General features: G+C 63.6%; 208 protein-coding genes and 1 tRNA gene (2 of these 209 cut by a window edge). 118 read left to right on the forward strand and 91 right to left on the reverse strand.

Annotation, left to right across the window (positions count from 1 at the left end):
- The 4 genes in view from A3AI_RS0115670 to A3AI_RS0115685 are tightly spaced (at most 54 nt apart) and all read left to right on the forward strand, a layout consistent with a single transcriptional unit that may run on beyond the window.
- On the forward strand, window positions 1-807 hold the 3' portion of the coding sequence (locus tag A3AI_RS0115670) for an ABC transporter permease (RefSeq protein ID WP_024516497.1). The gene continues 45 nt to the left of window position 1, outside the view; only the last 807 of its 852 coding nucleotides appear in the window; its start codon lies beyond the left edge, outside the window; the stop codon is at window positions 805-807.
- Complete coding sequence (locus A3AI_RS0115675; protein WP_024516498.1) at window positions 807-1,592, forward strand: ABC transporter ATP-binding protein; 786 nt, start codon at window positions 807-809, stop codon at window positions 1,590-1,592. The genes A3AI_RS0115670 and A3AI_RS0115675 overlap by 1 nt, the downstream gene beginning before the upstream one ends.
- Before the next feature lie 54 nt (window positions 1,593-1,646).
- A complete protein-coding gene (locus A3AI_RS0115680; RefSeq protein ID WP_024516499.1) occupies window positions 1,647-2,156 on the forward strand; it encodes an OsmC family protein in 510 nt (169 codons plus the stop codon).
- Between the two features lie 41 nt (window positions 2,157-2,197).
- The gene (locus A3AI_RS0115685) at window positions 2,198-2,998 is read left to right on the forward strand and encodes a hypothetical protein (RefSeq protein WP_024516500.1); all 801 of its coding nucleotides are present in this window, start codon (window positions 2,198-2,200) and stop codon (window positions 2,996-2,998) included.
- 109 nt (window positions 2,999-3,107) lie between these two features.
- Here the strand turns inward: A3AI_RS0115685 and mutS are convergent, their stop codons facing one another.
- Entirely contained in the window at window positions 3,108-5,849 is a 2,742-nt protein-coding gene (gene mutS / locus A3AI_RS0115690; RefSeq protein WP_024516501.1) for a DNA mismatch repair protein MutS, read from the reverse strand.
- Window positions 5,850-6,069: 220 nt separating this feature from the next.
- On the opposite strand from mutS, the gene pcaF reads away from it, so the two are divergent.
- From pcaF to pcaG, 3 genes are all read left to right on the forward strand, one after another.
- Window positions 6,070-7,278 carry a 3-oxoadipyl-CoA thiolase gene (gene pcaF, locus A3AI_RS0115695; protein WP_024516502.1) on the forward strand — a complete coding sequence of 403 codons (1,209 nt, stop codon included), beginning with the start codon at window positions 6,070-6,072 and terminating at the stop codon, window positions 7,276-7,278.
- A gap of 121 nt (window positions 7,279-7,399) precedes the next feature.
- Complete coding sequence (pcaH, locus tag A3AI_RS0115700; RefSeq protein ID WP_024516503.1) at window positions 7,400-8,101, forward strand: protocatechuate 3,4-dioxygenase subunit beta; 702 nt, start codon at window positions 7,400-7,402, stop codon at window positions 8,099-8,101.
- 1 nt (window position 8,102) lies between these two features.
- Window positions 8,103-8,696: a protocatechuate 3,4-dioxygenase subunit alpha gene (gene pcaG, locus A3AI_RS0115705; RefSeq protein WP_024516504.1), complete on the forward strand. Its 594-nt coding sequence runs from the start codon at window positions 8,103-8,105 to the stop codon at window positions 8,694-8,696.
- A 77-nt stretch (window positions 8,697-8,773) separates the two neighbouring features.
- Here pcaG and A3AI_RS0115710 read toward each other — a convergent pair whose 3' ends face one another.
- The 3 genes from A3AI_RS0115710 to A3AI_RS0115720 are packed head-to-tail and all read right to left on the reverse strand — an operon-like array spanning window position 8,774 to window position 11,975.
- The gene (locus A3AI_RS0115710; RefSeq protein ID WP_084800937.1) at window positions 8,774-10,315 is read right to left on the reverse strand and encodes an MDR family MFS transporter; all 1,542 of its coding nucleotides are present in this window, start codon (window positions 10,313-10,315) and stop codon (window positions 8,774-8,776) included.
- Window positions 10,316-10,342: 27 nt separating this feature from the next.
- The gene (locus tag A3AI_RS0115715) at window positions 10,343-11,500 is read right to left on the reverse strand and encodes an HlyD family secretion protein (RefSeq protein WP_024516506.1); all 1,158 of its coding nucleotides are present in this window, start codon (window positions 11,498-11,500) and stop codon (window positions 10,343-10,345) included.
- Entirely contained in the window at window positions 11,493-11,975 is a 483-nt protein-coding gene (locus A3AI_RS0115720) for a MarR family winged helix-turn-helix transcriptional regulator (protein WP_024516507.1), read from the reverse strand. The genes A3AI_RS0115715 and A3AI_RS0115720 overlap by 8 nt, the downstream gene beginning before the upstream one ends.
- A gap of 156 nt (window positions 11,976-12,131) precedes the next feature.
- Here A3AI_RS0115720 and A3AI_RS0115725 point away from each other — a divergent pair, with 156 nt between their 5' ends.
- The 4 genes from A3AI_RS0115725 to A3AI_RS0115740 all read left to right on the forward strand — a co-directional run bounded on the left by A3AI_RS0115725 (window position 12,132) and on the right by A3AI_RS0115740 (window position 16,081).
- Window positions 12,132-12,623, forward strand: a complete 492-nt coding sequence (locus A3AI_RS0115725) for a Fur family transcriptional regulator (RefSeq protein WP_024516508.1) — start codon at window positions 12,132-12,134, stop codon at window positions 12,621-12,623.
- A gap of 136 nt (window positions 12,624-12,759) precedes the next feature.
- Window positions 12,760-13,650, forward strand: a complete 891-nt coding sequence (locus A3AI_RS0115730; RefSeq protein ID WP_502685748.1) for a DMT family transporter — start codon at window positions 12,760-12,762, stop codon at window positions 13,648-13,650.
- A gap of 13 nt (window positions 13,651-13,663) precedes the next feature.
- On the forward strand, window positions 13,664-14,950 hold the full coding sequence (gene ispG, locus A3AI_RS0115735; RefSeq protein ID WP_024516510.1) for a flavodoxin-dependent (E)-4-hydroxy-3-methylbut-2-enyl-diphosphate synthase: 1,287 nt from the start codon (window positions 13,664-13,666) through the stop codon (window positions 14,948-14,950).
- A gap of 234 nt (window positions 14,951-15,184) precedes the next feature.
- Window positions 15,185-16,081: a TauD/TfdA dioxygenase family protein gene (locus tag A3AI_RS0115740; RefSeq protein WP_024516511.1), complete on the forward strand. Its 897-nt coding sequence runs from the start codon at window positions 15,185-15,187 to the stop codon at window positions 16,079-16,081.
- Window positions 16,082-16,093: 12 nt separating this feature from the next.
- Here A3AI_RS0115740 and A3AI_RS0115745 read toward each other — a convergent pair whose 3' ends face one another.
- Complete coding sequence (locus tag A3AI_RS0115745) at window positions 16,094-17,017, reverse strand: hypothetical protein (RefSeq protein ID WP_036048496.1); 924 nt, start codon at window positions 17,015-17,017, stop codon at window positions 16,094-16,096.
- A gap of 302 nt (window positions 17,018-17,319) precedes the next feature.
- Between A3AI_RS0115745 and A3AI_RS0115750 the strand changes: the two genes are divergently transcribed.
- Both A3AI_RS0115750 and A3AI_RS0115755 read left to right on the forward strand, forming a co-directional pair.
- The gene (locus tag A3AI_RS0115750) at window positions 17,320-18,657 is read left to right on the forward strand and encodes a Rieske 2Fe-2S domain-containing protein (protein ID WP_024516513.1); all 1,338 of its coding nucleotides are present in this window, start codon (window positions 17,320-17,322) and stop codon (window positions 18,655-18,657) included.
- A 288-nt stretch (window positions 18,658-18,945) separates the two neighbouring features.
- A complete protein-coding gene (locus A3AI_RS0115755) occupies window positions 18,946-19,617 on the forward strand; it encodes an N-acetylmuramoyl-L-alanine amidase (protein WP_349509690.1) in 672 nt (223 codons plus the stop codon).
- Window positions 19,618-19,623: 6 nt separating this feature from the next.
- Here A3AI_RS0115755 and A3AI_RS0115760 read toward each other — a convergent pair whose 3' ends face one another.
- Together A3AI_RS0115760 and A3AI_RS0115765 are read right to left on the reverse strand one after the other, a co-directional pair.
- The gene (locus A3AI_RS0115760) at window positions 19,624-21,228 is read right to left on the reverse strand and encodes a Na+/H+ antiporter (protein ID WP_024516515.1); all 1,605 of its coding nucleotides are present in this window, start codon (window positions 21,226-21,228) and stop codon (window positions 19,624-19,626) included.
- A gap of 55 nt (window positions 21,229-21,283) precedes the next feature.
- Window positions 21,284-21,658, reverse strand: a complete 375-nt coding sequence (locus A3AI_RS0115765; RefSeq protein WP_024516516.1) for a nuclear transport factor 2 family protein — start codon at window positions 21,656-21,658, stop codon at window positions 21,284-21,286.
- A gap of 213 nt (window positions 21,659-21,871) precedes the next feature.
- Between A3AI_RS0115765 and A3AI_RS0115770 the strand changes: the two genes are divergently transcribed.
- On the forward strand, window positions 21,872-23,473 hold the full coding sequence (locus tag A3AI_RS0115770) for a caspase family protein (RefSeq protein WP_024516517.1): 1,602 nt from the start codon (window positions 21,872-21,874) through the stop codon (window positions 23,471-23,473).
- 22 nt (window positions 23,474-23,495) lie between these two features.
- Here A3AI_RS0115770 and A3AI_RS0115775 read toward each other — a convergent pair whose 3' ends face one another.
- Window positions 23,496-24,179, reverse strand: a complete 684-nt coding sequence (locus A3AI_RS0115775) for a DUF1345 domain-containing protein (protein WP_024516518.1) — start codon at window positions 24,177-24,179, stop codon at window positions 23,496-23,498.
- 18 nt (window positions 24,180-24,197) lie between these two features.
- A complete protein-coding gene (locus A3AI_RS0115780) occupies window positions 24,198-25,121 on the reverse strand; it encodes a polyprenyl synthetase family protein (protein ID WP_024516519.1) in 924 nt (307 codons plus the stop codon).
- Between the two features lie 204 nt (window positions 25,122-25,325).
- On the opposite strand from A3AI_RS0115780, the gene A3AI_RS0115785 reads away from it, so the two are divergent.
- The 3 genes from A3AI_RS0115785 to A3AI_RS0115795 all read left to right on the forward strand — a co-directional run bounded on the left by A3AI_RS0115785 (window position 25,326) and on the right by A3AI_RS0115795 (window position 27,156).
- Window positions 25,326-25,991 carry a biosynthetic peptidoglycan transglycosylase gene (locus tag A3AI_RS0115785; protein ID WP_024516520.1) on the forward strand — a complete coding sequence of 222 codons (666 nt, stop codon included), beginning with the start codon at window positions 25,326-25,328 and terminating at the stop codon, window positions 25,989-25,991.
- 170 nt (window positions 25,992-26,161) lie between these two features.
- Window positions 26,162-26,344 carry a 50S ribosomal protein L32 gene (gene rpmF / locus A3AI_RS0115790; RefSeq protein WP_007598106.1) on the forward strand — a complete coding sequence of 61 codons (183 nt, stop codon included), beginning with the start codon at window positions 26,162-26,164 and terminating at the stop codon, window positions 26,342-26,344.
- A gap of 158 nt (window positions 26,345-26,502) precedes the next feature.
- Window positions 26,503-27,156, forward strand: a complete 654-nt coding sequence (locus tag A3AI_RS0115795; protein WP_024516521.1) for a hypothetical protein — start codon at window positions 26,503-26,505, stop codon at window positions 27,154-27,156.
- A 159-nt stretch (window positions 27,157-27,315) separates the two neighbouring features.
- On the opposite strand, the gene A3AI_RS0115800 is transcribed toward A3AI_RS0115795, so the two are convergent.
- Entirely contained in the window at window positions 27,316-27,600 is a 285-nt protein-coding gene (locus A3AI_RS0115800; protein WP_245286902.1) for a hypothetical protein, read from the reverse strand.
- 209 nt (window positions 27,601-27,809) lie between these two features.
- Between A3AI_RS0115800 and A3AI_RS0115805 the strand changes: the two genes are divergently transcribed.
- Complete coding sequence (locus A3AI_RS0115805) at window positions 27,810-29,501, forward strand: putative bifunctional diguanylate cyclase/phosphodiesterase (protein WP_024516523.1); 1,692 nt, start codon at window positions 27,810-27,812, stop codon at window positions 29,499-29,501.
- A gap of 74 nt (window positions 29,502-29,575) precedes the next feature.
- On the opposite strand, the gene A3AI_RS0115810 is transcribed toward A3AI_RS0115805, so the two are convergent.
- Window positions 29,576-31,207: an OprO/OprP family phosphate-selective porin gene (locus tag A3AI_RS0115810; protein ID WP_024516524.1), complete on the reverse strand. Its 1,632-nt coding sequence runs from the start codon at window positions 31,205-31,207 to the stop codon at window positions 29,576-29,578.
- Window positions 31,208-31,681: 474 nt separating this feature from the next.
- Here A3AI_RS0115810 and fumC point away from each other — a divergent pair, with 474 nt between their 5' ends.
- From fumC to A3AI_RS0115835, 5 genes are all read left to right on the forward strand, one after another.
- Window positions 31,682-33,106 (forward strand): class II fumarate hydratase, encoded by a 1,425-nt coding sequence (gene fumC / locus A3AI_RS0115815; RefSeq protein ID WP_024516525.1) that lies wholly within the window; start codon window positions 31,682-31,684, stop codon window positions 33,104-33,106.
- A 180-nt stretch (window positions 33,107-33,286) separates the two neighbouring features.
- Complete coding sequence (locus A3AI_RS0115820; protein WP_024516526.1) at window positions 33,287-34,540, forward strand: threonine/serine exporter family protein; 1,254 nt, start codon at window positions 33,287-33,289, stop codon at window positions 34,538-34,540.
- 2 nt (window positions 34,541-34,542) lie between these two features.
- Window positions 34,543-35,274, forward strand: coding sequence for a DUF1275 family protein (locus A3AI_RS0115825; protein ID WP_024516527.1), 732 nt, complete (start codon window positions 34,543-34,545; stop codon window positions 35,272-35,274).
- Window positions 35,275-35,591: 317 nt separating this feature from the next.
- The gene (locus tag A3AI_RS49935; protein ID WP_283807235.1) at window positions 35,592-35,726 is read left to right on the forward strand and encodes a hypothetical protein; all 135 of its coding nucleotides are present in this window, start codon (window positions 35,592-35,594) and stop codon (window positions 35,724-35,726) included.
- Window positions 35,707-37,014: a serine hydrolase domain-containing protein gene (locus A3AI_RS0115835; RefSeq protein WP_024516529.1), complete on the forward strand. Its 1,308-nt coding sequence runs from the start codon at window positions 35,707-35,709 to the stop codon at window positions 37,012-37,014. Before A3AI_RS49935 ends, A3AI_RS0115835 begins: the two co-directional genes overlap by 20 nt.
- A 99-nt stretch (window positions 37,015-37,113) precedes the next feature.
- Here the strand turns inward: A3AI_RS0115835 and phaR are convergent, their stop codons facing one another.
- Window positions 37,114-37,707: a polyhydroxyalkanoate synthesis repressor PhaR gene (gene phaR / locus A3AI_RS0115840; protein ID WP_024516530.1), complete on the reverse strand. Its 594-nt coding sequence runs from the start codon at window positions 37,705-37,707 to the stop codon at window positions 37,114-37,116.
- A 408-nt stretch (window positions 37,708-38,115) separates the two neighbouring features.
- On the opposite strand from phaR, the gene A3AI_RS0115845 reads away from it, so the two are divergent.
- The 3 genes from A3AI_RS0115845 (at window position 38,116) to yddG (ending at window position 41,413) form a co-directional block, all read left to right on the forward strand.
- Window positions 38,116-39,294, forward strand: coding sequence for an acetyl-CoA C-acetyltransferase (locus tag A3AI_RS0115845; RefSeq protein ID WP_024516531.1), 1,179 nt, complete (start codon window positions 38,116-38,118; stop codon window positions 39,292-39,294).
- A gap of 271 nt (window positions 39,295-39,565) precedes the next feature.
- Complete coding sequence (gene phbB, locus A3AI_RS0115850) at window positions 39,566-40,291, forward strand: acetoacetyl-CoA reductase (RefSeq protein ID WP_024516532.1); 726 nt, start codon at window positions 39,566-39,568, stop codon at window positions 40,289-40,291.
- Between the two features lie 252 nt (window positions 40,292-40,543).
- Complete coding sequence (gene yddG / locus A3AI_RS0115855) at window positions 40,544-41,413, forward strand: aromatic amino acid exporter YddG (protein WP_024516533.1); 870 nt, start codon at window positions 40,544-40,546, stop codon at window positions 41,411-41,413.
- A 49-nt stretch (window positions 41,414-41,462) separates the two neighbouring features.
- On the opposite strand, the gene A3AI_RS0115860 is transcribed toward yddG, so the two are convergent.
- Together A3AI_RS0115860 and gloB are read right to left on the reverse strand one after the other, a co-directional pair.
- A complete protein-coding gene (locus A3AI_RS0115860; RefSeq protein WP_024516534.1) occupies window positions 41,463-41,909 on the reverse strand; it encodes a cupin domain-containing protein in 447 nt (148 codons plus the stop codon).
- A complete protein-coding gene (gene gloB / locus A3AI_RS0115865; protein WP_024516535.1) occupies window positions 41,909-42,676 on the reverse strand; it encodes a hydroxyacylglutathione hydrolase in 768 nt (255 codons plus the stop codon). The genes A3AI_RS0115860 and gloB overlap by 1 nt, the downstream gene beginning before the upstream one ends.
- A 120-nt stretch (window positions 42,677-42,796) precedes the next feature.
- Between gloB and A3AI_RS42795 the strand changes: the two genes are divergently transcribed.
- Window positions 42,797-43,537 carry a methyltransferase domain-containing protein gene (locus A3AI_RS42795; protein WP_036048499.1) on the forward strand — a complete coding sequence of 247 codons (741 nt, stop codon included), beginning with the start codon at window positions 42,797-42,799 and terminating at the stop codon, window positions 43,535-43,537.
- 186 nt (window positions 43,538-43,723) lie between these two features.
- Here the strand turns inward: A3AI_RS42795 and A3AI_RS0115875 are convergent, their stop codons facing one another.
- The 5 genes from A3AI_RS0115875 to A3AI_RS0115895 all read right to left on the reverse strand — a co-directional run bounded on the left by A3AI_RS0115875 (window position 43,724) and on the right by A3AI_RS0115895 (window position 50,899).
- On the reverse strand, window positions 43,724-44,506 hold the full coding sequence (locus A3AI_RS0115875; protein WP_024516536.1) for a DUF4167 domain-containing protein: 783 nt from the start codon (window positions 44,504-44,506) through the stop codon (window positions 43,724-43,726).
- Between the two features lie 480 nt (window positions 44,507-44,986).
- Complete coding sequence (gene prmC / locus A3AI_RS0115880) at window positions 44,987-45,874, reverse strand: peptide chain release factor N(5)-glutamine methyltransferase (RefSeq protein WP_024516537.1); 888 nt, start codon at window positions 45,872-45,874, stop codon at window positions 44,987-44,989.
- Window positions 45,871-46,956: a peptide chain release factor 1 gene (gene prfA / locus A3AI_RS0115885; RefSeq protein ID WP_024516538.1), complete on the reverse strand. Its 1,086-nt coding sequence runs from the start codon at window positions 46,954-46,956 to the stop codon at window positions 45,871-45,873. Before prfA ends, prmC begins: the two co-directional genes overlap by 4 nt.
- 56 nt (window positions 46,957-47,012) lie before the next feature.
- Window positions 47,013-49,280 (reverse strand): phosphoenolpyruvate--protein phosphotransferase, encoded by a 2,268-nt coding sequence (gene ptsP, locus A3AI_RS0115890; protein WP_024516539.1) that lies wholly within the window; start codon window positions 49,278-49,280, stop codon window positions 47,013-47,015.
- Between the two features lie 365 nt (window positions 49,281-49,645).
- Window positions 49,646-50,899 (reverse strand): aspartate kinase, encoded by a 1,254-nt coding sequence (locus A3AI_RS0115895; protein WP_024516540.1) that lies wholly within the window; start codon window positions 50,897-50,899, stop codon window positions 49,646-49,648.
- Window positions 50,900-51,111: 212 nt separating this feature from the next.
- On the opposite strand from A3AI_RS0115895, the gene A3AI_RS0115900 reads away from it, so the two are divergent.
- Together A3AI_RS0115900 and ubiG are read left to right on the forward strand one after the other, a co-directional pair.
- Entirely contained in the window at window positions 51,112-51,588 is a 477-nt protein-coding gene (locus A3AI_RS0115900; protein ID WP_024516541.1) for a PH domain-containing protein, read from the forward strand.
- A 20-nt stretch (window positions 51,589-51,608) separates the two neighbouring features.
- Window positions 51,609-52,382: a bifunctional 2-polyprenyl-6-hydroxyphenol methylase/3-demethylubiquinol 3-O-methyltransferase UbiG gene (gene ubiG / locus A3AI_RS0115905; RefSeq protein WP_024516542.1), complete on the forward strand. Its 774-nt coding sequence runs from the start codon at window positions 51,609-51,611 to the stop codon at window positions 52,380-52,382.
- A gap of 118 nt (window positions 52,383-52,500) precedes the next feature.
- Here the strand turns inward: ubiG and A3AI_RS0115910 are convergent, their stop codons facing one another.
- From A3AI_RS0115910 to A3AI_RS0115930, 5 genes are all read right to left on the reverse strand, one after another.
- Entirely contained in the window at window positions 52,501-52,941 is a 441-nt protein-coding gene (locus A3AI_RS0115910; protein ID WP_024516543.1) for an EamA family transporter, read from the reverse strand.
- A gap of 127 nt (window positions 52,942-53,068) precedes the next feature.
- A complete protein-coding gene (locus tag A3AI_RS0115915) occupies window positions 53,069-53,548 on the reverse strand; it encodes a DUF1178 family protein (protein ID WP_024516544.1) in 480 nt (159 codons plus the stop codon).
- On the reverse strand, window positions 53,545-54,423 hold the full coding sequence (locus tag A3AI_RS0115920) for a carbon-nitrogen hydrolase family protein (protein WP_024516545.1): 879 nt from the start codon (window positions 54,421-54,423) through the stop codon (window positions 53,545-53,547). Before A3AI_RS0115920 ends, A3AI_RS0115915 begins: the two co-directional genes overlap by 4 nt.
- Window positions 54,420-54,695, reverse strand: coding sequence for a glutaredoxin 3 (gene grxC / locus A3AI_RS0115925; RefSeq protein WP_024516546.1), 276 nt, complete (start codon window positions 54,693-54,695; stop codon window positions 54,420-54,422). The genes A3AI_RS0115920 and grxC overlap by 4 nt, the downstream gene beginning before the upstream one ends.
- A gap of 31 nt (window positions 54,696-54,726) precedes the next feature.
- Window positions 54,727-55,536 carry a ComF family protein gene (locus A3AI_RS0115930; RefSeq protein ID WP_024516547.1) on the reverse strand — a complete coding sequence of 270 codons (810 nt, stop codon included), beginning with the start codon at window positions 55,534-55,536 and terminating at the stop codon, window positions 54,727-54,729.
- An 80-nt stretch (window positions 55,537-55,616) separates the two neighbouring features.
- Between A3AI_RS0115930 and A3AI_RS0115935 the strand changes: the two genes are divergently transcribed.
- On the forward strand, window positions 55,617-56,465 hold the full coding sequence (locus A3AI_RS0115935; protein ID WP_024516548.1) for a methyltransferase domain-containing protein: 849 nt from the start codon (window positions 55,617-55,619) through the stop codon (window positions 56,463-56,465).
- Window positions 56,466-56,565: 100 nt separating this feature from the next.
- On the opposite strand, the gene A3AI_RS0115940 is transcribed toward A3AI_RS0115935, so the two are convergent.
- From A3AI_RS0115940 to A3AI_RS0115965, 6 genes are all read right to left on the reverse strand, one after another.
- The gene (locus A3AI_RS0115940; protein WP_024516549.1) at window positions 56,566-56,979 is read right to left on the reverse strand and encodes a (deoxy)nucleoside triphosphate pyrophosphohydrolase; all 414 of its coding nucleotides are present in this window, start codon (window positions 56,977-56,979) and stop codon (window positions 56,566-56,568) included.
- A 173-nt stretch (window positions 56,980-57,152) separates the two neighbouring features.
- Window positions 57,153-57,806 carry a TadE/TadG family type IV pilus assembly protein gene (locus A3AI_RS0115945; RefSeq protein ID WP_024516550.1) on the reverse strand — a complete coding sequence of 218 codons (654 nt, stop codon included), beginning with the start codon at window positions 57,804-57,806 and terminating at the stop codon, window positions 57,153-57,155.
- 12 nt (window positions 57,807-57,818) lie between these two features.
- Entirely contained in the window at window positions 57,819-58,376 is a 558-nt protein-coding gene (locus A3AI_RS0115950; RefSeq protein WP_024516551.1) for a TadE/TadG family type IV pilus assembly protein, read from the reverse strand.
- Window positions 58,377-58,386: 10 nt separating this feature from the next.
- Window positions 58,387-59,799 carry a pilus assembly protein TadG-related protein gene (locus A3AI_RS0115955; protein ID WP_024516552.1) on the reverse strand — a complete coding sequence of 471 codons (1,413 nt, stop codon included), beginning with the start codon at window positions 59,797-59,799 and terminating at the stop codon, window positions 58,387-58,389.
- 352 nt (window positions 59,800-60,151) lie between these two features.
- Entirely contained in the window at window positions 60,152-61,393 is a 1,242-nt protein-coding gene (argJ, locus tag A3AI_RS0115960) for a bifunctional glutamate N-acetyltransferase/amino-acid acetyltransferase ArgJ (protein WP_024516553.1), read from the reverse strand.
- A gap of 181 nt (window positions 61,394-61,574) precedes the next feature.
- The gene (locus A3AI_RS0115965) at window positions 61,575-62,498 is read right to left on the reverse strand and encodes a peptidylprolyl isomerase (RefSeq protein ID WP_024516554.1); all 924 of its coding nucleotides are present in this window, start codon (window positions 62,496-62,498) and stop codon (window positions 61,575-61,577) included.
- 358 nt (window positions 62,499-62,856) lie between these two features.
- Here A3AI_RS0115965 and secA point away from each other — a divergent pair, with 358 nt between their 5' ends.
- Window positions 62,857-65,691 (forward strand): preprotein translocase subunit SecA, encoded by a 2,835-nt coding sequence (gene secA, locus A3AI_RS0115970; RefSeq protein ID WP_024516555.1) that lies wholly within the window; start codon window positions 62,857-62,859, stop codon window positions 65,689-65,691.
- Window positions 65,692-65,941: 250 nt separating this feature from the next.
- Window positions 65,942-66,856, forward strand: coding sequence for a hypothetical protein (locus tag A3AI_RS0115975; protein ID WP_024516556.1), 915 nt, complete (start codon window positions 65,942-65,944; stop codon window positions 66,854-66,856).
- Between the two features lie 47 nt (window positions 66,857-66,903).
- On the opposite strand, the gene A3AI_RS0115980 is transcribed toward A3AI_RS0115975, so the two are convergent.
- Window positions 66,904-68,811: an acyl-CoA synthetase gene (locus tag A3AI_RS0115980; protein ID WP_024516557.1), complete on the reverse strand. Its 1,908-nt coding sequence runs from the start codon at window positions 68,809-68,811 to the stop codon at window positions 66,904-66,906.
- 258 nt (window positions 68,812-69,069) lie between these two features.
- On the opposite strand from A3AI_RS0115980, the gene A3AI_RS42800 reads away from it, so the two are divergent.
- Window positions 69,070-69,447: an NUDIX hydrolase gene (locus A3AI_RS42800; protein WP_036048503.1), complete on the forward strand. Its 378-nt coding sequence runs from the start codon at window positions 69,070-69,072 to the stop codon at window positions 69,445-69,447.
- A gap of 12 nt (window positions 69,448-69,459) precedes the next feature.
- Here A3AI_RS42800 and A3AI_RS0115990 read toward each other — a convergent pair whose 3' ends face one another.
- The 3 genes from A3AI_RS0115990 to A3AI_RS0116000 form a co-directional block, all read right to left on the reverse strand.
- A complete protein-coding gene (locus A3AI_RS0115990; protein ID WP_024516558.1) occupies window positions 69,460-71,148 on the reverse strand; it encodes a Na/Pi cotransporter family protein in 1,689 nt (562 codons plus the stop codon).
- A gap of 121 nt (window positions 71,149-71,269) precedes the next feature.
- Window positions 71,270-72,046: a cyclase family protein gene (locus A3AI_RS0115995; protein WP_024516559.1), complete on the reverse strand. Its 777-nt coding sequence runs from the start codon at window positions 72,044-72,046 to the stop codon at window positions 71,270-71,272.
- 48 nt (window positions 72,047-72,094) lie between these two features.
- Complete coding sequence (locus tag A3AI_RS0116000) at window positions 72,095-73,084, reverse strand: fumarylacetoacetate hydrolase family protein (protein ID WP_024516560.1); 990 nt, start codon at window positions 73,082-73,084, stop codon at window positions 72,095-72,097.
- A 107-nt stretch (window positions 73,085-73,191) separates the two neighbouring features.
- On the opposite strand from A3AI_RS0116000, the gene A3AI_RS0116005 reads away from it, so the two are divergent.
- Window positions 73,192-73,887 (forward strand): GntR family transcriptional regulator, encoded by a 696-nt coding sequence (locus tag A3AI_RS0116005; protein ID WP_156927799.1) that lies wholly within the window; start codon window positions 73,192-73,194, stop codon window positions 73,885-73,887.
- 123 nt (window positions 73,888-74,010) lie between these two features.
- On the opposite strand, the gene A3AI_RS0116010 is transcribed toward A3AI_RS0116005, so the two are convergent.
- From A3AI_RS0116010 to A3AI_RS0116055, 10 genes are all read right to left on the reverse strand, one after another.
- Window positions 74,011-75,048 (reverse strand): amino acid ABC transporter substrate-binding protein, encoded by a 1,038-nt coding sequence (locus tag A3AI_RS0116010; RefSeq protein ID WP_024516562.1) that lies wholly within the window; start codon window positions 75,046-75,048, stop codon window positions 74,011-74,013.
- A 62-nt stretch (window positions 75,049-75,110) separates the two neighbouring features.
- Window positions 75,111-75,707 (reverse strand): L,D-transpeptidase, encoded by a 597-nt coding sequence (locus A3AI_RS0116015; RefSeq protein ID WP_024516563.1) that lies wholly within the window; start codon window positions 75,705-75,707, stop codon window positions 75,111-75,113.
- A gap of 140 nt (window positions 75,708-75,847) precedes the next feature.
- Window positions 75,848-75,970: a DUF2474 domain-containing protein gene (locus A3AI_RS47555; RefSeq protein ID WP_198030123.1), complete on the reverse strand. Its 123-nt coding sequence runs from the start codon at window positions 75,968-75,970 to the stop codon at window positions 75,848-75,850.
- Window positions 75,970-76,983, reverse strand: a complete 1,014-nt coding sequence (gene cydB / locus A3AI_RS0116025) for a cytochrome d ubiquinol oxidase subunit II (RefSeq protein WP_024516564.1) — start codon at window positions 76,981-76,983, stop codon at window positions 75,970-75,972. Before cydB ends, A3AI_RS47555 begins: the two co-directional genes overlap by 1 nt.
- Window positions 76,980-78,395: a cytochrome ubiquinol oxidase subunit I gene (locus A3AI_RS0116030; protein WP_024516565.1), complete on the reverse strand. Its 1,416-nt coding sequence runs from the start codon at window positions 78,393-78,395 to the stop codon at window positions 76,980-76,982. Before A3AI_RS0116030 ends, cydB begins: the two co-directional genes overlap by 4 nt.
- Before the next feature lie 277 nt (window positions 78,396-78,672).
- The gene (locus A3AI_RS0116035) at window positions 78,673-79,284 is read right to left on the reverse strand and encodes a sigma-70 family RNA polymerase sigma factor (RefSeq protein ID WP_024516566.1); all 612 of its coding nucleotides are present in this window, start codon (window positions 79,282-79,284) and stop codon (window positions 78,673-78,675) included.
- A 458-nt stretch (window positions 79,285-79,742) separates the two neighbouring features.
- Complete coding sequence (locus A3AI_RS0116040; RefSeq protein WP_024516567.1) at window positions 79,743-80,477, reverse strand: response regulator; 735 nt, start codon at window positions 80,475-80,477, stop codon at window positions 79,743-79,745.
- Window positions 80,474-82,222: an ATP-binding response regulator gene (locus A3AI_RS0116045; protein WP_024516568.1), complete on the reverse strand. Its 1,749-nt coding sequence runs from the start codon at window positions 82,220-82,222 to the stop codon at window positions 80,474-80,476. Before A3AI_RS0116045 ends, A3AI_RS0116040 begins: the two co-directional genes overlap by 4 nt.
- Window positions 82,192-84,276, reverse strand: a complete 2,085-nt coding sequence (locus tag A3AI_RS0116050; protein ID WP_024516569.1) for an ATP-binding protein — start codon at window positions 84,274-84,276, stop codon at window positions 82,192-82,194. Before A3AI_RS0116050 ends, A3AI_RS0116045 begins: the two co-directional genes overlap by 31 nt.
- Before the next feature lie 7 nt (window positions 84,277-84,283).
- The gene (locus A3AI_RS0116055) at window positions 84,284-85,276 is read right to left on the reverse strand and encodes a TRAP transporter substrate-binding protein (protein WP_051382420.1); all 993 of its coding nucleotides are present in this window, start codon (window positions 85,274-85,276) and stop codon (window positions 84,284-84,286) included.
- A gap of 223 nt (window positions 85,277-85,499) precedes the next feature.
- Between A3AI_RS0116055 and ugpB the strand changes: the two genes are divergently transcribed.
- From ugpB to A3AI_RS0116100, 9 genes are all read left to right on the forward strand, one after another.
- Window positions 85,500-86,819, forward strand: coding sequence for a sn-glycerol-3-phosphate ABC transporter substrate-binding protein UgpB (gene ugpB, locus A3AI_RS0116060; RefSeq protein ID WP_024516571.1), 1,320 nt, complete (start codon window positions 85,500-85,502; stop codon window positions 86,817-86,819).
- 237 nt (window positions 86,820-87,056) lie between these two features.
- Window positions 87,057-88,676 carry an ABC transporter substrate-binding protein gene (locus tag A3AI_RS0116065; protein ID WP_024516572.1) on the forward strand — a complete coding sequence of 540 codons (1,620 nt, stop codon included), beginning with the start codon at window positions 87,057-87,059 and terminating at the stop codon, window positions 88,674-88,676.
- 160 nt (window positions 88,677-88,836) lie between these two features.
- Window positions 88,837-89,850: an ABC transporter permease gene (locus A3AI_RS0116070; protein ID WP_024516573.1), complete on the forward strand. Its 1,014-nt coding sequence runs from the start codon at window positions 88,837-88,839 to the stop codon at window positions 89,848-89,850.
- 4 nt (window positions 89,851-89,854) lie between these two features.
- The gene (locus A3AI_RS0116075; protein WP_024516574.1) at window positions 89,855-90,754 is read left to right on the forward strand and encodes an ABC transporter permease; all 900 of its coding nucleotides are present in this window, start codon (window positions 89,855-89,857) and stop codon (window positions 90,752-90,754) included.
- 5 nt (window positions 90,755-90,759) lie between these two features.
- Entirely contained in the window at window positions 90,760-92,490 is a 1,731-nt protein-coding gene (locus A3AI_RS0116080) for a dipeptide ABC transporter ATP-binding protein (RefSeq protein WP_024516575.1), read from the forward strand.
- A 33-nt stretch (window positions 92,491-92,523) separates the two neighbouring features.
- Window positions 92,524-92,706, forward strand: coding sequence for a DUF4089 domain-containing protein (locus A3AI_RS0116085; RefSeq protein ID WP_024516576.1), 183 nt, complete (start codon window positions 92,524-92,526; stop codon window positions 92,704-92,706).
- A 7-nt stretch (window positions 92,707-92,713) separates the two neighbouring features.
- A complete protein-coding gene (locus tag A3AI_RS0116090) occupies window positions 92,714-94,111 on the forward strand; it encodes an AtzE family amidohydrolase (RefSeq protein WP_024516577.1) in 1,398 nt (465 codons plus the stop codon).
- Between the two features lie 14 nt (window positions 94,112-94,125).
- Window positions 94,126-94,524 (forward strand): oxalurate catabolism protein HpxZ, encoded by a 399-nt coding sequence (gene hpxZ, locus A3AI_RS0116095; protein ID WP_024516578.1) that lies wholly within the window; start codon window positions 94,126-94,128, stop codon window positions 94,522-94,524.
- Window positions 94,521-95,273 carry a GntR family transcriptional regulator gene (locus A3AI_RS0116100; RefSeq protein WP_024516579.1) on the forward strand — a complete coding sequence of 251 codons (753 nt, stop codon included), beginning with the start codon at window positions 94,521-94,523 and terminating at the stop codon, window positions 95,271-95,273. Before hpxZ ends, A3AI_RS0116100 begins: the two co-directional genes overlap by 4 nt.
- Before the next feature lie 104 nt (window positions 95,274-95,377).
- Here A3AI_RS0116100 and atzF read toward each other — a convergent pair whose 3' ends face one another.
- The 3 genes from atzF to A3AI_RS0116115 form a co-directional block, all read right to left on the reverse strand.
- Window positions 95,378-97,177, reverse strand: coding sequence for an allophanate hydrolase (gene atzF, locus A3AI_RS0116105; protein ID WP_024516580.1), 1,800 nt, complete (start codon window positions 97,175-97,177; stop codon window positions 95,378-95,380).
- A 224-nt stretch (window positions 97,178-97,401) separates the two neighbouring features.
- Entirely contained in the window at window positions 97,402-98,676 is a 1,275-nt protein-coding gene (locus tag A3AI_RS0116110) for an NAD(P)/FAD-dependent oxidoreductase (RefSeq protein ID WP_024516581.1), read from the reverse strand.
- A 105-nt stretch (window positions 98,677-98,781) separates the two neighbouring features.
- On the reverse strand, window positions 98,782-100,188 hold the full coding sequence (locus A3AI_RS0116115) for a DHA2 family efflux MFS transporter permease subunit (protein ID WP_024516582.1): 1,407 nt from the start codon (window positions 100,186-100,188) through the stop codon (window positions 98,782-98,784).
- A 245-nt stretch (window positions 100,189-100,433) separates the two neighbouring features.
- Here A3AI_RS0116115 and A3AI_RS0116120 point away from each other — a divergent pair, with 245 nt between their 5' ends.
- From A3AI_RS0116120 to A3AI_RS0116180, 13 genes are all read left to right on the forward strand, one after another.
- Window positions 100,434-100,742, forward strand: a complete 309-nt coding sequence (locus A3AI_RS0116120) for a hypothetical protein (RefSeq protein WP_024516583.1) — start codon at window positions 100,434-100,436, stop codon at window positions 100,740-100,742.
- Window positions 100,739-101,623 carry a sigma-70 family RNA polymerase sigma factor gene (locus A3AI_RS0116125; RefSeq protein WP_024516584.1) on the forward strand — a complete coding sequence of 295 codons (885 nt, stop codon included), beginning with the start codon at window positions 100,739-100,741 and terminating at the stop codon, window positions 101,621-101,623. The genes A3AI_RS0116120 and A3AI_RS0116125 overlap by 4 nt, the downstream gene beginning before the upstream one ends.
- Before the next feature lie 261 nt (window positions 101,624-101,884).
- Window positions 101,885-103,057, forward strand: coding sequence for an ABC transporter substrate-binding protein (locus tag A3AI_RS0116130; protein WP_024516585.1), 1,173 nt, complete (start codon window positions 101,885-101,887; stop codon window positions 103,055-103,057).
- 163 nt (window positions 103,058-103,220) lie between these two features.
- Complete coding sequence (locus A3AI_RS0116135; protein WP_024516586.1) at window positions 103,221-104,138, forward strand: branched-chain amino acid ABC transporter permease; 918 nt, start codon at window positions 103,221-103,223, stop codon at window positions 104,136-104,138.
- On the forward strand, window positions 104,135-105,082 hold the full coding sequence (locus A3AI_RS0116140; RefSeq protein WP_024516587.1) for a branched-chain amino acid ABC transporter permease: 948 nt from the start codon (window positions 104,135-104,137) through the stop codon (window positions 105,080-105,082). Before A3AI_RS0116135 ends, A3AI_RS0116140 begins: the two co-directional genes overlap by 4 nt.
- Entirely contained in the window at window positions 105,075-105,842 is a 768-nt protein-coding gene (locus A3AI_RS0116145; protein ID WP_024516588.1) for an ABC transporter ATP-binding protein, read from the forward strand. Before A3AI_RS0116140 ends, A3AI_RS0116145 begins: the two co-directional genes overlap by 8 nt.
- Window positions 105,835-106,554 carry an ABC transporter ATP-binding protein gene (locus tag A3AI_RS0116150; RefSeq protein ID WP_024516589.1) on the forward strand — a complete coding sequence of 240 codons (720 nt, stop codon included), beginning with the start codon at window positions 105,835-105,837 and terminating at the stop codon, window positions 106,552-106,554. Before A3AI_RS0116145 ends, A3AI_RS0116150 begins: the two co-directional genes overlap by 8 nt.
- A gap of 89 nt (window positions 106,555-106,643) precedes the next feature.
- The gene (locus tag A3AI_RS42805) at window positions 106,644-107,039 is read left to right on the forward strand and encodes a DUF2946 family protein (protein ID WP_156927800.1); all 396 of its coding nucleotides are present in this window, start codon (window positions 106,644-106,646) and stop codon (window positions 107,037-107,039) included.
- A gap of 136 nt (window positions 107,040-107,175) precedes the next feature.
- Window positions 107,176-109,572 carry a TonB-dependent receptor gene (locus A3AI_RS0116160; RefSeq protein WP_063615475.1) on the forward strand — a complete coding sequence of 799 codons (2,397 nt, stop codon included), beginning with the start codon at window positions 107,176-107,178 and terminating at the stop codon, window positions 109,570-109,572.
- A 98-nt stretch (window positions 109,573-109,670) separates the two neighbouring features.
- Window positions 109,671-110,420 (forward strand): tonB-system energizer ExbB, encoded by a 750-nt coding sequence (exbB, locus tag A3AI_RS0116165; RefSeq protein ID WP_024516592.1) that lies wholly within the window; start codon window positions 109,671-109,673, stop codon window positions 110,418-110,420.
- Window positions 110,421-110,425: 5 nt separating this feature from the next.
- On the forward strand, window positions 110,426-110,860 hold the full coding sequence (gene exbD / locus A3AI_RS0116170; protein WP_024516593.1) for a TonB system transport protein ExbD: 435 nt from the start codon (window positions 110,426-110,428) through the stop codon (window positions 110,858-110,860).
- Complete coding sequence (locus A3AI_RS0116175; RefSeq protein ID WP_024516594.1) at window positions 110,857-111,579, forward strand: energy transducer TonB; 723 nt, start codon at window positions 110,857-110,859, stop codon at window positions 111,577-111,579. Before exbD ends, A3AI_RS0116175 begins: the two co-directional genes overlap by 4 nt.
- A gap of 30 nt (window positions 111,580-111,609) precedes the next feature.
- Window positions 111,610-111,930, forward strand: coding sequence for a hypothetical protein (locus A3AI_RS0116180; protein ID WP_024516595.1), 321 nt, complete (start codon window positions 111,610-111,612; stop codon window positions 111,928-111,930).
- Between the two features lie 67 nt (window positions 111,931-111,997).
- Here A3AI_RS0116180 and A3AI_RS0116185 read toward each other — a convergent pair whose 3' ends face one another.
- On the reverse strand, window positions 111,998-113,434 hold the full coding sequence (locus A3AI_RS0116185) for a glutamine synthetase family protein (RefSeq protein WP_024516596.1): 1,437 nt from the start codon (window positions 113,432-113,434) through the stop codon (window positions 111,998-112,000).
- A 151-nt stretch (window positions 113,435-113,585) separates the two neighbouring features.
- Window positions 113,586-114,944, reverse strand: coding sequence for an aromatic ring-hydroxylating dioxygenase subunit alpha (locus A3AI_RS0116190; RefSeq protein WP_024516597.1), 1,359 nt, complete (start codon window positions 114,942-114,944; stop codon window positions 113,586-113,588).
- A gap of 198 nt (window positions 114,945-115,142) precedes the next feature.
- On the opposite strand from A3AI_RS0116190, the gene A3AI_RS0116195 reads away from it, so the two are divergent.
- The gene (locus A3AI_RS0116195; RefSeq protein WP_024516598.1) at window positions 115,143-115,928 is read left to right on the forward strand and encodes an IclR family transcriptional regulator domain-containing protein; all 786 of its coding nucleotides are present in this window, start codon (window positions 115,143-115,145) and stop codon (window positions 115,926-115,928) included.
- 82 nt (window positions 115,929-116,010) lie between these two features.
- On the opposite strand, the gene A3AI_RS0116200 is transcribed toward A3AI_RS0116195, so the two are convergent.
- Window positions 116,011-116,916 carry a helix-turn-helix transcriptional regulator gene (locus A3AI_RS0116200; protein WP_024516599.1) on the reverse strand — a complete coding sequence of 302 codons (906 nt, stop codon included), beginning with the start codon at window positions 116,914-116,916 and terminating at the stop codon, window positions 116,011-116,013.
- 199 nt (window positions 116,917-117,115) lie between these two features.
- On the opposite strand from A3AI_RS0116200, the gene A3AI_RS0116205 reads away from it, so the two are divergent.
- From A3AI_RS0116205 to boxB, 4 genes are all read left to right on the forward strand, one after another.
- Window positions 117,116-118,633 (forward strand): benzoate-CoA ligase family protein, encoded by a 1,518-nt coding sequence (locus A3AI_RS0116205; protein ID WP_024516600.1) that lies wholly within the window; start codon window positions 117,116-117,118, stop codon window positions 118,631-118,633.
- Between the two features lie 130 nt (window positions 118,634-118,763).
- Entirely contained in the window at window positions 118,764-119,594 is an 831-nt protein-coding gene (locus tag A3AI_RS0116210; RefSeq protein ID WP_024516601.1) for an alpha/beta fold hydrolase, read from the forward strand.
- 259 nt (window positions 119,595-119,853) lie between these two features.
- The gene (gene boxC, locus A3AI_RS0116215; RefSeq protein ID WP_024516602.1) at window positions 119,854-121,542 is read left to right on the forward strand and encodes a 2,3-epoxybenzoyl-CoA dihydrolase; all 1,689 of its coding nucleotides are present in this window, start codon (window positions 119,854-119,856) and stop codon (window positions 121,540-121,542) included.
- A 10-nt stretch (window positions 121,543-121,552) separates the two neighbouring features.
- Complete coding sequence (boxB, locus tag A3AI_RS0116220; protein WP_024516603.1) at window positions 121,553-123,004, forward strand: benzoyl-CoA 2,3-epoxidase subunit BoxB; 1,452 nt, start codon at window positions 121,553-121,555, stop codon at window positions 123,002-123,004.
- Window positions 123,005-123,057: 53 nt separating this feature from the next.
- Here the strand turns inward: boxB and A3AI_RS0116225 are convergent, their stop codons facing one another.
- Together A3AI_RS0116225 and A3AI_RS0116230 are read right to left on the reverse strand one after the other, a co-directional pair.
- On the reverse strand, window positions 123,058-123,867 hold the full coding sequence (locus A3AI_RS0116225; protein WP_024516604.1) for an SDR family oxidoreductase: 810 nt from the start codon (window positions 123,865-123,867) through the stop codon (window positions 123,058-123,060).
- Between the two features lie 116 nt (window positions 123,868-123,983).
- The gene (locus tag A3AI_RS0116230; RefSeq protein ID WP_024516605.1) at window positions 123,984-125,039 is read right to left on the reverse strand and encodes a polysaccharide deacetylase family protein; all 1,056 of its coding nucleotides are present in this window, start codon (window positions 125,037-125,039) and stop codon (window positions 123,984-123,986) included.
- A gap of 174 nt (window positions 125,040-125,213) precedes the next feature.
- On the opposite strand from A3AI_RS0116230, the gene A3AI_RS0116235 reads away from it, so the two are divergent.
- The 10 genes from A3AI_RS0116235 to phoB all read left to right on the forward strand — a co-directional run bounded on the left by A3AI_RS0116235 (window position 125,214) and on the right by phoB (window position 135,251).
- Window positions 125,214-126,608, forward strand: coding sequence for an OmpA family protein (locus tag A3AI_RS0116235; protein WP_024516606.1), 1,395 nt, complete (start codon window positions 125,214-125,216; stop codon window positions 126,606-126,608).
- 4 nt (window positions 126,609-126,612) lie between these two features.
- Window positions 126,613-126,909, forward strand: a complete 297-nt coding sequence (locus A3AI_RS0116240; RefSeq protein ID WP_024516607.1) for a hypothetical protein — start codon at window positions 126,613-126,615, stop codon at window positions 126,907-126,909.
- Window positions 126,910-127,310: 401 nt separating this feature from the next.
- A complete protein-coding gene (locus tag A3AI_RS0116245) occupies window positions 127,311-128,381 on the forward strand; it encodes a lysylphosphatidylglycerol synthase domain-containing protein (RefSeq protein WP_024516608.1) in 1,071 nt (356 codons plus the stop codon).
- 91 nt (window positions 128,382-128,472) lie between these two features.
- Window positions 128,473-129,777, forward strand: coding sequence for an ATP-binding protein (locus tag A3AI_RS0116250; RefSeq protein WP_024516609.1), 1,305 nt, complete (start codon window positions 128,473-128,475; stop codon window positions 129,775-129,777).
- Between the two features lie 140 nt (window positions 129,778-129,917).
- Complete coding sequence (pstS, locus tag A3AI_RS0116255; RefSeq protein ID WP_024516610.1) at window positions 129,918-130,928, forward strand: phosphate ABC transporter substrate-binding protein PstS; 1,011 nt, start codon at window positions 129,918-129,920, stop codon at window positions 130,926-130,928.
- A 144-nt stretch (window positions 130,929-131,072) separates the two neighbouring features.
- Window positions 131,073-132,071 carry a phosphate ABC transporter permease subunit PstC gene (pstC, locus tag A3AI_RS0116260; RefSeq protein ID WP_024516611.1) on the forward strand — a complete coding sequence of 333 codons (999 nt, stop codon included), beginning with the start codon at window positions 131,073-131,075 and terminating at the stop codon, window positions 132,069-132,071.
- A gap of 4 nt (window positions 132,072-132,075) precedes the next feature.
- Entirely contained in the window at window positions 132,076-132,954 is an 879-nt protein-coding gene (gene pstA / locus A3AI_RS0116265; RefSeq protein WP_024516612.1) for a phosphate ABC transporter permease PstA, read from the forward strand.
- The gene (gene pstB / locus A3AI_RS0116270) at window positions 132,951-133,763 is read left to right on the forward strand and encodes a phosphate ABC transporter ATP-binding protein PstB (RefSeq protein WP_024516613.1); all 813 of its coding nucleotides are present in this window, start codon (window positions 132,951-132,953) and stop codon (window positions 133,761-133,763) included. The genes pstA and pstB overlap by 4 nt, the downstream gene beginning before the upstream one ends.
- 11 nt (window positions 133,764-133,774) lie before the next feature.
- Window positions 133,775-134,491: a phosphate signaling complex protein PhoU gene (phoU, locus tag A3AI_RS0116275; RefSeq protein ID WP_024516614.1), complete on the forward strand. Its 717-nt coding sequence runs from the start codon at window positions 133,775-133,777 to the stop codon at window positions 134,489-134,491.
- Window positions 134,492-134,546: 55 nt separating this feature from the next.
- Complete coding sequence (phoB, locus tag A3AI_RS0116280; protein ID WP_024516615.1) at window positions 134,547-135,251, forward strand: phosphate regulon transcriptional regulator PhoB; 705 nt, start codon at window positions 134,547-134,549, stop codon at window positions 135,249-135,251.
- 87 nt (window positions 135,252-135,338) lie between these two features.
- On the opposite strand, the gene A3AI_RS0116285 is transcribed toward phoB, so the two are convergent.
- The gene (locus tag A3AI_RS0116285) at window positions 135,339-135,848 is read right to left on the reverse strand and encodes a GcrA family cell cycle regulator (protein WP_024516616.1); all 510 of its coding nucleotides are present in this window, start codon (window positions 135,846-135,848) and stop codon (window positions 135,339-135,341) included.
- Between the two features lie 527 nt (window positions 135,849-136,375).
- Here A3AI_RS0116285 and A3AI_RS0116290 point away from each other — a divergent pair.
- The 3 genes from A3AI_RS0116290 (at window position 136,376) to A3AI_RS0116300 (ending at window position 139,823) form a co-directional block, all read left to right on the forward strand.
- A complete protein-coding gene (locus A3AI_RS0116290; RefSeq protein WP_024516617.1) occupies window positions 136,376-137,587 on the forward strand; it encodes an aspartate aminotransferase family protein in 1,212 nt (403 codons plus the stop codon).
- On the forward strand, window positions 137,584-138,516 hold the full coding sequence (gene argF / locus A3AI_RS0116295; protein ID WP_024516618.1) for an ornithine carbamoyltransferase: 933 nt from the start codon (window positions 137,584-137,586) through the stop codon (window positions 138,514-138,516). Before A3AI_RS0116290 ends, argF begins: the two co-directional genes overlap by 4 nt.
- Before the next feature lie 296 nt (window positions 138,517-138,812).
- Window positions 138,813-139,823 (forward strand): Hsp33 family molecular chaperone, encoded by a 1,011-nt coding sequence (locus A3AI_RS0116300; RefSeq protein ID WP_024516619.1) that lies wholly within the window; start codon window positions 138,813-138,815, stop codon window positions 139,821-139,823.
- Between the two features lie 676 nt (window positions 139,824-140,499).
- Here A3AI_RS0116300 and A3AI_RS0116310 read toward each other — a convergent pair.
- The 4 genes from A3AI_RS0116310 to A3AI_RS42810 all read right to left on the reverse strand — a co-directional run bounded on the left by A3AI_RS0116310 (window position 140,500) and on the right by A3AI_RS42810 (window position 144,617).
- Window positions 140,500-141,975, reverse strand: a complete 1,476-nt coding sequence (locus tag A3AI_RS0116310) for a L,D-transpeptidase family protein (RefSeq protein ID WP_024516620.1) — start codon at window positions 141,973-141,975, stop codon at window positions 140,500-140,502.
- A gap of 362 nt (window positions 141,976-142,337) precedes the next feature.
- Window positions 142,338-143,300: an acetyl-CoA carboxylase carboxyltransferase subunit alpha gene (locus tag A3AI_RS0116315; RefSeq protein WP_024516621.1), complete on the reverse strand. Its 963-nt coding sequence runs from the start codon at window positions 143,298-143,300 to the stop codon at window positions 142,338-142,340.
- Between the two features lie 195 nt (window positions 143,301-143,495).
- Entirely contained in the window at window positions 143,496-144,452 is a 957-nt protein-coding gene (xerD, locus tag A3AI_RS0116320) for a site-specific tyrosine recombinase XerD (RefSeq protein ID WP_024516622.1), read from the reverse strand.
- Between the two features lie 18 nt (window positions 144,453-144,470).
- Window positions 144,471-144,617, reverse strand: coding sequence for a hypothetical protein (locus A3AI_RS42810; protein WP_036048509.1), 147 nt, complete (start codon window positions 144,615-144,617; stop codon window positions 144,471-144,473).
- Window positions 144,618-144,774: 157 nt separating this feature from the next.
- On the opposite strand from A3AI_RS42810, the gene A3AI_RS0116330 reads away from it, so the two are divergent.
- The 3 genes from A3AI_RS0116330 to A3AI_RS0116340 are packed head-to-tail and all read left to right on the forward strand — an operon-like array spanning window position 144,775 to window position 147,871.
- Window positions 144,775-145,389: a shikimate kinase gene (locus tag A3AI_RS0116330; RefSeq protein ID WP_024516623.1), complete on the forward strand. Its 615-nt coding sequence runs from the start codon at window positions 144,775-144,777 to the stop codon at window positions 145,387-145,389.
- Complete coding sequence (gene aroB, locus A3AI_RS0116335; RefSeq protein WP_024516624.1) at window positions 145,386-146,534, forward strand: 3-dehydroquinate synthase; 1,149 nt, start codon at window positions 145,386-145,388, stop codon at window positions 146,532-146,534. Before A3AI_RS0116330 ends, aroB begins: the two co-directional genes overlap by 4 nt.
- Window positions 146,535-146,557: 23 nt before the next feature.
- Window positions 146,558-147,871, forward strand: a complete 1,314-nt coding sequence (locus A3AI_RS0116340) for an HlyC/CorC family transporter (RefSeq protein WP_156927804.1) — start codon at window positions 146,558-146,560, stop codon at window positions 147,869-147,871.
- Between the two features lie 75 nt (window positions 147,872-147,946).
- On the opposite strand, the gene A3AI_RS0116345 is transcribed toward A3AI_RS0116340, so the two are convergent.
- Window positions 147,947-148,216, reverse strand: a complete 270-nt coding sequence (locus A3AI_RS0116345; protein ID WP_024516626.1) for a BolA family protein — start codon at window positions 148,214-148,216, stop codon at window positions 147,947-147,949.
- Window positions 148,217-148,323: 107 nt separating this feature from the next.
- On the opposite strand from A3AI_RS0116345, the gene A3AI_RS0116350 reads away from it, so the two are divergent.
- On the forward strand, window positions 148,324-148,959 hold the full coding sequence (locus A3AI_RS0116350) for a J domain-containing protein (RefSeq protein WP_024516627.1): 636 nt from the start codon (window positions 148,324-148,326) through the stop codon (window positions 148,957-148,959).
- A 182-nt stretch (window positions 148,960-149,141) separates the two neighbouring features.
- Here the strand turns inward: A3AI_RS0116350 and A3AI_RS0116355 are convergent, their stop codons facing one another.
- On the reverse strand, window positions 149,142-150,233 hold the full coding sequence (locus A3AI_RS0116355; protein WP_024516628.1) for a citrate synthase/methylcitrate synthase: 1,092 nt from the start codon (window positions 150,231-150,233) through the stop codon (window positions 149,142-149,144).
- A 74-nt stretch (window positions 150,234-150,307) separates the two neighbouring features.
- On the opposite strand from A3AI_RS0116355, the gene A3AI_RS0116360 reads away from it, so the two are divergent.
- A complete protein-coding gene (locus A3AI_RS0116360; RefSeq protein ID WP_024516629.1) occupies window positions 150,308-151,540 on the forward strand; it encodes a citrate/2-methylcitrate synthase in 1,233 nt (410 codons plus the stop codon).
- Here A3AI_RS0116360 and A3AI_RS0116365 read toward each other — a convergent pair.
- Complete coding sequence (locus A3AI_RS0116365) at window positions 151,537-152,187, reverse strand: DedA family protein (protein WP_024516630.1); 651 nt, start codon at window positions 152,185-152,187, stop codon at window positions 151,537-151,539. The genes A3AI_RS0116360 and A3AI_RS0116365 overlap by 4 nt on opposite strands.
- A 316-nt stretch (window positions 152,188-152,503) precedes the next feature.
- Between A3AI_RS0116365 and cobS the strand changes: the two genes are divergently transcribed.
- The 5 genes from cobS (at window position 152,504) to A3AI_RS0116390 (ending at window position 158,520) form a co-directional block, all read left to right on the forward strand.
- Window positions 152,504-153,502: a cobaltochelatase subunit CobS gene (cobS, locus tag A3AI_RS0116370; RefSeq protein WP_024516631.1), complete on the forward strand. Its 999-nt coding sequence runs from the start codon at window positions 152,504-152,506 to the stop codon at window positions 153,500-153,502.
- Window positions 153,503-153,681: 179 nt separating this feature from the next.
- Complete coding sequence (cobT, locus tag A3AI_RS0116375; RefSeq protein WP_024516632.1) at window positions 153,682-155,586, forward strand: cobaltochelatase subunit CobT; 1,905 nt, start codon at window positions 153,682-153,684, stop codon at window positions 155,584-155,586.
- A gap of 11 nt (window positions 155,587-155,597) precedes the next feature.
- Entirely contained in the window at window positions 155,598-156,668 is a 1,071-nt protein-coding gene (locus tag A3AI_RS0116380) for an esterase-like activity of phytase family protein (RefSeq protein ID WP_024516633.1), read from the forward strand.
- 110 nt (window positions 156,669-156,778) lie between these two features.
- Window positions 156,779-157,891: an NADH:flavin oxidoreductase/NADH oxidase gene (locus tag A3AI_RS0116385; protein ID WP_024516634.1), complete on the forward strand. Its 1,113-nt coding sequence runs from the start codon at window positions 156,779-156,781 to the stop codon at window positions 157,889-157,891.
- 212 nt (window positions 157,892-158,103) lie between these two features.
- On the forward strand, window positions 158,104-158,520 hold the full coding sequence (locus tag A3AI_RS0116390) for a hypothetical protein (RefSeq protein WP_024516635.1): 417 nt from the start codon (window positions 158,104-158,106) through the stop codon (window positions 158,518-158,520).
- A 12-nt stretch (window positions 158,521-158,532) separates the two neighbouring features.
- On the opposite strand, the gene A3AI_RS0116395 is transcribed toward A3AI_RS0116390, so the two are convergent.
- The 3 genes from A3AI_RS0116395 to A3AI_RS0116405 form a co-directional block, all read right to left on the reverse strand.
- Window positions 158,533-159,306 (reverse strand): ABC transporter ATP-binding protein, encoded by a 774-nt coding sequence (locus A3AI_RS0116395; protein WP_024516636.1) that lies wholly within the window; start codon window positions 159,304-159,306, stop codon window positions 158,533-158,535.
- Entirely contained in the window at window positions 159,299-160,105 is an 807-nt protein-coding gene (locus A3AI_RS0116400) for an ABC transporter permease (protein ID WP_051382426.1), read from the reverse strand. The genes A3AI_RS0116395 and A3AI_RS0116400 overlap by 8 nt, the downstream gene beginning before the upstream one ends.
- Window positions 160,106-160,172: 67 nt before the next feature.
- Entirely contained in the window at window positions 160,173-161,141 is a 969-nt protein-coding gene (locus A3AI_RS0116405; protein WP_024516638.1) for an ABC transporter substrate-binding protein, read from the reverse strand.
- A 225-nt stretch (window positions 161,142-161,366) separates the two neighbouring features.
- Here A3AI_RS0116405 and A3AI_RS0116410 point away from each other — a divergent pair, with 225 nt between their 5' ends.
- Together A3AI_RS0116410 and A3AI_RS0116415 are read left to right on the forward strand one after the other, a co-directional pair.
- Complete coding sequence (locus A3AI_RS0116410; RefSeq protein WP_024516639.1) at window positions 161,367-162,467, forward strand: LLM class flavin-dependent oxidoreductase; 1,101 nt, start codon at window positions 161,367-161,369, stop codon at window positions 162,465-162,467.
- Window positions 162,468-162,885: 418 nt separating this feature from the next.
- The gene (locus A3AI_RS0116415; protein ID WP_024516640.1) at window positions 162,886-164,487 is read left to right on the forward strand and encodes a porin; all 1,602 of its coding nucleotides are present in this window, start codon (window positions 162,886-162,888) and stop codon (window positions 164,485-164,487) included.
- 152 nt (window positions 164,488-164,639) lie between these two features.
- On the opposite strand, the gene A3AI_RS0116420 is transcribed toward A3AI_RS0116415, so the two are convergent.
- From A3AI_RS0116420 to A3AI_RS47560, 5 genes are all read right to left on the reverse strand, one after another.
- Entirely contained in the window at window positions 164,640-165,068 is a 429-nt protein-coding gene (locus tag A3AI_RS0116420; RefSeq protein ID WP_024516641.1) for a hypothetical protein, read from the reverse strand.
- Between the two features lie 170 nt (window positions 165,069-165,238).
- On the reverse strand, window positions 165,239-166,525 hold the full coding sequence (locus A3AI_RS0116425; RefSeq protein ID WP_024516642.1) for an MFS transporter: 1,287 nt from the start codon (window positions 166,523-166,525) through the stop codon (window positions 165,239-165,241).
- Window positions 166,526-166,709: 184 nt separating this feature from the next.
- Window positions 166,710-167,042 (reverse strand): PRC-barrel domain-containing protein, encoded by a 333-nt coding sequence (locus A3AI_RS0116430; protein WP_024516643.1) that lies wholly within the window; start codon window positions 167,040-167,042, stop codon window positions 166,710-166,712.
- A 374-nt stretch (window positions 167,043-167,416) separates the two neighbouring features.
- Entirely contained in the window at window positions 167,417-168,688 is a 1,272-nt protein-coding gene (locus A3AI_RS0116440) for a T6SS phospholipase effector Tle1-like catalytic domain-containing protein (protein ID WP_024516645.1), read from the reverse strand.
- Window positions 168,689-169,532: 844 nt separating this feature from the next.
- Window positions 169,533-169,670, reverse strand: a complete 138-nt coding sequence (locus tag A3AI_RS47560; RefSeq protein ID WP_156927805.1) for a hypothetical protein — start codon at window positions 169,668-169,670, stop codon at window positions 169,533-169,535.
- A 278-nt stretch (window positions 169,671-169,948) separates the two neighbouring features.
- Here A3AI_RS47560 and A3AI_RS0116450 point away from each other — a divergent pair, with 278 nt between their 5' ends.
- The 3 genes from A3AI_RS0116450 (at window position 169,949) to A3AI_RS0116460 (ending at window position 172,392) form a co-directional block, all read left to right on the forward strand.
- On the forward strand, window positions 169,949-170,728 hold the full coding sequence (locus A3AI_RS0116450) for a DUF5131 family protein (RefSeq protein ID WP_024516647.1): 780 nt from the start codon (window positions 169,949-169,951) through the stop codon (window positions 170,726-170,728).
- A 6-nt stretch (window positions 170,729-170,734) separates the two neighbouring features.
- Entirely contained in the window at window positions 170,735-171,988 is a 1,254-nt protein-coding gene (locus A3AI_RS0116455; protein ID WP_024516648.1) for a three-Cys-motif partner protein TcmP, read from the forward strand.
- Window positions 171,989-172,086: 98 nt separating this feature from the next.
- The gene (locus A3AI_RS0116460; RefSeq protein ID WP_024516649.1) at window positions 172,087-172,392 is read left to right on the forward strand and encodes a HigA family addiction module antitoxin; all 306 of its coding nucleotides are present in this window, start codon (window positions 172,087-172,089) and stop codon (window positions 172,390-172,392) included.
- A gap of 107 nt (window positions 172,393-172,499) precedes the next feature.
- Here the strand turns inward: A3AI_RS0116460 and rpmB are convergent, their stop codons facing one another.
- Complete coding sequence (gene rpmB, locus A3AI_RS0116465; RefSeq protein ID WP_024516650.1) at window positions 172,500-172,808, reverse strand: 50S ribosomal protein L28; 309 nt, start codon at window positions 172,806-172,808, stop codon at window positions 172,500-172,502.
- Window positions 172,809-173,110: 302 nt separating this feature from the next.
- Here rpmB and A3AI_RS0116470 point away from each other — a divergent pair, with 302 nt between their 5' ends.
- From A3AI_RS0116470 to A3AI_RS0116490, 5 genes are all read left to right on the forward strand, one after another.
- Window positions 173,111-174,019 carry a DUF3108 domain-containing protein gene (locus A3AI_RS0116470; RefSeq protein WP_084800940.1) on the forward strand — a complete coding sequence of 303 codons (909 nt, stop codon included), beginning with the start codon at window positions 173,111-173,113 and terminating at the stop codon, window positions 174,017-174,019.
- A 598-nt stretch (window positions 174,020-174,617) separates the two neighbouring features.
- The gene (locus A3AI_RS0116475; RefSeq protein ID WP_024516652.1) at window positions 174,618-178,031 is read left to right on the forward strand and encodes a helicase-related protein; all 3,414 of its coding nucleotides are present in this window, start codon (window positions 174,618-174,620) and stop codon (window positions 178,029-178,031) included.
- Between the two features lie 55 nt (window positions 178,032-178,086).
- Window positions 178,087-178,365, forward strand: coding sequence for an RNA-binding S4 domain-containing protein (locus tag A3AI_RS0116480; protein ID WP_084800941.1), 279 nt, complete (start codon window positions 178,087-178,089; stop codon window positions 178,363-178,365).
- Between the two features lie 151 nt (window positions 178,366-178,516).
- Complete coding sequence (fdxA, locus tag A3AI_RS0116485) at window positions 178,517-178,855, forward strand: ferredoxin FdxA (protein WP_024516654.1); 339 nt, start codon at window positions 178,517-178,519, stop codon at window positions 178,853-178,855.
- 367 nt (window positions 178,856-179,222) lie between these two features.
- Window positions 179,223-180,005, forward strand: a complete 783-nt coding sequence (locus tag A3AI_RS0116490; protein ID WP_084800942.1) for a CarD family transcriptional regulator — start codon at window positions 179,223-179,225, stop codon at window positions 180,003-180,005.
- Between the two features lie 140 nt (window positions 180,006-180,145).
- Here the strand turns inward: A3AI_RS0116490 and A3AI_RS0116495 are convergent, their stop codons facing one another.
- On the reverse strand, window positions 180,146-181,606 hold the full coding sequence (locus A3AI_RS0116495) for a M48 family metalloprotease (RefSeq protein ID WP_036048513.1): 1,461 nt from the start codon (window positions 181,604-181,606) through the stop codon (window positions 180,146-180,148).
- 63 nt (window positions 181,607-181,669) lie between these two features.
- The gene (locus tag A3AI_RS0116500) at window positions 181,670-182,503 is read right to left on the reverse strand and encodes a thermonuclease family protein (RefSeq protein WP_051382427.1); all 834 of its coding nucleotides are present in this window, start codon (window positions 182,501-182,503) and stop codon (window positions 181,670-181,672) included.
- 150 nt (window positions 182,504-182,653) lie between these two features.
- On the opposite strand from A3AI_RS0116500, the gene A3AI_RS0116505 reads away from it, so the two are divergent.
- The 4 genes from A3AI_RS0116505 (at window position 182,654) to A3AI_RS0116520 (ending at window position 187,961) form a co-directional block, all read left to right on the forward strand.
- A complete protein-coding gene (locus A3AI_RS0116505) occupies window positions 182,654-183,859 on the forward strand; it encodes an ABC transporter substrate-binding protein (RefSeq protein WP_024516658.1) in 1,206 nt (401 codons plus the stop codon).
- Window positions 183,860-184,008: 149 nt separating this feature from the next.
- Window positions 184,009-184,803 carry an enoyl-CoA hydratase gene (locus A3AI_RS0116510; RefSeq protein WP_024516659.1) on the forward strand — a complete coding sequence of 265 codons (795 nt, stop codon included), beginning with the start codon at window positions 184,009-184,011 and terminating at the stop codon, window positions 184,801-184,803.
- Window positions 184,804-185,565 carry a VOC family protein gene (locus tag A3AI_RS0116515; RefSeq protein WP_024516660.1) on the forward strand — a complete coding sequence of 254 codons (762 nt, stop codon included), beginning with the start codon at window positions 184,804-184,806 and terminating at the stop codon, window positions 185,563-185,565.
- A 281-nt stretch (window positions 185,566-185,846) separates the two neighbouring features.
- Window positions 185,847-187,961 (forward strand): acetate--CoA ligase family protein, encoded by a 2,115-nt coding sequence (locus A3AI_RS0116520; protein WP_024516661.1) that lies wholly within the window; start codon window positions 185,847-185,849, stop codon window positions 187,959-187,961.
- Between the two features lie 108 nt (window positions 187,962-188,069).
- On the opposite strand, the gene A3AI_RS0116525 is transcribed toward A3AI_RS0116520, so the two are convergent.
- From A3AI_RS0116525 to A3AI_RS0116535, 3 genes are read right to left on the reverse strand one after another with little or no spacing between them, the layout of a single operon-like run.
- Window positions 188,070-188,870, reverse strand: a complete 801-nt coding sequence (locus A3AI_RS0116525; protein ID WP_024516662.1) for an enoyl-CoA hydratase/isomerase family protein — start codon at window positions 188,868-188,870, stop codon at window positions 188,070-188,072.
- A gap of 17 nt (window positions 188,871-188,887) precedes the next feature.
- Window positions 188,888-190,048: an acyl-CoA dehydrogenase family protein gene (locus A3AI_RS0116530; protein WP_024516663.1), complete on the reverse strand. Its 1,161-nt coding sequence runs from the start codon at window positions 190,046-190,048 to the stop codon at window positions 188,888-188,890.
- 16 nt (window positions 190,049-190,064) lie between these two features.
- A complete protein-coding gene (locus tag A3AI_RS0116535; protein WP_024516664.1) occupies window positions 190,065-191,132 on the reverse strand; it encodes an acyl-CoA dehydrogenase family protein in 1,068 nt (355 codons plus the stop codon).
- Between the two features lie 276 nt (window positions 191,133-191,408).
- Here A3AI_RS0116535 and A3AI_RS0116540 point away from each other — a divergent pair, with 276 nt between their 5' ends.
- Window positions 191,409-192,194: an SDR family NAD(P)-dependent oxidoreductase gene (locus tag A3AI_RS0116540; protein ID WP_024516665.1), complete on the forward strand. Its 786-nt coding sequence runs from the start codon at window positions 191,409-191,411 to the stop codon at window positions 192,192-192,194.
- 210 nt (window positions 192,195-192,404) lie between these two features.
- Here A3AI_RS0116540 and A3AI_RS0116545 read toward each other — a convergent pair whose 3' ends face one another.
- Entirely contained in the window at window positions 192,405-192,680 is a 276-nt protein-coding gene (locus A3AI_RS0116545) for a GlsB/YeaQ/YmgE family stress response membrane protein (protein ID WP_024516666.1), read from the reverse strand.
- Between the two features lie 46 nt (window positions 192,681-192,726).
- Window positions 192,727-193,341, reverse strand: a complete 615-nt coding sequence (locus tag A3AI_RS0116550) for a YidB family protein (RefSeq protein ID WP_024516667.1) — start codon at window positions 193,339-193,341, stop codon at window positions 192,727-192,729.
- Window positions 193,342-193,476: 135 nt separating this feature from the next.
- Here A3AI_RS0116550 and A3AI_RS0116555 point away from each other — a divergent pair, with 135 nt between their 5' ends.
- Window positions 193,477-193,701 carry a hypothetical protein gene (locus A3AI_RS0116555; protein WP_024516668.1) on the forward strand — a complete coding sequence of 75 codons (225 nt, stop codon included), beginning with the start codon at window positions 193,477-193,479 and terminating at the stop codon, window positions 193,699-193,701.
- Between the two features lie 59 nt (window positions 193,702-193,760).
- Here the strand turns inward: A3AI_RS0116555 and A3AI_RS0116560 are convergent, their stop codons facing one another.
- From A3AI_RS0116560 to A3AI_RS45275, 3 genes are all read right to left on the reverse strand, one after another.
- Window positions 193,761-194,393 (reverse strand): hypothetical protein, encoded by a 633-nt coding sequence (locus tag A3AI_RS0116560; protein WP_024516669.1) that lies wholly within the window; start codon window positions 194,391-194,393, stop codon window positions 193,761-193,763.
- A 303-nt stretch (window positions 194,394-194,696) separates the two neighbouring features.
- On the reverse strand, window positions 194,697-196,100 hold the full coding sequence (locus tag A3AI_RS42815) for a TAXI family TRAP transporter solute-binding subunit (protein ID WP_084800943.1): 1,404 nt from the start codon (window positions 196,098-196,100) through the stop codon (window positions 194,697-194,699).
- Window positions 196,101-196,248: 148 nt separating this feature from the next.
- A complete protein-coding gene (locus A3AI_RS45275) occupies window positions 196,249-197,799 on the reverse strand; it encodes a tetratricopeptide repeat protein (protein WP_024516670.1) in 1,551 nt (516 codons plus the stop codon).
- Between the two features lie 184 nt (window positions 197,800-197,983).
- Here A3AI_RS45275 and A3AI_RS0116575 point away from each other — a divergent pair, with 184 nt between their 5' ends.
- Window positions 197,984-199,639, forward strand: coding sequence for a tetratricopeptide repeat protein (locus tag A3AI_RS0116575; protein ID WP_198030124.1), 1,656 nt, complete (start codon window positions 197,984-197,986; stop codon window positions 199,637-199,639).
- A 140-nt stretch (window positions 199,640-199,779) separates the two neighbouring features.
- On the opposite strand, the gene A3AI_RS0116580 is transcribed toward A3AI_RS0116575, so the two are convergent.
- Genes A3AI_RS0116580 through A3AI_RS0116590 form a run of 3 tightly spaced genes read right to left on the reverse strand, consistent with a single transcriptional unit; the run spans window position 199,780 to window position 202,274 of the window.
- On the reverse strand, window positions 199,780-200,718 hold the full coding sequence (locus tag A3AI_RS0116580; RefSeq protein ID WP_024516672.1) for a M28 family peptidase: 939 nt from the start codon (window positions 200,716-200,718) through the stop codon (window positions 199,780-199,782).
- Between the two features lie 18 nt (window positions 200,719-200,736).
- Window positions 200,737-201,351, reverse strand: a complete 615-nt coding sequence (locus A3AI_RS0116585) for a fused MFS/spermidine synthase (protein WP_024516673.1) — start codon at window positions 201,349-201,351, stop codon at window positions 200,737-200,739.
- Window positions 201,348-202,274 (reverse strand): spermidine synthase, encoded by a 927-nt coding sequence (locus A3AI_RS0116590; RefSeq protein ID WP_024516674.1) that lies wholly within the window; start codon window positions 202,272-202,274, stop codon window positions 201,348-201,350. The genes A3AI_RS0116585 and A3AI_RS0116590 overlap by 4 nt, the downstream gene beginning before the upstream one ends.
- Window positions 202,275-202,486: 212 nt before the next feature.
- On the opposite strand from A3AI_RS0116590, the gene A3AI_RS0116595 reads away from it, so the two are divergent.
- The 5 genes from A3AI_RS0116595 to A3AI_RS0116620 all read left to right on the forward strand — a co-directional run bounded on the left by A3AI_RS0116595 (window position 202,487) and on the right by A3AI_RS0116620 (window position 205,704).
- The gene (locus A3AI_RS0116595) at window positions 202,487-202,693 is read left to right on the forward strand and encodes a hypothetical protein (RefSeq protein ID WP_156927807.1); all 207 of its coding nucleotides are present in this window, start codon (window positions 202,487-202,489) and stop codon (window positions 202,691-202,693) included.
- 33 nt (window positions 202,694-202,726) lie between these two features.
- Entirely contained in the window at window positions 202,727-203,755 is a 1,029-nt protein-coding gene (locus tag A3AI_RS0116600; RefSeq protein WP_024516676.1) for an alpha/beta hydrolase, read from the forward strand.
- 461 nt (window positions 203,756-204,216) lie between these two features.
- The gene (locus A3AI_RS0116610) at window positions 204,217-204,822 is read left to right on the forward strand and encodes an alpha/beta hydrolase family protein (protein WP_024516677.1); all 606 of its coding nucleotides are present in this window, start codon (window positions 204,217-204,219) and stop codon (window positions 204,820-204,822) included.
- A gap of 84 nt (window positions 204,823-204,906) precedes the next feature.
- Window positions 204,907-205,293 carry a hypothetical protein gene (locus A3AI_RS0116615; RefSeq protein WP_024516678.1) on the forward strand — a complete coding sequence of 129 codons (387 nt, stop codon included), beginning with the start codon at window positions 204,907-204,909 and terminating at the stop codon, window positions 205,291-205,293.
- 222 nt (window positions 205,294-205,515) lie between these two features.
- Complete coding sequence (locus A3AI_RS0116620) at window positions 205,516-205,704, forward strand: hypothetical protein (RefSeq protein WP_024516679.1); 189 nt, start codon at window positions 205,516-205,518, stop codon at window positions 205,702-205,704.
- A gap of 304 nt (window positions 205,705-206,008) precedes the next feature.
- Here the strand turns inward: A3AI_RS0116620 and A3AI_RS0116625 are convergent, their stop codons facing one another.
- Genes A3AI_RS0116625 through A3AI_RS0116640 form a run of 4 tightly spaced genes read right to left on the reverse strand, consistent with a single transcriptional unit; the run spans window position 206,009 to window position 209,671 of the window.
- The gene (locus A3AI_RS0116625; RefSeq protein ID WP_024516680.1) at window positions 206,009-206,938 is read right to left on the reverse strand and encodes an efflux RND transporter periplasmic adaptor subunit; all 930 of its coding nucleotides are present in this window, start codon (window positions 206,936-206,938) and stop codon (window positions 206,009-206,011) included.
- Window positions 206,935-207,144 carry a DUF1656 domain-containing protein gene (locus A3AI_RS0116630; protein WP_024516681.1) on the reverse strand — a complete coding sequence of 70 codons (210 nt, stop codon included), beginning with the start codon at window positions 207,142-207,144 and terminating at the stop codon, window positions 206,935-206,937. The genes A3AI_RS0116625 and A3AI_RS0116630 overlap by 4 nt, the downstream gene beginning before the upstream one ends.
- Window positions 207,141-209,195, reverse strand: a complete 2,055-nt coding sequence (locus A3AI_RS0116635) for an FUSC family protein (RefSeq protein WP_024516682.1) — start codon at window positions 209,193-209,195, stop codon at window positions 207,141-207,143. The genes A3AI_RS0116630 and A3AI_RS0116635 overlap by 4 nt, the downstream gene beginning before the upstream one ends.
- Before the next feature lie 2 nt (window positions 209,196-209,197).
- On the reverse strand, window positions 209,198-209,671 hold the full coding sequence (locus A3AI_RS0116640; RefSeq protein ID WP_024516683.1) for a MarR family winged helix-turn-helix transcriptional regulator: 474 nt from the start codon (window positions 209,669-209,671) through the stop codon (window positions 209,198-209,200).
- 91 nt (window positions 209,672-209,762) lie between these two features.
- Between A3AI_RS0116640 and A3AI_RS0116645 the strand changes: the two genes are divergently transcribed.
- Together A3AI_RS0116645 and A3AI_RS0116650 are read left to right on the forward strand one after the other, a co-directional pair.
- On the forward strand, window positions 209,763-210,998 hold the full coding sequence (locus tag A3AI_RS0116645; protein ID WP_024516684.1) for an MFS transporter: 1,236 nt from the start codon (window positions 209,763-209,765) through the stop codon (window positions 210,996-210,998).
- 257 nt (window positions 210,999-211,255) lie between these two features.
- Window positions 211,256-211,332 (forward strand) — tRNA-Arg (locus A3AI_RS0116650).
- A gap of 389 nt (window positions 211,333-211,721) precedes the next feature.
- Here A3AI_RS0116650 and A3AI_RS0116655 read toward each other — a convergent pair.
- The gene (locus tag A3AI_RS0116655) at window positions 211,722-212,243 is read right to left on the reverse strand and encodes a hypothetical protein (protein ID WP_024516685.1); all 522 of its coding nucleotides are present in this window, start codon (window positions 212,241-212,243) and stop codon (window positions 211,722-211,724) included.
- Between the two features lie 591 nt (window positions 212,244-212,834).
- Between A3AI_RS0116655 and A3AI_RS0116660 the strand changes: the two genes are divergently transcribed.
- Window positions 212,835-213,413 (forward strand): GNAT family N-acetyltransferase, encoded by a 579-nt coding sequence (locus A3AI_RS0116660; RefSeq protein ID WP_024516686.1) that lies wholly within the window; start codon window positions 212,835-212,837, stop codon window positions 213,411-213,413.
- Window positions 213,414-213,699: 286 nt separating this feature from the next.
- Here A3AI_RS0116660 and A3AI_RS0116665 read toward each other — a convergent pair whose 3' ends face one another.
- Window positions 213,700-214,542 (reverse strand): universal stress protein, encoded by an 843-nt coding sequence (locus A3AI_RS0116665; RefSeq protein WP_024516687.1) that lies wholly within the window; start codon window positions 214,540-214,542, stop codon window positions 213,700-213,702.
- A 228-nt stretch (window positions 214,543-214,770) separates the two neighbouring features.
- Between A3AI_RS0116665 and A3AI_RS0116670 the strand changes: the two genes are divergently transcribed.
- A complete protein-coding gene (locus tag A3AI_RS0116670; RefSeq protein WP_024516688.1) occupies window positions 214,771-214,968 on the forward strand; it encodes a hypothetical protein in 198 nt (65 codons plus the stop codon).
- A gap of 101 nt (window positions 214,969-215,069) precedes the next feature.
- Here the strand turns inward: A3AI_RS0116670 and glk are convergent, their stop codons facing one another.
- The gene (gene glk, locus A3AI_RS0116675) at window positions 215,070-216,029 is read right to left on the reverse strand and encodes a glucokinase (protein WP_024516689.1); all 960 of its coding nucleotides are present in this window, start codon (window positions 216,027-216,029) and stop codon (window positions 215,070-215,072) included.
- A 215-nt stretch (window positions 216,030-216,244) separates the two neighbouring features.
- Between glk and A3AI_RS49940 the strand changes: the two genes are divergently transcribed.
- From A3AI_RS49940 to A3AI_RS0116695, 4 genes are all read left to right on the forward strand, one after another.
- Entirely contained in the window at window positions 216,245-216,373 is a 129-nt protein-coding gene (locus tag A3AI_RS49940; protein ID WP_283807238.1) for a hypothetical protein, read from the forward strand.
- 89 nt (window positions 216,374-216,462) lie between these two features.
- Window positions 216,463-217,152, forward strand: coding sequence for an alpha/beta hydrolase family protein (locus tag A3AI_RS0116685; RefSeq protein ID WP_024516690.1), 690 nt, complete (start codon window positions 216,463-216,465; stop codon window positions 217,150-217,152).
- Window positions 217,153-217,249: 97 nt separating this feature from the next.
- A complete protein-coding gene (bioB, locus tag A3AI_RS0116690; RefSeq protein ID WP_024516691.1) occupies window positions 217,250-218,230 on the forward strand; it encodes a biotin synthase BioB in 981 nt (326 codons plus the stop codon).
- 18 nt (window positions 218,231-218,248) lie between these two features.
- The gene (locus tag A3AI_RS0116695) at window positions 218,249-218,950 is read left to right on the forward strand and encodes a haloacid dehalogenase type II (protein ID WP_198030125.1); all 702 of its coding nucleotides are present in this window, start codon (window positions 218,249-218,251) and stop codon (window positions 218,948-218,950) included.
- 12 nt (window positions 218,951-218,962) lie between these two features.
- Here the strand turns inward: A3AI_RS0116695 and A3AI_RS0116700 are convergent, their stop codons facing one another.
- Both A3AI_RS0116700 and A3AI_RS49945 read right to left on the reverse strand, forming a co-directional pair.
- On the reverse strand, window positions 218,963-219,937 hold the full coding sequence (locus A3AI_RS0116700; protein WP_024516693.1) for a ketopantoate reductase family protein: 975 nt from the start codon (window positions 219,935-219,937) through the stop codon (window positions 218,963-218,965).
- Window positions 219,938-219,970: 33 nt separating this feature from the next.
- Window positions 219,971-220,096 carry a hypothetical protein gene (locus A3AI_RS49945; protein ID WP_283807240.1) on the reverse strand — a complete coding sequence of 42 codons (126 nt, stop codon included), beginning with the start codon at window positions 220,094-220,096 and terminating at the stop codon, window positions 219,971-219,973.
- Here A3AI_RS49945 and A3AI_RS0116705 point away from each other — a divergent pair.
- The 4 genes in view from A3AI_RS0116705 to A3AI_RS0116720 are tightly spaced (at most 23 nt apart) and all read left to right on the forward strand, a layout consistent with a single transcriptional unit that may run on beyond the window.
- Window positions 220,080-221,444, forward strand: coding sequence for an FAD-dependent oxidoreductase (locus A3AI_RS0116705; RefSeq protein WP_024516694.1), 1,365 nt, complete (start codon window positions 220,080-220,082; stop codon window positions 221,442-221,444). The genes A3AI_RS49945 and A3AI_RS0116705 overlap by 17 nt on opposite strands.
- 23 nt (window positions 221,445-221,467) lie before the next feature.
- Entirely contained in the window at window positions 221,468-222,472 is a 1,005-nt protein-coding gene (locus tag A3AI_RS0116710; RefSeq protein ID WP_024516695.1) for an ABC transporter substrate-binding protein, read from the forward strand.
- On the forward strand, window positions 222,472-223,245 hold the full coding sequence (locus tag A3AI_RS0116715) for an ABC transporter ATP-binding protein (protein ID WP_024516696.1): 774 nt from the start codon (window positions 222,472-222,474) through the stop codon (window positions 223,243-223,245). The genes A3AI_RS0116710 and A3AI_RS0116715 overlap by 1 nt, the downstream gene beginning before the upstream one ends.
- Window positions 223,238-223,814, forward strand: the 5' portion of a protein-coding gene (locus A3AI_RS0116720) for an ABC transporter permease (protein WP_024516697.1). Its footprint extends 251 nt past the window's final position; 577 of the gene's 828 nt are visible here — the first part of the coding sequence; the start codon lies at window positions 223,238-223,240; the stop codon falls past the right edge of the window. The genes A3AI_RS0116715 and A3AI_RS0116720 overlap by 8 nt, the downstream gene beginning before the upstream one ends.

A 223,814-nucleotide genomic window follows, 5' to 3' on the forward strand; every position in this document is an offset into this window, starting at 1 on the left:
GGCACCCAAGTCGCACCGCTTGCACGTCTGCGTCGCTATTTGCGGCCCTTGCTCGGCCTGCTGTTGCCGCTCGCGCTCGCCGCCGGCTGGGAGCTGACCGTCTGGCTCGGTTTCTCCAGCGGCCGTCTCGTGCCACCGCCCTCGAAGGTCTTCGCAACCATTGGCGAGCTCGCCCGCAGCGGGGAGCTGTCCCGGCACATCTGGGTGACGCTGTGGCGTGTCGCCTCCGGCTTTGCGCTCGGGGTGATCGCGGGCACGATCATGGGCGCGATTTCAGGCTATTGGGGACTGGCGCGGCGGCTGCTCGATCCCACCGTGCAGGCGCTGCGTGCGATCCCCTCCATCGCCTGGGTGCCGCTGTTCATCCTCTGGCTCGGCATTTTCGAGACGTCGAAAGTCGCGCTGATTGCGGTCGGGGTGTTCTTCCCGGTGTATCTCGGCGTGATGGGCGCGATCCTGTCCGTCGACCGCAAGATCGTCGAGGTGGGTCGCATCTTCCGCCTGTCTGGACCGGCGATGATCCGCCGCATTCTTCTTCCTGCGGTGCTGCCGGCCTATGTGCTGGCACTGCGCGTCGGGCTTGGCCTTGGCTGGATGTTCGTGGTTGCCGCCGAGTTCATGGGCGCTTCCGAAGGTCTCGGCTATCTCCTGATCGACGGCCAGCAGCTCGGCAAGCCGGCGCAGATCGTGGCTGCCATCGTCATCTTCGCCATTCTCGGCAAGGCGACCGATTGGCTGCTCGAAATCGCGACTGCGCCGCTCTTGCGCTGGCAGGACGCCTTCAGCCGTCAGGCAGGAGGCGCGTGATGCTGGCGCTCGAGCGGGTCGGCAAGACCTATCCCAACGGCGTGCATGCGCTGGAACGTTTCTCCGCCGAGATCGGCCAGGGCGAGATCGTCGCCATCATCGGCGGCTCCGGCTGCGGCAAGTCGACGCTGCTGCGTGCCATCGCGGGGCTCGATCCCGCCAGCACGGGCAAGGTGAGCCTCGATGCCATCGCGATCTCCGCGCCGCATGAAAAGATCGGCATCATCTTCCAGGAGCCGCGGCTACTACCGTGGCTGAGCGTGGCCGACAATATCGGCTTCGGCCTGTCCGATTTGCCCGCTGACATCAGGCGCGAGAAGGTTGCGAAAGCACTGGCGCGCGTCGGCCTTGCCGAGAAGGCAAAGGCTTGGCCGCGCGAGCTCTCCGGCGGCCAGGCCCAGCGGGTCGCAATTGCCCGCGCGCTGGTGCCGCAGCCCGAAGTGCTGCTTCTCGACGAGCCGTTCTCGGCGCTCGATGCCTTCACCCGGCGCGATCTGCAGGACCATCTGCTCGACCTCTGGGCGGACACGCGCCCGACGCTGATCCTGGTGACGCATGATGTCGAGGAGGCCGTGGCGCTCGCCGACCGCGTGCTGGTGATGCGGCCTCGGCCGGGCCGGTTGTTCGAGGCGATCAACATCAACCTGGCGCGACCGCGCGACCGCAACTCGACCCTGTTCGACGATTTCAAGCGCCATGTGCTGACCTCGCTCGACCGCTCGCTGGACCGCACTGTGCCCGACGCGCATGGCCGCTCCGACCAGGGCGCGGCGATGTGGTGGTGACACGCAAGCGCCAATTGGCTACACCCGCCAAGCAATAACTCCCGGGAGAGAACCATGGACGCCGCTGCTCTTCGCGCGATGCAGGCTCCGATCAAGGAGCGCTACAAGTCCGAGCCTCAGGCCGCGCTGATCACGCTGAAAGCCAAGGGCTCGACCGACAGTGACGGCATCGCCTGCAAGCTCGAGACCGGCCGCGCGCTCGCGGTCGCAGGGCTTCATCCGGCCACCGGCGGGTCCGGGCTCGAGCTCTGCTCCGGCGACATGCTGCTGGAGGCGCTGGTCGCCTGCGCCGGCGTGACGCTGAAATCGGTCGCGACCGCGATCGATGTGCCGCTAAAGCAGGGTCTCGTCTTCGCCGAGGGCGATCTGGATTTTCGCGGCACGCTTGGCGTCGACAAGGAGGCCCCGGTCGGCTTTCGCGAAATCCGCCTGCGCTTCGATGTCGACACCGACGCGCCGCAGGACAAGCTCGATCTGCTCCTCAAGCTCACCGAGCGCTATTGCGTGGTGTATCAGACCATCAAGAACGGGCCGAAGGTTTCGGTTTCGATGCAGCGGATCTAGTCTTTCACCCGTCCCTGGAGGGGCGGGTGACAAGTCAGGCAATGTCCTCCCACCTCATCTTCACCTTTTCGCTTGTGCTGCGCATGGTCGTCGCCGCGGCCTTCGTGGTGTCGGCGTCCTTCATTGCCGAGCGCACGGGTCCTGTGATCGGCGCGCTGGTGGCGACGCTGCCGATCTCGGCGGGGCCGTCCTATGTGTTCCTCGCGCTCGATCATGACGCGGCCTTCATCGCGCAGGGCGCGCTGGCGAGCCTGCCGGTGAATGCGGCGACGATATTTCTCGGGCTGACCTATGTGCTGCTAGCGCAGCGCCATGGGCTGCTGGTCAGTGTCGGGTCCGCGCTCGTGGTGTGGTTTTCGCTCGCAGCACTGTTGCGCTCGTTCGATCTGTCGCTCGCGGGTGGCCTGATTGCGAATGCAATCGCGTTTGCTATCTGCATTCCGCTGATGCGGCGCTATGCCCATGTGAAAATGCCGCTGATCACGCGCCGCTGGTACGACATTCCCTTCCGCGCCTCGCTGGTGGCGGTGCTGGTCGCGACCGTGGTGACGCTGTCGGGCCGCGTCGGGCCTTCGATCACCGGGATCATGGCGTTGTTTCCGGTGGTGTTCACCAGCCTGATGCTGATCCTGCACCCGCGCATCGGCGGGCCGCCGACAGCCGCGGTGCTCGCCAACAGCGGCTGGGGCCTGCTGGGGTTTGGGCTCGCGATCGCGGTGCTGCATGTCGCCGTGCTGCGTTTCGGCTCGGCGATGGGGCTGAGCCTCGCGCTCGCGACCTGCATCTTCTGGAATCTGGCGCTGTGGTGGAGTGGGCGGCGAAAGGTGGCGGGGGTGAAGTGATGCCGTCATTCCAGGGCGATGCGTAGCATCGCGCTATGGTGCGCAATTGAGCACCGGAGAATCTCGAGATTCCAGATTCGCCTCTGCGAGGCGCCCGGAATGACAGGGCTCACCCCTTCGGCAATTTCGCCTTCAGCGCATAGAGCGCATCCAGCGCCTCGCGCGGGGTCATCTCGTCCGGGTGCAGCGCCTTCACTGCCGCGATCAGTTGCTCCGCTTCGCTCGGCAGGGCGGCTTCGGCGGCGGCGCGGGAGGGGACGGCAAACAGGGGCAGATCGTCGGCGAGGGCGCGGGCGGTCTGGCCACGGTCTTGCGCCTCGAGCTTTGCCAGCACCGATTTGGCGCGCGCGATGACAGGCGGGGGCAGGCCGGCGAGCCGCGCGACCTGGATGCCGTAGGAGCGGTCGGCCGAGCCGGGCAGTACCTCGTGCAGGAACACCACGTCGCCCTGCCATTCCTTCACCCGCACCGTCGCATTGAACAGGCGCGGCAGTTTTACCGAGAGTGCGGTCAGCTCGTGATAGTGGGTGGCAAACAGCGTGCGGCAGCGGTTGGTCTCCTGCAGATGCTCGATCGCGGCCCAGGCGATGGAGAGGCCGTCGAAGGTCGCCGTGCCGCGGCCGATCTCGTCCAGAATCACCAACGCACGCTCACCCGCCTGGTTCAGGATCGCCGCGGTCTCGACCATCTCGACCATGAAGGTGGAGCGGCCGCGCGCGAGATCGTCCGCGGCTCCCACGCGCGAGAACAGCCGGTCGACAATGCCGATGCGGGCGCGGCTTGCCGGCACGAAGGCGCCGATCTGCGCGAGCAGCGCAATCAGGGCGTTCTGGCGCAGGAAGGTCGATTTACCCGCCATGTTAGGGCCGGTCACCAGCCAGATCTGGCCGGATTTTTGCGCGGGCGCCGGCGACAGGTCGCAATTATTGGCGATGAATGGCGCACCGTCGCGCTTCAAGGCCTGCTCGACCACGGGATGGCGGCCTCCTTCGATGGCAAAACCGAGCGAGCCATCGACCTCCGGGCGGACGTAATTGTCGTCGATGGCAAGTTTCGCCAAGGCGGTCGCGACGTCGAGCAGCGCGAAGGCGTGAGCTGCCGCGCGCAAATCCTCGGCCGCGGTGAGCGCCTTTGCGGTCAGCCGCTCGAAAATCTCGAGCTCGAGGTTGAGCGCGCGCTCGCCGGCGTTCGCTATCTTGGCCTCGGTCTCGCCAAGCTCGGCGGTGGTGAAACGCACCTGGCCTGCCAGGGTCTGGCGGTGGATGAAGGTCGCGTTCAGCGGCGCCGACATCAGCTTGTCGCCGTGCTGCGCGGTGACCTCGACAAAATAACCCAGCACATTGTTGTGCCGGATTTTCAGACCCTTGACGCCGGTCTCGTCGGCATAGCGTGCCTGCATCGCCGCGACGACGAGGCGGGAGGCGTCACGCAGCGATCGGGCCTCGTCAAGCGCGGCCTCATAGCCTTCGCGCACAAAACCGCCGTCGCGCTTGACCAGCGGCAGCTGTTCGGCGAGCGCCCGCTCGAACTCGGCTGCCAGCTTGCGTGAGGGGCTGCGCAGCGCCTCGATCACGGCGACGACCTCCTGCGGCGGCTGCTCGAGCTCGCCGAGTTTCGCCAGCGCCTGGTCGGCTGCCAGAATGCCGTCGCGAAGGCCAGCGAGATCGCGCGGTCCGCCGCGGCCGACCGACAATCGCGCCAGTGCGCGCGACATGTCGGGCGCGCCGCGCAGGATAGAGCGGATGTCTTCGCGAGTCGCGTGGTCGGCGACAAAGCAGGCGACCGCGTCCAACCGGCGCGCGATCTGCGCGGCATCGGTGAGCGGCGCGGCCAGCCGCTGCGCCAGCAGCCGCGAGCCTGCCGGCGTCACGGTGCAGTCGATGGCGTCGAGCAGCGAGCCGCGACGCTCGCCTGCGAGCGTGCGGGTCAGCTCGAGATTGGCGCGGGTGGCCGGATCGATCGCCATGGTGGTTCCGGTCGCCTCGCGCGCGGGCGGCGACAGCGGCGGCCGCTTTCCAACTTGCGTGCGGTCGATATAGGTGACAGCGGCGGCTGCGGCGGTGGCTTCCAGCCGCGACATTGCGGCGAGGCCATCCATGGTGGCGACGGCGAAATAATCGCAGAGGCGCCGCTCGGCGGTCGCGCTGTCGAAGACGTCGCGGGTCAGCGGCGTCACCGCCGGCAATTCGCGCAACACCGGCCCGAGCTCGGTGTCCCCATACAGCGCGTCGGTGACGATCGCCTCATTGGGGTTGATGCGCGCCAGCGTCGCCTGCAATTCGGTCACCGAGCACTCGGTGACCATGAATTCGGAGGTCGAAATATCGATCCAGGCGAGCCCGAAGCGGTCGCCGCCGTGCGAGGCCCGCGCGCGCGCAATCGCCAGCAAATAATTATTGGCGCGGGCGTCGAGCAGCGTGTCCTCGGTCAGGGTGCCCGGCGTGACCAGCCGCACCACGTCGCGTTTGACCACGCTCTTGTTGCCGCGGGCGCGCGCCGTGGCCGGGTCCTCCATCTGCTCGCACACCGCGACCCGAAAGCCTTTGGCGATCAGCCGGTGCAGATAGTCGTCCGACCGCTCCACCGGCACGCCGCACATCGGGATGTCCATGCCCTGATGCTTGCCGCGCTTGGTCAGCATGATGCCGAGCGCCTTGGAGGCGATCTCGGCGTCGTCGAAGAACAATTCGTAGAAATCACCCATCCGGTAGAACAGAAGCAGCCCCGGATGAGCCGTCTTGATTTCAAGGTACTGTTCCATCATCGGCGTGACGCGCGCTGCAGGTTCTGCGGCGGCGGCCGGCTCAGGCTGTTCGGCTTCGGGCGGGGTGACGGAGGGCTGGGCGGTCATGGGAGGCGCAAACTAGCCAATTTCGCAAGGTGGTCCTACCGCTTTGCAGGAGGGATCAGGGTTTTCCACGTCCCAAGACCCATCAGGGCCACATGATGGGTCTTGACGGCCCCGCTTCAATTCCGAAGCGAGCTGCAAAACCGTCAATTGACCTCCCCGGGGGTCGCTCCTAAAACTCGCCATCAATTGAGGCCGGATCCGGCATTGAGGGAGAGAACAGATGGGTGATGTCTTCGTTTGCGATGCCGTTAGAACCCCGATTGGCCGTTTTGGCGGCTCGCTCGCCAAGGTGCGCGCCGACGATCTGGCCGCGGCCCCGATCAAGGCGCTGATGGCCAAACACCCCAAGCTCGACTGGGCTTCGCTCGATGAGGTGTTCTTCGGCTGCGCCAACCAGGCCGGCGAGGACAACCGCAACGTGGCGCGCATGGCGCTGTTGCTGGCGGGGCTCCCTGACTCGGTTCCCGGTCAGACGCTCAACCGTCTCTGCGCATCCGGCCTCGATGCGGTGGGTGCCGCGGGGCGCGCCATCCGCGCCGGCGAGATCGATTTTGCGATTGCCGGCGGCGTGGAATCCATGACACGGGCGCCCTTCGTGATGGGCAAGGCGGCGGAAGCATTTTCGCGCTCGGCCGACATTTTCGACACCACCATCGGCTGGCGCTTCATCAATCCGCTGATGAAGCAGCAATACGGCGTCGATGCCATGCCGGAGACCGGTGAGAACGTCGCCGAGGAATTCCAGATCTCGCGCGCCGATCAGGATGCGTTCGCGATCCGCTCCCAGCAGCGCGCGGGTGCCGCCATCGCCTCGGGCTTCTTCGCCGAGGAAATTACTCCGGTCACGGTGCCCGGCGGCAAGGCCGGCCCGATCACGGTCGACAAGGACGAGCATCCGCGCCCCGAGACCACGCTGGAAGGCCTCGCCAAGCTCAAGCCGATCGTGCGCAATCCCGGCACGGTGACCGCCGGCAATGCGTCGGGTGTCAATGACGGTGCAGCGGCGTTGATCCTCGCCTCGGAAGCGGCGGTGAAAAAGCATGGCCTCACCCCGCGCGCCCGCATCCTCGGGCTCGCATCCGCCGCAGTGCCGCCGCGCATCATGGGCATCGGGCCAGTGCCGGCGACGCGCAAGCTGATGGAGCGGCTGGGCAAGAAGATCTCGGATTTCGACCTGATCGAGCTCAATGAAGCCTTCGCCTCCCAGGGCATTGCCTGCCTGCGCCAGCTCGGGGTCAAGGAAGACGCCGACTTCGTCAATCCGCATGGCGGCGCGATCGCGCTCGGCCACCCGCTCGGCATGAGCGGAGCGCGGTTGGCGCTGACCGCCGTGCACGGCATGGAAAAGCGCGGCGGCAAGCTCGCGCTGGCGACGATGTGCGTCGGCGTCGGCCAGGGCGTCGCGGTCGCGATCGAGAAGTTGAACTGAAATGACAATTCGGGAGCGCCCTGGGGCGCTTTTCCGGATTAGTTATATCACACAATAATCGGGACAATGGTAACGGGCCCCGGCTCTTTGGGGTTCCCTTGGGGCCCGGAAGGAGTTCGCCATGACGTTCGTCTATCCCGTCAAAAGCAACGACGCGCATCCGGCGCCGCTGTCGCCCGAGTACAAAAGCTCGATCAAGCGTGCGCCCTCGAGGCCCTTGATCCCGATGCGCCACACGCTGTCGGAGCTGACCGGCCCGGTCTACGGCCATGAAACGGTGCGGCCCGGAGACGCTGATCTCACCACCATGCACAAGGGCGAACCCTTGGGCGAACGCATCATCGTGCACGGCCATGTGCTTGACGAGGACGGCCGCGGCGTGCCCGACACACTGGTCGAACTCTGGCAGGCCAATGCCTGCGGCCGCTACATCCATGTGCGCGATCAGCATCCGGCGCCGCTCGATCCCAACTTCACCGGTGCCGGCCGCACGCAGTCGGATGCATCGGGCTATTACCGCTTCGTTACCATCAAGCCCGGCGCCTACCCCTGGGGCAATCACCACAATGCCTGGCGCCCGGCGCATATCCACTTCTCGGTTTTCGGCCACTCCTTCGTCTCGCGCCTGGTGACGCAAATGTATTTCCCGGGCGATCCGCTGTTTGCGTTCGACCCGATCTTCAACTCGGTCCCGGACGAGAAGGCGCGCTTCCGCATGGTCTCGTCCTTCGATCTCGAAAACACCCAGCCGGAATGGGCGCTGTGCTACCGCTTCAACATCGTGCTGCGCGGCCACAACGCCACGCCAATGGAGACCAAGTAACGTGGCAAGCAAAGCAGAAGGCATCACGCCGTCGCAGACGGTCGGGCCGTTCTTCAAATATGGCCTGACGCCGAACGGTCAGTACGACTGGAACGACGCCTTCACCAACAATCTGATCACGCCGGACGTTTCGGGCGACCGCATCCGCATCGAGGGCCGCGTGTTCGACGGTGACGGTGTTGCCGTTCCCGACTGCATGCTGGAAGTGTGGCAGGCCGATGCGCAGGGGCGTTTCGCCGATCCGCAGGACAAGCGCGCGCTACCGAACGCGGCGTTCAAGGGTTTCGGCCGCTGCGGCACCGACCAGAACGGCGTCTATTCCTTCGACACCATCAAGCCGGGCGTGGTGCCCGATCCCGATGGCAAGCCGCAGGCCCCGCATGTTCTTCTGGCGGTGTTCGGCCGCGGCATGTTGCGGCATCTCTACACGCGGATCTATTTCGCCGACGAGGCGGCCAATGGCGCCGACCCGGTGCTGGCGCTGGTCCCCGCCGACCGCCGCGCCACGCTGATCGCAAGCCGCAAGAGCGATGGCGTCTACACGCTCGACATCCGCCTGCAGGGCGACGGCGAGACGGCGTTTTTCGACGTGTGAGGTTGGAGTCGAACTCGCCACGTTTTCGATCGTCATGGTCGGGACAAGCCCAGCCGTGACGGAGAACGCGGGGGTGGTTACTCCATCACCGCGTGCTGCTCGGCGGCGCCGCTGGCCTGGCTGCGTAGCGCGGCCTTGGTCGAGCCGATCATGATTGCGAGCGGGATCGAGCAGAGGATGAAGATCATCACCAGCTGATAGTCGTGGGCGAAGGCGATGATCTGCGCCTGTAGCGCGACCATCACATCGGCGAGCGCGCGGCCGGCGCTCGAATTCAGATTGATCAGGCGGCTGACATCGGGCATCTGCAGCGCCTGATTGAACGGGCTGATGTGCTCGGACAGGATAGCGTAGGTGCGGCGCGAGCCCTGGGTGAGCTGCGCGATCACGAGGGAGATGCCGATCGAACTCGCGACATTGCGCACCAGGGTCAGGATCGAGGTACCGTCGGTACGCAGATCGTTCGGCAGCGTCATGAACGACACTGTCGAGAGCGGCACGAAGACGAGGCCGAAGCCAAAACCCTGGATGACGCTGACTGTCACGATCTCGGACGCCTGGGTCTGGTCGGTCCATCCCGTCATCTGGAACAGCGACCCCGCGGTAATGATGAGCCCGGTGATGATCAGCGAGCGCGCCTCGAAATAACGCATCAGCCGCCCCACCAGCATCATGGCAAAGAAGGTGCCGAAGCCGCGGCTTGCAAGCAGAAAGCCGGCGCTGATGATGGGGTAGCCGATCACGTTCTGTAAGTAGGGCGAGGCCAGCGCCATGGTCGAGTAGAGCACGAGCCCCATCACCGTCATGAAGATGCAGCCGGTGAGGAAGTTGCGGTCCTTGAACAGCGCGAGCCTCACGAACGGGTTCGAGGTCGTGAAGGAATGCGCGAGGAAATAATAGAAGGCGGCGCCGGCGACGACGAACTCGATGATGATCTCGTTGGATTCCAGCCAGTCGAGCTGCTCGCCGCGATCGAGCGCGAGCTGGAGCGAGCCGATCGCAACCGCCAGTGCGCCGAAGCCGAACCAGTCGAAGCGCCGTTCGTGGTCCTGCTTGGTCTCGTCCATGAAGATGATCAGGCCGAGCACGGTAACGACGCCGAACGGCAGGTTGACGAAGAACACCCAGTGCCAGGAATAGGTCTCGGTGAGCCAGGCGCCGAGCGACGGCCCCATGATCGGGCCCATCATCACGCCCATACCCCAGATCGACATCGCCTTGGCGCGTTCCTGCAGGGTGTAGTAGTCGAGCATAACCGCCTGCGACAGCGGCACCAGCGCAGCACCGAACACGCCCTGTAACAGGCGGAACAGCACCATCTGGTTGATGTCCTGCGCGAGCCCGCACAGCACCGAGGCAACGGTGAAGCCCGCCGAGCAGATGATGAAGGTGCGCTTGCGCCCGAAGCGGTTGGCGATCCAGCCCACCGGCGCGGTCATGATCGCGGCCGCGACGATGTAGGAGGTCAGGACCCAATTGATCTGGTCCTGCGAGGCGGACAGCGAGCCCTGCATATAGGGCAGCGCGACATTGGCGATGGTGGTGTCGAGCGCCTGCATGATGGTGGCGGTCATGGCGCAGATCGTCACCATGTTCCGGCGCATGCCGGGAACCGCCATCGGTGGGTGTGCGGCGCCGGACACGGGCTATTCCGGCTTTGCCGCAGCCGACAAGCCGAGGAGGCCCGCCAGCGTACGCTTGTGGCCGGTGTCGATGGTGGCATAGACGCTCATGCCGGCCTTCAGCTTCTTCACGACGGGATCGCTTTCATCGAAATAGATGCGCACCGGCACGCGCTGCACGACCTTGACGAAATTGCCGGTCGCGTTCTGCGGCGGCAGGATCGCGAACTGTGCGCCGGTGCCCGGCGACAGCGAGCCGACAGAGCCCTTGAACACGTGGTCCGGGAACGCATCGACCTCGAGCGTCACGGGCTGGCCGGTTTCGACATAGGTGAAGTCGCTTTCCTTGGGATTGGCGTCGACCCAGGGATGATCGACGTCGATCACCGAGAACACCGGCGTGCCCGCCGGCACATAGCGTCCCATCTGGATCTGGTCGACCTGGGTGGCGATGCCCGACAGCGGCGCGCGCAGCACCGTGTGGTCGAGATTGCGCTGGGCCACGCCGAGCGCCGCCTTGGCCTGGTAATAGGGCGGGAATTGCTCGATCGGCAGCTCGACATTGCCAAGCAGCTGCGTCTTCGCATTGGAAATCTGCTGCTGCACGAAGGCATATTCCGCCCGCGCGGTGACCAGCGCAGTCGAGGCATTGTCGAGGTCGAGCTGCGAGCCGAAGCTGCTTCTCGCGAGTGTCGACTTGCGCTCGACATCGCGCTGCTTCAGGTCGATGGTCTGCTGCATCAAATCGCCCATCTGCTGGTAGATTTTGATGTTGGCCTGCAGATTGTTGTAGCTGGTGCGCGACTGCTCGAGCGCGGACTTGGCCTGGTCGAGCGCAAGCTGATACGGCTCGGGGTCGATCTCGAACAGCTCATCGCCCTGACTGACGTGCTGGCCTTCCTTCACCACGATCTTGATGATCTTGCCGGCGATGTCGGGCGTGATCAGAACCTTCTGCGCGCCGACATAGGCGTCGTCGGTACCGACATAGCGGCCGCCATTGAGATAGAACGCAAGGCCGCCGACCACGGCGACGATCGGCAGCACGACCAGCAGCAGGAAGCGGCGGTAGCGGCGCAGGCCGGCGAGCAGCCGGCGGCGCGGCTCGGCCGCGAGCTTGGTGCGGGATTGGTCGGGCTTGCCCTTCTGCTCGGGAGGGAATTTGAGGACCGGATCAGCCATAGCGCTGCTCCCTCCTGAGTTGGCCGCCATTGGTGATCTGTACAGCGTTACGCACGTTTTCCTTGATCTGCTCGAGTTGGCCGAGAAGGCGATGCGCGTCCGCGGGATTGATGCCTTCCAGCGCGGTCGCGGTGAGTTCCGATTTCAGGCCACTCATCTTGCCGAGCAGCGCCCGGCCGGCCTTGCGCAAGTAGAGACGATTGACGCGGCGGTCGGTCGCGTCGCTGCGCCGCTCGATCCAGCCGGCGTCGCAGAGCTTGTCGATCAGCCGGGTCAGCGTGATCGGCTGCATTTCCAGGAGCTCTGCGAGTTCCGTCTGCTTCATGCCCTCGCTGCGCTCGACCTTGGCGAGCACCGCCCATTGCGCGCGGGTGATGCCGAAGCGCGCGGCCTCCTTGTCGGCATAGGCGCGCAACAGCCGGTGCAGCTCGCCCAGCGTGAACAGAAAGTTAGCATCCACGGAACCGCGGACCATAAGCTTGGTCTCCAATAAGCCTCGATAATAATAAGCTAGCTTATGATCTTTTCATGGCCCCTTAACAACCCGTTCGACCCGCTCTCAGCACATGGCAGGCATCACCCTGTGCGCGGGCTTTGGGATCGGCGCCCGAAATGCTACAAACTGGCGGCAATGACTCCTGAAAAGCCGGCCTTTCCAGCGCCCGACCACGATCACGACCGCTGCGCCGCGGAAGCGATCACGCATGCCGAGCGGATTTGCGCGCTGCGGGCGCAGAAACTGACCCCAATTCGCCGCCAGGTGCTGCAGGCGCTGCTCGCAAGCCACCGTCCGCTCGGCGCCTATGAGCTGATCGATGCGCTCGCGAAATCAATGCCGCGCCCGGCGCCAATCACGGTCTATCGCGCGCTTGAGTTCCTGATGGCCAATGGCCTTGTCCACCGCATCGAAAGCCGCAACGCCTATCTGGCCTGCGCGCAGTCGCATGACGACGCGGCGATGGTGGCGTTCCTGATCTGCGATCGCTGCGGCGCGGTCGGCGAAATTGCCGCAGCTCCCGTGGCCAAAAGCCTCAATGCGGCGGCGCGGGCCTCGGGCTTTGCGCCCAAACTGTCCGTGCTCGAGATCACAGGCCTCTGCGCCCATTGCCAGCAGGCCGCATGAACAGGATCATCCTGTCATCCCAACGTCCAACGAGAACAAGAAGGGCGCCGCTCAAAGCGCCATCGGGAGAGAAATGGCTTCGAAGCACGTAATTTCATCCGCCGGGCGGCCGTTGAGCCCGGGGGCCATCGCATTGATGCTGATGCTGTGTTTCACATGGGGTTTTAACCAGATCGCGATCAAGCTCGTGCTGCCGGACATCCCGCCGATGCTGCAGGCGGCGATCCGTTCGGCCGGCGCGCTGCCGGTGCTGCTGTTGATCGGCCAATTGCGCGGTGCGAAGATCTTTCAGCGCGACGGCACGCTGGTGCCGGGCCTGGTCGCGGGGGTGATGTTCGGCGTCGAATTCGTGCTGATCTACCAGGGTCTGCGCTTCACCTCGGCGTCGCGCGCGGTGGTGTTTCTCTACACCGCGCCATTTTTCGTGGCGCTCGGCTCCTATCAGGTGCTGGGCGAGCGGCTGGGACCGACCCAATGGGGCGGACTCGCCTTGAGCTTCCTTGGCGTGGCGCTCGCCATCGGGGTTCCGCAGGCCGATGTCGATTCCAGGGTACTGTTGGGCGACCTCATGGTGGTCGGCGGCGGGGCCCTGTGGGCGGCGACAACGCTGGTCGCCAAGGGAACCCGGCTCCGCTTTGCCCCGCCGGAGAAAGCCTTGGGTTATCAGGTCGCGACCTCGATTCCGATCCTGGGGCTTGCGGCCCTGGTGTCCGGGGAGACCATCACCCATCCGCCGGCGATGCAGTCCATTCTGTTAATCGCGTTCCAGGCGATCTGGGTGGTCGGAACCACCTTTACGCTCTGGTTCGCGCTGGTGAAGACCTATTCGGCCAGCAAATTGTCGGCTTTTACCTTCATCACCCCTTTGTTTGGCGTCGTGGCTAGCTATTTCATCATGCATGACCGGCTGAGCCTGGCTTTCGGCGCCGCCGCGCTCCTTGTAATTGCTGGACTTTTCCTGGTTAACCGACCGAGCCCGGTGGTCCGGGAGGCCGCTGATCCGTTGCTGAATGTCACCAAAACCTGATATCGAAGCCCCCATGAACAAGCCCGAGATACTGCCAGATACCGACATCGCCGGCCCCAGGCCGCGGCACACCACGACCCAGGTGATGGTCGGCAACGTCGCCGTCGGCGGCGGCGCCCCGATCGTCGTCCAATCGATGACCAACACCGACACTGCGGATGTGAAAGGCACCGTGGAGCAAGTCGCCGCACTCGCGCGCGCCGGCTCCGAAATGGTGCGCATCACCGTGGACCGGGAAGAGGCGGCGGCTGCCGTTCCCCATATCCGTGATGCCTTGCGCAAGCGCGGCATCACAACGCCGCTGATCGGTGACTTCCATTATATCGGCCACAAGCTGCTCGCCGAATATCCCGATTGCGCGGAAGCGCTCGACAAGTACCGCATCAATCCCGGCAATGTCGGCTTCAAGAACAAGCGCGACACCCAGTTCGCCGACATCATCGAGATCGCGAACAAGAACGACAAGCCGGTCCGTATCGGCGCCAATTGGGGCTCGCTCGACCAGGAGCTGCTCACCAAGCTGATGGACGAGAATACGGCCTCGGCGAACCCACGCGATGCCCGCGCGGTGACCCGCGAGGCCATGGTGCAGTCGGCGTTGTTGTCGGCCGCGCGCGCCCAGGAACTCGGCATGCCCAAGAACAAGATGATCCTGTCGGCGAAGGTGTCCGCCGTGCAGGATCTGATCGCGGTCTACCAGGAGCTGGCGCGCCGTTCCGACTACGCGATCCATCTCGGCCTGACCGAAGCCGGCATGGGCTCGAAGGGTATCGTCGCCTCGTCCGCGGCGCTCGGCATCCTGCTGCAGGACGGCATCGGCGACACCATCCGCATTTCGCTCACGCCTGAGCCGGGCGGTGATCGCACCTTGGAAGTGCAGGTCGCGCAGGAGCTGCTGCAGACCATGGGCTTCCGCACCTTCGTGCCGCTGGTCGCGGCCTGCCCCGGCTGTGGCCGCACCACCTCGACCACCTTCCAGGAGCTGGCGCGCTCGATCCAGGATTTCATCCGCGACGAGATGCCGACCTGGAAAACGAAATACCCCGGCGTCGAGACGCTCAACGTCGCGGTGATGGGCTGCATCGTCAACGGCCCCGGCGAATCCAAGCATGCCAATATCGGCATCTCGCTGCCCGGCACCGGCGAAGCCCCGGCCGCGCCGGTGTTCGTCGACGGCAAGAAGTTCCGTACCCTGCGCGGGCCGAGCATCGCCGCCGACTTCAAGGCGCTGGTGATCGATTACATCGACCAGCGCTACGGCAGCGGCGCCAAGCTGCCCGAAGGCGCGGCGGCGGAGTAATCCTCCCCCTTTCCACGTGTCGTCCCGGCGAAGGCCGGGGCCCATAACCACAGGATCGAGTTGGCGGGCCTTCTTCTGACCCGTCATTGCGAGCGGAGCGAAGCAATCCAGAGCCACGCAGACGACTCTGGATTGCTTCGTCGCTTACGCTCCTCGCAATGACGGCACGGAGCATTGCGCTTCCCCGAACTCCGGCTACCATGCTTGCCTAAACAACAAGCCGGAGCAAACGCCATGAGCTCGCTGTCAGGGAAGCAGGGACCTCGCTACAAGCATATCGACGGCGAGACCGAGCCATACGAGACCATCGCGGTCGAGAAGCTCACGCCGATCATCGGGGCGGAGATTTCCGGCGTCGACATCGGCAGGCTCGTCTCGGACGATGCCCGCTCCAATTCGCAGCTGGACGAAATCCACCGGGCGCTTGCCGAAAACCTCGTCATCTTCTTCCGCGACCAGCACATCACGCCCGAGCAACATCTCGCTTTCGGCCGCAAGTTCGGGGAATTGCACGTCCATCCCGCCGCGCCCCATGAGGGCGACGATCCCGCGCTGATGAAGATCTATGCCGACAAGAACTCGCCGCGCGCCAATGGCGAGGGCTGGCATTCCGACGTGTCTTGCGATCTCGAGCCGCCGATGGGCTCGATCCTGTATATCAAGCAATGCCCGCCGCGCGGCGGCGACACGCTGTTCGCCAACATGTATGCCGCCTATGAGGCGCTGTCCGATCGGATGAAGGCCTATCTCGACGGGCTCACCGCAATCCATGACGGCGAGCCGATCTATCGCGGGCTCTATGCCAATTATGGCGTCGCCGACAAGCCGGCCTATCCGAGCGCCGAGCACCCGGTGGTGCGCACGCATCCGGTGACAGGCAAGAAGGCGCTCTACGTCAACCGCGGCTTCACCCGCAACATCACAGGCATCCCCCGCGACGAGAGCGACGCCATCCTCGGCTATCTCTACCAGCACATGGAAAACCCGCTGTTCCAGTGCCGCTTCCGCTGGACCGAGAATGCGATTGCCTTCTGGGACAATCGCTGCGCCCAGCACCGCGCGATGTGGGATTACTGGCCGCACACGCGTTCGGGCACGCGGGTGACGGTAAAGGGCGAGCGGCCGGTATAAGGGACAGGCCGGCTACCGGCCTGGCGCCGACGCGTTCAGCTGCTCGGGGACCGCCGTTTCCGACGGGTACGAACTCCCGGAATCCGACACATTGACGATGGCTCCGAGCTTCGTCTTCCAGTCCTGGACCTGCTTGTAGAGCGCATCGTCCTTGTTGGCGGGATCGAAGCCCGGGCACTCCTTCTTGCCCTGCGGCTCGCGAATGCTGCCGATCTGGATCGCGATATCCGAATGCAGCTGGCGAAGCGCGGCAAGCGACCGCTCGGCCTTCAGGTAGGCCTCGCGCGGCCCGTAAAATGTGTTGAGTGCCGAGGTGGCGGTGCCGATCGACGAGCACAGGATGGCGGCAATCCCGATGCGCAGCGACCACGTCCTCGCTGCTTCGTTGGCCGTCATGATCGATTTGAGGCTGATCAGGATGGTGGTCAGCGCGCCGATGAACACGATGATCCACTGGAATCCCACCATGACCCAGTGGTTGACATGGGCGTTGTTGGCCGATTCGATCCGCGCGCGCATGATCTCGTCGCTCAGATAGATCGCGGTTCTCGCGTAATTGGACAGGGCAATGCCGTTCTCTCCCCTTGGCTCTGCCGCGAAGCTTCGTGTGTCCAGCGCGACCGTTTCCCTGAACACGCCGGTCTTCCGTTCCTCCTCGCCGCGCTTGGCGCCGTCTGGCAAAATATCCAACCGCAATTGTTGGCGGATAGAGGCGGGCAGGGTGGCGATGTTGTTGGTTCCGGAGCAGGCAGCAATCGCCTCGGCAATGTTCTTGTGCTCGGCGCTGGCCAGCCGCCATTCGTGCGAGACCGCATCATGCCGCCTGTTGGTCCGGCCATCGACGCGTTCTTGGCTGCCGAAAATCATCCAGCCTGCGGTGGCGGTCAAAACCATGGCGGCCACGAATGCCGCAATGATCGATGCAACTCGGGACAAGGCCCACCTCCCGGCAATGCGCGCCTCGCCATCATGGCGCCCGGCGCAAGGAAAAACGGATGAGAGAGAAAAAATCTAAAGTTTGGATTGCCGGATGATACAACCCGCCCCTGGCCGCCCCTGTGATCTGTCTCACATGGCGTCGCGGACTACGGCGCGCTGGTGTTCGAAATCTGCCCGACCGCTGCCGCAAAGCCTCGGCGTGGCTATGATTTCCGGGTGACGCCTCCTGCGGCGCATTGACGCTACGGCGCTCCTGCGCCAAGCTTGCTGAAAATCAAAACAAGAATCGGGAGCCCCTCATGCTGCGTGCCGAGGACAACAAGTTCCTGACCGAGTCGGGTGCGGGGACGCCGATGGGCGAGCTCCTGCGCCGGTTCTGGCTGCCGGTGCTGTTGTCCGAAGAGCTGCCCGAACCCGACGGCGAGCCGAAGAAGATCGTGGTGATGGGTGAGGAGCTGCTGGCCTTCCGCGACTCGCGCGGCGTGGTCGGCGTCATCGACCAATATTGCCCGCATCGCGGCGCCAATCTCTGGCTCGGGCGCAACGAGGAATGCGGCATCCGCTGTGTCTATCACGGCTGGAAGTTCGACACCGACGGCCGCTGCGTCGACATGCCGACCTCCTATCCCGACCTCAACGCCAAGGACAAGATCCGCATCAAGTCCTATCCGGTGCGGGAATGGGGCGACATGATCTGGGCCTATATGGGCCCGGCGGGCGTCGTGCCCGAGCTGCCGGCGTTGGAAATGGCGCTGCTGCCGCCCTCACACCGCTACGTCTCTAAAAAGTGGCAGGACTGCAATTGGGTGCAGGCGCTCGAAGGCTCGATCGACACCGCGCACTTCACCTTCGCCCATCTCGCCTTCGACAAGGAGGAGAACGAGATCCTCGATATCAAGAAGCACTTCGTGAATCCGCTTGTGCGCATGTCGACCGGTCACATGCGCTGGATTGCGGAAGACCCGCGGCCCGTCATCAGGATCAATCCGCATGCGGCCGGGCTGACCATCGCCGGCGGGCGCCTCACGGACAGCGACAATATCTATTGGCGCATCGCGCAGTTCCTGATGCCGGTGCATGCCTATGCGCCGAGCGCCATGCCGGGCGAGAACATTTTCGGGCAGTCGTTTGTCCCGGTCACCGACACCAAATGCTGGATCTACACCTATGCCTGGAATCCCGAGCGGCCGCTGACCGCCGCTGAGCGCGCGGCCTATGACCGCGGCAATGGCGTGATCGCGGAAGTCGACGAAAACTATGTTCCCCTGCGCAACAAATCGAACGACTACCTGATCGATCGCAAGCTGCAGAAGACCAAAAGTTACACCGGCATCAAGGGCGTCTCCGAGCAGGACGCGGCGGTGCAGGACAGCCAGGGGCCGATCGCCGACCGCACCCGCGAGCATCTTGGCCCGACCGATCTTGGCATCATGCATTTCCGGAAACTGGTGATGGATCTGGCGCGTGCCTTGCAGCAGGGCGAGGTTCCGCCACATGTTGGCCATCAGGACCGCTACACTGTGCGCTCCGGCGCCTGCGTGACGCACAAAGCCGAGGATTTGCCGGCGGTGATGGTCGAACGCTTTGGGGATGTGTCGGGCTTTGTTGGGCGTCCGCGGAGTGCCGCAGCGGAATAGGAGATGGTTTCAGGGGGGACGTAACGGATGTTTTTCGGGGGGACGCCTTTCGCGGCGCCGGCCACTTGGGCTCGCGCCGTCATTCCATCGATCGCCGCCGTGTTGCTTTTGTCGATTGCGACGGGAGATGCCGCCTCGTCGAGGGTCATTGCGCGACATTCACCGAAGCACCATGCCCCAAGGCTCGCCGCCCTCACGCCAGAGCCCTTCATAAGAGAGCTTGCCGCCTCGAAGCGATTGCCATCGAATCCGTCCGCAGCAAGCTGCAACCCGTCGAAACTCCGCATCGTGCTGGATGTGGGACATACCGCGGAGTCCGAGGGGGCGATCTCAGCCCGCAACGTTGCCGAATTCGTTTTCAACCTGCACCTCGCGCAGCGCATCGTGGAAAAACTGAAGGCCGACGGCTTTGTTCGGACGAGACTGCTTGTGACCGAGGGCAAATCGAGGCCGAGCCTGTTCAAGCGGGTCGCTGCGGCGAACGCCTCGGATGCGGACCTTTTCCTGTCGATCCATCACGACTCCGTCCCCAATTCCATGCTCGAGGAGTGGGAGTTCAACGGCAAGAAGAGCCATTTCAGCGACCGCTTCAGCGGTTATTCCGTGTTCGTCTCCCACGACAACCCTAAGTTCCAGACCAGCCTCCGGTTCGCCGACCTGCTCGGCAAGGAGATGAAGGCGGAGGGGCTGCACTATGCCAGGCAATATACGATGGCCGTCATGGGCAAGAACCGGCACGAGCTCCTGAACGAGGAAACAGGCGTCTACCGCTACGACGAGCTCGTAGTGTTGAGACAGACCAGGATGCCAGCCGTGCTGCTGGAGGCCGGCTCCATCAGCAATCGCGACGAGGAAGTCGAGATGATGTCGCCGGAGCGCCAGGACATCATCGCCAGCGGCGTGACGGAGGCCGTGAAGGAGTTCTGCGATCCGCGCTGGGCCATCCTCGGCCCACTCTGATCGCGGTCATAACGGCCCGCGATATTCGCGGTTGGCGAGGCTCGCTTCCTCCAGATCGAGATCGCGCTCGATCCGCCGCCTGGTTTCGTCGGTGATCCTGCCGTCACGCAGCAGGCAATGGATGAACTCGCGTTCCGCCGTGATCAATTCGCGGGTCAGCCCGGTGCCGGTGGCCGAGACGTCGTGGCTATCGGGATCGAGCGAGGCGGGAAGCTGACTGAGCCGGACGTCGTGCCGCGCCCGCAACAGCCTGATGACTTCGTCGGGTAGTTCGCACTTCGCGGCAAGCCCATCCAGCGATTTGAGCGCGGCGTCGAGCGCCTCGCGTCGCGCAGTGATTTCCGCCTGATGGGCGGCCACAAGCTCGCTGCGGCCCGCGTCGGCCACCCCCAGCCAGCGCACCACCGGCGACAGCGACAGGCCCATGCCGACCAGCGTGATCAGGATCACGCCGAAGGTGATGAACAGGATCATGTCGCGGTCGGGAAAGGGCTCGCCATTGGCAAGCGCGAGCGGCAGCGCCAGCGCGGCCGCGAGCGATACGGCGCCGCGTATGCCGGCAAAGGACAAGATGAAGGGCCATTGCCAGGGCGGCGACGGGTCGCGCTTGCGCAAGGACTTGCTTAGCCACCGCGGGAGATAGATCGCGGGATAGACCCAGACGAAGCGCGCGATGACGACGATGGCGGTCACGAGCGCGGTCGCCATCAATATACTGCCCAGCGGGAAGGCCTTCGATTTCTCGAACAGCGAGCGCATCTCGAAGCCGGTGAGCAGGAACAGCAACCCCTCGATCAGATAGATCACAAGGTCCCAGAAGAAGATGCCCTGCAGGCGGGTGGCGAACGAGATCAGGAGCGGCCCGTTCCAGCTGGTGTAGAGCCCGCAGGCCACCGTCGCAATCACACCCGAGCCGCCGAAATGTTCGGGGATCCAATAGGAAATGTATGGCGTCAGCAGCGACAGCGTGATCTCGATCTGCGGATCGCGCGCGAAGCGGCGAGCGCGCAGGGTGAGCCAACCGATCGCCACACCAAAGACGACCTCGCCCGCCACGATGCCCGCGAATTCACCGGTTGCCTTGGACAGCGAAAATCCGCCGCTGACAATTGCGATCACCGCAAAGCGATAGAGAATCAGGGCAGTGGCGTCATTGGCCAGGCCCTCGCCCTCGAGCACGACCAGGATGCGGCGGGGGATATTGAGCTTGCGGGCGACTGCAAGCGGCGCCACCGCGTCGGTCGGCGCGACGATGGCGCCGAGCAGGAAGCCGACCTGCCAGGACAGGCCAATAAGATAGTGTGCAGCGATCGCAACCGCGGCTGCGGTGAAGATCACGCAGCCCACCGCGAGCAGCATGATCGGGCGGAGGTTGTATTTGAACTCGCGCCAGCTCATGGCGACGCTCGCCGAATAGATCAGCGGCGGCAGCACCACGAGCAGCACGAGCTCGGGCGACAGTTCCAGTTGCGGCATGCCCGGCACGAAAGCCACCGCAATGCCGGCGAGCAGCAACAGGATCGCGGGTGCAATGTCGGTTCGCCGCGCCAGGAGCGAGGCGATCGCCAGCACGGCGATCAGGATCAGGACAATCTGAAATGAGGCTTCCATGGTCCGACCATTCGCCCGGAAGCGGTCGAAAGGTCAATGCGGCGATGTTGCCGTCTCATTCCTTCAAATCGTACCGATACGACTTCGAGACGATCTGCCAGCCGTCGGCGAGCTTCATCGCCACCAGGTAGTCGGTGAAATAGCGCGGTGGCAATTGGCAGCGTACCTTGACGAAGGCGGTAGAGGCGTCGGATCGGTCGATGGTGACGATGAAATCCTCGCGCGGCTTGCCCTCACCCTTGGCCGAGGGGCGCTTGCGCACCCAGGCCAGCCAATCCGGCACGGTCAGGACCTTCAACTCGCCCTTCTCGACCCAGCGCAGGTCGGCCGAGGGGTGGAAGATGGCGCCGAGCTTGTCGGCATCGCCCTCATAGAGTGCGTCGAAATAGCCCTGCACCACGGCCTCGACGCTGGAACGGTCATAGCTCATCGGTCTCTCCCTTGTTGCAGGTCTTTGTTGGTGGGTCTTTGGTTCCAGATCTTGAACCGAAATTGGTAATCGGCAAAGTACGAACCGCGGCGCGGCTGACGCGACAAAATTTCATGGATGTTGGCACCGGTGAGAGGCAGCATGGTGACCTGCCTCACAGGGCTTCCTGGTCCAGTTCTGGTAGCCAAGTGATGGTGGTGAAGGCATCGCATCATGACGAATTGGCTTGGATCTCCCGGTTTCCGCAAAATCCTGCTGGCGGCTGCCCTGCTGCTGGTATGCCAGCCCGCCTTTGCCGACAAGCGCGTCGCGCTGATCCTCGGCAACTCCGCCTATCAGAACGCCCCGCCGCTGGCCAATCCGGTCAACGACAGCGCGCTGATCGCGGCGCGGCTGAAGGCGGCGGGGTTCGACGTGGTCGATTCGCGCCGCGACCTCTCCGCGCTGCAGACGCGCCGTGCGCTGCGCGATTTCGAGGACAACGCCCGCGATGCCGATATCGCTGTGGTCTATTACGCCGGGCACGGCATCGAGGTCGACGGCACCAATTACCTGATCCCGGTGGACGCCAAGCTGGAGCGTGATTCCGACGTCTATGACGAGGCGCTGTCGCTGGATCGTGTGCTGGTCGCGGTCGAGCCGGCCAAAAAGCTCCGGCTCGTCATCCTTGACGCCTGCCGTGACAATCCCTTCGCCAAGACCATGAAGCGGGCGATTGCCTCACGCGGCATCAGCTCTGGCCTTGCCAAGATCGAGCCGACCAGCCCCAACACCCTGATCGCCTATTCCGCCAAGGCCGGTTCCACCGCCCAGGACGGCGACGGCAAGAACAGCCCGTTCACCACGGCGCTGGCGAGCCATCTCACCACGCCCGGGCTCGACGTGCGGAAGGCGTTCGGCTTCGTGCGCGACGATGTGCTGAAAGCGACCTCCAATCGCCAGGAGCCGTTTGTCTACGGCTCGCTCGGCGGCAACGATGTCGCGCTGGTTGCGGCGCCCGCTGCGCCCATCGCGGCCGCGCCGCAGCCGGCCGCGAGCTCGCAGGCCGATGCGCGGCGTGATTACGAATTGGCGATGCAGGTCGGCAGCAAGGCGGCGCTGGAGGCGTTCCTCGCGCAATACCCCAATGGCTTCTATGCAAGCCTGGCCCGCTCGCAGCTCGACAAGATCGCAACCGCGGCGCCGGCGGCTCCCGCCAAGCCGCAGCCGCCCGCGCCAGTGCAAGTCGCAAAGGGCCTGGACAAGCCCGCGGATGCATCATCCGCCGCGCCGGCCGTACCCGACAAGAGCACGAACGTCGCGGCGCTGACGGCCGGCGCCCCGCCGGCGGACCTCGCCAGATCCGTACAGGCCGAGCTGCGCCGCGTGGGCTGCCTGACCAGCGCTGCGGATGGTAATTGGAACGCGACCTCGCAGCGTTCGCTGTCGCAGTTCAACCGCTATGCCGGCACCAAATTCGATACCAAGGCCGCAAGCTCCGACGCGCTCGATGCGCTCAAGCAGAAGTCCTCGCGGGTCTGCCCGCTGGTCTGCGAGCATGGCTACAAGGCCGACGGCAACCAGTGCATCAGGATCGTCTGTGCGGAGGGCGCGTTCCTCAATGACGACAATGAATGCGAGAAGCGGCGCGACAAGAGGCCGGTTGTGACGCGTGACAGGCCGGACTCGAGACAGGCGGTCGGCAGACGGTCTCAATCATCCATGTCAGCGACGATCCCAGCTCCTCCGGCCGCAACCAGCCGGCCGTTGACCGGTTCTGAACGTCAGTGGGGTTGCAACTCGAACGAAGCCATCATGTCGGGAAAGTGCCCCTGACCGCGGCCAGGCTCTTCTCGTATCACGACGCGATCGCGCTCGCGGCGATGTTGACCATCAAGGCGAGCAAGGCGGTGTTGTAGATGAAGGAGATGATGCCGTGCGCGGTCGCGGTGCGGCGGATGGTCTTGTCGGTGATGCCGACGTCGGAGACCTGGGCCGTCATGCCGATCACGAAGGAAAAATAGACGAAGTCCCAGTAGTCGGCGTGGTCATGGCTGTCGCCGCTCGGAAACTGCAGCCCGCCGGGCTTGGCGCCGCGATAGTAGTCGTGGGCGTAGTGCAGGGCGAACGTCGTGTGCACCGCCGCCCATGACAGCGCGATGGTGGCGGTTGCAAGTGCGAGCCCAAATGCGCCACGGTGCGGCACGCCAAGCTCGAAGACGATCGCCGCAATGCTCGCGAATGCGCCGAGCGCGGCCACCATCAGGATCACGAAGCGTCCGTCGTCCTGCAACACGGCGTCGCGGCGGATGCGGTGGTGCTCGCTCCGCAGGATCATGACGTAGACCAGAACCAGATAGATGGCGGCGAAGATGTCCCATGAGACCAGGAGCCGCGTCGTCAGCCGCATCGCGCCGGGCAGCAGCAAGAAGGCGACGATGCCGGCCGCGACCGCGATGAAGGTGCGCGGTCGCGCATAGACCACGCGCACCGGCCGCGACATCTTGCGGAAGCGGACTAGGATGGGATCGTCAGCTTCCATGATTTTTCTGACGGCGCTCTAGTTCTTGCGCTCGGCGACAAAGTGTGCGGCGGCGCGCAGCACGTCGGCCCGCGCGCCAAAGATCGACAACGCCGCATCGCCGCGCGCGAGCAGGTCGCGCACGCGCTGCTTGGCGCCTTCGATGCCGAGCTGGGTGACGAAGGTGGTCTTGCCGAGCTCCGCATCCGCGCCGGCGGGCTTGCCGAGCGTCGCGGCATCGCCCTCGACGTCAAGCAGGTCGTCCGCGATCTGGAATGCCTCGCCCAGGGCGCGGCCGAAATCGTCGAGGGCATTGTACTCGGCGCTCGAGGCCTGGCCGAGGATTGCGCCCGCGATGCAGCCGAAGCGGAGCAGCGCCCCGGTCTTCATCTGCTGCACGCGCGCGACATCGACCGGCTCGCGGTCGCCGAAACGGCCCTCGCCTGCGAGGTCAAGCATCTGGCCGCCGGCCATGCCGCCGATGCCGGAGGCGCGGGCGAGCGCCCGGGTCAGCGCCAGCCGAACGCTCGGTTCACGATGAATCTCGTCCCGGGTGATGATATCGAAGGCGATGGTGAGCAGCGCATCGCCCGCGAGGATCGCGGTCGCGTCGTCATAAACCTTGTGCAGCGTGGGGCGGCCGCGGCGCAGGTCGCTGTTGTCCATCGCCGGCAGGTCGTCATGGATCAGCGAATAGCAATGGATGCACTCGAGTGCTGCGCCAGCGAGCAGCGCGGCCTCGCGGCTCACGCCGAACACGGCAGCACTCTCCACCACCAGAAAGGGGCGCAGGCGCTTTCCCCCGCCAAGGCTCGAATAGCGCATGGCGTCGATCAGCCGCTTCGGCCGGGCGATCTCGTCCACAAGCACCCTGTCCGAGAGCAGGCTGGAGAGCAGGTTTTCGGTATCGTCCGCGGTCTTATCCAGGCGTTTGGTAAAGTCCGATACGGCCGTGGCGGTCATGTAGGGAAAGCTCCGGGTGATGGTCCAGAAGGAGGGACAATTTCGGCCGGACAATCCTTTATGCGACCGGCTTCGTCAATCGCACCTGCGGCAGCGCGCCGCCATAAAAGCGTTGAAAAAAGGCAGGACTTGTCAGGGAGATAGCATATCCCTGCGGTATTAACCGGTTCGTTTACCCTTTCGCTCCAACCCGAAACGGCTGATTTGCGCGCCTTCCGGATTCTCCTGCTGATCGCCCTTGTCGTGCTCGCAGTGCCCTATGGTCTGGCGCCGCTGTACCGCACCGGCCACCCGGTCTCGTCGTTGATGGCCTGGCATTCCCTGAAGGGCGCCCCCGTGATCAGGCACTGGGTGGATTTGCCTGCCATGTCGCCGGCGCTGCCGGCCTCGGTGGTCGCCGCTGAAGACGCGCATTTCTGCAAGCATCACGGCATCGACTGGGGAGCCCTGCGCGAGGCGATCGATGACGCCCAGGAGGGTGAGAAGGTCCGCGGCGCCTCGACGATCACCCAGCAGGTCGCGAAGAACCTGTTCCTGGCCTGGCTGCCGGACGTGATTCGCAAGGTGTTCGAGTTTCCGCTGGCGCTCTGGATCGATTTCGTGCTGCCCAAGCAGCGGATTCTGGAACTTTATTTGAACACCGCCGAACTGGGCCCCTCGGGCCAGTTCGGGGCCGAGGCGGGCGCCGATCATGCTTTCGGACGTTCGGCGACCATGCTGACGACAAGGGAGGCGGCGCTGCTGGCAGCTATCCTGCCCAATCCCGTCAAGCGCAGCGCCCGGAACCCGTCCCCGGGTGTCCGCCGTCTTGCGGGAACCTATATGATCCGCGCTCAGGGCGTCAGGCGCTGTTGGGCTGAAGATCGTTAAATCCTGGGCCGGTTTCCGTGCATTTTTACGGTTCAACGCCCTAGCCTTGTGGCATTCCATCCTCTATAAGCGCGCACCTGAACCCCGTATTGGCTCGAGCGCGGTTTTTGGCGCGCCAGACCGTCCGCCCGCGGACGGCGGGTTTACGATTTACCCTAGAGGACACCGACATGGCCGTTCCCAGACGAAAAACTTCGCCCTCGCGGCGTGGCATGCGCCGCTCGGCGGATGCGATCAAGAAGCCCACTTATGTCGAGGACAAGGATTCGGGCGAGCTGCGCCGTCCGCACCACCTCGACCTCAAGACCGGCATGTACAAGGGCCGGCAGGTGCTGAAGAAGAAAGAGTCCTGATCTTTAGTGGTGGACGCTGTCGGGCAAGCTTGCGTTTGCCCGAATTCGGACCCATCGGCGCGTTAATTGTGGCGCGCCAGAACGGCCCCAGGCGACACCCAGGACGGTTGCCGCCGCGGGAATGATCCGGTTCTTACAGCAGGCTTCAGCCCAAGACCATGGTCGGTTTTCCGCTTCTTCTGATCCCGCTCGCGGTCTTCAACATCGTCGTGTTCCTGATGCCGGGCGTCTCCATCACGGAGCCGCTGTTCAGGCTGACGCTGATGTCACACGCGGAGTGGCAGATCACGCTGAGCGACATCCTGATCGCGCTCGGCATGCTCCTGCTGCTGCTTGAGGTGATCAAGGGCGCGCGTCCCGGCGCAAAATTCGTGATGGACCACCTGCTCTCGCTGGTGGTGTTCGGTGCAGCCGCTGCCGAATTCGTGCTCTGGCCGAAATTCGGCAACTCGACCTTTTTCCTGCTGACGCTGCTGGCGCTCGTGGATTTCATCGGCGGCATTGCGCTGCGCACCCGTCGCTCCGTGCAATATGCGCTGGTGCCGGTCGAGACGCGGCGCGAGAAGAAAGCCCGGCAGGCGGCGGAACAGCGGCGCACTGAGCCCGCGCCCGACGTCCCGCCGCAAGCTCCAACCCAGACCGCAGATGAGTCGCGGCCGCCGGCTGCGTCAGTCGCCGAATCGGTGCTCTCGGATTATCCGGGGCCCAAAGCCGCGCAGCCTGCGCCTGCTGAAAGCTCGCCGCAGGTCACCTCACCCGATCTGCAGCCATCAAGCAACACGCCGCCCACGCCCGACGCGCCCCAGCGGTAGAGCGTTTTCGAGCGAAGTGGACACCGGTTCGCGTGGAAGAAAACGCGTCAAAACAACAATCTGGAGCTTCGGTTCTGGTTCAATCAGAGCCGAAGCTGTTCTAGGTCTCGCGCCCTCATTCCTGATGAGAGGGTTGGGTGCTTGTCTCGATCAACCAGGCTAGATCATCTGCCTCGTCTTGAGTCCCGCGCCGGTGTTTCGGCGCGGGGGCGTGTAGGCGGAACGCGCATCCGCCGCACTGTCGCGCGGCCAACGTCTGCGCTCAGCGAGCTGCTCGGCATTTGCGATCAGCTGGGTGACAAAGGTCGGATCGGGCGAGGGGAAGCGCGGCGCCGGCGGTACCCATTGCGCTGCATCCACAACCGGCACGATGGCCGTCGAGGCGGGCTTCGCGCTCTCGGCGGGCCGGAGATAGGTTAATTGCAGCGGTCGGGTAGCTGACATCGCAACTGACATCCCTGTCACGTTTTGGGACGTTGCCGCCCCTGCGATTTACTTTCCCGCAAGCATTATGCCATGGCGCCCGCACCCGTGCCGGCCCGACTTCCGAACATGGTTTGCAGATTATTTATCAAGTTTACTTACGGTGGCAGCCAAACGAGCGCTATCTTTGGGCGTTAACGACGGACGTCCTGTCCTGAAACGAGGCGAACGTGACACCTGCGCCGTTGCCAACCGCGTCCATCCTGGCCTCGCTGGGGCAGGCGGCCTTTGTCTGGGACATCGCCAGCGATGCGATCAGCTGGAGCGAGCCGATCAGCGCGGTCTTCCCGGATGTCCCGCCCACATCGCTTGCGACCGGCGCGGAGTACGCAAAGCTGATCGAGCCGCAGCGCTCGATCCGCAGCGACGCCCTCAACCTTTCGCCGCCGGCCCATGGCAATGACGGCGTGCCCTACCGCATCGAATATGCCGTGCGCACCGCATCCTCGCAGCCGGAAGTGTGGATCGAGGAGGCCGGCTGCTGGTTCGCCGGTCCTGACGGGCGCCCGGCGCTGGCGCATGGCATCGTGCGCATCAACAACGAGCGTCACGCGCGCGAGGAGCAGCTGCTAAAGCTCTCGCGCAACGATGCGCTGACCGGCGAGCTCAACCGTGCCCATCTGGTCGCGGCGCTGGCGGAGGCGATCGAGGAGAGCATCCGCTTCCGCACCTCATGCGCCTTCATGCTGATCGGCATCGATCACCTGGCGCGTGTCAACGATGCGTTCGGCTTCGACGTGGCGGACGCGGTGATCGCGGAAGTGGCAAGGCGTATCCGGGCACGGCTGCGCGGTGGCGATGTGCTGGGGCGCTTTTCCGGCAACAAGTTCGGCCTGATCCTGAGAAATTGCACCGTCGACGACATGAACGTGGCTGCCGAGCGCTTCCTTGCCGGCGTGCGCGACGAGGTGGTGCCGACGCGGCTTGGGCCAGTCTCGGTCACCGTCTCGATCGGGGCGGTGAGTGTGCCGCGCTTTGCGCGCACCGCCGACGAAGCGCTCAACCGCGCCCATGAGACGCTCGATGGCGCCAAGCGGCGCCGCTCCGGCTCGTTCGCCGCCTGGCGTCCGAATGCCGAGCGCGATGCGCAGCGCCGCGTCAATATCCGCGTCACCGACGAGATCGTCACTGCGCTCAACCAGCGGCGGATCGCCATGGCGTTCGAGCCCGTGGTGGAGGCGGGCGGCCGCAAGCCCGCCTTCTATGAATGCCTGGTTCGCATGCAGCAGGGGGGCGGCCACGTGCTGCTCGCGCCGGACATCGTGCCGGTTGCGGAGCGGCTTGGCCTGATCCGGCTGGTCGATCACCGCGTGCTCGAACTTGTCGTTGCGGAGCTTGCCTCGGCGCCCAACGTCTCGCTCAGCCTCAACATCTCGCCGGATACCACGATGGATCCTGACTGGTGGGCCTCGATTGAGTCGTTAATGCGCGCGCATCCCGGCGTCGCCGAGCGGCTGATCGTCGAGATCACGGAGACGGTGGCGATCCAGGACATCGAAGACGTCAGAAGCTTCGTGCACCGCCTGAAGAACATGGGCAGCCGCATCGCCATCGACGATTTCGGCGCGGGCTACACCTCGTTCCGAAATCTGCGCAAGCTCGACGTCGATATCGTCAAAATCGACGGCGCCTTTGTGCAGAACATCGTGACGTCGGTCGACGATTGCGCTTTCGTGCAGACGCTGCTCGATCTTGCGCGCAGGCTCAAGATCAAGACGGTTGCCGAGTGGGTGCAGGATGAAGACGCGGCCACGCTGCTGCGCGACTGGGGCTGCGATTACATCCAGGGCCGACTGATCGGCCTCGCCTCCGGCGAGCGGCCCTGGAAGGGTGCCGAGCCGGCGCTGCCGGCGGCGGGTTAGCCACTCTCTTTCCGTCGTCCCGGGCGGGCTTGGCTCGGCATCACAGTTGTGTACGTCAAGTTCAGCGAATTCGATCAGAAGGCGACTTGCGTCCGCATCGCGATCGCATCGAACTTAGAGCCGGCATCCGCCGCATTGGTCGGACTCACCTGTCTCGCAACATTGCCATGCAGGTAGTTAAGCATGAACCGGATGTTTCGATTGACGTACCAATTCAGGGCCGCCGTATAGATCGTCTGCTGGCCGCCGGCGATGCCGGTCGCCGTGCCAAGCTGATCATTGAGGTTCATGGTGCTGAAGCGGCCGGCAATCTCGAAGGCCCCCCAGCCGCCGCCCGCCAACGAGAATGGATGCTCCGGCACGACCCCGTAATAGGCTGCCGCGGCGGGATTGTACTTGTGCGTTTCGCCGGTGAGCACATAGCTCGCCTGTGCGTAGCCACCGTCGAATTTCAGGTTTGGCGCGCCGAATGGCGGAAGTCCGGTCGCCGCGTTGCGGTCGACGTTGAACCAGTAATATTCTCCCTGGAAAAAGAGTGGTCCATAGGTTCCGGCGGCCTCGACGCCGTAGACCTGCGCGCTGGAGACGTTCGCCATGGCGCCGGTCGTTATCAGTTGCGTGGGATCGATGCGCAGCTCCGGACGATCAGACAGTGTCAGCGTTTGCGCTCCCGTGATCAGGTTGTGCGGCGGATGAATCAAAAACTCGGCGTCTGCACCGAGATGCGCCGAATAATTCGCGCCACTCACAACCTGGCCAGCGACGCGGGCAACGGCGCCGAGCTGCTCGGTCGAGGCAGGCGGATTGATGCTGGATGCCGAATGGATCGCACCCGTGGTCGGCCCAGTCACATAGCCACCCGCCCAAAATGCGTCGTTGAACCAGCGCGCGCCGACGGCCGAGCGGAAATCGTCGGCTGCCATGGTGCTCGCGATGATCTGGGGAGATGCGCGCTCCATGAACACGATATCGTTTGAGCTCGTAGCCTCGCCTAGCGTGAAGGGCAGATCCATGACGCCGCCTTCAATGGCGAGCTGCCCGCCGAGAGGCTTGAGACCGGTGTAGCTCAAATAGGCATTTTCGATGCCGGAGACCCCGCCGCCAGGAAGAAAGCCAACCGGCACGCCGCCAGCCGAACCGGTGCCGCCAAAGCCGTCCGAAGATCCACCGAAGTCATAGATCAGTGCGTAATTCCAATCGCCGAGGAATTTCCCGATGACACCGATACGTGCGCGGCGCAGGTTCTCGCCGTCATCCAGGCGCTGTGGCGAGGTCGCAGTGGTATTCGGCCGATAATCATAACCGCCGATGTCATAGTGGATCCGACTGGTCAGAGAGATGCAGTTCTGCTCGTCGGCCGTACAGATGGTCGGCCGATTGTTCGGCATCGTCACCACGACATCGGACGGCGCTGCCGCGACTTTGACCGGCATCGCCGCATTGGCCGTATTGGCCGCATTGGCCGGGATGGCCGCGTTGGCCGTCGCGACAGCAGTCTTGGCCTCTGCTTTCGCGGTCGCCGCCGCCTTGGCGTTCGCAGCTCCTTGCTTTTCCAGCCTGTCCAGCTTCTGCTCAAGCAGACGCAGCTGCTGTTTCAGCAGTGCGATCTCCGCATCAGTCCCTGCTGATTCGGCCAAGGCCGGTGAGGCGGCCAAGGCCGCTACTCCTGCGGCGCAAATGGTTAGCGTAGTTATTCTCGTCCCCATGACAGCGTCCCCCTTGAGTCAGCTTTCCTGACCTAATCGACTCTCTCGACATTTTATTCCGAAAGGCACAACCTGCCCTACCCGAAGGATGCGGTCCACATCGGGCTCCAAAGCGGGGGTGACGTGACGTGCCTGCTCGCCATCGAAGGACTGCATCGCCAAGGCTGTACTGTTGTGCCACCAATCATGCCGAAGATCGCCAGAACCCCAACGGGCTACCGCGTTCGCGGGCGGGCAAGACCTAACGGTCTCTAACAACACATAACGAGCGCTCTCCCGGTTTCGGTGCGAGTGTCATGGCGCGTCAAGTGAACCTGACGCGCTCGGGGCGCTGTGCAGCGAGTTTGAACATGCCGAACCATGTCAACTCTGATCGCCGTCGATTGTCGCACGCCGCTGGCGCGTGGCCGCGAGCTGACAGCCTCATCAATCTGCTTCACACACTGACAGCCACCACAAGGAAGGAGAGAGCACATGACCGACTTCCGGAAGGAAAGTGACAGCCTCGGCGTGGTCGAGGTGCCGGCAGACAAGCTGTGGGGAGCGCAAACCCAGCGATCGCTGGAGCATTTCAGCATCGGCAAGGACTTGATTCCGCGCGAAATGATCACCGGCTATGCGGTCCTGAAGAAAGGTGCCGCGACGGCCAACTACACGAGCGGAAGGCTCGACGAGACGAGATATAAGTTGATCGTGCAGACCTGCGACGAAATCCTCGCCGGCCAGCACCACGACATGTTTCCACTGCATGTCTGGATGACGGGCAGCGGCACGCAGTTCAACATGAACGTCAACGAGGTGATTTCAAATCGTTGCTGCCAGCTTGCCGGAACGCCGCTTGGCAGCAAGCGACCGGTGCATCCGAACGATCACGTCAACATGGCACAGTCGTCGAACGATTCGTTTCCCTCGACCATGAACATCGCAGCTGCCGTGAACACCAAGCAGCGCCTGATCCCGGCGGTGACGGCACTGCGTGACGCCATCGCCGCCAAATCGAAGGAATGGGACAGCATCGTCAAGATCGGTCGCACGCACATGCAGGACGCGACCCCATTGACACTCGGTCAGGAGTGGTCGGGCTACGCCGGCATGCTGTCGGATGACCTGGAGCGGCTTGAAGTGGCGCTGCAGAGCGTCTACCGGCTGGCGCTTGGCGGCACCGCGGTCGGCACCGGCATCAACTCGGCACCCGGCTTTGCCGAAGCGGCCGCGGCTGAAATCGCCAAGCTCACCAGTCTCTCGTTCGTGACCGCGCCGAACAAATTCACCGTGCAAGGCGCGCATGACGCGCTGGTGCAACTGTCCGGCACGATACGCACGCTCGCAGTATCGCTCTACAAGATCGCCAACGATATCCGCTTGATGTCATGCGGACCTCGGGCCGGCTTCGCCGAGTTGTCGATACCGGAGAACGAACCGGGCTCCTCCATCATGCCGGGCAAGGTCAATCCCACCCAGTGCGAGGCGCTCACCATGATCGCCGTGCAGGTCATGGGCAACGACGTCGCGGTCGGCTTTGGCGGCGCCGGCGGCTATCTCGAAATGAACGTCTACAAGCCGCTGATGATTTCCAACATCACGCACTCGATAACGATCTTGAGCGACGGCTGCACCAACTTCCGCAAATTCCTGGTGGAAGGCACCAAGCCCAACCTGAAGAGGATCAATGAGTATGTCGAGCGCTCGTTGATGCTGGTGACGGCGCTTTCGCCTGTGATCGGCTACGACAAGGCCTCGAAGATCGCGCATTACGCGATGGACAACGATCTCACGCTCAAGGAAGCGTCGCTCAAGCTCGGCTTCGTCAGCGAGCAGGAGTTCAATCGTGTCGTCGATCCAGCCAAGATGGTGAAACCCTATGTCGCCTCTGCGGGGACGGCTTCTGCCGCCGGTTGAGCAGCTGTTCCATCAGCGAGGGCCGGCCCCATCCTCGAGCGTGATCCGGAAAATTGTGTGGCGGTTTTCCGAAAAGTCATGCTCAATCAAAGACCCAAAGCGCGATGACGATTGAACCTGATTTCATCGCGCTTTGGGCCGGCCCGCAGGCCGCTGTACTCCTGCTCTGGAGAACAGGCCATGACCAGTGAAGAGCGTTCCGCACTGATCCTTGCATTCGCGAGGGCTCTCTTTGTCAACGGTCAGGCGACGGATCAGGTCGTCGCCGCAATCCGGCGGCTCGGTAACAAGCTCGATGTCAATGCGGAACTGTTGCCACGCTGGGGCGAACTGCAATTGCGCGAGGAGAATGGCGGGATAACATCGACCTCATACGTCGCAGCCAATCCGGTCGGGGTTGATATGGACCGCGTTGCTTCCACGATGGCGGCAATCGCCGACATCGAGGCGGGCCGGCTTTCCCTCGAAGACGCGCGGAACCGGATCGACGTCATCGCCAAGGCGCCGCCGGCGCCGGCTTGGCTGTTTGCCCTGGCTGCGGCGGTCGGCGCGCTCGCGTTGGCGATCATCTTCGGCATTCATCACCCGTCCGCCGCGCTGGTGATTTTCATAAGCGCGGGCGCGGGTGGCCTGCTCCGCCGCGCCATCGCCGGCGTCAGCGCGAACATCTTCATTCAGCCGTTCTGCGCCGCGCTGCTCGCGGGTCTCATCGGTGGACTGGCGGCGCGTTATCAGTTGAGCACGGCTCTGCGGCTCGTTGTCGTGTGCCCGTGCATGGTGCTGGTTCCAGGGCCGCACATTCTCAACGGCGCGCTCGATCTGATCAGCGGACGGATTCATCTGGGCAGCGCCCGCCTGATCTACGCCGGACTCGTCGTCGTCGCGATATCGATCGGATTGCTGCTGGGACTCACGCTGTTGCACGAGTCGCTACCGATCGATCCCCCAGGCCAGGCGGTAACGCTGTGGCTCGACATGATTGCGGCGGGCGTCGCAGTGGCCTGCTACAGCGTGTTTTTCTCAACCCCGCCGAACATGCTGCCATGGCCGGTCGCGGTCGGCATGCTGGCTCACGCCCTGCGTTGGATTGCGATCTCCGGGCTTGGCTGCGGCGCGGCAACGGGCGCTCTCGTGGCCTGTCTTGTCGTCGGTGTGCTGCTCACGCCGGTTTCGCGCCGCCGGCACTTGCCGTTCGCAGCCATCGGCTTTGCGTCTGTGGTGTCGATGATACCCGGCGTCTACGTCTTCAGGATGATGAGCGGGCTGACGCAGATTGCCGATACGGCGCAGGCCGCCTCGGAGCTTGTCGGCGCCACAATTGCCGACGGCGTAACTGCCGTCGCTATCATTTTGGCCATGAGTTTCGGCCTGATCGTGCCCAAGATGGTCATCGACCACTTCGGCGATCAGCACCGACGAACTCAAGGGAGCTGAAGATGCTTGTATTCGCTCAAAAGTCCGATGTCGGCCGGACACCAGTCATTCCGTCGGACGAAGAAGCCACGTTGGTCCGCATCGAGGAACGGCTTCCGCCCCTGCTAAGCGTCATTGCGGGCATGGTCGATCTCACCGGTTTCTTCATGCTGGGCAATATTTTCACGGCGCACATCACGGGTAACCTCGTGTCTGCAAGCGCGGTCGTGGTGCGCGGAGGCGCGATGAACCCTGCACAACTGCTGGCCATCCCGGTCTTCATGGGCGCGCTGGCTGTGGTCTGGCTGATTGCAAGGCGCTCCAATCGAAACGGCCCCGCACTCGTGCGGCTGCTGCTCCTGGTGCAATTTCTGTTGCTTGCGGCGGTGCTGGTGCTTTGCGTTGCGACAAAACCTTCGAGCAATCCGCACGGAGTGCTCGCGGGCGTCGCCGCGCTGATCGCAGTCTCCGCCATGGCCTGCCAGTATGCGTTGCTTCGCCTGGCAATGCCGAGAGCGATCTCCACCGCCGTCATGACCGGCAATCTTACCAACACCGTTCTTTCCATCATGGACGCACTGTCAAACGGCCACCCGCTGATGAGCGCCGACGACGGCCGATTGAGAAGATCGCTGCATCTTCTGTTCGGTTTTTTGCTGGGATGCATGATTGCCGCGATGGCTATTTCCACGATGGGCGATTGGGCCTGGTCGTTGCCCGCGGTGCTTGCGGGCGCCGCGGTGGTCCGCCCGTGATGTACTTTGTGCTGCCCTTCCAATGCCTGCCGAGCCGAGTCTCCCCCGATTGAGGTCGCCCGCGGGAACCAAGGTGGCAGGCTCAAGCTAATGGTTGTCGCCGTCGCGACGCCGAGGAACGCAATCCGTCGATGCCAATTTCTGCTGTTGGGCCCAAGTTGTGGGTAACGAGCAGGAAGCTCGTGCCCGAATCGCAGTTGACCTTGGCGCACCAGTTGGAAAACCTCGTCGGCGGATTTTGAATCGAGTTGCCGGTCGGAATAGACGAGGGTAAGGTCTGTCTCAGCGCGAAGACGTTCGAGCCAGGACGACAGACCATGCAGGCAAGGGCTCCGGCGTTGAGCGGGATCAGGCAGGAGACGTTCTTCGTGCTGTTGGAGCAGACGCCTTCGGAACGCCGGCAAATCAAGCGGCCTCTCAAGCTGCTCGCCCATGAAGCGACCGCAGACTGAAAACACTGCACTGCGCTGCCTTGTCGCGGCAGTGTTCGCGATTATCCTGGTCGTCGGCTCGGCGTTTGAGCTGCGCGCCGAATCCGGCACTCCGGCTGCAGATACTCTTTCGCCCGCGGCCCTGAAGCAACTCGGCGACACCATCCGCAATGAGATCGCGACCGGCAAGATTCCCGGTGGCATCCTGTTGATCCAGCAGCACGGCAAGCCGGTCCATTTCGAGTGTTTCGGCGTGCGGGACCCCGACACGGGGTTGCCGATGACGCCGGATACGATTTTCCAGATCTATTCGATGTCGAAGGCCATTACGTCTGTTGCGGCGATGACGCTGGTCGAGGAAGGCAAGCTGTCTCTCGACGATTCCGTGTCGAAATACATTCGTTCCTTTGCGAACGCCAAAGTCGGTGTCGATACTTCCGATGAAGCAGGAAAATATCCGCTCAAGCTCGAGCCGTTGAAGCGCCCGATTACGATCAGGGATCTATTGCGGCACACCTCGGGTATCACCTACGGCTTCTTCGGTGAGACCCAGGTGCAGAAGCTCTATGCGAATCCCCTATTGTATGCAGGGGATTTCGATAACGCCGACTTCGCCGACCGGATTGCAGTGCTGCCGCTTGCCGATCAGCCCGCGACGCGCTGGAATTACAGCCATTCGACCGACGTGCTCGGCCGCGTCATCGAAGTGGTCTCGGGGCAGAAGCTGTACCAATTCGAAAAGCAGAGATTGTTCGATCCGCTCGGCATGTCCGACACTGCTTATTATGTCGCGGATAAAGCTAAGTGGCCGCTGATCGCCAAGGGATTTCTTGTCGATCGCTTTCGGGTCGCCGGAATCAGCGATGATCCTACATTGCCGCGACGCTGGGAGTCCGGTGGAGCGGGCTTGGTCTCGACGACCGGGGACTACGCCCGCTTCCTGCAAATGCTGCTGAATGGCGGCGAACTGGACGGCAGGCGGTACCTCAAGCGCGAGACCGTCGCACTGATGACGTCGGATCAGATTGGGCCGGAGACCGGGATCATTCATGATCCCTTCTATTTTCCCGGCCCCACCAGTGGCTTCGGTCTTGGCTTTGCCGTGCGCACCTCGCCACCTCCGAATACGAACTGGCCGCTCGGCGAATACCGTTGGGACGGCGCCGGCGGCAGTTTCTATTTCGTTGACCCCCTGGACGACATGTTGGGAGTCTTCATGGTGATGTCGCCCACACAGGGTGGGCGGATCCAACTGAACTTGAAAACGATGATTTACGAGGCGATGGGGCGGGGCCTTCGCAAGGATTGATGGGGGAATGCCTTGCACTGAGAGCAAGCGCCACTGAGAGTCTGCCTGTCAGTCCCGGCCCCGGTGCGCAGTTTGCGCAGGGCCGGGACGACGCAAAGATCACTCGCCTTCTTTCTTCGGCTCTTTCGACATGCGGTCGAGCCGGTCCTGCATCTCCTTCATCTGGCGACGCAGTTCGTCCATGTTGCTGTCCTCTTCGGCCGGCGGCGGCTCCGTCGCCTTGTCGGCATCGGTGCGCGCGGGCGCGAACGGCTTGAACATCGAGAAGGTCTGCTGGAACAGCTCCATGTTGCGACGGACCTGCTCTTCCAGCGGCGCGAACGGTGTGCCGCTCAGGGTGCTCGCGAGCTGCTTGCGGAATTTCTCCTGCTCGCGCGTCAGCGTATCGATCGACTGCTCCAGATATTTCGGCACCACCATCTGCATGCTGTCGCCATAGAAGCGGATCAATTGGCGCAGGAAAGTGGTGGGCAGCAAATTCTGCCCGGCCTTGTTCTCCTGCTCGAAGATGATCTGTGCGAGCACCGAGCGGGTGATGTCGTCGCCGGTCTTGGCGTCATAGACGAGGAAATCCTCGCCGTTCTTCACCATCGCTGCGAGATCCTCCAGCGTGACATAGGTGCTCGTGCCGGTATTATAGAGCCGGCGGTTTGCATATTTCTTGATCGTTGTGGGTTGGTCTGTCTTGGCCATTGCCATGGGCTCACACTTCACACCGGAGAGGGAGGGAACCCGACGGCGTCGCCGCAGGGCCTACGAGCTACGCAACGCAACAAACTAAACATTTTCAACAGCTTTGCGCTACCGTTTTGTGCAGCACGGTTAATCCAGGGGCATTTTTTATTGCGCAGCATGGCTGCGGCACCTGCCTTCGGCGGCGCAACAAAGCCAGTAGCCGCCGCCCTTTTCGCAGCTTGGTGGCTAGCTCGACGCCGGCTGCCTGACCGTGCCAAGCCAATTTGAATGCAGTGCAGCCTGAATTGGAGCAGTCGCACATTGACATGCCTCAACGACGTTAACAGGATGGGGGTGAGAGATGGCGCGCCACCCTCAAGCGTTCGCCGCATTTCAAAAAAGACCCTCAAGCGTCAGGAGATGTCCATGTCAGACGATGTCGTCATCGTCAGCGCCGCCCGCACCCCGGTCGGAAGCTTCAACGGTGCCTTTGCCACCCTTCCCGCCCACGATCTCGGCGCCATCGCCATCAAGGCCGCGCTGGAGCGCGCAGGCGTCGAGCCGGGCCGTATTTCGGAAGTGATCATGGGCCAGATCCTGACTGCGGCGCAGGGCCAGAATCCGGCCCGCCAGGCGTCGATCTCCGCTGGTATCCCTGTCGAGAGCCCGGCCTGGGGCGTCAACCAGCTCTGCGGCTCCGGCCTGCGCTCGGTCGCGCTCGGCTACCAGGCGCTGATGAACGGCGATTCCGACATCGTCGTCGCCGGCGGCCAGGAATCCATGAGCATGGCCCCGCACGCGCAGTACCTGCGCGGTGGCGTCAAGATGGGCGGGCTCGAGTTCGTCGACACCATGATCAAGGACGGGCTGTGGGACGCCTTCAACGGCTACCACATGGGCAACACCGCCGAGAACGTGGCGCGGCAGTACCAGATCACCCGCGCCCAGCAGGATGAGTTCGCCGTCGCCTCGCAGCAGAAGGCGGAAGCCGCGCAGAAGGCCGGCAAGTTCAAGGAAGAAATCGTGCCGGTGACGATCAAGACCCGCAAGGGCGACGTCGTGGTCGACACCGACGAATATCCGCGCCATGGAGCAACGCTGGACGCGATGGCGAAGCTTAAGCCGGCCTTCGAAAAGGACGGCACGGTGACCGCGGGTTCCGCCTCCGGCATCAATGACGGCGCCGCTGCCGTGGTACTGATGACCGCCAAGCAGGCGGCGAAGGAGGGCAAGAAGCCGATCGCCCGCATCGTCTCCTGGGCCCAGGCCGGCGTCGACCCCAAGATCATGGGCACCGGTCCCATTCCCGCCTCCCGCGCCGCCCTGAAGAAGGCCGGCTGGACCATCGCCGACCTGGATCTGATCGAGGCCAATGAGGCCTTCGCGGCGCAGGCCTGCGCGGTCAACAAGGATCTCGGCTGGGATACGTCGAAGGTGAACGTGAACGGCGGCGCGATTGCGATCGGCCATCCGATCGGCGCGTCCGGCGCGCGCGTGCTGGTGACGCTCTTGCATGAAATGCAGAAGCGCGACGCCAAGAAGGCCCTGGCCACGCTGTGCATTGGCGGCGGCATGGGTATCGCCATGTGCGTGGCACGGGACTGAGAACCCGCCCGGCGCGCGACTGAGGCTCCGCGCGGCACACGACCAAATCACCAAACCGTGTGCGTGTGCATCGCACGCGGTTAAAAAAAGTTCAGTTGCTGCCGATAAAATTTCCTTCGCACCCGCACAGAGCTGAACTAAAGACAAACGCCCGGCCATCGCCGGGCGTTTTGGTCTTGATGTTGGTCAAAGGGCCCGCATAATTTGATCCTAATCAAGAAGAAGCGCTGTCGGCAACGCGCATGAATGGAAACGAAGAGAGGGATTCGACATGGCACGTGTTGCGTTGGTCACTGGAGGCACCCGAGGCATCGGGGCTGCGATCTCGAAAGCGTTGAAGGCTGCGGGCTGCACGGTCGCCGCCAGCTACGCCGGCAATGATGCGGCTGCGGAGAAGTTCAAGACGGAGACCGGCATTGCCGTCTACAAATGGGACGTCGCCTCGTTCGACGCTTGTGCCGCTGGTGTGAAGAAGGTCGAAGCGGAGATCGGTCCCGTCGACGTGCTCGTCAACAACGCCGGCATCACCAAGGACGGCGCCTTCCACAAGATGACGGTCGAGCAGTGGAATGCGGTGATCAACACCAATCTCGGCTCGCTCTTCAATATGACGCGTCAGGTGATCGAAGGCATGCGCGCCCGAAAGTTCGGCCGCGTCATCAACATCTCCTCGATCAACGGCCAGAAAGGCCAGTTCGGCCAGTGCAACTATTCCGCGGCGAAGGCCGGCGAGGTCGGCTTCACCAAGGCGCTCGCGCTGGAGAACGCCAAGGCCGGCATCACCGTGAACGCGATCTGCCCGGGCTATATCAACACCGAGATGGTGCAGGCGGTGCCGAAGGACGTGCTGGACAAATCCATCCTGCCGCTGATCCCGGTCGGCCGGCTCGGCGAGCCCGAAGAAATCGCTCGCGCGGTCGTCTTCCTCGCAGCCGACGACGCCGGCGCCATCACCGGCTCGACACTGACCATCAACGGCGGTCAATACATGGTGTGACACGAAGACGCGACGCTGACGGCGTTGCGTTGTCTCACTGAATGCTGCAAGTGATACGTCATGCCCGGGCCTGTCCCGGGCATGAACGTCTGAGTCCTGTCATTCCGGGCCGAGGCGCAGCATCGAACTCTGATGTGCTGTCGCACATCTGAGAATCTCGAGATTCCGGCTCTGGTCCTTCGGACCATCCCGGAATGACGGGACTAATCGTGAGTGTCCGGGCAAGCCCGGCCATGACGGAGAATGTTTCCCATGTCCCCCCGCACCGCGACACTCATCGGCCTGACCGCGATCATGATGTGGTCGCTGCTGTCGGTGATGACGGTTGCGACCGGCAAGATCCCGGCCTTCCAGCTCGCGGCGATGACGTTTGCGATCGGCGGTGTCGTCGGCTTGTTGACCTGGATCGGCCGGCCGCAAGCGATTGGCGCATTGAAACAGCCGCCAATCGCCTGGATCGTGGGCGTCGGCGGACTGTTCGGCTATCACGCGCTGTATTTTCTGGCGCTGCGGTTCGCGCCGCCTGCCGAAGCCGGGCTGTTGAATTATCTCTGGCCGCTGCTCATCGTGCTGTTCTCGTCGCTGTTGCCGGGCGAGCACCTCGCGCGCCATCACATCATCGGCGCGCTGCTCGGCCTTGCCGGCACGGTGCTCTTGTTCGCCGGCAACACCGGCAGCTTTGCGCCAGGCCAGGTGCCTGGGCTGATTGCAGCCTTTGTCGCGGCTTTTGTCTGGGCATCCTATTCGGTGATGTCGCGTCGGCTGAAGGCGGTGCCGACCGACGCGGTCGCCGGCTTTTGCCTGGCTACCGCATTGCTCGCAGCGCTCGTTCACGGGCTCGTCGAGGTCACGGTCTGGCCGGAGACGCCGCTGCAATGGTGCGCCGTGGTCGGCCTCGGCATCGCGCCGGTGGGGGCCGCGTTCTACGCCTGGGACATTGGCATGAAGCGCGGCGATATCCGTGTGCTGGGGGCGGCGTCCTATGCGACGCCGCTGCTGTCGACGATGTTTCTGATTCTCGCCGGATACGCCAAGGCTAGCGCCAACATCGCCGTGGCCGCAATCCTGATCGCCGGTGGCGGGTTGATTGCGGCGAAGGATATGGTGTTGAAGCGCAAATAACCGTCATTCCGGGTTCGCGCAGACGCGCGCCGCGGAATGACGCGCGCCCTCAAACGCACGTTGACTGTGGGGGCTCCCAGCCTGTCGCGGCGAGCTCCAAGCTCGCAAACTCGAAGCCCGGCGCCACGGTGCAGCCGACCAGGGTCCAGTCACCGGTGCTCTCCGCGGTCTGCCAGGCCGAGGCCGGCACGATGGCCTGCGGGCGCTCGCCGCTTGCGACATCGGGGCCGAGCCTGACCATATGCGGCGCGCAGCCCTCATGGGCGATGCGCAGCGTCAGCGGGCTGCCGGCGTAATAATGCCAGACCTCGATCGCATCGATCCTGTGCCATTGCGATTTCTCGCCGCGTGCCAGCAGAAAGTAGATTGCGGTCGAAGAGGCGCGCCCCAGCGCATCGCTGTGCGCGTCGCGAAACGTCTCGCGGTAGTGGCCGCCTTCCGGGTGCGGTCGCAATTCGAGGCGTGCAATGATGTCGGCTGCGGTCAGCTGTTGCATCAGGACTTGTTCTTGCGTTCGCGCAATTCGCCGAACACCTTGGCGGCATCAGCGCCCTTCATATGCAGCCGCGCCGCAACGTCGGGATCGTCGGCGCGCAGGAACACGTTGGCCGCCTTCTCCTGTCCCAGCAGCACGGGAATGGTCGGCCTGTTGTCGGCGCGCAGCCGCGTTACTTCTTCTGCGCGCGCCTTCAGCGCGGCATTATCGGGATCGATGGTGAGCGCGAACCTGACATTGGAGGCGGTGTATTCATGGCCACAATAGAGGCGAAAATCATCGGGCAGCGCGCGCAGCTTCAGAAGCGAGTCCCACATCATGGGGTGGGTGCCTTCGAACACCCGCCCGCATCCGATCGAGAACAGCGTGTCGGCGGCGAACAGCGCCTTGTCGTTATCGAACACGTAGGAGATGTGGTCGAGCGTGTGGCCCGGCGTCTCCAGCACCCGCGCGAGCAGATCGCCGACCTTCACAACATCGGCATTGGCGACGCGCAGGTCGACATTGGCGATCTTGCTGGTCTTGTCGTGCGGCGCGATGACACGGCAGCCATAGCGCTGCTTCAACTCGGAGACGCCGCCCACATGATCGCCATGGTGATGGGTGATCAGGATGTCGGTGAGCTTCCACCCCTCTCGCTCCAATTCCCTGATGATGGGAGCGGCTTCGGGCGCGTCGATCGAGGCGGTCGCGCCGCTTGCGCTATCGTGGACCAGATAACCGAAATTGTCTGTCAAGCAGGTGAAGACGCGGATGTCGGCGGCCATGGATTTTCCTCTGCGAACGGCTCCTTGCCAGACATATGGCGTTAACGGTGATGCGGCAATGCCATTTTTCTCGAGGCGCGGTAGTCGGCAATGTCTGAAATTACATGTTAAATTGATGTCATGAGCATCGACGTCATCGACCTCCGCGACTTCTATTCGCAGCGACTGGGCATCGTGGCGCGGCGATTGATCAACCGCGGCATCCAGGCGCGCTGGCCGACCGCGGAAGGCCAGCGCGTGCTGGGGATCGGCTATCCGACGCCCTATCTGGGACTTTTTCGTGAAGATTGCGAACGCTGCATCGCCTTCATGCCGGCGGCGCAGGGCGTGCTGAAATGGCCGACCGCGCGTCCGACGCTGGCGGCGCTGGTCGATGAATTCTCACTGCCGCTGCCGGATGCCGCAGTCGATCGTATCCTCCTTGTCCATGCGCTGGAAATGGCCGACGATCCAGCAAGCCTGCTCCGCGAGGTTTGGCGGGTGCTGGCGCCGTCGGGGCGGGTGATTGCTGTCGTTCCAAACCGGCGCGGGGTATGGACGCGGACCGATAACACGCCATTCGGTCACGGCCGGCCCTATTCGCGCTCACAGATCACACAGTTGTTGCGGCAGACCTGGTTTACGCCGACGGCGTGGGGCGAGGCGCTGTTCATGCCGCCGCTTGCAGGCGGCTGGTTCCTGCGCTCGGCTTTGGTGTGGGAGCGTGCAGGCGCGTCGCTCTCGCTGCCTTTCGCGGGCGTTCACATCGTGGAAGCGACCAAGCAGGTCTATCGCGTCATCCCTGCGCCGCGCGAACGCACGCGACTGATTCCGGCGCTGAAGCCGGTACTGGTGCCGTCATCGACGGCGACAAGGCGATGAATTGCAGCAACTAAAGCATGATCCGGAAAAGTGTGTAGCGGTTTTCCGAAAAGATCATGCTCAATCAAAGACCTAAAGCGCGATGACGATTCGACCAAATCTCATTGCGCTTTAGGGCTGCTGTTGTCCCGGCTTCCATGCGCAATTGGGCACGAGGCTGGGACAACAAGCGCAGAGGCCTGAAGCTTACTCGCCCGGATTCGCGTCCTCGCTGGGCGCAGCCTGCTGCGGCTGGGCGACGCCCTCGGAGCGCGGGCCGTGAGGGCGGCGACGCCGCCGCGGATAACGTTCGCCGGCGCCTTCGAAGCTACCGCCATTGCCGTTGATCTGCGGCTGCGGGCCGGTGATGAACGAGGGTAGCCGGTCGACACCGCCGTCATCGGCGATCACGGGCTGCGGTTGCGGTTGCTGATATTGCGGCTGCTGACGATGTTCGCGCTCGCCGCGTTGTTCACGCTCGCCGCGTTGTTCACGCTCGCCGCGATGCTCGCGCGGCTGCTGCTGGTCGCGCTGATAGGGCTGCTGGCTGTCGCGTTGTTCGCGCGGGCCGTTGTCGCGCTGATAGGGCTGCGACTGCTGCACCGGAACGAAGCCCGGCTCCTGCCCGAAGCTCGAGAAGCTCTCGCCCTCGTCCTCGTCCTCGCTCATGAGGTCGTCCTGGCGAGGCTGCTGCTGTTGCTGCGGCTGGTTCTGGCGGAATTGCTCCTGGGCAGCTGCGATCAGGCGGAAATAATGCTCGGCGTGCTGGTAGTAGTTCTCGGCAGCGACGGGATCGCCCGAAGAGCGCGCGTCGCGTGCAAGCTGCAAATATTTCTCGGCAATGTGAGAGGCGGTGCCGCGGATCTTGATATCGGGTCCGTTGGATTCATAAACCCGGGTCATCGGGTTCTGGCCGCGCCTGTTATTGTTATTATTGTTGTTGTTATTGTTGCGGTTGCGCATCCGCTTGTTGTTCTGACCGTTTCTCATGTCCTGCCTTTTATTCCAGCCCAGAGTTAGAAGCGTTTCAATTGCCGTCTTCACGGTACGTTCGGGTGCAACAACTCGTCTCGATGCGGCACGCACGATTCGGATGCACCGAATCGGGACTGCCGTTCCCATCCGTGCCGATGTCGTCCACCATCGCGTGCAACAAAGACGCGTTCCCCACCCGCCGGCCTCAAGCGGCCAGCGAACCACCTAATGTAAAGCCTGCCAAAACAAGCCGAGTTCTCTTGCGTAAGTTGTCAAGCGCAAATCTGGCTTTCGTTCGCTTTGCGGCCGTAAGCTGCGCAGCTCTCAACGGCTATCGCGCTCAATTCGACCCGCGTTCTGGAACCTATTGTCAGCGCGGCTCTCGCCCGAACCCTAGCTTTTGCCCGTGTATCTAAGGGGCCTGCGCCGATCTCTATCCGGAACGTAGTCGCTCCGGACCAATATTCCAAGAGGTTTTTGCGCCTCATTTCGGCTTTATCTTGGCATTTTTCGGCCGCCAACCGCCCGCGGAATACCTGCCAGATCGGCTTTCGGGGGACAGGGGACCGCGAGCCTTGCCGCCGTCATCAATTCTTCAATCTGGCGGCTCTGGTCATAGCCCGCCTCCACAACCAGCGCCCCGCCGTCTCGCAATAATTGCACGGCTTGCGGGATCAGAGTGCGGTAGGCATCAAGGCCGTCCGCGCCGCCATCGAGCGCGGCGAGCGGATCGTGCGCCCGCACCTCCTCGGCGAGATCGGCAATATCGGCAGAGCGGATATAGGGCGGGTTGGACACCACGAGATCGAACGGGCCCTTCAGCGCGGCTGCGTAGCTGCAGGCGACGAAGCCCGCGCGCGATGCGAAGCCCAGCGCGGCGGCATTCTGTCCTGCGGTCGCAAGCGCGCCTTCGCTGATATCGGTGCCGACACCAAAGGCCTCGGGTCGTTCCGACAAAAGCGCCAGGAGAATTGCGCCGGTGCCGGTGCCGATATCGAGAATGCGTGTCGTGCCTCCGGAGGCCGGTCCGTCGCGCAGCATCTGAAGCGCAAGCTCGACCACCGTCTCGGTATCCGGCCTCGGCACCAGCGTCTCGGCCGAGAGCGTGAATCGTAAGCCCCAAAACTCCTTCTCGCCGAGGATGCGCGACACCGGCTCGCCGCGTAGACGCCGCGTCGCGAACGTTTCGACCGTCCCCGCTTCGCTTGCCGTAAGTTGCCGCGTGCCCGATGCGATCAGCCCCGTGAGATCGACCTTGAGCGCCGCGCTCAACAGCAGCCGTGCGTCAAGCTCGGGCGAGCCGAGGTTCGCAGCATCGAAGCGGGCAGCAAGCGCACGGCGGGCGGCATCGACGGTCTGGCCCGGTTCGCGCGCAGGGCTCACGCTGCTGCGCCCTGCGCAGCGAGCTGGGCGGCCTGATGCTCTGTGGTCAGTGCGTCGATCAATTCGCCCAAGGCTTCGCCCGATATCACCTGCGGCAGCTTATAGAGCGTCAAATTGATGCGGTGGTCGGTGACGCGCCCCTGCGGGAAGTTATAGGTGCGGATGCGCTCGCTGCGGTCGCCGGAGCCGACCTTCTCCTTGCGGTCCGCCGAGCGCGCGGCTTCCACGCGCTGGCGCTCGGCGTCGTAGATGCGTGAGCGCAGGATGTTCATGGCGGACGCCCGGTTCTTGTGCTGGGAGCGGCTGTCCTGCATCGAGACCACGATGCCGGTCGGAATGTGGGTGATGCGGATCGCCGATTCGGTCTTGTTGACGTGCTGGCCGCCGGCGCCCTGCGCGCGCATAGTCTCGATCCGCAAATCATCGTTCTTGATCTCGACGTCGACGTCTTCGACCTCCGGCAGCACCGCAACCGTTGCCGCGGAGGTGTGAATGCGCCCCTGCGTCTCGGTGTCGGGCACGCGCTGCACCCGGTGCACGCCGGATTCGAATTTCAGTTTCGCAAAGGCGCCGCGGCCCTTCACCTCGGCGATGATTTCCTTGTAGCCGCCCATGGTGCCGTCGCTCGCCGAGATCACCTCTACCTTCCAGCCCTGCAGGGCGGCGAAACGCTCATACATGCGGAACAGGTCGCCCGCGAACAGCGCCGCCTCGTCGCCGCCGGTGCCGGCTCGGATTTCCAGCATCACGTTGCGGTCGTCCATGGCGTCCTTCGGCAACAGCGCGACGCGGATGTTCTGCTCGAGCTCGCCGCGGCGCTCGTTGAGCGTGGCAAGCTCGGCTTCTGCCATGCCGCGCATGTCGGCATCCGTCGACGGATCGGCGACCAGCGCCTCGGTGTCGGTGAGCTCCTTCACCGTGGCGCGATAGGCTTTCACGGCATCGATCAGCGGGTTGAGCTCGGCAAGCTCGCGGGTGATCTGCACGTATTTTTCAGAATTGACCTGGCCAAGCAGTTCGTTCTCCAGCGCCGCGTGGTGCGCCAGCAGAACGTCAAGTTTGGCCTCGGGCAGGGTCGACATCGGTTTCGTCTCGGATAGCGGAATGGGAAGCGGCGGGCGGTTCGGCAACGGCCCCGCTATAAGGCCAGCCCCTCGGCCTCGGCAAATTCGATCAGCTTCTGCCGGATCGAGACGGTGCCGGCGGGCGCATCCAGCAGCGGCGCCATCATCGCCTCGGCCTTCCTGACGTCGAGCTCGAGGATCATGGCCTTCACCGGGCCGTGGCCCGTCGCCGACAGCGACAGCGAACGGTAGCCGAGCGCGATCAAGGCCAATGCGCCGATCGGCTTGGAGGCCATCTCGCCGCAGAGGGAGGCGGATTTCTTCGCCGCGTGCGCCTTCCGGGCGATGTCGCGCAACGCGCGCAGGATCGGCGCCGACAGCGTGTCGAAGCGCTCGGACACCTTGGCATTGCCGCGGTCGACCGCGAACAGGAACTGGAACAGGTCGTTGGATCCGACCGAGACGAAGTCGACCTTCGTCAGGAGCTCATCGAGCTGGTAGAGCAGGGCCGGCACCTCGATCATGGTGCCGACATCGATCCGCTCGGGCAGCGCGTGGCCGTGCTGGCGCAGATAGGTCAGCTCGCGCTCAACGATGGCCTTGGCGGAGTCGAACTCGGCGACCTCCGAGATCATCGGGAACATGATGCGCAGCGCGCGCCCGCCGCCGGCGCGGAGCAGCGCGCGGATCTGGCCGCGCAGCAGCCCAGGCCGGTCGAGGCCGAGCCGGATCGCGCGCCAGCCGAGCGCGGGATTTTCCTCGACCACCGTCTCCATATAGGGCAGCGCCTTGTCGCCGCCGATGTCGAGCGTGCGGAAGGTGACGGGTTTTGGTCCCGCAGTATCCAGCACGGTTCGATAGAGCGCGAGCTGGTCGCTCGAGCGCGGCAGGCTAGGCGAGACCATGAACTGCAGCTCGGTGCGGAACAGCCCGATGCCGGCGCTGCCGGTGTCCTCGATATGCGGCAGGTCGATCACGAGGCCCGCATTGATCATCAGCTCGACCGGCTGGCCGTCCTTGGTGACGCAAGGCCTTTCGCGAAGCGCGAGATATTGCGCCTGGCGGCGGGCGCGGAAGCGCACGCGCTCGGCATAGGCTGCCTCGATCTCCTGGGATGGGCGAACATAGATCGAGCCCGACGTGCCGTCGACGATGATCGCGTCGCCGGGGTCGGCGATACCGGGCGCGTTCGGCACCTCGCCGACGGCGGGAATGCCAAGCGCGCGCGCCACGATCGAGACGTGGGAATTGGCGGTGCCTTCTTCCAGCACCAGGCCGCGCAGCCGCTTGCGGTCGTAGTCGAGCAGCGCGGCCGGGCCCATCGCGCGTGCGATCAGGATGGCGTTGTCGGGCAATTGTTCGCGTGAAGGCGCGTGATCCTGGCCGACCAGTTGGCGCAGCAGGCGGTAACCCAAATCCTCGAGATCGTGCAGGCGGTCGCGCAGATAGGGGTCGGTTGAGCGCAGCATGCGGGCGCGGGTGTCGGACTGCACGCGCTCGACCGCGCCCTCGGCGGTGAGACCGGTGGCGACCGCCTCGTGCAGCTTGTGCGACCAGCCCTGGTCGTTGGCGAACATGCGGTAGGCTTCCAGCACGTCGCGGTGCTCTCCGCTATCGGCAACGTCGCCGCGCTCGAGCAGGCGGTCGAGGTCGGCGCGCAGCTTCGCCAGCGCCGCATCGAGCCGCTTCATCTCCTTCGGCAGATCCTCGGCGATGTAATTGTTGATGACGACGCGCGGCTCGTGCAGCACCACATGTCCGAGCGCGATGCCGTCGGACAGGATGCTGCCGGTCTTGTGCTGCGAATGCCGCGCGGCGGGCTCGGCGCCAGGCTGGGCCAGTGCGGACAACTCGCCCGAGGCAATCATCTCGGCGAGCACCATGGCGGTGGTCTGCAGCGCCTCGACCTCTTCCTCGACATAGGTGCGCTTGGCGCGGTTCTGCACCACCAGCACGCCGAGCGTGTTGCCGGCGCGCAGGATCGGTACGCCGAGGAAGGAGTGGTAGATCTCCTCGCCGGTCTCCGGGCGGAACGAGAAGGCCGGATGGCTCTGCGCGTCGCTCAGATTGAGCGGCGTGGCTTCGCTGGCGACGAGGCCGACCAGGCCCTCATGCGCGCTCAGCACGGTGTGGTGCACGGCGGCGCGGTTCAGGCCTTCGGTGGCGTAGAGCTCGAGTGTGTTGTCGACACGCAGCACATAGACTGAGCAGACCTCGGCCACCATGTTGGCGGCGATCAGCACCACGATCTTGTCCAATCGTTCCTGAGCGCTGACCTGCTCCGCCATGGTTTCGCGAAGCCGTCTCAGCAGGACGCGGGGGCCTCCCGACGCGCTTCGCATATGCTCTTATCCCCATCCTCTCGGCCAGCCCGGCCTGTGGCCGGACGCTGGCGTTCATCCGGTGCCGTCCAGCCACTATCCACGGCCGAATCAGGAGAGCCGAAACTGTGGTGCAGTTTGCCGTAGCCCATCCTGAGGCCGTATACCGAATCGGCGCTTGTTTTGCCAAGCAAAAGGCCTGCCAGCTTAGTCATGCCGAATGCTGCAGGCGCGAAGCGTTCGATCCACCGATGCGTGCGGGTTGGCGCGCGGATTAAATAAAATTTATGGTTCAACTTATGATCGGCAAGTCTGCTGATCGGCAAGTCTGCTGATCGGCAAGTCTGCCAGCCGATCACGCAAATTCTTGTTCAGGGAAAATAATTCTAGCCCTGATCGAGTCCGTAGAGAGTGTGCAGCGTGCGCACGGCAAGCTCGGTATATGCGGCGTCGATCAGCACCGAAAATTTGATCTCGGAGGTGGTGATGGCGCGGATGTTGATGTTGCGAGCCGCGAGCGCCGCGAACGCCTTGGCGGCGACGCCGGCGTGGCTGCGCATGCCGCTACCGATCACCGAGACCTTGGTAACGTCGGTGGCGCTGTCGAGCCGGGCATAGCCGATCTTGTCCTTGGCGGAGGTGATGGTATCGCGGGCGCGGACATAGTCTGACGCCGGCACCGTGAAGGTCAGATCGGTGGTCTTGCCGTCCTCGGAGACGTTCTGCACGATCATGTCGACATTGATGTTACCATCGGCGAGTGGCCCGAAGATCGCGGCCGCGACCCCCGGCTTGTCCTCGATCTGGCGCACGGAAATCTGGGCCTCGTCCTTGGAGAAGGCGATCCCGGTGACGACGTGCATTTCCATGATTTCCTCCTCGCTGCAGATCAGCGTGCCCGGCGGCGTGCCGTGCGGGTCGATATCCTCCGGCTTGTCGAAGCTGGAGCGGACGAAGATTGGCATGTTGTGCACCATGCCGAGTTCCACCGAGCGGACCTGCAGCACCTTGGCGCCCAGCGAAGCCAGTTCCAGCATGTCCTCAAAGGCGATCTTGTCGAGCCGGCGCGCCTTCGGAACCACCCGGGGATCTGTGGTGTAGACGCCGTCGACGTCGGTATAGATGTCACAGCGGTCGGCATGGATGGCCGCTGCAATCGCCACCGCCGAGGTATCGGAACCGCCGCGGCCGAGCGTGGTGATACGTCTGGTGTCCGGATTGATGCCCTGGAAGCCGGCGATGACGGCGACCTCCTTGCGCTCCTTGAAACGCTTGGTCAGCTCGCTTCCGTTGATGTCGAGGATGCGGGCCGAGGCATGGGCGTCGCTGGTCACGATCGGGATCTGCCAGCCCTGCCAGGAGCGCGCCTGGATACCCATGCTCTGCAGTGCGATGGCGAGGAGCCCCGAGGTCACCTGCTCGCCGGAGGCGACCACCGCGTCATATTCCCGCGCGTCATGCAGGGCCGAGGCCTCGGTGCACCAGGCCACGAGCTCGTTGGTTTTGCCGGACATCGCCGAGACCACGACGGCGACCTCATGGCCGGCGTCGACCTCGCGCTTCACATGCCGCGCGACGTTGCGGATACGGTCGATATTGGCGACGGACGTGCCGCCGAACTTCATCACGAGGCGGCCCATGACGACGCGCACATTCTCCAAAAGAGGATAAGTTACCGGCCCGGCACGAAAGGCGAGGGCGCCCGGGCCGAAACGCGCTATACATAGGCCCGCGCCCGGGGGCAAGCGGCTTCCTCGCCCGCCGTTGGCTCAGCCGGAACATAGGCTGGAAGAGCGTCTGGAACGGGGTTGGGAGGCGGGAGTTGGCGTTTGGGTAAGTGTGAGGCGAGTGGATGGGGCGTTATATCGACGAGATCCTGCAGCCCGGCGAAAAGGTACTGTATTCGACCAATGCGCACTGGATCTTCTACCTGCCGGCCTTGGCGGCCTGGATTGTTGCACTGGTGCTTCTGATTCTGTCCGTGACCGTCGCTGCCGGCGTTCCCTCGCTGGTTCTCGGCTGTTGGGCGGCGGCGACTGTCGCTGCTATCGCGGCGTTGTTCTGGACGGTGAGGGGCTGGTTCCACCGACTCACCACCGAGACTGATGTCACCGACCGCCGGGTGGTGCACAAGACCGGTTTTATCAACCGACACACCTTTGAAATCGCGCTCGACAAAATCGCAAGCGTGGACGTCGATCAGAGCATTCCGGGGCGCATTCTCAATTATGGAAATGTGACGGTCGTAGGCGTTGGCGAGGGCAGTACCAAGATAATCGATACGATCGCATCGCCGCTGGCGTTTCGCAGCGCCATCACCGCCCGATAGAGGTTTTTCAAGAGCTCATCATGGCCATCCAGCAGGACACTCACACTCACACGCAAGGCGCACCGGGTTCGACGGTCGACCCCGCCGAGATCGCCAAGTTTTCAAAACTGTCGCAGGAATGGTGGGACCCCAAGGGAAAGATGGCGCCCCTGCACAAGATCAATCCGCTGCGGCTCGGCTACATCCGCGATGCCGCCTGCCGCAAGTTCAACCGCAATGTCAGAAGCCTGAGCTGCCTCTCCGGTCTGCGCGTCCTCGATATCGGCTGCGGCGCGGGCCTGCTATGCGAGCCATTGTCGCGGCTTGGTGCACAGGTGATCGGTGTCGATCCTTCGTCCTCCAACATTGCGGCCGCGAAGCTGCATGCCGACCGCGGGCATCTGTCGATCGACTATCGCTGCACCACCGTGGAGCAGATGGACATGCGCGAGCGCTTCGACATCGTGCTGGCGATGGAGGTGGTCGAGCATGTTACCGATGTCGGGGTGTTCCTCGAGCGCTGCGCGGCCATGCTCAAGCCCGGCGGCATGATGGTGGTCTCGACCTTGAACCGCAACTGGAAGAGCTTTGCGCTCGCCATCGTCGGCGCCGAATACGTTTTACGCTGGCTGCCGCGCGGCACCCATCAATGGGACAAGTTCGTCACCCCCGACGAGCTCGCCAAACATCTGCTCGACAACCGTCTCGTGGTTACCGAGGAGACCGGCGTCGTCTACAGTCCCTTCGCCGACAAATGGAGCCTCTCCTCCGATCTCGACGTGAACTACATGGTGGTCGCGGAGGAAATGGTCTAAGAGCAGCCTGGGTTCTGATTGAATCAGAATCGAGGCTGTCGATTGCTGTTTTGACGCGTTTTCTTCACGCGAACCGGTGTCAATTTCGCTCGAAAACGCTCCAGCCGTCGCCCAATATTCAGCGCTTCACCACGATCAGGATCGCGCCGGCGGAGATCAGCGCGATGCCGAGCCAGCCATTGAGCGAGGGCCGCTCGCCGAGAAAAACCACGCCGAACAGCGCGACCAGCACCACGCTCAGCTTGTCGATCGGTGCCACCAAGGTCGCCGGGCCAAGCTTGAGCGCGCGGAAATAGCACAGCCAGGACGCGCCGGTGCCGAGCCCCGAGAGCAGCAGGAACAGCCAGGTCCTGGCCGAGATCGGTCCGGGATGGGTGAGTCTGCCGGTCGCATAGAGAATTAGCGACAGCGCGGCCAGCACAATGACGGTGCGGATCAAGGTCGCGAGGTCGGAATTGATGTCCTCGACGCCGATCTTGGCGAAGATCGCGGTCAGCGCGGCAAACACCGCCGACAACAACGCCCAGACTTGCCAGGAGGAGAAGGAGAGCGGGCTCATGGCGAGGGTCCTTCGATGATTCCGAGCCGTCATTGCGAGCGATGTGAAGCAATCCAGGGCCGCGCGTGAGACTCTGGACTGCTTCGTCGCTGCGCTCCTCGCGATGACGGAGGAATAGGAAAAAGCGTCAGTTCCGGTCTTCCGGCAGCACCGGGAGCGGGGAGACTTCGACGCCCTCGTCGATCAGCGCGCGCGCTTCTTCCGGCGAGGCTTCGCCGTAGATCGGGCGGTGCTCGATCTCGCCATAATGCATCTTGCGCGCCTCGTTGGGGAAGCGCTCGCCGACATCGTCGGCGTTCTTGACGATGTGATCGCGCAGTTCCTTTAGCTTGGCGCGCAATTCGCGCTCCTGCGCCATGACAAGCGATTGCGAGCCCGGCGCGGCTTCCGCGGCGGGCGCAGGTACGGCGGCCGGGACAGCCGCCGCGCTCTCGCGGCCCTTCTTGCTCACCACCCGTGGCGCCATGATCGCCTTCTCGACCTTGGTGGAGTCGCAGACGGGACAGGCAACAAGCTTGCGCTTCACCTGGGAATCGAACGCCGACGAGCTCTGGAACCAGCTTTCGAAGGCGTGGTCCCGCTCGCAACGCAGGGCGTAACGGATCATGCCGATCCCCGCACCAGATGCAGATGGTCGGGCCCCGATTTGGGGTCGGCCACGCTGAAACGGCGGCCATGCTGCAGCGAAGGCACTGAATTGCGTGCAGCCTCGACCTTGGCCGGGTCGATCCTGGCAAGGATCACGCCAGGCTCGACGCCGCCTTCGGCAAGCACCTCGCCCCAGGGATCGATGATCAGCGAGTGACCATAGGTCTCGCGCTTGTTCTCGTGCAGTCCGGCTTGCGCGGCCGCAAATACGAAGCAGCCGGTCTCGATGGCGCGGGCGCGAAGCAGCACATGCCAGTGCGCTTCGCCGGTCTTGCGGGTGAAGGCGGACGGTACGGTCACGAAAGAAGCCCCGCTTTCGGCCAGCGCCCGGTAGAGCGCCGGGAAACGCACGTCGTAACAAATGGTGAGCCCAACGCGGCCCCAGGGCAGGTCGGAAATGATGGCGGTCTCGCCCGGCTGGTAGTTGGCGGATTCGCGATAGCTCTCGCCGCCCGGCAGATCGATGTCGAACATGTGAATCTTGTCGTAGCTCGCCAGCACATTGCCGTCGGGCCCGATCAGGAAGGAGCGGTTGACCGCCTTCTCCGGCGAGAAGCGCAGCGCCAGCGATCCGATATGCAGATGGATATTCAACTCGGCCGCGAGCGCCCGATAGGCCTGCAGCGAGGGATCGTCCTGCTCGCTCGACAGATGCTCGAACAGCGCCTTGCGGTTCAGCTGCATCATGTTGCTCACCTCGGGCGTGAGCACATAGTCGGCGCCTTGCGCCGCCGCTTCGCGGATCAGCTTGGTGCCCTGTTCCAGGCTCGGTCCCGGGAGCAGGCCCGTGCGCATCTGCACCATCGCGGCGGTGAACATGTTGTCAGCGCTCATGAGGAGGCCTTTTCTCCGGCGAGCAGGGCATCGAGCTTGCCGGCACGGTCCAGCGCATAGAGCTCGTCGCAGCCACCGACGTGAAGCTCGCCGATGAAAATCTGCGGGAACGTCGAGCCTGCACCGGCGCGATCATACATCGCCTGCCGAACATTGGGGTGCCTGCCGGCATCATGTTCGGTAAAGACAGCCTTTTTGCGTGCCAGCAGCGACTTGGCGGCCGAACAATAGCCGCAGCCCGGGCGGGTGTAGATTTCAATAGCAGCGGTCATGTCGCGATCTGAAATTTGAAGGATTCGTCAATTATATGGGAGCTTTGGGGCTGTCGACAACCCGGGCGAACACCAGCACATCGACTTGTGCCGCTTTGGCGCGCAATAGCGCCCTTGCGCAGGCGTCCAGCGTCGCGCCCGAGGTCAGCACGTCGTCGATCACGACCACGCGACGGCCCGCCACCTCGCCCCGGCGTTCCCGAGATACCTCAAATGCGCCCTGCACATTGCTCGCCCGTTGGGCGCGCGAGAGCCCGACCTGCTGCTCGGTGGCGCGGACCCGTGCCAGCAGGTCGCCGCGCAGTTTCACGCCGCTGGCCTCTCCGATCGCATGCGCCAGTGCGCCAGACTGGTTATAGCGGCGGCGCCAGGCGCGCCGCCAATGCAACGGCACGGGAATCAACATATCGGCGCCGCCGAGAAGCTCATGCCCCGCCCGCGCCATCCAGCGGCCCATGGTGGGCGCAAGATCGGTGCGGTCCTGGTACTTCAGCGCATGCACCAGGGTTCGCGCCACCTCGTCGTAGCGGACGGCGGCTCGAGCGCGGGTATAGGCCGGCGGATCGGCGATCGCCTCCATCGACAGCATGTCGGGGCCGGGATCGTAGACAAAGGGAATGCCGAGCCGCGGACAGTAGGGCGGGGCAATGAATGAGAGCTTCGCCCAGCAAGCCGCGCAGACGCCTGCGCCGTCCACCGGCTCGCGGCAGGCCACGCACAGCGTCGGCAGCGCGATGTCGAGCACGAGCTTTGCCATCTGCCGGACGCCGTTCCGGCAAAAGCCGAGAGCGCCGCGCAAATGGCCGAGAGGCGAGCGGGAAGGAGCGATTTCACCATCCATGTGTGCAAGGCTAGCGCCGCTGCCGTGATCGCTCAAGGAGCGGATTGCCAGAGGCGGCCGGACAGGCTTAAGCAGCGCGCATGGCCCAGAACCCTCCTTCCGCGCCCCTCCTGTTCGACCGCGCGCTGCTTTTGCGTCGGCAGCGTCGCGCGGCGACGCTGGGGCCTGTGAATTTTCTGCTCGACCGGGTCGTCGAGGACATGAACGACCGGCTGGCCGCGGTGATGCGCGATTTCCAGGCCGCGGCGGATATCTGGACGCCGGGCGAAGGCCTGCAGGCTGGCTTGCGGCAACGCCTGCCGTTGCTCAACCCGATCGCGCCGCCGGACTCCGGGGCGGAGGTGCTGCCGCTTGCGAACGCCTCGCTCGATCTGGCGCTGTCGGCGCTTGCCTTCCAGTTCGTCAATGACCTGCCTGGCGTGCTCGCGCAGATTGGCCATGCGCTGAAGCCGGACGGGCTGTTGCTCGCGGCCATGATCGGTGGCGATACGCTGACTGAGCTGAGGCAAAGCTTCGCTGCGGCCGAGGCCGAATGCGAAGGCGGCGTCTCGCCGCGCGTGGCGCCGTTTGCAGATTTGCGCGATGTCGGCTCGCTGTTGCAGCGGGCGGGGCTGGCGTTGCCGGTGACCGACGTCGACCGCGTGGTGGTACGCTATGACAACGCTTTCGCGCTGATGCAGGATTTGCGGCGCATGGGCGCGACCAACATGTTGTTCGAGCGGCGGCGCATCCCGACCCGCCGGGCCACGCTGTTGAAGATGGCGCAGGTCTACGCCGAGCGCTTTGCCGACGCGGACGGTCGCATCCGCGCCACCTTCGACGTCATCTGGCTCTCCGCCTGGGCTCCACATGAGAGCCAGCCCAAGCCGCTGCGGCCCGGCTCGGCGAAGGCGAGCCTGGAGGAGGCGGTGAAGAAGGGGAAGACGTAAGTTCCTTGCACCGTCATTCCGGGGCGATGCGCAGCATCGAACCCGGAATCTCGAGATTGCGGGTTCGGTCCTTCGGACCACCCCGGAATGACGGTGCCTCTCACATCAACAGATCCACCAGATGCGGGATCAGCGGCAGGTCCGCGGGCGGCATCGGATAGTCGCGCAACTTGTTGGCGCGCACCCAGGCGAGGTTTTGCCCCTCGCGCGCGACCACGGGCCCCTGCCAGCGTCGGCAGATATAGAGCGGCATCAGCAGATGAAAGGTCTCGTAGGCATGGCTCGCGAAGGTCAGGGGGGCGAGACACGGCTCGCTCACGGTGATGCCGATCTCCTCATGCAGCTCGCGGATCAGGGTCTGTTCGGGACGCTCGCCCGGCTCGATCTTGCCGCCGGGGAATTCCCAAAGGCCCGCAAGCGCCTTGCCTTCCGGGCGCTGCGCCAGCAGCACGCGCTTGTCGGCGTCGACAAGCGCACAGGCGACCACGAGTGTGAGTTTGACTTCGGCGGCCATGGCTGCGTCCCTGCCTGAAACAGTCTCAATCGATGTCCGCGGGACGGCGCATGACACGCTCCGTCCCGGCGTCCACGATTGCGATAAGCCATAGTTGAGGCCCGCTGCCTAGCCGGATCAGATCTGGAATGTCGAAGCTGGCGGTTCATGGCCCCGCGGGCTCGCGCGCGGAGCTAGCAGGTCTTCTGCTGCAAGTGCTGGATACAGTCGCAGGTCGTCGAGGCCGTCAGCTTGACGTCATAATACGGAAAGCTCGCGTTGGCGGGGCTATTCGTCGAACAGCGCGGAAACATGTAGTAGTTGTCCGTGAGCGTTACCGTGCCGCTGATCGTGTAACCCAGGTTGGGCTTGTAGGCGTAGGAAACTTCACCCAGAATAAAGGAGGAATTGTAGTTTTGTGCTCCGGTGAGCGAAGACGGTAACGTAAAGTTGCCGGTCGCCCTTCCCGCGCCATAGGTCGATCCATTGTACGACTGACTCCATTGCACCGTCGCATTGCCATTGCCGTCCGTGGAGACCTCGGACACCGTGACCGTGTACAGCGAGTTGCCGCTGCTGTCGGTCGTCGGGTAAGGCGCGAGGATCGCCGTCGCTGCGCCGAGAATGTTTTGCATCTGGGCCGTGCTGACCTGCGTGTTCTGCGAAACCATATCGGCGACAGAGTGTGCGACCGCGGTGACCTTGACGTTGATGGCCATGCCGTTGCCGAGCTCGATGCCGCCGATGTAGAGCAGCAGCATGAACGGCACCACGATGGCAAACTCAGTCGCTGCCACGGCCTTGTCGTTGATCCATAATTCCCGCACGCGAAATGGCAGATTGGTCATAGGCTGATTCCTCTAGGACGAGGGTTCGTTCTGGAACGCGGCGGTAGCCATGATCATTCGACTGCCGTTGGTTTGATTTGACAGATTGAAGCCGAGAGGCCCCAAGAAGACCGGCCACAGATACATCACGCGGACGACGACAATATCGCTCGCGTTACCGGGGTTGAATTGCCAGACATTGGTGACATTCCCGCTGGCATCGTAGGTCAAGTTGGGCGCAGTTGTATTTGTTGCCGACCATGACGTGGCGACCTGGACGTCGACCATCAAGCCACTGCAGTTGAAAAGGATGACGACTTGGTTGCAGACGTCCTGATGAAACTGGCTCTGGGTTTTCTGCGCTGACTGCGTCTGGCCGGTCAGAATGAGGCGGCTGGATTGCTGCACCACCGATTCCAGGTGCTCTTGCGCAAAGAAGACCAGAAACGTCTGGATGATTGCGATGGTAAGGGCGAGAAATGGCGCGGCCACGATGGCAAACTCAACCGCCGTGGCGCCCTCATCGTCCCTGACGAAGGCGGCGAAGCGACTGCGGTGCTGCTTTTTTGATGCGATGGCGACTTCGATCATGGCGCTTTTCTTACTGCGTGAGGCTGGCGGTGCTTGAGGCGACTTTGATGAACAGGTTGGTCAGCGCCGTCGAGATGTCGCCGCCGGTTGTCACGTCCGCGAACAGGCCGGGCGAGGCGCACGCTTGCAGATTTTTTGCGATCGTGCCGGTGGAGGACTTCGGCTCGTCGTACTTGTCTATCCAGCTCATATACCAGCTGTCCGTAATGTTGCTGTTGGGGCCGAGATTGATGAGTTGCAGATACTCCGTGTAGAGGATCGCGATGCGAATGCCCCGGTTCTTGATGGTCGTGCAGATCGACGTGTCGAGCGGCTGCTGGCATCGCTTGCTAGAGGCGAGGCTCGCGTTGGGGCAAGCTGATGCGCCCGAGACGATCTTGTCCTCGACGCCGTCGGTGACAAGGAAGACGACTTCCTGGGGCGTATCTCCGGCCGAGTTGCTGCCAAGGCCGGGGACGGGCATGATGTTGTTGACGCTGGTGAGCGCGCCGGCGATATCTGTGCCGTAGTCGGTGTTGCAGGACGTCGAAACGACGCAGTTCTGGTAGAGAACCGGCATCAGCGCAATATTGGAAACCTTGGTTCCAGCGGTCGTCGGGCTGGTCAGCGTCGCCAGTGTGTTCAGGCCTGTGTCGAACGTATAGAGGGCCGCTTTGTAGGTGGTGTTGTTCAAAGCCGACATGCACTGCATGACGCCACCCGACACGCCGGACTGCGGGCAGTTTGACCATGTATTGAGTAGCTGGTTGACGGCACTTGTCACGAGATCAATACGCAAGGTGATGTTGTTGTTGCGTGCGATCGTGAGGTTGTCCTTGGTCCCGCCGTCGTGACTGATATTGGTTTCATGGCAGGCGAAGCCGCAATTCTGCGAGGATGCTGCCGGCTGTTTCGCGGGGGCGGTGGCTATGATGAGATTGTTGATGTCGTTCGTGGTCGCGCCAATCGCCATCGACGGCGAGTCATCCATCAGCAGATAGAAGTTCATGTTGGGCGCACTCGCCGCCTTTGCCGTCGCCGCGCCGCCGATCGGCCAGGCCGGGCTGCCCAGCACAAGAGGAAAGTTGTTGACGGATTTTGCGGTGTAAGAAACCGTGATGGTGCGCTGCAGCCCGGCGTCGGTGATGGTGATCGTCGGCGACGGGATCCCGGTCAGGCCGGGAAGGCTGTTCGCGGTAGTCGCAAACACTTCCGCCGCGGCGGCCTGGGCTATCGCATCGCTTTGCTGCAGCATCGCGGGCCGCACGGCCGCGATTGCGGCCGCGTCCGCTGCGGCGTCCAATTGGTTTTGCTTGCGTAGGGCCTGGGTGTAGTCCATCGCCATGCCCAAAAGATAGACCGTCGGCACCATCATGATGGCGAAGATCACGGCGACGTTAGCCTTGCGATCTCTGGCAAAACGATAAAACCAAACGCGGAGCATGAGCTTCATCCTGGTCGCCGTTGGTCCCGGCAGAGGTAATTCTCTGGCATTTCAAGGATCGAGGACCGGGGAGTGCGACCGGGCAACCTCCACCGACCTCGCGGCAAAGCGGAACTCTGAAGATCGCCTGTTAAGCAATGCTTACGCGCATCGCGTGAACATGGGCCGCCGAAATTGCGCCGCTGCCGGATTGAGCGGCATCACTAATGAAGGCTAAACGCGGCCGGTAAAATTTGAGATAGCGTGGTCATCCCGGGCCGTGCGACGGCACCGAGCCCGCAATCTCGAGATTCTCAAGGGGGCAATCGCGCCCCATGGTTCACGCTTCGCGTGCCCCGGAATGAGGCGAGCCTTACGACCGGTAGTCGCCGTTGATCGCGACATATTCCTTGGTGAGATCGCAGGTCAGCACGCGGTCGCGGCCCTTGCCGAGGCCGAGCTGCACCTTGATCTGGATCTTCGGCTCCTGCATCGCCTTCGACACCTCGGCCTCGTCGTAGGACGGATCGCGCGCGCCGGACTTGGCGACGCGGATGCCGTTGAAGGAGATCGAGAGCTTGTCGCGGTTGGCGGGCTCGCCGGCCTTGCCGACCGCCATCACCACGCGGCCCCAATTGGCATCCTCGCCGGCGATCGCCGTCTTCACCAGCGGCGAGTTGGCGATCGACATCGCGATCCGCCGCGCCGACTGTTTCGACACCGCGCCCTCGACGATGATCTCGACCAGCTTGCGTGCGCCCTCGCCGTCGCGCGCCACCTGCTCGGACAGCGTGGCAAGGACATTCCGGAATGCCTTGGTAAAATCCTTCAGCCGGGGATCGGCGGCACGGGAAATTTTCGGCGCGCCGTTGGCGGCCGCTGCACCCGTCGCAAACGCCAGCAGCGTGTCGGAGGTCGAGGTGTCGCCGTCGATGGTGACGGCGTTGAAAGTATCCTCGACGCCGCTCTTGAGGAGCGACTGCAGCACGGCCGAGGAGAGCGGCGCATCGGTGAAGATGAACGACAGCATGGTCGCCATGTCGGGCGCGATCATGCCGGCGCCCTTGGCCATGCCGTTGATGGTGACTTTTGTTTTTCCGAGCTTCACGGTCGCAGTGGCAACCTTTGGGAAGGTGTCGGTAGTCATGATGGCCTTGGCTGCAGCCATCCAGTCGCCGGGCGCGGCTGTCTCGGCAAGGCCCGCAAGCACGCCGTCGAACTTGGTCGCATCCAGGGGTTCGCCGATCACGCCGGTCGAAGCCAGAAACACCTCGCCCGTCCCGCAGCCGACGGCCTTGGATGCGATCTGCGCGGTCAGCGCGGTCGAGTGCTTGCCGGTCTTGCCGGTGAAGGCGTTGGCGTTTCCGGAATTGACCACCAGGGCACGCGCTTTGCCGCCGGAAAGCTTCGCGCGGCACCATTCCACCGGCGCGGAGGGGCATTTTGACTTGGTGAAGACGCCGGCCACCGCCGTGCCCTTGTCCATCGTCGCCAGCAGCACATCGGTGCGCCCCTTGTAGCGGATTCCGGCCGCCGCGGTCGCAAGCTTCACGCCGGCAATCGCGGGCATCTCCGGATATTCGGTCGGCGCGAGCGGAGAGATGGCAGTGGACATGAGAGCGCACCAGGCAAGGAGGGAGATATGGGAAGCGCTCTGTATCACCTTCGCCGCAGCGTTGGGAGGGGGCTCTCAGGTCGCTCGGCCTTTGCTGGGCGACCTGAGAGGACTACTCATCGCCGCAAAAAAAAGCCCCGGCCTGAGGCCGGGGCTTTCAATCTGGCTCGTCTGCCACGTCTTACTTCTTCGCGTCCGCAGGCTTCGCCGCCGCATCGGGCTTCGCGGCCGCATCGGGCTTAGCGGGCGGCGTGTTGGCGGCCTGGTCCATGCGTTCGATCTTGGCGGCATCGCGCAGCTTGGCGACGTAGTCGGCCTGCGCCTTGCGTGTCACATAAGTTTCAATCTGGCTCTTCACCTGCTCGAAATCCGGCGCCTTGCGGTTGCGCTTTTCCTCGACCTTGATGATGTGCCAGCCGAACTGGGTCTTGACGGGGTCCGAGATCTTGCCCGGCTCGAGCGAGAAGGCGACGTTGGAAAATTCCGGGACCATCTGGTCCTTGGTGAAGAAGCCGAGATCGCCGCCGTCGGAGGCGCCAGGATCCTTGGACTTCTTCTTGGCGAGTTCGGCGAAATCCGCGCCCTTGTCGAGCTCGGCCTTGACGGCCTTGGCCTCGTCCTCGGTCTCGACCAGGATGTGGCGGGCATGGACCTCCTGCTCGCCGGAAATCTGCTTGGAGGCGTCCTCATAGACCTTCTTCATGGCTTCATCGGTGGTCGCCGACTTGGCTTCACCGGCAAGCAGGCTGTCCATCAGCAGCCGGTTGCGGGTGAATGCCATCCGCTTCTTGAAGTCGTCGGTATCGGCGATTTTCTTGTCCTCGGCGGCCTTGGCGACGATTTTCATGTCGATCAGGAACGCCAGCACGTTCTCGTCCTTGGTAGCCGGGTCCATCTGGGCCAGCGAGGACCCGAGCTCCTCCTCGGCCAACGCCACATCGCTCTGGCGGATTTCGACACCATTGACCTTGGCCAGCACCTTGTCCTCGGCCCGGGCCGGGCCAGCAAGCAGCGCCAGGACAAGGCAGCTGGCAAGGCAACCGGCAAGGGTCGAGACAAGAAGGTGGCGCGGGCCGTTTTTCGCTACCGCGAACGAGGTGGTCATGGAAAATCCTTGTACATTTAGGATGGCTTTGAGGCGGGGCGGACACTCGCCCAAACAGGGGGCCTTGGCAACGCGAAAAGTCTGTCAAAATCATGAATTCGTTGACGCCTTAGCCGTAGGCAGCGCCGTTGACAAGGCCCCGACCGCCCCATATCTGTCCGCCGTCGTGTCAGCGGTGATAGCGCTTATTATTGCTGCGTTTTTTGCCGTTGAACCCAAAAATGCTCAATTCCCACTCATTCGCGGACGGCCCTCGGGATCAGGGAACGTGCCGAGGCGTGTCACGGTGAGTTGATAGCAACGCCGGGTGGAGCACGAGAAGCTGCAACGCGTTAACCGCGAGAACAGGACTTGAAGCATGATCGGCGCGCTCGCCCGCAAGTTTTTCGGCTCCGCCAACGACCGGCGGGTTAAGGGGTATCAGTCCCGCGTCCATGACATCAACGCGCTCGAACCCGAGGTCGCCGCGCTCTCCGACGAGGCGCTGAAGGCCCGCACCGAGCAGTTCCGCAAGGAACTCGCCGAAGGCAAGACGCTCGACGAGATCCTGGTTCCGGCCTTCGCCACCGTGCGTGAGGCCGCCAAGCGCACTCTCGGCCAGCGGCATTTCGACGTGCAGCTGATCGGCGGCATGGTGCTCCATGAAGGCGACATCGCCGAGATGAAGACCGGCGAAGGCAAGACGCTGGTCGCAACGCTCGCCGTCTATCTCAATGCGCTCGCCGGCAAGGGCGTCCATGTCGTCACGGTCAACGACTACCTCGCCCGCCGCGACTCCGGCTGGATGGGCCAGATCTACGGCTTCCTGGGCATGACCACCGGCGTGATCGTGCACGGGCTCGACGATGCCGAGCGCAAAGCGGCCTACGCCTGCGACATCACTTACGGCACCAACAACGAATACGGCTTCGATTATCTGCGCGACAACATGAAGTACCGCCTGGAGGACATGGTCCAGCGCGGGCATTTCTTCGCCATCGTCGACGAAGTCGACTCCATCCTGATCGACGAGGCGCGTACGCCGCTCATCATTTCGGGACCGCTCGACGACCGCTCCGACTTCTACAACACCATCGACACCTTCTTCCCCAGGCTCGACAAGTCCGACTACGAGGTCGACGAGAAGCAGCGCACGGTGACCCTTACCGAAGCCGGCATGGAAAAGCTGGAGAGGCTGCTGCAGGATGCCGGCCTGCTCAAGGGCGAGTCGCTCTACGACGTCGAGAACGTTTCGGTCGTGCATCACGTCAACCAGGCGCTGCGTGCGCATACGCTGTTCACCCGCGACAAGGACTACATCGTCCGCGACGGCGAGGTCGTGATCATCGACGAGTTCACCGGGCGCATGATGCCGGGCCGCCGCTATTCGGAAGGCCTGCACCAGGCGCTCGAGGCCAAGGAGCACCAGCCGGTCCAGCCGGAGAACCAGACGCTCGCTTCCATCACCTTCCAGAACTATTTCCGCATGTACGAGAAGCTCGCCGGCATGACCGGCACGGCGGCGACCGAAGCCGACGAGCTGTTCGACATCTATAAGCTCGAGGTCGTGGAAATCCCGACCAACCTGCCGGTGGCGCGCCTCGACGAGGATGACGAGGTCTACCGCACGCAGAAGGAAAAATACGCAGCAATCCTCGCAGAGATCGAGCGGGCCAATGCGAGGCTGCAGCCGGTATTGGTCGGCACGGCCTCGATTGAAAAATCCGAGGTGCTCGCCGAATATCTGAAGCAGCACGGCTACAAGCAGATCGATTTCGGCAATCACGGCGCGTTGGACAAGCTCTATGCCGCTGCGCGCGCGGGCAAGCCGGCAAAATTGTTCGCCGTTCTGAACGCGCGCTTCCACGAGCAGGAAGCCTATATCGTTGCGGAAGCCGGCGTGCCCGGCGCGATCACGATCGCCACCAACATGGCCGGCCGCGGCACCGACATCAAGCTCGGCGGCTCGCTGGACATGCGCCTCCAACAGGAGACGGCCGGGATCGCCGACGAGGCCGAGAAGGCGAAGAAGATCGAGCAGATCAAAGCCGATATCGAGCGCTTTCGCGAGATCGTGCTGAAGGCGGAAGAAATCGTCGAGATCGAGCCGGCGAAGGGCTCCAAGTCCGCCAAGACGGTGTCCAAGCCCGGCGGCCTCTACATCATCGGCTCCGAGCGTCACGAATCCCGCCGTATCGACAACCAGCTGCGCGGCCGTTCCGGCCGCCAGGGCGATCCAGGCCGCTCGAAGTTCTTCCTGTCGCTGGAAGACGATCTGATGCGGATCTTCGGCTCCGACCGTCTCGATTCCATGCTGACGCGCCTTGGCCTCAAGGAGGGCGAGGCCATCATCCATCCCTGGATCAACAAGGCGCTGGAGAAGGCGCAGCAGAAGGTCGAGGCGCGCAACTTCGACATCCGCAAGAACCTCTTGAAGTTCGACAACGTCCAGAACGACCAGCGCAAGGTGATCTTCGACCAGCGCGTCGATCTGATGAAGGACGAGGATGTCGCCGAGACCGTCGCCGACATGCGCCACGCCTTCGTCGACGACCTCGTGACAAAACACGTGCCCGAGCATGCCTATGCCGAGCAGTGGGATGTCGCGGGGCTGAAGGAAGAGCTCAAGCGCGTGCTCGACCTCGATCTGCCCGTCGAGGACTGGGCCAAGGAAGAGGGCATTGCCGACGAGGAGCTGCTCTCGCGCATCGAGAAGCGCGCCGACGAGCACATGGCCGCAAAGGTCGCGCAATGGGGCCCCGACGTGATGCGTTACGTCGAGAAGACCATCCTGCTGCAGACGCTCGACCATCTCTGGCGCGAACATCTGATCATGCTCGACCATCTGCGCCAGGTGATCGGCCTGCGCGGCTACGGCCAGCGCGATCCCCTGCAGGAGTACAAGTCGGAAGCCTTCACGCTGTTCGAGACCATGATCGCGCATCTGCGCGAGGCGGTGACTGCGCAGCTGATGCGGGTCGAGATCGTGCCGCCCGAGCAGCCGCCTGAGCCGCCGCCGGCGATGGAGGCGCACAAGTTCGATCCCAACACCGGCGAGGACGAGATGGCGTTTGCCAATGTCTCGCTGGTGCCGTCAGCCTCCGAAGCCCGCGATCCGAAGAACCCCGCCACCTGGGGCAAGGTCGGTCGCAATGAGGATTGTCCTTGCGGAAGCGGCAAGAAGTACAAGCACTGCCACGGCCGGTACGCGTAACGCCTGACTGAAGCCAGGAATCGTCGGGTGGGTAGAGCGCAAGCGAAACCCACCTTTGTCGTTCGGCGCATTGGAATGGTGGGTTTCGCTTCGCTCCACCCACCCGGCGGAATCCGCAAGACCTCTTTCACTCCACCCGCTCGCCGTTAACCCGCTGGCCGGGCACACATATTTTTGTCGTGACTACCCCGCGATTTGTGACAGTATTGCTACGCTAATTTGTCAGTTCGATTACTCGCGGAAATGGCCCATGCGTTTGATGTGGCGGGTGCGCTCGAATCCCCTGGCCTGGTGGTGGGGATTTCTGACTCTGGTGAGCGGCGCGAATATCGCCGCCTGGTTGGTGCTGTATCGCGTCCTGCACAGCGAGGCGCCGGTCACAGCGGTCGACCGCTCCGACGTCGCGCCGATGCTCCTGCTTTGTGCGGCCTATGTCTTTGGCTGCGCCTTCCGCTCGGTGCTGCCGCGCGCCGACGTGCAGCGCATCTGCCTGTTCGACACCTGGCTCTCGAGCGTCTTTGTCGGCCGGACGGTCGCGACCGTGGCCGAGGTCTGCTTTGCAGCGCAGTGGATGATCATTCTGAACCATCTCGGCACGATGGCCGGCGCGCAGACCACCGTGAATGTCGCCTGGGTGATCGTGCCGCTGATCATCGTTGCCGAGATATGCTCATGGTATGCGGTGCTCACCACCAACTATCTCGGCAATGCCATCGAGAATTCGATCTGGGCAGTCGCCTTCCTCGTGGTCGGCATCGGGTTGTGCCGGCTGCTGCCGGAGTTCAACGGCCCGGTGCGGCTCGCGCTGATCATCGCGATCGTCGGGATCGTGGGCTATCTCGCGTTTCTCGTGACGGTCGACGTCCCCATGTATCTGAGCCGCTGGCGTGCCGGGCATCCCAACGGCAAGCTGCTCGGACTGCTCGAGGGCCTGCGCGACGTCTCGACGCGCTGGGTCGTCACCCGTGACATCACGCACTGGGAAGGCGAGATTGCCTGGATGTCGCTCTATTTCAGCGCGGCGGTCTGGGCGAGCCTTGCGCTGTGCGCCTTTTACTCGCTCGACGATCACCTGCCACGCTATCGCACCGAGGCCGCGATCGTGAGCTGGTCGACACTCGCAGATTGGCCCTCGCTGCAGCTTATGGCGACAGGCACTCGCTAAAGCATGATCTTTTCGGAAGACCGCTGCACACTTTGCCGGATCATGCTTTAGCTGCACACGACCTCATGCCGCATCACGAACGGCGCGAGCAGCGTGTGCACCTCGTTCGTGACGGTCTCGCGGGTGGCATCCGGCACGCCCGTCAGCGTCACCGTCGCGATGCTGCCGTGGCTGCCGTGCGCCCCGACCTCAACCTTGCAGTCGACCCCGCGCTCGCGCAGCGGCGTCAGCGCGCTTGTGAAGACGCGGCTTGCGGCGTCCCAGCGCAGCTTCGGCTTGAACACCTTGCCGACGCCGGTCAGCGGCATCGGATCGATCGGGATGATCTGCACGGGCACCGCGGCGCGCTCCGGCGTGCGCTCGCGCACCCATGTCTCGAGCTCGCCAGGCTCGACCTTCGCGCCCGGCTTGAGCTGCACATATCCGACCGGCAATTCGCCGGCATAGGCATCCGGCTGCCCGACCACGGCGGCGAAGCCAACGGCGGGATGCTGGAACATGATCTCCTCGACCGGCGCGGGATCGATATTGTGGCCGCCTCGGATCACGAGGTCCTTGGCACGGCCGGTGATCCAGAGGAAGCCGTCCGCGTCGAGCCGGCCGAGATCGCCGGAATTGACCCAGTCGCTGTCGACGAAGGCGCCCTCATTGTGCGCGTCGTTGAGATAGCCGCCGAACACCCCGGGCCCAGCCATGATTACGACGCCGATCTCGTCCACCGCGCAATCGCGATCGAGCTTGCCTTCGGCGTCGAGCTTGACGACGCGGACGCGGCTATACGGCAGGGGCAGGCCGACCGAGCCCAGCCGGATGGGGCGATCGGTATAGGCGATGGTGTGGACGCTGGCGGTCTCGGTCATGCCGTAGACCTCGACCGTCGGCAGATGGAGTTTGTCCTCGATCGCCTTGCCGACCGCGACGGGAATCGCCGATCCACCGCCGGCCGCGTAGCGCAGGCTGGAAATGTCGGCGTTGCCGGGCGGTATTGCGAGCGTCGCGGCGAGCACAGTCGGCACGCTTGACAGGAATTCGGGTCGGAAGCGCTCGACCAGACCCCAGATGTTCCTGATTGCCGCGGGATTGCGCCAGCCCGCTGGCGACAGCACGACCAGACAGCCGCCGCACGTCAGCGTCGCCAGCGCTTGCGTCAGCGATCCCCCGACATGGAACAGCGGCATGCCGTACAGGAGATTGCGGCCCGGCATCGATTTGAGCAGCAGGTTGCATCCCCAGGCCTGATAAACTTGGTTGAGGTGGCTGTGGCGAACGAGCTTTGGCGTGCCGGTGGTGCCGCCGGTGTGGAAATAGGCGGCGATCTCGTTGCCGGAGATTTTCCGGCCGCTGACCAGGTGATCCGACGGTTCGCGCCTCATCAGCTCGTCGAATGATTGGACGCCTTGGGCCGGATCGCCTTGGCCATGCACCTGCACGATCACCTTCAGGTGCTTCAACTGCCCGCGCACCTTCTCGACCTTCTGCCAGATGTCAGTGCCCGGCATGGGGCCGAGCGCCACCAGCACGGTGGTGCGCGCCGCTTCCAGGATGTCGGCGATCTGGTGCGGCTCCAGGAGCGGGTTGACGGGATTGGCGATGCCGGCGGCTTCCGCGCCGAAAAGCGTGATGAAGGCCTCCGGCAGCAGCGGCAGCAGGAAGCTCACCACGTCATTGGGGCCAACGCCGAGCGCATGAAACATGTTGGCAGCCTGCGTCGTGCGCGCGATGAAATCGCGGTAGCTGACCACGATGGGCGTGTCGGTTGGCTCGGCATTCGGCAGGAACTGAATTGCAGGCGCATCCGGATTGTGGGCTGCCCCGAGCCTCAAGGCCTCATAGGTGCTCGCTGCGGCAATTCGGTCGCCGTAGGGCGTGCTCTCGAAGGCCCTCACGTCCGCGTCGGTGGTGAACAAAGGATATGCGTTGCCGATGACGCGATCGAGCAGATGTGCGCCCGCCATTGCCAGAATCCCTCCCGGTTGATTCCTCGTGTGTCCCTCTTTCGACTTTTGGCCGGGATTTTACGGGCCCCAGCTCCACAAGCGCGGCAAGATTATCGAATATCGGCGCCGGGTCCATGCTTGCGCGCAGGCGCTGGCGTGGACGGCATAAACTTTAAAACAACGCGATTGTGGACCACAGGCGAGCGCGCTCTTGGTATCGAAGGCCGAAGCAGCTAAAACCCGAAGCGAACCTTTGAAAAAAAACGTCCATCGGCAATGGCAAAGTCATCCAAGCTGGTTGCGGCAAAGCGCGGGCGCGTTCTCCTCGTCAGACGGCGACGGGATCGGCGCTGGATGTTTCCGGGTGGCCGCAAGCGCCAGCGCGAAACCGAAAAGGACTGCCTCAAGCGCGAGATCAAGGAGGAACTGCCCAAGCTCAGGCTGGGCCGGCTCCGCCTCTGGAAGCAGGTCAAATCCAAGAACCCGCGCAATGGGCGCAGGATGAGCGACGCCATCTTCATCGCCAAGAACGTATCCGGCCGGCTCGAGATCGGCGACAAGCAGGAAATTGACCGCGCAGTCTGGTGCAAGCCCCGTGGCCTGCGCCTTACTGCCACCTCCCGCTACATCAGGGATAGATTGTTCCCCAAATAGTCCGCCAGAGCGTCAGGTCTGGCGCGGCAGAGGTGACGAGATCGGAGCAGCCGCCGGGATCGCCTCGGGGCGTCGATAGGCCTCAGGCTGACCGTCGAGCACCGGATAGGCGACCGAGCAGATATGCGAATGGATCCGCTTGAGGTCGCGCAACACGTCGAGATGTAGCGAGGTTGTCTCCAGGCTCTCGGGACGCCCCTCGCGCAGCCGCTCCAGATGGCGCTCGGTCGCGGCGATCTCGGCAGCCCGCAGTGCCGCCTTTTCGGCAAGCAGTTTGCGCGCCTCGCCTGCGTCGCCAGACATGAAGACGCCGAAAGCGATGCGCAGCGACTCCATGATGCTCTTGTGGAACGACAACAATTCCTCTGCGCCCTCGGTTGAGAACTGGAAGCGCCGCTTGATCTTCTTGCTCGCGAGCTCGTTGAGGTTCTTGTCGACGATGTCGCCGATATGCTCGAGATTGATGGCAAAGGAGATGATCTCGAGCGCGCGCTTGCCCTCGCGATCGTCGAGGCTGCCGCGCGTCAGCTTGGTGAGATAGAGCTTGATCGCCTCGTCGATCTTGTCGACGGCATTGTCCATCTGCGAGACCTCGCCGACCAGCGTCCGGTCGTTGGTCATCAGGGCCATCATCACCTTGCGCAGCATGGTCTCGACCATGTCGCCGGCGCGTAACGTTTCGCGGGCCGCGTCCGCGAGCGCGAGCGAGGGTGTCGCTAGCGCGGTCTCGTCGAGATAGCGGGGCCGTGACGGATCGGCCTCCTGCACGCGGTCGGGCAGCATCTTCTTGAGCAGCCGTGCCATGCTGTCGAGAACGCCGATGAACAGCACGGCGGTCGCGACATTGAAGGCGACGTGGAACTCAGCCGTCAGCCTGGCCAGATCGGGCTGCCAGGTCGTCAGCAGGTCCGCGATCGGGTGAAGGAAGGGCGCGACTAACAGAACGCCGACCACGCGGTTGATGAGATTGCCGACAGGAAGCCGGTAGCTTGCCGGGTTGTCGCGCCGCGCGCCCTCGAACACCGGATTGATGGCGCTGCCGACATTGGCGCCGAGCACCAGCGCCAGCGCCGCATAAGGGGTGACGAAGTGCGCATAGGCCAGCGACATGATCAAAAGAACGGTGGCGACGCTGGAATGGGCGATCCAGGTCAGGAGCGCGCCGATCAGGATGCAAAGCACGGGATCGCCGGTGATGGCACTCAGCACGACGCGAACGCTGGGCGCTGCTTCGGCCGGCGCGAGCGAGTCGAGCAGGATGTGCAATGACAACAGCATCAGTCCGAGCCCGATCGACACCCGGCCCAGATCCTTGATTCGCGACCGCGGCCCGGTGCGGAAGGCGACGAGACCTATGATGAACAGCACAGGCGCGACCGCCGTGATGTTGAACGACAGGACCTGAACGATCAGCGTCGTGCCGACATTGGCGCCGAGCATGATCGCCAGCGCCGGCACCAGGCCAACCAGCCCTTCGGAGGCAAAGGAGCTCGTGATCAATGCGGTCGCGGTGCTGCTCTGCAGGATCGCGGTCAGGCCGAGGCCGGCTGCAAGGGCGCTGAAGCGGTTGGCGAGCGCCTTGCCGAGAAAGCGCCGCAAGTCCGGCCCGAACGCGCGCAGGATTCCGCTGTGGACCATGTGCAGGCCCCACAGCAGCAGCGCCACGCCACCCATCAGGTCGAGCAGAACCATGCTTCCCATGCGCGTTCCATTTGCGAGCGCCGGAGCAGGATTCCGGCCAGATCAGGCTACGCCCATGGGAAACGGATGCAAATCAATATCCGTTCCGGGTTGCCCGGCCTCATCGTGGCGCGCGTCTGTCTCACGCGTCGATGATTGCAACCGCCCGGGTCCAACCCGCGGACGCCCGTTCGATCTTCACGGGGAAGCAGGACACCGTGAAGCCGGTCGAGGGGAGAAGCTCCAGATTGTGGAGCTTCTCAAGATGGCAGTAGCCGATGTGCCGGCCGGCCTTGTGACCTTCCCAGATCAGACCGGCGTCCTTGGTCTCGGCATATTTCTTCGCCGTGTAGACGAAGGGCGCATCCCAGCTCCAGCCGTCGATACCGGTCAGTCGCACGCCGCGCTCCAATAGATACATGGTCGCTTCATAGCCCATGCCGCAGCCGGAATTGACGTAGTCGGTCTGGCCGAACTTGGCGCCGGCGCTGGTGTTGACCACCACGATCTCCAGCGGCGACAACGTGTGCCCGATGCGCCTGAGCTCGTCCTCGACATCTTTTGCGGTCGCCACATAGCCGTCCGGCAGGTGCCGGAAATCCAGCTTCACGCCCGGCTGCAGGCACCATTCCAGCGGCACCTCGTCGATGGTCCATGACCTTTCGCCACGATTCATCGTCGGATGAAAATGCCAGGGCGCATCGAGATGCGTGCCGTTGTGGGTCGAGAGGTTGACCTGCTCGACCGCCCAGCCCTGACCGTCGGGCAGGTCTTGCGCCTTCAGTCCGTCGAAGAACTGCAGCATGCGCGGCAGTCCCTGCTGGTGATCGATATACTGGATGGTCGGATGATTGCCGGGCGGATCGGCCGGCACGTCGTTCTGCAATGGCACGGAGATGTCGATCAGCTTGCGGCCCATGAGTGTTCTCTCTGCGTTGTCGCGATTCTTCGTCGTCGTGCTGCCGCGTCAAGCGTCTTGCCGCTCAACCCGGTTGCGCAACACGCCGATCTTCTCGACCTCGAGCTCGATCGTGTCTCCGTGCTCGAGATACCAGCCGAGCTCAAGCCCGCAGCCGTTGCCGACGGTGCCGGAGCCGATGAACTCGCCGGGCATCAGCGTTTCGTCCTGACTGACATGGGCGATGATCTCCTCGAACCGGAACAGCATGCCGTCGCTGACACCTTGCGAGCGCGTCTCGCCGTTGACGCGCGCTTCCATCTTCAGGCGATAGGGATCGCCGATCTCGTCCGGCGTCACGGTCCACGGCCCCATCACATTGCCGCCGTCAAAACTCTTGCCCTTGGCGGGGCCGAGCCGCCCTTCCATTTCGATGCGCTGGGCATCGCGCGCGGAGAAATCGTTGAAGATAGTGTAGCCGAAAATGTGATCCTTCGCCTTCGTCGCAGGAATGTCCTTGCCCTTGTTCTTGGTGATGATGCCGAACTCGAGCTCATAGTCCATCACCTTGCTGTAGCGCGGCCATTTCACGGTTGTGTTGGTCCCGCGCACGCTGAAGCGGTTGGTGATGTAGTAGATCGGCTGCCTGCGGTAGATTTCGGGCAGTTCGCCGAGGGGCTCGGCATCGATGCGTTCAAGCTCTGCGATGTCGTTTTTGGCGCGCGCCGCGAGCTTGCGCTGGCCGCGCGGGGCCTGGAGGATGTGCAGCGGAAACGACATGCCGTCGCGCATCTGCCGCGGCTCCGGCACGGGCGCGAGGATCTCGATATCAGCGACATCGCGCGACAGGCTCGCGTCGCCTGCCTGTTTGTCGAACAGCGTGCGCGCTGCATCAAGCGCCGCTTCGCCCGCATCGATCAGCGCCAGCATCGAGGCGAAGGCCGGATTGCCGTTGCCGACCCGCTCCGCGGCCGCCGCGAGATCGAAAATCTGCCGGTCGCGGCCGTGGATCAAGCCGACCCGGTCCCGGCCGTCGGTGCGAAATGTCGCCAGTTTCAAGCGCGCCTCCCCTTGTGCAACGGTTAAAAATATACAATCATGAAAAATATCGATAAACAAGCGGATCCTCTTGGCGGTCTCAACCTCAACAAACTGGCGCTCGAGCGATGAAGCCAATGTCGGCAGATGGGCCACGCGACGCGGCGGCGGATACGCTGAGCGAGCGTGCCGCGACGCTGATCGAGCGTGACATCATTGCAGGCAACCTTCCGCCAAGCTCGCGACTTGGCATCGTCGAACTCGCCCGGCGCTACGAGATCGGCCCGACGCCCCTCCGTGAGGGCCTGTCGCGGTTGGTCTCGCGCGGGCTGATCATCGGCATCGGCCAGCGCGGCTTTCGGGTTGCCGAAGTCAGCCGCGAAGATCTGCTCGACATCACGCGTATGCGCACCGTGGTGGAGCTGGAAGCGCTGCGACTTGCGATCGAATGCGGCGATGATGGCTGGGAGGCCGGTATCGTCGGCAGCCTGCACCAGATGCGCCGGCATATCCAACGCACCGGCATTGACTTCCGTGAGGGTGCCCCCGAATTCGACCGGCTGCACAAGGCGTTTCACACCTCGCTTCTTGCCGCCTGCCCGTCAAAGCGGCTGCTAGCCGCGCATTCCGATCTCTACGACCAGGCTTATCGCTATCGCAGGGTCATGATGCGGAGCTTTGAACGCAGCGAGCAATTCACCGGGTCACACGAGGATCTCGCCGAACTCGTGCTGAGCCGCGACGTCGAGGCCGCGCAAGCGAGGTTACAAGCACATCTGCATTCGACCCTTGACATTGTCTACCCCGCTTCGAACGAAGCGTGACCTGGGGTCAGGCGGCGGTAATGCAGCTTCCGCGCTGACGCGGCGGGACCGTGAATGCGATCGCCTCTCCGCATACGCCGTGGAAGGCGCTCGCGGGGGCCGTGTCCCGCGAGCGAGATGGCACTACCTGATCGGCGGCGCGTACTGGATACCGCCGGCATTCCAGAGCTGGTTCAGGCCGCGGGGGATGTGCAGCTTCGACTCCGCGCCGATGTTGCGGTCGTACATCTCGCCGTAATTGCCGACATGGCGGATGATGCGCACGGCCCAATCCTTGGGTAATCCGAGGTCGGGGCCGAAGCTGCCTTCGTTGCCGACCAGCCGCATCACGTCCGGCTTTTTCGACTTCAGGGCCTCGTCGATGTTCTGGGAGCTGACGCCAAGCTCCTCGGCATTGATCATGGCATAGAGCGTCCACTTCACGATCATCATCCAGTCGTCGTCGCGCTGGCGCACCACGGGCGCGAGCGGCTCCTTGGAGATGACGTCGGCCAGGATCATGTGATCGCCGGGCTTCGAAAGGTTGAGCCGAAGCGCGTAGAGCTGGGAGATGTCGGCGGTGAGCGTGTCGCATTTGCCGCTGTCATAGGCTTTGACCACATCGTCCAGCTTGTCGAACTTTATCTCCTCGAGCTTCATGTTGTTGACGCGGAAATAGTCGGCGAGGTTGAGCAGCGTGGTGGTGCCCGACTGCACGCAAACCTTGCTGCCGTTGAGGTCGAGCGCGCTTTCGATGTTGCGCGAGCGCGGCAGCATGAAGCCTTGGCCGTCATAATAGGCGACCGCGGGGAAATAGAGGTCGTAATTCTCCTCGCGCGACATGTTCCAGGTGGAGTTGCGGGAGAGGATGTCCACTTTGCGGTTCTGCAGCTCCTTGAAGCGCTCGCTGGCGTCGAGTGGGATGAACCTTGCCTTGCTCGGATCGTCGAAGATCGCCGACGCAACGGCGCGGCAGAAATCGACGTCGAAGCCGGTCCAGTTGCCCTTGTCGTCGGGGATGGAGAAGCCGGGCAGCCCCTTGTTGACGCCGCACAGCACCTCACCGCGGCGGACCGTGCGCTTCAGCGTGCGAGTGTCGTAGAACTCGTAGGTGATGGCAACAGCCGCAACGAGAACGGCGACGGCGAGCCCGATCAACAGGCCGCCTCGGAATGTACGCATGATTTGCCCCTTGCAAAAATTCGCGAGACGAAAGCAGTAGACAGGAAATGGGCAGAAGCCGCTTACAGTTCGGGCTTCTGCCTGATGACCACCTTGGTGCCGACAGGCACGCGACCATAGAGATCGGTGACGTCGGCATTGACCAGGCGGAAGCAGCCTGAGGAGATCTTGGTGCCGATGGTCCAGGGCTGGTTGGTGCCGTGGATGCGATAGACCGTGGCGCCGAGATACATGGCGCGGGCGCCGAGCGGATTGCCGGGGCCGCCGGCCATGAAGCGCGGCAGATAGGGCTGGCGCTGGATCATTTCCGGCGGCGGCGTCCAGTCCGGCCATTCCGCCTTCTTGGTGATGTTCACGAGCCCCTGCCACTGGAAGCCGTCGCGTCCGACGCCGATGCCATAACGCAGTGCGCGCCCGCCGGGCTGCACCAGATAGAGATGCCGCTCCGCGGTGGAGATGATGATGGTGCCCGGCGCCTCGGTGGTCCGATAATACACCACCTGCTTCTGCCACTCCGGATCGAGTTCGTAGGCGTCGTCGGCCACGAGGCCGGGCTGGTCGCCGGGGTCGTTCTGCTGCTGTGCAGAGAGTTGCGAGGTCGAAAGCACCAGGCCGATTGCAGCCATCATCATCCAGCTCAGGTGACGCAATGCCGTCATCAGGACTCTCCGTGTGGAATGCCAGCCAAATTAGCCGGGCGCATCAAATCTCAGGGGCAGCTTGATGGCAAGTTCATGGCGGGGTGGCCGATATGTGCCTGCAAAGGCTTGAATATTCCATGACAGGTGTCACAGCCGGATTATTTCAGCCAGAGCCGCAGTATGAACGCGACCGTCGCGACGCTGCCGACGCCCGCGAGCCAGAGGCCGGCGAACCAGAGGAGGCGCTGAAGCAGCGGCGCGGTTGGTTGCTCGATGGCCATCAGTGATAGCCGCTCCCGGGATGCACCTTGCCGCGGAATACCCAATAGGCCCAGCCGGTATAGGCGAGGATGAGCGGGACCAGCACGGCGACGCCGACCAGCATGAACAGCTGGCTGTTTGCAGGCGACGCCGCCTGCCAGATGGTGATGCTCTGCGGTACGATATAGGGATACATGCTGATGCCGAGCCCCGCATAGGACAACAGGAACAAGAGCAACGACAGCGGGAAAGGCCAGCCGTCGCGCCTCTCGGCCAGATTTTTCAAGAGCAGCACCGTCACCGCGGCAACTGCGACCGGCACCGGAGCGGTGAGCACGACATTGGGCCAGGTGAACCAGCGCTGCGCGTAGTGAATGGTGAGGAGCGGCGTGGCGATGCTGACGGCCGCAATCGCCAACAGCATGGCGAAAAGCAGATACCAGCTCAGGCGATAGGCACGGTCGCGCAGGCTGCCCTGGGTCTTGAGGATCAGCCAGGTTGCGCCGAGCAGCGCATAGCCTGCGACCAGCGACACGCCGGTGAGCAGGCTGAACGGCGTCAGCCAGTCCCACCAGCCGCCGGCATACTGCCGCCCCTCGACATGCACGCCCTGCAGGATCGCGCCAAGCGCGATGCCTTGCGCAAGCGCCGCCAGCCATGAGCCGCCCGCAAAGGCGATGTCCCAGCGATTGCGCTCGCTTCGGGTGCGCCAGCGGAATTCGAAGGCCACGCCGCGAAAGATCAGGCCGATCAGCATGGCGATGAGCGGCGTATAGAGTGCCGGCAGCAGCACCGCATAAGCGAGCGGAAACGCCGCCATCAGTCCGCCGCCGCCGAGCACGAGCCATGTCTCGTTGCCGTCCCACACGGGCGCGACGGTGTTGGTGATGATGTCGCGGTCTTCCTTGGCCGGAAACAGCGGAAACAGGATGCCGAGCCCAAGGTCGAAGCCGTCCATCACCACATAGACAAAGACGGCAAAGGCGATGATGAAGGCCCAGATGGTGACGAGATCGACGGTCATGCCTGTCATGCGCCGGCCTCCCCATAAGCGTCCTGGGCCACGCCCGCGGCCGGCGTGATGCCGGCGGTGCGGGTCGGGCTCATGCTGCTCGGTCCCAGCTCGCCCGGATATGGCGGCTGCGCCATCAGCCGCAACAGATAAAGAATGCCAGCGGCATAGACCACGAAATAGACGACGACAAAGGCCAGGAGCGAGGTACCGACCGCTGGCGCGGCCAGGGGTGAGGCGGAATCTGCGGTGCGCAACAGGCCGTAGACGGTGAAAGGCTGGCGTCCGGTCTCGGTCGTCACCCAGCCCGCGATCACCGCGATGAAGCCGGCCGGTCCCATCAGCATGGCAAAGATGTGCAGCAGGCGCATCTGATAGAGCCGGCCGCGCCAGCGCTCCCACAGGCTGAACAGGCCAAGCGCGAGCATCAACAGGCCGAGGCCGACCATGATGCGGAACGCCCAGAACGTGATCGGCACCGGCGGCCAGTTTTCGCGCGGCACGGTGTCGAGCCCATCCATCGGCGCATCAGGCGAATGTTCGAGGATCAGCGAGCCGAGCTTCGGGATATCGATGGCGTATTTCACCTTGCCGGCCTTCTCATCCGGCAGACCGAACAGATAGAGCGGCGCGCCGTCCTTGTGGCTCTCGAAATGGCCCTCGATGGCCATGATCTTCACCGGCTGGTGCGCGAGCGTGTTGAGGCCGTGCTGGTCGCCCGCGAGAATCTGGATCGGCGCCACCAGCGCCGCCATCCACATCGCCATCGAGAACATCACGCGGGGGCCGGCAAGGTGCTGGTCGCGCAACAAATGAAACGCGCCGACTGCGCCGACCACCAGCGCCGTGGTGAGGTAGGCCGCCAGCACCATGTGGACGAGGCGATAAGGAAAGGACGGATTGAAGATCACCTTGAGCCAGTCGGCCGCGACGAATTGGCCGTCGGCATTGACGGCATAGCCTGCGGGCGTCTGCATCCAGGAATTGGCGGAGAGGATCCAGAACGCCGAGATCAGCGTTCCGGTTGCGACCATCAGGGTGGCGAGGAAGTGCAGCCGCGGGCCGACGCGTGTCAGGCCGAACAGCATGACGCCGAGGAAGCCGGCCTCGAGGAAGAAGGCGGTCATCACCTCATAGGCCATCAAGGGGCCGATCACGGGACCGGTCCTGTCGGCAAACGCGCTCCAGTTGGTGCCGAACTGGTAGGACATCACGATTCCCGACACCACGCCCATGCCGAAGGCGATGGCGAAGATTTTCAGCCAGTAATTGAACAGGTTGATGAAGATGTCGCGGCCAGTCCACAGCCAGAGCGCTTCCAGCACCGCAAGGTAGGACGCAAGCCCGATCGATAACGCGGGGAAGACGATGTGAAAGGCCATGGTGAAAGCGAATTGCGCCCGGGCCAACTCAACCGCATCCCAGCCGAACATCCGCGCCACCTGCTTGCTATTGCGCGTGCTGCTTTACCACGCTTGTGATGGCGAGGAAATTGGACGTTGCGTCCCATGGGCGTCCAAAGCGCAACAGGGGACCGAAAATAGAACGACCCGGGAGGGGGGCATCCCGGCCGGGTCGTGGAGGTACTTGGGAGGTTAAGCCTGAGTTCAGCTGACGGTCACAAAATCCATCCAGTATGAGTATGGAGGAGAAATTTTTCCGGCTGATTTCGCCGATTGTTTCAATGCACCATCACGCAGTAAAACCTCACTAAGCAGCGAGACTGTCGACGCCGGCGCCCTTCAACAGCTCGGCGAGCTGCTTGCGGGCATAAAACATCCGCGTCTTCACGGTGCTCTGCGGAATGCCGATGATCGCGCCGACTTCCTCGACCGACTTCTCATGATAGTAGACGAGGTTGATGATCTCGCGGTGCGCCGGCGACAGCTTTGCGACGCAGGCGCGCAGGATCTCGCTGGTCGTGGCGCGGTCGAGCGACGCTTCCGGCGTGTCGGCCCCATCGGGAATCTCGCGGACGTCCTCCTGGTCGATGTCCTCGAAGCGGCGCTGGCGCAGCGAGGTCAGCGCCTTGAAACGGGCGATCGACAACAGCCAGGTCGAGACCTGCGAACGTCCCTCGAATTGGGTCGCGGTGCGCCACACGTCCAGGAACACCTGGCTCACCAGGTCTTCCGCCATGGTGGCGTCACGCACGATGCGGAGGATGAAGCGGTAAACCCGCACATGGTGCCGGGCGTAAAGGATATGCATCGCGGTACGGTTGCCGTCGGCGATACTCTCGACCAGCATCTCGTCCGAGACCGCCTGAGCAGCCATGATGCTCTGGCGCGCTGCGGCGTTGATGGCGACGACGTTCTGCATGACACTCTCCCCATGTGCCGCGTTCCGCGGCGCTTCCTTGGACAAAAGTGTTACTGAGCCAACGTTTCCGGACGTCTGCACCGGAAGCCCAAAATGGTTTCATGGGTAGGAGAATTGTTTCATCGGAAGGCTTGCGATGAAATATTCAAGGCAAAAATGTGAATATTTTCAACGCACGGAAAATTACAAGGGAGTCCGGACATGGGATGAAAATACCGCCGGTCGGCCTAACCTAAGATATAGGGCCGCCAACCAGCATTGGGTGTTGCCGGGGGTTCGGACAACCGGCTGCTTTCCGCAAAAAACACCTGCCGCAAGCGTCTTGGCCGGGTTTGGCCGGAGCATCTTTCGACCCGAGCATCCACGCGGACATCACAGAGGAAACCACGTGGCACCGCAGCTTGCACCTTAACGGCATCGGGCCGGGCTTTTGGCCGGAACGGCGCTTGGCCGTCGCCTCAAGCCTTCTCGCCGGGCGGCGAGAACAGGTAGCCGCCGCCGCGGATGGTGCGGATCACGGCGGGCTTGGTTGGGTCCGGCTCGATCTTGCGGCGGATGCGCATGATGCGCAGGTCGACGGCGCGGTCGAAGGCCTCGCTGTCGCGCGCGTTTGCGAGCTCCAACAGCCGCTCGCGCGACAGCACCCGCTTGGGGTTGGCGGCGAAAACTTTCAGCAACCCGAATTCGGATGCCGTGAGCGGGTGCTCGTTGCCGTCGTCGTCGCGCAAGGCCTGCGCCTCGAGATCAAGCCATTTGGTGCCGAACCGCACCAGTTGCTCCCTGGCGTTTTTCGCTGCCGGGGCTTCGGCCGGCGCCTTCGCTGGGCCGCTTCGCCGCAGCACCGAGCGGATGCGCGCCATCAATTCGCGCAGCTCGCAGGGCTTTGCGATGTAGTCGTCGGCGCCGAGCTCGAGCCCGACAACGCGGTCGATCGGGCTTGCGGTCGCGGTCAGCATGATGATCGGGACGTTGCCGCGGCTCTTGAGGTCGCGGATGATGGAAAGGCCGTCTTCCTCGGGCATGTTGAGGTCAAGCACGACGAGATCGGGCACGCCGCCCTCGATAGCGGTGCGCAGGCTTTTTCCCCCTTCGCACAGCGTCACGGTGAAGCCGTGCATCCTGAGATAGTCGCCGACCATCTCGCGCGCCGGCGCCTCGTCATCGACAATGATGATGTGTTGGCTCTGGCTCATGACATCTCGGTGGCAGGTAAGGTGATGGTGAAAGTCGATCCTTTGCCGGGTCCGTCGCTATTGGCTTTCACCTCCCCGCCGTGCATGTCAATGATCCGCTTCACAATCGAGAGGCCGAGGCCGGTCGAACTTTCGCCCGCGGTGGGCTTGGCGGAGAGCCGCTGGAAGCGGCCGAACAGCCGTCCCAGGTCCTCCGGCGACAGGCCGGCGCCCTCGTCGGTGACGCGGATGACGGTGTGGTTGTCCTCGTGGGCGACCAGGATAGCGATCTTGCCGCCGATCGGGCTGTATTTGATGGCGTTGCTGAAGAGATTGTCGATCGCCTCGCGGATGCGGTCGGCATCGCACATGGTAACGATGTTGGCCGGCGCCGAGACCGTGATGCTCTGCTGCTTGTTGAGCGCCATGGGCTGGTTGGCCTCGGCCACGTCGCTGACAAGCGCTGCGATATCGACCGGCTCGCGGCGGATGGTGATGTCGAAGGCATCCGCCATCGCGTCCGAGATCAGGTGATCGACCATCGAGGTCAGGCGCCTGGTGGCGTCGCGGATGTGGTCGATCTGCGCCGTGACGCTCTCGCGCGAGGCCGAGGTCGAGATCAGCTCGGTCAGCATCTCGGTGCGGCCCAGAATGACCCCGAGTGGGTTCTTCAGGTCATGGGCGACCGTGCCCAGGATCTCGTTCTTGAAGCCGTTGGCGCGCTGCAGCCGCAGCCACTGTGCCGAAAGCCTGCGGTTGGCCTGCATCAGCGCGCGGGTGCGCTGGGCGACGCGGTCCTCGAGCTGGGTGTTGGCCTCGTGCAGCTGCCGATAGAGAATGACATTGTCGAAGGCGATCGACAGCCGGCTGCCGAAAATCTCGACCAGCGAGCGGTCGGTCTCCGAGAGCGGGCGCTCGGCCTGGAGCAGCACCACCACTTCGCGGCCGCTTCCGGTGCGCACGTAGAGCACCGTGCGCTGGTCGGCGAATTCATGTTTGCGGCGGCGGAAGGCGGCTTCCACCATCGAGCGCAGATCGGTATCGAGGGATCTGGACCCCGCCAGGCCGATGAAACGGCTGTAGCAGCCGGAGCCGGCCAGTACGGAGAAATCGTCGCCGCTCGTATTGCCGTCGTCGCGCAGCACCAGGATCCCGGCGCAATCGACATTGAGCAGCGAGGCGAGCTGGGTCAGCACGCCCTCGGCGAGTCGCTGCATCGATTTGAAGTCATAGAGCGTGGAGGCGGCATCGATGATGATTTCGAGCCCGCGCCTGGTCTGCACCATGCGCTCGAGCTGCTGATAGCTGCGCAGTGCTGCGGTAAGCGAGGTGAACAGCTTGTCGGCGGTGAGCTCGGTCTTCGCCTTGTAGTCGTTGATGTCGTATTGAACGATGACGCGCCGCTCCGGCGCCTGGCCGGGCTGCCCGGTGCGCAGGATGATGCGCACGGTCTCGTTCCTGATCTCGTTGCGGATGTATTCGACGAGCTCGAGCCCTGCGACATCCGTCTCCATGATGACGTCGAGCAGCACGGCTGCGATGTCCGGATTGGCCCGCATCAGGGTGCGGCCTTCCGCCGCGGAGTACGCCGACAGGATCTCCAGCCCCTGGCCATTCAGGCTGTAGTCGGACAGCGCAAAGCGGGTTCCCTCGTGCACCGCCTGATCGTCGTCGATGACGGCGATCTTCCATTTGCGGGCGGACGTATCCTCCGGAGCTGCTCCGGTGTCGTCAATCAGGTGGAGGACATCGTCCTGTTCGGCCATTGCGACGTTCCGTCGATCTCATCTGTTGCTGCACCGCCCTTGGCGGTCCGGGGCATGATAATGCGAAAAGTAGTGCCTTGTCCCAGTCTTGACTCCAGCATCATGCGCCCGCCCAGCTGCTGGGTGACAAGATTATAGACGATGTGGAGCCCAAGGCCGGTCCCGCCCTCGTTGCGCCGCGTGGTGAAGAAGGGGTCGAAGGCCTGCCGCTGCACATCCGGGGTCATTCCAGCCCCGTTATCGGCGAAAATGATCTCGACATCATCGGGCCCGCGCGGCCGGGCGGAGATCGAGATCGTCCCGGCCCGGCCGTCAGTGAAGGCGTGGTTGACGGCATTGAGGAAGAGATTGGTCAGGATCTGGCCGTAGGAGCCGGGATAGCCGTCGACCATGAGCCCTTCCGGCACGTCGACCTCGAGCGCGATCCGTCCCCGTTTCAGGACCGGCTTGAGGCTCGTGATGATCTGGTCGGTCGCTTCGCCGAGCAGGAATTGCCGGCGCTCGGCATGCGAGCGGTCCACCGCGACCTGCTTGAAGGACTGAATCAGCTCGCCGGCGCGGTGCAGATTGGCGACAAGCTGCTGGGAGGCATCGCGCGAGGAGCGGACGAACTCCTCGAGCTGCGAGCGCCGCAGCCCGCCCTCGGATTTCAGCTCGGCCTCGAACATCTCGCTGCGCCGCGCGAAACTCGATGCAACGGTGAGGCTGATGCCGATCGGGTTGTTCACCTCATGAGCGACGCCTGCGACCAGGCCGCCGAGCGCGGCAAGCCGCTCGGCGTCGATCAAATTCTGCTGCGCGGTATTAAGCTCGAACAGCGCGCTTTCAGCCCGCTCCTTCGAGGCGCGCAGATCGTCCTCGGCCTTGCGCCTGGCGATCGCATTTTCGCGGAACACCTCGACCGCGCGCGCCATGGCCCCGACCTCGTCCCGCGCATTGATACCCTGCACCTCGCGCTCGAAGTCACCCATGGTGATGGCACGCATCGAGGTCATGATCTGCTGCAGTGGCAGGCGGATCGACAGTGCGATCAGCACGCCGGCGCTCAGGATGACGCCGAGGAACATCACGGCAATGGTCAGCACCCGGCGCGAGATGTCGGACAGCGCCTGGTCGAAGGTCGCCTGCGCCGCCTGCTCGCGTTCGCGCATCTTGGCGGATAACTCGTCGACCGCCCCGGTCGCTTCGGCCTGCGTCGCGTCGATGGTGTTATGCAACAGCTCCGTGCGGTCGGTAAGCTCGTTGGACAATTTGGACAGGCCGTCGCGCAGCGCCGCCGTGCGCGTCTTGAGCCGCTGCAGCGCCATCCGCTGCAGGTCGTTGTCGGCGAGGTCGCTCATCACGGGGATGGTCTTTTCGATCGTCTCGGTGTTGTGGCGCGCCTCCTCGGCGGAGGCGGTGGCGAGCGACAGGTAATAGGAATTGGCCGCAACAAGCATCGCGGTGAAGGCTTCGCGGGACTTGCCGAGCGAGGGCCAGATCAGCGCGTCGCGGTGGCCGGTGGCACCCTCGATGATGGAATAGAGCCCCGCCATGTCCTTGGCTGGCGCCAGCACCTGCTCCTCATAGGTCTTGGAGATCTTGGTCTGTACCGAGCGCAACTGGCCGAAACCGTCCAGGAAGCGCTCGGTGACGTGCTCGAGCTCCTCGACCGAGCCCGACAGCATCGGGTCGGTGGAGGCGCGCGTGGTCAGCGTGCCGAGCACCGCCTCGCGCACCAGCAATATTTCCGCAAACAGCTCGGGACTCGGCTGGTTGATGTAGCGATGGATCAGGTTCTGCAGCCGGCCGGTCTCGCTCTCCAGCCGCGCCAGGATCTTTTCGGATTCGCGCGCCTGCCTGACGTCGTTCCACGCCGAGCCCAGCACCTTTGCGCCGTTCCAGATCATGACGGCGAGCACAAGCACGACCGCCGAGTTCAGCGCGGCGATCGACAGAATGCGCCAGCGGATCGGGACCGCGCGCACGATCCCGACGACGCGCGCACGGATCGGCGTGGTGTGAGCCACTCCTCCCGCGTCGTTCGCAGCGTCGCTGTGCTCGGGCGCCGTCACAGCCTCCTCACTCCACCTTGCGAATGCGATCGATCAGCGCGGCCGCTGCCGGATCGCGCCGGGCTTTTTGATAGATCGGGGCCATCGCCGCTTCGAACGGCTTGCGGTCGAAATCTCTGATGACGGTGACCCCAGCTTCTTCCGCCTGCTCACGCGAGCGCTGTTCGAGATCGCGCCATTTCTCATGCATGAAGCGGCTGGAGGCGGCGGCAGCTTCGCGGAAGATCTGCCGGTCCGCTTCCGAGAGGCTCTTCCAGGCCTTTTGCGACATCACCAGCACCTCCGGGCTCATGGTGTGCTCGGTGAGGGCGTAGAAGCTCGCATGCTTGTAGTGATCCGTCGTGATGTAGGAGGGCCAGTTGTTCTCCGCCCCATCGATCAGACGGGTGGCCAGCGCAGTCAGCACCTGCCCATAGGGCAACTCGACCGGTTCGGCGCCAAGCGTGCGCATCATGTCCGACATCAATTCCGATTGCTGCACACGAATGCGCAGGCCCCTGAGATCGGCGACCGCGCGGACCGGCCGCATGCTGGAATAGATCGAGCGCGCCCCGGAATCGTAAAACGCGAGCCCGACAAAGCCGTAGGGCTCGAAACTTGCCAGCATCTCCTGGCCGATCGGGCCGTCCAGCACTTTCTGGAGATGCTCGGCGGAATGGAACAGAAACGGCATAGCCAAAACGTTCATCGCCGGCACGAAACTGCCCAGCAATGCGACATTTGTACGATTGAGATCGATGGCGCCGACGCGCGTCTGCTCGATGGTTTCCTTTTCCTCGCCCAGTTGACGGGAATGGAACACCCGGATTTTGAGCCGTCCGGCGCTGCGCCGCTCGATCAGGCCACCCATGTAGTTCAGGGCCTGGACGGTGGGATAGTCTTCGCTTTGGGTATCGGCGGCACGAAATTCGCGCGCGACAACGCTCGTGGGGGCGACTGTGGTCAACAGCGCCACAACGAGTACACAAGCCCGCCAAAGCTCGGCGTCGTACTCAGCCAACTTTCATCCCCTCGTGATGATGTCGATGCAGATTGGAAAAGGTTCAATGCGCTTTGCATCGAGAGGCGGGATCGCGCTATTGTGCCGACCGGTTCCGGGGCGTCAATGGCCTGACGGATCGACGATTTTTCGCGATTAATACTGTGCAGCGCCGCAATATACTCAGGCGCGAATTTCTGCGCCGTCACACGTTTTCAGACGGGCGGATTGGGAGTGTTTTGGCGTGAGACAAGCCCTCAGATCATTGGCCATCGTCGCCGCGACAATAGGCTTCGCGACCCAGGCTCGCGCCGCAATCGAAATCCAGTGGTGGCACGCGATGTCCGGCGAGCTCGGCCGGCAGGTGGAGAAACTCGCCGCCGATTTCAATGCCTCGCAATCCGATTACCGGATTGTGCCGAGCTACAAGGGCAACTACACGGAGACCGTCACCGCGGCGGTGTTCGCGTTCCGCTCCAAGAGCCAGCCGGCCATAGTCCAGGTCAACGAGATCGCCACCGCGACCATGACCGCCGCGCGCGGCGCGATCTATCCGGTCTATGAATTGATGCGGGACCAGCAAGAGGCGTTTTCGCCGTCGGCCTATCTGCCGGCCGTGACTGGCTATTACGCAGATGCCAAGGGCAATATGCTGTCGTTCCCGTTCAACGCGTCGACCCCGATCCTTTATTACAACAAGAACATGTTCCGTGATGCGGGCCTCGATCCGAACCAGCCGCCGAAGACCTGGCCGGAGGTGGGGCAGGACGCGACGCGATTGCGCGATCGGGGCGTAGCTTGCGGCTTCACGACGTCCTGGCCCTCCTGGATCAATGTCGAGAACTTCTCCGCCTTCCACAATCTGCCGCTTGCGAGCCGCGCCAACGGCTTTGGTGGGCTCGACGCAGTTCTGACCTTCAACAATCCGCTGCTGATGCGGCATATCGCCCAGCTTGCCGAATGGCAGAAAACAAAAGTGTTCGATTATTCCGGGCGCGCGCAGTCGGCGGAGCCGCGCTTCCAGGATGGCGAGTGCGGCATCTTCATCGGCTCGNCCGCGACGCGCGCGGACATCGTCGCCAATTCGAAGTTCGAGGTCGGTTACGGTATGTTGCCCTACTGGCCCGACATCGAGGGGGCGCCGCAAAATTCCATTATCGGGGGCGCGACGTTGTGGGTGCTGCGCGACCGCCCGCCCGAAGAATACAAGGGCGTTGCCAAGTTCTTTGCCTTTCTCTCCCGGCCCGAGGTGCAGGCCGCCTGGCACCAGAACACGGGCTATTTGCCGATCACCCGCGCCGCCTTCGACCTGACCCGCTCGCAAGGGTTCTACGACCGCACTCCCGGCGCTGCGATCTCGATCGAACAGATCACCCTCAAACCGCCCACGGAGAATTCGAGAGGCATCCGGCTCGGATCGTTCGTGCTGATCCGCGACGCCATCGAAGACGAACTGGAGTTGGCGTTTGCGGGTAAGAAATCGGCCCAGGTCGCACTCGATTCCGCGGCCGGGCGAGGAAATCGGCTGCTGCGCCAGTTCGAGCGGGCAAACCCGGATCGTTAACGGGCGCCCGTCAATAAAAGGACCTGCCAAATTAAGGACCTGCCAAATTAAATTGCTCTTTTTGTGAGCAATTGCGCGTCTTTGTATGCAATCGGCCTGGCCGCCGTCAGAACAGTCCGACAAGATCCTGAAATCAAATCATGGGTTTATCGCGCCACTCGGCATTCGTTACGCCTTGGCACGAACCTTGCGATGCTAGCTCCAATCGGTTGTCCTGCCAATGTTGGAGCATCACCCATGAAACGCCGCGACTTCCTCAAATCCGTCTCCGGATTGGCCGCGGGCACCATGGTGTCGGCGCCTGCGATCTTCTCGCCCGCCAAGGCCGATGCGCGGTCCGAGACGCTCCTGATCGTCTCCGAAGGCGGGCCAAACAATCTCGACATCCATGGCGTCGGCACCAACGTGCCCGGCTATGAGGTGTCGTGGAATTGCTACGACCGGCTGATCACCCATGAGATGAAAAGCGGCCCGGGCGGCGTGCCCTATTACGATCGCGACAAGATCAAGGGCGAACTCGCCGAGGACATGAACCTCGGCGACATGTCGGTCACCTTCAAATTGAAGAAGAACGCCAAATTCCACGACGGCGCGCCGGTCACCGCGAAGGACGTCAAATGGTCGCTCGACCGCGCGGTCAGCGTTGGCGGCTTCCCGACCTTCCAGATGAGCGCGGGCTCGCTCACCAAGCCCGAGCAGTTCGTCATCGTCGACGACTACACGGTGCGCGTCGATTTTCTCAAAAAGGACAAGCTCACCATTCCCGACCTCGCGGTCATCGTGCCCTGCGTGGTCAATTCGGAGCTGGTGAAAAGGAGCGCCTCCGAGAAGGACCCCTGGGGCCTCGAATACACCAAGCAACAGACCGCGGGCTCCGGCGCCTACAAGGTGACCAAATGGACCGCGGGCACCGAAGTGGTGATGGAGCGCAACGACGCCTGGGTCGGCGGGCCCGTGCCGAAGATCAGGCGCGTGATCTGGCGCATGGTGCCGCAGGCCGGCAACCGCCGCGCGCTGCTCGAACGGGGCGACGCCGATATCTCCTATGAGCTGCCGAACAAGGACTTTCAGGAGATGAAGGCGGAGAGCAAGCTCAACGTGGTGTCGCTGCCGTTTTCCAACGGCATCCAGTATATCGGCATGAACGTCACCAAGCCGCCGTTCGACAATCTCAAGGTGCGGCAGGCGGTGGCCTATGCGCTGCCCTATCAGAAGATCATGGACGCGGTGTTGTTCGGCCTCGCCAACCCGATGTTCGGCGCGCCCGCAGACAAGCCGACCGAGGTCGGCTGGCCGCAAGCCCATAAATATTTCACCGACATGGAGAAGGCCAAGGCGCTGATGGCGGAAGCCGGCTACGCCAACAGCATCGAGACCACGCTGTCATTCGACCTCAATTTCGCGCAGGTCAACGAGCCGCTTTGCGTGCTGGTGCAGGAGAGCCTGGGCCAGATCGGCATCAAATGCACGATCAACAAGGTGCCCGGCGCCAACTGGCGCACCGAACTCACCAAGAAGGAAATGCCGCTGTTCACCAACGTATTCTCGGGCTGGCTCGATTACCCCGAATACTTCTTCTACTGGTGCTATCACGGCAACAATTCGATCTTCAACACCATGAGCTACAAGTCGCCGGAGATGGACAGGCTCATCGACGGCGCGCGCGAGTCGGCCGCAACCGGCGACACCGCAGCCTACGACAAGGACGTGAAGGGCTTTGTCGATCTGGCCTTTAGCGACATTCCGCGCATCCCGCTCTATCAGCCCTTCGTCAACGTCGCGATGCAGAAGAACATCTCCGGCTATCAATACTGGTTCCACCGCCGGCTCGACTATCGCAGCCTGGTGAAGGCGTGAGTGCCGCGCGCCAAATCGGTTTTGACAGTTTTCGCTTTCCCTCGGGAGCTGGGGGAAGGATGGATGCGCCCCGCGCAAGCGGGCTGCGTCCAGGTGGGGGGCATGTCTGGAACGGCCCTGGCATGCCCCGCCACCGTCCACGCTGCGTGGAGACGCGTCCATGCTGAGCCTGATCGGCAAGCGGCTGATGTTTGCGGTCCCGAGCCTGATCGGGGTCGTGATCGTGACCTTCCTCCTGACCCGCGCGCTGCCCGGCGATCCCGCCGCCTATTTTGCAGGTCCCGCGGCGACCACGGAGGCGGTCGAGCAGATCCGCAAGAAACTCGGCTTCGACCGGCCGCTGATTGAGCAGTTCATCCGCTACACCAACGATCTCGCCCATGGCGACCTCGGAACGTCGCTGACCACAGGCCAGCCGGTTGCGACTGAAATCCGCAATCGTTTGCCGGCCTCCGCCGAGCTCACCTTGCTCGGCCTCATCATTTCAGTTGCGATCGCGCTGCCATTGGGTGTGCTTGCCGCAACCAGACCAGGCTCCTGGATCGATCATCTCTGTCGTGTGACGACAACGGCCGGCGTGTCGCTGCCGGTGTTCTTCACCGGGCTGGTGCTGGTCTATGTGTTCTATTTCCTGCTTGGCTGGTCGCCCGCGCCGCTCGGCCGTCTCGATGTGTTCTACAGCGCGCCGCCGACGGTGACCGGCTTCTATTTGATCGACGCCCTGATCGAGCGCGATTTCGAGGCGTTCCGCTCGGCACTGAGCCAGCTCATCCTCCCCGCGGCGACGCTTGCAATCTTCTCGCTGGCGCCGATCGCGCGCATGACCCGCGCCTCCATGCTCTCGGTGCTGGCGTCCGATTTCGTGCGCACCGCGCGCGCCAGCGGGCTCGCACCCGGCAAGGTGATCGTCACTTATGCGTTCCGCAACGCCTTGCTGCCGGTCATCACCACGCTGTCCATGGTGTTCTCCTTCCTGCTCGGCGCCAATGTGCTGGTGGAGAAGGTGTTCGCCTGGCCCGGCATCGGCTCCTATGCGGTGGAAGCCTTGATCTCCTCGGACTTCGCGCCGGTGCAGGGTTTTGTCCTCACCATGGCGGTGATGTACGTCGTTCTCAATCTGCTGATCGACATCCTCTATGGCGTGATCGATCCACGCGTCCGGCTGGAGGGCTGAAGTCATGAGCAGCGTCGCGCCGACGGTTGAACCTGCCGCGCCCGCACGGTCTTCGGGGCTGATCGCGCTGTTCGAGCACACCCGCTATGTGCTCGGCGAGAACAAGGTCACGGCATTTGCCTTCGGCCTGCTGGTCGTCATCCTCTTCGCTGCCCTGTTCGGGCCCTATATCGTTCCCTACGATCCGCTCGCCTCCGATACGGTCGCGGCGCTGAAGCCGCCCTCGGCGGCGCATTGGTTCGGCACCGACCAATTGGGCCGCGACATCTTCAGCCGTGTCGTGGTCGCAACCCGGCTCGACACCTTCATCGCGGTTGCCTCCGTGGTGCTGGTGTTCCTGATGGGCGGGCTCGCCGGCATCGCGGCCGGCTATTTCGGCGGCTGGACTGACCGCATCGTAGGCCGCATCGCCGACACCATCATGGCCTTCCCGCTGTTCGTGCTGGCGATGGGCATCGTCGCCGCACTCGGCAACACCGTGCAGAACATCATCATTGCGACGGCGATCGTGAACTTCCCGCTCTACGCCCGCGTCGCGCGTGCGGAGGCCAACGTTCGCCGCGATGCCGGCTTCGTGCAGGCGGCGCGGCTCTCCGGCAATACCGAGTTCCGCATCCTGCTCGGGCATATCCTGCCCAACATCATGCCGATCATGATCGTGCAGATGTCGCTGACCATGGGCTACGCGATTTTGAACGCCGCCGGTCTCTCCTTCATTGGGCTTGGCGTACGGCCGCCGACCGCGGAATGGGGCATCATGGTCGCGGAGGGCGCGAGCTTCATGGTGTCAGGCGAATGGTGGATCGCGCTGTTCCCGGGCCTCGCGCTGATGATCGCGGTGTTCTGCTTCAACCTGCTCGGCGACGGCCTGCGCGACATCGTCGACCCGCAACGACGGACGTGACCAGCATGACCGCGCAACCCCTGCTCGACGTGCACGATCTCACGGTGGAGTTCACCACCCGCCGCGGCATCGTCAAGGCGGTGCAGCATGTCAATATCAGCGTCGGCAAGGGCGAGACGCTCGGCATTGTCGGCGAATCCGGCTCCGGCAAGTCGGTGACCTCCTATGCGGTGATGCGGATCCTCGACCGCGCGGGAAAAATCGCCGAGGGCTCGGTGATGTTCTCCGGCATCGATGTGAAAGCCGCCAGCGAAGGCGCAATGCGCGACCTGCGTGGCCGCGAAATCTCGATGATCTTCCAGAACCCGCGCGCCGCGCTCAACCCGATCCGTAAAGTCGGCGACCAGATCGAGGACGTGCTGCGCCAGCATGTGCAGCAATCGACCGTAGTCGAACGTGGCGAGAAGGCGATTCAAGCGCTGGAGCAGGTCAAGATCGCCCGTCCCCGCGAGCGCTATCACGCCTATCCGTTCGAGCTTTCCGGCGGCATGTGCCAGCGCGTCGTCATCGCGCTAGCGCTCGCCTGCAACCCGCAGCTCCTGATCGCGGACGAGCCGACCACCGGCCTCGATGTCACCACGCAGAAGGCGGTGATGGACCTGGTCGTCGAGCTCACCAAAAAGCGCGGCATGTCGACCATCCTGATCACACATGACCTCGGGCTCGCTGCTGCCTATTGCGACCGCGTGGTGGTGATGGAGAAGGGCCGGGTGGTCGAGACGGCGAAATCTGCCGAGATCTTTGCCAACCCGCAGCACCCCTACACAAAGAAGCTGATGCGCGCGACACCGCGGATCGGCGTGTCCCTGCGTGACCTGTTGCCAGAGGAGGCGCCTCTCAGCGCGAGCTCCGCTCGCCGCGACCCCCTGAAGGGCGAGGAGAGGGAGAAGAGCGGCGACTGCCAACCCCTCCTTCTCGTCGAAAAGCTGGTCAAGGAATATCCCCGCCAGGGCGCCACTGCGGTGCTGTCCAAACTCTTCTCCCGCAAGCCGCCGGTCGAGCCGGAAGTCTTTCGCGCCGTCGATGGCATCAGCTTCTCCGTCGGCCGAGGCGAGAGCGTCGGTCTGGTCGGCGAATCCGGCTGCGGCAAGTCAACGACGTCGATGATGGTGATGCGGCTGCTCGACCAGACCTCGGGCCGCATCGTGTTCAATGGCGAGGAGATCGGCGCCATCATGCCGAACGCCTTTGCGCGGCTGCCTTTGCGCAGCCAGATCCAGATGGTGTTCCAGGATCCGACCGACAGCCTCAACCCGCGCTTCACCGCGGCCCGCGCCATCGTCGATCCGATCCTGCAACTTGGCGACATCAGGGGCCGCGACGCGCGCGCCCGCTGCGAGGAGCTGGCCACCCTGGTCGGCCTGCCGCTCAATTTGCTGGATCGTTTCCCGCATCAATTGTCCGGCGGCCAGAAGGCCCGTGTCGGCATCGCGCGCGCGATCGCGCTCCACCCCAAACTCGTCATCCTGGACGAGCCGACCGCGGCGCTCGACGTCTCCGTGCAGGCCGTGGTGCTGAACCTGCTGCAGGACCTCAAGGCCTCCCTGGGCATGAGCTATTTGTTCGTGTCCCATGATTTGAATGTGGTACGCTTGTTGTGCGATCGTGTGATCGTGATGCGCACGGGACGGATCGTCGAGCAGGGGCAGGCCGAGCAAGTGCTTTCGGACCCGCAAGATCCCTACACCAGGGAGCTCCTGACAGCGATTCCGCATCCGCCACTGCCGGTGCACTGACGCGCCAAGGCAAAGACGAGGCAAAGGATAGGTATGGCTGCTGACCCGCTTGACGACTACATCGATGCCCTTGCAAACGCACTGGCGTTGCCGGTCGAGGATGCCTGGCGGCCGGCGATCAGGGCCAATCTCGATGTGTCGCTGAAGCTGGCGCGGATGGTCGACGCCTTTGCGCTGCCGGACGAGACTGAGCCTGCCCCCATCTTTAGCGCTTGATGCCGTGATGACTGCAAACCCGATTGGACTTTCCGCCGCGGAGATCGCGCAAGCGGTCGCAGCACGCAAGATGTCCGCGCTTTCCGTCACCGAAGCCGCGCTGGCGCGGATCAAGCAGCACGATACGGTGCTCAATTCCTTCACCGACGTGACCGGCGATCGCGCCCGCGCCAGGGCGCGCGCGATCGATGCTGCGCTCGCCGCAGGCGAGGGGGTCGGTCCGCTCGCCGGCGTTCCCTTCGCCGTCAAGAACCTGTTCGACGTGAAGGGGCTTGCGACCCGCGCAGGTTCGAAGATCAACCGTGACCTGCCGCCGGCTTCGCGCGATGCAACCCTGATCGAGCGGATGGAAGCGGCCGGCGCCGTGCTGGTCGGCGCGCTGAACATGGGCGAATACGCCTATGACTTCACCGGCGAGAACGTCCATGACGGACCGTCGCGCAACCCGCATGACCCGACGCGGATGAGCGGCGGTTCCTCGGGCGGCTCGGGCAGTGCCGTCGGCGGCGCGTTGGTGCCGATCGCGCTCGGCTCCGACACCAACGGCTCGATCCGCGTGCCGTCCTCGTTCTGCGGCATCTTCGGCCTGAAACCGACCTATGGACGATTGTCGCGTGCGCGCTCCTTTCCCTTTGTCGCAAGCCTCGATCATCTTGGCCCGTTCGCGCGCAGTGTAACCGACCTTGCGCTGGCCTATGACGCCATGCAGGGTCCCGACGCGGATGATGGCGCCTGCGCGACGCGCGAGATCGAGCCCGTGACATCGCTGGTCGGCCAGGGCCTCGGCGATCTTCGCATCGCTCTCGCCGGCGGCTACTTCCAGCAGAACGTCTTTGCCGAAGCCAAGGAAGCGGTCGCGCGTGTCGCAAGGGCGCTGAATGTGAGTGAGACGGTTGAGCTGCCCGAGGCGGCCCGCGCCCGCGCTGCGGCCTATGTCGTCACCACGGTCGAAGGCGCCTCACTGCATCTTGAGCGCCTGCGCACGCGCCCCAACGATTTCGATCCCGCGGTGCGCGACCGGCTGATCGCGGGCGCCATGATCCCCGCGCCCCTGGTCGATCGCGCGCAGAAATTCCGCTGCTGGTATCGCGCGCAGGTGGCAGACCTGTTCAAGACGGTCGACGTGATCATTGCGCCGGCGACGCCCTGCGTTGCGCCCAAGCTCGGCCAGTCGGCCTTCGTGCTCGACGGCGTCGAGCTGCCGGTGCGCGCCAATATCGGCATCCACACCCAGCCGATCTCCTTCATCGGCCTGCCTGCCGTTGCGGTGCCGGTCCCGCTGGAGCCGATGCCTATTGGGGTGCAGATCATCGCCGCGCCGTGGCGCGAGGACATCGCACTGCGAGTGGCCTTCGCGCTCGAGCAGATGGGCGTTGCCGTCGCGCCGCAGCCGAAAGGACTCTAGAGGATCACGAAGAGATGGATATCGATCTGCCTGACGTCGTCGCCGAAATGACCGCGCAATTCGAGCGCTATGAGACCGCGCTGGTCAACAACGACGTTGCCGTGCTCGGGGAGTTGTTCCGCAACGATCCCCGCACGCTGCGCTATGGCATCGGCGAGAATCTCTATGGCCATGCCGAGATCAACGCCTTCCGCGCCGCCCGCTCGCCGGTCGGACTGATGCGCAGCACCGCGCGGACCGTGATCACGACCTACGGCCGGGACACCGCTGTGGCCTCGACCCTGTTCTACCGCGACAGTGCGCCCGGTCGGGTCGGACGGCAAATGCAGACCTGGGTCCGTTTCCCGGAAGGCTGGAGAATCGTCGCTGCCCATGTCAGCATCATCGATGAACCAAAGGTTGTTGCCACATGAGCCTCGACGATCTCCCCGCCAACAGCGCCTCGCCCAAGGAAAGGGCTAAAGAAGGGGCCAAGGACGGGGTCGTGGTTCGGCGTGTCGACCGGGCGTCGGGGCCTGCGGAAAAGATCACCCGGGCAGAAGAACTGCGGCTCCAACTCGCTGATGAGATCGTGCGCGGCACGCTGGGGCCAGGCGCGCCGCTGGACGAGACCGAAATCGCCCGCCGCTTCAACGTTTCGCGCACCCCGGTGCGCGAGGCGCTGCGCCAGCTCGCGGCTTCCGGGCTGGTCGAAACCCGCGCCCATCGCGGCGCCGTGGTGGCGCGACCGACGCTGGAACGGCTGACCGGCATGTTCGAGGCCATGGCGGAACTGGAAGCGATCTGCGCCGGTCTTGCCGCCGAGCGCATGACCCCGGTCGAGCGTCACCAGCTGGAGGCCGTGCATGAGGAGTTGCGCGTGCTCTCCTATGCCGGCAACCCGGACCGCTTCCACGAGGTCAATGAGCGCTTCCACAACACGATCTATGCTGGCTCGCAGAACACCTACATTGCCGAGATGACGCTTGCGACCCGGGTGCGCGTGCAGCCGTTCCGCCGCGCCCAGTTCCGCAATCTCGGGCGGCTCGCGAAGTCGCACGCCGAGCACGACCGCGTGGTGGTCGCGATCATGCGGGGCGACAAGGCCGGCGCCGAGCTCGCGATGCGCGCGCATATCGAGCTGGTGCGCGACGAGTACGAGCTCTACGCGGTGTCGGTGTAGCGCGCGCTCTCTCTCCGTCATTCCGGGGCGCGCGAAGCGCGAACCCGGAATCTCGAGATTCCGGGTTCGATGCTGTCGCATCGCCCCGGAATGACGGTGCCAAATCACACCGCAGCGGCTTCCGCCATATACGCCCGCCAGCCGCCGAACTCGGAGATATTCCGCGCGCGCTCGAGCGCGGCCGGCTCGACGATAAAGCCCTTCACATTGCGGCCGTCGGCGAGCCGGATGGTGCCGATCGAGAGCGGCGGCGGGATTGCTGCGACGAATTTGCCAAAGGCGGCGGCCGACAGCGCCCAGATCTCCAGCTCTATCGCCGTGCCCGTACCAGGCTCGACGCGCAGCATGCCCGGCTTTGGCGGGGTGGTGTCGAGCGCATAGAGCTTGTAGTCGGGCGCCGTCACGGTGGTCTCGACCAGCCGCCCGGATAGCGCCTTCAATTCACCGTTCAGCGCCATGCCGGACAGATGCGCGCCGACCACGGCGATCGGAATGTCGTCCTGGCCGACACTTGCCGGCAGCGGCGCGAGCGGCGGCTGCGCAATGTTGTTGGCGCCGACACCGAGCCTGGTGTCGGCGTGGAAGACGCGGCCGATCGAGGCGAGCAGCGCATCGCGCCCGGCAGGTGCGAGCAGGGTGACGCCGAACGGCAGGCCGTCGCTGCGGAACGAGGCTGGCAGCGCCAGTCCGCAGAGGTCGAGCAGGTTGACGAAATTGGTGTAGGTGCCGAGCCGGCTGTTGAGCAGGACCGGATCGGCCAGCACCTGCGCTGTCGTATAGACCGACGGCGTTGTCGGCAGCACCATGGCATCGAAATTCGCCAGGATACGCTCGGCGATCTTGCGGACGCCCTGCAGCCGGTAGAGCGCGGAAAAAGTCTCCGCCGCGGTGAGCCGCGCGCCGGGCGCAATGACCTCGCGCGTGACAGGATGGATAGCGTCGGGCGATGACGCCAGCAGATTGCGGATCACGAGATAGCGCTCCGCTACCCACGGCCCCTCATAGAGCAGCCGCGCCGTCTCGTAGAACGGCTCCATGTCAAATTCGACGAGGGTGGCGCCGAGTGCGGCAAACCGCTTCAGCGCGTCGCGATAGGCGGCCTCTTGCGCCTTGTCGCCGAAGAAGATCAATTGCCCGCTCTTGGGAATGCCAAGGCGGAAATTGGCCGGCAGCCCGGTGATCTCGCCCAGCGCTCGGTCGCGCGAAAATGGATCGGCGCCGTCGGGGCCGCTCATGGCGGCAAGTGCGGTCACGGCGTCGTCGACGGTGAGCGAGAAGATCGACACACAGTCGAGCGTACGGCAGGCCGGTACGACGCCGGCGGTCGAGATCATGCCGAGGCTTGGCTTGAGGCCGACGATATTGTTGAGCAGCGCCGGCACGCGGCCGCTTCCCGCGGTGTCGGTGCCGAGCGCAAGCGGCACAAGCCCTGCGGCAACCGCGACCGCTGATCCCGAGCTTGAGCCGCCCGGCAACAGCTCGGCGCGCAGCGGGTTCTTCGGGATGCCGTAAGGTGAGCGCACGCCGACAAGGCCGGTCGCGAACTGGTCGAGATTGGTCTTGCCAATGGGAATGGCGCCGGCCGCCCGCAGCCGCGCGACCGCGGTCGCATCAAATGTCGGCGAATAGGCGAAAGCCGGGCAGGCGGCCGTGGTCGGCAGGCCCAGCATGTCGATATTGTCCTTCACGGCGACCGGCACGCCAAGAAGCGGCAGCCGGGTCGCGTCCTTGCGTGCTGCGAGGCTCTCGGCCTCCGCGATCGCATCCTTTTCGTCGCGCAGTGAGATGAAGATGGCGGGATCGTTGTGGTCGCGGATACGCTGATAGCTGCGTGCGACGGTCTGCGCAGGCGTTAGGGTGCCTGCGCGATGCGCGGCCACGATCGCGGCAACGGTTTCGGTCACTCATGACTCCGAAAGAAACCCGGCAGCTTGTCCGGGACGTAAGCGTCTTCGACTAAATTTTCTCCCGTTGCGAAGCAAGGGGTATGCCATGTGTACAACATGGCTCGACGCGGAACATGCCGGATTTTCGGTTTGGAGTCAGCGCTTTGCGGAGTCTACAAGGTCTGAGAAGAGGTGCGGTCGCGTTGCCTCGGCCGCCCTGTCTGCTTAATCGTTGGGCAATCTCACGTCGTGACCTTGCTGCTGCCTTGCGTGATCAGCCGCGCCGAGCGCTGGTCGCGGGCGTAGATCCAGAGCCAGCTCAGGGCGACGCTTAGCCGGTGACGCAGGCCGATCAGGAAGTAGATGTGGGCAATCCCCCAGATCCACCAGGCGATCGCGCCCTTCAGCCGGATGCGTCCGAAGTCGATCACGGCGAGCCCTTTGCCAATCTGCGCGAGGCTGCCGGAGTGATGATAGCGGAACGGCGGCAGCGTCCGCCCGGCAAGGCGCGCCTTGATCAGGTTGGCGACATAGCGCCCCTGCTGCTTGGCGGCCGGAGCAATGCCGGGGACAGGCTTGCCATCCCAGGCGGCGATCGTGACGGTGTCGCCGATGGCAAAGATGTCGGGGTGACCGGGCACTGAGAGGTCGGGCGCGACCTCGACGCGGCCCGCACGGTCCGCCGGCGCGCCCAGCCATTCCGCGGCAGGTGAGCCGCGCACGCCGGCCGCCCAGATGATGGTGCGCGCCTCCAGTTTCTTGCCGCCATAGACCACGCCGTCCTGCGAACAGTCGGTGACGCTCTGGCCCAGCACCACCTCGACGCCGATGCGCTCCAGCGAGGCCTGCGCGTAGGCGGAGAGCTGGTCGGGAAAGCCCGTGAGCACGCGCGAGCCGGCCTCGATCAGCACCACGCGTGCCTTGCGGGTATCGATCTTGCGGAAATCGCCGATCAGCGTGTGATGGGCGAGCTCGGCGATGGTGCCGGCGAGTTCGACCCCGGTCGGGCCCGCGCCGATGATGGCAAAGGTGAGCCGCGCGGCGCGCTTTTGCGGATCGCTTTCGCGCTCGGCGCGCTCGAAGGCGATCAGGATATGCCGCCGCAGCGTGGTCGCGTCTTCCAGCGTCTTCAGGCCCGGCGCGAATTGCTCCCATTCGTCGTGGCCGAAATAGGTGTGGCGCGCGCCGGTGGCGAGAATGAGCGTGTCGTAGGGCACGGAACCATCGCGGTCGAGCAGCACGTGGCGGTTTTCAGTATCGATGCCGGTCACGGTGGCGAACAGCGTCGTCACCTCGGGGCGGTCGTGCATCAGGTAGCGGATCGGCCACGCGATCTCGGACGTTGCCAGCGAGGCGGTCGCGACCTGGTAGAGCAGCGGCTGGAACAGGTGATGGTTGCGCCGGTCGATCAGGGTGATCTGAACCGGCGCCCCCTTGAGACGATAGGTCGCCTCCAGCCCGCCGAAACCGGCGCCGACGATCACCACGCGATGTGGATTTTGCGGTGTCAATGTCATGGCGTCGGAACCTCGTTTCGTGCATTTCCTTCTGATCATGTATTCATTTGCAAGCTCGCTCCAAGCTCTATCTTCCTATCGGGCGATAGCGAAATCCTATCGAAATCACACGCCTTTCGGCGTCGGCGCGGCGACGATGCGCTCGCGCGCCGGCAACCAGGACCCGGCGATCGCGCCGCACAGCGAGAGCAGCGCTGCTGAGAGCATCGCTTCCGCAAATCCAGCGGTAAACGCCGCCGGCGACGTGCCGGCGCTGTTTGCGGAGAAGGTGGCGACGAGCAGGGCGACACCGAACACGCCGCCGAGGAATCGTCCCATGTTGAAGATGCCGGAGGCCTTGCCCATCTCGACCACCGCGACGGAGCCGAGGATTGCGTTCTGTACCGCGGGCATCGCCGCCGATACGCCGACACCGGCGATAACGAGCGGCGCGATCAGTGCCGAATAGGCCATGTCGGGCGCAACGATCAGAGCGATCCACAACAGCCCGATCGCTTGCATCAACAGTCCGACCACGACGAGGGCCCGCTCGCCGATCTTGCCGACCAGCCCGCCCGCGACCGGCGCTGTGACGAACAGGGTCGCGGTCCAGGGCAACAGGCGCAAGCCAGCGCCGAGCGGGGTATTGCCGAGCGCGCTCTGCAGCAGTTGCGGCAGCAGGAACAGCACGCCGTACATGGCAGCGTAGAACAGGAAGCTCGCGACAATGCCCGACGAGAACGCGCGCGCTCGGAACAGTCGCATTGGCACCATCGGGGTCTGCGCGTGCAACTCCCAGGCGATGAAGGCGGCCGTGAGCAGCACTCCGACTGTCAGCGCCGTCAGCACCTCGGCACTTCGCCAGCCTGCGCCGTTGCCGCGCAACAAGGCCCAAACCAGCGCGAAGGCTGCGGCTGCGACCAGCGCCAGCCCCGGGAAATCGAGGTCCGCCGCGGGTCCAAGACTTTCCCGCAGTCTGGCCGAGATCACGGCAAGCGCGACGACGCCAATCGGGACATTGATCCAGAAGATCCACTGCCAACCGAATGTTTCTGTCAGTGCGCCGCCTGCTGCAGGACCTGCGATCAGGGCAAAGCCGGTGACACCGGAGAAGATGCCGAGTGCACGGGCGCGCTCTTCCCTTGGAAACACAGCGCTCAACAGCGCCATCGCGAGCGGCAGAGTGAGCGCAGCGGCGGCTCCCTGGCCTGCCCGTGCCGCGATCAGCCAATAGATGTTGTTGGAGAGCGCGCAGCCGATCGAGGTCAGCACGAACAGGGCGACGCCTGTTGCAAACATGCGGCGGCGGCCGAAGCGGTCGCCGAGCGCAGCACCCGTGAGCAGCAGCACCGCAAAACTGAGATTATAGGCATTGACCGTCCACTGCAGCATTTCCATCGGCGCGTGGAAATCAGCGCGAATGGTCGCAAGTGCTGATGTCAAAACCATCGTATCGAGCGCCACCATGAATGACGCCAGCGCCGCCACCGCCAGCACCCAGTTCTTCTCACCTGCCGAATGACTTTCCTGCATGTTGCCGTCTCCTCTTGGCCATGGCCGCCTCGAGCGGCTCCGCGAGCAGGACGAGCGGGGAGGGGAGAAAAGATCGGAGCAAAAAATATTTTCTTTGGGCGAATCCTTTGGCCGGCGCCGTGCGTCTAGGGGCATGATCCGGAAAAGTGTGTAGCGGTTTTCCGGAAAGATCATGCCCAACCAAAACCTGAAGCGCGATGGCGCCTCAGGTGTGACGGCATCGGCATCATCAAAAGGAGAAAACGATGAGACGTACCCTGATCAGATACAAAGCGAGGCCGGAATCGGCCGAAAAGAATGCCGAGCTGATTGCGGCGGTTTTTGCGGAATTGAAGGATGCAAAGCCTGCCGGCCTTCGCTACCTTGCCCTGCGGCTTGAGGACGACAGCTTCGTTCATCTGGTCGTAACCGACGCCGACGACGGATCGAGCCCATTACGCGAACTGCCGGCCTTCCAGGCCTTCCAAAGCGGAATCCGCGATCGTTGCGACGAGATGCCGCTGGTCCGCAGCGCCAGGATCGTGGGCAATTATCGCATGCTGGAGACGGAATGACGTCAACGCCTGACGCATCCGAGGGAAGTCTCGATCGCCTGCTTGTAGCGATGCGGCCCAGGCTGCATCGCTATTGTGCGCGCATGGTCGGTTCGGTGATCGACGGCGAGGATGTCCTGCAGGACGCCCTGATCAAGGCCGTCGAGGCGTTTGCGTCGGCGGGCCGGATCGATAATCCGGCGGGCTGGCTGTTCCGGATCGCGCACAACACCGCGCTGGATTTCCTGCGCCGCCGCAGCCGGCTCGCGTCTTTCCAATCGGGCGAGGAGGTCGAGATGATTGCGGACCCGACTGATGCGATCTGGAGCCGGCAGGTCGCGAGCACGAGCCTTCGCACCTTCATGCGGCTTCCGGTTGCCCAGCGCTCCAGCGTGATCCTGGCCGACGTGCTGGGTTGCTCGCTGGCCGAAGTCTGCGAGGTCATGGACTGCAGCCTGCCGGCCGCCAAGGCTGCGCTGCACCGCGGACGCACGCGGCTGCGCGAGCTCGCCGATGAAGCCGATGATGCGCCGGGGCCAAAGATGTCGGAGGCCGATCGCGATCGCCTGTCGGCCTATGTCGCACATTTCAACGCGCGTGATTTCGACGCCATCCGCGCCATGATCGCCGATGACGTCAGGCTTGAGCTCGTCAGCAAGACGCGGATGCAGGGCAAGGCCGAGGTGTCCCGCTATTTCGGAAATTACGCCGGGGTCGCGGACTGGCATCTGGTGCCCGGACTGGTCGAGGGCCGCCCGGCCATCCTGGTGTTCGATCCCGGCGAGCCCGGTGAGCGGGCGAAATATTTCATGCTGCTCGACTGGTCGGCAGACAAGGTCACGACCATCAGGGATTTCCGCCATGCCGCTTACGTCATCGACGGCGCGGACTACGTCATTTAGCGTGTGATCGGGCTCCGGCGACGGCCTGGGGCGGGTTAACCGTGCCGGCTAACCGGCACTATAATTCTTGCCATTTCCAACATTCACGAATTATGGTGCACATGTGCTGGGCCGAAGGTTCTAAGCCTTGAACCTCGCTTGGAGCTTGCTGCCGGGGCGGAAATTCGCGCAAAAAAACCATGGAGACACGCCCTGGCAGGGTGCGACCGCAACGAGGCGGCGCAGACAGTTCAATTTTGGAAATTGAGGGAGGGGAATATTATGAAATCGGCATTCTGGCTGGCGGGCGCGGCTGCGCTTGCGCTGGCGAGCCCGGCCTTTGCCGGCGACACCATCAAGATCGGCTTTGTCTCGACCTTCTCCGGCCCGACGGCCGTGATCGGCAACGACATGCGCAATTCCTTCGAGCTCGCGCTCGACCATCTCGGCCGCAAGATGGGCGGCAAGCCGGTCGAGGTGATTTACGAGGACGACCAGCAGAAGCCCGACATCGGCAAGCAGAAGACCGAGAAGCTGGTGCAGTCCGACAAGGTCGATTTCATCGCAGGCTATATCTGGTCCAACGTGCTGCTCGCCTCGCTGAAGACGGCCGTCGATTCCCAGACCTTCCTGATTTCGGCCAATGCGGGTCCTTCGCAACTCGCCGGCGAATTGTGCTCGCCTTACGTGTTCTCGACCTCCTGGCAGAACGACCAGACGCCCGCGGCCATGGGCCTCTACATGAACCAGAAGGGCGTGAAGTCGGTATTTTTGATCGGCCCGAACTATGCAGCCGGCAAGGACATGCTTGCCGGTGTGAAGAGCACCTTCAAGGGCGAAGTGGTCGGTGAGGAATATACGGTGTGGCCGAGCCAGCTCGACTTCTCCGCCGAATTGACCAAGGCGCGCAACTCCAAGGCCGAATCGATCTTCGTGTTCTATCCCGGGGCGGCCGGCGTGCAGTTCCTCAACCAGTATGCGCAGTCGGGCCTCAAGCAGCAGATGCCGCTTTATACGGCGTTCACCGTCGACGAATTGTCGCTGCCGCTGCAGAAGGACAATGCGATCGGCGTGCCCGGCGCGCAGGAATGGGTCAACGACCTGCCGGGCGAGCAGAACAAGCGCTTTGTCGAGGACTACCGCAAGAAATATCCGGGACTGCGGCCGACCTATTACGGCGCGCAGGCCTATGACGCGGCACAACTCATCGACAGCGCCGTGGTCGCGGTCAAGGGCGACACCTCCAAGAAGGACGCCATGAAGGCGGAGATGGAGAAGGCGAATTTCAAGTCGTTGCGCGGTGCCTTCAAGTACGGCAACAACCACATCCCGATCCAGAATTTCTACCTGCAGGACGTGGTCAAGGACGCAAGCGGCGAATTGTCGCTGAAGACGGTCGCCACCATCGTCAAGGACGATCAGGACCGCTTCCACGACAAATGTCCGATGAAGTGAGCACGGATTTTGCTAGACACGGCGGCAGCGCCAGAGCGTGATGACTTTTGAACGTCATCCCGCTCTGTCCCTTTATTGAGCCTGGTCATCTCGGAAAACCGGTTTCCACTTTTCCGGATCATGCTCGAGACGCTGCCGCCTTTGTTTAATCACGTGTGAGCCGATGCTGCTGCTCGTCGAACAGATTTTGAATGGACTGCAGTTCGGGCTGCTGTTGTTCCTGCTTGCAGCCGGATTGACCCTGGTGTTCGGCATCATGGACCTGGTCAATCTGGCGCATGGCTCGCTCTACATGATGGGCGCCTATTTCGCCGCGACCTTTGTCGCCTGGACCGGGAGCTTCGTGCTCGGTGCGGTGCTGGCGCTGGGTGCAACGCTGGTGCTCGGCATGGTGCTGGAGTTCACCACGCTCCGGCATCTCTATGGCCGTGATCATCTCGACCATGTTCTGGCGACATTCGGGCTGATCCTGTTTTTCAATGAAGCCGTGCGGCTGATCTGGGGCCCGGCGGGGCTGGCGCTGCCGCTGCCGCCCTGGCTGACGGTGCCGGTGCAGATCTTTCCCGGCATCTATTATCCGGCCTATCGCCTCGCCATCATCGTGGTGGCGCTGCTGGTTGCGCTCTTGCTCTATCTCGGGGTGATGCGCACCCGCATCGGCATGCTGATCCGCGCCGGCGCCTCCAATCGCGAGATGATCGGCGCGCTCGGCATCAACATCAAGCTGCTATACACCCTGGTGTTTGGCCTTGGCGCAGCGCTCGCGGGGCTCGCCGGGCTGATGCAGGCGCCGATCCTGACCGTGCAGATCGGCATGGGCGAGAACATTTTGATCCTCGCCTTTGTGGTGATCGTCATCGGCGGCATCGGCTCGATCCGCGGCGCATTCCTGGCCGCGATCTTTGTCGGCCTGATCGATACGCTCGGCCGCGCCTTCCTGCCCAATCTGCTGCGGCAGGTGCTGGACTCCGCCTCAGCCTCGACGGCGGCGCCCGCGCTGTCCTCGATGCTGATCTATCTCTTGATGGCAATGGTGCTGGTCGTGCGGCCGGAGGGGCTGTTTCCAGCCAACCGCCGATGAAATCCGCGTTGCAAGTTCGTAGCGTCGTCTCCGCGCTCCTCGTCGCGGGACTTCTGCTGCTGCCGCTCTATTCGAGCCTCACCGGCAACATCTTCGTACTGACGATGTTTACCCGCATCGTGATCCTGGCGCTGGCCGCCGCAAGCCTGAACCTGATCATGGGGTATGGCGGCATGATGAGCTTTGGCCATGCTGCCTATCTGGGCATCGGCGGCTATGCGGTCGGCATGCTGGCGCAGGAAGGCATCGGCTCCGGCTTCATCCAGTTTCCTGTGGCGCTGGCCGCGTCGGCGATCTTCGCTCTGGTCATCGGCGCGCTGTCGCTGCGCACCCGTGGCGTCTACTTCATCATGATCACGCTCGCCTTCGCGCAGATGGCCTATTACGTCGCATCTGGCCTCGCGCGCTATGGCGGCGACGACGGGCTCACCATCTACAAGCGCAGCGATTTCGCCGGCCTGATCAACCTGTCGAACCGCGTGCAGTTCTATTATCTCTGCCTCGCCTGCCTGCTGCTGGTGCTGTTCTTGATCTGGCGCATCGTCAATTCCCGCTTCGGCATGGTGGTGCAGGGGCTGCGCTCCAACGAGCAGCGCATGCGGGCGATCGGCTTTCCCGGCACGCGCTATCGCCTTGTCTGCTTTGTCATCGCCGGCACCATGTGCGGGTTATCAGGCGCGCTGCTCGCCAACAACACCGATTTCGTCAGCCCCGCCGTGATGTACTGGACCCGCTCCGGCGACCTGATGGTGATGGTGATCCTGGGCGGCATGGGTACGCTGTTCGGGCCCGTGCTCGGCGCGGTGGTCTATCTCCTGCTGGAAGAGTTGTTGTCGCAGATCACCGAATACTGGGCCATCATCATGGGGCCGCTGCTGCTGTTGATCGTGCTGTTCGGCCGCGGTGGCATCATGGGCGTGCTGGGGAGGTTCTCGCGTGGCTGAACTTTTGCTCCGGGTGGAAAAACTCGTGCGCCGGTTCGGCGGCATCATCGCGACCGACCATGTCACGCTCGATGTGCCGCAAGGCGAGCTGCATGCCATCATCGGCCCCAACGGCGCCGGCAAGACCACGCTGATCAGCCAGCTGACCGGGCACCTGATGCCGCATTCGGGCAGCATCTATCTTGGCGGACGCGACATCTCGCGGCTGCCCGCCTATCGCCGCAGCGCGCTGGGGCTGGCGCGCTCGTTCCAGATCACCTGCCTGCTGCCGGATTTCACCGCGGCCGACAACGTCGCGCTGGCCGCGCAGGCACGGGAGGGGCATTCGTTCCGCTTCTTCGCCGATGCCCGCAAGGAGCGCGCGCTGCGCGAGGCCGCGATGAATGCACTGGCGCGCGTGGGTCTGAGCGACCGCGCCAATGTGGTGGTCTCGCGCTTGAGCCATGGCGAGCAGCGCGAGCTCGAGCTTGCGGTGGCGCTCGCCACCAGGCCGCAATTGCTGCTGCTGGACGAGCCGATGGCTGGGCTTGGCGTCACCGAATCCGCGCGGATGGTGAAACTGCTGCAGGAACTGCGCAAGGAGGTCACCATCGTGCTGGTCGAGCACGACATGGAGGCCGTGTTTGCACTGGCCGATCGCATTTCCGTCCTGGTCTATGGCCGCGTCATCGCGTCCGGCACGCCTGACACCATCAGGCAGAATGACGAGGTCAAGCGCGCCTATCTCGGCGATCAACATGTGGTAGTGCGCCATGGCTGATGCAGCGACATTGCTCGACGTCGAGGGCATCGAGACCTGCTATGGCCTGAGCCAGGTGCTGTTCGGGCTGTCGCTCGCGATCAAGCGCGGCGAGATGGTCTCGCTGATGGGCCGCAACGGCATGGGCAAGACCACCACCATCCGCTCCATCATGGGGCTAACGCCCGCGCGCGCCGGTGCGATCCGCTTCGCCGGCACCGAGGTGCGCAGCCTGCCGTCCTATCGGATCGCCAAGCTCGGCATCGGCCTGGTGCCTGAGGGCCGACAGATCTTTCCCAATCTCACCGTGCGCGAAAATCTCGTCGCAGCCTCTGCCAACCGGCTTGGCGCATCCGATCCCTGGACGCTGGACAAAATCCACGCACTGTTTCCACGACTGGCCGAGCGCGGTGCCAACATGGGCAACCAGCTTTCCGGCGGCGAGCAGCAGATGCTCGCGATCGGCCGCGCCCTGATGACCAATCCTCATTTGTTGATCCTCGACGAGGCCACGGAAGGACTCGCGCCGCTGATCCGCGAGGAGATCTGGAACTGCCTGTCGATGCTGAAGGCGCGCGGGCAGTCGATCCTGGTGATCGACAAGAATGTCGAGAACCTCACCCGCATCTGTGACCGCCACTATATCATCGAGCGTGGCCGCACGGTGTGGAGCGGCTCCTCCGCCGATCTGATGGCCGAGCCGGGTCTGCAGCATCGTTATCTCGGCATTTGAGCGGGGCTCTCGTCCCGCCGATGCGGTGAGAGCAATCCCCCCTTCCCAAAGGCACCCAGCCTCGGCTAAGATCGATTTCGCGGCGCAAAATGCCGCGGGAAGATCGTCGACGGCGGATGCGCTGGTTCCGGGATAATGTCAGGCATGGGTCATGGCTCGCGCTGGTCGCGATCGCCATTAACCTTGCCTTGTCCTTTGGCCATATTCACGTCGCGGGTCAGGTTTCCGACCGTGGCCTGATCGCGGCCGCGCTCGGTGCAACCGACCATGGCAAGGCGCCCGGCCACCCCGACGGTCCGCTGGGCGATGATCTGTGTCCGATCTGCATCGCGACGAGCGCCATCGCCAGTGCGATTGCGTCGGCGCCGCCTGCCATCCCGCTGCAGCTCGACGCAACGGTCGTCGATCGCCCGGTCGCGCTGGTTCGTCTTGCCGTTACGCTGCCGCGCGCGCCATTCCAGTCGCGCGGACCCCCGGTTTCCTGACGTAGTTCACTCCTTTCCCGCGTCTTGGCACTGCGTGCTGGACCACGCTGCTGAAGCGGGGGCGGAGTTGCGTTCGAGGGGTCGAGAGCTCTGTTGATGCCTCGACCCAGTGAAATCCGGGGTCAGGTTACCAATAATGGGTCTTTTCTCTTCGTCGATGCGCCAGGGAGCGCTCATATCCGTATCGTCACTTGCCTTGCTCGCTGCGATGGACGCGGCGGCGTTGGCGCAAAGCGACAATTCCTCGCAACCGCCGCCGGCTGCCGCCGCGCCGCAGCCGCCGGCCGCAACGCCAGCGCCTGAAGCGACGCCGGCGCCGCAACAGAACGCGACACCCGCGCCAGAGTCGTCACCCGCACCCGCAGCCCCACAGCAGGCAGGCGGCGGCAATGTCCTTCCCGAGACCCGGGTCGTCGCGCCGGTCGAGCGCACGCGGCCGCGCAAGCCGCCGACCCAGCAGGTCGTGGCCAGCCCGCCGCCCCCCGCGCCGACCCAGGCGCAGGTCGTGACCGAGCAGAACCGGAAGCTCGATGCCGCGCGCCAGACCATCTACGCGCCGAGCGGCACCGCGCCCTACCTGATGACGCAGCAGAACATCGAGGCGTTGCCGCAGGGCGAGAACACCTCGCTCGACCGCGTGCTGCTGCAGGCGCCGGGCGTCAGCCAGGACTCGGCCGCGAGTGGTGATTTCCATATCCGCAACGAGCACGCCAATGCACAGTACCGCATCAACGGCATCATGCTGCCGGACGGTGTCGGCGCCTTCGGCCAGATCCTCGACACCGGCATCATCGGCAGCCTCGCGCTGATTACCGGCACGCTGCCGGCACAATATGGTCTGCGGACCGCAGGCGTCGTCGACATCCAGACCAAGGCCAGCGCCTTCGACAATACCGGCAAGGTCGGTGTCTATGGCGGCAGCCATGACACCGGCACGACCTATGGCGAATGGGGCGGCACGGTCGGGAACACGCAGTACTTCGTCTCGGGGCGTTTCTTCACTAGCAATCTGGGCCTGGAAAATCCCACGTCATCCGTCAACGCGATCCACGATCACACCGACCAGGAGAAAGGCTTTCTCTATTTGTCGACGGTGATCGATCCGACCATGCGGCTCACATGGATGAGCGGTGTTGCCAACAGCGCCTTCCAGATTCCGAACAATCCGGGTCAGACGCCGGCGTTCTCGCCGTTCGGCATCACGAATTTCAATTCGGCCAACCTCAACGAGAATCAAACCGAGTTCAACGCGTTCAATGTGCTGGCGCTGCAATATTCCAGCAATGGTCTGGACCTGCAGACCTCCTACTTCAACCGTATCAGCACCGTGCATTTCACGCCTGACGTGATCGGCGACCTCGTCTTCAATGGCGTGGCGTCGGACGTCTATCGCCGCAGCTTGACCAACGGCATCCAAACGGATGGGTCCTATCGTGTGGCGGATGCCCATACGCTGCATTTCGGCTTCACCGCCAGCGCAGAGAATGCCTTTGTCAGCAATTTCTCCTCGGCCATCCTGCTGGACCCCGCTACGGGCCTTCCTATCGACGGCACCGTCGATCCGAACAATGTCACCAGCTTTCTCGACCAAAGTGCAAAGATTGGCTTCCTGTTCGGCACCTATATTGCCGACGAATGGAAGATCACGAACCAGGTCACCCTGAATTACGGGCTGCGCTTTGATCAGATGATGCAATATACGAATGCCAACCAGTTCAGCCCGCGCATCAGCGTGACCTATACGCCCTGGGATGGCACCGTATTTCACGCCGGCTATGCCCGCTATTTCACGCCGCCCGAGCTCGTGCTGGCGGCGCCGGTCAATCTCGCTCTGGTGCAGAACACCAGCCAGCAGCCGGAGGTCAACCTGGCCGATCCAGTGCTGCCCGAACGCTCCCATGTTTTCGACGTCGGCGTCACGCAGAAGTTGATGCCGGGCCTCGAAGTCGGTGTCGATAGCTATTACAAGATCGCCCAGGATCTGCTGGACGATGGTCAGTTCGGCGCGGCCTATGTGTTGACGGCGTTCAACTACGCGAAGGGTAACAACTACGGCGTCGAGCTCACGGCCAAATATACCGACGGCCATTTCACCGCCTATAACAACTTCTCCTTTGCGCGCCAGATCGCGACCAACGTCGTCTCCAACCAATACCTCTTCGGTGCAGACGAACTGGCCTACATAGCGGCCAACTATGTCTACACCGATCATTCCCAATGGGTCTCGGGATCTGCCGGTGCATCCTACAAGTGGGACGAGGGCACCCGGCTGTCGGTGGACCTGCTCTACGGGAGCGGCCTGCGCGACGGCTTTGCCAATACCAGCACCGTGCCCTGGTATTCGCAGGTCAATCTCGGCGTCTCGCACGAGTTCAAATGGTTCGACAACGCAAAGCCGACGACGCTGCGCCTCGACGTCGTCAACCTTTTCGATACGACCTACGTGATCCGGGATGGATCCGGCATCGGCGTATTTGCCCCGCAATACGGGCCGCGCCGCGGATTCTTCTTCGGCATCTCGCAGAAGCTTTGAGCGGAGTGATGCAGAAACAGGAAAGCGAGAACCCTATGCGACATCATGATCGCGAACCGCGTGCGCCCCTCCCGGGGCGCGCGTGTCGACTTCTTCCGATGCTTGCGGCCGGCGTGGCGCTCACGCTGGCGTCGCCTGCGTTCGCGCAAGGTGAAAATCCGCTGCTGCCGAAGAACCTGTCGCCCTGGGGCATGTTCCTCAACGCCGACATCGTTGTGAAGGCGGTGATGATCGGGCTCGCCATCGCGTCGCTGGTGACCTGGACCATCTGGCTCGGCAAGACTGTCGAGCTGCGAATGGCGACGCGCCGGGTGCGGCGGCGGCTCAGGCTGCTGGAGAGTGGCCCGCGTCTGGCGGAGGCTGTTCGCGTCTGCGACGGCGAGCGGGATGCTGTGGCGCAACTCGTGCTTACGACTGCGCGGGAGGCCGAGCTGTCCGGCGGCATCATCGATGACGGCTTCAAGGAGCGCGTCGCGCTGCGGCTGGAGCGGGTCGAAGCCGCGGTGACGCGACAGATCTCGCGCGGCACGGGCATCCTCGCAACGATCGGCGCCACCGCGCCCTTTGTCGGCCTGTTCGGCACGGTGTGGGGCATCATGAATGCCTTCATCGGCATCTCGGAATCCCACACCACCAATCTCGCGGTCGTTGCGCCTGGCATCGCAGAGGCACTCCTGACCACCGCGATCGGCCTTGTGGCCGCGATCCCGGCGGTCGTGATCTACAACCACCTGGCGCGGGTGATCAGTGGCTACAAGGCGCTGCTCGGAGATGCCTCGGCGCAGCTGCTGCTGATGATCAGCCGCGGCGATCGCGCCAGCGCCCCGCGGCTGCGGGCGGCGGAGTGACCGATATGGCAGTTCGTCTGGGCACTCGCAGCAGCGGCGACGATCTCGAGATCCAGCACGAGATCAACGTCACGCCATTCATCGATGTCATCCTCGTGCTGCTGATCATCTTCATGGTCGCGGCGCCGCTTGCAACCGTCGATATCGGCGTGAATTTGCCGGCGAGCACTGCGCCGGAGCAGCCGCGTCCGGATAAGCCGGTGTTCGTCACGGTCAAGAGCGATGGCGGAATCGCGATCGGCGAGACGATCGTGCCGCGCGAGGGCCTGGCAGGTGCGCTCGATGGCGCGACGAATAGCCACAAGGACGAGACCATCTTCATTCGCGGCGACAAGGCGCTGAGCTATGGCGATCTCATGGAGGTCATGAACGTTCTGCGCGATGCCGGCTATCTCAAGCTGGCACTGGTCGGGCTGGAAACCCCTGGTACGAAGCCATGACGGCGTTTGCGCTGCATCTGCCCGAGCGAAGCGGTACGCCGCGCTGGATACTTGCCGGCGCGGTGATCCTGGCCGTGCACGCGGCGATCGTGCTTGGCGTTGCGTTCTGGTATGTGCGGCAGCCACCAGTGCCGATGATTGTCCCGGCGATTTCGGTGTCGCTCGCGCCTGTTGATGCCAGCTCGCCTGAGACGCAGAACCAGGACATCGCGGTCGGGCCGAGCATGCAGCAGGCCGAGGAACAGCCGAAGGAGCAGCCCAAGGTCGAGGACAAGCCGGTCGAGCAGGTGGTGCCACCGCCGCCGCAGCAACAGGCTGAGGTCACGCTGCCGACCGAGCAGAAGGAAGTTGAAAAACCCAAGCAGGAAGTCCAACCGCCTGCGCCGGAAACTCGCGCACCGCCGCCGACGCCGAAGGTCGCGCAGTTCAGCCAGGCCGCTTCAAATGCCTACAATGCGCTGATCCTCGGCCATCTGCAGCGCTTCAAGCGCTATCCGGCCGCGGCTCACGGCGCGATGGGGGTCGTCACGGTTCGCTTCACGCTGAACCGGGCAGGCCAGGTGATCAAGAGCGAGGTGGAAAAGTCGTCCGGCAATGGCGTGCTCGACCGGGAAGCGCTCGACATCCTTCGCCGCGCCAATCCGTTCCCGGCGTTTCCCGCCGCCAAGTCCGTCGCCGATGATCTTTATATCGCTCCCATCAGGTTCGATCGCGATTAGGATAGATCAGGGATCACGGGAGAAGGCTTTATGTCGTTCAAGACCGCCGTGCTGCTGATCACCACCGCAATCGCGCTGCCGGGACTGGCCTCAGCCGACACACCGCACGGCGGCTCGACCATCCTGCGGGCCGCCTCCGGCGCAGGGTATGACTATGTCATCCATGTGCAGAATACCTACGACTACAAATATAATCCGGAGGTCCGCGCCGACCGTATTGTGCTGGCGAAGCGGATCGTGCGTCCGTTCTGCTCACGAAACCAGATCGTCGGCGAGGACAAGATCGAGACCGAGATTTTTGGGATCAAGCCGGGCAAGCCGGATTATGTGGTGTATGTGAAGTGTATGTAGACCCGCAGTTCTTCCCCTCTCTTTGTTTGTGGGAGAGGGTGCCGTCGCAAAGCGACGGCGGCTGACGTCAAAACATCTCGAAATATTCGCGCTGTTCCCAATCCGACACTTCAGCCTGGAAGCGCTCGATCTCCGCGTTCTTGATGTGCACGTAGTAATCCACGAACTCGGCGCCCAGCGCGTTGCGGAAGAAGGAGTCCTCGTGCAGCGCGAATACGGCTTCGCGCAAGCTCTTCGGCAACAACGCCGCCTTGGTCTCATAGGGCGTGTCGGCAGATGGCGGGGGCTTGAGCTTGCGATCGACGCCGTCGAGCCCTGAGAGCACCTGCGAGGCCATGTAGAGATAGGGGTTGGCGGCCGGTTCGCCGATGCGGTTCTCCAGCCGTGTTGCTGGATCGTCCGGTCCGCCGAGCACACGGATCATGACGCCGCGATTGTCGCGGCCCCAGATCGCGCGGTCCGGCGCCAGTGAGTAGGAGCGGTAGCGCTTGTAGCCGTTGATGGTCGGTGTCGAGAACACGGCCGAGGCCCGCGCGTGCTGCAGCAGGCCGGCAAGATAGGCGCGGCCGAATTCGGACAGCGGCTCGCCGCTTTCCCTGGCCATGAAGGCGTTGTCGCCGCTGTCGCGCGCCACAATCGATTGATGCAGATGCCAGCCCGAGGCGAACACGTTGGGCAGCTTCGGCCGGCACATGAAGGTTGCGTGATAGCCGTGCCGGCGTGCGATCTGCTTCACAGCCGAGCGGAGCAGCACCATGTTGTCGGCGGGCACCAGGCCCGTCCTCGGCGCGAAGGTGAACTCGCACTGGCTGGGACCGAATTCGACTTCCACGGACCGCAGGGGAAGTCCGAGCGCGATGATGTCGCGGCGAATGATGTCAAGCGCCGGCTCCATCAGGTCGTAACGCTGCTCGGTCAGGTACTGATAGCCATGCGAGAGCAGGCTCACCTGCGGCGGCTGTCCGGGCTGGCCGGCATCCTGCGGCGCCATGCGCGGATCATCGAGCTTGAACAGATGAAATTCGACCTCGAGGCCGGCAACGAAATCGTAGCCGCGCTTGTCGAGGCCATCGAGCACCTTGCGAAACAGCTGGCGCGTCGAAAACGGGATCGGCCGCCCATCGGCGAAATAGATGTCGCAGAGCACCCAGCCCGTGGTCGGCGACCACGGCAGCACGCGGAACGTCGTCGGATCCGCCACCATCAAGACATCGGCGGCGCCTTCCATTTCCTTCATGCCAAAGCCGCCGCCGGCAGTGAACACCGGAAATACCGTGCGGTGCGAGGTGTCCTTGGCCAGCATCGTGGTGGTGATGCTGCAGCCGCTTTCGAGACAGCCAAGCGCCTCGGACGTCACCAGCGTCTTGCCGCGCAGGATGCCGTGCTGGTCGGCAAAGGACAGCCGGATGGTCTCGAGCTTTTGCTCCTCGGCGATGCGGCGCAGCCGCGTGGCCGCCTCCTTCTGCTCATCCGACCAGAGCGCGTGACGCGCGACGAAACTCAAGGGGGGGCTCCTAAAAATAGCTCGAAGATCGGTCACTCCGTCATTGCGAGGAGCGTACGCGACGAAGCAATCCAGGGTCGCTCGCGCGGCTCTGGATTGCTTCGCTTCGCTCGCAATGACGGAGTGCGTGGCAGAAGTGCCGATTCCATCATCACTCCGCCGCCGAGAGATGGCGCACCTTCTCCGCGATCTCCGCCGGCACCGGCACCGACCACGGCGCGCCACGGCGTCGCCTGACGTCGACTTCCATCCAGTAGGTCTCCCAGCCCAGCGTCGGGCCGATGCCGTCCATGGTCGCCGGGCCCTGGATGCTGCGCGCATTGCCGTCGTCGAGAACCAGCATCGGCGTCTCGCCTGAAGCGACCTTCTCGATCTCGGCCCGCAGCATGCGGCGGTATTGCACGATCGCCTTGTCGCTTTGGCCCAGATGTTCGTTGGTGCGGTCCTGGATCGGGCCCATCGACTCGACCGCCCACTGGTCGTGCACGTTGATGTCGTTGCCCATGCCGGTGTAGGTCGCGTTCAGCTGCTCCTGCGCATCGAAACCGTAATCGTTCGACTTGTTCTTGCGCGACTTGTAGTCCGGCAGCTCATAGAGCTCGAGCCGCTGCTCGCGCATCTTCTTCTTGTCGACTGGCGTCGTGTAGCTCGTGAAGATCGCGTACCAGTAGCAATTCTGGTCATCGATCGGCACATGCCACTGCGTGATCGTCATCTCCGTGCTCATGGGAATGACGAAGCCATGCGGGAAAAGCTGGTTGGTGACGCGCACATGGGTGCGCTCCTGGTCGATCTCGCGCAGCGCGATCAACCTCAAGCCATATTCGGTCTGTTCGACATTGATGATCGGGCGGTCATATTCGCGCAGGATCTTGGTCATCGGCATTTCGCTGCCGGCGGAGGCGCCGCGGAACTGCTTGCCATAGGCGGTCGAGGTGTCCTCGTCTTCGAAGAAACGATGCAGGTAGGAGGCGTGGCTCGGATCGATGCCGACTTCCAGCGCCTGCAGCCAGTTGCAGTTCATGTGGCCCTTGAACGCAAAGGTGTGACTGCCGGGCGCGACGAAGCAGTCGATCTCCGCAAACGCGGGCGGCTCGCCATCACCGAGATAGGCCCAGAGGATGCCGCTCTTCTCGATCACGGGATAGGAACGTTGCCTGATGCCCTGGCAGAGCTTCGAGCCCTTGGGCTCAGCTGGCGTTTCCAGGCACTGGCCAGACGCATCGAACAGCCAGCCGTGGAAAGCGCAGCGCAGGCCGCCGTGCTCGAGCCGGCCGAAGGCGAGGTCGGCGCCGCGATGCGCGCAGTGGCGGTCGATCAGACCGTAGCGTCCCTGTTCGTCGCGAAACAGCACCAGGTTTTCGCCCAGCAGCTTCACCGGGCGCACCGCGCGCGGTCCCTCGAGCTCGTCGAGCAGGGCCGCCGGCTGCCAGTATTTCCGCATCAGCTTGCCGCAGGGGGCGTTTGGCCCGGTGCGGGTGATCAGGTCGTTCTGCTCCTGACTCATCATGGCAGCGTCTCTCCCGATGCGGCGGACGACGGTGTCCGCACTGTTTTGTTCGTCTATTGAACTAATGGTCAAATTATGCCATGGATTTCGACAGCAGCAAGAACTTTTTGTCCCAGAGCGTTTTCGAGCGAAGTGAACACCGGGTTCGCGCGAAGAAAACGCGTCAAAACAAGCAGCTAGTGGGTGACGAGACCAGGAATGCCGAAGTTGAAGCGCAGCCAGGGAGAGGAGCGGGCGACCGACTTTGTCGAGAGCCTCGATCGCGGCTTGCGGCTGCTGCAGTGCTTTGCTGCCTCACCCGAGCCGATGACCTTGAGCGATCTCGCGCGCGCCGCGGAACTGCCGCGCGCCACTGCCCGGCGCATCCTGTTCACCCTTGAACGGGGCGGCTACGTTGCCTCCGACGGCAAGCTGTTCACGCTCACGCCGCATGTGCTGACGCTGGCCGCGTCCTATCTGAACTCGAGCCAGATCGTCACCGTTCTGCAGCCCGTGCTGGATCGCATCGCCACCGAGGCGCATGAAATCGCCTCGCTCGCCGTGCTCGATCGCAACGATGCCGTGTTCATCGCGCGCTCCAGCCCGACGCGCATGTTCTCCGCGGGTCTCGATATCGGCTATCGCCTGCCGGCGTTCTGCACCTCGGTCGGCCGCGTGATGCTCGGGCGCTTCAGCGACCGGGATCTGGCCACGGTGCTCAGCGCGATGCCGCGCGAAAAGCTGACGCCGGAGACCGTGACCGATCTCGCTGCGCTGCTAGCCGCGATCAAGGGCGATCGCGACAGGGGCTATTCGCTCGTCGACCGCGAGGCCGAGCCGCACTTTCGCTCGATCTCGGTCCCGGTCCGCCGCTACGACGATGTCATCATCGGCGCGATCAATATCGGTGGCCATGTCGACCGCGTCTCGACAGAGGAGATGACCGAGCGCTTCCTGCCGCTGCTGCGCGAGGGCGCGGAGTCGGTACGATCGCAGTTGTTGTAGAAGCAGAAGGTTATCGCCTGCGTATTGATGTGCGCTCGCCCCTTGTGGGAGGGCGGCATCGCAATTGCGGCCGATCTCATCTCTACACGGCAACCGTCCGCAGCCCGAAGGCGCGGGCCTGATTCTGCAGCACGGGCCGCACACCATCGATCAGCTTGGCCGCGGCGGCATCGACCGAAAGCCCCGCTGTATCCACCACCGCCGCTGCCCGTGCGTAGAGCGGTTCGCGGCTCTTCAAAATGTTGCGCAGCTCCGCCATCGCGGAGCGGTCATCGGCCATCGGCCGCAGATCGCCCTGCCTGCGCACGCGCGCCATATGCTCTTCCGGCTCAGCCTTCAGCCATATGGTGTAGAACGACGACAGGATCAGATCGAAGGTGAGCGGCTCGGAGACGATACCGCCGCCGGTCGCCAGCACCATCAGTTCATTGCGCGCCAGAAGCTGCTGGACCGCGGCTTGCTCCAGGCGGCGAAAACCCTCCTGGCCATAGAGGTTGATGATCTCGGCGACCGAGAGCCCGTTCTCGCGCTCGATCTCCTTGTTGAGCTCGACGAAATTCCAGCCGACGCGTTTTGCCAGGACCTTGCCGAGGGTCGACTTGCCGGCGCCGCGCAGTCCGATCAGGGCAATCCCTGAGAACGAGGCGCGATGCGACGAGGCCGCGTGTCCGGCGAGCACGTCCTTGGCCTGTGTAATCTGGGCGGGCGTCGCTTTTCGCATGAGATCGCGGATCACCTGCCAGTCCGGCGCGAGGTCGGCGGCCGGGATCAGGTCTTCCAGATGCGCGCCCATGGCATTCGACACCCGGCGCAACAGCACGATCGAGACATTGCCTTTGCCGCTTTCGAGCTGGGCGATGTAGCGCTCGGAAATCCCTGATACCTTGGCCAGCACCTTGCGTGACATGCCGCGCAGCGCGCGCATGTTGCGCACCCGCTGCCCGAGCTGCTCAAGGAAGGCTGTTTCCGGATCGGATTCGTCGCTCATGTCAGGACCAACTCAGGAAACATAATTCCGAAGAGGATTGACAGCAAGCACGCGCGATGGCTTTCTATATGCATTATAATTCAACAGACGTTGTTGAAAGATGCCGGAGAGGGATGTCATGGCAAGTTCGGCCGTTTCGAAGCGCGAGGCCGTCTCCAAGCCCACTTCATCAGATTCCGCCCCCAATTCCTACAACGCGGTGACCTTCCTGCTCGACCGCAATGTGGATGAAGGCCGTGGCAACAAGCTCGCCTACACCGACACGGTCTCCGAGCTGACTTATGGCGAGCTGCAGAAACAGACCTGCCGGCTCGCCAATCTCCTGCGCCGGCTTGGCGTGCGACGCGAGGAGCGCGTCGCCATGATCATGCTCGATACGATCGATTTCCCGATCGTGTTCCTGGGCGCAATCCGCGCCGGCATCGTGCCGGTGCCGCTCAACACGCTGCTGACGACGGAGCAATATGCCTATGTGCTGGCCGATTGCCGCGCGCGCGCGCTATTCGTCTCGGAGGCGCTCTATCCTGCCGTGAAGGATATCGTGGGACGCATGCCGGATCTGGAATGCGTCATCGTCTCGGGCAAGAACGCCTTCGGCCACAAACTATTGTCCGAGGAGATCGCGCGCGAGGGCGATCAGTTCGCAACCGTCGCGACCCATGCCGACGAGCCGGCCTTCTGGCTCTATTCATCGGGCTCGACCGGCATGCCCAAGGGCGTGCGGCACCTGCATTCCAATCTCGCGGCCACCGCCGACACCTATGCAAAGCAGGTGCTGGGCATCCGCGAGGACGATGTCTGTCTGTCCGCGGCAAAACTGTTCTTCGCCTATGGCCTCGGCAACGCGATGACCTTCCCGCTGTCGGTCGGCGCGACCACGATCCTCAACGCCGAGCGTCCGACGCCGCCGCGGATGTTCGAGCTGATGAACACATACAATCCGACCATCTTCTATGGTGTGCCGACGCTGTTTGCCTCCATGCTCAACGAGCAATCGCTGAAGGACGCGAAGGGCGGCGGTCGCTTGCGCATTTGTACGTCGGCCGGCGAGGCGCTGCCGGAATCGGTCGGCGATGCCTGGAAAGCCCGTTTCGGCGTCGACATCCTCGACGGCGTCGGCTCGACCGAGCTGTTGCACATCTTCCTCTCCAACGCGCCCGGCGACATCAAATATGGCTGCTCGGGCCGGCCGGTGCCGGGCTACGAGGTGCGGCTGGTCAACGAGGCGGGCGGCGACGTTGCCGACGGCGAGGTCGGCGAGATGCTGGTGCATGCACCCTCCGCCGGCGAGGGCTACTGGAATCAGCGCGCCAAGAGCCGCTCGACCTTCGAGGGTTACTGGACGCGCACCGGCGACAAATATGTCCGCGACGCCGAGGGCCGTTATACCTTCTGCGGCCGCTCGGACGATATGTTCAAGGTCTCCGGCATCTGGGTCTCGCCCTTCGAGGTCGAGAGCGCACTGATCACGCACCCGGCCGTGCTGGAAGCCGCCGTGGTGCCGGAAGCCGATCCGGAAGGCCTCCTGAAGCCGAAGGCCTATGTCGTGCTGCGTGCGGATGCCGCCAATGGCCGGCTGGACGAGGCGCTGAAAGAGCATGTGAAGCAGAAGATCGGGGTGTGGAAATATCCGCGGTGGATCGAGGTGGTGGACGCGTTGCCGAAGACAGCGACGGGGAAGATCCAACGGTTCAAGCTGCGCGATCGCACCTCGTAGTTTCTCTCGTCATTCCGGGGCGCGCGTGAAACGCGCGAACCCGGAATCTCGAGCAGCATACAATAATCTCGAGATTCCGGATCAGCTCGCTATACGAGCTGTCCGGAATGACGGAGTGAACGTGAACGGCATGACGACCCTTTCCCCTTCAGGCTTCCTGCGCATCGGCGAATCCGATCTCGAATACCGCATGCTTGGTCCCTCGCCGCAGGACGCACCCACCATTGTCATGCTGCATGAAGGACTGGGCTCGGCTGCGCTGTGGGGCGATTTTCCGGAAAAGCTGCAAGCTGCGACCGGCGCCGGCGTGTTCGTCTATTCGCGCGCCGGCTATGGCAACTCGTCGCCCGTAGAACTGCCGCGACCGCTCGACTATATGCATAGCGAGGCGCTGGACGTATTGCCGAAGCTGCTCGACCAGATCGGCTTCCGCCGCGGGCTCTTGCTCGGCCATTCCGACGGTGGCTCGATCGCGGCGATCTATGCCGGCGGCGTTGCAGACCACAGGCTCGACGGCATCGTGCTGATGGCGCCGCATTTCGTGGTGGAGGATGTCTCGGTCGCCTCGATTTCCGAGATCAAGACAAGCTACGAGACCACTGACCTCAAGCAAAAGCTCGCGCGCTGGCACAAGGACGTCGACAACGCCTTCTATGGCTGGAATGGCGCCTGGCTCGATCCAGAATTCCGTTCCTGGGATATCTCCGATTCTCTCGCCTATATCCGTGTCCCCATCGCGCTCATTCAGGGCGAGAGCGATCAATATGGGACAGTCCGACAGGTCGAGATTGCGCAGGAAGAATGCTATTGTCCGGTCGAAGTGACCCTCATTAAGGGCGCCGGACATTCGCCGCATCGTGACGCGGCAGCGCAGACAGTCAATGCGATCTCAGAGTTTGCGTCCGCCTTATTGCAGGCGGAAGGCTCGCACGGGCGAGCAATCCGAGCGGGGCTCCGATGAGCGTTCCGCCTTCCTGGTTGTTTGGTGATGCGCGCGCCGAACTCGATCGGTGACTGCACTCACAGACGTGCTGAAAGCCCGGCTATCCCGGCCCTGCTTACCAAGGCGGATTTAGTCAAGATCGGAGCCGCCGGCCGGCTATAGGTGGCATGAAGCAAAATGCATGTTTTCATGATTTGAGCTGGACTTGCTCCAATACATGCAATATATTGCATGTTACGACGCCTCTAAGCAAGCACCTCAAGCACAAGGGTGGCACATGGCCGGGGAAGACCGCGTTCTCGCGAACGGCGCCAAATTCATCGATTTCCAGACCGATCCCTCGCGCTACCGGCATTGGAAGCTGGACGTGGCAGGCGACGTCGCAACGCTCTCCATGGACGTGGATGAGGACGGGGGCCTGTTCGAGGGCTACCAGCTCAAGCTCAATTCCTACGATCTCGGTGTCGATATTGAGCTTGCGGACGCCGTGCAGCGGCTGCGCTTCGAGCATCCGGACGTAAAGGTCGTGGTGCTGCGCTCGGCCAAGAACCGCGTGTTCTGCGCCGGTGCCAACATCCGCATGCTTGCGGGCGCCACCCACGCCCACAAGGTCAATTTCTGCAAATTCACCAATGAGACGCGCAACGGCATGGAGGATTCCTCGGAGAATTCCGGTCAGCGCTACATCACCGTGGTCAACGGCACCGCGGCCGGCGGCGGCTACGAGCTTGCGCTCGCCACCGACCACATCATCCTCGCCGACGACGGCTCGTCCTCGGTGGCGCTGCCTGAGGTGCCGCTCTTGGCAGTGCTGCCGGGCACCGGCGGGCTCACCCGTGTCGTCGACAAGCGCAAGGTGCGCCGCGATCATGCCGATTTCTTCTGCACGATCGAGGAAGGCATCAAGGGTAAGCGCGCCGCGCAATGGCGCCTGGTCGATGAGCTCGCGCCGAACAGCAAGCTGGAAGCCAGGATTTCCGAGCGCGCCAAGCAATTCGCGGAGACGTCAGCACGCAAGACCGACGGCAAAGGCGTCGCGCTGACCCCGCTCAAGCGCACAGTCGACGACAAGAGCCTGCGCTACGGCTTTGTCACCGTCGACATCGACCGCACGGCACGGATTGCGACGGTCTCGGTGCAGGCGCCGGACAAGGCGCCGCCGTCGGATATCGACGGCATGATCGCGCAAGGTGCGTCGTTCTGGCCGCTGCAGGTCGCGCGCGAGATCGACGACGCGATCCTGCATCTGCGCATCAACGAGCTCGAGATCGCGCTTCTGGTGTTCAAGTCGCATGGCGATCCGGCGCAGGTTCTGGCCTATGACGCTTTCCTCGACGCCAACAAGTCGCACTGGCTGGTCAATGAGATCAGGCACTACTGGAAGCGGGTGTTGAAGCGTATCGACGTCACCTCGCGCACCCTGGTGACCCTGGTCGAGCCCGGCTCCTGCTTCGTCGGCACGCTTGCCGAGCTCGTGTTCGCCGCGGACCGTTCCTACATGCTGATCGGCTCGCGCGAGGGCGACAACCGTCCGCCGCCGGCGCTGCAGCTGACCGCACTCAATTTCGGCCCCTATCCAATGAGTCATGGCCTGACGCGGCTGGAGTCGCGCTTCCAGGCCGATCCTTCGGACGTCGAACGCGCGCGTGGAAGAATCGGCGAGGCGCTGGACGCTGAGCAGGCCGAGGAACTCGGCCTCGTCACCTTCGCGCTCGACGACATCGACTGGGACGACGAGATCCGCGTGTTCCTGGAGGAGCGCGCCAGCTTCTCGCCCGACAGCCTCACCGGCATGGAAGCAAACCTCCGCTTCGTCGGCCCTGAGACGATGGAATCGAAAATTTTTGCACGCCTGACTGCCTGGCAGAACTGGATATTCCAGCGTCCCAATGCAGTCGGCGAGGAGGGCGCCCTGCGCCGCTACGGCAGCGGCCAGAAGCCGAAGTTTGATATGACGCGAGTTTAGGGAGCACGCCATGAATATGAACATCATGAACGTCGACTACTCCACCAAGATCCCGAACAATGTGGATCTGGCGTCGGACCGCCAGGTGCTCAAAGCTCTCGAAGGCTGGCACCCCGGCTATATCGACTGGTGGCACGACATGGGGCCCGACGGCTTCCAGCAGTCGCTCGTGTACCTGCGCACGGCCTATTCGGTCGATCCGCGCGGCTGGGCCAAGTTCGACTATGTGAAGATGCCCGATTACCGCTGGGGCATCCTTCTCGCTCCTCAGGAAGAAAATCGCGTCATTCCCTTCGGCGAGAAGTATGGCGAGCCGGCCTGGCAGGAAGTGCCCGGCGAGCATCGCGCCACGCTGCGCCGCCTGATCGTGATCCAGGGCGACACAGAGCCGGCCTCCGTCGAACAGCAGCGTCATCTCGGTAAGACCGCGCCCTCGCTCTACGACATGCGCAACCTGTTCCAGGTCAATGTCGAGGAAGGCCGCCATCTCTGGGCGATGGTGTATCTCTTGCAGAAATATTTCGGCCGCGACGGCCGCGAAGAGGCGGACGAGTTGCTCCGCCGCCGCTCGGGCGACGCGGATTCCCCGCGCATGCTGGGCGCGTTCAATGAGAAGACGCCGGACTGGCTGTCCTTCTTCATGTTCACCTATTTCACCGACCGCGACGGCAAGATGCAGCTGCATTCGCTCGCGCAGTCGGGCTTCGATCCGCTGTCGCGCACCTGCCGCTTCATGCTGACCGAAGAAGCCCACCACATGTTCGTCGGCGAGACCGGCATCACGCGCGTTGTGCAGCGAACCTGCGATGCGATGCGCGAAGCCGGCATCGACGATCCCACCGACGTCAACAAGGTCCGCGCGCTCGGGGTCATCGATCTGCCGACCATCCAGAAGAAGCTGAACCTGCATTATTCGCTCTCGCTCGACCTGTTCGGCTCGGAGGTCTCGACCAACGCGGCAAATGCTTTCAACGCCGGCATCAAGGGCCGCTATCACGAGACCCAGATCGACGACGATCACAAGCTGCAGAACTCGACCTATCCGGTGCTCAAGCTCGTCGACGGCGAGATCAAGCGGGTCGACGAGCCGGCGCTCACCGCGCTGAACATGCGGCTGCGCGACGATTACACCCAGGACTGTGTCAAGGGCATGCTGCGCTGGAACAAGGTGATCTCGACCGCGGGCTACGACTTCAAGCTGATGCTGCCGCACACCGCCTTCCACCGCGCCATCGGCGAGTTCAAGGACGTGCGCGCGACGCCGGAAGGCCTCTTGATCGACGATGCGACCTGGAGCAAGCGCAGGGACGACTGGCTGCCGTCGAAGGCCGACGGCGATTTCATCGCCTCGCTGATGCAGCCCGTCACCGAGATCGGCGAATACGCCAGCTGGATCTCGCCGCCCAAGGTCGGCATCGACAACAAGCCCGGCGATTTCGAGTACGTGAAGATCGAGACCTGAGACGTGTGGTCGTCCCGGCGAAAGCCGGGACGACGGCGGAGTTCGCAGGTCGCCTATTCCGCCCAGCCCTCGCCCTTGATGCCGGCATTGGCAAACGCCACGCCGCCATCGACCGTCAGCGTAGCACCCACCACGTAATCGCCGGCGCGCGAAGCCAGGAAGATTGCCGCGCCCGCCATGTCCTCGGTGTCGCCGATGCGTCCCGAGGGTACGCGCTTCGACACTTCGTCGGCATGATCGCGCGCGGCGCGGTTCATGTCTGACGCAAACGGCCCGGGCGCGATCGCTGTGACCACGACATGGTCCTTGATCAGCTTCAGGGCCATTCGCCGCGTCAGATGGATCAGCCCGGCCTTGCTCGCAGCGTAGGAATAGGTCTCCTGCGGATTGACGAAGATGCCGTCGATGGAGGCGATGTTGATGACCTTGGCCGGTCGCTCGGCGCTTGCGGCCGCGCGCAACGGCGCGGCGAGCGCCTTGGTCAGAAAGAACGGCGCCTTGAGATTGAGGTTCACCACCTTGTCCCAGCCGCTCTCCGGAAACTCGTCGAAGTCAGCGCCCCAGGCGGCACCGGCATTGTTGACGAGGATGTCGAGCCTGTCCTCGCGCTTCCTGATCTCGGTCGCCAACAGCTCGATGCCGGCAAGCGTGGAGATGTCGATCGGCAGTGCGATGCATTCGCCGCCATAAGCGGCGGTCAATTTCTTCGCCGTCGCCTCGCACGGTCCCGCCTTGCGCGCGGTGATGTAGACCTTCGAAGCCCCCTGCGCGAGAAAGCCCGCCGCGATCATCTTGCCGATACCGCGCGAGCCGCCGGTTACCAGTGCAATGCGGCCGACGAGCGAGAACAAATCCTTGAACATGACGCCTCCCTGAGAATTTGCGTTCGTGTGTGAAGCCGCCGGGCGGGGGAGTCAAGGAGCGCCATCGTCCCGCATTCCGCTTTCGTCGGGACGACGGAAAGGGCCGAGTGAGACGCTTACGCCGCGTCGATGCGACGAAAGCCGTTCCACATCGCGGTGGCCGCACCTGACGTCAGCACCGGCAGGATGCGCTCGTTCTGATAATTGCCGTTGAGCGAGACGCGCGGCAGTGCAGTCAAATGGCGGCTGCTTTCGGCAAAGATCATGCCCGGCCGCGTTGTCACCGCGGTCTTGTAGCCGGCGGTGCGGGCAAGGGCGAATTCGCGCGGGCCCGCGGCGATGCGGTCGCCATAGGGATAGGCGAGATGCACGACGTCGCGCTGCAGGGCCTTTGCGATCCTGGCGCGGCTTTCGCGCATCTCGTGTACGGCGACGTCCTCGCTCTGCTTGGCGAGATTGCAATGGGTGATGGAGTGGGCGCCGACCGTGACCAGCGGATCGGCGGCAAATGCCTTCAGCTCGCGCCAGGACATGCAGAGATCGGCGCAGATCGCAGCGATGTCGACGCCGTGGCGCGTGCACAGCGCGTCGATCTCGCGCTTCAGTTCGAATTCCGGCAAGCCGCGCAGCCAGTCGTGCAGGCGGTCGAACGCGGCCTGCTTGCCTGCCGTCGTCGAGGTGTCGAACTGGATGACCGTGCCGCCGATGCTCGCCTCGACCGAACTGGCTTTCGCAATTGCCATTTCCAGCGCGATCCACCACAGACGTCCGCTGCCCTCCGCGAAATCGGACGCGACGAACACGGTAAACGGCGCGTTGAACTCGCGCATCACCGGAAGCGCATAGTCGCGGTTGTCGCGATAGCCGTCGTCGAAGGTGAAGCAGGCGACGCGGCGGCTGAAATCCCGTGTCGTCAGCCGCTGATGCAACTCGTCGATGGTGACGATGTCGATGTCGCGCGAATGAAGATGCGCCAGCATCGCGCGCAGGAAGTCGGGCGTCACCTCCAAATGGCGATTGGGCGCGAATTCGGCGTCGCGAGCAGGGCGGACCTGGTGCAGCATGAAAATCGCGCCAACGCCGGAGAAGATCGGCCGCAACAAATAATGCGCCCCGGAAAAATACAGCGCACCCAGACCAGCGCGGATCACATTGTTGCGGAACTGCTTCATAAATGATGGTGACTGGCCGGTTGAGATGTGTTTCCGAACGTTACCGAAAAACGGTTGAACAAAGAGTTAGCCGGACCTTTAGTCGCATCCATCCGAGAAAGAGTCCATTTCCGGTTTGACAGCCCGACAAGGGTTTGATTTCTCTCTGTTTCCCCGACCATTGGTGAATCTTAAATGCGTGGACTTTTCAGGTGGAGCAGCAAATGGTGGCCGGGGGTGGTGCCTCTCGTGCTGTTTTGGGTCATTGCCGCCTGGAATAATACTGTTGCCGTGGAAACCGACCTCGCTGGCAAGGCCGCGTCCGCGGTGAAGGACATTGTCCTCGACAAGGTCAAGATTTCCGCCGACGGCCGCGACATCGATTTCGAGGCAGAGGCGTTCTCGGAAGAAGGCCGTCGCGGCGCGCTGACCGCGGTTGAGGCCGCGCCGGGCGTGCGGCTGGTCAATGACCAGACGCGCCTCGTTCCCGAGTCGAAACCCTTCGTCTGGTCGGCCGAGCGCGAGGTCGCCAAGATCACGCTGTCAGGCAACGCCCCCTTGCCCGCGGTCAAGGGCAAGCTGATGGATGTGGCGCGCGACCAGGTCAAGGGCATCGAGATCGCAGACCAGATGGGCCTGGCCCGCGGCGCGCCTGTCAATTTCGAAGATGCGGCCGCGCTTCTGATCGGCCAGATCGGCAAGCTGAAGGACGGCAAGGTCACGATCTCCGATTCAACCGTGTCGCTGTCGGGCATGGCGCGCGATCTCGGCGGGAGGGAAGCGATTGCGGCCGCACTGAAGACCCTGCCGCAGGGCTTTTCGGTTGCCGCCAACGACGTCAAGGCGCCGCCCTATATTTTCCAGGCCAACAAGGATCCCGTCGCGGTGACGCTGACCTTGTCGGGCTATGTGCCTGACGAAAACATCCATGCGGTCGTACTCGGTGCGTCGTCGCGCAAATTCTTCAGCGAGAAGGTCGTCGACAACCTCAAGACCAGCCTCGGCGCCCCGCCGGGATTCGTGAATGCGGTGATTCCGGCGCTCGGCGTGCTGTCTCGGCTCTCCACCGGCACGCTTGTGGTGTCGGACCGCGAGGTGAAGATCTCGGGAGACGCGCTCTACGAGGCGGCGGCGCAGCAGATCCACGCTGGCCTGGCCAAGGATTTTCCGAAGGAGTGGCAGGTCACCGCCGACATTTCGGTCAGGCCGGCCTCGGCGCCGGTCGATGCCAGCGTCTGCCAGCAGCTGTTCTCCGAACTGTTGTCGAAAGCCAAGATTCGCTTCCTGACCGGGCGCGACACGCTGGATTCCGATTCCACGGGTTTGTTGGACCGCCTGGTCGAGACCGCGCTGCGCTGCCCGAACGCCACGATCGAGATCGCCGGCCATACCGATTCCGATGGTGAGGACACGGCCAACCAGACGCTGTCGGAGCGGCGCGCCCAAGCCGTGCTGGACTATTTCGTGAAGGCGGGCCTGCCGGCTGACCGCTTCACGGCAATCGGCTATGGCGGGACCAAGCCGATCGCCTCCAACGACACTGACGACGGCAAGGCGCAGAACCGTCGCATCGAATTCCTGGTGAGATAGGCCAATGGCTTACATGATCGCGTTCCACTGGGGTTGGCTGCTCGCTTCGCTCGTGCTCGGCTTCTGCATGGGCTGGGTCGCAGTCGTCACCCATGCTCGCCCGGTGCCGCGGCGCTGGATGATCGTGCTCGGCGTGGTCGCGGCGGGCCTCGTCGCGCTCGCGGTGACGCAGGTCGTCCCCGGCCGCTTCGGCTACTGGCTCGATTTGCTGCTGATCATGTTCGTGCCCTACCTCGTCGGCTGCGCCATTGGCTCGCAATTGCGGGACTGGGTGGTCATGAGGACGGCGCCGCCGGGGTAGACGCGGGGCAGTTGTTGCCCATGTTGCGGTCATGACGACCGGAGACTGGCGACCGGAGATTGCGGTCAATATGCCGCAGCTCGCATACCGGGATTTTGCGGGTGCGAGCAGTCGGATCCGCTGGGATGCGGCAAAACTATGCATGGTGGTGTCATTAAGCGCACCTAATATATTGAGGCGGCGGCTTTTTACTCACCTTCCGATTTCACTCCGGCGCAAAACGCGCTACCAACGAGCGCCAAGGTGAAAGCCGAGCTGGAAACAAGCCCATGATCCGGACCTGGAACGCTGCGTTAGTAACTTATGGGTACCGGTTTTCCGAAAGAGATCATGCGCGCATGAATGAGTTAGGTGCGGCGCGCGATCCCGCGCCGCCCGATGCCATCGTGTTCGAGGTCTAGATGCTGGAAGCCCTACGCAGAACGTTCTCGTTTCTGCGCCACAAGCAAGTCCTGCACAGGCTCGGAGTTGTGGTCAGCGTCACTGTCATCGCCATCGCCTGCTATGTGCTCTATCACATGTTGCGCGGCATCGATGTCGATGAGGTGGTCGAGGCCATCAAGGAAACCGAGACCCGCCAGATTGCCGAGGCGGCCTTGTTCGTTGCTGCCGGCTATTTCACGCTGACCTTCTACGACCTGTTTGCGGTGCGCGCGATCGGCCAAAAGCACATCCCGTACCGCATCAACGCGCTCGCGGCCTTCACCAGCTATTCCATCGGCCACAATGTCGGCGCCAGCGTCTTCACCGGCGGCGCGGTCCGCTATCGCATCTATTCGGCCTGGGGCCTCAACGCGATCGATGTGGCAAAAATCTGCTTCCTCGCCGGCCTCACCTTCTGGCTCGGCAATGCCGCCGTGCTGGGTTTGGGCATCGCCTATCACCCCGAGGCCGCCGCCTCCATCGATCAGCTGCCACCCTGGCTCAACCGTACGGTTGCGCTTCTGATCATCTGCGGGCTGATCGGCTATGTGATCTGGGTCTCGCGGGAGCCGCGCGTGGTCGGCCGCGGGCCCTGGAGCGTGACGCTGCCCGGCGGGACGCTGACGTTGTTGCAGATCGCGATCGGGATCATCGATCTCGCCTTCTGCGCGCTGGCGATGTACGTCCTGGTGCCCGACGAGCCCAATCTCGGCTTCATCGTGGTCGCCGTCATCTTCGTCTCGGCGACGCTGCTGGGCTTTGCCAGCCATTCGCCGGGCGGGCTCGGCGTGTTCGACGCGGCGATGCTGGTCGGCCTCTGGCAGATGGACCGCGAGGAACTGCTGGCCGGCATGCTGCTGTTTCGCCTGCTCTATTATATTTTGCCTTTTGTCATATCTGTAATCTTGCTGACGTTTCGGGAGCTTATCCTTGGGGCCCGGTCGAAGCGGTTGCGTCAGGCCGCAGCACGCGGACTGGAGGCTGGGCTGGACGCGGGCCGGTCGCCTGATGCGATCTATGTGAGAAAGCGTGGCGATAGCGGCGTCTGACGGGGGGGGGCGGACCGGCAGCCAAAACCGGGGGCCAAGACGAGGCCGCGAAACCCGGATTAACCCGGATTAAAACGGAGAAGCCGTCCATATGGCTATTGAAGCGCCTCCCAGCTCGGCCTCCTTTTTTGCGCCCTGGCCCGACCGTTTGCGGCATTCCGCCATCGTGCTGCTGGTCGCCGGCCTTGCGCTCGCGGTGCTGGTCGCCTTCGACGAATTATCGCCGCTGCGGGCCGCGGTGGTGTTCGGCTGCATCACGGCGGCGGCACTCGTGCCCTGGCGGCTGCATCATGCCGCCATCTCTCGCGAAGACGTCCGTGGCGCCAATCCGGTTGAGGCGGCCGCGGTCGCGGCTGTCGTCGCCGGCATGCCCGATCCCGCCGTGCTGCTCGACCGCGCGGGGCGGGTAATCCATCTCAATGCCGCCGCAGCCCAACTTGCGCCCGCGTTGCGCAAGAACGAGCTTGCGCAATTCGCGCTGCGCTCGCCCGAGATCATCACCGCGCTGCGCGAGGCCATCGCCACCACAGAGCCGCGCCGCGCCACCTATCTCGATCACGTTCCGGTCGATCGCTGGATGGAGCTGATGATCACGCCGGTTCCGGTGCCGACCGCCTTCGGCGGCACCGATAAATGCATGCTGATGACCTTCCACGACCAGACGCCGCTGCGCCGGGTCGAGGAGATGCGCGCCGATTTCGTCGCCAATGCCAGCCACGAACTGCGCACGCCGCTCGCCGCGCTCTCCGGTTTCATCGACACCCTGCAGGGCCCGGCCAAGGACGATGTGCGCGCCCGCGATCGCTTCCTCGGCATCATGCATGCCCAGGCAACCCGCATGGCGCGCCTGATCGACGACCTGCTGTCGCTGTCGCGGGTGGAGCTCTCGGCCCATGTCCGGCCCGACGCCTCGGTCGATCTCGTCCCCATCATCCGCCAGGTCGCCGACGGGCTCGAGCCACTGGCGCGGGAACGTCAGGTCGAGGTCGACATCGGCCTGCCGGACACGCCAGTCGCCATCGCCGGCGACCGCGAGGAGCTGATGCGCCTGTTCGAGAACCTGATCGAGAACGCGCTCAAATATGGCGCCTCCGGCGGCAAGGTCATCGTGTCCTTGAACTCGGCCGCGACAGGCGAGGGCGCGCCGGAGATCCGTGTCATGGTGCGCGACTTCGGCCCCGGCATCGCGCCCGAGCACCTGCCACGGCTGACCGAGCGCTTCTACCGGGTCGACGTCGGCGACAGCCGTTCGCAGGGCGGAACCGGGCTCGGCCTTTCGCTGGTGAAGCACATTCTGAACCGTCATCGCGGCCGGCTCCTGATCGAAAGCGTGCCCAGGAACGGGGCGACCTTCACGGCCTGTTTTCCTCAGCCCAAAACGGCCCCTTCCGCTTAAACTTAAGTATTATCAGATACTTGATCTGTCATCCAACTGTCATCTGCCTGTCGTAAAAGCGGTACCGACCGCTCCTAAAGGGGCGGATGTGAGCGCCATCGGGCGCACGCCAGCGCTTCGCTCACAACAGGGAGATCAGCATGAATTTCGTCAAGGCGATTGTCGCGGCCGGTTTGGTCGCTGCATCGACGTCGGCCTATGCCGCCGATATCACCGGTGCCGGGTCCACCTTCATCTATCCGGTCCTGTCGAAGTGGGCCGACTCGTACAAGAAGGACTCGGGCAGCGGCGTGAACTATCAGTCGATCGGCTCGGGCGCCGGCATCAAGCAGGTCCAGGCCAAGACCGTGACCTTCGGTGCCACCGACATGCCGCTCAAGGTCGAGCAGCTCGAGAAGGACGGCCTCGCCCAGTGGCCGATGATCATGGGCGCGATCGTTCCGGTCGTGAACATCGAGGGCGTGAAGGCTGGCGATCTCGTGCTCGACGGCCCGACGCTGGGCGAGATCTATCTCGGCAAGATCACCAAGTGGGACGATCCGGCGATCAAGAAGCTCAACCCGAACGCCAAGCTGCCGTCGGCGGCAATCTCGGTCGTGCACCGTGCCGACGGTTCGGGCACCACCTTCAACTTCACCAACTATTTGTCCAAGGTGAGCCCGGACTGGAAGAGCAAGGTCGGCGAGGGCACCGCGGTTGAGTGGCCGGCGGGCGTCGGCGCCAAGGGCAACGAAGGCGTTTCGGCCAATGTCGGCCAGACCCAGAACTCGATCGGCTATGTTGAATACGCCTATGCCAAGCAGAACAAGCTGACCTATACGGGTCTCGTCAACAAGGCGGGCAAGGCCATCCAGCCGACCAACGACGCCTTCCAGGCGGCTGCGTCCAACGCTGACTGGTCGCATGCACCGGGCTACTACCTGATCCTGACCGACCAGCCGGGCGACAAGTCCTGGCCGATCGTCGCCTCGACCTTCATCCTGATGCACAAGGATGCGACCGACAAGGCGGCCTCCCAGGAAGCGCTCAAGTTCTTCAAGTTCTCGTTCGAGAAGGGCGACAAGATGGCTGAGGAGCTCGACTACATCCCGATGCCCGACGCAGTCGTCAAGCAGATCGAGAAGACCTGGTCGTCCGAGATCAAGAGCTAAGCTTCGGCTGATTGTTCAAGCAAGTTTCCCTCCCCCTCCGAGCTTGGGGGAGGGCTCCTCCTTCCCGAAAAGAAGACTGGAGCGGGTCGGCCGGCGATCCGCCGGTTGCGCGTCAGACAAACTCAGGGGATTGGCGTGGCAGAGATGGCCGTTGAAACCGACGTGAACGACATGCTCGAAGCCGCCGGTCCTTATGACCGCGCGAAGGCGCTGTCCGCTTTCAGGCTGGGCGACGCCACCTTCTACTGGATCACGCGCCTGAGCGCGATCTCGGTGCTCTTGATCCTCGGCGGCATCATCATCTCGCTGATCGTCGGCGCCTGGCCCGCAATGAAGCAATATGGCTTTGCCTTCCTGTGGACGCAGCGCTGGGCGCCGGAGGCCGATCCGCCCGTTCTCGGCGCGCTCGGGCCGATGTACGGCACGCTCGTCACCTCCTTCATCGCCATGCTGATCGCCATTCCGGTCGGGCTCGGCATCGCCATCTTCCTGACCGAGCTGTGCCCGCAATGGCTGCGCCGGCCGATCGGCATCGCGGTCGAGCTGCTCGCCGGCATTCCCTCGATCATCTACGGCATGTGGGGCTTCTTCGTGCTGGGGCCGTTCCTTGCCTACACGTTCCAGCCCATCATGATCCGCATCTTCGACGGCGTCCCGGTGCTCGGCGCGATTTTCGCCGGTCCGCCGTCCTACCTGTCGCTGTTCAACGCCGCGCTGATTCTGGCGATCATGGTGCTGCCCTTCATCACCGCGATCTCGGTCGACGTGTTCAAGACCGTGCCGCCAGTTTTGAAAGAGGCGGCCTACGGCGTCGGCTGCACCACCTGGGAAGTGGTCCGCAATGTCGTGATCCCCTATACCCGCGTCGGCGTGATCGGCGGCGTCATGCTGGCGCTGGGACGTGCGCTCGGGGAGACCATGGCCGTGACCTTCATCATCGGCAACTCGTTCCGCATCTCGTCCTCGATCTTTGCGCCGGGCACCACCATCTCGGCCGCGATCGCCTCCGAATTCGCCGAGAGCGACGGTCTGCACCAGTCCAGCCTGATCCTGCTTGGCCTGCTGCTGTTCGTGCTCACCTTCTTCGTGCTGGCCGCGGCGCGGCTGATGCTCTTGCGTCTGGAAAAGAAGGCGGGGAAGTGACGCCATGACTGACATGCCCGCAAACGACATGACCCAGGTCAACCCGATCTACGGCCGTCGCCGCAGGAAGGACATCGTGGTCCGCTGGCTTTGCGTCGGCGCCGCCGCGTTTGGCGTCACCTGGCTTGCGCTGATCCTGATCACGCTGTTCTACAACGGCATCGCGGGGCTGAGCCTGCAGATGTTCACCGAGAGCACGCCGCCGCCGGGCTCGACCGAGGGCGGCCTGCTCAACGCGATCGTCGGTTCCGTCATCATGACCGTCATCGGTGTCGGCATCGGCGCGCCGCTCGGCATGTTCGCGGGGACGTATCTGGCCGAATACGGCCGCCACGACCGCCTGACCTCGGTGATCCGCTTCATCAACGACATCCTGCTGAGCGCGCCCTCCATCATCATCGGCCTGTTCATCTATGGCGCGGTGGTGGTGCCGATGCGCGGGTTCTCGGCCATCGCGGGCTCGCTCGCGCTTGCCGTGATCGTCATTCCCGTGGTGCTGCGCACCACCGAGGACATGCTGCTGCTGGTGCCCAATCCCTTGCGCGAGGCGGCCAGTGCGCTCGGTCTGCCGCGCTCGCTGGTGATCAAGAGGATCGCCTACCGCGCGGCTCGCTCCGGCCTCATCACCGGCGTGCTGCTCGCCACCGCCCGCGTCGCCGGCGAGACCGCGCCGCTGCTGTTCACGGCGCTGTCGAACCAGTTCTTCAGCCTCGACCTCACCAAGACGATGGCCAACCTGCCGGTGACCATCAACAATTTCGTTCAGAGCCCGTACGCCTACTGGAAACAGCTGGCCTGGAGCGGCGCCCTGCTCATTACTTTGACCGTGCTCGCCCTCAATATCGGGGCGCGCTACCTTGGCGCCGAGAGGAGCGCAAAATGAACGAGCTTTCAGTATCAGTCTCGCCTTCGAGCTCTGCCACGCATCTGCCCGAAGCGCCAGCGAAGGTCACTGCGCGCAATCTCAATTTCTATTATGGCGAACACCATGCACTCAGGAACATCAACCTGACGCTCGGCACCAACCGGGTCACCGCCTTCATCGGCCCGTCCGGCTGCGGCAAGTCGACATTGTTGCGCATCTTCAACCGCATGTACGACCTCTATCCGGGCCAGCGCGCGGTCGGCGAATTGAAGCTCGACAACACCAACATCCTCGACCCCAAGCTCGATCTCAACCTCCTGCGCGCCCGGGTCGGCATGGTGTTCCAGAAGCCGACGCCGTTCCCGATGACCATCTACGAGAACATCGCCTTCGGCATCCGCCTCTATGAGAGGATTCCGAAGTCGGAGATGGACGGCCGCGTCGAGAGGGCGTTGCGCGGCGGCGCGCTGTGGAACGAGGTCAAGGACAAGCTGAATGCGTCGGGCCTCTCGCTCTCCGGCGGTCAGCAGCAGCGGCTCTGCATCGCGCGGACGGTCGCGGTGCGGCCCGAGGTGATCCTGTTCGACGAGCCCTGCTCGGCGCTCGATCCGATCTCGACCGCGAAAGTCGAGGAGCTGATCCAGGAGCTGTCCGAGAACTACACCATCGCCATCGTCACCCATAACATGCAGCAGGCCGCGCGCGTCTCCGACAAGACTGCGTTCATGTATCTCGGCGAGCTGATCGAGTTCGACGACACCAGCAAGATCTTCACCTCGCCTGGCGATCGCCGCACCCAGGACTACATCACCGGCCGGTTCGGCTGAGGAGAAAGAGAATGGCTTCCGAACACACCGCCAAGGCCTTCGACAGCGACCTGCAGGAGCTCACCCGGCTGGTCGCGGAGATGGGTGGTCTTGCCGAGCGCATGATCGTCGAATCCGTCGACGCGCTGGTTCGCCACGATGTCGCGCTCGGCCAGCGCGTGGTCGCCGCCGACCTCGAGATCGACAACATGCAGCACTCCATCGAGGAGCGGGCGGTCTTGACCATCGCTCGCCGCCAGCCGATGGCGATCGACCTGCGCGAGATCGTCGGCGCCATGCGCGTGGCGATCGATCTCGAGCGGATCGGCGACCTCGCCAAGAACATGGGCAAGCGGGTCGCTGCGCTGGAGAGCGATTTCCATCCCTTGAAGCTGATCCGCGGCCTCGAGCACATGACGGATCTGGTGCAGCAGCAGGTCAAGACCGTGCTCGACGCCTATGCCGCGCACGATTTGCCGGCGGCGATGACGGTGTGGAAGGGCGACGAGGAGGTCGACGCCATCTGTACTTCGCTGTTCCGCGAGCTGCTCACCTACATGATGGAAGACCCGCGCAACATCTCGTTCTGCATTCACCTGATGTTCTGCGCCAAGAACATCGAGCGGATCGGCGACCACGCGACCAACATCGCGGAAACCGTGTTCTACATGATCGAGGGACAGCAGATTCAGGACAAGCGCCCGAAGGGCGACATGACGACGTTCGCCACGACCGTTCCGGGCAACTAGAGGTTGATCGGCAAGGTCGCCGATCGGTCTTGAGCATTATGGAGAAGAGAAAGTCATGAGCGCGCGGATTCTGGTGGTGGAAGACGAAGAAGCGTTGACCACGCTGTTGCGCTACAACCTCGAGGCTGAAGGCTACGAGGTGGAGACGGTCGCGCGCGGCGATGATGCCGATACACGGCTGAAGGAGCGGGTGCCCGATCTGATCGTGCTGGACTGGATGCTGCCGGGCCTGTCCGGCATCGAGCTGTGCCGGCGCTTGCGCACCAGGCCCGATACCAAGCAGCTCCCCATCATCATGCTGACCGCGCGCGGCGAGGAGAGCGAGCGGGTGCGGGGATTGGCGACCGGCGCCGACGACTACATCGTCAAGCCGTTCTCGGTGCCCGAATTGCTCGCGCGCGTGAAGGGCCTGTTGCGGCGCGCGAGCCCCGAGCGGCTCGCCACCGTGCTCGCCTATGGCGACATCGAGCTCGACCGCGAAAAGCGCCGCGTTGCGCGTTCGGGCCGTCCGATCGATCTCGGCCCCACCGAATATCGCCTGCTCGAGTTTTTCCTGGAGCATCCGGGCCGCGTATTCTCGCGCGAGCAACTGCTCGACAGCGTCTGGGGCCGCGACATCTATATCGACGAGCGCACCGTCGACGTCCACATCGGCCGCTTGCGCAAGCTGCTCAACCCCGGCCGTGAGCAGGACCCGATCCGCACCGTTCGCGGCGCCGGCTACGCGCTGGATGACCGTTTTGCGAAGGCGGAGCCGTAAGGCGGCTCGCGGTTTTCGCGGCGGCAGGCCACGTTTGCGGTTTCGTCCCGGCTTTCGCCGGGACGACCACGAGATGTCGTAGCGCCCTTACCGCGTCGTCTTCGCCTGCTGCCGCCTGCGGTCGCCGGCCGGCTGATAGGCGATGCGCGAGTGCTGCACGCAATAGGGCAGACCTGTGAGCGCCTTGCCGCCGCAAAAGAAGAAGTCCGGACTTGCGGGATCGCCGACGGGCCAATGACAGGTGGCTTCGCTCAACTCGAGCAGCGACAGCCGCTGGCTCATCGGAACGACATTGTCATAGGCGATCGGATCGGGCTCGATCTCGACCTCGAAGGCATGGGCCAGCGCCGTGTTGCCGCGCGACACCGGGCGCGACACCCGCATCATATGCTGTGCGGGGCGCGGCTTGCGCTGGCGGGGCGCGGTCGCCGCGGGGCTCTTGGCGCGACCCGACAGCCCCAGCCGGTGCACCTTGCCGATCACCGCGTTGCGCGTGACATTGCCGAGCTCCGCAGCGATCTGGCTGGCCGACAGGCCGGACTCCCAGAGCTTCTTGAGCTGTTCGACGCGCTCGTCTGACCAGGTCAATACCGTCATCGACTCTATCCTCCGCCTCGCGCCGGCCCGCCGTTCAGGCTGCGCTGCGATGCCCAATCTCAAAAACCCTTGCGGTCAGAATCCCTTAAGGCTCGCCGGGAGCGATTTGCTCGCCCGGACGTGTACGCCAACCAACCAGACCTAAGGGATCAAAACTGCCGCACGAGATGTCGTATCCGACAAAAAAGACGCTACAATATGCCGTGACTCCGGCGCAAGAGTCCGCAGAGGCCTTCCACATGTTCCGCACAGCGCGCAATGTTCATAAACCCCTACGCAATGCGGGATTCCCGTTACGTCCCACCGGTATCGTACGGGCTGGTTTTGCCTTGAAATCGCGGTCCGAGGGCATGTTGACACGCCTTCCCGCCCGCTTAGAATGGGCTCACGTGCCGCCCTGAAAAGGCGGCACGTTTGTTTTCCGGTTCGGGTCGTTGATGCGACCATCTGTTAGCGCGCATCGCCGCCGGTCCCACTCCTTCACTGAACGCAAATTTGAACGCTATTTGATCGCCAGAGTGACCGTCATGACCAACAGCGCCGCGTCGCACCTGCTTCCCGTTTTCGCCAGGGTCGATCTCGCCTTCGAGCGCGGCGAGGGCGCGTGGCTGATCTCGACCAATGGTGAGCGTTTTCTCGACTTCACCTCCGGCGTTGCGGTGAATGCGCTGGGCCATGCCCATCCGCACCTGGTCCAGGCGTTGCAGGAGCAGGCTACAAAACTCTGGCACATGTCGAACCTGTTCAAGAGCCCCGACGGCGAGAAGCTTGCCGCGCGGCTCTGCGAGCAGAGCTTTGCCGACTTCGTGTTCTTCTGCAATTCCGGTGCGGAGGCGATGGAAGGCGTGATCAAGGTCACGCGCAAGCATCATGCCGCCAAGGGCCATCCCGAGCGCTATCGCATCATCACCTTCGAAGGCGCCTTCCACGGCCGCACGCTGGCGACGCTCGCCGCGACCGGCTCCGCCAAATATCTCGAAGGCTTTGGCCCGCCGATGGACGGCTTTGATCAAGTGCCGCATGGCGACATCGAAGCGGTGAAGAAGGCGATCGGGCCGCACACCGCGGGCATCCTGATCGAGCCGGTGCAGGGCGAGGGCGGCGTGCGCACGGCGCCGCCGGCTTTCTTCAAGGCGTTGCGCCAGCTCTGCGACGAGCGCGGCCTGTTGCTCGCCTTCGACGAGGTGCAGACCGGCATGGGCCGCACCGGCGAGCTGTTTGCCTACAAGCGCCTCGGCGTCACGCCCGACGTGATGTCGCTGGCGAAAGCGCTCGGCGGCGGTTTCCCGATCGGCGCGGTGCTCGCGACCGCGGATGCTGCGGCCGGCATGACGCCGGGCTCGCACGGCTCGACCTTCGGCGGCAATCCGCTCGCGATCGCGGCCGCCACCGCCGTGCTCGACGTCATGCTCAAGCCCGGCTTCTTCGACCATGTGCAGAAGATGTCGCTGCTGTTGAAGCAGAAGCTCGCCTCCGCGGTCGATCGCCACCCAAGTGTGATCTCCGAAGTGCGCGGCGAGGGACTCCTGATCGGCGTCAAGGCGGTGGTGCCATCGGCGGATCTCGTGGCCGCGCTGCGGACGGAGAAGCTGCTCACGGTCGGCGCCGGCGACAACGTGGTGCGGTTCCTCGCGCCTCTGATCGTCAACGAGGCCGAGCTCGATCAGTCGGTCGCGATGCTCGAGCGCGCCTGCGTCGCGCTGGAGGCCAATTCTGCCAAACGGACGGCAGGCCTATGAGCAAGCCGCGGCACTTCCTGGATATCAACAGCGTTCCGCTTTCCGATCTGCGGAGCATCCTGGCCGCCAGCAACGCCATGAAGGCGAAGCTGAAGGCGCAGGAAAGGGATAGCGAGTCGGCGAAGAAGCCGCTCGAGGGCAAGGCACTCGCTATGATCTTCGAGCGGCCCTCGACCCGCACCCGCGTCTCCTTCGATGTCGGCATGCGCCAGCTCGGCGGCGAGGCCATCATGCTGACGGGCGCGGAAATGCAGCTCGGCCGTGGCGAGACCATCGCCGACACCGCGCGAGTGCTGTCGCGCTATGTCGACGCCATCATGATCCGCATTCTCAATCATGATGCGCTGCTCGAGCTTGCCGCGCATGCGACCGTGCCTGTCATCAACGGGCTGACGCGGCGCTCGCATCCCTGCCAGGTGATGGCCGATCTGATGACCTTCGAGGAGCATCGCGGGCCGATCGCCGGCAAGACCGTGGCCTGGACCGGCGACGACAACAATGTGCTGGCTTCCTGGGCGCACGCGGCCGAGCGTTTCAAGTTCAAGCTCAACGTCGCGACTCCGCCGGAGCTCGCGCCTCAAAAGCTGATGCGCGATTTCATCAAGGCGACCAATGCGTCGATCGTGCTCGGCAACGATCCGGAGGTGGCTGTGCGCGGCGCCGACTGCGTCGTCACCGACACCTGGGTGTCGATGGGTGACAAGGACGGCGAGCATCGCCACAATCTGCTCAAACCCTACCAGGTCAACGCCAAGCTGATGTCGCTGGCCAAGCCGGATGCGATCTTCATGCATTGCCTGCCCGCCCATCGCGGCGAGGAAGTCACCGACGAGGTGATCGACGGTCCGCAATCGGTTGTGTTCGACGAAGCCGAAAACCGCCTCCACGCGCAGAAGGGCATTCTGGCCTGGTGCTTCGACGCGGTGTAGCGCGGAACAGATGCTGTCGTCTCGGCGAAGCCCGGGACCCACAACCACAGGCAGTCGTTTTGGGGTAGAGAAATCAGCCCCATCATTGCGAGCGAAGCGAAGCAATCCGGAAATGTCTCCACGGAGATGTCTGGATGGCTTCGTCACTACGCTGCTCGCAATGACGCGGGGAGGCTACTCGATGAACAACACAAGCCTGTGGTTATGGGTCCTGGCCTTCGCCAGGACGACGACAAGCAGGGTCTCGACAGTCGCCCCCCTTTCACTTCCCGCGTTCCGACCCCATGTAAGCCGCCATGACCGCTCCATCCCCCGACATCAAGATCACCGAAAGCCCGATCCGGGCCCCGTCGTCCGTTCCGGTCGATGATGCCGTGCTGCCCTTCGAGGTGGACGCGCTCGATTTGCGCGGGCGGCTGACCAGGCTCGGGCCCGCGCTCGACGACATCCTGACCAGGCACGATTATCCCGCGCCGGTCGGCAAGCTGCTGGGCGAAGCGATCGTGCTCACCACGCTGCTCGGTTCGTCCCTGAAATTCGACGGCCGTTTCATCCTGCAGACCCAGACCGACGGCCCGGTGTCGTTCATGGTGGTCGACTTTCAGGCGCCGGACCGCCTGCGTGCCTATGCGCGCTTCGATGCGAGCAGGCTCACGCAGGCCAAGGACTCGGCGGCGCTGCTCGGCAAGGGCCATCTTGCCATGACCATCGACCAGGGGCCGGACATGAGCCGTTACCAGGGGCTGGTCGCACTGCATGGCGGCGGCCTGGAAGAGGCCGCGCATGAGTATTTCCTGCGCTCCGAGCAGATCCCGACCCGCGTGCGGCTTGCGGTCGGCGAGGAGTGGCGCGGCGGCGACGGCGGCAAGCGTCACTGGCGTGCCGGCGGCCTGCTGATGCAGTTCCTGCCCAAGGCGCCGGAGCGCGCGCGGCAGGCCGATCTGCATCATGGCGATGCGCCCGAAGGCACGGCGGTGCACGAGGTCAAGGAAGACGACGCCTGGGTCGAGGGCCAGTCCTTGCTCGCGACCGTCGAGGACATCGAGCTGATCGATCCGGATCTCTCCGGCGAGCGGCTGTTGTACCGCCTGTTCCACGAGCGCGGCGTGCGCGTCTTCGCCCCGCTGAAGTTGCAGGCAAAATGCTCGTGCTCGCGCGAGGCCGTCGCGGCGATGCTGAAAAGTTTTGAGGCCAAGGACCGCGCCGAGATGGTGCAAGACGGCAAGGTGGTCGTCACCTGCGAATTCTGCAGCTCGGTCTATCATTTCACGCCGCATGAAGCGGGCGTTGAAGAGAGCGCGGTATAAGACCGCCGCAATTTGTCAGCATGACGTGGCGCGCGTTATTGTGCCCTCTCCCGCAAGGGGGAGGGTGTAGCGCCGGTGCGGCGCGTGACGTCATTGCTCCCGACATCAACTGATGTGCCCGGCGGGTGCCGGCCGCAAAACCTTGTCAATCCTCGCCGTCGAAAATATTTCTGTTTTTCGAAATATTGAATCGGTCGTATGGTTCGCGCATCCCGCCTCGTTTGCAGAGCAACTGTTCTGAAGTAGCCTGGTGATCGGTCGGCCTCAAGGCTGGCGCAGCGCGCCACCGCCTTCGGCGGCTTGCGGCCTTGACTCCGTCCGCGCCCCAGTCTGTTGGCTGTCCAAGCGCTCGGGCGAAACGCGTCGCGAGAATATAGAGTCGCGAGAACATAGAGGCGTGTCAGCAGCCGTGCCGCGGCGCATCCTTCGAGACGGCACTTTGCATCGCCGGGAGAACCACGAAGGTCCCGCCGCGCGCCAAGTTCTGATCAGATCGCGTGGCTGTTTGAGAATTGAATCGGAAAGCCCCGACACCGTCGTCCCGGCGCAAGCCGGGGACCCACAACCCAGGCAGGTGCTTTGCGAAGAACGACAGCCGGCGTGCGTCGCAGATAGACTCAGCGGATGGCCGATACGTCGTGCTGATGAAGGCGACGGCCCGCTTTCGCCGCCGGCCTTACTTCGTCGCGGAAAAGCGGTTGTCGAAGGAGTTCGACGAGACGATCGGCTGGGCGCCGGCGACGATGGCGTCCTTCGAGGAGGATGCCGACGGATCGGAGGCGGACTGGCTGCCGGAGATCGACGGCTTGAGGGCCGGTGGGTTGGCGGCCTGCCTGGTCTCGGCCGGCTTCGCCTTCGGCTTTGCCTCGCCCGTCTTCGACTTGGCAGACGCCGTGGCCTGTGCGGGCGGCGGCGTCGTCGCCGTGGTGTCGGCGGTCGCACCCCCGAGCCCCATCTTGTGGGCAAGGCTTGAGAAGAAACCGTCGGACTGCGCGCCGCTGGCGGCGGACGCCACGCGCGTCGGCGCAGGTGTTGCGGTGGCGGGCACCGAGGCCGGCGCGGCTGCGACGACCGGCTGCTGGTCTTTCGCGTCGGGGGCATGCGGCGGGTTGACGGTTCCGGGGATCGTGCCCGGCAGGCGCGAATTGGCGACCAGCGACAGACCCTGTTCGTCGCCACCGTCGGACAGGCCGGTCGAGGCGCCCGGCACATGGGAGGCGAACAGCTTGTTCATGCCGCCGTCGATGCCCGTGTTGAGTTTTGCAACCGGCGTGTCCTTGGAGACCAGCTTGGCGTATTCGGCGTCGTCCTGCGCCTGCTTCTCGCGCACGAGGCTCGCCAGCTCGTCGGGGATCACGTAAGCCGGACATTTCGCGGACGCCTCGAACACCGGGTCGCGCTTGGCGTCGGGTGCTTTCGCAGCGTCGAACACGTAATGCTTGTCGCAGAAGTCGACCTTCGGCTCCTGGTGCGTCACCTCGAAATGATCATAGCCTTCCTTGATCATCTTCCAGAAGGCCATGTTCGGATTGTTGCGGTGCTTGGCCATGTTCACCGGCGTCATCCGGAATGGGAACGCGTCGAACTGGAACGCCTTCTGCCCGCCGAAAAACGACTCGCGCCCGAGCGCATAAATCTCCGCGATCTGCTCATCCGTCATGGCGTAGCAGCCGCGCGACGAGCAATCGCCATGCACCATCAGCTCCGAGCCGCTGCGGCCAAGCGAGCGGTCATAAGCATTGGGGAAGCCGGTGTTGAACGAGAGGTAATAGGCCGAGCGCGGGTTCATCTGCGCCGGCGAGATCGCATAGAAGCCCTCCGGCGCCTGGCGGTCGCCTTCGCGCACCTTGGGGCCAAGATCGCCGGACCAGCGGCAGATCGGGTAGGTCTTCAACAGCGCGAACTTGCCGGAGCGATCCTGCTTCCAGACCTCAAGCTCGGCCTCCTGCTTGAACAGGCGGATCAGGATCGGTGACTGCAGATCCATGTCCTTCTCGACCATCGCCGCGAGCAGCTTGGGCGGGACAGGTTGGTTGGCCTTGGCGTTGGCTGCGAGCGAAACCTGATCGGTATCGCAGCCAGCCAGCGACACGCCGACGACTGCAAGCGCAGCCGAAGCCAAAAGCGCGCGAACCAGCGAGCGGTTGATCAATGCAGAAGCTCCACACCCACCGGGCAATCGAGCCAACCCCGTTTAGCGGCGCGACACCCTGAAGCCATCAGACCCAACAGATCCGAAGATCCAAGAGATCCGAGCAGCAACCCAAGTCCAGACCCAAGTCGTTGACCCCGGCCGTTCGAGACCTGAAGCCATTGACTAAAATACTAACCTTTGGCCCCCTGCGCCGCAACCTGTACGGCTCCTGCCAGGAGGATCGATACCCCTATAGTCAATGGAAGATAAATACGGCTCTTCGGCCTAATTGCGACCAAGTGGGGCCGCCGTCCCCTGGAAGGGAACAAAATTTGCGCCGCGACCATGGAAGCGCGGAAATGGCCGAGAATCGGGTCGATTCAGACCAGTTTCCGGCCGATATCGAGGAATTTTTGTCGCCGCTGCTTGCGGATGGCCTCGCCATCCAGCCCCCGCAGCTCGTCGAAGGCACGGCCGATTGCCTCGCCCGTGGCGTTGATCATGGCCGCAGGGTCGCGATGGGCGCCGCCGACCGGCTCCTTCAAGATCGCGTCAATAACGCCAAAGCGAAGCATGTCCTGGGCGGTGATCTTCATGCTGTTGGCGGCTTCCTGGGCCTTGGTGCCGTCGCGCCAGAGAATCGAGGACGCCGCTTCCGGCGAGATCACGCTGTAGATCGCGTGCTCCAGCATCAGAACGCGGTTGGCGGTGGTGATGGCGATCGCGCCGCCCGACATGCCCTCACCGGTCACGATCGCGACATTGGGCACGGAGAGCGAGAGACAGGCATCGGTGGAGCGGGCGATGGCTTCCGCCTGGCCGCGCTCCTCGGCGCCGATGCCTGGATAGGCGCCGGCGGAATCGACGATCGACAGCACCGGAATGCCGAAACGCTCGGCCATTTCCATCAGTCTGACCGCCTTGCGGTAGCCCTCCGGCCGGGCCATGCCGAAATTGTGCTTGATTCGGGAGTCGGTCGAGTTGCCCTTCTCCTGGCCCATCACGCAGATGCTCTCGCCGCGGAAGCGGCCGAAGCCGCCCATCAGCGACTGGTCCTCGCCGAATTTGCGGTCGCCGGCGAGCGGGGTGAAGTCGGTGATCAGGCCGGCGATGAAATCGCTGAAATGCGGCCGCTGCGGGTGGCGCGCCACCAGCGTCTTCTGCCAGGGCGTAAGGCCGGCATAGAGGTCGGCCAGCGCCTGCGCCGCCTTCTCCTCGATCCGCGCCACCTCCTCGCTGATATCGGTGCCGGAGGCCGCAAGCGCGCGCAGCTCGTCCACCTTGGAATCGAGCTCGGCGACAGGCTTTTCGAAGTCGAGATAGGAGCGCATCTGGTCCGGCATCAGGTCAATATAGGTTGTGGCGGGCCTGGGGGCGAAGCGGGTTTCGAAGCGCGCCCGAAAGGCGCGTGTTTTCAATCGGTTGGTCGAGTGGTTCGGGCGGCGTGCCGCTTCCGTCGAAAGTTGTATCGACGCGGGGACTTAAGCGGAAAGCTCTTTCGGGTGTGTGAAGGCGGAAGTCAAGCGCGACAAGACCCGTTACTTTTCGGAGAGCGGGTGCAGGTCGCGGACCATGGCCTTGAGCCGCTCCTCCACCACATGAGTATAGATCTGGGTGGTCGAGATATCGGTATGGCCAAGCAGAGTCTGCACGATGCGCAGGTCCGCGCCGTTGTGGAGCAGGTGGCTGGCAAAGGCGTGGCGCAGCACGTGCGGGGAGACCTGGCGCGCCGACAGGCCAGCAGCGACCGCGAGATCCTTGAGGTCGCGAGCAAAATGCTGGCGCGTCAGATGGCCGCTTTCGCCGAAGGACGGAAACAGCCATTTGGAGGCGGCGCTGGCCTTGCCCTTTGCACCCTTCGTGGCCTCCATCGCGGCGAGATAGTCCGCCATCGCCTGGCGCGAGGCGTCGTTGAGCGGCACGAGCCGCTCCTTGCTGCCTTTGCCGCGCACCACGATCATGCGGGCATCGCGGGTTGCGGCCGAGCGCGGCAGCGTCACGAGTTCGGAGACGCGCAGCCCCGTGGCGTAAAGCACCTCGAGGAGGCAATAGAGCCGCATGGCGCGCAGCCGCTGGGTCGGCGAGGCGCTGGCTCCTTGCGTCGCCTCCTTGGCATGCGACAGCATGCGGTCGACGTCCGCGATCGACAGCACCTTGGGCAGGCTGCGGCCGCGCTTTGGCCCGGACAGGATCGCGGCCGGATCATCGCTGCGGATGCGCTCATTGAGCAGGAAGCGGAACAGATGGCGCGCCGCCGACAACCGCCGTGCCACGCTGGAGGATTTGAAGCCGCGTGTATCGAGATCGGCCAGATAGGCCCGCAACGCCTCGGTCGTGGCGCCGGCAAGATTCTGGCCGGTCTTGCCGAGGAATTCGGACAGATCGGTCAAATCGCGCCGGTAGGCGTCAAGCGTGTTCGCGCCGGCGCCTTGTTCGGCCGCCAGCATGTCGAGGAAGAGGCCGGTCAGCTTCGCGTCGGAGGACTTGGTGCGCATCCGGTATTCCATGCCGGATCATTTCTTCAAAAATTTGTCCGGCGGAATGGTCACCGTCATTTCCCGCGGTCTCGGATTGACGAAGTTTGCAAGCGCGTAAATCGCGCCATAGGCGACGCCGACAATGATGGCGACCACGGTCAGAAAACGGAACAGGCTAGGCATCGGGGAGCCTTAGAAAGGCGTATTAACCATTGAAATCATCCAACATGTTCGCTCCCAACTGGCAAGTGGCTCTGGCAAGCCCCAAGGCCCGGGTAGTATAGGAGGCCTTAAGCGGGACGCTCCCGCGAGACCCCGAGCCTGAAAACACCGTAAACGTATGCCCGAGATCACGTCCTTAGCCAGCACAGGTCCAACGCCCGAGGCCGACATCGTCGCCGCTCTCGGCAATCGGCTTGTCGTGCTGGTCGGCATGATGGGGGCCGGGAAATCGACCATCGGGCGGCGGCTCTCGGTACGGCTGGGGCTGCCGTTCATCGATGCCGACACCGAGATCGAGGCGGCGGCCGGAATGTCGGTCCCGGAGATTTTCGAAACCCATGGCGAACCCTATTTCAGGGACGGCGAGGCACGGGTGATTGCCCGGTTGCTTGAGAGCGGGCCGGCCGTGCTGGCGCCCGGCGGCGGAGCGCTGATGCGCGAGGAGACCCGCCACCGCATCGCCGACAAGGCCGTCTCGATCTGGCTGAAAGCGGATGTCGACGTCATCATGCGGCGGGTGAGGCGCCGCGCCGACCGCCCGCTGCTGCGGACCGCCGATCCCGAGGCGACCGTCACGCGGCTGATCACCGAGCGTGAGCCGCTCTATCAAGCTGCCAACCTGACGATCGCCTCGCGTGACGTGCCGCACGACAAGATCGTCGACGAATGCGTGGACGCGCTGCACGCCTATCTGTGCGGGGGCGCACCCGGAGTAGCTGGAGCCGCAGGATGACCGCGCCGCTGAAACATACCGATCCCGTGGTCGTCGACGTCGCGCTCGGTGACCGCGCCTACGACATTGTCATCGGCCGCGACGTGTTGAGCTCGCTCGGCAGCCGCATCGCCGCCCTTCGTCCCGGCGTGCGCGCGGCGATCGTGACCGATCGCAGCGTCGCCGAACATTGGCTGGAGAAGACCGAGGCCGCGCTGGCGCAGGCCGGGATCGCGAGCTCGCGCATCATCGTCGAGGAAGGCGAGGGCTCTAAGAGCTACGCCACCCTGGAGAAGGTCAGCGAGGCGCTGATATCAGCGAAGATCGAGCGCAACGATCTGGTGATCGCGCTCGGCGGCGGCGTGGTCGGCGATCTCGCGGGCTTTGCGGCCGCGATCCTGCGTCGCGGCGTCGACTTCGTGCAGGTGCCCACGACGCTCCTGGCCCAGGTCGATTCATCGGTCGGCGGCAAGACCGGGATCAACTCGCCGCAGGGCAAGAACCTGGTCGGCGCCTTCCACCAGCCGGTTCTGGTGATCGCCGATACCGCCGTGCTCGACACGCTGTCGCCGCGGCAGTTTCGCGCCGGCTATGCGGAGGTGGCGAAATACGGCGTGCTGGGCGATGCGGCGTTTTTCAGCTGGCTGGAGGCCAATCACGCCGACATCTTCAAGGGCGGGGCTGCGCGCGAGCATGCGATCGCAACCTCCTGCCGCGCCAAGGCCGCGATCGTCGCGCGCGACGAGCGCGAGACCGGTGACCGCGCGCTGCTCAATCTCGGCCATACGTTCGGCCATGCGCTGGAGGCCGCGACCGGCTTCTCGGACCGCCTGTTCCATGGCGAAGGCGTTGCGATCGGAATCGTGCTGGCCGCGGAATTTTCGGCCTCGCTTGGCATGATCGCATCCTCGGACGCGGTCAGGATCGAGCGTCACCTTGCCGAAGCGGGCCTTCCCACCCATCTGCAGCACATCGCGGGATTTTCCCAGGAGGGGCTCGCCGACGCCGACACGCTGATGGCGCTGATGGCCCAGGACAAGAAGGTCAGGCGCGGCAAATTGACCTTTATCCTTTTGGAAGCGATCGGCCGCGCCGTGATAGCAAAGGATGTCGAGCCCGCGCCGGTGCGCGACTTCCTGGCGAAAAAGCTCGCGGGCAACAAATAGCAAGCGCCGAATGGCCTGACAAAATGACCTTGGGTTGGCTGACAATCCTGATCGTGATCGCGCTTTTGGGCGTCTCCGCCTTTTTCGCGGCGAGCGAGACCGCGCTGACCGGCGCGTCGCGCGGCAGCATGCTGCGCCTTGCCAAGCAGGGCAATCGCGATGCGGATATCGTCTCCGAGCTGATGTCCAATCGGGAGCGCCTGATCGGTGCGCTCCTGCTCGGCAACAACATGGCCAATATCGGCGCGTCCGCGCTTGCCACCGGTATTCTCACCGCCTGGTTCGGAGAGGTCGGCGTGCTTTATGCGACCGCTGGCATGACCGCGATCGTCGTGATTTTTGCGGAAGTGCTGCCGAAGACCATGGCCATCAACGCGCCCGACAGGTTCGCGCTGCGGGTGGCCCGGCCGATGCGCGTCACCATTGCCGTGCTGGGACCGCTATTGACCGTGGTCGAGGTCGTGGTGCGGGTTCTCATGCGCGCGCTCGGGGTCAAGGTCGGCGCCAACCAGCCAATCTTGTCGCCGATCGAGCGCCTCCGCGGTGCAGTCGATCTCTTGCACAGCGAAGGCAAAGTGGAGAAGACCGATCGCGACATGTTCGGTGGTCTGCTCGACCTGCGTGAGCTCCAGGTCTCGGACGTGATGGTTCACCGCACCGAGATGGTGACCATCAACGCGGACCTGCCGCCCGAGGACTTGGTGCGGGAGGTGCTCGCCTCCGAATACACGCGGATCCCGCTCTGGCGCGAAAAGCCCGAGAACATCATCGGCGTGCTGCACGCCAAAGACCTGTTGCGCGCCATCCGCGCCTCCGAAGGCGAGACTTCGCGGATCGATGTGTCGACCATCGCGCTGCCGCCCTGGTTCGTGCCGGAAATGCGTCCCGTGTCCGAGCAGCTCAAGGCGTTTCGCCGCCGCAAGACCCACTTTGCGCTTGTGGTTGACGAGTATGGTGAGGTCGAAGGCATCGTCACCCTGGAAGACATTCTGGAAGAGATCGTCGGCGACATCGCCGACGAGCAGGACGTAGTGGTGGCCGGCGTTCGCGCCCAGCCCGACGGCTCGGTGGTGGTCGACGGCTCGGTGCCGATTCGCGATCTCAACCGTGCTATGGACTGGAATCTGCCGGATGAGGAAGCAACCACGGTCGCAGGCTTGGTGATTCACGAAGCGCGCTCGATTCCCGAACGTGGCCAGAGCTTTACCTTTCACGGTTTCCGCTTTCGCGTGCTTCGCCGAGAGCGCAACCGGATCACCGCAATCCGTATTGTCCCGGTGCCGCGCGACGGCGAGCTTGAGGAGCCGCGACCAAAGCGCGCCGGCACGTCATTTTGATCGTACCTTTAATATTGCTGTCATCGTCAGTATTGCTGTCATCGTTCTGCGCACCGGAGAAGTACGGCAGGCCGTTCAAGCCTCTCCCGGCGCCTTGGCATGGAGGGCGAGGGCGTGCACCGAGCCTGCCAGTTCCCCGGCGAGCGTCGCATTAATCATGCGATGGCGTTCGAGGCGGCTCTTCCCTTTGAAGGCTTCCGACACAATATACACACGAAAGTGCGTCTCGCCGCCGGGCCGGTGACCAGCGTGGCCTTCATGCAGATGTGATTCGTCCTGCACATCGAGGCTCTCCGGCAGGAAAGCTTCGCGCAACTTGTTGGTGATAATATCTCTTGTAATCATGGTTGCGGCATTAGATCCGCAGGCTCGTTTCGTCAATGATGTTGGGAGTTGAAGGATTCGCAATGTCAAGACTTGAAGCTTTTTGCATTGCGTAGTCAAAGTCCGCCATGCCGATCGACACAAACAAATTCTTCGACTCCATTCGCATCAACAAGCGGAGTGCGAAGCAGGAAACGCAGGTGCGCCAAACCGCCACGCCCTGCGAGTGGCCTGACTGCAAGAACAAGGGCTCCCATCGCGCGCCCAAGGGCCGCGACAATGCGCGCGAATATTGGCACTTCTGCCTCGACCATGTCCGCGAATACAATCAGTCCTACAATTTCTTCTCGGGCATGAACGCCGATGCCGTCGCCCGCTACCAGAAAGATGCGCTGACCGGCCATCGCCCGACCTGGAAGATGGGCGCCAACACCAGTGCCCGGAAAATGACCGGCAGTGCCGCCGATTTCGACGGCGCCTCCGATCCCTTCAGTGTGTTTGGTGAGCTGAACGGCCGCACCGGCGCCCGGCCGGGTGCCGAGGCCAAGCCCGAGACGCGCAAGATATTCAATGCCGAGCGGAAAGCGCTGCAGGTCATGGGCCTGGACGCCGACGCGACGCTCGGCGACGTCAAGGCCAAGTACAAGGCGCTGGTCAAGCAGCACCATCCCGACGCCAATGGCGGCGACCGCTCCACCGAGGATCGCCTGATCGAGATCATAAAGGCGTACAACTATCTGAAGACGGTGGTGCGCGAAGCCTAAAGCATGATCCGGAAAAGTGTGTAGCGGTTTTCCGAAAAGATCATGCTCAATCAAAAGCATGATCCGGAAAAGTGTGTAGCGGTTTTCCGAAAAGATGACGATTCAACCAAATCCCATCGCGCTTTAGCCCTGGCGGTGGCGGCGGAGATTGCGCTCCGCCGCGTCGGGTCGCGCGCTTTGCGCTAAGAAGGCATCGGCCCGACATAGGACGAGCTTGGCCGGATCAGGCGCCCGGTGCGCTGCTGTTCCCGCGCATGAGCGGTCCAGCCGGCCGCGCGGGCGACCGCAAAGATCGGCGTGAACGCCTGCCGCGGAATGTTCAGGGCGTCGAGCAGAATCGCGGTGAAGAACTCCACATTGGTCTCCAGCGCCCGCTCCGGATTCTTCCGCCGCAGCGCCTCACGGACATAGGCCTCAACCTCGCCGGCGAACGGCAGATCGGTACCGTTGGTGGCGAGCCGCTCGATCGCCGCCCTGAGCACATCGGCGCGGGGATCGCGTACCCGGTAAATGCGATGGCCGAATCCCATCATGCGCTCGCCACGGGCAAGCGCGGCATCCACCCAGGGCTGGATGCGCTCGCGGGTGCCGATTGCATCCAGCATCTCCAGCACCGGCTCGGGCGCGCCACCGTGCAGCGGGCCGGTCAGCGCGCAATAGCCTGCGGTGACGGCCGCGAACAGGTCGGCGTGGGTCGAGGCGACAACGCGCGTGGTGAAGGTCGACGCGTTCATGCCGTGGTCGCACACCGTGACCAGGTAGGCATCGAGCGCGGCGGCCTCGCGCGGGGCGGGCTTGCGGCCGAGCAGCATCGACAGCGTGTCGGCAGCGTGGCCTGTGGTCGGGTCGGGCGCGACGGGCACGGCACCATTCGCCCGCTGCACCAGGGCGCCGGCAATCACCGGAAAAGCGCCGACGATGGTCGCCTCGTGCTCAAGTCCACTTTCGGCGCGCAGGCCGGCGATGGCGGCGCGAAAGCCGTCGACGATCGAGAGGCCGCGCGTGGCCGCAAGCAGCTCGGGAAGCCGGGCGAAGGCACGGGCGCGGGCCGCGCCAAGGCTCGCGCGGACGTCGGCCTCGCTCAAGCGGTGTCCGGTGGCGCCGTTCCACAGCCGCGCCGTGACGCCCTCAAAGCTCGACTGGGCGGCGAGGTCGGCGACGCGCTCGCCGGCGATGATGAGCTCGCCACGCTCGCCATCGACATGGCTCAAGACGGTCTCCGCGGCCGGAACGCCGTCCAGCCCGATCTGGCTCTTGGTGAGATGGATATTCATGGGCCGTTCTCCTTTCAGGCTTTGAAAGGTGAGGCGGCTCGACACATTGATCAATCTTGATTATGCTAATCAATATGAAAAAAACCGATGCGCTCTACCTCTCGGCCAGAGAGGCCGCTGCCGAGCTCGCGATCTCACCGGCGACGCTCTACGCCTATGTCAGCCGCGGGCTGATCCGTTCCGAGCCGTCGCCGGACTCACGCAGCCATCGCTACCGCGCCGAGGACGTGCGGGACTTGAAGGAGCGCCGCGTGCCGTCGCCGGAGCCGAAGGGGCTGCGCAGCTTCGATCCGGATCTGCCGGTGCTGGATTCTTCGATCTCGACCATCACCGAGAACGGTCCGATCTATCGCGGCGTGAATTGCGTGGAGCTCGCTGAAAAAGGCACGCTCGAGCATACCGCCACGTTGTTGTGGGACGTGACCGGGGTCGACCCGTTTGCGGCCGACAATTGCCCGCACATCTCCGAGGAAATGCGCGCGGTTGCCGAGGCCGCACGGCGGGCGGCGCCGATCGACCGGGCGATTGCCGTGCTCGTGCTCGCGACCAGCGCAGATCCCGGCGCCTTCACCCGCGCACATGACGGCCGCGCCATGGTCGGCGCCCGCATGTTGCGGCTTATGGTTGCGACCATGCTCAACGGCGTGCCCTCAGCCGAGCCGCTGCATTTGCAGATCGCGCGGGCCTGGGCGCCCGACAACAAGAGCGCTGCCGACATCATCCGCCGCGCGCTGGTGCTGCTGGCCGATCACGAGCTCAACGCCTCGACATTCACGGTGCGCTGCGCCGCTTCGACCGGCCTCAATCTTTATGACGCCATCATCGCGGGCCTCGTGGCCCTGAAAGGTCCCAAACATGGTGGTGCTGGCGTCCTGGCATCCCGGCTGGTGAAGACGCTTGTCGATCATGACGTGGCGCCCGTGATCCGGGAGCGTGTCGCCTTGGGCGAACGCTTCGCCGGCTTCGGTCACGGCGTCTACAAGCACGGCGATCCTCGCGCGCTGTCGCTGTTGAATGCGCTGACGCGCGCAGGCGCGCCACGGAAATTCACCAAGGAAGTGCCGGAGCGGATTGCGGAAGCCACCGGCGAACTCGTCAACATCGATTACGCGCTGGCGGTGATGGCGCACAGTCTGCGGCTTGCGCCGGGCAGCGAACTGACCTTGTTCGCCATGGCACGCGCTGTCGGTTGGATTGCCCATGCCAGCGAGCAACTGCAGACCGGCGGCCTGATCCGTCCCCGCGCGCGCTATGTCGGTCCGGTCCCTGGGCGCAGCGCCGCCTCGAGTGTGGTGCGCGAAAGTTAGCTCGGACGAACCGGCTGGACGGCCGCGTTCTGACGGCGGCGGAGCGCCCAGGTCACAAGCCCGACGATCGCGGCGCCAAGAATAACCGCCACCATCCAATAGTGCTTGAGGCTGATATGGTGCGGGACACCAAAGCGATGCAGCGCGGAGATGGCCAGGACCCCCGGCAGGACATGCGCCGGGGCCCACAGGAGGACGGCCGGGATGTTCGCGGCGAAAAACTTCATCCGCTCCATGCCGAGCGCTCCAGCCGTGACCGGCACGAAGGCGCGGATCGGGGGTACGAAGCGAGCGAAGAACACCGCCCAGATGCCTCGGCGCCGGAAGAACGCCTCGCTCTGCGCGATCACGGCAGGATATCTGTTCAAAGGCCAGGTGTTCAGAATCTCGTGCTGGGTGCGATGGCCGGCGATGTAAGCCGAGCCGTCGCCAATCAGGGCGCCCGCGATCGCAGCCAGCAGCACCCATTGCAGCTTCAACTCGCCGCCCGGCACCAGCGCGCTCAGCGCAAGGATGATGGTCGAGCCTGGAATGACCGAGCCGACCACCGGAACCGCCTCCAGGAGCGCGGCGAGAAACAGGGTCAGGTAGGCAAGCCAGGCATGCGCCGAGACGAACGCGATCAGCGGATCGATAAAGGAGGCCACAAAATTCCCGTGATGATTCAACGGTCGATCAGACCAGGGACCTACCATAAGTAGGGTTGGGGGGCGAAAGTGCCATCAATCGGCGTTCGAGGCCGCGCGCTATCGAGCCGCGCCCGAAAAGCAAAAGGCCGCATCGATACGCAGGGCAGCCCTCCCAAAACCGCGTCTCATGCATATCTCAATGAAAAAACGACGGAACTTTGATCGGACCCCGGGCTTCTGCGAACCCGTGCCGTCTGCTAGGCTTAGCTGAAGCACCCAACCGCAGCCACCTGCTAGATCTGGTTTCGGGAAAGCCCGCGACCTCGGAGGATGAATGACGACCGCCGCCATGACCAAGATTGAAGAGCCCGTCGGAATGCCCGACATGAAGGTGTCGGTCCGGCAGGTCTTCGGCATCGACAGCGATCTGGAAGTGCCCGCGTACTCGGAAGTCGACCCGCATGTGCCTGAGGTCGATACCGATTACCGTTTCGATCGCGCCACCACGCTCGCCATTCTCGCGGGCTTTGCCAAGAACCGCCGCGTCATGGTCACCGGCTACCATGGCACCGGCAAGTCAACCCACATTGAGCAGGTCGCGGCGCGCCTGAACTGGCCCTGCGTGCGCGTCAACCTCGACAGCCATATCAGCCGTATCGATCTCGTCGGCAAGGACGCGATCGTCGTCAAGGATGGCAAGCAGGTCACCGAATTCCGCGACGGCATTCTGCCCTGGGCGTTGCAGCACAACATCGCGCTGGTGTTCGACGAATATGATGCAGGCCGCCCGGACGTGATGTTCGTGATCCAGCGCGTGCTGGAAGTCTCCGGCCGGCTGACGCTGCTCGACCAGAACAAGGTGATCAAGCCGCATCCGGCGTTCCGCCTGTTCTCCACCGCCAACACGGTGGGGCTCGGCGACACCTCGGGCCTCTATCACGGCACCCAGCAGATCAACCAGGGCCAGATGGACCGCTGGTCGATCGTCACCACACTCAACTATCTCGCCCATGATGAGGAAGTGGAGATCGTGCTGGCCAAGGCGCATCACTACCGCACCCAGGAAGGCCGCGACATCGTCAACAAGATGGTGCGGCTCGCCGACCTCACCCGCAACGCCTTCGCCAATGGCGACCTGTCGACGGTGATGAGCCCGCGCACGGTGATTACCTGGGCCGAAAACTCCGACATCTTCGGCGATGTCGGCTTCGCCTTCCGCGTCACATTCCTCAACAAGTGCGACGAGCTGGAACGGCCGCTGGTGGCCGAGTTCTATCAGCGTTGCTTCAACGCCGAGCTGCCGGAATCCGCCGTCAACGTGGCACTGTCCTGACGATGTCGTCCCGGCCAAGCGAGCTTCCGGCAGCGCCCAGCGTTGTCCGGTCGCAAGTGTCGACCGGGACCTCCGCCGCGGGATTGCTCAATCGAGCGATGCCGCCGGTTTCCCTGCAAGCGACGACCGGCGGTGGTTATGGGTCCCCGCTTTCGCGGGGACGACGGGAATAAGGTTAGATGACAACCTCCAACACCAAATTCCGCACCGGATCAAAGGAAGCGCCGACCGAGCCCTTCAAGCGGGCGGTCACCTCATGTCTGCGCGCGATCGCGAAGGCGCCGGAGCTCGAAGTGAGTTTCGCCGCCGAGCGGCCCGGCCTTGCCCCGGGCAAGGCACGGTTGCCAGAGCCCGCGCGCAAGATGACGCGGCGCGATGCTGCGATCGTGCGAGGACATGCCGATTCGATCGCGCTCAAGCTCGCCTGTCACGATCCCAAGGTGCATCGCAAGCTGATGCCGGGCAATCCGCAGGCACGCGGCGTGTTCGAGGCGGTTGAGCAGGCACGCGTCGAGGCGATCGGCGCGCGGCGCATGTCCGGCGTTGCGAAAAATCTCACCGCGATGCTCGACGATCATTTCCACCGCGGCAAGTTCGATGAGATCACCGATCGCGCCGATGCGCCGCTGTCGGATGCGCTGGCCATGATGGTGCGCGAGCGGCTGACCGGCCTTGCGCCGCCCGCAGCCGCAAAGAAGATGGTCGATCTCTGGCGGCCGATCCTGGAAGACAGGATCGGGACGCGGCTCGACCAGCTCAGCCGCTTCACCGAGGACCAGGCCAGGTTCGGCGACCTCGTGCATGACCTGTTGTCGGCGCTCGATCTCGGCGACGAGCGCAATGCCGACACCGACGAGGACGACGACCAGGACGACAACCGCGAGGGCGAGAGTGATCAGTCCGGCGCGGAAGGTTCGCCCGACAGCGACGCCGCGCAGGAAATGACCGCCGACCAGGCGCAGGCCACGACCGAGGACATGTCGGAAAGCGCGATGGAGAGCGCACAGGCCTCCACCAGCGACACCTTCGACGACGGCGAACTCGGCGACGACGAGACGCCGGGCGAGGCGACGCGGCCGAATAGCCGCGGCGCCAACGAGCCGCGCGGGCCGGAATATCACGCCTTCGCACCGAAATTCGATGAGGTCATTGCCGCCGAGGATCTCTGCGACCATGACGAACTGGAGCGTCTGCGCTCCTATCTCGACAAGCAGCTCGCGCATCTGCAAGGCATCGTGGCGCGGCTCGCCAACCGCCTGCAGCGGCGGCTGATGGCGCAGCAGAACCGCGCCTGGGAATTCGATCTCGAGGAAGGCATCCTCGATCCGGCGCGGCTGTCGCGCGTCGTGGTCGATCCCTATCACCCGCTGTCCTTCATGCACGAGAAGGAGGCGACCTTCCGCGACACCGTGGTGACGCTCTTGCTCGACAATTCCGGCTCCATGCGCGGCCGTCCGATCACGGTCGCTGCGACCTGCGCCGATATTCTCGCCCGCACGCTGGAGCGTTGCGGCGTGAAGGTCGAGATTCTCGGCTTCACCACCCGCGCCTGGAAGGGCGGGCAATCCCGCGAAGCCTGGCTTGCCGCCGGCAAGCCGGCGAATCCGGGACGGCTCAATGACCTGCGCCACATCATCTACAAGGCAGCGGATGCGCCCTGGCGGCGTTCGCGCAAGAATCTCGGCCTGATGATGCGCGAGGGCCTCCTGAAGGAAAACATCGACGGCGAGGCGCTGGACTGGGCGCACAAGCGCCTGCTTGGGCGCCCCGAGCAGCGCAAGATCCTGATGATGATCTCGGACGGTGCGCCGGTCGATGATTCGACCCTGTCGGTCAATCCCGGCAATTATCTCGAGCGGCACCTGCGGCACATCATCGAGGAGATCGAGACGCGCTCCCCGGTCGAGTTGATCGCGATCGGCATCGGCCATGACGTGACGCGCTATTATCGCCGCGCGGTCACCATCGTCGACGCCGAGGAGCTTGGCGGCGCGATCACCGAGAAGCTCGCCGAACTCTTCAGCGAGACCCATACAGCCGCGCCGGCCAAACCGGCCGTCCGGCCGCGCCGGCTACATTCTTAAATTTTAAATAGATGGGCAAAGGGCTCTCGCGCCGCCGCTTTCTCGAAATGTCGGCGGCGGGGCTTTCGGCAGCGTGGGAGCCCGCGCGCGTCCTCGCGCAATCGGCGACACAGTCGCCGCCCAGATCGGCCACCCTTGATGAGCGCTCCGTTACGGCTCCCGCCTCGATCGAGGTCAAGGCGCGGCCGATCCCGTCTTTCGATCCGCGCGACCGTTCGCATGTCCGCTTTGGTTCGCTGGAATATCGCAGCGGGCTGGTGCTGACCTCGTCCTTTCCGGGTTTCGGCGGGCTATCCGGCATTCGTCTCGATGCCAAGGGCGATCGTTTCATTGCACTGAGCGACAAGGGCAGCTGGTTCACCGGCCGAATCCGTTATTCCGGTCGCGACATGGTGGGCCTCGACGAGGTGGAGGCCGCGCCGATGCTGGGGCCCGACGGTCGGCCGATCGTCGCGCGCGGCTGGTTCGATTCCGAATCCATCGCGCTGGACGGCGCGTTCGTCTATGTCGGGCTCGAGCGCGTCAACCAGGTGCTGCGCTTCGATTTCTCTGATGGATTTACCCGCGCCCGCGGCGAAGTGGTGCCGATGCCGGCGGCCGTCAAAAAGCTTCCCAATAACAAGGGGCTTGAGGCGCTGGTCTTTGTGCCGACGGGGCTCCCGCTTGCGGGCACGCTGATCGCGATGTCCGAGCGCGGGCTTGATCGCGACGGCAATCTGGTCGCGTTCCTGGTCAATGGGCCGTCGCCCGGCCAGTTCAGCATCCGCCGCACCGAGGATTTCGATATCAGCGACGCGGTGCTGTTGCCTTCAGGCGATCTGCTGGTGTTGGAGCGGAAATTCTCGCTGCTCTCAGGCGTCGGCATCCGCATCCGCCGCATTCCGCTTGCCACGATCGCCCCCGGCGCGCTGGTCGACGGCCCCGCTATCTTCAACGCCGATCTCGGCCAGGAGATCGATAATATGGAGGGGATCGACGCCCATGTGACAGCGGAGGGCGACACCGTGCTGACCATGGTGTCCGACGACAATTTTTCCCCGATCCAGCGCACGCTGCTCCTGCAGTTTGCGCTCGTCGCGTGAGCGTCGAACTGTGGGCTGACCCGCAAATTCGTGATATCCGCCCGACTGGTAATGTCATGGTGGCGGTCTATGTTACCGTTAAACCCGCCTCAACAATCCCCGGACAGCTCATGAGCGCCCTTTTCACTCCGATCCAGTTGCGTGGCCTGACGCTTGCCAACCGCGTCATGGTCGCGCCGATGTGTCAGTACTCGGCCGACGATGGCGAAGCCAATGATTGGCATTTCACCCATATCAATTCGCTGGCGCTGTCGGGTGCGGCGATGTTCTGCATCGAGGCGACCGGCGTGGAAGCGATTGGCCGCATCACGCCGGGCTGTCTCGGCCTCTGGAACGATGCAACCGAGGCGGCGCTCAAGCCGATCCTGGCCTCCGTCCGCAAGCGTTCCAAGACTGCGGTAGCGATCCAGCTCGCGCATGCCGGCCGCAAGGCGTCCAGCTCGCGGCCCTGGGACGGCGGGCAGCTGATCCCGCCGGCGCAAGGCGGCTGGCAGCCTGTGGGGCCCTCAGCCGTTCAGCAAAAGGACGACGAGGCGCCGCCGCTGGCACTCGATGAGACAGGCCTCGCGCGTATACGTGATGCCTTTGTTGCCTCCGCGCAACGCGCGATGCGGCTCGGGATCGATGCGGTCGAACTGCATGGCGCCCACGGCTATCTCCTGCATCAATTCCTGTCGCCGATTTCCAACCGGCGCACCGATCAATATGGCGGCTCACTGCAAAACCGCATGCGCTTTCCGCTTGAAATCTACGATGCGGTCCGCGCGGTGGTCCCCGCCGACAAGCCTGTCGGCATGAAGGTATCCGCGACTGACTGGGTCGAGGGGGGCTGGGACCTGCCCCAGGCGATCGAACTCGCGACCGAGCTGAAAAAGCGCGGTCTCGACTGGATCGACGTGTCGTCCGGTGGTGTGTCGCCGAAACAGAAGATTACGCTTGGCCCCGGCTACCAGGTACCGATGGCAGAAGCCATCAAGAAGGCCACCGGCCTCACCACCATTGCGGTCGGCCTGATTACCGACGTGCGCCAGGCGGAAGACATCATCGCCTCCGGCAAGGCCGACATGGTCGCCCTCGCGCGCGGCATGCTCTACGACCCGCGCTGGGGCTGGCATGCCGCCGCCGCGCTCGGCGGTCACGTTGCGGCTCCGCCGCCCTATTGGCGAGCCCCGCCACATGAACACAAGGACTTGTTCGGCACTACCAGTTTCGGTGCGCGGTAAGATGGTCCGTTAGTCGCGACGCGATGTCGCGGCGGCGGTACAGCGAGGAAGGCTGTTCCTCGCAGTACCGAAAAGGACTAGAGTGTTTCGAGCGAAGTGGGGACCGGCTCGCGTGAAGAAAACGCGTCAAAACAAGAATCTAGAGCCCCGGTTCTGATTCAATCAGATACGGAAATGCTCTAGGCTTCGCCCGATAGGCGGCAGGTTGTGTCATGCGGTCTCGTGTCAGACACTTCGCCCATATCCTCGAGCGTATCGGACTTGCGATGGCCGGCGCGGCCTGCGGGCTGTTCGTCTCCGCCCATGTTGGCTCGGCGGTCAGCGCGCTGACCTCGCAGGGTTTTCTGCTCAGCATGATGGTGGTCGGCGCAATCGGCTTCTATCTCGGCATCGATACGCCGCCGCTGCCGTTCCATGACGAGGAGGTGGCCGAGCCCAAGGTGGATTCGGCCGAATTCCTGAGTGCCTTCGGCACATTCCTCGCCACGCTCGCCGCCTTCTCTGCCGTCGGCATCATCATCCTGCGCCAGGAGCCGCACATCTTCCTGACCTACCTGATCTTGGCGGGTTGGACCATCGGGATCGCCATGCAGATCGTCGCCGGCGCGATTGCGCGAGCGCGCGCTTGAGCCTACGCCCCATCAGCCCGCCTTGCGCGCGTGATGGCTGTGCAGCTTCGAGGCCAGCAGCCGGCGCCATTCGTTGAAGTCACGGCTTGCGATGTCGCGTGGTCGCTTCAGATCGATCGCATATTCGCTGTCGATCCGCCCAGGGCCGGGCGACATCACGACCACGCGGTCGGCGAGAAAGATCGCTTCCTCGATCGCATGCGTGACGAACAGCACCGTCAGTCCGGAGCGCGACCAGAGCTCCACCAGCTCATCCTGCAGCCGTTCGCGCGTCATCGCGTCCAGCGCGCCGAACGGTTCGTCCATCAGCACAAGTTCGGCGTCACTGGCGAGCACGCGTGCGATCGCGACGCGCTGCTTCATGCCGCCGGAGAGCTGGTGCGGATAGACATCGGCAAAATTCTGCAGGCCGACCAGCTCGATGAAACGCTCGGTGGTCTCCTTGATCTCCTGCTTGGGCCGTCCGCGCGATCTCGGACCGAAGCCGACATTGTCGCGGACGGTGAGCCATGGAAAAAGACCGTAGTCCTGGAACACCATGCCGCGGCTTGGACCGGGGCCTGCGATCGGCATGCCCCACATCAAGGCTTCGCCCGTCGTCGGGATCTCGAAGCCCGCTGCAAGCCGCAACAGCGTGGACTTGCCGCAGCCGGAGGCGCCGATCAGGCAGATGAACTCGCCCTTCCGCACGGAAAGATTGGCGCCGCGCAGCGCCTCGATGGCGCGGCCATTTTGCGCAAAGGTCTTGCCGAGATTGTGCATCTGGAGAATGGGCACCTCAGCCATGCGACGGGCTCCAGGCGAGCAGCCGTTTTCCGAGCAGCATGATCAGCTGATCGGACAGGAAGCCGAACACGCCGATCACGATCATCCCCGAAATCACGATCTCGGTGCGGGAGAGCTGCCGCGCCTCCATAATGATGGCGCCCAATCCCGTCTGTACGCCCGTCATCTCGCCGACCACGATCACGACCCAGGAAAAGCCCAGGCCCAGCCGCAGACCGGTGAAAATGGACGGCAAGGCGGCCGGCAGCACCACGCGGAAGAATTGGGCGGAGCCGGTGCAGCCGAGCATGGACGCCGCCTCGAACAGGCGCGGCTCGACCGCGCGGACGCCGAAAATCGTGTTGACCAGGATCGGGTAGAACGCGCCCAGAAACACCAGGAAGATCGCCGAGCGCGGGCCGATGCCGAAGATGATCATGGCAAGCGGCAGCCACGCGGTGACGGGGATCGGCCGCAGGATCTGGATGGTCGGATCAACCAGCTCCCGCACCAGTCTCACCCTGCCGATCAGCATGCCCAGAGGTAGCGCGACGAAAAGCGCCATCGCAAAGCCGCCATAGACCCGGCTCATCGAAGCAAGCAGGTGAATGTGCAGCGTGCGGCTATAGGCATCGTCGTTGATTCCACCGAAGGCGAGGTCTTCCAGCTCCTGCCACACGTCATAGGGCGGCGGGATCAGGCTTGCCGGCCGGCTCACTGTGGCGAAATGCCAGAATGCGAGCAGCGCGAGCGGAAAGGCAATGGCGAGCAGGACGGGCCGCAGCCGCAGCCATCCGCCTTCGCCAAAACTTCGGCGGATAGGCTGCCGCGTCGCCCGCTCCCGCGCGACCAGCTGATCGGTGTCCGACGCCAGTGTGCTCACAATGTCACGTCGGCTGCACCGCATTGACAAAGCTGGTGTCGATGAAGGTTGCGAAATCGGGGACGCGTTTGATCTGCTTCAACGCCAGCATGTGCTCGGCGTAGATCTTGGACTCCTCGACTTCCTTCGCTCCGAGCCGCCAGTTCAACTCGACGTTCGGCACCGAGGCTTCCAGCGCCTCCTTCTTCTGCCCGAGCTTTTGTGCCGCCATTGCGATCAGCGCGTCCTTGTTGGATGCCGCGTAGTCGGTGGCGCGCTGGTGGATGCCGATCATCACCTTTACGAGGTCCGGCTTCTCCGCGATCGTGTCGTGATGGGTGCCAAACACCATGTTGAGCGAGCCCATCGGCGTCGAATAGGGATATTCCACGAGCTGGCCGATGCCGGTCGAGAGCGACACGCCGGGCCCGGGTTCAGCGCCTACATAGGCATCGATGTCGCCGCGGGCCAGCGCAATATGCATCTCGCTGAAGGAGACGCGCACCGTCTCGACGTCCTTGATGGTCATGCCTTCCATGCGCAGCCGTTCCAGGAAGAACACTTCCTGGGTCGTGCCCGGAAATAGCGCAACCCGCTTGCCTTTCAAATCCTTCAGCACGTTGATGCCGGAATCCTTTTTCGCGATGATCGCCATGCCGCGATTGCAGGTCGACGCAATCACCACGACTGGCTCGCCGGCCGCTGCGCCCAAAATCGCCGCCGCAATGCCGAAGGCGCCGAAATCGGCCGATTTGGTCATCACCGCATTCTTGCATTCAGTCGGCGTTTCGAACGGCAGCACCTCGACCTGGTAGCCCGCGGGCAAGAACTTTTCATAAAAATACGGCGCGATGGAATGAATGAGTTTCAGGGCGCCGACGCGGATCACGGTGGGCGCCGCTTCCGCCAGCAGCAGGGCGGGCGCTGCGATCAGCCCGGCGCCGGCTCCCGTCAAAAGGCTCAAAAAATCACGGCGGTGAAATGGCTTGATCATCGGCCTCAGCTCCTTTGCTGCTCTGCAGGAATGCAACAAACGTGCCGTGCTAGGCGACTTCTTGCGCAGGCCTTAACCACGTCTCCCACAGGAAAGGCCGGGACGGGATCCATGCTGCACATGGGGCCATTATTCCGCCGCAACCGAGGCGGGTACTTCCGTGATTATAAAGAGCGGCGGCAACGAAGCCGGACGCATAACAAAACAACTGATGGGGAATCGGTCATGGAACTCGGTTATTTCGCGATGCCGTCGCATCCGCCGGAATGTGGCTTGAAGGAGGGCCACGACTGGGACTTGCAGGTGCTGCGCTGGCTGGATGAACTTGGCTACCAGGAGGCCTGGATCGGTGAGCATCACACCGCGCCCTGGGAGCCGCATCCGGCGCCCGACCTTCTTGTCGTCGAGGGCTTTCGCCAGACCACGAATTTGCGCATCGGTCCCGGCGGCTTCTTGTTGCCCTATCATCACCCCGCCGAGCTCGCGAACCGCGTCGCCATGCTCGATCATCTCTCACAGGGCCGCCTGAATTTCGGCGTTGCCGCCTCCGGCCTGCCGAGTGACTGGGCCATGTTCAATGTCGATGGCATGAGCGGCCAGAACCGCGACATGACGCGCGAGGCACTGGAGATCATCCTCAAGCTTTGGAACGACCCCGCACCGTTTACCTACACCGGCAAATACTGGACGGTGACCAAGCCGGATGTGATGTTCGATTTCCTCAAACCGCATCTCAAGCCGCTGCAGGCGCCGCATCCGCCGATCGGAGTCGCGGGCCTGTCGAAAAACTCCGACACGCTCAAGCTCGCGGGCGAGCGCGGCTTCATTCCGATGAGCCTCAACCTCAACCCGGCCTATGTCGGCAGCCACTGGGATTCGGTCGAAGCGGGAGCGGCCAAAACCGGCCGCAAGCCGAGCCGGCGCGACTGGCGGCTGGTGCGCGAGGTGTTCGTCGCCGACACCGATGACGAGGCGTGGCGGCTTTCGGTCGGCGACATGATGGGCCGCATGATGAGCGAGTATTTCCTGCCGCTGCTCGGCCATTTCGGCTTCAAGGATTATCTGAAGGCCGCGCCTGATGTCGCCGACAGCGATGTCAATGTCGAGTATTGTGCGCGCCACAATTGGATTGTCGGCTCGCCCGCCACCGTCACCGACAAGATCGAGAAGATCTGGCACGAGGTCGGCGGCTTCGGTGCGCTGCTCGTGTTCGGCTTCGACTACAAGCACAAGCCGGAAGCGTGGCACAATTCGCTGCGGCTTTTGAAGCATGAGGTGCTGCCGCGGCTAAAACATCTCGACGCAGGCCTGGGTAAAGCGGCCTGACGGGGCGTAGGGGAAGCGAGGCGGCGGGGGAGCGCCGCCTCGCTTTGTTTTGCCGATGCCATCGCGCATTGCCTGCCTGCACATCCAGGTTTTGGGGGAGGCCCGTTCGCGTTGCTGCTCGCAATGACAGTCGAGATAATGGATTCGTATCTGGCTATGTCCCTGCCGGCCGATCGGCTCACGCGCCGATCACGTTCGCGTGTATCCTGGCATCGCCTTAAGACATCCGTAAACCGTACCCGGTGTCACGCGGGCGTGAAGGGCGTGTGACGTGACGGCAAAGGCACAGTTCGGCCGAAATCGTGCGCGGCGCAACATTACAGTCTGTTTCCGGGGAACAGGTATAACTATGATACCCGTCATCTGATCCGCGCGATGGTACCTCCTGCCGTTCGCGCCAACGAGAAGACAGGACGCTATGTTGACTAGCAAAAACTTTGCCCTGCTCGGCACCGTCGCCGGGCTGTTTATGGCTCAATCGGCCTACGCGGCAGACCTGCCCATCAAGGCCAAGGCGGTTGAATATGTGAGGGTCTGCAGCCTCTATGGCGCAGGCTTCTGGTACATCCCGGGCACCGATACCTGCATCAAGATCGGCGGCTATCTCCGCGTCGATACCACCATCAACGGCGGTGGCGCGCACGGGCAGCCGGCCTGGAGCGGTGATTCCGGTCAAGGGAACCGCTTCTACGACTACTTCATTTCCCGCTCGCGTATGGCGCTGACCGTCGACACCCGCACCGCCACTGAGTACGGCCTGGTGCGTACGTTTGCGCAGGGCGACTTCCAATTCAACAATTTCGGCTCGACCAATCCCTCGACGATCGGCGCTGCGCCGACCGCCCTTGGCGGCGTCAGCGGTACGTTCCTCAACGGCGTCGGCGGCGGTTATGTCGCGGTCGAATACGTGTTCATCCAGTTCGCCGGCTTCACCTTCGGTAAATCGGCGTCCGCCTACGCCACGCCCTGGCAGGGCTTCCCAGGCAACAACTCGTCCTTCCTGCTGGGCGGCCAGAACACCGATACCGGTGTCAACAACATCCAGTACACCGCGCAGTTCGGCAACGGCGTGTCGGCCTCGGTCGGGCTCGATGATCCGACCGTCTGGGACCGCACGCCGCTCTACAATCTGGCTTTGGGGGTTAGCGGCAGCGGAACCGGCACGAACGCTTATGCCGGCTGGAGCGTTCCCGACATCGTCGGCAACGTCAAGGTCGACCAGGCCTGGGGCTTGTTCCAGTGGTCGGCGGCCGCCCATTACGTCAGCGGGTCCTACAACGTGCTCGGCGCGGGCGGCGCCCCCGTCTCCGGTGCGACCGCTCTGACCGACTCGATCCTGTCCGGTCACCCCGACTCGAAGTTTGGCTTTGCCACGATGATCGGCGTGAACATCAAGAACATCCCGACCGGTGCCGGCGACGACATCAAGTTCGACGCCAGCTATGCCAAGGGCGCGACCAAATACGTGATCGGGACCTCATCGACGTCGCCGAGCTTCGCAATGTTCGGCGGTACCAGCGGCCAGTTCGGCTCGAACGGCAGCGTCGGCTTCGGTCCGACCAGTGATGGCACCTGGTTGCCGACCGCGTTCGGTGGCGACGGGAACATCCACCTGACCACGGCCTGGGGCGTTCGCGGTGCCTTTAACCACAACTGGGATCCCTACTGGTCGACCAGCATCTACGGCTCCTATACCGGGGTGAACTATGACAGTGTGTCCGCGGCCAATTACTGCACGGCCTTTGCCGCCAGCCACCCCGGCCGGGTCGCGGTGTTCGGTGGTGTCGCCGGTACGTACACCTGCAACCCCAACTTCAACACCTCGCAGCTCGGTGTGGTGACGCGCTGGACGCCGGTGAAGAACCTGACCTTCTCGGGTGAAGTGCAATGGTTCCACCTCCAGCAGAAGATGCAGGGCAGCTCGGTGTTCACGCCGACCGCTCCGCAGCCGACTGCGCTCTACCAGTTCGCGAACCAGGACACCCTCTTCCTGCAGCTCCGCGCTCAGCGGAACTTCTGAAGTCTCGAGCACTTGATCGCGTCACGCTGTGGCGCGATCAAAGCCTGGAAACGACAGACGGCCTCTCCCGTACCGGAGAGGCCGTTTGCATTGAGCCAAGGGCCGCCGCGTACGCCACGTCGCGGCTCTCCTCATTTCAATAGCACCGCATTTCAATAGCACCGCGTGACGTTGACGATGCGCTCGGCGCCGCTGCGGCCGGGGACCGTGACAGGTTCATCATGGCAGCCCGGGACGTAGGGGCGGTCGGACGGCGCGACCATCGGCGGGAAGCGATGGGCCCAGTCCCAGGGGACGTCATAGGTATAGGTGTAGCGGACGTCGTTCGACACGGGCGGCGCGACGTTGCCTAGGGGTTCGCTGTAGGACGCCCCATTGCCAAAGTCGTCATAGCCCGGCCAATAGCTGAAGACGCCGTTATTCCGGCGGAAATGTCGGAATGATCCGGCAAACTTCGGATGCGGGGCGGCGAAGGCCGCGCGTGGCCCTGCGCCGGATCCAGCGGCCGCCGCGTTCGCGGACAGCGCGAGCGCAAGCACGCCAAGGGAGGCGGCAAACGCGCCGTACATTTTACTAGTCATGGCACGCACCAATGTTAGTTAACGAGCAGCTTAGCGCCTCGACGCTAGGCCGGTGCCATCGCGCCCGCAAACCCATAATTAATCAATGGTTAAGGCGTAGTGTTAACGGGGCCGCGGCTGGCAGCCGACGTGAGCGGCGTCCGCCCCCACAGGACGGCCGCCGCCACTGATCACGCGTGCTGCTCCACCAGCGTAAGTTGCGGAACCAGCTCCTTGCCCCGCGTCTCCGGGCTAAACAACAGCGTCACCACGAAGGCGACCGCCGCGCCCGTCGTTGCGATCAGCATCGGCATGGTGAAGCCGAGCGGCTGGCTGGCTGCGAAATAAGTCAGCACCGGCCCGGTGAAGCCGGCCCAGATCGCGCCCTGGTGATAGCAGAAGGCCGATGCGGTGGCCCGCACCTCGGTCGGGAAGCGCTCGGTGAGATAGGCCGGGTTCTGCCCATAGATCGCGCCGAGGAATGCGCCCTGCACGATGAAAGCGCCGGCCACCACCGGATAGGAGTCCGACAGCAGGTAGAACGGCGTCACCAGGGCGCCGATCGCGCCCGGGATGATCATCGCCCAGCGCCGGCCGAGGATGTCGGCGACATAGCCCCACATGCCGCTCGCCAGGAAGGCGACCAGGTTGGCCATCGCGATCGGCATCGCGACCATCGCGGCGGTCAGATGCATATCCTTCTGCAGATGCGTGGCGAACATGCCGTAGACCGAGTAGTAGATCACGAAGCTCGCTGCCATCCACAGGCAGGCCATGAGGGTGTTGCCGAGGATGCGCGGGCGGAAGATCTCGAGCAGCGGCGCGCGAAATTCCTGGTTCTGCTCGCGCTGCATGCGGCGGTTCTCCAGCCAGACTTTGGGCTCCTTGACGTAGATGCGGATCCACACCACGGCCAGCGCCGGCAGCACGCCGATGATCAGAAGGCCGCGCCAGCCGATCTTGTCGTAGAGCAGGCCGTAAGCGAGACTCGACAGCAGGAAGCCGATGCTCCATGAGCCCTGCAGCAGGCCGCTCATCAGTCCACGCGAACGCGCCGGCCAGGATTCCATGGCAAGCGCCGCCCCCGCCGGCCACTCCGCGCCCATGCCGATGCCGAGCAGCGCGCGGAACAGGAACAGAAACGCGAAGCTCGGCGCGATGCCGGCGAGGAAGTTGCAGACCGAGTACCACAGGATCGAGATCATCAGCGGCGTCTTGCGCCCGATGCGATCGGCGAGCCAGCCGGAACCGACGGCGCCGACCAGCCGCAGCCATAGCGTGACGGTGAAGACCGCCGTCACCTCGATCAGCGGCACATGGAAGCTCTCCGCGATTGGCACCATGATCAGGAGGAAGATGGTGAAGTCGAACGCATCCAGCGTCCAGCCGAGCCAGGCCGCGATCCAGGCGACCCATTGCTCCTTCGTCGGCTCCTTCCACCACGGCACTTGACCGGGCCCGTCAGCCGTCATCGTCATCGCGTGCTCCTCCTTGGGCTGTGATTAGATCGGGTTGTCTCCACGTGCTGCTTGATGTGTTGTTTTGCGCGATCGTCGCCGCCGCGCTTGTATCGATGTTTCCGCATCGAAGGTTCATCTCTCCCCAACCCATGCGGGGAGGGGGTTGCTTCAGCGATTCAAAGGGTCTCCGACTCGCTTGGCCTTATACGGTCCAGTATTGCGGATGCGTGTACGACTGCGAGCGATCGCCCCAGTCGAAATCCTCGCCGTCGAACTCGCTTGGCCCCGCGCTGAGCTCCTCCAGCGTCAACGCGGCCGCGAAGGCCTGGCGTGCGGGATCATATTTGAGCGCATTCCACGGCAGCGGATAGTGATGATGGCTGCCGAACAGCCCGCCGGTCTTGATCACCGCATAGGCGACCCGGCCGCTCAGCTTGTCGAGCATCAGCCGCTCGATGGTGCCGAGCTTTGCGCCGTCGCGTCCGTAGACGCCGACATTTTCCACGCGATCACTGGGGACCATGGTGTGTGACATGGCGTCCTCCCTGTTCTCTTGCGCGGCGCGACTATAGCACTGTTCCAAACCGGCGTCGTGCGGTATGCGCTGCAGCAAGAGCGGAAAGCGGCCTTCTACCAGGAGTCTTGTTCGCCGGCTTATCCCATGCGGTTCTTCGCCGGCCGCAGTGGCACAACGATGACTCACCGCCGCCACAACTTGCGCCAATGTGGGGATGTCGTGCACGGCCGGGAGGCGTTGGTGGAGCCGATGATCGCGACCGCCGCGCGGCCCGTTTCCGTGTGAAGGTCGATAGTCCAAGTCTGTCGCCGCGCCACCGGCGCGTCCGCGCCGCTTGCAGGTCTGGAGGGCGGGAAGTGATGATCGAGGTGAAGCGCTGCGCAAGGCGGCACCTAGCTCGGCTCGGGCCCAACCGGCATCGGCACCGTCTCGAATGTCCGCGGCAGATTGACTGGCCGATAGTTCGCCACCGCGTCCATCCGTTTCAGAACGGATTCGTGAATGAATGCGCCCTCCGGAATCAGCCGCGGTTCTGCAGCCGGGATGTAGAAGCCGAAACGTGATCGGCGTTTGGGCCATTCCTTGTACCTGTCCGGCTTGGGGATGTATTCGAGCAGGCCCCAGCCCAGCGTCATCGGATTGTGATTATGGAGCTCGCCCCGAAAGGAGGGTGCGACATAGGAGAACGGGCTGCCTTTGCGCTGCACGCCCCAGGCGAGCTCCTTGACCATCTGCTGATTGACGGAAAGGCCGCATCGTGTCGCCTCGTCGATCATCCAGAGCAGGGGATATTTGGAGAGCGCGCTATCTTTTTCAGGAATTTCGCCGTCGGCGCCGATGTCCTGGTGCCCGCCGGCGAACCAGACTTGCTTGATGTCCTGCGGCTCGACGTCGGCCCCGTTATCGCGATCGGGAGCGAAGGTCTGCGGCTCGTTCCATTCTTTCAACCGGAACATCCTGCGCTGCTCGTCGATCGAGATCGCTTGTCTGAAGATCTTCACGCTGGGATTCGCAACCGTGAAGGCCAGCTCTTCCTGGCTCGGCCAGTAGAGCCGGTCGGGTCGCGGGACGATGACGCTCGCGACCGTATCCCAGACGCCGACAAAGTGAATGGTTGGCCAGCGCGCCGACAGGATGCGCGCGAACTGGGTCGCCTGGTCGTAGCGGCTGTCAGGCAGAGGCCCCTCCTCATCGCTTAGCCCGTTCGGCGCGAGAGGATTCGGCGTTGCCTGTTGTCCGTTGCCGCCGAACTGCCTGTAGGCGGTCAGTCCGGCGCCCGCGAGATTGATCTGCTGCGGCCAAATCAGGCCAACCTTGTGGATCAACCCCGCCACGGCACGCACCGTGTAGGCGCCGCGGCTGAAGCCGAAAAGATAGATACGGTCGCCGTCCTCGTAATTGCGGACGATGAACTCGTAAGCGCTCAGCACATTGTCATCGAGGCCGTAGCCAGTGACGAGACCGAGGAGGCTGACGAATTCCTGTGTCAGCTTGCGCCAGGGGTCCGGCCGCACCAGCGTGCCGACACCGGGATGATAGTACACGGCCTGGACCGGCTGGGCCCTGTGCGTCTTGCGCACGCAGCGATACAGTTTCAGAACGTTCGAAATGTTTTCGCTGATCTCGTTGCCCGTCGCGTCGCAGCATATGACGATGTTCTTCATCGTGCCCCCGATGTCACTTCCGCGAACACATAGCCAGGTTTTGATTGGTTGTCGGGTAAACACTGGCGGAGCGGTGGAGGCTTGACGGCAGCGTGATGTCATGGCGGGTCGGGATGACGGGCATTCGTCCGATCGAAGCAAACGGCGCACATCTTCGTGTTCTCGCGACGGATTCCGCCCGAGCTTTGCATCATCTCGTACCCTCTTCGAGTTGAGAGGGCGCAGGGAAGGCCGGGTGGCCGCTGCACCCGGGGCCCTCGCGCAGAAAAAAATGTGCGCGAGCGCGAAAACCACAGGCACAGGCGGTGATCACACCGGCCTGGTTTACGGCTTATACGAGCTCTCCTCGGTGAACCATTCCGTTTGCCACCGTTGTCGGCGCAATGCGCAAGCATCGTCGCCAACGTGACGCCGGACATTGGGGCGCCAGGACCACACGATTTCGCCGTCCGCAAAAGCGCCGCTCGTCAGTCAGCGCCCTCACGTCCACCGCATCCCCGCCTCACGTCTCGTGACGACCGCGATCCGTCCCTCCGCAAGCGAGGCGGGATGAATGGACGATACATCCGATTCTATATTTCGGAAAAACGAAATACTTTCACGTGGGACGATTGACAGGGTTTGTCAGGCCGCGCCCGTCGGGCAAATCAGTTGGCGAGATGGCAGCCGCGCCTCACCTCGCCCCGCTTGCGGGGAGAGGTCGGATCGCATCGAAAGATGCGATCCGGGTGAGGGGTTCTCTACGAACCCGGCAAGCGGACCACGCACGCCTCTGCTATGGGTCCGCGCACGGAATTGCGTCACCTTGGGCAGATCGTTGCCATTGCCGCGCCGACAGTTTCTGCTAGTCGCGCGCCGCCCGTACTTCGTGTTCGAGGACGAATTGAAGCGCGGCGAGCTGGTCGAGGTGATGCTCGAAGCTGATTTCCAGTACGAGTGCCTGGATGCTGAGTACAGCAGCGTCCTGACGCTCACCGATCATCAAGGCGATCGCGGGGTTTGCGAAGGAGGGATGAGGGGGCGCCGGTGCGGAGAGCCAGGGTTGAGGGCTTCCAAGCCGGACAAAGCTCTACAGCTTGTCAATGTTCTTTATTTGTTCTATATTGCTACTTAAGATAGTGCCGTTCGGAAGTGAAATGCGGGTTGAAGCTACTCAATTGATTTTGTCCTTTCGATCTAATGCGTGAGCGTTGGGGAAACTTATAAACAAGTTGGCGGTATCCCAATTGTTCGGCGCAAGGGAAAAGAGTGAGAGTTGCGATGGCAGAAACCCAGATCGAGTGGACCGATGCAACTTGGAATCCCGTCGCAGGTTGTTCGATTGTCAGCGCGGGATGCACTAATTGCTATGCAATGGAAATGGCGCGGCGTCTGCATGCGATGGATGTAGCAAAATATAAAGGACTAACCCGTCGAAGTGGGAAACGCACAGTTTGGAATGGGATAGTGCGCGAGGATGCGGACGCACTGGCTATCCCGTTCAGTTGGAAGAAGCCGCGGAAGATATTCGTTAATTCCATGAGCGACCTCTTTCATGAGCGCGTGGGTGACGGGTTTGTTCAGAAAGTCTGGGATGTTATGCGGGCCACGCCGCATCACCATTATCAAATTCTCACTAAGCGTCCCGAGCGAATGGATTTGCTATTGCGGTCGAAAATCCCCGACGTGCTACCTAATGTTTGGCTCGGCACTAGTGTGGAGAATGAGGATGTAATTGGTCGCGTGGACTATTTACGACATGTGCCAGCGGCTATCCGTTTCATTTCGTTTGAACCGCTGATCGGATCAGTGGGTGCGGTCGACCTGCGCAATATCGACTGGGCTATCGTTGGCGGTGAGAGTGGTCGCTCCGCCCGACCTATTAGAGAAGAATGGATCGACGAAATTTACGAACAGTGCACGCTACACGGGGCCGCCTTTTTCTTTAAGCAGTGGGGGGCTTGGGGGAAGGACAATAAACGTAGATCAAAAAAGGCTAATGGTCGCGAATACCGCGGGACGCATTGGGATCAGATGCCAAAAGCGGCTGTCGGCGCATAAATTCCCATGGTGAAAAAGGACTACGCTTGGACGTCCGGCGCGAAACTTGACGAGCATTCGAGGCGCAAGCACAAGGTTGTCCGCGAGTATTTCACTCGATACTTGGCAGTCCGCTGCCAGATGCCCGTCCAGTCTCGATTTCGGCTCGCCGTGGTCGACGGATTCGCTGGGGCTGGCGTCTATGATGATGGCTCGCCGGGCTCGCCTATTATCTTTATCCAAGAGCTTCGGACGGCAGTCGAAGTATTTAACTTGAGACGTCGATCTGAGGGTATGGCGCCTCTGAATATCGAGTGTCTCCTACTGCTAAACGACTATGATCCGGACGCCGTTAGCCTTCTGAAAGAAAATGTTTCGTCCCTGGAGGCCGACATAAAAGAAAACGTTCGGCAGCTACATTTGCGCATCGAGTATTTTAATGAAAGGTTCGAATTGGCGTATGCCGAAATCAAGGATCGACTGATCCGAGGCCGCTATTCAAATGTGCTCTTTAATCTTGATCAGTGCGGCTACAGTCACGTGGAATTTAAGACTCTTGCGGACATTATGCAATCATTTGCCTCCGCCGAGGTATTCTACACGTTCGTCATATCCTCGCTGTTGGCTTTTCTTCGGAAAGATGATGCACGGCTTCTGACTGAAAGGTTGCGTCCCCTTGGCGTAGGCGCTCACCAGCTCGCAGCCCTCGATGGTATGATGAACAACTCAAAATGGCTGGCCACTGCGGAGCGGATCGTTTTCGACGCTTTCAGAAATTGTGCTCCTTACGTCAGTCCGTTTTCAATCAACAATCCGGACGGTTGGCGCTACTGGTTGATACACTTCGCAAATTCTTATCGTGCCCGACAGGAATACAACAACGTTCTCCATGATAACAAAACTGCTCAAGCCCATTTCGGACGATCGGGCCTTGACATGCTGGCGTATGATCAGGCGCACGAAGGAGCGTTGTATCTTTTTGACGATCAAGGAAGGCAACAAGCAATTCGCGAGCTGCACGACGACATTCCGCGGGTAGTCGGCGACTTCGGCGATGCAATCTCGCTTCTTGAGCTTTACCGAAGCATCTACAACAAGACGCCTGCCCACATGGATGACATTCATGCGGTGATGATTGAGAATCACGATTTGGAGGTCATCACGTCAAACGGCGCATCACGCCGCAAACCGAAGTCAATCAGAGCTGAGGATATTGTTAGACTAAAGAGGCAACGAACGTTTCCGAACTTCTTTGGCGCTAACGACGGCAAAAAGAAATAGAGGCTAACCTGCGCCGCGTGACGGGACTGCTACGTACAGACATGGATGTCGAGTTCGTCGACTATCACTAGCGTCCGGACGGCGAAGGAGAATTGAATATGGCCAAGAAGCGTCCCCCGATGCATCCCGGCGAAGTTCTCCGGGAGGAGTTCTTGATTCCATTAGGCCTATCGGCCGGTTCGCTTGCCAAGGCGTGTGGCGTGCCCCGCACGCGCATCGAAAGAATTGCCAATGAAGAAACCTCAATCACGGCGGATAGCGCGCTGCGGCTCGGCAAGGCACTCGGCATGTCTGCTCAGTTGTGGCTGAACTTGCAGAATGAGTTCGATATGCGAACGGCGAAAAGCCGGATCGGGAAAGAACTGGAGAAGATCAGCCTGGTGACTGGACGCGAGGCCGCGTAAGCAACCAAAAACGGCCGGGTCTTCCGACCCGGCCGCCACTCGAAACTCAACTCTGTAAGCTTACGCTACCAGACGCGTACGCGTCCCTAGCCCCAGCTCTAAAACTCTCAGCTCGCCTTCTTCTCCGGCACGTTCGCCGCGGCCTTCTTCTCGATCTGACGCTTCAGCTCGAGCGCGCGCGGGGAGAGGCTGTCTGCCTTCGCCTTGCGCAGGAAGGCATCGAGGCCGCCATTGTGGTCGACGCTCTTGATTGCGTTGGTCGAGACGCGCAGGCGCACGTTGCGGCCGAGTGCATCGGAGATGAAGGTCACGTTGCACAGGTTCGGCAGGAAGCGCCGCTTGGTCTTGATGTTGGAGTGGCTGACCTTGTGGCCCACCTGGGGGCCCTTGGCCGTGAGTTCGCAGCGCCGTGACATGTCAAAATCCTCTTCCATCCCCGCAAAGGCTTGTGCCCGTCATCGGGCCGCCGCAGGGGTCAAAATTCGTCTCGTCCTACCGGGAGCGGCGGACGTATAGGGCCGGACGCGCGTTCCGTCAAGGTTTTGACATGCGAGGCGACGTCTGCGGAAACGCCCGATCTGGCAGGCATTTCCAGCGGTTAAGGACCATATAAAGGGCACATTCGACCCCGATCCTGAACCCCTCGCGAGTTCCCGGCCGGGCATATTGGCCCAGATAAGGACCGGGCGGCGCATTGATGACCCCAGTTCTTACATTGATGGCTTTTGCAACGCGCCGACGACAGGACTGCCATTCAGTGACGAGACATCGCAGGTTTTCGGCTCTTCTGACAGCGGCACGGCGCTCAGGTCCAGGCTTAAGTCTCTGCACCAGCTTGGCTTTTACTGCGCTTGCGCAAGCCCCTGCGCACGCCCAGGCCCGTCTCGACGCTCAATATGAGGCGACGTTGGCCGGCATTCCGGTCGGGCGCGGCTCCTGGACCATCGAGATCGGCGACGACCAGTACACAGCCTCCGCCTTCGGTGGCACGAGCGGGCTGTTGAAGGCGATCTCCAACGGCTCCGGCACCGGCGCCGCGCAAGGCCGTGTCGTCAATGGCGCGCTGATCGCGACCAATTATTCGGCCTCGACCACCACCTCGAAAAAGACCGAGGCGATCCACATCACGCTCGCCAACGGCAACGTGAAGGAGTCCGGCATCGACCCGACCCCGCCGGTCGATCCCGATCGCGTTCCCGTCACCGACGCGCACAAGAAAAACGTGTTCGATCCGATGACGGCCTCGCTGCTTCGCGTGCCGGGCAATGCCGATCCGCTGTCGCCCGATGCCTGCCGCACGGGGGCTGCCGTGTTCGACGGCCGCATGCGCTATGACCTGACGCTTGATTTCAAGCGCATGGAAACGGTGCGGGCGGACAAGGGCTATCGCGGCCAGGTCGTGGTCTGCGCCATCTATTTCAAGGCGGTCGCGGGCTACATCCCCGACCGTCCGGTGATCAAATATCTGCAGTCGGCGCGCAATATGGAGATCGCGTTCGCGCCGATTCCCGGAACGCGTTTTCTGGTGCCGTTCCGCATGGTGGTGCCCACGCCGCTGGGAACGGCGATGCTGGAAGCTACGCAGTTCATCACCCAGGCCAACCCGCATTCGCCGAAGACGCAGTAGCGTTTGTGGCTGCCGTCATTTCCGGGGCGACCGCGCCGGCGGGCGAAGTCTGATGTGCTTTTGCACGTCCGAATCTTGCGAATCTTGCGCCACAACCTCGAGATTCCGGGTTCGATGCTGCGCATCGCCCCGGAATGACGGAGGCGGTGAAAGCAATGGCGGAGGAGGTGGAAGCAGAGCCCGATGAGCGCGAGCGATATCCGGTTCCGGCTGCGTCCCCGCGTGTCGCTGTCGCTCACGCGGGCTACAGGACGTGCAAAATCCCTGTTGACTCTTCCTCACTTCTGATTCGACTCATGACGCCCTGAAATCTTAAGGAATCGCGCCGCTTGGGAAATCTGCACAAACCTCATCTAGTGCCCGCTATCGGTTCCGAGGCGAGATGTTGCGGTGAACGCATCGGGAAATAGGGAGGAGTCAGCGATTCGGCCGCGATTCGTTCTAGACTCGTTCCAGAGCTTAAATCCCCGAGCGACAGGCGTCACAATGTGACACAATTTCAAACACTTCGCGCATTCGCAAAACCTGGCAACGCTCCCCATCTTTTGTTCAGGATGCGCTAGCTAGACTTCCCGCGACCACACAACTTCGAGAATTAATGGCCTTCTCTCCTTCGTCCTCGTTTCACGCGGAGCGCGCTCAGGGCTCCGGCGTGACCGCCGTGCTCGGCCCCACCAACACCGGCAAGACCCATCTGGCGATCGAGCGCTTGCTTGCGCATTCGTCCGGCATGATCGGGCTGCCGCTGCGCCTGCTCGCGCGCGAGGTCTACAACAAGATCGCCGATCGCGCGGGGGCGGAGGCGGTCGCGCTCATCACCGGCGAAGAGAAGATCAAGCCGAAAAATCCGCGCTACTGGGTCTCGACCGTCGAGGCGATGCCGCGCGATCTCGACGTGTCGTTCCTTGCAGTCGACGAGATCCAGATCGCGGCCGATCTCGAGCGCGGCCATGTCTTCACCGATCGCATCCTCAACCGTCGCGGCCGCGACGAGACGCTGCTGCTGGGCGCAGCCACCATGCGCCCGATCATCGAGCGGCTGCTGCCCGGCGCGTCCATCGTCACGCGTCCGAGGCTTTCGCAGCTGACATTTGCCGGCGATCGCAAGATCACGCGACAGCCGCGCCGCACCGCGATCGTCGCCTTCTCGGCCGACGAGGTCTATGCCATCGCCGAACTGATCCGCCGCCAGCATGGCGGCGCCGCCGTCGTGCTGGGCTCGCTGTCGCCGCGCACACGAAACGCGCAGGTCGCGATGTTCCAGAACGGCGACGTTGATTACCTCGTCGCCACCGATGCCGTCGGCATGGGCCTCAATCTCGACGTCGACCACGTCGCCTTCGCCTCCGACCGCAAATATGACGGCTACCAGTTCCGCAGGCTCAATCCGGCGGAGTTCGCGCAGATCGCAGGACGTGCCGGCCGCGCGACGCGCGACGGTACCTTCGGCACCACCGGCCGCTGCGCGCCATTCGAGCCGGAGCTCGTCAATGCCCTGCAGAACCACACCTTCGACAGCGTCAAAGTGCTGCAATGGCGCAATTCCAAGCTCGATTTCTCCTCTCTGGGTGCGCTGCAGGTGTCGTTGGCGCTGTCGCCGGGCCACGAGGCGCTGACGCGGGCGCCGATTGCGGAAGACTTGCGCGTGCTCGATCACGCGGCACGTGATGCCGATGTGCGCGACATGGCGCACGGCAAGGCGGCGGTCGAGCGGCTATGGGACGCCTGCCAGATACCTGATTACCGAAAGCTGTCGCCGGCCGCGCATGCCGAATTGGTGACGATCTTGTACGGTTACCTGATGAAACAGGGCCGGATCCCGGACGGCTGGTTCGCCGCCCAGGTCGACCAGGCGGATCGGGTCGATGGCGATATCGACACATTGTCCGGCCGGATTGCCCAGATTCGCACCTGGACCTTTGTCGCCAACCGCCCGGATTGGCTGTCGGACCCCGACCATTGGCAGGGAATTGCCCGCGAGGTCGAAAATAAATTGTCGGACGCGCTGCACGAACGGCTTACTGAGCGTTTCGTTGATCGCCGTACCAGTGTATTGATGCGCCGCCTGCGGGAGAACGTGGTTTTGAATACGGAAATCGGAAAGACCGGCGAAGTCATCGTCGAGGGCCATGCCATCGGCCGGCTCGACGGGTTCACCTTTGCACCAGACGCGGCGGAGGCCGGCTCCGACGCCAAGGCGTTGCAGGCTGCGGCCCAGCAGGTGCTGGCGCGCGAGATCGATGCGCGGGCCGAAAAGCTCGGCAGCGCGCCGGACGAGCAATTCGTGCTCACCTCCGACGGCACCATCCGCTGGACCGGCGATGCCGTTGCCAAGCTGGTGGCGGCCGAAGACGCGCTGCATCCGCGGCTGCGCATCATCGCCGACGAGCGGCTCGCCGGCGCCTCGCGCGAGAAAGTGCAGACCCGGCTCGAGCTTTGGCTGAAGACCCATATCGAGAAGCTGCTCGGGCCGCTGTTCGAGCTCTCGAAGGCGGAGGACATCACCGGCATCGGCCGCGGCATCGCCTTCCAGCTGGTCGAGGCGCTGGGCGTGCTGGAGCGAGCCAAGATCGCCGCCGAGATGAAGGATCTCGACCAGCCGTCGCGCGCCGCCTTGCGCAAATACGGCGTGCGGTTCGGCGCCTATCACATCTATTTCCCGGCGCTCCTCAAGCCCGCCGCGCGTTCGCTCGCCTCGCTGCTCTGGGCGCTCAAGCACGACGATGCCGACCTGCAGGCGGTTTCGGGTGCGCAGCACATGGCGTCCAGCGGCCGCACCTCCTTCCCCGTCGACAAGGCGTTGCCGCGCGATGCCTATCGCGTGCTCGGCTATCGCCAGTGCGGCGAGCGCGCGGTGCGCGTCGACATTCTGGAGCGGCTTGCCGATCTGATCCGCCCGGCGCTGGCCTGGCGTGAGACCTCGTCCGGCGAGAAGCCGCTAGGGGCCTTCGATGGCCGCGGCTTTGTGGTGACACAGGCGATGACCTCGCTTACCGGATCGGCCGGCGAAGATTTTGCCTCCATCCTGCGCGCGCTCGGCTATCGCATGGACCGCCGTCCGCCGCTGCCGCCGAAGCCGGCCGTGGTGAGCGAGCCGGCCGCGACCGGGGCGCCGCCCGCAGCGCGCGCGGTTGAGGCGCCTGCCGTGCCGGCTGAAGCAATGGTCGAGCATATGATGTCGGGCGATCCGGCGCCGTCGGCCGGCCTGTTGCCGATGGTCTCGCTGATGCCTGCCGCGCGTGAGGAGCCTGTCGAGGCCGAGGCTGATGCGGCTGTGCCGGAAGATGTCGTGGCGGAGGAGCCGGCCCCTGTCGAGGTCACGCACGCGGAAACCACAGCTCCCGAAGCGCCGTCCGAACTCGCTGCGAGCGACGAAACCCAGCCTGCAGAAGCCGCGGCTGCAGAAGAAGCCGTGGCAGCCGGAGCGCCGGCCGCTGAAGCAACTCCCGCCACAGAGGCTGCGCCAGCGGCTGAAGCCGAGCCGCAGATGATCGAGGTCTGGCGTCCCGGTGGCCGCACCGACGACCGTAAGCCGCGCCATCGCCATCATCATCGTCCGCACGACCGCAAGGGCGGCGAGCAGGCGGCGGCCGGCGAGGTCGGCGAAGGCGACAAGCGCGAGCAGCGGCATCGTCACCACGGGCGGCGCGATTTCCGCAAGCGCGACGAACACGCTCCTGCTGCACCCGCAGAGGCGGCCGCCGAGGGCGCGCCCGCGCGCGAGGAGCGCGATCGGCCGCGCGAACGCTTCGGCAAGGAGCGGGACCGGGATCGCGACAACAGGAACAAGGGCAAGTTCGGGGATCGCGAGCATGGCGGCCGCGATCGTGATCGCGAACGCGGTGGACGTGATCGCGACAAGGGCGGCCGCGACAAGCGCGAGCATGGTCCCTCGCACCGTCCCTTTGCCTCCAGCGCGCCGCGCGAGCGTGAACGCGCCATCGACCCCAACTCGCCCTTCGCCAAGCTCGCGGCGCTGAAGGAGCAGCTCAGCGCCAACCGGAAGGATTAGCGTTTTCAAGCGAAGTGGGCACCGGTTCGCGTGAAGAAAACGCGTCAGAAGAAGGATTGATCAGACGGACCGTCAGCGGCTCGATAAATGGCTATGGCATGCGCGGGTGGTCAAGGCCCGCACCAGCGCCGCCGCACTCGTCGAGGCCGGTCATGTCCGCATTAATGGCGTGCGCGAGACCGCGCCCGGCCACAGCGTGAAGGCCGGCGATGTGCTCACCATCGGCCTCGACCGCTCGGTTCGTCTGCTCAAGGTGATCGGCTTCTCGGAGCGGCGTGGCGATGCGGCGGCAGCAAGAGTGCTGTTTGAGGATTTGCAAGCGGGGGCAAAATGACTATCTCAGCAGGCAACAACTTGCGTAAAAACGCCGCTTCGCCTGCTCCGGCTTCCCTTGCGATGGCTCAGTTCCTGCGCTAGGCAAGCCAGGAAAAGCAATTGGCGAAGACACTAAGCCGACAAAAAACCACACCGTTCCGGAGCCTTGGATGACTTACGTCGTCACTGAAGCCTGCATCAAGTGCAAATATACCGACTGCGTTGAGGTCTGCCCGGTAGACTGCTTCTACGAGGGTGAGAACATGCTGGTGATTCATCCGGACGAATGCATCGATTGCGGCGTGTGCGAGCCGGAATGCCCGGCAGACGCCATCAAGCCGGATACCGAGCCGGGACTGGAGAAGTGGCTGGCGCTCAACACGGAATACGCGAAGGCCTGGCCCAATATCACCCAGAAGAAGGACTCCCCGCCGGACGCGAAGGATTTCGACGGGGTCGAGGGCAAGTTTGAGAAATATTTTTCTCCGAATCCGGGGGCTGGAGACTGACCGGAGACTGAGGCATGGCCGCCGTAATTTAACCCTAATAACGGCCAGACAGCCAAAAAACGCCGCCCAAATGCTCTAAATCATTGATTTTTGCGGGAAATGTGCTATATTGGCACCATTCTCGCGAACCCCGTCAGCCCGCTTATGGCCCCTCTGGGTTCCCATGAAAAACCAATGAACAGGGGCGTGGCAGTTCCGCGCGCAGGCTGTGTCACAGAAAACGCGTAAAACGAGTGCTTCCAAACTGACAAAGAAAGCGGCGTCACACCGCAACGCATCCAAGAGCCGTGTCCGGGCACCCGCAAGGGAGACCAGGGCCGCCCACAAGGCGGTATCGGCTGCCAAGTCCTCGAAGAAAAGAAGCGAAATGCAACACAAGACTGCAAAACCAGCGGCGAAAGCACCCGCCGCCAAGGCCCCTGCTGCGAAAACTGCTGCCAAGGCTCCCGTCGCAAAGGCTGCTGCTCCGAAGACCGTTGCCAAGCCGGCGGCTCCGGCCAAGCCCGTCGTGGCGGCCAAGCCCGAGGAAAAGAAGGTCGTGACCCAGCGTCAGGGCTTCAAGGCCAATGAATTCGTGGTCTATCCCGCTCACGGTGTCGGCCAGATCCTGGCCATCGAGGAGCAGGAGATTGCGGGCGCCAAGCTGGAACTGTTCGTCATCAACTTCATCAAGGACAAGATGACGCTGCGGGTTCCGACCGCCAAGGTCGCCAATGTCGGCATGCGCAAGCTGTCCGATCAGGCGCTGGTCAAGAAGGCGCTGGAGACGCTCAAGGGCCGTGCCCGGGTCAAGCGCACCATGTGGTCGCGCCGCGCCCAGGAGTACGAAGCCAAGATCAATTCGGGCGACATCGTCGCGATCGCCGAGGTCGTGCGCGACCTCTATCGTTCCGAATCGCAGCCCGAGCAGTCCTACAGCGAACGCCAGCTCTATGAAGCGGCGCTCGACCGCCTGTCGCGCGAGATCGCGGTGGTGCAGCACTCGACCGAGACCGAAGCCGTCAAGGAGATCGAGAGCCAGCTCGCCAAGAGCCCGCGCCGCGGCGCCGCCAAGGCTGAAGGTGAAGGCGAGGCCGATGCCGAGGGCGATACCGACGAGAATGATGACACCGACGGTGATGACACTGTCGCTGCTGATGAGGCCGCGTAAACGCGTCGCTTCAAGCTTTCAAATGCAAAAGCCCGGTCGCAAGATCGGGCTTTTTGCTTTTGGGGCGCAGCATCCGGTCTCTATCGAAGGCTGTCAACGCGGCGCATGCCGAGGGTGACGAAGAGTTCTGCCTCGCCCGCTCAATCCACCACGATCTTCACCCGGTCGCGCACCTTCACCTGCGCGTGCTGATCGAGCCCGTTCAGCATGCGGAAGCGCTCCATTGGGTGGTCGACGCCGTCCATGCGGTGGGAGAGGGATTCGACCGTGTCGCCGGGCTGCACGGTGATCACCTTGATGCGCAAGGGGCGGGCAGCCTGGATTTCCTCCAGCGTCAGACGGCGGAAGGAGTTGACGGTCTCGCGCGCGTTGCGCTCGCTCTCGGTGTTTTTCTGACGCGCGGCGAAGATGAAACGGTAGACGTCGGAGCCAAAGCGCAGCGCGTAGATCTTGAACTGCCACTGGTCGCCGCGCGCGGTGGCTGACGCCGCCGGAAAGCCGTTGACGGTGATATCCTCGGTGGAGGCCTTGTCGACATTCTCCATCCATCCCGAGTTGAGATAGTCGCCGAGCGACTGCTCCGCCGGCACGCGCACGACGTCGAAGCGCATCGCCTGCGAGCCGCCCTCGCGCACGCCGATCACGGCCTGCGCGGTGTTGTCGAGCGTGAAATTTTCCGGCGCCTGGAACGTGAAGCCGAGCTTCGGATGCAGGAAGCGCCGCCCGCGTACGAAGCCTTCGCTGGGGTCCTCGCCATAGACGATGTTGTCGATCGTCGAGAGATAGGCCTCGCGGTCACGCTCGGCATTTTCCGGCGTGGTGTATTGCTTGGCGATATTCTGCGCGTTCAGGACACGCTCGGGCGTCGCCGGATGCGAGGACAGGAAGTCCTGCGCGCGCGGATCGAACGAGGACTTGCCGACCTTCAGCTCCGCATTACGCTCCATCGAGGTCAGGAAGCGGGAGGCGCCATAGGGGTCGAAATGCGCGCGCGCCGCAATGGTTACGCCGATGCCGTCGGCTTCGAACTCCTGCGCGCGTGAGAAGCTCGCCATCGTCAGCTTGGTCTTGGCGAGCGCAAGCGCGCTGAAATCGGAATCGTTGCTGATGTCCGTCTCGAGCCGCGTGACGATCGCGGCCTTGCGGGCCTCGTCCTCACGGATCGCGGCGTGTTTTGCCAATACATGCGCCATCTCGTGCGAGAGCACGGACGACAGTTCCGAGGTGTCGTTGGCAAGCGCAATCAGGCCGCGGGTGACATAGAGCTGGCCTGTCGGCAGCGCGAAGGCGTTCACCGCTCCCGAATTGAGGATGGTGACCTTGTAGCCCTGGTCGGGGCGGTCGGAGGCGGCGACCAGGCGGTCCACCGTCTTGCTGATCAGTGCCTCCAGCTGCGGGTCGTCATAGGCGCCGCCATAGGTCGCGAGGATCCGCTCATGCTCGCGCTCGCTGGCGGGCGTGCTCGTGACCACCGGCTTCGGCTTGGCCGGTGGAAGGGGAACGGCCGGTGAGGCTACCTGGAACCGGTTCATGTCGCCGCAGGCGGCAAGCGCAAGCGCAAGCAGCAGCGCGGCCGGCGCAGCCCAAAGCTGGCGGCTCATTCCCCGGTCGCGCCGTCCCACAAACCCATCCACTCTTGGCAATTCGCCTCGTCCTCGCGGGGTTCAGTTCCCGCCCAGCAATTCTATCTGTCCCACCCGAACGACGTCGATCCTTGGACCTTGACTCGGACCTTGATTCGAACCCTGGCCTGGACCTTGACGCACCTCAACCCAGCCCCTCACTCGAATTCGCCTGTTTTCGAGCGACTTAAGCGCGACGCCGGCCTGCGCGAATGCCGGCAGCGCTCGCCTTGGAATAGTCACAGCAAAGTCTCGTGTCCAGCTTCGTCCGAAGTTCAGGTAAGTCGTTGCGCCGGATTGGTGGACGGACAAAACCCTGCCCTCGACCACCATGAAGCGCCCCATCCCCGCCAAAATATCGTCCGCGCTTTCCGCGTTTTTTATGACGGCGTTGCCGGCCCAGGTTCCCCTTTGTGCCTGTCTTGCCTCGGCCTCGGCCGCCTTCAGGACGGCGGTACAATCCGTATCGTCGAGATCCGGCGAGACCAGCGCCACCCCGGCGGATAAAAGCTGCGCCTGAACCGGGGTGTCGGAAGCCGGAAGGTAGACGAACGCGGCCTGCCGCCCGTAGCGGTCGGGCGCATCGTCGGCCCCGCGCAAGCTCACATCATGGTCGGCGAGTACAGCCGCCAGCGCGCTGACGCGATCGGCCTTGGTCGTACCCGCAGGCTCGATGCCGGCAAGCCGGATCTCACGTCCATCGTCGAGACGAAAGCTGCGGCCATCGACGATCTCGGCGACATGGCCTCCACCGAGATCAGGCGGCGCGCATGACGCAGCACACGGCGTCGTCGCAGAACCCAGAGCGACCAGGCCCAGCACCAACACGCGCGCGCGCACTCGCTCAACGCGAGCGAAGAGAAAGGGCAAAACCATCGCGGCATGTTTGCACGTTTCGTCCATTCCGCTTAGTGGAAAAACCGCTTCGCTTGCCGCTGCCGGATGCATGCGGCATGATCGCGCGCAATTTCGAAGAGGAGACAAGGCCGCAAGCCTTCAATGGCGGCCGTCCAGGGAGGGGACTCGATGAAAGCAACTTTATCAGCCATTTTCGCGTCTGCATTGGCGCTCACGGCAAGCGCAGCGCTGGCGCAGGACAAGCCGCCGCTGAAGATCGGCGGCATCCTGGACATGTCGAGCCTCTATGCCGACATCACCGGCCCCGGCAGCCTGGAGGCTGCGAAGATGGCGGCGGAGGATTTCGGCGGCGAGGTGCTCGGACGCAAGATCGAGGTGATCGCGGCCGATCATCTCAACAAGGCCGATCTTTCCGCCAACATCGCGCGCGACATGCTCGATAACCAGGGCGTCGAGATGATCTATGACGTCGCGGCCTCTGCGACCGCGCTGGCCGCCGCAGAGATTGCGAAGCAGCGCGGCAAGATCATCATGTTCAGCGGCCCCGGCTCGATCCGGCTCTCCAACGAGGCCTGCGGCCCCTACACCGTGCATTATGTGTTCGACACCTTTGCGCAGGCCAATGTAACGGGGCTCGCGGCGGTAAAAGGCGGGCTCGATACCTGGTTCTTCCTGACCGCCGATTATGCCTTCGGCCAGGATCTGGAGAAGGACACCACCAATGTGGTGCTCAGGAGCGGCGGCAAGGTGCTGGGCAGCGTGCGCCATCCGCTCAACACCTCCGATTTCTCCTCCTTCCTGCTGCAGGCGCAGGCCTCCAAGGCCAAGGTGATCGGGCTTGCCAATGCGGGCGGTGACACTGTGAACGCGATCAAGCAGGCGTCCGAGTTCGGCATCATGAAGGGCGGGCAGAAGATGTCGCCGCTGCTCGCCTTCGTCACCGATATCGATTCGATCGGGCTCGACACCGCCCAGGGGCTCCTGCTGGCGGAAGCCTTCTACTGGGACCTCAATGACGAGACCCGAGCGTTCTCAAAACGCTTCATGGAGCGCGTGAAGCGGCCCCCGACCTCGGCGCAGGCCGGCGTCTATTCTTCCGTGATGCATTATCTGCAGGCCGTGAAGGCCGCCGGCACCACCGATTCCGCGGCGGTGATGAAGAAAATGAAGGAAACTCCGATCAATGATTTCTTCGCCAAGAATGGCCGCATCCGCGAGGACGGCCGCATGGTGCATGATATGTATCTGTTCGAGGTGAAGAAGCCTTCGGAATCCAAGGGTCGCTGGGACGATTACAAGCTGCTCGCGACCGTGCCGGGTGATCAGGCGTTCCAGTCGTTGGAACAGTCGCGCTGCCCGCTGGTGAAGAAATAATTCTCACCGTCGTTCCGGGGCTCGCGAAGCGGGAACCTCAGGTGCGCAATTGCGCACCGGGGAACCTCGAGATTCCGGGTTCGGTGCTGCGCACCGCCCCGGAATGACTGAGCAAGACAACAACCAACAACAACGAAGGCAAAAATCCCATGAGCGCAAACGAAATGGTCCTGCAGCACCTCGACTCCGGGCTCCTCACCATCACCATGAACCGCCCGGAGCGGCGCAATGCACTCAATCCGGACATGGTGACCGGGCTCGTCGCAGCCGCGCGGCGCGCGGCGGAGGATCACGAGGTACGTGCGGTGCTGTTCAAGGGCGCCGGTGGCACCTTCTGCGTCGGCGGCGACGTGAAGTCGATGGCGGAGGGGCGCGCGCCGCTGCCGTTCGAGGCCAAGCTCGCGAACTTGCGCCGCGGCATGGAAGTGTCGCGGATCCTGCACCAGATGCCCAAGCCCGTGGTCGCGCAACTCGATGGCGCCGCTGCCGGCGCCGGCCTGTCGATGGCGCTGTCCTGCGATCTGCGCGTGGCGAGCGCGTCCTGCAAGATCACCACGGCCTTCGCCAAGGTCGGCTTCTCCGGCGACTATGGCGGCACCTATTTCCTGACCCAGCTGCTCGGCAGCGCGAAGGCGCGCGAACTCTATCTGCTGTCCCCGGTGCTGTCCGCCAACGAGGCGCTGGCGCTCGGCATGGTGACGAAGGTGGTGGCGGACAGCGAGATCGACGCTGCCGCGCGCGAGCTGGCGCTATCGTTGGCGCAAGGACCTTCGGTCGCGCTTGGCTACATCAAGCGCAACATCAACAATGCCGAGACGATGTCGCTGGAAGCCTGTTTCGACGGCGAGGCGATCCATCACACCCGCGCCGGCGAGACCGCCGACCACAAGGAGGCGGCGAAGGCGTTCGTCGAGAAGCGCAAGGCCAGTTTCCGGGGCGAGTAGATGTCAAGTTATCTTCGGCTCCGCCAGATCTGCCTGGTCGCGCCCAAGCTCGAGCCTGTGATCGCGGATATTGCTGCGATCATGGGGCTTGCGGTGTGCTACCGCGACGGCAATGTCGAGAAATACGGTCTCGTCAATGCGCTATTGCCGGTGGACACGATTTTGCTCGAAGTGGTGTCGCCGTTCCGCGATGGCACCACGGCCGGCCGCTTCATCGAGAAGACCGGCGGCCGTGGCGGCTATATGGCGATCTTCTGCTGCGACGATCCGGACGCTCGCGCAAAGGCAGCCAATGCAATCGGCGTGCGCACGGCGAACGTGATCACGCACGACCCCTATCATGGCGTGCAACTTCACCCCCGCGACTGCCGCGCCGCTTTCATCGAGTTCAACCACACCGATGGCAGCGACGATGTATCAGGGGCTTATCCGCCTGCGGGACCCGATTGGCCGAAATTCATCCGCAAGGATGTGACGCAGGCGCTCACAGGCGTCGAGATGCAGAGCCCGGAGCCGGACGCGCTGGCGGCGCATTGGGGACGGATACTTCAGGTTCCGGTGTCGCGCGGCGAGGGCGGTGTGGCCGAATTGAAGCTGCCCAATGCAAGCTTCCGGTTTGTGCGGGGCGATGCCGAGATCATGAGCGCGCTGGATTTCCGCGTTGCGGACCCCGCCGCTGTCTGTGAGGCGGCGCGAGCAAGAGGCTACGATATTTCGGCCAATGCGTTTCAGCTTGGCGGGGTGGCGTTTCGGCTTGCCTAAAGCACGATGAGATTTGGTTGAATCGTCATCGCGCTTTAGGTCTTTGATTGAGCATGATCTTTCCGGAAAACCGCTACACACTTTTCCGGATCATGCTCTAGTGATCTCGCTCGTCTCCTGTTCCGTCACCCTGAGGCGCTCGCGAAGCGAGCCTCGAAGGGTGGGCGGCCCGGCAGCCGCTGGGGCCGTTCATCCTTCGAGGCTTGCTCTGCTCGCGCCTTCAGGATGACGGAGATAGAGCGAACTCGTGATCGATAAGAAGAATAAAAGGAACTCATGACATGCCACACCCGCTCGATACCTTCTTCGCTCCGCACAGCATCGCGCTGATCGGCGCATCCCGCGATCATGAGAAGATCCCGGGCCGTCTGCTTGCGATGCTGCGCAAGAACGAGTTTCCCGGAAAGATCTATCCGATCAACCCGAACTATGACGACATCGACGGGCTGAAGTGCTTCAGGTCGATCGCCGACATCGGCGCGGCAATCGATCTCGCTGTCATCATCATCCCCGCGCGCAGCGTGCCTGCGGCGCTACAGCAATGCGCCGATGTCGGCGTCAAGAATGCCGTGATCATTTCCTCCGGCTTCGCGGAGGAGGGCGGCGAGAGCGCGGCCATGCAGGACGAGATCGCCGCGCTCGCCAGGCGAACTGGCATGCGCATCTCCGGACCCAATGCTGAGGGCTTCTACAGCAGCGTCCAGCGCGTGGCCGCGACGTTCAGCCCGGCGGTCGACGTCAAGCCGGGCGTCGTGCCGTTGGCCGCGACCAAGCGGCGGATCGGCATCGTCGCGCAGAGCGGCGGCATCGGCTTTGCCTATTTCAATCGCGCCAAGGCACTGGGTGTAGCCGTGAGCTATGTCGTGTCCGCCGGCAATGAAAGTGATCTCGGCGCCGGCGAGTTCCTGGACTACATGGTGCAGGACGCCTCGACCGACGTGATCATGCTGTTTATCGAGGGCATCCGCGACGTCGACAAATTCCTCGTCGCCGCGAAGCGCGCGGCCGAGATGAAGAAGCCCGTCATCGTGACCAAGGTCGGCCGCTCCGGCGCGGGCGAGCGTGCGGCAGCTTCTCACACCGCGAGCATGGCCGGCTGGTCGGCGGCCTACGACGCGGTGTTCGCGAAATTCGGCTTTATCGTCTCCAACGATCTCGATGAGGCGATGGCGATCGCCTCCGTCCTGACCACGAGCCCGCTGCCGAAAGGCGATCGCGTAGCCGTGCTGACCGTCTCCGGCGGCGCCGGCATCTGGGGTGCGGATACCGCCTCGCTGCAGGGGCTGCAGGTGCCGGAGCTGTCCAAGCCCATCCAGGACGAGATCATGACCCTGCTGCCGTCCTATGGCAGCGCGCGCAATCCGATCGACGTCACCGCGCAAGGCGTCACCAGCGGCGGCCTGCAGAAGAGTATCGATCTGCTCAGCACATCGGGAGAGGTCGATGCGATCCTGGTGGTCCTGTCGATGTCGAGCGAAACGCGGATGCCGTTCAAGGAGGACGAGCTGAAGCCCGTGCTGCGGGCGCAGCACAAGCCGGTCGTGTTCTATTCCTACACGCTGCCGTCGGATTTCGCGCGCCGCGAGCTTGCCAAATCCGGCGTGGTCCTGCTCTCAGGCCTCACCCATGCCGGCACCGCGCTGCGGCGGCTGGTCGATTATGCCAGGTTCAAGGCGGCCGCGCCGGCGGACGCCGCGGTCCTAAAGGAGCGCGATCTCTCCGCGCATCTCAAATCATCGGCGCTGTCTGAAGCCGACAGCAAGGCGCTGCTGCGAGCGGCCGGCATTGCGCTGCCGGAGGAGATGCTGGTCACGGACAAGAGCGGACTTGATGCGGCCATTGCGCGCGCGGGCTTTCCGCTGGTGATGAAGATCCAGTCGCCCGAGATTCCGCACAAGAGCGAGGTCGGCGGCGTGCGCGTCAACATCACGACCAAGGGCGAGGTCTTCCTCGCCTATGAGGCGCTGCTTGCGAATGTGCGCAAGGCCCGCCCCGATGCGGCGATCCAGGGCGTGCTGGTGGGGCCGATGGCCAAGAAGGGCGTCGAGATCATCATCGGCACGTTGCAGGACAAGACCTTCGGGCCGATGGTGATGGTGGGCCTGGGCGGCATCACCACCGAGCTGTTTCGTGACGTCGTCTATCGCCCGGCCCCGGTGAGCGCGGGGGAGGCAGTCGGCATGCTGGACGAACTGAAAGCCGCACCGCTGCTGCACGGCTTTCGTGGCGCGCCGAAGGCCGATGTCGCGGCGCTGGCAGAGCTGATCGCGCAGCTATCGCTCTTGGCCGCGCGGCTGCGAGACGAGGTGGCGGAGATCGAGGTCAATCCGGTGCTGGTGCATCCGGAAGGACGCGGCGTGACGATCGTGGACGCGCTGGTGGTGAAAAGGAACTAGCTCACGCGGTCGATGGGAGGGGAGACCCCCACCCAACCGCGTTTATGTTCGCCAGCGACGCCGTCGTCTCCGACAAGAGGCGAGGGCACAATAATGAGCAGCGCGCTGTTACCGCCCCTTGAAATTCGCTACTCGCCGCTCGGCGGTCGCCTTGACGCCTTCCTTGAAATCTTCCGTCGCGCGCAGTTTTGTCTGTTCGACCAGCTCGTGGTTGGTCGCGGCCAGCACGCGATCGGCGAGGCCGGCGCGCATGGTGGCGCGGGTCGAGACGAGGCCGAGCGGGGAGCATTCGGCGATCTCGCCGGCGAGCTTTATCGCGGCAGGACGCACCTCGTTCTGCGGCACCAGCTCGTTGGCGAGGCCCCAGCGATAGGCTTCCTCGCCGGTGACGCGGCGGCTGGTATAGAACATCAGCTCTGCATTGTTCTTGCCGATCAGCTCGGGCAGCGTCGCAGTCAGACCAAAGCCCGGATGGAATCCAAGCTTGGTGAAGTTGGCGGAGAAGCGTGCCTCGGGACACGTGACGCGGAAGTCCGCTGATACCGCCAATCCCAGCCCGCCGCCGATGGCCGCGCCATGCACGGCCGCGACGATCGGCTTCTTGTTGCGGAAGATGCGCACGGCCTGCACATAGAGATGGTTGATCGGCAGGTTGGCGGCGGGATCGCTCTCCGCGCGCGCCTCCTGCTCCTGCCGCGCCGGGTCCGAGAAATTGGCGCCGGCGCAGAATGCCTTGCCTTGCGCCGCCAGTACCGAGGCGCGGATTTCGATGTCGCGATCGAACTCCTCCAGCGCATCGGCGATCTGGTTGATCAACGTCACGTCGAAGAAATTCAGCGGCGGCCGTCGGATCTCGATCAGGCCGACATGGCCGTGCCGCTCGACGCCGATTTCAGTGTAGTTGCTCATGGATGTCCTCGTTTAGATCAGCGCAGACCAAGTCCGCGGGCGATGATGCCGCGCAGCACTTCGGTGGTGCCGCCCTGGATGGTCAGTTTCGGCGCGGTCTTGATGGCGAAGGAGAGCTGTTTCTCCAGCGTCTCGCGATTGCCGACGTCCTCCTCGACGAAGGCGGCGAGATCGCGCACGCGGTGCGGCAGTTGCTGCTCCCACACCGTGCCGATGTCTTTCACGATCGCAGCTTCGACCACCGGCTCCTTGCCGGCATGCAGCATGCCGGCGACCGAAACCGACATCCGCCGCATGGTGTGGACCTGCGCCACCAGCCGGCCGATGCCTTCGGCTGCGCGCGTATCGGGGTTGTTGCCGACGGCGCGCACGAGTTCGGTCAGCACGTAATAGGTTTCGAGAAAACGCTCGGGGCCCGAACGCTCATAGGCGAGCTCGCTCGTCGCCTGCTTCCAGGCACCGTCGATCTCGCCGAGCACATGGTCGTCGGGAATGAAATAGTCGGTGAAGACCACTTCGTTGAACTCGAACTGGCCGGTGATCTGGCCGATCGGGTTCACCTTGATGCCCGGCTGCTTCATCTTGACCAGGAATTGCGTCAGGCCGTGGCGACGGTTTTCCTTGGTCGGCGGCGAGGTGCGGAACAGCGCGATCATGTAGTCGGCGATATGGGCCGAGGAGGTCCAGATCTTGGTGCCGTTGATCAAAAAGCCGCCGTCGGTCTTGGTCGCCTTGGTCTTGGCGGCGAACAGGTCGGAGCCCGAGTTCGGCTCGCTCATGCCGATGGCAAAGCAAAGCTCGCCGGCGCAGATGCGCGGCAGGATGTCCGCCTTGATGTGCTCGGGCGCGTATTTCAGCAGGACCGGCCCGCTCTGGCGGTCGGCGACAAAGAAACGGCGCGTCGGCGCGTTCGCCACGCGCATTTCCTCGGTCACCACATAACGCTCCAGGAAGGAGCGCTCATGGCCGCCATATTTCTTCGGCCAGGTCATGCCGATCCAGCCGCGCTCGCCGACCTTGCGCGAGAATGCCGGCACATCGGTATCCTCGCGGTTGGGCTTGAACGGGCTGAAAGTGCCGGCGGCGATCTCCTCGGCGAGGAAGGCGCGCACTTCCTTGCGCAGCTCTTCGCATTTGGGCGGCAGGCGGATCGGGTCGAAACGGAGCGCTGCGGTCATGGTCTGAAGTCCTTTCTCAGCGCGAGGCCACCAGCGGCCACAAATCGTCGGCACCACGGGCGGCGACCCGTTTGCCGAGCTCGACGGCCCAGTAGCTTTCCGAACCGAAATCATCGCGCCAGGACAGCGCGCGCAACGAGTAGCGGTGCAGGATATGCTCGATGGTGAAGCCGATCGCGCCATGCACCTGGTGGGCGATGGCGCCGCCCTTTTCGGCCGCCTCGCTGCAGCGGATCTTTGCAGCCACCGTTTCCAGGAACACGGCGTCGTCGTCAAACGAGCTGTCGTCGTTGATGGTGTCCGCGGCCGAGGTCGCGGCGGCGAGTGCAGCGGCCGACTCGCCGGCAAGGCGGGCGAGGTTGTGCTGCACGGCCTGGAATTTCGAGATCTTCTTCTCGAACGCCACGCGCTCGTTGGAATAGCGCACGCTGATATCGAGCATGGACTCCAGCGCGCCTGCGATCTGCAGGCTGCGTACCACGCCCCCCATCAGCATCAGCGCGGTCTGGTCGAAGCCTTTGGGCGCCGGCTTGATGGTGACAGGCGAGACCTTGTCGAAGGTCACGACGTCGCTGTTGTCATTGGCGAGGTTCAGCCCCGCCTCGATCCGCAACTTGGACGCATCGACCAGCGCGATCGACCAGCCATTGGCGCCGCTCGCGAGCACCGCGACATGTTTTGCCGCCTTCGCGAACGGCACGCCGCGCGCGCGGCCGGAGAGCGTGCCGTCGGCATTCAGCGTGATGCGGTCCTTGGGGCTCGCGGGTGCGACCGTCATCTCGCCATCGGGCGAGGTAATCTTGGCCTGCGCCAAAAGCCAGCCGGCCAGCATGGTTTCGGCAAGCGGCACCGCAATCGCAAAGCGGCCGGCGGCACCGAGCACACCAAAGCCGTCGGCGAGCGAGGCGCCCGCGCCACCGCAGTCTTCGGATACCCAGGACAGCGGCAAGCCGGCTTCCGTCAGCGCCTGCCACAGCGGCGCTTTCCAGCCTCCGGTCTTGTCGCTGGTGACCGCTTGCACGTCGGCGAGGTCGGCAAAGATCTTCTCCGCGGTCTCGACGACGATGTTTTCACTCTCCGCCACAGCGTTCCTCGCATGTAAGATATTGGCACGTGCCGGCCCAGCGGGCCTTGCCGCGTGCAATCCGTTCTTGCACCGGATGATGAGGAAAAGCCATGGTCCTGACAAGCGCTCTCCGCAGGGGCGCCTGCGGTGCCGGCATATGAGGCGGTCACGCGCGGCGCTTGCGAAAATTGTTATTCCGCGCAATGGAGTTTGGGCGATTGCGTGAGGCTTGCCGCGCGTTATGGTAGACCGGCGCGGCCGCTAGCGCTGCTTCAACGACAACACGAGGAAACGATGTCGAAGGATGGTTTGTACGCGATCGTGACGGGTTCGGCGTCGGGGCTTGGGGCCGCGACCGCGGGCCTTCTGGCCCAAGGCGGCGGGCGCATCGTGATCAATTATTCCAGCAGCAAGGCGGACGCCGAGGCGACTGCCGAAGCCTGCCGCAAGGCCGGCGCGGCCGAGGTCGTGGTGGTGCAGGGCGATGTCTCGCGTGATGCGGACTGCAAGAAGATCGTCGCGGCGGCCGCACCCTGGGGCCGGCTGGATGTGCTCATCAACAATGCCGGCACCACCAAGCACGTGCCGCATCACGATCTCGACGGGCTCTCGGCGGAAGACTTCCAGCGCATCTACGCCGTCAACACGATCGGGCCCTATCAGATGATCCGCGCGGCCCGCGCGTTGCTCGAGGCGGGATCGAAGGCCTCGGGCCGCGCCTCTGCCGTGGTGAACATCTCGTCGGTCGCCGGCATCAGCGGCGGTGGTTCCTCGGTCGCGTATGCCGCGAGCAAGGGCGCGCTCAATGCCATGACGCTGTCGCTGGCGCGCGCGCTCGCGCCCGCAATCCGCGTCAACACCGTCTGCCCCGGCTATATCGATACGCCCTGGTTCACCAAGGGCCGCGGTGAAGCCGGCGCCAAGCAGGTGCGCGATGCCGTGGTGGCGCGGGTGCCGCTGAAGGTCGCCTCCAGCGCCGAGGACATCGCGCAGCTCGTCTGCTTCCTGGCGAGCCCGCCGTCGAGCAACATGACCGGCGAATGCGTCCGCATGGATGCGGGCATGCATTTGATTTTGTGACGCGCTGTCATTGCGAGGAACGAAGCGACTAAGCCATCCAGGGCCTCACGTGGGGCCCTGGATTGCTTCGCTTCGCTCGCAATGACGAGGAGACGGCGTTGCTCCGGCTAGAGCATTTCCGGTTCTGATTGAATCAGAACCAGAGCTCTAGATTCTTGTTTTGACGCGTTTTCTTCACGCGAACCGGTCCCCACTTCGCTCGAAAACACTCTAGCGATTAAAATCCTTGATCACGCCGCTCGCCACCAGGCGGTTCCAGATGAACAGCACCACCAGCGCGCCGATGGTTGCGGTGATGAAGCCCGCGCCCTGTTCGGGACCGTAATGGCCGATGGTCTGGCCGATCCAGGTCGCCAGGAACGCGCCGACGATGCCGAGCACGGTGGTCAGGATGAAGCCGGACGGATTGTTCGGCCCCGGCGACAGGAAGCGGGCGATGAGGCCCGCGATGAAGCCGACGATGATGATCCAGATAATGCCGCTCATGATTGCCGTTCTCCCCTGAACCACAGAACGCGCGTCTGTCTGGCGATCAGATGCGCCCGGATAATTCGTCCTCCGTCGGTAGCCGTCCATCCGGCGTCAGGTGGTCGACCACCTGCGGCAGGTATTGGCTCAGGCCATTCAAGAGTTCATCGCGCGAGAGGCCGCTCTGCGAGGAGAGCAGACCGATCTGGTCGGCGCCGAGCGCACTGGAGAGGTCGCCGGGAGAGATCTGCTGGTTCTGTCCACTGCCGACCCATGAATTGGCCTTCTCGGCATGGCCGGAATCCTGCAGCTGCTTGAGCAGGTCGGACAGGCCGCCCGACAGCACCGTGCCGGCCGCGGCGCCGCCAAGCAGGCCGCCCAGCGGCCCCTTGAGCACATCACCAAGGCCACCGCCCCCGCCGCCAAGAGCGCTGCCAAGTGCGCCACCAAGGCTGCCGCCGCTCTGTGCTGACGCTGGCGTCTGTGGGGGTCCAGACGATGGCACCGAGGCTGTGCTCGGCGCCGGCGAACCGGCAGTGAAATGTTTGAAGGCCTTCCAGGCAAGAAGCCCGAGGATCGCCATGGACATTGGCGACATGCCGCCGGAGCTTTGCGCGCTCGGAGTGGAGGGTCCGCGCGGACCATTCTGCATGCCGTTGAGGACGTCGAGTAAACCCATTGTTCGCTCCTACCGCCTGCTGCCCCGCTGGCCAAAAACATACCGTTGGCCGATGACGGTTACAAGGCGGCCTTGAAACCGCTCTGATGGTGGCGACGATGAACGAGAGCGCGAAGGGGGCTATCCGGGATGCAGATGGATCGACGAGCCAAATTCTTGATTGCGGTGCTGGCGGCGCTGCTCGGCGTGCCGGCGCTGGCTGCGCCGCCGACCGTCACGCCGTCACCCGGCTATGACGCCCGGCTGCAGGAGAGCCGCAAGGCAACGGCAACGACATCGGACCCGTCCCTGGCGCCGGCGAATGCTCCGTTGGCGCCGCGGCATGATGCCAGGCGAAAGCGCGCTCAGCGTACTCATTGATGTCGAACAGGGGGCGATGTCGAACAGGGGGCGTCACGGCGTTTCGCGCCGAAACCGCGTCAGCTCTTCTTGCCCTTGCCGTCCTTGGCGGCGTCCTTGGCGCCATCCTTGGCCTGGCTGCCCCCGAAGAGCTTCTTCAGGTCATTGATGGTATCCGACAGGCGCGGCCAGTCGCAGGAGAATGAGTGCTGCTGCTGCCGCGGACAGCGCGGCCGGCCGTCGATCTGCTTGCTCGGACGGGCCTGCGGGATCGGCACCCGCTCGGCTTCGGTTCGCAGCGAAGCCGACTGCAGCGGCTGCGGCTGCTCCTGCTGCAACTCGTCCTGCTGCTGCCTGGCCGAGAGCGCGGCCTCAACGCTGTTGCGCCGCTGCTTCTCCAGATAGAGCGTATATTGCTGGTCGATATATCTCTGCTCTTCCGGCGTCGGATTGGGACCGGCGATGTCGAAGCTGCGGTCCTGCATGAAGTCATAGTAAGTGTAGCCGCCACCCGACTTGCGACGGCCAGCGAACTTGGCGTTGCAATCGGCGAGCCCAGCTGTCTTGTCTTCCTTGGTCGCGGCCTTGGCCGCCGCGTCCGCGCATTCTTCGAAATCGACAGGCGCGCGCTTCCACCACGCTGCAGGCGCGCGAGACGGCTGCAGCAATGCCACCACGGCCAATGCTGCCACAATCAGCGCAGCACGACGCATTCCAGTCACCGACGAATTTCCCCAGATCCACCCCGGACACAATTGGGTTTCCGATTGTCGCCATTTTGTGGCGATGAGTTCCGCGATGATGGAACCAATAGGGCGCCCCGATGACAGCACGATGTCGAGGGTCGCTAAGTCGATCTAGACTTTGACGTTTTTCCGCCCGCGTTGTGGAGCAACAATTTTCCCCGCAATTTTTGCGATATTTTTTCTTTCGACCAATGCAGCGGCCCGCAACAGAGCCAGACGGAAACACTCCGCGCGACGCAGGGTTCCCGTCGTGCTTGATGGAACCCGCGCTCAGGCGCGCAGGCGCGCAGGATTGGTATTGGCGGCAATCGCGGCCCGCCGGTCGACGATTGCATTATGGAACTGGTCGAGCACGAGGCTGTAGGCGAGCAGGTCGCCCTCCTCGATCGCACCGTCGTCATAGCAAGTGAGCGTCTCGCGCAGAATCTCGTCGGCCTCACGTTGCAGCGTGTCGAGGTCCTCCGTGGTCTCGATCTGCCGCAACAGGGAGATTGCTAGCAGCAGCTTTTCGCGGTGGGCGGTGTTCAGTCTGCGCTCGTCGCGCTTGATGTAGTGGCGCAACCACGCAGTCACCGAACCGAACACCGAGAGCAGCAGCACCACGCCCCAGATGTAGTCGCTGTATTTCTCCATGAAGGTGCGTTCGGTGCCATCGATATAGGCCGCCGCCCCGGGATGCGCGGGCAGCGCCGCATCTTTGTCGGTGTTGGGCTTCTCAATCTTGGCGGCGCCGGGAATCTCGCGGATCAACGCGGGGCGCGCGGCGAAGATCTGCCGGGTCAACGTGCCGACCGTGGTTTCAGACAGGCTGTTGGGGGCGATGATGAGATGGCTGACGCTGACGGTCTCGACCTTGTCGTCGGGACGGGCCGGCGAGGTCGAGAAGGCGCTTTCGGGAATTTCTTCCGATTCATAGGCGGGGTGACGCGAGGCGATCGCCTCCGACACCTCGATCGGCAAGAAGCTCGGCTCGCCGCGCAGTTTTGCCGTGGTCGCGATCGCCTCCGCCGTGAGCTTGCTGTCGACCGGAGCGACCGTCATGAACGCGTCGAGGTTGGCGTCGCGCAGCATGTCGCCGATCTGCCCGACATTGAACTGCGCGATGCCGACCTTGTCGGGGCTCACGCCCGCCTCGGCGAGGAGGACACGCAACAGCTTGATGTTCACATTCGTGCGGCCGACCGCGCCGACGCGCTTTCCAGCGAGGTCGGCGATGGTCTTGGTGCTGGTCTTGCCGCTCTTGCCCGGTCCTTTCGGTCGTGGGGCAGCCCACAGCACCACGACATTCTTGCGCAGCACGGCGATCGATGTCGTGCCCTCGGGCATTTCCTCGTCAGCGCGCGCCACCGCAAGGTCGGCCTTGTCGCCGGCCAGTGCGGCGATGCTGTCGACCGGACCTGCGGTCGGGACCAGCGCCAGCCGAACGCTCGAACCCTCGCGGGAAAAAATCTCCGACATCGCCTGAATGACGCTGTGGTCCTCGCTGCCGACCGGGCCCACGGCAATCCGCAAGGTGGTTGGCCGCAGAATGAGAAAAGCGGCACCGGCGGCGGCCGCGAAAAATGCCAACATCGCCGCCAGGATCAGGAACGGTGAGCCCTTCCGCCGCCGCCCGCGCTGCGGCAGATCCCGCATCCCGTTCAGGAGGTCGGACAAGGACTCCGTCGTAGACATGCTGCCGCCGATCCCTTGGGGCCAAAGCCCGGTTGCAGCATAGCACGTCCCCGGGGAGATGCGACGAAGGGTTGCGCAGCAGGGAACTCGCCCCCCCACAGCCAGCGCCGGGCTTTCGCCCGTCGAGACGGCCGCTGTTCGCGGCCTCTCAAGGTGAGGGTGATGGCGCGGAGCCTGCGGCGCGCGCGAGCGGCGTCGCCCCCGCCTTCGCCATCATCATCTCCGTCACCGCTGCCAAAATCCGCTCGACGGCCGCGTGACGATAGGCCCAGTGTGGTTCGGGGCCGGGCTTGGCGATCACCATGGTGGCGTTGGCTTCGAACGGCAGGAGATTGCCGTTGCTGTCGAGGCCGAAATCGACCCCTGCATAGTCGAGGCCGAGCGTATCCCTGATTCCAGCGAGCGCGTGCATGGCCTTCGCGCCTATCACGGACGGCATGTCCGTAAGAAAGCGCGCTTCCTCTTGCCGGTGATCTTCCTTGTCGGCCATGTCGGAGGTGAAGTAGTGCACCTTCCAGTGCGCGGATATCGCCAGATGCAACGGATAGAGCCGACCGCCGATCATCATCACCCGGTATTTCCGCGCCTTGCCGTCCGGACCGCGCGCATCGAGATATTCGATCGCGAACAATGCCTCGCCCGGAAGGCCGGCAGCGGCCGCAGCGAGCTCCCCGCGCTCCTGCACCAGAACGAAGTTGCGGCCGGTGTGGTAGCCGGGCGAGCGCAACAGCAGCGGAAAGGTGAGGCCGCATCCGGCGAGCAGGTCCGCGCCGCCAGGGCCAGCGAGAAGGCTTCGGTCGACAACGATGGTGCGCGCTGTCCTGACATCAGGCACGGTGCGCAATTGCTCCGAATTGGCGAGCCGCCCGGTCTTCATCACCGCATGCGGATCGTTGATGACGGGCACCTCGGCCGCCGCAGTGAGATGGCAGGCCGCAAGCAGCGCGTCCTCGCAGAGGTCGGCGTCCCCGATCGCGTTGAAGATAAGGTCATGCGGTGGCGGCGCCTCCGACGCCTCAAGGTGGTCCGCGACGACGACCGTGGTTTGAAAGCGCGTATCGTCCAGAAACAACGCGGTCGGGATGTTGCCGCCGCCGGATGACACGAGCTGAACCAGCCTCACCGGCGCAGCGCTGCCGCGATAGGGCAGGGTCGATATGGCGCGGCCACGAAAGCCCTTGCGAAAATGCTCGCGCGCGGCGTCCCGCTCGCCGAGATCCGCAAGCACCGCGCCCAATCCCTGATGCGCCGGCGCGTGGTCGGGATCGATCTCGAGCACCGCCTCATAGTGTCGCCGCGCCTCCTTATACTTGCTGGCGCGCAACAGGAGATTGGCGAAGTTGACATGCCCGACCGGATTTTGCGGGTGATGCAGGATGGCTTCGGCATAGACTCGGCAGGCGGCGTCGATCGCGCCCATCTCGGTGAGCAGGGTGCCGAACTCATTCAGCGCGCTGAAATGGGTCGGGGCCTTCTGCAGGATGGCGATGAAGGCGAGCTTTGCCTCCTCGCGTCGGTCCAGTGCCGCAAGCAGGACGGCGCGTTCGACTGCCGCTGCGATCGCCGTCTCGCCGCCGGCATCCTGCTTCAGCAAGGCTTCGAGTCGGTTCAACCTGGCGAGCTGCGCCAGGCGCGGCGCCCAATCGTCCCGATGCCGGACCGTCGCCGGCGAAGCGGACTCGTTCAGCTTCGCGCCCATGGCTGCATTCGCTTTCGATCCCTCATGGGAACGGACTACACCAGGATTGACCGATTCGCGCCGTCGCGCGATGGCAAGTCATAAATTCTTAACCTTGCGCGCGAGGCTCGGCGGCAGCCCCCAAAACGAATTGTTTACCATGCCGAGGGCATGGTTAACGCATTCCCACCATGAGAGTCATTCCGTGACTAGCCAAGCGTCAGCCGCCACTTCTCTCCCTGCCGCCGAGCACGCCGCGTCCAACGTGGCGCGGCAGCTTCTGATCGGACAACAATATTTTGCCGAAGGTCGCATCGGCCCGGCGATCGCCGCTTACCAAAGCGGGCTTGATTCGGCCGCGATGGCAGGCGTCAGCCTGATCGCTGGTGACATCCTCGCCGAGCTGCATGCCAAGCTCGGCAATGCCTACATGGTGGGCCGGCGGTTCGGCGCGGCGACCGAAGCCTACAAAAGCGCCCTGCGGCTGAAGCCGACCTTGACCGCATGCTGGTGCAATCTCGGCAATGCACAGCTGGAGCTGGGCCAGCCCCAGGCCGCCATCACCCTCTATGTCGAGGCGCTGAAGCTCGATCCGGCGCACTGGCCCTCGCTCACCAACCTGGTGCACGCGCTGATGGCGGCACGGCAATTCGAGATGGCCAAGGGGTTGCTTGCGGACCTGATCGCGGCCCGGCCGCGGGACGGCAAACTGCATCACCAGCTCGGCAGGGTCTCGTTCGAGCTGAACGACATGGAAGCCGCGCTGTCGCATTTCCAGGTCGCGCTCGACATCAATCCGCGGGATGCCGAGAGCCTGTACTGGACCGGCGCCATCAGGCAGAAGATGGACGACAATCACGCGGCGCAGGCCGCTTATGCGGCGGCTGCGCGAATTCAGCCGCTGATCCGGCGCGCTGCCGCCAAGGCGCCGGCGGATTTCCGCGTGCTCGCGCTCTATGCGCCGTTTGCCGGCAACACGCCGGCCGAATATCTCTTCTCCAATGCGGCGCACGATACCGATACGCTGTCCTTGCTCGAGGACAGCGAGATCGATGTCGCCGCGCTCGGCGAGGTCCAGCTGGTCGTGAACCTGATTTCGGACGCCGATCAGGGCGGCGCCGTGCTGCCGCTAGCGGCGCGCCTTGTAGAAACACTCGGCAAGCCCGTGATCAATGATCCTGTCAGGATCCAGCGCACGACGCGCGATGCGGTGACGGATCTGCTGCCGGGCATTCCCGGCTGCCGTATTCCGAGTATCCTTCGACTTGCCGCACAGGCCGACGTCTCGGCCGCGGCGCTGGCGAAGATGCTGCCGTTCCCGTTTCCCGTGCTGGCCCGCCCGGCGGGCACCCACGGCGGCGACGATTTCGAGAAGATCGCCACTCTCGAGGAGCTCGCAAGCTTCCTCTCCACGCGGCCGGACAGCGACCACTATGTAATCGAATACATCGACTACGCCTCCGCCGACGGACATTTCCGCAAATACCGCTTCATCTTCGCAGGCCCGGACGTGCTGCCCTATCATCTGGCGATCGGGGAGGACTGGAAGCTGCACCACGACAATACCGACATGGCGAGCCACGCCTGGATGCAGCAGGAGGAGGCGGCTTTTCTGAGAGAGCCCGGCGCCGTGTTCTCGACCGCCAACTACTGCACGCTGGCCGAGATCCGCGAGCGCATCGGGCTCGATTATTTCGGCATCGATTGCGGTCTCGACCGCGACGGCAACATCGTCGTCTTCGAGGTCAACGCCTCGATGCTGGTGCACAACGACAACCCGGATTTCCCGTACAAGTCTCCCGCCGTCCACGCCATCAAGCAGGCGTTCGACAAGATGCTGCGCGAGCGTGCGGGATGCTGATTCAGGCTTAGCTTTGGTTGTCCGCAACCCGGACCCGTCAACCTGAGGTGCGAGCCTTGCGGCACGATTGCGCCGCCGGGCGGAGGCCTGCGCTGCACTACGGCGCCCTCAGGATGGGTGGACACCCCGCTGGCAGACGCTCACGGCAGATACAAATATTGCAGCAAGGTCCGCCCCACCGCCTGCAGACTATCGACCGAGCATTTGTCGATGGTGTCCTGGGTGGTGTTGAAATAGGGCTCGTATTCGAAATCGATCACCAGGAAGCTCGGAATGCCGGCGCCGTTGAGCGCGGTGTGATCGTCACTGATCGGATAGCTGGTCGATTTGGTCGAGAACGCCTTTGGCGCAATCGCCGCGCCTGCCGTCCAGAATTTCTTCACCTCGGGCAAAGCCAAGGCCAGCGATGAGGGCTCGGGCTGGAGCTCGAGGTCCTTGTCGCAGACCATGTCGAGCACCACGGCCTTCTCAGGCTTTTGGGCTGGATAATAATCGTGCAGATGATGGACGAAATAGGGGGAGCCGATTGCCATCCAGTTGGGATCGCCGGCCCCCAGCGCCTTCGGTCCTTCCTCGCCGTCGAAGAAGATCATGTCGATGCCGACCGCGGGCTTCGGCATGAGCGACAGCACGCGCGCTGTCTCGAGCAGCACGGCGACGCCGGATGCGGAGTTGTTGGCGCCCGGCATCGGTGCATCCGGACTCCTGGCGTCGCGGTAGGCACGCACGATGCTGTCGTAATGGGTCGCGACAATGACGCGGTGCGGATTTGAGGGCTGGAAGCGGGCGATGATGTTGGTCATCGCATGCGAAGCGCCGGCCGAGTCCTTGAAGGTCCAGCGCTGCGTGGTGACGACGTCGGCGCTGGTCTTGCCCATCTCGGCCTTGATGTAGTCGATGGCCTGCTCATGCCCGGGCGTGTCGATCGCACGCGGCGTGAAGCGCAACAGGTCGGCGATCCGGCCCATCGCGCGCTGGCCGTCCCATTGGTCGAGCGGCACCTCCGCCGCGCGCGAGCCAGGCGGATGCAGCGCGAGCGTGAGCGTGGCGGCGAGCGTTGCAAGGAGTTTCTGTCGCATCGTCGAAACCTGGGAACCTCACGAAGCCCGCTTGACGGGATTGAGGAGGAGCACACCGGCGCAGAGCGCGAGCACCAGAGCGAAGTAATAGGTGATGGCGCGCGAGCCGATGGTCGGGATCAGCATGAAGGTCGTGAGCAGAGTGCCGACGACGTTGCCGATGGTGGAGACGCCATAGACCAGGCCGGCCACGCGCCCGGCGTCATCAGCGGCGCGGGTGAGCAGGCTCACCGCGATCGGCGAGAAGGTGCCGAGCAGCGTCAGCGGCACCAGCAAAAGCGCCGTGGAGGCGGTCAATGTGGCCGAGGGGCCGTCGCCGAGCGAGTTCAGGATGGTCTCCATGATGGGATCGGCGGTCGCAGGTACCAGTGCGAGATAGGCTGCTGCGATCAGGATCGCCACCGCGATCACGCGCTGCGAGGGACGCCGCGTCACGATCGCCGAGCCCGCGAAATAACCGATGGCGAGCGCACAGAGCACGGTCGAGATCAGGCTCGCCCAGGTGCCGATGCTGCCGCCGAAATAGGGGAAGAGATAGCGGCTGCCCAGCATCTCGAAGCCCATCAGCACCCCGCCGACCACGAAGGCGCAGACATAGATCGAGACGGACAGACCGCGAGAGGGCGCCGTCACGGTATCTTCCTGTTGTGGTTCTCGATGCTCTTCAGCGCCTCGACCGGCGCGAAATCGTCGGTGAGGATTTTGGCATTGGCGTCGATCACCTTGCCGCTGGCGATATCGATGCGCCGCCGCTCGTTGAGCATGTCGGCGAGGCTGTAGCGCAGGGAATAGGCCCTGTCGCGGTCGTGTGCGATGCCTGCAAGATCCTCCGGCTTCCGCTCGGCTCCATCGTAGGCGACCGTGACGATATTGCCGTCGGCGCGGTAGAAGTCGAGCTGCGGGAACACCGCATTGATGGTCTTGACCGCGGAATCGAACAGCATGGTCGACGGCTCGACATTCTGTGCGACCACGCCGCCGTCGGCGAGATGGTCCTTGACGATCTGGTAGAATTCCTTGGTCAAGAGATGAAACGGCACGAACGGGCCGCGATAGGCGTCGATCAGGATGATGTCGTATTTGTCCTTGGACTCCGACAGGAACAGCCGTCCGTCGCGATTGACGACCTGGAAGTTCGGCTCGTCGCGAATGCCGAAATATTTCTTGGCCAGCCGCAGCACCTCGGGATCGAGCTCGACCGAGGTGACGGATACGTTGGGCAGGAAGCGGTGCAAGTACCAGGCGGTGCGCCCGCCGCCGAAGCCGATCTCCAGGATCGAATGCACGTCCTTGGCATACATCAGGCTCGCGGTCATGTAGCGCGTGTACTCGACCGGCAGATCCCGGTCGTCATGGGTGTTGTACATGCTCTCGGTGTAGATGCGCCGGTTATGACCGAAGGTCATGCTGATGTAGGGCGGCTGCTCGTACACATAAATGTTATTGTAGAGCGACTCCTTGGACTCCAGCAGGTTGCGGCTGTCCTGCGCCTGGGCCGCGGCGACCGGCAGGACGGCGCCCAATAGCATGCCGAAAACAAACGACCTCTTGATCATCGATGGTCCCTGAATTGGAAGATGGGCGTTGGCCCTTCGCGCGGGATGAAAATAAGGCGGCTCGCGTCCCGTCTGCGATGACATCGCGCCGCCGCCCGGTCAAGCCGGCCCGGCGCACGCCGGTGGAACAGACGGCCGGTTTAATAGACTATCGTGCCCCGCTCCGCTAAAAAATCGTTCATCTTGAGGAGCGCGCGCAAAGGGGCATGATCGTGGCAGGAACGGCCGGGATCGTTGGGGCCGTCGTCTGTCTTGCGATGCCGATCGTTTTACCGATCTTGGGAACCGGCTGGGCCGCGACGGAGCCGCCTGAGGCGGCGTCGAACTGGCGCTGCGGCTACCAGGGCGTTGGCCATTGGGTTGCGCAATTCGGCCTGATCGCGCTGCAGTCCCTGTTCGGGCCGGTGGCCGGGCGCTAAAGGATCGCGACGTCGCACGAAAGTGGTGGCCGCATGACATCCCTGAAAATGCTTGTCGCGCTCGCATTGGCGCTGATCACCACCCAGGCTCGCGCCGAGGACGAGGACGCCGCCAACCGCAAGCCCGTCAAGGTGGTCGCGACTGCGCGCATCGAAGTGGGCAGCCAGGGCGCCTTGCCCATCTACGTCTCGGCCGACTGGTCGAAGTCGTTGCCCGGCATCACGCGCGCGATCCTCGTGCTGCATGGCCGACTGCGCAACGCCGACGTCTATTACCGCTCGGCGCTGACGGCCCAGGCCGCCGCGGGCGATGCGGGCAAGTCCGCCATCATGATCGTGCCGCAGTTTCTTGCCGGCATCGATGTCGCGGCCTATCACCTGCGCGCCGACACGTTGCGCTGGTCGCTGGAAGGGTGGGAGGGCGGCGATCCGGCCGAGGGGCCGCAGCCCGCGAGTTCGTTCGACGCGCTGGATGCAATCCTCGCCCGTCTGGCCGACCGGCATCTGTTTCCCGACCTGAAGCAGGTGGTGGTCGCGGGCCATTCCGGGGGCGGCCAAGTGGTGCAGCGCTATGCCATCGCGACCAAGGGCGAGGCGGCGCTCAAGGCGGACAACATCGCGATCCGCTATGTGGTCGCCAATCCCTCCTCCTATGCCTATTTCAGCGCAGAGCGGCCGGAGCCGCAGATCGCGGCGTCCTGTCCCGGCTACAACAAGTGGAAATACGGCATGGAGGCGCGGCCGCCCTATCTCGCCTCATCAAGCCCGGACGAACTCGAGCAGCGCTATGTCGCGCGCCAGGTGATCTACCTGCTGGGTACGAACGACACCAATCCCGACCATCCGGCGCTGGACAAAAGCTGCATGGCCGAGGCGCAGGGGCCTTACCGCTATGCTCGCGGCCACTCCTACGCAGCCGTGATGGCCGCGCGCGACGGCGGCACGCCAAACCACCGGCTCTGGGACGTGGCTGATGTCGGCCACGACGGCGACAAGATGCTGACCTCGGCCTGCGGGCTCGCTGCCCTGTTCGAGTTACCGGGCTGCGCCGCCGCGCGTTGATTACGGGGCCGCGATCAATCGCGATTGTTTGGTCGGGTGAAATAGTCTTTTCGCGTTTTCGTCATGGTCATTTGGCAGGGCGCCACTATTTAAACGGTAACTCAAAAGGCGGGCCAATGGCGCGTCTGCGTCGTAACCGATCAAGTCCATACTGCGCCGGCCCGGGGCTAGGCTGCAGCAACAAGAAGAAAAGGAGTCCGCAATGTCGGCTCTGCTCAACATCATCTATCGCGAATATTGCCGGGCTCGGCTTGCCGAGATGCGCCAGCCGGTCCTGCTGCTGCCGGCCGCCGCGCCGTCCGACAACACCTGACGAGGCGAAGCCGAACTGCCGCATTGCGGCACCTGGATATGGTCCTTGACAATGGAGTGGGTCTGCGCCGGGACGACTTTCGCTCCGGGCTCGATTGCAATAAGATTGCAGCCAGATTCTCCCGCGGTCTCTTGGCGGAACCATTTTCATGTCGCGCGCCGTCTTGGCTTGCCTTACTTTTGCTCTTCTCGCCGCTCTGCCGTTCGGCGCTGCCAGCGCTCAATTACAGCTGCGCCCGGCCAGCGCACCACACGAAAAGGTGTTCCTGCTGCGCGGTTTCACCAACGTGCTGTCGCCGGGGATCGACCAGCTTGCGGAGGAACTGAAGGAAAAGAACATCGACACCGTGGTCGCCAACCACCTTTTTGCGCCGGTGCTGGCCAGCGAAGCCATTGAAGATTGCAAGAGCGGGCGGGTCGGCACCGTCGTGCTGGTCGGCCATTCCTTTGGCGCGACCGGCGCGCTGATGATGGCCGAGCGCATGGAGAAGGCTGGTCTGCGGGTGGCGCTGATCGTCACTCTCGATCCCGTGATAAAGGGCACCGTGTCCGCCAATGTACACCGGCTCGAGAACTTCTATCTCTCGAACGGGATCGGCACGACCATGCAGCCGGGCAAGAATTTCCATGGTGCGATCGACAATGTCGATCTCAAGAGCAATCCGGATCTTGGTCATGTATCGGTGACCACGCTCCCGTCGATGCAGAAGCAGGTGATTCATGATGTCCTGATGGCCAACACGCGCTGCGATTGAGCGGCTGCGCGCCACCGGGTGAAATTTATTTGAGGTAAGTGATCGGACAGTTCGTTTTGAGCAGGGAAAAATTGGGAGTTTTCGATGCGCATAATGGCGTCGTTAGCTGCAACCGCGATCCTTCTCTCCGCCCCCCTTGTCGCCGTGCTCGCGCAGAGCGCGCCTGATTCGGGCACGCCTGCGGCACCAGCCGAGGCTGCTCCTGCCCCGGTGGCTCCCGCAGCGCCTGCCGTACAGACGCCGACCGCCAACCCACCGGCGTCTACGACAGAAGCAGCCGGTCCAGCCGCAGCCAATCCGCCGGCCGCGAGAGCCTCAGACAACACGCCCAAGACCAAGAAGAAAAAGGCCGCCGGCATGACGCGGCGTCAGGAGATCGACAGGTCGATCGACACCGGCACGGTGCCGTCGCGCTATCGCAGCTCGGTGCCGAAAGAATATCAGCAATACATCCCTTTCTCGAAGAACTGAGTGGACGCGCCTTTGGCGCGTGGCGCGGCCTGGCTGGTTGATCGGCCGCCGTCCGCGCGCGATAACATTTGCGCGATCGGTCGATGCTGCCCAAGCTTCGTGCAGCGACGCTCGATTTTACCTTCGAACGGTCCAAATTTCGACGCCGACTCAGCCGACTCTTCCCCGCATTAGTAACCGTACCTGACTCGGCGGAGTTCAGTTTGCCAGGGGAGTCTGTTCATGGGGAACGCTTTTTCACCGTCGACCGGAGATCGAATCAAGCCATCGCGCATTCAATGCGACGCCGACCATCTGGATTCCGACCTAGATACTGATGTGATCTCATTGCTGGAGGAGAACGCCCGGCTGCGGGCGCTGGTGACGCAGCTGTCCGACCTTGTTTTGCGGCACGTCGTCGACCAGAAATAGGTTGGTGACGTACGGGGTATGACTATCGATTGCCGCGTCATGTTCGCGGGGTCGCACTACCGCTCCGCTCTCCCGTTGTGGGAGAGGCCGCGACGCATCTGCTATCTGACGGTGCGTCGCGGGTGAGGGTTTTGTCTCCGCGGGGTGATCAATTTCTTTTTGATCAACGTCGTTTTGATCAACGCAATGCGCGGTCGACGCGCCTAAAGCGCGATGAGATTTGGTTGAATCGTCGTCGCGCTTTAGCTCTTTGATTGAGCATGATCTTTTCGGAAAACCGCTACACACTTTTCCGGATCATGCTTTAGTTGTTCCAAGCTTCTCTGGATGTCGCGCCGTTGCCCGATGTGGGGCTTGTGTTGGCCTGTCGGCTGATCACCTCGACTGTTGCCGAGCGTCCGGCCACGAGCCGCGTAGGATCCGGTGCGCCGTCGAGCGCGATGCGGACGGGAACGCGCTGCGCGAGACGGACCCAGTTGAAGGTCGGGTTGACGTTGGCCAGCAGGTTGGCGCCTTCCGCACGGTCGCGGTCCTCGATGCCGGCGGCGATGCTCTCGACGCGCCCGGTCAGCGGGGCCGAATCTCCCATCAGGTGAATCCGAACCGGATCACCGACATGGATGCGCGACAGTTTCGTCTCCTCGAAATACCCCTCGACGCGCAGCGTGTCGGTGTCGACCAGCGCCATCACACCCTTGCCCGCGGTGACATAGACGCCGGGACGCAGGTCCATATTGGTGATAATGCCGTTGACTGACGCGCGCACCTCGCTGCGGTCGAGGTTGAGCTGGGCAACGGCGCGGTCGGCGACAGCCTGGTCATAGGCGGCCTGGGCCTGCTGCTGCGTCGACAGCACTTGCTCCTGTTTTTGCTGGGAGACGGCGTCGGTGGTCAGCGCCCGATAGCGGTTGAGGTCCAAATTGGCCTCGTCCAGCGAGGCGCGGCGTCCGGCGACGATGGCGTCGGCCTGTTTCAGGGCCAGCTCAAAGCGGGCGCGGTCGATACGAAAGATGACGTCGCCGCGGTTGACGCGCTGATTGTCATGCACCAGCACGTCGGTGACGAAGCCGGACACGTCGGGTGCGACCTGCACGACATCAGCGCGCACATGGCCGTCACGCGTCCACGGCGCATTCACGTAATAGGCCCAGAGCTGCATGGCGACGACAACGGCCGCGACGACCGCAATCGCGGTCAAGCCAAAGCGACGGAGTTGGACAAGAACGTTTTTCACGACAGAAACTCCAGAGAGAGATAGACGACGCCTCCCAGGAGGCAGACGAAAACACAGAGATCAAACAGCGCGCGATGCCAGATCGCCCGGTAGAAGCCGGTGCGCTCGAGGCCGGCCCGCAGCAGCGCGAACAGGCCATAGGCAACGACCAGCCAGAGCAGGAGCGACGGCGCGATCACGCCGAAAAGGTCGATTTGGTACCTCATGCCACGAGCTTCCTCTGGTCGGTCGGTGCGCCCCGATAGGCGGCGGCCTCCGGGAACAGGCCGCGCCGGATGCCGGTGATTCCGATCAGCGCATCTTCCCGCGCCTTGCCCGCTGGCTCCTGGACAGCCCTTGCCAGCGCGGTATCGATCCGTGCCAGGAGCGCGTCCGGCATCGCGCCGCCGGCATGGTTGCGTGCGGCAATCGCAAGCGCCGTCAGCATGTCGTCGATGGCTGCAAGCGTGGCCGGCGCAAGAGACCTGCGGGCCCGCCGCAGGTCGATGATGTTGAGACCGACCCGGAGCTGGCTGAGATTCGCGACGTCGCCGCGATCGGACCCGTCGATGGCGGCAAGGCGCTGGGTCAGCAGCCCAAGCCGGTCCAGCATCAGCCCGGCGAAGGCGGCGCGATCGTTGAAACCGCGCCGCTCGGCGGTGACGGCAAGCGTGGTCCAGCTCGTCTTCATCAGACGCCGTGCAATCCACTCGGCGCCGGTCGTTCGGGCCAGTTTTGTGACGACTGTGGCCATCACCATGCCGACCATGAAGGCGATGGACGAGTTGGCGTAGGACGCGAAATCCGCGTTGTAGGTGGATTGCAGCGCGAGCAGCGTCGCCGTGTTGGCGGCCAGCGCCATGCCGATGAAGTTCGTCTGGGGACGCGCGATCAGGACGCCATAGATCAGGAAGGTCGGCGCGAGCGCGACGACCAGAACCTCGACATGGGCAATCGGCGGGATGATCGCAAACAGATAGATCGCGACGACGATGATCGAGACCAGCGACCACCAGCCGAAACTGCGGATACCCTTCGCCGGATCATCCTGCGCGGCGAAGAACGAGCAGCCGACCGCGGCCATCATCGGCGCCGAGGCGCCGTCGGCCCAGCCGGTTGCGATCCAGAGTGCGCAGCAGATCAGGATCGCCGCGACGGCGCCGGCCGCCGACCACAGTGCCAGCGCGTGGTCGCGATGGCGCTGCGGCGTGATGCCCGCTTCCGGCTCGAAGGCGAGCGGCACCTGTGCCGGATCGCGCCCTGCCGCGATCGCGAGCTCGAGGGCGCGGCAGTCGCTGGAGATGTCGACGAGCTCGCGCAAGCGTATCACCAGGTTCGCCAGCACGATCTGCTCCCAGGCCGCGTCCGCATCCAGGTTCGGCCGCAAATCCGCGATCGCTTCGCGCAGCTGTTCAGCCGGCTGCCGTTCGCCGATGTCGGTCGAAAGCCATTGCGCGAGGCTTTCGAGCAATTGCTCGAGGGCGGGATGCGCCTCGCGAAAGCGGTCTCCCAGCGCCGCCATGCGATCGGTGATCGAGGCGAGCAGCGGCAGCAGCATCATCATGTGCCGCCGCAGCATCTGCAGGCCGCGGATGGTGTTGGCGTCGGCGACCCGGTCATAGGACAGATGGCCGGCGAGCGTTTCGATTTCGACCGCATCGGTCGCCAGCCGCAGCCGCTGTGCATGCAGCTCAGGCTCCCTTCCAGCTCCCGCAAGCTCATCGCGCGCGAGACGGCGGGCATCTTTCAGCCAGCTTTCGACGCGCTGGGCCACCGCCGGCGCGACACTGCGCGGCAGCACCACGGTCGAGACCAGTGTCGCGCAGAAAATGCCGAGCGAGATCTCCTCGACCCTCGCGAGCGCGGTATCGAAGATGCTGCCAGGATCGGAGACGGACGGAAAGCCGATCAACGCTACCGTATAGCCGGCGAGCATGAAGCCGTAGCTGCGCGGCTGGCGGTCGAGCAGGGACAGATAAAGGCAAAGCCCGACCCAGAGCGCCATGGCAAGGCTCAGTAGTTCCGGCGCATTCACAAGGTTCGGCACCATCGCGACGGTGGCGGCGGCTCCGATGACCGTGCCGAACACGCGGTAGAGCGCCTTGGAACTGGTCGCGCCCGCCAGGGGCTGCGAGGTGATGTAGACGGTGGCCATCGCCCAATAGGGGCGCGGCAGGTCGAGCCAGAGCGCTACGATCAGCGCCAGCATCGCGGCAAGAAAGGTCTTGCACGCAAAGACGAGGTCCGCGTGGCGGACCAGCAACGAGTTCAAGCGCATTCCTAGGGCTCCTCGGCAACCGAGCTCTGCTGGCCAATGCGATTGGCCCGATGCTCGATCCTCTGAAGCGCGTCGAATGTCACGGCGAGTTCGCTCGCCTCGATATCTTTTAGCAGATCGGCGCGGACGCGGCGTAGCACGCGGTTGATTTCCTCGACCTTGGCCAAGCCGGTCGGCGTCAGATGCAACGTCTTGGCGCGACGGTCGGTCGGATCCTCCCGGCGCTCAACCAGCCCCTCAGCCTGCAGCAGGTCGATCAGGCGGACCAGCGAGGGCCCCTCGATGCCCATCTCGTCCGCCAGCACGCCCTGGCGGACGCATTTGCCCCGCCGCGACAGCACCATCAAAGGCAGCGCGGTCGCCTGCGACAGCCCGTGATCGGCGAGCGCCTGATCCGCCTGGCGCCGCCAGACGCGGCTAACCCGGGCGATCAGCAGGCCGATCTCGGAGTGGATTGCGTTCAGGGAAGGTGTCATGCAAATTAAATAGGATGCAAACGATTAGCTTGCAACTATATAGGTTGGAACACGTATGTGATCGCGGAAATGCGAGGAAAAACAAGGGGCCATGGACGCGGCATCGGTCATCTCAGAAAAACGGGACCTCTCCGGCGGCGGCCGTGCGCCCGATCTCTCGCTGGTTCCGACCTTCATCGTGGTGGCGGTCGATGCGACCGGGATGGGTATCATCCTGCCGCTGCTGCCGTTCTATTCGCAGCGCCTCGGCGCCACGCCCTTCCTAGTCGGCGCGCTGGTGTCGGCCTATGCGGTCTGCCAGCTGGTGGCCGGGCCGATTGTCGGGATTCTGTCGGACCGCTACGGGCGGCGCAAAGTTCTCCTGGTCAGCCAGATCGGCACGCTCGCGGGCTTCGCGCTCCTTGCGCTTGCTCCCAATCTCACGCTGGTTTTTCTCGCGCGCATCATCGACGGCCTGACCTCGGGCAATATCTCGGTGGCGCATGCCTATGCGGCGGAGCATTCCACGCCCGAGACGCGCAAGCAGGCGTTAGGGGCGACGTCAGGCGCGATCGGAACCGGGCTGGTGCTCGGGCCCGCGTTATCAGGGTTTCTCGCGCCATATGGCGCAACGGTGCCGGTCTGGGCCGCGGCGGCGATGTCGCTGATCTCGATTCTCGCGACCGTCACGCTGCTGCCGCCGGATGCATCCGAGACGCTTTATCTGCAGCGCATTCCCGAGCGGAAGGCGACCCGCACCATGCTCGGGATGCGTTATGCCTGGGGCGTGCTCCTGCTGCTCATCGTGTTCTTCTTCGTCAACTCGATGTTCCTGTCCCAGGTCGGCCTGTACCTCGCGGCGCGCTTTACCTGGGACGGCCACGCCTTCGGCGCGCGCGAGCTCGGCTGGGTGTTTGCCTATGCCGGCTTCATCAACATCATCGTCCAGGGACTTCTGATCACCCGCGTCAATCGCGTTGCCTCCGACCGGGCCGTGGTCATCACGGCCTTTGCCGGCATGGCTATCGGCTTCTGTGGCCTGGCGCTGGTGGACGGCATTGGGCTGCTCACGGCCTTTCTCACCTTGATCATTGTAGGCTTCATGTTCACCCGTGCCACGCTGACCTTCGAATTGTCGCGCAGCGCCTCGATCAACCGCCAGGGCATGATCATGGGTTTCAACCAGTCGCTGATGTCGGTCGCCAATATCGCGGCGCCGCTGATCAGCGGCACTCTGATCGGCCATAGTCTTTATGTCGCCTGGTCGCTGTCGATGGCCGGCATCTCGATCTGCGGGACGCTGCTTGCCGCCGCGCTATTGGTTGCACGCTATGTCGAGAGTGTTTGAGAGGGCCTGAACGCACGAAGAATGAGGCGCGGCCTGAGCCTCCTGTGAAATGCATAGCCTGGGCGGCGTGCGCGTCGCGCCGACTGCGAACATCTGCAGGGCCGCCTTGAACCAGGGACGTCCGGCAGCCGGAGCGCATTGCCGCAAGCTGCCCGTGCCGGCTACCGCTTCCCGTGCGCCAAAGGCCGCGGTCCGGGAGGCTTCCGGTCGGCCGCGTGCTCTGCTATGGAGCTTTCGCGAGCGCCGACGCTCAGCGCGGTCCCGTAGCTCAGCTGGATAGAGCGGCGGTTTCCTAAACCGTAGGTCGCATGTTCGAGTCATGCCGGGATCGCCAAAGATTTCAGCGGCTTAGACCGAAAATCACGAATGGAAAAAAGCGATTTTCTCGGTCGGGGTAACCTCCGGGTAAACGGGGCAGGGGTGATCGGCAGTTGCTCGGATGTCCTTCGATTCCCGCTATGCGCCGATAGCGACCAAATTCCGCAACGCTTGGCTTTTCGCCCTTGAGAATACGGCCGGCATGGTTGCCCGCCTGGCGATATGTCTCCCCCAGATTGGTGCCGTAGCTACCAGCCCACCTTCACGCAGGTATCAATCTTCCTAACTGAAGCAGCGCCGCTTTGCATGTAGCGCACCCGGGCAAACTTTATTTGCGCGCATGTCGTTGCCTGCCCGACACGCGCGCAAACATGGCGATGAAGTGCGCCTACCCGATGGAGCTGATCACTTGATCTCCCACGACGTGTTATGTGGAATATCCAACGCGGTTTGGCCACCCGGACCAGCTAGAGCCGGCATCGTTATACACGCAAAGGGTTCGCGGCCGGTAATTCCTTTATACTTACCGGTGCCACCCGTGATGATATGCGTTCCGCAGCTCATTTCTGGCTGCGACTTATCGACGTCGCGAGTATCAAACGTCGAAAAAATTTTGTCACCGTCGCTGTCTGCCAGCACGCAGGCGCCGTCAATGTATTTCTTGTCGCCTGATGCAACGTTCAGCGCGGCGCAATGTGCCGACATCTTGTCGAGCATCTTTTCTCCTTTCATGTTCTGCGTAGTCCCGACGGCTTCGAGGTTGGTCGCAGTGCCTAGACCGGGGATGTCGATGCTCATGATTGGTCGAAAGATGAAATGTGTCACGTAAGGTGTCGTCCCCTTCTTTTCTATTGTATCTGCTCTTGCGGCTGCAGGCAGAAGAACTGCAATAACTAGGCATAATAAGCTTATTTTGACGCGGATCATTGTCGCCTCCTGTCGAGCGGCGGTCTTCAAGCCAAGACGGCCGCTATTGCAGAGGCTACTCATGCAGACGCGCGTATTCCGCCTGTTCCCATATACGGAACAAGCGCAGCTAATTTTCTAAACGGCCAATTTCCTAAACGAGGTGTTCGGCCACAGCTCTGCTTTTGGACAACGCGTCCGGGCAATGCACGAGCAGCTGGCTTGACTAAAACTAAAGGAGCATATCGCAAAGAGGGGCAGTAAAAAACATCCCAACAGGGTTCGGTGCCGCGGCGTGCCGTCGCATACCCTTCAATCTCGCTCAGCTCGCCCAAGGGTCACGAGCGTCGCCCTCTGCAATCGACGGCGAACTGTCGAAGCGACCAAGCTCATGCGGCGGCGCAATATATCGCGCGGGGCCAAAAGCAGAAACAGCGCCAAAGCCCCGTCATGTGTCAAATGTAGCCAAATTCCGGCGCCGGAAATCCTCTCGTAACTCGTGCTGTCCAAATTCCGGAGTGCATCGCGCTCCTCGCCGTTGCTGCGACATCGGCAAACATAGTGACGATTGGTAGTCCATCACTTGTCCCTTCAAAGCAATGGATGGCGCACTTGAAAACCGCGACTATCAGCGGCGACGCGGAGGTCGATCGCGCAATTGGCACCCTTGTTTCGGCCTTCGAGGTCGACCCGGTCGCGCGCTGGATGTATCATGCCGCGGATCAGTATCTTCTACACATCCCTCGACTGTTCCGCGAGCTTGGAGCGAGTTCATTTGAGGTAGGGGCGGCGCATCGTTCCCACGACGGAGCCGGGGTCGCGATTTGGTTTCCCCCGGGTATGCACGGCGATAGTGCACCCGTTGAAGCAGTCATTGCAGCCAGCCTAGCCGGAGATATGCAGAGGGATGTCAGCGCTGTTTTCGAGATGAGGGAGCATTATCGACCGTCAGAGCCGCACTGGCACTTGTCATTGATCGGTGTCGAAGGTTCGCACCGAAACAAGGGATATGGAGCGGCTCTCCTCGAGCACGGCCTTCGTCAGTGCGACAGAGAGCACCAGGCGGCGTATCTTTGTTCTTCAAACAAGAAAAATACCTCTCTTTACCAAAGACACGGCTTTGAAATCGTAGCCACAATCCAAGTCGGCTCGTCACCACCCATCTATCCGATGCTGCGTCGTTCACGCTGATCCGAAGCGCGCTCGGCTCACGATGCTCCCGCTCCACCAATCCAAAAGATGAGCGTCCGGTTGATGCCAACGACATCAGCGGCGACATCAGGTACTTGGAAAGTAGCCCGTGATGACCAACGTATCGACCGTGCCGACACAAGTCCCAGACAGGCGTGCTCCGGTCTCAGACATTGACCCCTATTCCGACGCGGCTCTCACCGGCGCTCGCCGCGGCGCGTCTCGGCAACTTCCTGAATCAAGTGCTCAGATAGAGATCGCAATATGCCTGCCGGCGCTCGCTAGTCTAATGTGTCATCAAGGTCGGCACCGTCATGGTTTGCAGCATGGCGCGCGTGACGCCGCCGAGCAGGCCTTCCTGTAGCCGTGAATGGCCGTAGCCGCCCATCACCAGCATATCGAGGCTCTCATCCGCGGCCAGCGACAGGATGGTCGGCTGGACCTCGTTGCGGCTTGCCGTGAGGTCGATCGCCTCGATCGGCAGACCGGCGCGCGCAAGATATTTTGCGAGCCCATCGGTCGAAGCATAGGCCGGCAGGCTTTCTGCACCGTTGATCGAAATCGCGAGCAGCGAATCGGCCTGCGCCAGCAGCGGCCGCGCATCGCGCAGCGCGCGTGCTGCAAGGCGGCTGCCGTCCCAGCAGATGCCGATGCGCTTGGCCCTGAAGGCGCCCCGGAAAATATGCGGCACGAACAAGACGGGCCCGCCAGAGCGGAACAGAATTTCCTGCGGCAGGGTGTTGTCGAAGGTCTCATGTCCCGACATCGGTTGCAGCACGACCGAGAGGTCATGGAGGCGGGCTGCCGCACCGATCGCCTCGGCCGCATCCGCCGGCACTGTCTCCAGCGGATGGCATTGATAGGAAATGCGAGCATTGCGCGCTTCGGCTTCAAAGACTTCCAGCGCCGCCACGGCGCGCTGGTTGGCGCGTTCCTGCTCCATCTCGAAAACGCTCGCGACGGCGGCGCCAGCGGCGCCGTCCACGACATAGGCCGCGCTTGTCGAGACGTAGCCGGCTGCAAACGCGTCGAGATGGGCGCCTAATGTTGCAGCCAGCGAAATGGACGCGTCGATGACCGGGCGCCCGGGGCGCTCGGTCGGCACCAGCACCAGAATGTCCTTGATCATGTCCGTTCTCCGCGGGATGCGCCGAGGATATTCCCCGCCGTGAAGAATGCCGTGTTGACCTGCATCAAATGACCGCGGGCATCCGTTTCGGCTGACCTGGCCGCTGCTCCGTGGCGAATCGAGGCTCGCAGCGCGGGTTGATCTTGCTCAACGCGCCGTCCTGTCGAACACGTATTCTTGCTGCACCGCCCTCAGGCAGCACGTTAATTCATGACAGGGAGCAACGTAATGACATGCCATCCGCAAGACGAAGTTGCTTCCGACGCCGCAATCAAAGGCGATCGCGCCGGAGCCGGCCGGCCGCTGAAGGCGGGCCGGGAGCGGGACCAGCGGATTCAGGACATGCTGGAAGACGATGATGTTCGCGAGGCGCTGCGGCTTTCCCATGTGCAGAGGCCGGCGAGCAGTGGTCCGGCGTCAGTCTGATCAGCGGCTAAAGCGCGATGAGATCTGGTTGAATCGTCATCGCGCTTTATGACTTTGATTGAGCATGATCTTTTCGGAAAACCGCTACACACTTTTCCGGATCATGCTCCACTCTGCAGCCTTCGGTCGAAATAGGTCTTCAGCCCGATGAAGCTGGTGTCGGGCGTGACGATGACGCTGGTCGGAATTTGCCGCAGCAGGTCTACGTAGCGGCCCTTGCTTTCGAACTGGGTCCGGAATTGTGTCTTCGCAAGGCGGTCGGCAAAGCGCGGCACGATGCCGCCGGCAATGAAGACGCCGCCGCGGGCAAGGAAGGTCAGCGCGAGATTGCCGGCGACGCCACCGAGAAAGGCGCAGAACATGTCGATCGTCGCCCCGCACAGCGCGCAGCTTCCATCGAACGCGGCTTCCGTGATCGCAGCCGCGTCGCGCGGCGCGGCCGTCGCGCCGTCGACGGCAGCCAGCGCGTGATAGAGGTTTTCAAGTCCCGATCCAGACAGCACGCGCTCAACGTAAACATGCCCGAACCGCCGGCGCAGTTCGGCGATCACCTCCGCCTCGCGGTCCGATGTCGCCGGCAAGGTCGTATGACCGGCTTCGGTCACCACCACCGTCGGCTGCGGAACGTGCAGGAAAGCTGCCGCGCCAAAGCCGGTTCCCGGTCCGAGCACGAGGATCGGAGCCTCCGGCGCTGCGTGCTGGTCCCCGAGCGCGACCAGGTCGGCGTCTTTGAGCGCCGGCAGCGACCAGCCGAGCGCTTCGAAATCATTGAGCAGACGGACGCTCGCAAGGCCGAACTGCTTCGCAAGCGCATCGCCGTCGACCACCCACGAGCTGTTGGTGAAGATGCAGCGGTTGTTCACCACCGGTCCCGCGACGCCGAGCAGCCCGGTGGCCGGCTTCGCGCCACCCTGGTGCGACAGAAACGCGGCAATGGCGTCTTCTATGCGCGGAAAATCTGCGACCCGCAAATGCTGCGGCGGCCCGATCTCGCCGCGCTCCATCAGCGCGAAGCGAGCATTGGTGCCGCCGATGTCAGCGAGTAGAATCCGCTCCGTCATTTCTTCGTCCGCCTCCGCATCCGATGGCCGGCCGGAGCCGGCTATTCGCATAGCATTGCGCGCCAGTTTTGGGAATGTGCCCAGATCGGGCCAGCCTGCGCCAACGGGAACAACGCGCCGGCCGATCGGAAGGTTCGGGCCCGGTTACGGGAAATGTGTGAAATATGAAATCCCCTGGCTTCGCGCGTCCCCGCGGACGACACGCAGCCCTCTGCATGGCGATGCGAGCGCCGAAGCGCGCGAAGGTCGTGGCAACCGTTGCCTGGTCGATGGTCCGCGGCTATGCCAGGCTCGCACTGGAAGGAAAATTCGGCGCGGTCGATACCGAGGCCGGCCGGTGCTAGATCATGGCGACGTTGCGGCCCGTGCTGGACTATCTCTGGGCGGCCGACACGCGGCGCCAATGAAGGATGCAGGATCGATGGTTGCTGCAATGGACAGGGCCAATCCACAGTCGTTCACCATCGATGTCGGCAAGACGACGTCCGTCTCCGCGCTTCTGACCAAGCCGGCGCGTGCGAGCGCCTGCCTCGTCTTTGCCCATGGCGCGGGCGCCGGCATGACCCATTCCTACATGGAAGCCGTCGCCGCCGGCCTTGCCGCGCGCGACATTGCGACGCTGCGCTATCAATTCCCTTACATGGAAAAGAAGAGCAAGCGGCCCGATCCGCCGGCGGTGGCACAGGCGACCGTGCGCGCCGCGGTCGAGACCGCCGCGCGCGCGTTGCCCGGTCTGCCGCTGATCGCCGGCGGCAAATCCTTTGGCGGCCGCATGACCTCGCAGGCGCAGGCGAAGCAGCCGCTTGCCGGCGTGCACGGGCTTGCCTTCTTTGGCTTTCCGCTGCATGGGGTCGGACAGCCATCCATCGAGCGCGCGGCGCATCTGGCTGATATCAGGGTGCCCATGCTGTTCCTGCAGGGCACGCGCGACAAGCTCGCGGAGCTCGATCTGCTCAGGCCCGTTGTTGAAGGATTGGGCGCACGCGCCACGCTGCATCTTGTCGAGGGCGCCGATCATTCCTTTCATGTGCCGGTCCGTTCGGGCCGCAACGATGATGACGTCATGCAGGAGGTGCTGGACACCTTTGTCGCCTGGATTGCGAAAATCGCAAGGCACGTTTGATCGGCCATCAATTCTTGAAAAAGTTGGCATGCGTTGCTGGCATCGCAACAGTCCAGATGCCATAAGGCGGCATCTGGACTGCTCGGAGAGTTACGGAATGCTTGACCTATCGCACGAAGCTGCTGCGGCCGCACCCGCGGTCGTTGTGCCGAAATGGACCCGCGATGCGGCGCTCGCGCTCTATCAAATGCCTTTCAACGATCTCCTGTTCAAGGCGCAGTCCGTGCATCGGCAGCATTTCGATCCCAACCGCGTGCAGTTGAGCCGCCTGCTCAACATCAAGACCGGCGGCTGCCCGGAGGATTGCGGCTATTGCAGCCAGTCGTCGCACCATGCGACCGGGCTCGCCGCCTCGAAGCTGATGGACGTCGAGACGATCTTGACCGAGGCCCGCAAGGCCAAGGCGGGTGGCGCGACGCGCTATTGCATGGGCGCAGCCTGGCGCAACCCGAAGCCGCGCGACCTGGATGCCATTGTCGAAATCATCGGCGCGGTGAAGGAGCTCGGCATGGAGACCTGCATGACGCTCGGCATGCTCGACCGCGCCCAGGCCGATCGCCTCGCCGATGCCGGGCTCGATTATTACAACCACAATGTCGATACGTCGGAGAGCTATTATCCGAGCGTGGTCTCGACGCGAACCTATGCCGACCGGCTGGACACGCTGGAGAATGTGCGCCAGTCAGGCATGAAAGTCTGCTGCGGCGGCATTCTCGGCCTGGGTGAGAGTGAAGCCGACAGGGTCGAGATGCTGGTCACGCTCGCCAATCTGCCGGAGCCGCCGGAGAGCGTGCCGATCAACATGCTGATCCCGATTGCCGGCACGCCGCTTGCGAAAGCCGCGCCCGTCGATCCGCTCGCGTTCGTCCGCATCATCGCACTCGCGCGCATCATGATGCCGACCTCCTACGTGCGGCTGGCGGCCGGACGCACCGCCATGACCGACGAGACGCAGGCGCTGTGCTTCTTCGCCGGCGTCAACTCGATCTTCGTCGGCGACACCCTGCTCACGACAGGTAATCCGGAAGCCGACAAGGATCGCAGGCTGTTCGATAGGCTTGGACTGGAGGCGCTTTAACTCGAAAGGATTATCGCCGTGGCGTATGAGGACATCAGGGACACCGTCAAAGTCTGCATGTTCGACCAATATGGCACGGTGGTCGACATGCAGGGCGGACTGACTGCAGTCGCGACGCCGTTCCTGAAAGCAAAGGGGTGGCACGGCGATCCCAACTCCTTTGTGACCTGGTGGCGGCGCACGCATTTCGAGAATTCGATGATCGATGCGCTTTTGCATCGGGAGCACACGCCCTATCGTGAGATCGGACATCGCGCGGTGGCCCACGTCATGGACCGCGCCGGCATCAGCTATACCGCCAACGAGGTCCGTACTCTCGTCGGCGAGATCGAGAAACTGAAGCCGTTTCCGGAGGTGCCGGCGGCATTGGACCGGCTGCGCCCGAAATACAAGCTCGTCGTGCTCTCCAACGGCGATCCTGATATGCTGGAGACGGCGAAGCGCTATCACGGCATCGCTTTCGACCGCGTGATATCGGTCGCGGAAGCCGGCTCGTTCAAGCCGCATGTCGCGACCTACACCAGGGCGGCCGAGCTCCTGGGGCTGCGCATGGACCAGATCTTATTTGTTGCCAACCACGCCTTTGATTGCATCGGCGCCAAATCCGCAGGCATGCGCACCGCCTTCATCGACCGCCGCCGGCGTCCCTTCGGCGAAACCCCGCACCAGCCGGATATTCTGGTCCGGACGATGACGGAGCTCGCAACAGCGATCGTCTGAACGCGACGCCTGTCAGACCTTGTACAACCCCTTGTCCCGCGCCTTCTGGATCGCGAGTGCGGCGATCAAATCGAGCATCGGCGTAGAGAGGCCCGCGGCTCGCGCGAAGGCGGCAGGTGCGCGGACCAGGACGTCGATCTCCATGGGGCGGCCAAGCTCGTAATCCTGCAGGATTGACGGCTTGTGATTGGGCGCCGGCGCGTTGCGGGTGACGCGCTTCACCTCGGGAATGTAGCGCTGGGCGATCTGGTTGGCTTCATCGAGCAGGCGCGGGGTCACGTCCTGCAGCACAGTATCGTCGCGCACGCCGCGCGCCGTCTGCCCGGTAAGGAGGCACAGCATCGACATCGACATGTTGGTGAGCAGCTTTGACCAGATCGCCTCGCGGATCTGCGTAACGGGCGGAGATTCCAGCTTCGCGCTCTCCAGCATGGCGCGCAAACTGCCGATGCGCTCGCTGGCGCGGTCGTCGCATTCGCCGATCACCAGCCGGTTGCGGTCGGGCGTGAGGCCTTCCACCACGCCCGGCGCGACCACCTCGTTGGAAGAAAAGATCACCCCGCCGATGATCCGCTCCTTGCCGATCGCCGCGCGCAGCCGGCCGCCTGGATCAAGGAAGGACAGATCGGGCGGCCGCGGATGATCCGCAGGGAGGCCGATGTCGTACCACCAGGGAATCCCGTTCTGTGCCAGCACGACCGGAGTTTCAGGCCCCAGCAGCGGCTGCAGGCCGTCGGCGAGGCTGCCGACACTGGTTGCCTTCAAGGTCGAGATGACGAGGTCCTGTCGTCCCAGCGTCTCCGGATTATTGGAAGCTTGCACGTCGGCGCGGGATTCGGTCCCGCCGATGCGCAGCACAAGACCATTTTCCTTCACGGCCTGAAGGTGCGCCCCGCGCATGACGCAGGCGACGTCATGTCCGGCCAGCGCCAGCTTCACTGCAACATGGCTGCCGACGGCACCCGCGCCAAAAACGCATATCCGCATCGGAATGTCCTGTTCCGGAGGTCCCTGGTCTTCTTACAGAGCTTGGGCGCTTTCGGCGAGGGCGCCCTTTACATTGAGGTTTGCTTTGGCGAGATAGCTGTCACGGTTGCATGCCGCAATCGAACGGTCCGGGAACTCCAGCTTGTCCAGCAGAACCATCGAAGAGCCCGCCCGCCATGTGCCCCTTTACGGCGAATATGAAGTAGCCGTTCTCGGCGGTGGGCCTGCCGGCATTGCCGCAGCGGTCGCAGCGGCGCGCGCGGGCCGCCGCACGCTCTTGATCGAACGCTACGGCTTTCTCGGCGGCATGGGCACCGCCGCCGGCGTCACCAATTTCTGCGGCTTGCATGGCAATGTTCATGGCAAGATGCATCGCCTGGTGCAGGGCATTGCCTCGGAGCTGCTCGCGCGCATCGACCGCCTCGGTGGGCTGAACGCGCCGCATCTCGTGCTCGGCAAGATTTTTGCGCAGGCCTATGACACCGCCGCTTACAAGATCGCCGCCGATGATCTCCTTGCCGCGCACAAGGTGGATGTGCTCTTCCATGCGCTCGGCGCCGGCGTGGTGATGAACGACGGGATGCGCATCAACGCGCTGATGGTCGAGACCAAGGGCGGCCGGCGGGCGGTGCGCGCTAATATCTTTATCGATTGCTCCGGTGACGGCGATCTCGCGGCCTGGGCTGGCGCGCCGTTCGAGCTTGGCGATGCGGCCGGCCACACGCTCTATCCCTCCATGATGTTCCGCATCAACGGCGTCGATCCCGACAAGGCGGGCGAAGCCTGGCGCACCATTCCGCAATTGATGGAAGAGGCGGAGCGGAAGGGCACGCATAAATTCCCGCGCAAGGGCGCGATCGTGCGGCCGCAGCGCCATGCACAGGAATGGCGGGTGAATTTCACCCAGCTCGCGCGGGCGGACGGTAGCGCCATCAACGGCGTCGAGCCCGAAGATCTCACCCGCGGCGAGATCGACGGCCGCCGCCAGGCAGTCGAGGCGTTCAACTTCCTGCGCACGGTGCCGGGCTTCGAGAATTCCTACATCATCGACCTGCCGCCGCAGCTCGGCATTCGCGAAACCCGCCGCGTAGTCGGCGGCTATCAGCTGACTGGCGAGGACGTTCTCGCCTGCGCCTCGTTCGAAGATTCCATCGGCGTCAACGGCTGGCCGATCGAGGCCCATATTGCCGGCGACGTGATCTTCAGGTTCCCGCCGATTCCGGAATCGCGCGGCTACAATGAGCTGCCTTACCGCATGCTGGTGCCTGAAAAGACCGAGAACCTCCTGGTCGCCGGGCGCTGTGCCTCCATGACCCAGGAGGGGCAGTCGGCCGCCCGTGTCTCCGGTGCCTGTTTTGTGATGGGCGAAGCTGCTGGTTTAGCCGCGGCCACCGCACTTTCGGGCAATACGCTGCCGCGCGAGATTGCTATAGACAAGCTGCAACAGGCGCTGAAAGAGCAGGGCGCCTTCATCGGGCGCGACCAGGCCGTGCCTGTTGGCGTGTAAGGGATTTGGACGGAGGAAGCGGAATGAGGGGAATTGCGCGGGCTGCGCTCGCCTGTGTCTTGATGGTTGCGAGCGGCGTCATCGCAAGGGCCGATGATGCGCTGAAAGCGCGGATCGGCGTGTTGCGCCTCTCTTCATCGGCGCCGGTCTTTATCGCGCAGGACAAGGGCTATTTCCGCGACGCCGGTCTGAATGTGGAATTGAAATTCTTCGACGCGGCCCAGCCGATCGCGGTCGCCACCACCGCGGGCGATGTCGATTTCGGCATTACCGCCTTCACCGCCGGGCTCTATAACCTCGCCGGCAAGGGCACGCTGAAGGTGATTGGCGGCATGAGCCGCGAAAAGGCCGGCTATCCTCTGATCGGCTATTTCGCCAGCAACAATGCCTACGCGGCCGGGCTGAGGACGCCGAAGGACCTCGCGGGAAAGCGGATTGCGGTCACTCAGGTCGGCTCCAGCTTCCATTATTCGCTGGGGCTGCTCGCCGACAAATACGGCTTCAAGCTGTCAGACGTGAAGATCGTGCCGCTGCAATCGCTGTCGAACGCGGCGGCTGCGCTGAAGGGCGAGACCGTCGATGCGGCGCTATTGCCGGTCTCGACCGCGCGCAAGCTGATGGATGACGGCGGCGCAAAGCTTCTCGGCTGGGTCGGCGATGAGACACCGTGGCAATTGGGTGCGGTATTCGCCTCGCCGAAGACCCTGACCAACACGGCGATGGTGACCAGGCTGCTCGCAGCCCTCGATCGCGCCGACCGCGAATATCATGATGTGATCTTGGCGGCGATGAAGGACGGCACGGTGCCGATCAACGAGCAGACAAAGCCGCTGCTCGAGATCATCGCCAAATATACCAACCTGCCGCTGGAGCAGGTGGTCGGCAACTGCGCCTATATCGATCCCGACGGCAAGCTCGATGTGAAGAACGTCGACAACCAGATCAAATGGCTGCAGGCGCAGGGCTTTGTTGACAAGGGATTCGATGCGGAGGCGATTGTCGCAAAGGATTTCGTGAAGGCGGATTGATGGACCTGATCGCCGACCATATCTCGCATTGCTTCGGCGCGCTTGAGGTGCTGGACGATGTCTCGTTCACCGTGCGCGCCGGCGAGGTCGTTGCGATCGTGGGGCCTTCCGGCTGCGGCAAGAGCACGCTGCTCTCGATCCTCGGCGGCCTGTTGCAGTCCTCCGCCGGTCAGGCCGAGTTGCGCGGCGCGCCACCGGCGGGCAGCCTTAATCCGCTGACTTTCGTATTCCAGGATTTCGCGCTGCTGCCGTGGAGTACGGTGGAGGCGAATGTCGAATTTCCGTTGCTGCATACGCCGCTCTCCGCTGCCGAGTGTCGCGCGCAGGTCGACGACGCGCTGCGCCGCACGGGGCTTACCGATTTTCGCGCGACTTACCCCAAACAATTGTCGGGCGGCATGCGCCAGCGCGTCGGCATTGCCCGGGCGCTGGCGGTTCGTCCTGCGATCCTGTTGATGGACGAGCCGCTGTCGGCGCTGGACTCACAGACCCGCGAGCTCTTGATGGAGGATTTCATTCGCCTGCTCGCGGACGGCGCGATGGGCGCGGTCTATGTCACGCATAATCTCGAAGAAGCCGTGCGGCTCGCCGATCGCATCGTCGTGCTGTCGCGCCGTCCGGGCAGGGTGCGCGAGGTCGTCACCATGCCGATGACGCGAAGTGAGCGCGGCAGCGCCGAGTGGCGCGGCAAATTGCTCGCAGTGCAGAACGATTTGTGGTCGCTGATCCGTAACGAGGCGATCGACGCCGAGCGCGAGGTCCAGGATGCTTGACCGCGCGCCGCAGCGGGCCAAGGACGATGTTTCCGCCGAGACGCGGCCGGTCGCGTTCCGCGGCGCCGGCTTCGTGCCGGGCGCAAGCCGCTTTGGCGGCTGGATCGCGCTCGCCGTCGTCATCGCGCTGTGGCAGCTCGCAGGGACTGCGCGACTGGTCAATCCGCTGTTTCTGCCGACGCCGCTTGCGATCTGCCGCGCCATCTACCAGCTCGCGATGTCAGGCGCGCTCTGGCAGCATCTCGGCTATTCGCTGATGCGCATCGGCATCGGCTGGCTGCTCGGCACCGCTTTTGGCATCGCCGTCGGCTTTGCCATCGGCCTGTCGACTCTGGCGCGCAGCGTCGGCATCACCTTCATCTCGGCGTTGTTCCCGATTCCGAAGATCGCGCTGTTGCCGCTCCTGATTCTCTGGCTCGGGATCGGCGAGGAACCGAAGATTGCAACCATTGCGCTCGGGGTGTTCTTCTCCACTGCCATCTCGGTCTATAGCGGCGTCGACGCTGTGCCGCGCAATTTGATCCGCATGGCGCAGAGCTTCAACGTACCGTTTGCGGCCATTGTCCGCC

The organism is Bradyrhizobium sp. Tv2a-2, from assembly GCF_000472425.1.
Taxonomy (GTDB): domain Bacteria; phylum Pseudomonadota; class Alphaproteobacteria; order Rhizobiales; family Xanthobacteraceae; genus Bradyrhizobium.

What these genes read in the sequence shown, in the direction of transcription:
- A3AI_RS0115675 (WP_024516498.1), top strand. Translation starts at nt 807, where the DNA reads ATGCTGGCGCTCGAGCGGGTCGGCAAGACCTATCCCAACGGCGTGCAT.
- A3AI_RS0115680 (WP_024516499.1), top strand. Translation starts at nt 1,647, where the DNA reads ATGGACGCCGCTGCTCTTCGCGCGATGCAGGCTCCGATCAAGGAGCGC.
- A3AI_RS0115685 (WP_024516500.1), top strand. Translation starts at nt 2,198, where the DNA reads ATGTCCTCCCACCTCATCTTCACCTTTTCGCTTGTGCTGCGCATGGTC.
- mutS (WP_024516501.1), bottom strand. Translation starts at nt 5,849, where the DNA reads ATGACCGCCCAGCCCTCCGTCACCCCGCCCGAAGCCGAACAGCCTGAG.
- pcaF (WP_024516502.1), top strand. Translation starts at nt 6,070, where the DNA reads ATGGGTGATGTCTTCGTTTGCGATGCCGTTAGAACCCCGATTGGCCGT.
- pcaH (WP_024516503.1), top strand. Translation starts at nt 7,400, where the DNA reads ATGACGTTCGTCTATCCCGTCAAAAGCAACGACGCGCATCCGGCGCCG.
- A3AI_RS0115710 (WP_084800937.1), bottom strand. Translation starts at nt 10,315, where the DNA reads ATGGCGGTTCCCGGCATGCGCCGGAACATGGTGACGATCTGCGCCATG.
- A3AI_RS0115715 (WP_024516506.1), bottom strand. Translation starts at nt 11,500, where the DNA reads ATGGCTGATCCGGTCCTCAAATTCCCTCCCGAGCAGAAGGGCAAGCCC.
- A3AI_RS0115720 (WP_024516507.1), bottom strand. Translation starts at nt 11,975, where the DNA reads ATGGTCCGCGGTTCCGTGGATGCTAACTTTCTGTTCACGCTGGGCGAG.
- A3AI_RS0115725 (WP_024516508.1), top strand. Translation starts at nt 12,132, where the DNA reads ATGACTCCTGAAAAGCCGGCCTTTCCAGCGCCCGACCACGATCACGAC.
- A3AI_RS0115730 (WP_502685748.1), top strand. Translation starts at nt 12,760, where the DNA reads ATGCTGATGCTGTGTTTCACATGGGGTTTTAACCAGATCGCGATCAAG.
- ispG (WP_024516510.1), top strand. Translation starts at nt 13,664, where the DNA reads ATGAACAAGCCCGAGATACTGCCAGATACCGACATCGCCGGCCCCAGG.
- A3AI_RS0115740 (WP_024516511.1), top strand. Translation starts at nt 15,185, where the DNA reads ATGAGCTCGCTGTCAGGGAAGCAGGGACCTCGCTACAAGCATATCGAC.
- A3AI_RS0115750 (WP_024516513.1), top strand. Translation starts at nt 17,320, where the DNA reads ATGCTGCGTGCCGAGGACAACAAGTTCCTGACCGAGTCGGGTGCGGGG.
- A3AI_RS0115760 (WP_024516515.1), bottom strand. Translation starts at nt 21,228, where the DNA reads ATGGAAGCCTCATTTCAGATTGTCCTGATCCTGATCGCCGTGCTGGCG.
- A3AI_RS0115765 (WP_024516516.1), bottom strand. Translation starts at nt 21,658, where the DNA reads ATGAGCTATGACCGTTCCAGCGTCGAGGCCGTGGTGCAGGGCTATTTC.
- A3AI_RS0115770 (WP_024516517.1), top strand. Translation starts at nt 21,872, where the DNA reads ATGACGAATTGGCTTGGATCTCCCGGTTTCCGCAAAATCCTGCTGGCG.
- A3AI_RS0115775 (WP_024516518.1), bottom strand. Translation starts at nt 24,179, where the DNA reads ATGGAAGCTGACGATCCCATCCTAGTCCGCTTCCGCAAGATGTCGCGG.
- A3AI_RS0115780 (WP_024516519.1), bottom strand. Translation starts at nt 25,121, where the DNA reads ATGACCGCCACGGCCGTATCGGACTTTACCAAACGCCTGGATAAGACC.
- rpmF (WP_007598106.1), top strand. Translation starts at nt 26,162, where the DNA reads ATGGCCGTTCCCAGACGAAAAACTTCGCCCTCGCGGCGTGGCATGCGC.
- A3AI_RS0115795 (WP_024516521.1), top strand. Translation starts at nt 26,503, where the DNA reads ATGGTCGGTTTTCCGCTTCTTCTGATCCCGCTCGCGGTCTTCAACATC.
- A3AI_RS0115800 (WP_245286902.1), bottom strand. Translation starts at nt 27,600, where the DNA reads ATGTCAGCTACCCGACCGCTGCAATTAACCTATCTCCGGCCCGCCGAG.
- A3AI_RS0115810 (WP_024516524.1), bottom strand. Translation starts at nt 31,207, where the DNA reads ATGGGGACGAGAATAACTACGCTAACCATTTGCGCCGCAGGAGTAGCG.
- fumC (WP_024516525.1), top strand. Translation starts at nt 31,682, where the DNA reads ATGACCGACTTCCGGAAGGAAAGTGACAGCCTCGGCGTGGTCGAGGTG.
- A3AI_RS0115820 (WP_024516526.1), top strand. Translation starts at nt 33,287, where the DNA reads ATGACCAGTGAAGAGCGTTCCGCACTGATCCTTGCATTCGCGAGGGCT.
- A3AI_RS0115825 (WP_024516527.1), top strand. Translation starts at nt 34,543, where the DNA reads ATGCTTGTATTCGCTCAAAAGTCCGATGTCGGCCGGACACCAGTCATT.
- A3AI_RS49935 (WP_283807235.1), top strand. Translation starts at nt 35,592, where the DNA reads ATGCAGGCAAGGGCTCCGGCGTTGAGCGGGATCAGGCAGGAGACGTTC.
- A3AI_RS0115835 (WP_024516529.1), top strand. Translation starts at nt 35,707, where the DNA reads ATGAAGCGACCGCAGACTGAAAACACTGCACTGCGCTGCCTTGTCGCG.
- phaR (WP_024516530.1), bottom strand. Translation starts at nt 37,707, where the DNA reads ATGGCCAAGACAGACCAACCCACAACGATCAAGAAATATGCAAACCGC.
- A3AI_RS0115845 (WP_024516531.1), top strand. Translation starts at nt 38,116, where the DNA reads ATGTCAGACGATGTCGTCATCGTCAGCGCCGCCCGCACCCCGGTCGGA.
- phbB (WP_024516532.1), top strand. Translation starts at nt 39,566, where the DNA reads ATGGCACGTGTTGCGTTGGTCACTGGAGGCACCCGAGGCATCGGGGCT.
- yddG (WP_024516533.1), top strand. Translation starts at nt 40,544, where the DNA reads ATGTCCCCCCGCACCGCGACACTCATCGGCCTGACCGCGATCATGATG.
- A3AI_RS0115860 (WP_024516534.1), bottom strand. Translation starts at nt 41,909, where the DNA reads ATGCAACAGCTGACCGCAGCCGACATCATTGCACGCCTCGAATTGCGA.
- gloB (WP_024516535.1), bottom strand. Translation starts at nt 42,676, where the DNA reads ATGGCCGCCGACATCCGCGTCTTCACCTGCTTGACAGACAATTTCGGT.
- A3AI_RS42795 (WP_036048499.1), top strand. Translation starts at nt 42,797, where the DNA reads ATGAGCATCGACGTCATCGACCTCCGCGACTTCTATTCGCAGCGACTG.
- A3AI_RS0115875 (WP_024516536.1), bottom strand. Translation starts at nt 44,506, where the DNA reads ATGAGAAACGGTCAGAACAACAAGCGGATGCGCAACCGCAACAATAAC.
- prfA (WP_024516538.1), bottom strand. Translation starts at nt 46,956, where the DNA reads ATGTCGACCCTGCCCGAGGCCAAACTTGACGTTCTGCTGGCGCACCAC.
- ptsP (WP_024516539.1), bottom strand. Translation starts at nt 49,280, where the DNA reads ATGCGAAGCGCGTCGGGAGGCCCCCGCGTCCTGCTGAGACGGCTTCGC.
- A3AI_RS0115895 (WP_024516540.1), bottom strand. Translation starts at nt 50,899, where the DNA reads ATGGGCCGCCTCGTGATGAAGTTCGGCGGCACGTCCGTCGCCAATATC.
- A3AI_RS0115900 (WP_024516541.1), top strand. Translation starts at nt 51,112, where the DNA reads ATGGGGCGTTATATCGACGAGATCCTGCAGCCCGGCGAAAAGGTACTG.
- ubiG (WP_024516542.1), top strand. Translation starts at nt 51,609, where the DNA reads ATGGCCATCCAGCAGGACACTCACACTCACACGCAAGGCGCACCGGGT.
- A3AI_RS0115910 (WP_024516543.1), bottom strand. Translation starts at nt 52,941, where the DNA reads ATGAGCCCGCTCTCCTTCTCCTCCTGGCAAGTCTGGGCGTTGTTGTCG.
- A3AI_RS0115915 (WP_024516544.1), bottom strand. Translation starts at nt 53,548, where the DNA reads ATGATCCGTTACGCCCTGCGTTGCGAGCGGGACCACGCCTTCGAAAGC.
- A3AI_RS0115920 (WP_024516545.1), bottom strand. Translation starts at nt 54,423, where the DNA reads ATGAGCGCTGACAACATGTTCACCGCCGCGATGGTGCAGATGCGCACG.
- grxC (WP_024516546.1), bottom strand. Translation starts at nt 54,695, where the DNA reads ATGACCGCTGCTATTGAAATCTACACCCGCCCGGGCTGCGGCTATTGT.
- A3AI_RS0115930 (WP_024516547.1), bottom strand. Translation starts at nt 55,536, where the DNA reads ATGGATGGTGAAATCGCTCCTTCCCGCTCGCCTCTCGGCCATTTGCGC.
- A3AI_RS0115935 (WP_024516548.1), top strand. Translation starts at nt 55,617, where the DNA reads ATGGCCCAGAACCCTCCTTCCGCGCCCCTCCTGTTCGACCGCGCGCTG.
- A3AI_RS0115940 (WP_024516549.1), bottom strand. Translation starts at nt 56,979, where the DNA reads ATGGCCGCCGAAGTCAAACTCACACTCGTGGTCGCCTGTGCGCTTGTC.
- A3AI_RS0115945 (WP_024516550.1), bottom strand. Translation starts at nt 57,806, where the DNA reads ATGACCAATCTGCCATTTCGCGTGCGGGAATTATGGATCAACGACAAG.
- A3AI_RS0115950 (WP_024516551.1), bottom strand. Translation starts at nt 58,376, where the DNA reads ATGATCGAAGTCGCCATCGCATCAAAAAAGCAGCACCGCAGTCGCTTC.
- A3AI_RS0115955 (WP_024516552.1), bottom strand. Translation starts at nt 59,799, where the DNA reads ATGCTCCGCGTTTGGTTTTATCGTTTTGCCAGAGATCGCAAGGCTAAC.
- argJ (WP_024516553.1), bottom strand. Translation starts at nt 61,393, where the DNA reads ATGTCCACTGCCATCTCTCCGCTCGCGCCGACCGAATATCCGGAGATG.
- A3AI_RS0115965 (WP_024516554.1), bottom strand. Translation starts at nt 62,498, where the DNA reads ATGACCACCTCGTTCGCGGTAGCGAAAAACGGCCCGCGCCACCTTCTT.
- secA (WP_024516555.1), top strand. Translation starts at nt 62,857, where the DNA reads ATGATCGGCGCGCTCGCCCGCAAGTTTTTCGGCTCCGCCAACGACCGG.
- A3AI_RS0115975 (WP_024516556.1), top strand. Translation starts at nt 65,942, where the DNA reads ATGCGTTTGATGTGGCGGGTGCGCTCGAATCCCCTGGCCTGGTGGTGG.
- A3AI_RS0115980 (WP_024516557.1), bottom strand. Translation starts at nt 68,811, where the DNA reads ATGGCGGGCGCACATCTGCTCGATCGCGTCATCGGCAACGCATATCCT.
- A3AI_RS42800 (WP_036048503.1), top strand. Translation starts at nt 69,070, where the DNA reads ATGGCAAAGTCATCCAAGCTGGTTGCGGCAAAGCGCGGGCGCGTTCTC.
- A3AI_RS0115990 (WP_024516558.1), bottom strand. Translation starts at nt 71,148, where the DNA reads ATGGGAAGCATGGTTCTGCTCGACCTGATGGGTGGCGTGGCGCTGCTG.
- A3AI_RS0115995 (WP_024516559.1), bottom strand. Translation starts at nt 72,046, where the DNA reads ATGGGCCGCAAGCTGATCGACATCTCCGTGCCATTGCAGAACGACGTG.
- A3AI_RS0116005 (WP_156927799.1), top strand. Translation starts at nt 73,192, where the DNA reads ATGAAGCCAATGTCGGCAGATGGGCCACGCGACGCGGCGGCGGATACG.
- A3AI_RS0116010 (WP_024516562.1), bottom strand. Translation starts at nt 75,048, where the DNA reads ATGCGTACATTCCGAGGCGGCCTGTTGATCGGGCTCGCCGTCGCCGTT.
- A3AI_RS0116015 (WP_024516563.1), bottom strand. Translation starts at nt 75,707, where the DNA reads ATGACGGCATTGCGTCACCTGAGCTGGATGATGATGGCTGCAATCGGC.
- A3AI_RS47555 (WP_198030123.1), bottom strand. Translation starts at nt 75,970, where the DNA reads ATGGCCATCGAGCAACCAACCGCGCCGCTGCTTCAGCGCCTCCTCTGG.
- cydB (WP_024516564.1), bottom strand. Translation starts at nt 76,983, where the DNA reads ATGACAGGCATGACCGTCGATCTCGTCACCATCTGGGCCTTCATCATC.
- A3AI_RS0116030 (WP_024516565.1), bottom strand. Translation starts at nt 78,395, where the DNA reads ATGTTCGGCTGGGATGCGGTTGAGTTGGCCCGGGCGCAATTCGCTTTC.
- A3AI_RS0116035 (WP_024516566.1), bottom strand. Translation starts at nt 79,284, where the DNA reads ATGCAGAACGTCGTCGCCATCAACGCCGCAGCGCGCCAGAGCATCATG.
- A3AI_RS0116040 (WP_024516567.1), bottom strand. Translation starts at nt 80,477, where the DNA reads ATGAGCCAGAGCCAACACATCATCATTGTCGATGACGAGGCGCCGGCG.
- A3AI_RS0116045 (WP_024516568.1), bottom strand. Translation starts at nt 82,222, where the DNA reads ATGGCCGAACAGGACGATGTCCTCCACCTGATTGACGACACCGGAGCA.
- A3AI_RS0116065 (WP_024516572.1), top strand. Translation starts at nt 87,057, where the DNA reads ATGAAACGCCGCGACTTCCTCAAATCCGTCTCCGGATTGGCCGCGGGC.
- A3AI_RS0116070 (WP_024516573.1), top strand. Translation starts at nt 88,837, where the DNA reads ATGCTGAGCCTGATCGGCAAGCGGCTGATGTTTGCGGTCCCGAGCCTG.
- A3AI_RS0116075 (WP_024516574.1), top strand. Translation starts at nt 89,855, where the DNA reads ATGAGCAGCGTCGCGCCGACGGTTGAACCTGCCGCGCCCGCACGGTCT.
- A3AI_RS0116080 (WP_024516575.1), top strand. Translation starts at nt 90,760, where the DNA reads ATGACCGCGCAACCCCTGCTCGACGTGCACGATCTCACGGTGGAGTTC.
- A3AI_RS0116085 (WP_024516576.1), top strand. Translation starts at nt 92,524, where the DNA reads ATGGCTGCTGACCCGCTTGACGACTACATCGATGCCCTTGCAAACGCA.
- A3AI_RS0116090 (WP_024516577.1), top strand. Translation starts at nt 92,714, where the DNA reads ATGACTGCAAACCCGATTGGACTTTCCGCCGCGGAGATCGCGCAAGCG.
- hpxZ (WP_024516578.1), top strand. Translation starts at nt 94,126, where the DNA reads ATGGATATCGATCTGCCTGACGTCGTCGCCGAAATGACCGCGCAATTC.
- A3AI_RS0116100 (WP_024516579.1), top strand. Translation starts at nt 94,521, where the DNA reads ATGAGCCTCGACGATCTCCCCGCCAACAGCGCCTCGCCCAAGGAAAGG.
- A3AI_RS0116110 (WP_024516581.1), bottom strand. Translation starts at nt 98,676, where the DNA reads ATGACATTGACACCGCAAAATCCACATCGCGTGGTGATCGTCGGCGCC.
- A3AI_RS0116115 (WP_024516582.1), bottom strand. Translation starts at nt 100,188, where the DNA reads ATGCAGGAAAGTCATTCGGCAGGTGAGAAGAACTGGGTGCTGGCGGTG.
- A3AI_RS0116120 (WP_024516583.1), top strand. Translation starts at nt 100,434, where the DNA reads ATGAGACGTACCCTGATCAGATACAAAGCGAGGCCGGAATCGGCCGAA.
- A3AI_RS0116125 (WP_024516584.1), top strand. Translation starts at nt 100,739, where the DNA reads ATGACGTCAACGCCTGACGCATCCGAGGGAAGTCTCGATCGCCTGCTT.
- A3AI_RS0116130 (WP_024516585.1), top strand. Translation starts at nt 101,885, where the DNA reads ATGAAATCGGCATTCTGGCTGGCGGGCGCGGCTGCGCTTGCGCTGGCG.
- A3AI_RS0116135 (WP_024516586.1), top strand. Translation starts at nt 103,221, where the DNA reads ATGCTGCTGCTCGTCGAACAGATTTTGAATGGACTGCAGTTCGGGCTG.
- A3AI_RS0116140 (WP_024516587.1), top strand. Translation starts at nt 104,135, where the DNA reads ATGAAATCCGCGTTGCAAGTTCGTAGCGTCGTCTCCGCGCTCCTCGTC.
- A3AI_RS0116150 (WP_024516589.1), top strand. Translation starts at nt 105,835, where the DNA reads ATGGCTGATGCAGCGACATTGCTCGACGTCGAGGGCATCGAGACCTGC.
- A3AI_RS42805 (WP_156927800.1), top strand. Translation starts at nt 106,644, where the DNA reads ATGCCGCGGGAAGATCGTCGACGGCGGATGCGCTGGTTCCGGGATAAT.
- A3AI_RS0116160 (WP_063615475.1), top strand. Translation starts at nt 107,176, where the DNA reads ATGGGTCTTTTCTCTTCGTCGATGCGCCAGGGAGCGCTCATATCCGTA.
- exbB (WP_024516592.1), top strand. Translation starts at nt 109,671, where the DNA reads ATGCTTGCGGCCGGCGTGGCGCTCACGCTGGCGTCGCCTGCGTTCGCG.
- exbD (WP_024516593.1), top strand. Translation starts at nt 110,426, where the DNA reads ATGGCAGTTCGTCTGGGCACTCGCAGCAGCGGCGACGATCTCGAGATC.
- A3AI_RS0116175 (WP_024516594.1), top strand. Translation starts at nt 110,857, where the DNA reads ATGACGGCGTTTGCGCTGCATCTGCCCGAGCGAAGCGGTACGCCGCGC.
- A3AI_RS0116180 (WP_024516595.1), top strand. Translation starts at nt 111,610, where the DNA reads ATGTCGTTCAAGACCGCCGTGCTGCTGATCACCACCGCAATCGCGCTG.
- A3AI_RS0116190 (WP_024516597.1), bottom strand. Translation starts at nt 114,944, where the DNA reads ATGATGAGTCAGGAGCAGAACGACCTGATCACCCGCACCGGGCCAAAC.
- A3AI_RS0116195 (WP_024516598.1), top strand. Translation starts at nt 115,143, where the DNA reads ATGCCGAAGTTGAAGCGCAGCCAGGGAGAGGAGCGGGCGACCGACTTT.
- A3AI_RS0116200 (WP_024516599.1), bottom strand. Translation starts at nt 116,916, where the DNA reads ATGAGCGACGAATCCGATCCGGAAACAGCCTTCCTTGAGCAGCTCGGG.
- A3AI_RS0116210 (WP_024516601.1), top strand. Translation starts at nt 118,764, where the DNA reads ATGACGACCCTTTCCCCTTCAGGCTTCCTGCGCATCGGCGAATCCGAT.
- boxC (WP_024516602.1), top strand. Translation starts at nt 119,854, where the DNA reads ATGGCCGGGGAAGACCGCGTTCTCGCGAACGGCGCCAAATTCATCGAT.
- boxB (WP_024516603.1), top strand. Translation starts at nt 121,553, where the DNA reads ATGAATATGAACATCATGAACGTCGACTACTCCACCAAGATCCCGAAC.
- A3AI_RS0116225 (WP_024516604.1), bottom strand. Translation starts at nt 123,867, where the DNA reads ATGTTCAAGGATTTGTTCTCGCTCGTCGGCCGCATTGCACTGGTAACC.
- A3AI_RS0116230 (WP_024516605.1), bottom strand. Translation starts at nt 125,039, where the DNA reads ATGAAGCAGTTCCGCAACAATGTGATCCGCGCTGGTCTGGGTGCGCTG.
- A3AI_RS0116235 (WP_024516606.1), top strand. Translation starts at nt 125,214, where the DNA reads ATGCGTGGACTTTTCAGGTGGAGCAGCAAATGGTGGCCGGGGGTGGTG.
- A3AI_RS0116240 (WP_024516607.1), top strand. Translation starts at nt 126,613, where the DNA reads ATGGCTTACATGATCGCGTTCCACTGGGGTTGGCTGCTCGCTTCGCTC.
- A3AI_RS0116245 (WP_024516608.1), top strand. Translation starts at nt 127,311, where the DNA reads ATGCTGGAAGCCCTACGCAGAACGTTCTCGTTTCTGCGCCACAAGCAA.
- A3AI_RS0116250 (WP_024516609.1), top strand. Translation starts at nt 128,473, where the DNA reads ATGGCTATTGAAGCGCCTCCCAGCTCGGCCTCCTTTTTTGCGCCCTGG.
- pstS (WP_024516610.1), top strand. Translation starts at nt 129,918, where the DNA reads ATGAATTTCGTCAAGGCGATTGTCGCGGCCGGTTTGGTCGCTGCATCG.
- pstC (WP_024516611.1), top strand. Translation starts at nt 131,073, where the DNA reads ATGGCCGTTGAAACCGACGTGAACGACATGCTCGAAGCCGCCGGTCCT.
- pstA (WP_024516612.1), top strand. Translation starts at nt 132,076, where the DNA reads ATGACTGACATGCCCGCAAACGACATGACCCAGGTCAACCCGATCTAC.
- pstB (WP_024516613.1), top strand. Translation starts at nt 132,951, where the DNA reads ATGAACGAGCTTTCAGTATCAGTCTCGCCTTCGAGCTCTGCCACGCAT.
- phoU (WP_024516614.1), top strand. Translation starts at nt 133,775, where the DNA reads ATGGCTTCCGAACACACCGCCAAGGCCTTCGACAGCGACCTGCAGGAG.
- phoB (WP_024516615.1), top strand. Translation starts at nt 134,547, where the DNA reads ATGAGCGCGCGGATTCTGGTGGTGGAAGACGAAGAAGCGTTGACCACG.
- A3AI_RS0116285 (WP_024516616.1), bottom strand. Translation starts at nt 135,848, where the DNA reads ATGACGGTATTGACCTGGTCAGACGAGCGCGTCGAACAGCTCAAGAAG.
- A3AI_RS0116290 (WP_024516617.1), top strand. Translation starts at nt 136,376, where the DNA reads ATGACCAACAGCGCCGCGTCGCACCTGCTTCCCGTTTTCGCCAGGGTC.
- argF (WP_024516618.1), top strand. Translation starts at nt 137,584, where the DNA reads ATGAGCAAGCCGCGGCACTTCCTGGATATCAACAGCGTTCCGCTTTCC.
- A3AI_RS0116300 (WP_024516619.1), top strand. Translation starts at nt 138,813, where the DNA reads ATGACCGCTCCATCCCCCGACATCAAGATCACCGAAAGCCCGATCCGG.
- A3AI_RS0116315 (WP_024516621.1), bottom strand. Translation starts at nt 143,300, where the DNA reads ATGCCGGACCAGATGCGCTCCTATCTCGACTTCGAAAAGCCTGTCGCC.
- xerD (WP_024516622.1), bottom strand. Translation starts at nt 144,452, where the DNA reads ATGCGCACCAAGTCCTCCGACGCGAAGCTGACCGGCCTCTTCCTCGAC.
- A3AI_RS42810 (WP_036048509.1), bottom strand. Translation starts at nt 144,617, where the DNA reads ATGCCTAGCCTGTTCCGTTTTCTGACCGTGGTCGCCATCATTGTCGGC.
- A3AI_RS0116330 (WP_024516623.1), top strand. Translation starts at nt 144,775, where the DNA reads ATGCCCGAGATCACGTCCTTAGCCAGCACAGGTCCAACGCCCGAGGCC.
- aroB (WP_024516624.1), top strand. Translation starts at nt 145,386, where the DNA reads ATGACCGCGCCGCTGAAACATACCGATCCCGTGGTCGTCGACGTCGCG.
- A3AI_RS0116340 (WP_156927804.1), top strand. Translation starts at nt 146,558, where the DNA reads ATGACCTTGGGTTGGCTGACAATCCTGATCGTGATCGCGCTTTTGGGC.
- A3AI_RS0116345 (WP_024516626.1), bottom strand. Translation starts at nt 148,216, where the DNA reads ATGATTACAAGAGATATTATCACCAACAAGTTGCGCGAAGCTTTCCTG.
- A3AI_RS0116350 (WP_024516627.1), top strand. Translation starts at nt 148,324, where the DNA reads ATGCCGATCGACACAAACAAATTCTTCGACTCCATTCGCATCAACAAG.
- A3AI_RS0116355 (WP_024516628.1), bottom strand. Translation starts at nt 150,233, where the DNA reads ATGAATATCCATCTCACCAAGAGCCAGATCGGGCTGGACGGCGTTCCG.
- A3AI_RS0116360 (WP_024516629.1), top strand. Translation starts at nt 150,308, where the DNA reads ATGAAAAAAACCGATGCGCTCTACCTCTCGGCCAGAGAGGCCGCTGCC.
- cobS (WP_024516631.1), top strand. Translation starts at nt 152,504, where the DNA reads ATGACGACCGCCGCCATGACCAAGATTGAAGAGCCCGTCGGAATGCCC.
- cobT (WP_024516632.1), top strand. Translation starts at nt 153,682, where the DNA reads ATGACAACCTCCAACACCAAATTCCGCACCGGATCAAAGGAAGCGCCG.
- A3AI_RS0116380 (WP_024516633.1), top strand. Translation starts at nt 155,598, where the DNA reads ATGGGCAAAGGGCTCTCGCGCCGCCGCTTTCTCGAAATGTCGGCGGCG.
- A3AI_RS0116385 (WP_024516634.1), top strand. Translation starts at nt 156,779, where the DNA reads ATGAGCGCCCTTTTCACTCCGATCCAGTTGCGTGGCCTGACGCTTGCC.
- A3AI_RS0116390 (WP_024516635.1), top strand. Translation starts at nt 158,104, where the DNA reads ATGCGGTCTCGTGTCAGACACTTCGCCCATATCCTCGAGCGTATCGGA.
- A3AI_RS0116395 (WP_024516636.1), bottom strand. Translation starts at nt 159,306, where the DNA reads ATGGCTGAGGTGCCCATTCTCCAGATGCACAATCTCGGCAAGACCTTT.
- A3AI_RS0116405 (WP_024516638.1), bottom strand. Translation starts at nt 161,141, where the DNA reads ATGATCAAGCCATTTCACCGCCGTGATTTTTTGAGCCTTTTGACGGGA.
- A3AI_RS0116410 (WP_024516639.1), top strand. Translation starts at nt 161,367, where the DNA reads ATGGAACTCGGTTATTTCGCGATGCCGTCGCATCCGCCGGAATGTGGC.
- A3AI_RS0116415 (WP_024516640.1), top strand. Translation starts at nt 162,886, where the DNA reads ATGTTGACTAGCAAAAACTTTGCCCTGCTCGGCACCGTCGCCGGGCTG.
- A3AI_RS0116420 (WP_024516641.1), bottom strand. Translation starts at nt 165,068, where the DNA reads ATGACTAGTAAAATGTACGGCGCGTTTGCCGCCTCCCTTGGCGTGCTT.
- A3AI_RS0116425 (WP_024516642.1), bottom strand. Translation starts at nt 166,525, where the DNA reads ATGACGATGACGGCTGACGGGCCCGGTCAAGTGCCGTGGTGGAAGGAG.
- A3AI_RS0116430 (WP_024516643.1), bottom strand. Translation starts at nt 167,042, where the DNA reads ATGTCACACACCATGGTCCCCAGTGATCGCGTGGAAAATGTCGGCGTC.
- A3AI_RS0116440 (WP_024516645.1), bottom strand. Translation starts at nt 168,688, where the DNA reads ATGAAGAACATCGTCATATGCTGCGACGCGACGGGCAACGAGATCAGC.
- A3AI_RS47560 (WP_156927805.1), bottom strand. Translation starts at nt 169,670, where the DNA reads ATGATCGGTGAGCGTCAGGACGCTGCTGTACTCAGCATCCAGGCACTC.
- A3AI_RS0116450 (WP_024516647.1), top strand. Translation starts at nt 169,949, where the DNA reads ATGGCAGAAACCCAGATCGAGTGGACCGATGCAACTTGGAATCCCGTC.
- A3AI_RS0116455 (WP_024516648.1), top strand. Translation starts at nt 170,735, where the DNA reads ATGGTGAAAAAGGACTACGCTTGGACGTCCGGCGCGAAACTTGACGAG.
- A3AI_RS0116460 (WP_024516649.1), top strand. Translation starts at nt 172,087, where the DNA reads ATGGCCAAGAAGCGTCCCCCGATGCATCCCGGCGAAGTTCTCCGGGAG.
- rpmB (WP_024516650.1), bottom strand. Translation starts at nt 172,808, where the DNA reads ATGTCACGGCGCTGCGAACTCACGGCCAAGGGCCCCCAGGTGGGCCAC.
- A3AI_RS0116470 (WP_084800940.1), top strand. Translation starts at nt 173,111, where the DNA reads ATGGCTTTTGCAACGCGCCGACGACAGGACTGCCATTCAGTGACGAGA.
- A3AI_RS0116475 (WP_024516652.1), top strand. Translation starts at nt 174,618, where the DNA reads ATGGCCTTCTCTCCTTCGTCCTCGTTTCACGCGGAGCGCGCTCAGGGC.
- fdxA (WP_024516654.1), top strand. Translation starts at nt 178,517, where the DNA reads ATGACTTACGTCGTCACTGAAGCCTGCATCAAGTGCAAATATACCGAC.
- A3AI_RS0116490 (WP_084800942.1), top strand. Translation starts at nt 179,223, where the DNA reads ATGCAACACAAGACTGCAAAACCAGCGGCGAAAGCACCCGCCGCCAAG.
- A3AI_RS0116495 (WP_036048513.1), bottom strand. Translation starts at nt 181,606, where the DNA reads ATGAGCCGCCAGCTTTGGGCTGCGCCGGCCGCGCTGCTGCTTGCGCTT.
- A3AI_RS0116500 (WP_051382427.1), bottom strand. Translation starts at nt 182,503, where the DNA reads ATGGTTTTGCCCTTTCTCTTCGCTCGCGTTGAGCGAGTGCGCGCGCGC.
- A3AI_RS0116505 (WP_024516658.1), top strand. Translation starts at nt 182,654, where the DNA reads ATGAAAGCAACTTTATCAGCCATTTTCGCGTCTGCATTGGCGCTCACG.
- A3AI_RS0116510 (WP_024516659.1), top strand. Translation starts at nt 184,009, where the DNA reads ATGAGCGCAAACGAAATGGTCCTGCAGCACCTCGACTCCGGGCTCCTC.
- A3AI_RS0116515 (WP_024516660.1), top strand. Translation starts at nt 184,804, where the DNA reads ATGTCAAGTTATCTTCGGCTCCGCCAGATCTGCCTGGTCGCGCCCAAG.
- A3AI_RS0116520 (WP_024516661.1), top strand. Translation starts at nt 185,847, where the DNA reads ATGCCACACCCGCTCGATACCTTCTTCGCTCCGCACAGCATCGCGCTG.
- A3AI_RS0116525 (WP_024516662.1), bottom strand. Translation starts at nt 188,870, where the DNA reads ATGAGCAACTACACTGAAATCGGCGTCGAGCGGCACGGCCATGTCGGC.
- A3AI_RS0116530 (WP_024516663.1), bottom strand. Translation starts at nt 190,048, where the DNA reads ATGACCGCAGCGCTCCGTTTCGACCCGATCCGCCTGCCGCCCAAATGC.
- A3AI_RS0116540 (WP_024516665.1), top strand. Translation starts at nt 191,409, where the DNA reads ATGTCGAAGGATGGTTTGTACGCGATCGTGACGGGTTCGGCGTCGGGG.
- A3AI_RS0116545 (WP_024516666.1), bottom strand. Translation starts at nt 192,680, where the DNA reads ATGAGCGGCATTATCTGGATCATCATCGTCGGCTTCATCGCGGGCCTC.
- A3AI_RS0116550 (WP_024516667.1), bottom strand. Translation starts at nt 193,341, where the DNA reads ATGGGTTTACTCGACGTCCTCAACGGCATGCAGAATGGTCCGCGCGGA.
- A3AI_RS0116555 (WP_024516668.1), top strand. Translation starts at nt 193,477, where the DNA reads ATGGATCGACGAGCCAAATTCTTGATTGCGGTGCTGGCGGCGCTGCTC.
- A3AI_RS0116560 (WP_024516669.1), bottom strand. Translation starts at nt 194,393, where the DNA reads ATGCGTCGTGCTGCGCTGATTGTGGCAGCATTGGCCGTGGTGGCATTG.
- A3AI_RS42815 (WP_084800943.1), bottom strand. Translation starts at nt 196,100, where the DNA reads ATGTCTACGACGGAGTCCTTGTCCGACCTCCTGAACGGGATGCGGGAT.
- A3AI_RS45275 (WP_024516670.1), bottom strand. Translation starts at nt 197,799, where the DNA reads ATGGGCGCGAAGCTGAACGAGTCCGCTTCGCCGGCGACGGTCCGGCAT.
- A3AI_RS0116580 (WP_024516672.1), bottom strand. Translation starts at nt 200,718, where the DNA reads ATGCGACAGAAACTCCTTGCAACGCTCGCCGCCACGCTCACGCTCGCG.
- A3AI_RS0116590 (WP_024516674.1), bottom strand. Translation starts at nt 202,274, where the DNA reads ATGATCAAGAGGTCGTTTGTTTTCGGCATGCTATTGGGCGCCGTCCTG.
- A3AI_RS0116600 (WP_024516676.1), top strand. Translation starts at nt 202,727, where the DNA reads ATGACATCCCTGAAAATGCTTGTCGCGCTCGCATTGGCGCTGATCACC.
- A3AI_RS0116610 (WP_024516677.1), top strand. Translation starts at nt 204,217, where the DNA reads ATGTCGCGCGCCGTCTTGGCTTGCCTTACTTTTGCTCTTCTCGCCGCT.
- A3AI_RS0116615 (WP_024516678.1), top strand. Translation starts at nt 204,907, where the DNA reads ATGCGCATAATGGCGTCGTTAGCTGCAACCGCGATCCTTCTCTCCGCC.
- A3AI_RS0116620 (WP_024516679.1), top strand. Translation starts at nt 205,516, where the DNA reads ATGGGGAACGCTTTTTCACCGTCGACCGGAGATCGAATCAAGCCATCG.
- A3AI_RS0116630 (WP_024516681.1), bottom strand. Translation starts at nt 207,144, where the DNA reads ATGAGGTACCAAATCGACCTTTTCGGCGTGATCGCGCCGTCGCTCCTG.
- A3AI_RS0116635 (WP_024516682.1), bottom strand. Translation starts at nt 209,195, where the DNA reads ATGCGCTTGAACTCGTTGCTGGTCCGCCACGCGGACCTCGTCTTTGCG.
- A3AI_RS0116640 (WP_024516683.1), bottom strand. Translation starts at nt 209,671, where the DNA reads ATGACACCTTCCCTGAACGCAATCCACTCCGAGATCGGCCTGCTGATC.
- A3AI_RS0116645 (WP_024516684.1), top strand. Translation starts at nt 209,763, where the DNA reads ATGGACGCGGCATCGGTCATCTCAGAAAAACGGGACCTCTCCGGCGGC.
- A3AI_RS0116655 (WP_024516685.1), bottom strand. Translation starts at nt 212,243, where the DNA reads ATGATCCGCGTCAAAATAAGCTTATTATGCCTAGTTATTGCAGTTCTT.
- A3AI_RS0116665 (WP_024516687.1), bottom strand. Translation starts at nt 214,542, where the DNA reads ATGATCAAGGACATTCTGGTGCTGGTGCCGACCGAGCGCCCCGGGCGC.
- A3AI_RS0116670 (WP_024516688.1), top strand. Translation starts at nt 214,771, where the DNA reads ATGACATGCCATCCGCAAGACGAAGTTGCTTCCGACGCCGCAATCAAA.
- glk (WP_024516689.1), bottom strand. Translation starts at nt 216,029, where the DNA reads ATGACGGAGCGGATTCTACTCGCTGACATCGGCGGCACCAATGCTCGC.
- A3AI_RS49940 (WP_283807238.1), top strand. Translation starts at nt 216,245, where the DNA reads ATGGCGATGCGAGCGCCGAAGCGCGCGAAGGTCGTGGCAACCGTTGCC.
- A3AI_RS0116685 (WP_024516690.1), top strand. Translation starts at nt 216,463, where the DNA reads ATGGACAGGGCCAATCCACAGTCGTTCACCATCGATGTCGGCAAGACG.
- bioB (WP_024516691.1), top strand. Translation starts at nt 217,250, where the DNA reads ATGCTTGACCTATCGCACGAAGCTGCTGCGGCCGCACCCGCGGTCGTT.
- A3AI_RS0116700 (WP_024516693.1), bottom strand. Translation starts at nt 219,937, where the DNA reads ATGCGGATATGCGTTTTTGGCGCGGGTGCCGTCGGCAGCCATGTTGCA.
- A3AI_RS49945 (WP_283807240.1), bottom strand. Translation starts at nt 220,096, where the DNA reads ATGGTTCTGCTGGACAAGCTGGAGTTCCCGGACCGTTCGATTGCGGCA.
- A3AI_RS0116710 (WP_024516695.1), top strand. Translation starts at nt 221,468, where the DNA reads ATGAGGGGAATTGCGCGGGCTGCGCTCGCCTGTGTCTTGATGGTTGCG.
- A3AI_RS0116715 (WP_024516696.1), top strand. Translation starts at nt 222,472, where the DNA reads ATGGACCTGATCGCCGACCATATCTCGCATTGCTTCGGCGCGCTTGAG.